The sequence below is a fragment of the Achromobacter spanius genome, from assembly GCF_029637605.1.
GTDB lineage: Bacteria > Pseudomonadota > Gammaproteobacteria > Burkholderiales > Burkholderiaceae_B > Achromobacter > Achromobacter spanius_E.
Genome location: NZ_CP121261.1, coordinates 3019327 through 3245412 on the forward strand (window position 1 = coordinate 3019327; position 226086 = coordinate 3245412).

The 226086-nt window shown below is 65.4% G+C and carries 208 protein-coding genes and 3 pseudogenes (2 of these 211 cut by a window edge); 119 read left to right on the forward strand and 92 right to left on the reverse strand.

Annotation, left to right across the window (positions count from 1 at the left end):
- From fdhD to P8T11_RS13460, 4 genes are all read left to right on the forward strand, one after another.
- Window positions 1-381: the final stretch of a formate dehydrogenase accessory sulfurtransferase FdhD gene (gene fdhD / locus P8T11_RS13445; RefSeq protein WP_268081485.1), read on the forward strand. It extends 447 nt beyond the left edge of the window; the window shows 381 of its 828 coding nt (coding positions 448-828); its start codon lies off the left edge, out of view; its stop codon occupies window positions 379-381.
- A 42-nt stretch (window positions 382-423) separates the two neighbouring features.
- Window positions 424-681 (forward strand): formate dehydrogenase subunit delta, encoded by a 258-nt coding sequence (locus P8T11_RS13450; RefSeq protein ID WP_268081484.1) that lies wholly within the window; start codon window positions 424-426, stop codon window positions 679-681.
- A 77-nt stretch (window positions 682-758) separates the two neighbouring features.
- Window positions 759-2426 (forward strand): OFA family MFS transporter, encoded by a 1668-nt coding sequence (locus P8T11_RS13455; protein WP_268081483.1) that lies wholly within the window; start codon window positions 759-761, stop codon window positions 2424-2426.
- Between the two features lie 140 nt (window positions 2427-2566).
- Window positions 2567-3688, forward strand: coding sequence for a methyltransferase (locus P8T11_RS13460; RefSeq protein WP_268081482.1), 1122 nt, complete (start codon window positions 2567-2569; stop codon window positions 3686-3688).
- Window positions 3689-3811: 123 nt separating this feature from the next.
- Here the strand turns inward: P8T11_RS13460 and P8T11_RS13465 are convergent, their stop codons facing one another.
- Together P8T11_RS13465 and P8T11_RS13470 are read right to left on the reverse strand one after the other, a co-directional pair.
- Window positions 3812-4336: a chromate transporter gene (locus P8T11_RS13465; protein WP_268081481.1), complete on the reverse strand. Its 525-nt coding sequence runs from the start codon at window positions 4334-4336 to the stop codon at window positions 3812-3814.
- Window positions 4333-4908, reverse strand: coding sequence for a chromate transporter (locus P8T11_RS13470; RefSeq protein WP_268081480.1), 576 nt, complete (start codon window positions 4906-4908; stop codon window positions 4333-4335). The genes P8T11_RS13465 and P8T11_RS13470 overlap by 4 nt, the downstream gene beginning before the upstream one ends.
- A gap of 137 nt (window positions 4909-5045) precedes the next feature.
- Here P8T11_RS13470 and P8T11_RS13475 point away from each other — a divergent pair, with 137 nt between their 5' ends.
- The 4 genes from P8T11_RS13475 (at window position 5046) to P8T11_RS13490 (ending at window position 7803) form a co-directional block, all read left to right on the forward strand.
- Window positions 5046-5990: a LysR substrate-binding domain-containing protein gene (locus P8T11_RS13475; protein ID WP_268081479.1), complete on the forward strand. Its 945-nt coding sequence runs from the start codon at window positions 5046-5048 to the stop codon at window positions 5988-5990.
- A complete protein-coding gene (murI, locus tag P8T11_RS13480) occupies window positions 5980-6783 on the forward strand; it encodes a glutamate racemase (protein WP_268081478.1) in 804 nt (267 codons plus the stop codon). Before P8T11_RS13475 ends, murI begins: the two co-directional genes overlap by 11 nt.
- Before the next feature lie 148 nt (window positions 6784-6931).
- Window positions 6932-7357, forward strand: a complete 426-nt coding sequence (locus P8T11_RS13485; RefSeq protein WP_100854778.1) for a universal stress protein — start codon at window positions 6932-6934, stop codon at window positions 7355-7357.
- A 17-nt stretch (window positions 7358-7374) separates the two neighbouring features.
- Window positions 7375-7803, forward strand: a complete 429-nt coding sequence (locus tag P8T11_RS13490) for a universal stress protein (RefSeq protein WP_268081477.1) — start codon at window positions 7375-7377, stop codon at window positions 7801-7803.
- 3 nt (window positions 7804-7806) lie between these two features.
- On the opposite strand, the gene P8T11_RS13495 is transcribed toward P8T11_RS13490, so the two are convergent.
- From P8T11_RS13495 to P8T11_RS13505, 3 genes are read right to left on the reverse strand one after another with little or no spacing between them, the layout of a single operon-like run.
- The gene (locus P8T11_RS13495; RefSeq protein WP_268081476.1) at window positions 7807-9204 is read right to left on the reverse strand and encodes a sensor histidine kinase; all 1398 of its coding nucleotides are present in this window, start codon (window positions 9202-9204) and stop codon (window positions 7807-7809) included.
- Window positions 9201-9863: a response regulator transcription factor gene (locus P8T11_RS13500; protein WP_268081475.1), complete on the reverse strand. Its 663-nt coding sequence runs from the start codon at window positions 9861-9863 to the stop codon at window positions 9201-9203. Before P8T11_RS13500 ends, P8T11_RS13495 begins: the two co-directional genes overlap by 4 nt.
- Entirely contained in the window at window positions 9863-10225 is a 363-nt protein-coding gene (locus P8T11_RS13505) for a PepSY domain-containing protein (protein WP_268081473.1), read from the reverse strand. Before P8T11_RS13505 ends, P8T11_RS13500 begins: the two co-directional genes overlap by 1 nt.
- A 207-nt stretch (window positions 10226-10432) precedes the next feature.
- Between P8T11_RS13505 and P8T11_RS13510 the strand changes: the two genes are divergently transcribed.
- From P8T11_RS13510 to P8T11_RS13540, 7 genes are all read left to right on the forward strand, one after another.
- Complete coding sequence (locus P8T11_RS13510) at window positions 10433-10753, forward strand: PepSY domain-containing protein (RefSeq protein WP_268081472.1); 321 nt, start codon at window positions 10433-10435, stop codon at window positions 10751-10753.
- Window positions 10754-10820: 67 nt separating this feature from the next.
- On the forward strand, window positions 10821-12152 hold the full coding sequence (locus tag P8T11_RS13515; protein WP_268081471.1) for a PQQ-dependent sugar dehydrogenase: 1332 nt from the start codon (window positions 10821-10823) through the stop codon (window positions 12150-12152).
- 147 nt (window positions 12153-12299) lie between these two features.
- A complete protein-coding gene (gene azu / locus P8T11_RS13520; RefSeq protein ID WP_268081470.1) occupies window positions 12300-12752 on the forward strand; it encodes an azurin in 453 nt (150 codons plus the stop codon).
- Window positions 12753-12916: 164 nt separating this feature from the next.
- Window positions 12917-13621, forward strand: a complete 705-nt coding sequence (locus P8T11_RS13525) for an SDR family oxidoreductase (protein ID WP_268081469.1) — start codon at window positions 12917-12919, stop codon at window positions 13619-13621.
- 100 nt (window positions 13622-13721) lie between these two features.
- On the forward strand, window positions 13722-15236 hold the full coding sequence (locus P8T11_RS13530) for a DUF1800 domain-containing protein (RefSeq protein WP_268081468.1): 1515 nt from the start codon (window positions 13722-13724) through the stop codon (window positions 15234-15236).
- Window positions 15233-16606 carry a DUF1501 domain-containing protein gene (locus P8T11_RS13535; RefSeq protein WP_268081466.1) on the forward strand — a complete coding sequence of 458 codons (1374 nt, stop codon included), beginning with the start codon at window positions 15233-15235 and terminating at the stop codon, window positions 16604-16606. Before P8T11_RS13530 ends, P8T11_RS13535 begins: the two co-directional genes overlap by 4 nt.
- 526 nt (window positions 16607-17132) lie before the next feature.
- The gene (locus P8T11_RS13540) at window positions 17133-17645 is read left to right on the forward strand and encodes an REP-associated tyrosine transposase (protein ID WP_268081465.1); all 513 of its coding nucleotides are present in this window, start codon (window positions 17133-17135) and stop codon (window positions 17643-17645) included.
- Between the two features lie 91 nt (window positions 17646-17736).
- Here the strand turns inward: P8T11_RS13540 and P8T11_RS13545 are convergent, their stop codons facing one another.
- Together P8T11_RS13545 and P8T11_RS13550 are read right to left on the reverse strand one after the other, a co-directional pair.
- Window positions 17737-18705, reverse strand: coding sequence for a tripartite tricarboxylate transporter substrate binding protein (locus P8T11_RS13545; RefSeq protein ID WP_268081464.1), 969 nt, complete (start codon window positions 18703-18705; stop codon window positions 17737-17739).
- Window positions 18706-18820: 115 nt separating this feature from the next.
- On the reverse strand, window positions 18821-19936 hold the full coding sequence (locus P8T11_RS13550; RefSeq protein WP_268081463.1) for a 4-oxalomesaconate tautomerase: 1116 nt from the start codon (window positions 19934-19936) through the stop codon (window positions 18821-18823).
- Window positions 19937-19997: 61 nt separating this feature from the next.
- Here P8T11_RS13550 and P8T11_RS13555 point away from each other — a divergent pair, with 61 nt between their 5' ends.
- The 5 genes from P8T11_RS13555 to P8T11_RS13575 all read left to right on the forward strand — a co-directional run bounded on the left by P8T11_RS13555 (window position 19998) and on the right by P8T11_RS13575 (window position 23238).
- Complete coding sequence (locus P8T11_RS13555) at window positions 19998-20939, forward strand: LysR family transcriptional regulator (RefSeq protein WP_268081461.1); 942 nt, start codon at window positions 19998-20000, stop codon at window positions 20937-20939.
- Window positions 20940-20943: 4 nt separating this feature from the next.
- On the forward strand, window positions 20944-21420 hold the full coding sequence (locus P8T11_RS13560; RefSeq protein WP_268081460.1) for a GNAT family N-acetyltransferase: 477 nt from the start codon (window positions 20944-20946) through the stop codon (window positions 21418-21420).
- A gap of 99 nt (window positions 21421-21519) precedes the next feature.
- Window positions 21520-21885 carry a COG4315 family predicted lipoprotein gene (locus P8T11_RS13565; RefSeq protein ID WP_268081459.1) on the forward strand — a complete coding sequence of 122 codons (366 nt, stop codon included), beginning with the start codon at window positions 21520-21522 and terminating at the stop codon, window positions 21883-21885.
- Between the two features lie 23 nt (window positions 21886-21908).
- Entirely contained in the window at window positions 21909-22421 is a 513-nt protein-coding gene (locus P8T11_RS13570; protein ID WP_268081458.1) for an RNA polymerase sigma factor, read from the forward strand.
- Window position 22422: 1 nt separating this feature from the next.
- Window positions 22423-23238, forward strand: coding sequence for an anti-sigma factor family protein (locus tag P8T11_RS13575; RefSeq protein ID WP_268081457.1), 816 nt, complete (start codon window positions 22423-22425; stop codon window positions 23236-23238).
- A gap of 489 nt (window positions 23239-23727) precedes the next feature.
- Here the strand turns inward: P8T11_RS13575 and P8T11_RS13580 are convergent, their stop codons facing one another.
- The 3 genes from P8T11_RS13580 to atzF are packed head-to-tail and all read right to left on the reverse strand — an operon-like array spanning window position 23728 to window position 29979.
- Window positions 23728-24459 (reverse strand): GntR family transcriptional regulator, encoded by a 732-nt coding sequence (locus tag P8T11_RS13580; RefSeq protein WP_268081456.1) that lies wholly within the window; start codon window positions 24457-24459, stop codon window positions 23728-23730.
- Window positions 24456-28097, reverse strand: coding sequence for an urea carboxylase (gene uca, locus P8T11_RS13585; RefSeq protein WP_268081455.1), 3642 nt, complete (start codon window positions 28095-28097; stop codon window positions 24456-24458). The genes P8T11_RS13580 and uca overlap by 4 nt, the downstream gene beginning before the upstream one ends.
- 28 nt (window positions 28098-28125) lie before the next feature.
- Complete coding sequence (atzF, locus tag P8T11_RS13590; RefSeq protein WP_268081454.1) at window positions 28126-29979, reverse strand: allophanate hydrolase; 1854 nt, start codon at window positions 29977-29979, stop codon at window positions 28126-28128.
- Between the two features lie 381 nt (window positions 29980-30360).
- Here atzF and urtA point away from each other — a divergent pair, with 381 nt between their 5' ends.
- From urtA to P8T11_RS13635, 9 genes are all read left to right on the forward strand, one after another.
- Window positions 30361-31614 (forward strand): urea ABC transporter substrate-binding protein, encoded by a 1254-nt coding sequence (gene urtA / locus P8T11_RS13595; RefSeq protein WP_268081453.1) that lies wholly within the window; start codon window positions 30361-30363, stop codon window positions 31612-31614.
- An 11-nt stretch (window positions 31615-31625) separates the two neighbouring features.
- On the forward strand, window positions 31626-33257 hold the full coding sequence (gene urtB / locus P8T11_RS13600; RefSeq protein ID WP_268081452.1) for an urea ABC transporter permease subunit UrtB: 1632 nt from the start codon (window positions 31626-31628) through the stop codon (window positions 33255-33257).
- Entirely contained in the window at window positions 33254-34381 is a 1128-nt protein-coding gene (gene urtC, locus P8T11_RS13605) for an urea ABC transporter permease subunit UrtC (protein WP_268081451.1), read from the forward strand. Before urtB ends, urtC begins: the two co-directional genes overlap by 4 nt.
- Entirely contained in the window at window positions 34378-35217 is an 840-nt protein-coding gene (gene urtD, locus P8T11_RS13610) for an urea ABC transporter ATP-binding protein UrtD (protein WP_268081450.1), read from the forward strand. Before urtC ends, urtD begins: the two co-directional genes overlap by 4 nt.
- A 2-nt stretch (window positions 35218-35219) precedes the next feature.
- Window positions 35220-35918 (forward strand): urea ABC transporter ATP-binding subunit UrtE, encoded by a 699-nt coding sequence (gene urtE / locus P8T11_RS13615; protein ID WP_268081449.1) that lies wholly within the window; start codon window positions 35220-35222, stop codon window positions 35916-35918.
- 107 nt (window positions 35919-36025) lie between these two features.
- A complete protein-coding gene (locus tag P8T11_RS13620; protein WP_268081448.1) occupies window positions 36026-36451 on the forward strand; it encodes a DUF2946 domain-containing protein in 426 nt (141 codons plus the stop codon).
- Window positions 36452-36690: 239 nt separating this feature from the next.
- On the forward strand, window positions 36691-38892 hold the full coding sequence (locus tag P8T11_RS13625; protein WP_268081447.1) for a TonB-dependent receptor: 2202 nt from the start codon (window positions 36691-36693) through the stop codon (window positions 38890-38892).
- A gap of 23 nt (window positions 38893-38915) precedes the next feature.
- Entirely contained in the window at window positions 38916-40460 is a 1545-nt protein-coding gene (locus tag P8T11_RS13630) for a PepSY domain-containing protein (RefSeq protein WP_268081446.1), read from the forward strand.
- 164 nt (window positions 40461-40624) lie between these two features.
- The gene (locus P8T11_RS13635) at window positions 40625-41230 is read left to right on the forward strand and encodes a phosphatase PAP2 family protein (RefSeq protein ID WP_268081445.1); all 606 of its coding nucleotides are present in this window, start codon (window positions 40625-40627) and stop codon (window positions 41228-41230) included.
- A gap of 73 nt (window positions 41231-41303) precedes the next feature.
- Here P8T11_RS13635 and P8T11_RS13640 read toward each other — a convergent pair whose 3' ends face one another.
- From P8T11_RS13640 to P8T11_RS13650, 3 genes are all read right to left on the reverse strand, one after another.
- On the reverse strand, window positions 41304-42287 hold the full coding sequence (locus P8T11_RS13640; RefSeq protein ID WP_268081444.1) for a Bug family tripartite tricarboxylate transporter substrate binding protein: 984 nt from the start codon (window positions 42285-42287) through the stop codon (window positions 41304-41306).
- Between the two features lie 67 nt (window positions 42288-42354).
- Window positions 42355-43440, reverse strand: coding sequence for a tartrate dehydrogenase (locus tag P8T11_RS13645; RefSeq protein WP_268081443.1), 1086 nt, complete (start codon window positions 43438-43440; stop codon window positions 42355-42357).
- 118 nt (window positions 43441-43558) lie between these two features.
- A complete protein-coding gene (locus tag P8T11_RS13650; RefSeq protein ID WP_240669371.1) occupies window positions 43559-44500 on the reverse strand; it encodes a DUF3829 domain-containing protein in 942 nt (313 codons plus the stop codon).
- 157 nt (window positions 44501-44657) lie between these two features.
- On the opposite strand from P8T11_RS13650, the gene P8T11_RS13655 reads away from it, so the two are divergent.
- Entirely contained in the window at window positions 44658-45542 is an 885-nt protein-coding gene (locus tag P8T11_RS13655; RefSeq protein WP_326494521.1) for a DNA-3-methyladenine glycosylase family protein, read from the forward strand.
- A 51-nt stretch (window positions 45543-45593) separates the two neighbouring features.
- Here the strand turns inward: P8T11_RS13655 and P8T11_RS13660 are convergent, their stop codons facing one another.
- The 9 genes from P8T11_RS13660 to P8T11_RS13700 form a co-directional block, all read right to left on the reverse strand.
- The gene (locus P8T11_RS13660; protein WP_268081442.1) at window positions 45594-46499 is read right to left on the reverse strand and encodes a LysR family transcriptional regulator; all 906 of its coding nucleotides are present in this window, start codon (window positions 46497-46499) and stop codon (window positions 45594-45596) included.
- A gap of 18 nt (window positions 46500-46517) precedes the next feature.
- Window positions 46518-47000 (reverse strand): YajQ family cyclic di-GMP-binding protein, encoded by a 483-nt coding sequence (locus tag P8T11_RS13665; RefSeq protein ID WP_050450041.1) that lies wholly within the window; start codon window positions 46998-47000, stop codon window positions 46518-46520.
- A 110-nt stretch (window positions 47001-47110) separates the two neighbouring features.
- The gene (locus tag P8T11_RS13670) at window positions 47111-47899 is read right to left on the reverse strand and encodes a heme ABC transporter ATP-binding protein (RefSeq protein WP_268081441.1); all 789 of its coding nucleotides are present in this window, start codon (window positions 47897-47899) and stop codon (window positions 47111-47113) included.
- A complete protein-coding gene (locus P8T11_RS13675) occupies window positions 47896-48894 on the reverse strand; it encodes a FecCD family ABC transporter permease (protein ID WP_268081440.1) in 999 nt (332 codons plus the stop codon). Before P8T11_RS13675 ends, P8T11_RS13670 begins: the two co-directional genes overlap by 4 nt.
- Window positions 48878-49711, reverse strand: a complete 834-nt coding sequence (locus P8T11_RS13680; RefSeq protein WP_268081439.1) for a heme/hemin ABC transporter substrate-binding protein — start codon at window positions 49709-49711, stop codon at window positions 48878-48880. Before P8T11_RS13680 ends, P8T11_RS13675 begins: the two co-directional genes overlap by 17 nt.
- 20 nt (window positions 49712-49731) lie before the next feature.
- The gene (locus P8T11_RS13685; protein WP_268081438.1) at window positions 49732-50778 is read right to left on the reverse strand and encodes a hemin-degrading factor; all 1047 of its coding nucleotides are present in this window, start codon (window positions 50776-50778) and stop codon (window positions 49732-49734) included.
- Between the two features lie 82 nt (window positions 50779-50860).
- Complete coding sequence (locus P8T11_RS13690) at window positions 50861-53491, reverse strand: TonB-dependent receptor (RefSeq protein ID WP_268081437.1); 2631 nt, start codon at window positions 53489-53491, stop codon at window positions 50861-50863.
- A gap of 113 nt (window positions 53492-53604) precedes the next feature.
- Window positions 53605-54669 (reverse strand): FecR domain-containing protein, encoded by a 1065-nt coding sequence (locus tag P8T11_RS13695; protein WP_268081436.1) that lies wholly within the window; start codon window positions 54667-54669, stop codon window positions 53605-53607.
- Window positions 54648-55157 (reverse strand): sigma-70 family RNA polymerase sigma factor, encoded by a 510-nt coding sequence (locus P8T11_RS13700; RefSeq protein ID WP_050450060.1) that lies wholly within the window; start codon window positions 55155-55157, stop codon window positions 54648-54650. Before P8T11_RS13700 ends, P8T11_RS13695 begins: the two co-directional genes overlap by 22 nt.
- 156 nt (window positions 55158-55313) lie before the next feature.
- On the opposite strand from P8T11_RS13700, the gene P8T11_RS13705 reads away from it, so the two are divergent.
- The 4 genes from P8T11_RS13705 (at window position 55314) to P8T11_RS13720 (ending at window position 58124) form a co-directional block, all read left to right on the forward strand.
- Complete coding sequence (locus P8T11_RS13705; protein WP_268081435.1) at window positions 55314-55781, forward strand: CopD family protein; 468 nt, start codon at window positions 55314-55316, stop codon at window positions 55779-55781.
- A 126-nt stretch (window positions 55782-55907) separates the two neighbouring features.
- Window positions 55908-56780 (forward strand): hypothetical protein, encoded by an 873-nt coding sequence (locus P8T11_RS13710; protein ID WP_268081434.1) that lies wholly within the window; start codon window positions 55908-55910, stop codon window positions 56778-56780.
- Between the two features lie 109 nt (window positions 56781-56889).
- Window positions 56890-57579, forward strand: a complete 690-nt coding sequence (locus P8T11_RS13715; protein WP_268081432.1) for a helix-turn-helix transcriptional regulator — start codon at window positions 56890-56892, stop codon at window positions 57577-57579.
- Between the two features lie 110 nt (window positions 57580-57689).
- The gene (locus P8T11_RS13720) at window positions 57690-58124 is read left to right on the forward strand and encodes a VOC family protein (RefSeq protein WP_268081431.1); all 435 of its coding nucleotides are present in this window, start codon (window positions 57690-57692) and stop codon (window positions 58122-58124) included.
- 18 nt (window positions 58125-58142) lie between these two features.
- Here P8T11_RS13720 and P8T11_RS13725 read toward each other — a convergent pair.
- Window positions 58143-59434, reverse strand: a pseudogene (locus P8T11_RS13725) (amino acid permease).
- 79 nt (window positions 59435-59513) lie between these two features.
- Window positions 59514-60764: a kynureninase gene (kynU, locus tag P8T11_RS13730; RefSeq protein WP_268081430.1), complete on the reverse strand. Its 1251-nt coding sequence runs from the start codon at window positions 60762-60764 to the stop codon at window positions 59514-59516.
- 138 nt (window positions 60765-60902) lie between these two features.
- Here kynU and P8T11_RS13735 point away from each other — a divergent pair, with 138 nt between their 5' ends.
- Complete coding sequence (locus P8T11_RS13735; protein WP_268081429.1) at window positions 60903-61376, forward strand: Lrp/AsnC family transcriptional regulator; 474 nt, start codon at window positions 60903-60905, stop codon at window positions 61374-61376.
- Here P8T11_RS13735 and trhA read toward each other — a convergent pair.
- Both trhA and P8T11_RS13745 read right to left on the reverse strand, forming a co-directional pair.
- Window positions 61373-62002 (reverse strand): PAQR family membrane homeostasis protein TrhA, encoded by a 630-nt coding sequence (trhA, locus tag P8T11_RS13740; RefSeq protein ID WP_268081428.1) that lies wholly within the window; start codon window positions 62000-62002, stop codon window positions 61373-61375. The two genes, P8T11_RS13735 and trhA, sit on opposite strands and share 4 nt — an antisense overlap.
- 93 nt (window positions 62003-62095) lie before the next feature.
- Complete coding sequence (locus P8T11_RS13745; RefSeq protein WP_268081427.1) at window positions 62096-63175, reverse strand: P1 family peptidase; 1080 nt, start codon at window positions 63173-63175, stop codon at window positions 62096-62098.
- 211 nt (window positions 63176-63386) lie between these two features.
- Here P8T11_RS13745 and P8T11_RS13750 point away from each other — a divergent pair, with 211 nt between their 5' ends.
- From P8T11_RS13750 to P8T11_RS13760, 3 genes are all read left to right on the forward strand, one after another.
- Complete coding sequence (locus tag P8T11_RS13750; RefSeq protein ID WP_268081425.1) at window positions 63387-64169, forward strand: amino acid ABC transporter substrate-binding protein; 783 nt, start codon at window positions 63387-63389, stop codon at window positions 64167-64169.
- An 84-nt stretch (window positions 64170-64253) separates the two neighbouring features.
- On the forward strand, window positions 64254-64934 hold the full coding sequence (locus tag P8T11_RS13755) for an ABC transporter permease subunit (RefSeq protein ID WP_039884473.1): 681 nt from the start codon (window positions 64254-64256) through the stop codon (window positions 64932-64934).
- Window positions 64931-65686 (forward strand): amino acid ABC transporter ATP-binding protein, encoded by a 756-nt coding sequence (locus P8T11_RS13760; RefSeq protein ID WP_268081424.1) that lies wholly within the window; start codon window positions 64931-64933, stop codon window positions 65684-65686. The genes P8T11_RS13755 and P8T11_RS13760 overlap by 4 nt, the downstream gene beginning before the upstream one ends.
- Before the next feature lie 576 nt (window positions 65687-66262).
- Here P8T11_RS13760 and P8T11_RS13765 read toward each other — a convergent pair.
- On the reverse strand, window positions 66263-66943 hold the full coding sequence (locus P8T11_RS13765) for a peptidoglycan DD-metalloendopeptidase family protein (RefSeq protein WP_268081423.1): 681 nt from the start codon (window positions 66941-66943) through the stop codon (window positions 66263-66265).
- Window positions 66944-67306: 363 nt separating this feature from the next.
- Here P8T11_RS13765 and P8T11_RS13770 point away from each other — a divergent pair, with 363 nt between their 5' ends.
- The 9 genes from P8T11_RS13770 (at window position 67307) to cyoD (P8T11_RS13810) (ending at window position 75132) form a co-directional block, all read left to right on the forward strand.
- Window positions 67307-67735 (forward strand): DUF2946 family protein, encoded by a 429-nt coding sequence (locus P8T11_RS13770; RefSeq protein WP_268081422.1) that lies wholly within the window; start codon window positions 67307-67309, stop codon window positions 67733-67735.
- Between the two features lie 60 nt (window positions 67736-67795).
- Window positions 67796-68428, forward strand: coding sequence for an SCO family protein (locus P8T11_RS13775; RefSeq protein WP_268081421.1), 633 nt, complete (start codon window positions 67796-67798; stop codon window positions 68426-68428).
- An 85-nt stretch (window positions 68429-68513) separates the two neighbouring features.
- On the forward strand, window positions 68514-69011 hold the full coding sequence (locus P8T11_RS13780) for a copper chaperone PCu(A)C (protein ID WP_268081420.1): 498 nt from the start codon (window positions 68514-68516) through the stop codon (window positions 69009-69011).
- A gap of 246 nt (window positions 69012-69257) precedes the next feature.
- Complete coding sequence (locus tag P8T11_RS13785; RefSeq protein WP_230695310.1) at window positions 69258-70460, forward strand: ATP-binding protein; 1203 nt, start codon at window positions 69258-69260, stop codon at window positions 70458-70460.
- Between the two features lie 5 nt (window positions 70461-70465).
- Window positions 70466-71017 carry a response regulator transcription factor gene (locus P8T11_RS13790; protein WP_043544500.1) on the forward strand — a complete coding sequence of 184 codons (552 nt, stop codon included), beginning with the start codon at window positions 70466-70468 and terminating at the stop codon, window positions 71015-71017.
- Between the two features lie 259 nt (window positions 71018-71276).
- On the forward strand, window positions 71277-72185 hold the full coding sequence (gene cyoA / locus P8T11_RS13795) for a ubiquinol oxidase subunit II (RefSeq protein WP_268081419.1): 909 nt from the start codon (window positions 71277-71279) through the stop codon (window positions 72183-72185).
- A gap of 2 nt (window positions 72186-72187) precedes the next feature.
- On the forward strand, window positions 72188-74164 hold the full coding sequence (cyoB, locus tag P8T11_RS13800; protein ID WP_268081417.1) for a cytochrome o ubiquinol oxidase subunit I: 1977 nt from the start codon (window positions 72188-72190) through the stop codon (window positions 74162-74164).
- Window positions 74165-74167: 3 nt separating this feature from the next.
- Window positions 74168-74782 carry a cytochrome o ubiquinol oxidase subunit III gene (gene cyoC, locus P8T11_RS13805; RefSeq protein ID WP_050449915.1) on the forward strand — a complete coding sequence of 205 codons (615 nt, stop codon included), beginning with the start codon at window positions 74168-74170 and terminating at the stop codon, window positions 74780-74782.
- Window positions 74782-75132 carry a cytochrome o ubiquinol oxidase subunit IV gene (gene cyoD / locus P8T11_RS13810; protein ID WP_268081416.1) on the forward strand — a complete coding sequence of 117 codons (351 nt, stop codon included), beginning with the start codon at window positions 74782-74784 and terminating at the stop codon, window positions 75130-75132. Before cyoC (P8T11_RS13805) ends, cyoD (P8T11_RS13810) begins: the two co-directional genes overlap by 1 nt.
- 101 nt (window positions 75133-75233) lie before the next feature.
- Here the strand turns inward: cyoD (P8T11_RS13810) and P8T11_RS13815 are convergent, their stop codons facing one another.
- Window positions 75234-77717 (reverse strand): ankyrin repeat domain-containing protein, encoded by a 2484-nt coding sequence (locus P8T11_RS13815; RefSeq protein WP_268081415.1) that lies wholly within the window; start codon window positions 77715-77717, stop codon window positions 75234-75236.
- A gap of 237 nt (window positions 77718-77954) precedes the next feature.
- Between P8T11_RS13815 and P8T11_RS13820 the strand changes: the two genes are divergently transcribed.
- Window positions 77955-78584 (forward strand): nitrogen fixation protein NifQ, encoded by a 630-nt coding sequence (locus P8T11_RS13820; RefSeq protein ID WP_268081414.1) that lies wholly within the window; start codon window positions 77955-77957, stop codon window positions 78582-78584.
- 78 nt (window positions 78585-78662) lie between these two features.
- Here the strand turns inward: P8T11_RS13820 and P8T11_RS13825 are convergent, their stop codons facing one another.
- Complete coding sequence (locus P8T11_RS13825) at window positions 78663-80744, reverse strand: TonB-dependent receptor domain-containing protein (RefSeq protein WP_418910331.1); 2082 nt, start codon at window positions 80742-80744, stop codon at window positions 78663-78665.
- A gap of 234 nt (window positions 80745-80978) precedes the next feature.
- On the opposite strand from P8T11_RS13825, the gene P8T11_RS13830 reads away from it, so the two are divergent.
- Window positions 80979-81194, forward strand: coding sequence for a SlyX family protein (locus P8T11_RS13830; RefSeq protein WP_046805159.1), 216 nt, complete (start codon window positions 80979-80981; stop codon window positions 81192-81194).
- A gap of 33 nt (window positions 81195-81227) precedes the next feature.
- On the opposite strand, the gene P8T11_RS13835 is transcribed toward P8T11_RS13830, so the two are convergent.
- Window positions 81228-82046 (reverse strand): class I SAM-dependent methyltransferase, encoded by an 819-nt coding sequence (locus P8T11_RS13835; RefSeq protein WP_268081412.1) that lies wholly within the window; start codon window positions 82044-82046, stop codon window positions 81228-81230.
- Window positions 82047-82265: 219 nt separating this feature from the next.
- Here P8T11_RS13835 and P8T11_RS13840 point away from each other — a divergent pair, with 219 nt between their 5' ends.
- Window positions 82266-82622, forward strand: a complete 357-nt coding sequence (locus tag P8T11_RS13840; RefSeq protein ID WP_268081411.1) for a DUF4148 domain-containing protein — start codon at window positions 82266-82268, stop codon at window positions 82620-82622.
- Window positions 82623-82826: 204 nt separating this feature from the next.
- Window positions 82827-83207, forward strand: a complete 381-nt coding sequence (locus P8T11_RS13845) for a hypothetical protein (protein ID WP_268081410.1) — start codon at window positions 82827-82829, stop codon at window positions 83205-83207.
- A 60-nt stretch (window positions 83208-83267) separates the two neighbouring features.
- On the opposite strand, the gene P8T11_RS13850 is transcribed toward P8T11_RS13845, so the two are convergent.
- The gene (locus P8T11_RS13850; protein WP_268081409.1) at window positions 83268-84572 is read right to left on the reverse strand and encodes an ArgE/DapE family deacylase; all 1305 of its coding nucleotides are present in this window, start codon (window positions 84570-84572) and stop codon (window positions 83268-83270) included.
- Between the two features lie 197 nt (window positions 84573-84769).
- Between P8T11_RS13850 and P8T11_RS13855 the strand changes: the two genes are divergently transcribed.
- Window positions 84770-85735, forward strand: coding sequence for a LysR family transcriptional regulator (locus P8T11_RS13855; RefSeq protein WP_268081408.1), 966 nt, complete (start codon window positions 84770-84772; stop codon window positions 85733-85735).
- Here the strand turns inward: P8T11_RS13855 and P8T11_RS13860 are convergent.
- On the reverse strand, window positions 85732-88029 hold the full coding sequence (locus P8T11_RS13860; protein ID WP_268081407.1) for an NADP-dependent malic enzyme: 2298 nt from the start codon (window positions 88027-88029) through the stop codon (window positions 85732-85734). The two genes, P8T11_RS13855 and P8T11_RS13860, sit on opposite strands and share 4 nt — an antisense overlap.
- A 149-nt stretch (window positions 88030-88178) precedes the next feature.
- Between P8T11_RS13860 and P8T11_RS13865 the strand changes: the two genes are divergently transcribed.
- From P8T11_RS13865 to P8T11_RS13875, 3 genes are all read left to right on the forward strand, one after another.
- Complete coding sequence (locus tag P8T11_RS13865; protein WP_268081406.1) at window positions 88179-89147, forward strand: LysR substrate-binding domain-containing protein; 969 nt, start codon at window positions 88179-88181, stop codon at window positions 89145-89147.
- A 97-nt stretch (window positions 89148-89244) separates the two neighbouring features.
- On the forward strand, window positions 89245-90069 hold the full coding sequence (locus tag P8T11_RS13870) for an AraC family transcriptional regulator (RefSeq protein ID WP_268081405.1): 825 nt from the start codon (window positions 89245-89247) through the stop codon (window positions 90067-90069).
- A gap of 133 nt (window positions 90070-90202) precedes the next feature.
- On the forward strand, window positions 90203-91114 hold the full coding sequence (locus tag P8T11_RS13875; protein WP_268081404.1) for a DMT family transporter: 912 nt from the start codon (window positions 90203-90205) through the stop codon (window positions 91112-91114).
- 10 nt (window positions 91115-91124) lie between these two features.
- Here P8T11_RS13875 and P8T11_RS13880 read toward each other — a convergent pair whose 3' ends face one another.
- The gene (locus P8T11_RS13880) at window positions 91125-91601 is read right to left on the reverse strand and encodes a MarR family winged helix-turn-helix transcriptional regulator (RefSeq protein ID WP_268081403.1); all 477 of its coding nucleotides are present in this window, start codon (window positions 91599-91601) and stop codon (window positions 91125-91127) included.
- Window positions 91602-91840: 239 nt separating this feature from the next.
- Here P8T11_RS13880 and P8T11_RS13885 point away from each other — a divergent pair, with 239 nt between their 5' ends.
- Window positions 91841-93196 (forward strand): MATE family efflux transporter, encoded by a 1356-nt coding sequence (locus P8T11_RS13885; protein WP_268082362.1) that lies wholly within the window; start codon window positions 91841-91843, stop codon window positions 93194-93196.
- On the opposite strand, the gene P8T11_RS13890 is transcribed toward P8T11_RS13885, so the two are convergent.
- Window positions 93117-94079, reverse strand: coding sequence for a LysR substrate-binding domain-containing protein (locus P8T11_RS13890; RefSeq protein WP_268081402.1), 963 nt, complete (start codon window positions 94077-94079; stop codon window positions 93117-93119). The genes P8T11_RS13885 and P8T11_RS13890 overlap by 80 nt on opposite strands.
- 241 nt (window positions 94080-94320) lie before the next feature.
- Between P8T11_RS13890 and P8T11_RS13895 the strand changes: the two genes are divergently transcribed.
- Window positions 94321-95091, forward strand: a complete 771-nt coding sequence (locus P8T11_RS13895) for a sulfite exporter TauE/SafE family protein (RefSeq protein ID WP_268081401.1) — start codon at window positions 94321-94323, stop codon at window positions 95089-95091.
- A 53-nt stretch (window positions 95092-95144) separates the two neighbouring features.
- Here P8T11_RS13895 and P8T11_RS13900 read toward each other — a convergent pair whose 3' ends face one another.
- Both P8T11_RS13900 and P8T11_RS13905 read right to left on the reverse strand, forming a co-directional pair.
- Window positions 95145-95966, reverse strand: a complete 822-nt coding sequence (locus tag P8T11_RS13900; protein ID WP_268081400.1) for an SDR family oxidoreductase — start codon at window positions 95964-95966, stop codon at window positions 95145-95147.
- A 203-nt stretch (window positions 95967-96169) separates the two neighbouring features.
- Entirely contained in the window at window positions 96170-97057 is an 888-nt protein-coding gene (locus P8T11_RS13905) for a LysR family transcriptional regulator (RefSeq protein ID WP_268081399.1), read from the reverse strand.
- 113 nt (window positions 97058-97170) lie between these two features.
- On the opposite strand from P8T11_RS13905, the gene P8T11_RS13910 reads away from it, so the two are divergent.
- Window positions 97171-98103, forward strand: coding sequence for an alpha/beta fold hydrolase (locus P8T11_RS13910; protein ID WP_268081398.1), 933 nt, complete (start codon window positions 97171-97173; stop codon window positions 98101-98103).
- 76 nt (window positions 98104-98179) lie between these two features.
- Window positions 98180-98512: a hypothetical protein gene (locus P8T11_RS13915; protein WP_006221349.1), complete on the forward strand. Its 333-nt coding sequence runs from the start codon at window positions 98180-98182 to the stop codon at window positions 98510-98512.
- A gap of 70 nt (window positions 98513-98582) precedes the next feature.
- On the opposite strand, the gene P8T11_RS13920 is transcribed toward P8T11_RS13915, so the two are convergent.
- The gene (locus tag P8T11_RS13920) at window positions 98583-99125 is read right to left on the reverse strand and encodes a GNAT family N-acetyltransferase (protein WP_268081397.1); all 543 of its coding nucleotides are present in this window, start codon (window positions 99123-99125) and stop codon (window positions 98583-98585) included.
- 7 nt (window positions 99126-99132) lie between these two features.
- Window positions 99133-99702, reverse strand: a complete 570-nt coding sequence (locus tag P8T11_RS13925) for a helix-turn-helix domain-containing protein (protein ID WP_268081396.1) — start codon at window positions 99700-99702, stop codon at window positions 99133-99135.
- 72 nt (window positions 99703-99774) lie between these two features.
- Here P8T11_RS13925 and P8T11_RS13930 point away from each other — a divergent pair, with 72 nt between their 5' ends.
- From P8T11_RS13930 to P8T11_RS13960, 7 genes are all read left to right on the forward strand, one after another.
- On the forward strand, window positions 99775-101319 hold the full coding sequence (locus tag P8T11_RS13930) for a phospholipase D family protein (protein WP_268081394.1): 1545 nt from the start codon (window positions 99775-99777) through the stop codon (window positions 101317-101319).
- 101 nt (window positions 101320-101420) lie between these two features.
- A complete protein-coding gene (locus tag P8T11_RS13935; RefSeq protein ID WP_268081393.1) occupies window positions 101421-102128 on the forward strand; it encodes a 2OG-Fe(II) oxygenase in 708 nt (235 codons plus the stop codon).
- Between the two features lie 10 nt (window positions 102129-102138).
- Window positions 102139-102792, forward strand: a complete 654-nt coding sequence (alkB, locus tag P8T11_RS13940; protein ID WP_268081392.1) for a DNA oxidative demethylase AlkB — start codon at window positions 102139-102141, stop codon at window positions 102790-102792.
- Between the two features lie 150 nt (window positions 102793-102942).
- On the forward strand, window positions 102943-103332 hold the full coding sequence (locus tag P8T11_RS13945; RefSeq protein ID WP_268081391.1) for a VOC family protein: 390 nt from the start codon (window positions 102943-102945) through the stop codon (window positions 103330-103332).
- Between the two features lie 26 nt (window positions 103333-103358).
- Window positions 103359-104192 carry an AraC family transcriptional regulator gene (locus P8T11_RS13950; RefSeq protein WP_268081389.1) on the forward strand — a complete coding sequence of 278 codons (834 nt, stop codon included), beginning with the start codon at window positions 103359-103361 and terminating at the stop codon, window positions 104190-104192.
- 151 nt (window positions 104193-104343) lie between these two features.
- Entirely contained in the window at window positions 104344-104712 is a 369-nt protein-coding gene (locus P8T11_RS13955) for a cupin domain-containing protein (RefSeq protein ID WP_268081388.1), read from the forward strand.
- 43 nt (window positions 104713-104755) lie between these two features.
- A complete protein-coding gene (locus P8T11_RS13960; protein ID WP_268081387.1) occupies window positions 104756-105502 on the forward strand; it encodes an SDR family oxidoreductase in 747 nt (248 codons plus the stop codon).
- Between the two features lie 132 nt (window positions 105503-105634).
- On the opposite strand, the gene P8T11_RS13965 is transcribed toward P8T11_RS13960, so the two are convergent.
- A complete protein-coding gene (locus P8T11_RS13965) occupies window positions 105635-106171 on the reverse strand; it encodes an MgtC/SapB family protein (protein WP_268081386.1) in 537 nt (178 codons plus the stop codon).
- A 185-nt stretch (window positions 106172-106356) separates the two neighbouring features.
- Between P8T11_RS13965 and P8T11_RS13970 the strand changes: the two genes are divergently transcribed.
- Complete coding sequence (locus tag P8T11_RS13970; RefSeq protein ID WP_268081385.1) at window positions 106357-107130, forward strand: SDR family oxidoreductase; 774 nt, start codon at window positions 106357-106359, stop codon at window positions 107128-107130.
- Between the two features lie 33 nt (window positions 107131-107163).
- Here P8T11_RS13970 and P8T11_RS13975 read toward each other — a convergent pair whose 3' ends face one another.
- Window positions 107164-107856: an HAD family hydrolase gene (locus P8T11_RS13975; protein ID WP_268081384.1), complete on the reverse strand. Its 693-nt coding sequence runs from the start codon at window positions 107854-107856 to the stop codon at window positions 107164-107166.
- Between the two features lie 183 nt (window positions 107857-108039).
- On the opposite strand from P8T11_RS13975, the gene P8T11_RS13980 reads away from it, so the two are divergent.
- On the forward strand, window positions 108040-108681 hold the full coding sequence (locus P8T11_RS13980) for a 2OG-Fe(II) oxygenase (RefSeq protein ID WP_268081383.1): 642 nt from the start codon (window positions 108040-108042) through the stop codon (window positions 108679-108681).
- Window positions 108682-108694: 13 nt separating this feature from the next.
- Here the strand turns inward: P8T11_RS13980 and P8T11_RS13985 are convergent, their stop codons facing one another.
- On the reverse strand, window positions 108695-109681 hold the full coding sequence (locus P8T11_RS13985) for a Bug family tripartite tricarboxylate transporter substrate binding protein (protein WP_268081382.1): 987 nt from the start codon (window positions 109679-109681) through the stop codon (window positions 108695-108697).
- An 88-nt stretch (window positions 109682-109769) separates the two neighbouring features.
- Between P8T11_RS13985 and acnA the strand changes: the two genes are divergently transcribed.
- Genes acnA through P8T11_RS14000 form a run of 3 tightly spaced genes read left to right on the forward strand, consistent with a single transcriptional unit; the run spans window position 109770 to window position 114400 of the window.
- The gene (gene acnA, locus P8T11_RS13990) at window positions 109770-112409 is read left to right on the forward strand and encodes an aconitate hydratase AcnA (RefSeq protein ID WP_268081381.1); all 2640 of its coding nucleotides are present in this window, start codon (window positions 109770-109772) and stop codon (window positions 112407-112409) included.
- On the forward strand, window positions 112406-113317 hold the full coding sequence (locus P8T11_RS13995) for a GntR family transcriptional regulator (protein WP_268081380.1): 912 nt from the start codon (window positions 112406-112408) through the stop codon (window positions 113315-113317). The genes acnA and P8T11_RS13995 overlap by 4 nt, the downstream gene beginning before the upstream one ends.
- 27 nt (window positions 113318-113344) lie before the next feature.
- Window positions 113345-114400, forward strand: coding sequence for a lactonase family protein (locus P8T11_RS14000; protein WP_268081379.1), 1056 nt, complete (start codon window positions 113345-113347; stop codon window positions 114398-114400).
- A gap of 70 nt (window positions 114401-114470) precedes the next feature.
- Here the strand turns inward: P8T11_RS14000 and P8T11_RS14005 are convergent, their stop codons facing one another.
- From P8T11_RS14005 to P8T11_RS14015, 3 genes are all read right to left on the reverse strand, one after another.
- Entirely contained in the window at window positions 114471-116951 is a 2481-nt protein-coding gene (locus P8T11_RS14005; RefSeq protein WP_268081378.1) for a TonB-dependent receptor, read from the reverse strand.
- A gap of 96 nt (window positions 116952-117047) precedes the next feature.
- On the reverse strand, window positions 117048-118055 hold the full coding sequence (locus P8T11_RS14010; protein WP_268081377.1) for a FecR domain-containing protein: 1008 nt from the start codon (window positions 118053-118055) through the stop codon (window positions 117048-117050).
- Window positions 118056-118063: 8 nt separating this feature from the next.
- Window positions 118064-118582 (reverse strand): sigma-70 family RNA polymerase sigma factor, encoded by a 519-nt coding sequence (locus P8T11_RS14015; RefSeq protein WP_268081376.1) that lies wholly within the window; start codon window positions 118580-118582, stop codon window positions 118064-118066.
- Between the two features lie 188 nt (window positions 118583-118770).
- Here P8T11_RS14015 and P8T11_RS14020 point away from each other — a divergent pair, with 188 nt between their 5' ends.
- Window positions 118771-120420 (forward strand): ATP-binding protein, encoded by a 1650-nt coding sequence (locus P8T11_RS14020; RefSeq protein ID WP_268081375.1) that lies wholly within the window; start codon window positions 118771-118773, stop codon window positions 120418-120420.
- A 5-nt stretch (window positions 120421-120425) separates the two neighbouring features.
- Here P8T11_RS14020 and P8T11_RS14025 read toward each other — a convergent pair whose 3' ends face one another.
- The 5 genes from P8T11_RS14025 to P8T11_RS14045 all read right to left on the reverse strand — a co-directional run bounded on the left by P8T11_RS14025 (window position 120426) and on the right by P8T11_RS14045 (window position 127165).
- The gene (locus tag P8T11_RS14025) at window positions 120426-122999 is read right to left on the reverse strand and encodes a TonB-dependent siderophore receptor (protein WP_268081374.1); all 2574 of its coding nucleotides are present in this window, start codon (window positions 122997-122999) and stop codon (window positions 120426-120428) included.
- Window positions 123000-123151: 152 nt separating this feature from the next.
- Window positions 123152-124105, reverse strand: coding sequence for a FecR domain-containing protein (locus tag P8T11_RS14030; protein WP_268081373.1), 954 nt, complete (start codon window positions 124103-124105; stop codon window positions 123152-123154).
- A gap of 205 nt (window positions 124106-124310) precedes the next feature.
- Window positions 124311-124820: a sigma-70 family RNA polymerase sigma factor gene (locus P8T11_RS14035; RefSeq protein ID WP_268081372.1), complete on the reverse strand. Its 510-nt coding sequence runs from the start codon at window positions 124818-124820 to the stop codon at window positions 124311-124313.
- A gap of 1059 nt (window positions 124821-125879) precedes the next feature.
- A complete protein-coding gene (locus P8T11_RS14040) occupies window positions 125880-126122 on the reverse strand; it encodes a hypothetical protein (RefSeq protein ID WP_050450109.1) in 243 nt (80 codons plus the stop codon).
- A gap of 161 nt (window positions 126123-126283) precedes the next feature.
- Window positions 126284-127165: a prohibitin family protein gene (locus tag P8T11_RS14045; RefSeq protein WP_268082361.1), complete on the reverse strand. Its 882-nt coding sequence runs from the start codon at window positions 127163-127165 to the stop codon at window positions 126284-126286.
- A gap of 403 nt (window positions 127166-127568) precedes the next feature.
- Between P8T11_RS14045 and P8T11_RS14050 the strand changes: the two genes are divergently transcribed.
- Together P8T11_RS14050 and P8T11_RS14055 are read left to right on the forward strand one after the other, a co-directional pair.
- Window positions 127569-128633: a M4 family metallopeptidase gene (locus P8T11_RS14050; protein WP_268081371.1), complete on the forward strand. Its 1065-nt coding sequence runs from the start codon at window positions 127569-127571 to the stop codon at window positions 128631-128633.
- On the forward strand, window positions 128630-128962 hold the full coding sequence (locus P8T11_RS14055) for a protealysin inhibitor emfourin (protein ID WP_268081370.1): 333 nt from the start codon (window positions 128630-128632) through the stop codon (window positions 128960-128962). The genes P8T11_RS14050 and P8T11_RS14055 overlap by 4 nt, the downstream gene beginning before the upstream one ends.
- Window positions 128963-129005: 43 nt before the next feature.
- Here the strand turns inward: P8T11_RS14055 and P8T11_RS14060 are convergent, their stop codons facing one another.
- Complete coding sequence (locus P8T11_RS14060; protein WP_268081369.1) at window positions 129006-130238, reverse strand: MFS transporter; 1233 nt, start codon at window positions 130236-130238, stop codon at window positions 129006-129008.
- Between the two features lie 98 nt (window positions 130239-130336).
- On the opposite strand from P8T11_RS14060, the gene P8T11_RS14065 reads away from it, so the two are divergent.
- On the forward strand, window positions 130337-131182 hold the full coding sequence (locus P8T11_RS14065; RefSeq protein WP_268081368.1) for an AraC family transcriptional regulator: 846 nt from the start codon (window positions 130337-130339) through the stop codon (window positions 131180-131182).
- A gap of 21 nt (window positions 131183-131203) precedes the next feature.
- On the opposite strand, the gene tam is transcribed toward P8T11_RS14065, so the two are convergent.
- Both tam and P8T11_RS14075 read right to left on the reverse strand, forming a co-directional pair.
- A complete protein-coding gene (gene tam / locus P8T11_RS14070) occupies window positions 131204-132010 on the reverse strand; it encodes a trans-aconitate 2-methyltransferase (RefSeq protein WP_268081367.1) in 807 nt (268 codons plus the stop codon).
- Between the two features lie 193 nt (window positions 132011-132203).
- Window positions 132204-133190, reverse strand: a complete 987-nt coding sequence (locus P8T11_RS14075; RefSeq protein WP_268081366.1) for a TerC family protein — start codon at window positions 133188-133190, stop codon at window positions 132204-132206.
- 106 nt (window positions 133191-133296) lie between these two features.
- On the opposite strand from P8T11_RS14075, the gene P8T11_RS14080 reads away from it, so the two are divergent.
- From P8T11_RS14080 to P8T11_RS14090, 3 genes are all read left to right on the forward strand, one after another.
- Complete coding sequence (locus P8T11_RS14080) at window positions 133297-134190, forward strand: LysR family transcriptional regulator (RefSeq protein ID WP_050450103.1); 894 nt, start codon at window positions 133297-133299, stop codon at window positions 134188-134190.
- 81 nt (window positions 134191-134271) lie between these two features.
- On the forward strand, window positions 134272-134673 hold the full coding sequence (locus P8T11_RS14085; RefSeq protein WP_268081365.1) for a hypothetical protein: 402 nt from the start codon (window positions 134272-134274) through the stop codon (window positions 134671-134673).
- Window positions 134674-134763: 90 nt separating this feature from the next.
- Window positions 134764-135381, forward strand: a complete 618-nt coding sequence (locus P8T11_RS14090) for a hypothetical protein (RefSeq protein ID WP_268081364.1) — start codon at window positions 134764-134766, stop codon at window positions 135379-135381.
- Here the strand turns inward: P8T11_RS14090 and P8T11_RS14095 are convergent, their stop codons facing one another.
- The gene (locus tag P8T11_RS14095; RefSeq protein ID WP_268081363.1) at window positions 135382-135783 is read right to left on the reverse strand and encodes a hypothetical protein; all 402 of its coding nucleotides are present in this window, start codon (window positions 135781-135783) and stop codon (window positions 135382-135384) included. It lies immediately after the preceding gene.
- Between the two features lie 153 nt (window positions 135784-135936).
- On the opposite strand from P8T11_RS14095, the gene P8T11_RS14100 reads away from it, so the two are divergent.
- Both P8T11_RS14100 and P8T11_RS14105 read left to right on the forward strand, forming a co-directional pair.
- Window positions 135937-136869, forward strand: coding sequence for an XAC2610-related protein (locus tag P8T11_RS14100; RefSeq protein WP_268081362.1), 933 nt, complete (start codon window positions 135937-135939; stop codon window positions 136867-136869).
- 81 nt (window positions 136870-136950) lie between these two features.
- On the forward strand, window positions 136951-137994 hold the full coding sequence (locus P8T11_RS14105) for a histone deacetylase family protein (RefSeq protein ID WP_277550154.1): 1044 nt from the start codon (window positions 136951-136953) through the stop codon (window positions 137992-137994).
- A gap of 45 nt (window positions 137995-138039) precedes the next feature.
- Here the strand turns inward: P8T11_RS14105 and P8T11_RS14110 are convergent, their stop codons facing one another.
- A complete protein-coding gene (locus P8T11_RS14110) occupies window positions 138040-139374 on the reverse strand; it encodes an MFS transporter (RefSeq protein ID WP_268081361.1) in 1335 nt (444 codons plus the stop codon).
- Window positions 139375-139594: 220 nt separating this feature from the next.
- Here P8T11_RS14110 and cyoA (P8T11_RS14115) point away from each other — a divergent pair, with 220 nt between their 5' ends.
- The 5 genes and pseudogenes from cyoA (P8T11_RS14115) (at window position 139595) to P8T11_RS14135 (ending at window position 144539) form a co-directional block, all read left to right on the forward strand.
- On the forward strand, window positions 139595-140638 hold the full coding sequence (gene cyoA, locus P8T11_RS14115) for a ubiquinol oxidase subunit II (RefSeq protein WP_268081360.1): 1044 nt from the start codon (window positions 139595-139597) through the stop codon (window positions 140636-140638).
- 76 nt (window positions 140639-140714) lie between these two features.
- Window positions 140715-142718, forward strand: coding sequence for a cytochrome o ubiquinol oxidase subunit I (gene cyoB, locus P8T11_RS14120; RefSeq protein WP_268081359.1), 2004 nt, complete (start codon window positions 140715-140717; stop codon window positions 142716-142718).
- Window positions 142711-143350, forward strand: a pseudogene (gene cyoC / locus P8T11_RS14125) (cytochrome o ubiquinol oxidase subunit III). Before cyoB (P8T11_RS14120) ends, cyoC (P8T11_RS14125) begins: the two are co-directional and overlap by 8 nt.
- Window positions 143347-143754 (forward strand): cytochrome o ubiquinol oxidase subunit IV, encoded by a 408-nt coding sequence (cyoD, locus tag P8T11_RS14130; protein WP_268081357.1) that lies wholly within the window; start codon window positions 143347-143349, stop codon window positions 143752-143754. The pseudogene cyoC (P8T11_RS14125) and the gene cyoD (P8T11_RS14130) overlap by 4 nt, the downstream one beginning before the upstream one ends.
- Window positions 143754-144539, forward strand: a complete 786-nt coding sequence (locus P8T11_RS14135; protein ID WP_277550149.1) for an SURF1 family protein — start codon at window positions 143754-143756, stop codon at window positions 144537-144539. Before cyoD (P8T11_RS14130) ends, P8T11_RS14135 begins: the two co-directional genes overlap by 1 nt.
- A gap of 125 nt (window positions 144540-144664) precedes the next feature.
- Here P8T11_RS14135 and P8T11_RS14140 read toward each other — a convergent pair whose 3' ends face one another.
- From P8T11_RS14140 to P8T11_RS14150, 3 genes are all read right to left on the reverse strand, one after another.
- Window positions 144665-146359, reverse strand: a complete 1695-nt coding sequence (locus P8T11_RS14140; RefSeq protein ID WP_268081356.1) for a nicotinate phosphoribosyltransferase — start codon at window positions 146357-146359, stop codon at window positions 144665-144667.
- A gap of 22 nt (window positions 146360-146381) precedes the next feature.
- Window positions 146382-147224, reverse strand: coding sequence for a ribose-phosphate diphosphokinase (gene prs / locus P8T11_RS14145; protein ID WP_268081355.1), 843 nt, complete (start codon window positions 147222-147224; stop codon window positions 146382-146384).
- A gap of 96 nt (window positions 147225-147320) precedes the next feature.
- Complete coding sequence (locus tag P8T11_RS14150; RefSeq protein ID WP_268081354.1) at window positions 147321-147974, reverse strand: NUDIX hydrolase; 654 nt, start codon at window positions 147972-147974, stop codon at window positions 147321-147323.
- A 264-nt stretch (window positions 147975-148238) separates the two neighbouring features.
- On the opposite strand from P8T11_RS14150, the gene P8T11_RS14155 reads away from it, so the two are divergent.
- Window positions 148239-149348, forward strand: coding sequence for a porin (locus P8T11_RS14155; protein ID WP_050445420.1), 1110 nt, complete (start codon window positions 148239-148241; stop codon window positions 149346-149348).
- Between the two features lie 55 nt (window positions 149349-149403).
- Here the strand turns inward: P8T11_RS14155 and P8T11_RS14160 are convergent, their stop codons facing one another.
- Window positions 149404-150036, reverse strand: coding sequence for an ankyrin repeat domain-containing protein (locus P8T11_RS14160; protein WP_268082359.1), 633 nt, complete (start codon window positions 150034-150036; stop codon window positions 149404-149406).
- A 190-nt stretch (window positions 150037-150226) separates the two neighbouring features.
- Here P8T11_RS14160 and P8T11_RS14165 point away from each other — a divergent pair, with 190 nt between their 5' ends.
- Window positions 150227-151546: a ParB/Srx family N-terminal domain-containing protein gene (locus P8T11_RS14165; protein ID WP_268081353.1), complete on the forward strand. Its 1320-nt coding sequence runs from the start codon at window positions 150227-150229 to the stop codon at window positions 151544-151546.
- Window positions 151547-151607: 61 nt separating this feature from the next.
- Window positions 151608-152051, forward strand: a complete 444-nt coding sequence (gene gvpU / locus P8T11_RS14170; protein WP_268081352.1) for a gas vesicle accessory protein GvpU — start codon at window positions 151608-151610, stop codon at window positions 152049-152051.
- On the opposite strand, the gene P8T11_RS14175 is transcribed toward gvpU, so the two are convergent.
- Window positions 152048-152857 carry a hypothetical protein gene (locus P8T11_RS14175; protein WP_268081351.1) on the reverse strand — a complete coding sequence of 270 codons (810 nt, stop codon included), beginning with the start codon at window positions 152855-152857 and terminating at the stop codon, window positions 152048-152050. The genes gvpU and P8T11_RS14175 overlap by 4 nt on opposite strands.
- A gap of 348 nt (window positions 152858-153205) precedes the next feature.
- On the opposite strand from P8T11_RS14175, the gene P8T11_RS14180 reads away from it, so the two are divergent.
- The 5 genes from P8T11_RS14180 to P8T11_RS14200 are packed head-to-tail and all read left to right on the forward strand — an operon-like array spanning window position 153206 to window position 162068.
- Window positions 153206-156040 carry an ATP-binding protein gene (locus P8T11_RS14180; RefSeq protein ID WP_326494520.1) on the forward strand — a complete coding sequence of 945 codons (2835 nt, stop codon included), beginning with the start codon at window positions 153206-153208 and terminating at the stop codon, window positions 156038-156040.
- A gap of 2 nt (window positions 156041-156042) precedes the next feature.
- Window positions 156043-157260: an EAL domain-containing response regulator gene (locus tag P8T11_RS14185; RefSeq protein ID WP_268081350.1), complete on the forward strand. Its 1218-nt coding sequence runs from the start codon at window positions 156043-156045 to the stop codon at window positions 157258-157260.
- A 15-nt stretch (window positions 157261-157275) separates the two neighbouring features.
- Complete coding sequence (locus P8T11_RS14190; RefSeq protein WP_268081349.1) at window positions 157276-160635, forward strand: hybrid sensor histidine kinase/response regulator; 3360 nt, start codon at window positions 157276-157278, stop codon at window positions 160633-160635.
- 55 nt (window positions 160636-160690) lie between these two features.
- A complete protein-coding gene (locus tag P8T11_RS14195; RefSeq protein ID WP_268081348.1) occupies window positions 160691-161341 on the forward strand; it encodes a response regulator in 651 nt (216 codons plus the stop codon).
- A gap of 31 nt (window positions 161342-161372) precedes the next feature.
- A complete protein-coding gene (locus tag P8T11_RS14200; protein ID WP_268081347.1) occupies window positions 161373-162068 on the forward strand; it encodes a pentapeptide repeat-containing protein in 696 nt (231 codons plus the stop codon).
- A 20-nt stretch (window positions 162069-162088) separates the two neighbouring features.
- Here the strand turns inward: P8T11_RS14200 and P8T11_RS14205 are convergent, their stop codons facing one another.
- The 5 genes from P8T11_RS14205 to P8T11_RS14225 form a co-directional block, all read right to left on the reverse strand.
- Entirely contained in the window at window positions 162089-163057 is a 969-nt protein-coding gene (locus P8T11_RS14205) for a bifunctional helix-turn-helix transcriptional regulator/GNAT family N-acetyltransferase (RefSeq protein ID WP_268081345.1), read from the reverse strand.
- An 82-nt stretch (window positions 163058-163139) separates the two neighbouring features.
- The gene (locus tag P8T11_RS14210) at window positions 163140-163961 is read right to left on the reverse strand and encodes a DUF1365 domain-containing protein (RefSeq protein WP_268081344.1); all 822 of its coding nucleotides are present in this window, start codon (window positions 163959-163961) and stop codon (window positions 163140-163142) included.
- Window positions 163958-165289 (reverse strand): NAD(P)/FAD-dependent oxidoreductase, encoded by a 1332-nt coding sequence (locus tag P8T11_RS14215; RefSeq protein ID WP_268081343.1) that lies wholly within the window; start codon window positions 165287-165289, stop codon window positions 163958-163960. Before P8T11_RS14215 ends, P8T11_RS14210 begins: the two co-directional genes overlap by 4 nt.
- A gap of 8 nt (window positions 165290-165297) precedes the next feature.
- Entirely contained in the window at window positions 165298-165855 is a 558-nt protein-coding gene (locus tag P8T11_RS14220) for a DNA-3-methyladenine glycosylase I (protein ID WP_268082357.1), read from the reverse strand.
- Between the two features lie 125 nt (window positions 165856-165980).
- Complete coding sequence (locus tag P8T11_RS14225) at window positions 165981-166412, reverse strand: lysozyme inhibitor LprI family protein (RefSeq protein ID WP_268081341.1); 432 nt, start codon at window positions 166410-166412, stop codon at window positions 165981-165983.
- A gap of 104 nt (window positions 166413-166516) precedes the next feature.
- Between P8T11_RS14225 and P8T11_RS14230 the strand changes: the two genes are divergently transcribed.
- Window positions 166517-167332, forward strand: coding sequence for a metallophosphoesterase (locus P8T11_RS14230; RefSeq protein ID WP_268081340.1), 816 nt, complete (start codon window positions 166517-166519; stop codon window positions 167330-167332).
- Here the strand turns inward: P8T11_RS14230 and P8T11_RS14235 are convergent.
- Together P8T11_RS14235 and P8T11_RS14240 are read right to left on the reverse strand one after the other, a co-directional pair.
- Window positions 167322-169409: a TonB-dependent siderophore receptor gene (locus tag P8T11_RS14235; RefSeq protein WP_268081339.1), complete on the reverse strand. Its 2088-nt coding sequence runs from the start codon at window positions 169407-169409 to the stop codon at window positions 167322-167324. The genes P8T11_RS14230 and P8T11_RS14235 overlap by 11 nt on opposite strands.
- Window positions 169410-169694: 285 nt before the next feature.
- A complete protein-coding gene (locus P8T11_RS14240) occupies window positions 169695-170744 on the reverse strand; it encodes an NADP(H)-dependent aldo-keto reductase (RefSeq protein WP_268081338.1) in 1050 nt (349 codons plus the stop codon).
- 145 nt (window positions 170745-170889) lie between these two features.
- Here P8T11_RS14240 and P8T11_RS14245 point away from each other — a divergent pair, with 145 nt between their 5' ends.
- Complete coding sequence (locus P8T11_RS14245) at window positions 170890-171666, forward strand: hypothetical protein (protein ID WP_268081337.1); 777 nt, start codon at window positions 170890-170892, stop codon at window positions 171664-171666.
- A 193-nt stretch (window positions 171667-171859) separates the two neighbouring features.
- Here P8T11_RS14245 and P8T11_RS14250 read toward each other — a convergent pair whose 3' ends face one another.
- From P8T11_RS14250 to P8T11_RS14275, 6 genes are all read right to left on the reverse strand, one after another.
- Window positions 171860-174496, reverse strand: coding sequence for an excinuclease ABC subunit UvrA (locus P8T11_RS14250; protein WP_268081336.1), 2637 nt, complete (start codon window positions 174494-174496; stop codon window positions 171860-171862).
- A 45-nt stretch (window positions 174497-174541) separates the two neighbouring features.
- Entirely contained in the window at window positions 174542-176095 is a 1554-nt protein-coding gene (locus P8T11_RS14255) for a hypothetical protein (RefSeq protein ID WP_268081335.1), read from the reverse strand.
- Window positions 176096-176284: 189 nt separating this feature from the next.
- The gene (locus tag P8T11_RS14260) at window positions 176285-177076 is read right to left on the reverse strand and encodes an alpha/beta fold hydrolase (RefSeq protein WP_268081334.1); all 792 of its coding nucleotides are present in this window, start codon (window positions 177074-177076) and stop codon (window positions 176285-176287) included.
- A 180-nt stretch (window positions 177077-177256) separates the two neighbouring features.
- The gene (locus P8T11_RS14265; RefSeq protein ID WP_268081333.1) at window positions 177257-179122 is read right to left on the reverse strand and encodes a methyl-accepting chemotaxis protein; all 1866 of its coding nucleotides are present in this window, start codon (window positions 179120-179122) and stop codon (window positions 177257-177259) included.
- Window positions 179123-179330: 208 nt separating this feature from the next.
- Window positions 179331-180338, reverse strand: coding sequence for a Dyp-type peroxidase (locus P8T11_RS14270; RefSeq protein ID WP_268081332.1), 1008 nt, complete (start codon window positions 180336-180338; stop codon window positions 179331-179333).
- A 150-nt stretch (window positions 180339-180488) separates the two neighbouring features.
- On the reverse strand, window positions 180489-181253 hold the full coding sequence (locus tag P8T11_RS14275; RefSeq protein WP_268081331.1) for a MipA/OmpV family protein: 765 nt from the start codon (window positions 181251-181253) through the stop codon (window positions 180489-180491).
- A 130-nt stretch (window positions 181254-181383) separates the two neighbouring features.
- On the opposite strand from P8T11_RS14275, the gene P8T11_RS14280 reads away from it, so the two are divergent.
- Genes P8T11_RS14280 through P8T11_RS14295 form a run of 4 tightly spaced genes read left to right on the forward strand, consistent with a single transcriptional unit; the run spans window position 181384 to window position 184503 of the window.
- The gene (locus P8T11_RS14280) at window positions 181384-182052 is read left to right on the forward strand and encodes a response regulator transcription factor (RefSeq protein ID WP_268081330.1); all 669 of its coding nucleotides are present in this window, start codon (window positions 181384-181386) and stop codon (window positions 182050-182052) included.
- The gene (locus P8T11_RS14285; protein WP_268081329.1) at window positions 182049-183416 is read left to right on the forward strand and encodes an ATP-binding protein; all 1368 of its coding nucleotides are present in this window, start codon (window positions 182049-182051) and stop codon (window positions 183414-183416) included. Before P8T11_RS14280 ends, P8T11_RS14285 begins: the two co-directional genes overlap by 4 nt.
- Window positions 183417-183456: 40 nt before the next feature.
- Window positions 183457-184113 (forward strand): GntR family transcriptional regulator, encoded by a 657-nt coding sequence (locus P8T11_RS14290; RefSeq protein WP_268081328.1) that lies wholly within the window; start codon window positions 183457-183459, stop codon window positions 184111-184113.
- 18 nt (window positions 184114-184131) lie between these two features.
- Window positions 184132-184503 carry a hypothetical protein gene (locus P8T11_RS14295; protein WP_278072174.1) on the forward strand — a complete coding sequence of 124 codons (372 nt, stop codon included), beginning with the start codon at window positions 184132-184134 and terminating at the stop codon, window positions 184501-184503.
- On the opposite strand, the gene P8T11_RS14300 is transcribed toward P8T11_RS14295, so the two are convergent.
- From P8T11_RS14300 to P8T11_RS14310, 3 genes are all read right to left on the reverse strand, one after another.
- Complete coding sequence (locus P8T11_RS14300; protein ID WP_268081326.1) at window positions 184490-185161, reverse strand: RraA family protein; 672 nt, start codon at window positions 185159-185161, stop codon at window positions 184490-184492. The two genes, P8T11_RS14295 and P8T11_RS14300, sit on opposite strands and share 14 nt — an antisense overlap.
- A 31-nt stretch (window positions 185162-185192) precedes the next feature.
- Window positions 185193-186161 (reverse strand): Bug family tripartite tricarboxylate transporter substrate binding protein, encoded by a 969-nt coding sequence (locus P8T11_RS14305; protein WP_268081325.1) that lies wholly within the window; start codon window positions 186159-186161, stop codon window positions 185193-185195.
- A 155-nt stretch (window positions 186162-186316) separates the two neighbouring features.
- Window positions 186317-187195, reverse strand: a complete 879-nt coding sequence (locus tag P8T11_RS14310) for an NAD(P)-dependent oxidoreductase (RefSeq protein WP_268081324.1) — start codon at window positions 187193-187195, stop codon at window positions 186317-186319.
- Window positions 187196-187403: 208 nt separating this feature from the next.
- Between P8T11_RS14310 and P8T11_RS14315 the strand changes: the two genes are divergently transcribed.
- The 3 genes from P8T11_RS14315 (at window position 187404) to P8T11_RS14325 (ending at window position 190146) form a co-directional block, all read left to right on the forward strand.
- Window positions 187404-187913, forward strand: coding sequence for a DUF1993 domain-containing protein (locus tag P8T11_RS14315; protein WP_259249909.1), 510 nt, complete (start codon window positions 187404-187406; stop codon window positions 187911-187913).
- A gap of 133 nt (window positions 187914-188046) precedes the next feature.
- Window positions 188047-189624 (forward strand): FAD-dependent monooxygenase, encoded by a 1578-nt coding sequence (locus P8T11_RS14320; protein WP_278072175.1) that lies wholly within the window; start codon window positions 188047-188049, stop codon window positions 189622-189624.
- A 75-nt stretch (window positions 189625-189699) separates the two neighbouring features.
- Window positions 189700-190146, forward strand: a complete 447-nt coding sequence (locus P8T11_RS14325) for an SRPBCC family protein (RefSeq protein ID WP_268081322.1) — start codon at window positions 189700-189702, stop codon at window positions 190144-190146.
- Between the two features lie 41 nt (window positions 190147-190187).
- Here P8T11_RS14325 and P8T11_RS14330 read toward each other — a convergent pair whose 3' ends face one another.
- The 4 genes from P8T11_RS14330 to P8T11_RS14345 form a co-directional block, all read right to left on the reverse strand.
- Window positions 190188-191441 carry a type II toxin-antitoxin system HipA family toxin gene (locus P8T11_RS14330; RefSeq protein WP_268081321.1) on the reverse strand — a complete coding sequence of 418 codons (1254 nt, stop codon included), beginning with the start codon at window positions 191439-191441 and terminating at the stop codon, window positions 190188-190190.
- Window positions 191434-191691 (reverse strand): helix-turn-helix domain-containing protein, encoded by a 258-nt coding sequence (locus P8T11_RS14335; RefSeq protein ID WP_268081320.1) that lies wholly within the window; start codon window positions 191689-191691, stop codon window positions 191434-191436. The genes P8T11_RS14330 and P8T11_RS14335 overlap by 8 nt, the downstream gene beginning before the upstream one ends.
- Window positions 191692-191847: 156 nt before the next feature.
- A complete protein-coding gene (locus P8T11_RS14340; protein WP_050445446.1) occupies window positions 191848-192429 on the reverse strand; it encodes a YceI family protein in 582 nt (193 codons plus the stop codon).
- A gap of 10 nt (window positions 192430-192439) precedes the next feature.
- Window positions 192440-193207, reverse strand: a complete 768-nt coding sequence (locus P8T11_RS14345; protein WP_268081319.1) for a class II aldolase/adducin family protein — start codon at window positions 193205-193207, stop codon at window positions 192440-192442.
- Between the two features lie 218 nt (window positions 193208-193425).
- On the opposite strand from P8T11_RS14345, the gene P8T11_RS14350 reads away from it, so the two are divergent.
- The 4 genes from P8T11_RS14350 (at window position 193426) to P8T11_RS14365 (ending at window position 200315) form a co-directional block, all read left to right on the forward strand.
- The gene (locus P8T11_RS14350) at window positions 193426-195153 is read left to right on the forward strand and encodes an alpha/beta hydrolase (RefSeq protein WP_268081318.1); all 1728 of its coding nucleotides are present in this window, start codon (window positions 193426-193428) and stop codon (window positions 195151-195153) included.
- An 82-nt stretch (window positions 195154-195235) separates the two neighbouring features.
- Window positions 195236-195943, forward strand: coding sequence for a hypothetical protein (locus P8T11_RS14355; protein ID WP_268081317.1), 708 nt, complete (start codon window positions 195236-195238; stop codon window positions 195941-195943).
- 180 nt (window positions 195944-196123) lie between these two features.
- Window positions 196124-198346, forward strand: coding sequence for a PIG-L family deacetylase (locus P8T11_RS14360; RefSeq protein ID WP_418910304.1), 2223 nt, complete (start codon window positions 196124-196126; stop codon window positions 198344-198346).
- A gap of 301 nt (window positions 198347-198647) precedes the next feature.
- Window positions 198648-200315 (forward strand): arylsulfatase, encoded by a 1668-nt coding sequence (locus P8T11_RS14365; RefSeq protein ID WP_268081316.1) that lies wholly within the window; start codon window positions 198648-198650, stop codon window positions 200313-200315.
- 27 nt (window positions 200316-200342) lie between these two features.
- On the opposite strand, the gene P8T11_RS14370 is transcribed toward P8T11_RS14365, so the two are convergent.
- Complete coding sequence (locus P8T11_RS14370; protein ID WP_268081315.1) at window positions 200343-200714, reverse strand: response regulator; 372 nt, start codon at window positions 200712-200714, stop codon at window positions 200343-200345.
- A gap of 278 nt (window positions 200715-200992) precedes the next feature.
- Between P8T11_RS14370 and P8T11_RS14375 the strand changes: the two genes are divergently transcribed.
- Entirely contained in the window at window positions 200993-202132 is a 1140-nt protein-coding gene (locus P8T11_RS14375; protein ID WP_268081314.1) for a GGDEF domain-containing protein, read from the forward strand.
- A gap of 34 nt (window positions 202133-202166) precedes the next feature.
- Here the strand turns inward: P8T11_RS14375 and P8T11_RS14380 are convergent, their stop codons facing one another.
- Window positions 202167-203987, reverse strand: coding sequence for a glycoside hydrolase family 15 protein (locus P8T11_RS14380; protein WP_268081313.1), 1821 nt, complete (start codon window positions 203985-203987; stop codon window positions 202167-202169).
- A gap of 3 nt (window positions 203988-203990) precedes the next feature.
- Window positions 203991-204809: an SDR family oxidoreductase gene (locus P8T11_RS14385; RefSeq protein ID WP_268081312.1), complete on the reverse strand. Its 819-nt coding sequence runs from the start codon at window positions 204807-204809 to the stop codon at window positions 203991-203993.
- A gap of 219 nt (window positions 204810-205028) precedes the next feature.
- Between P8T11_RS14385 and P8T11_RS14390 the strand changes: the two genes are divergently transcribed.
- On the forward strand, window positions 205029-205682 hold the full coding sequence (locus P8T11_RS14390; protein WP_268081311.1) for a LysE family translocator: 654 nt from the start codon (window positions 205029-205031) through the stop codon (window positions 205680-205682).
- A gap of 18 nt (window positions 205683-205700) precedes the next feature.
- Here the strand turns inward: P8T11_RS14390 and P8T11_RS14395 are convergent, their stop codons facing one another.
- Window positions 205701-206453, reverse strand: a complete 753-nt coding sequence (locus tag P8T11_RS14395; RefSeq protein ID WP_268081310.1) for a GntR family transcriptional regulator — start codon at window positions 206451-206453, stop codon at window positions 205701-205703.
- 107 nt (window positions 206454-206560) lie between these two features.
- Between P8T11_RS14395 and P8T11_RS14400 the strand changes: the two genes are divergently transcribed.
- The 5 genes from P8T11_RS14400 (at window position 206561) to P8T11_RS14420 (ending at window position 212615) form a co-directional block, all read left to right on the forward strand.
- On the forward strand, window positions 206561-207916 hold the full coding sequence (locus P8T11_RS14400; RefSeq protein WP_268081309.1) for a class-II fumarase/aspartase family protein: 1356 nt from the start codon (window positions 206561-206563) through the stop codon (window positions 207914-207916).
- A gap of 52 nt (window positions 207917-207968) precedes the next feature.
- The gene (locus P8T11_RS14405; protein WP_268081308.1) at window positions 207969-208949 is read left to right on the forward strand and encodes a Bug family tripartite tricarboxylate transporter substrate binding protein; all 981 of its coding nucleotides are present in this window, start codon (window positions 207969-207971) and stop codon (window positions 208947-208949) included.
- Between the two features lie 12 nt (window positions 208950-208961).
- Complete coding sequence (locus P8T11_RS14410) at window positions 208962-210506, forward strand: fumarate hydratase (RefSeq protein ID WP_268081307.1); 1545 nt, start codon at window positions 208962-208964, stop codon at window positions 210504-210506.
- 98 nt (window positions 210507-210604) lie between these two features.
- Window positions 210605-211249, forward strand: coding sequence for a hypothetical protein (locus P8T11_RS14415; RefSeq protein ID WP_268081306.1), 645 nt, complete (start codon window positions 210605-210607; stop codon window positions 211247-211249).
- A gap of 157 nt (window positions 211250-211406) precedes the next feature.
- The gene (locus P8T11_RS14420; RefSeq protein WP_268081305.1) at window positions 211407-212615 is read left to right on the forward strand and encodes a benzoate/H(+) symporter BenE family transporter; all 1209 of its coding nucleotides are present in this window, start codon (window positions 211407-211409) and stop codon (window positions 212613-212615) included.
- Between the two features lie 133 nt (window positions 212616-212748).
- Here the strand turns inward: P8T11_RS14420 and P8T11_RS14425 are convergent, their stop codons facing one another.
- Together P8T11_RS14425 and P8T11_RS14430 are read right to left on the reverse strand one after the other, a co-directional pair.
- On the reverse strand, window positions 212749-214281 hold the full coding sequence (locus P8T11_RS14425; RefSeq protein ID WP_268081304.1) for a PLP-dependent aminotransferase family protein: 1533 nt from the start codon (window positions 214279-214281) through the stop codon (window positions 212749-212751).
- Window positions 214282-214382: 101 nt separating this feature from the next.
- A complete protein-coding gene (locus P8T11_RS14430; protein ID WP_268081303.1) occupies window positions 214383-214832 on the reverse strand; it encodes a YMGG-like glycine zipper-containing protein in 450 nt (149 codons plus the stop codon).
- A 202-nt stretch (window positions 214833-215034) separates the two neighbouring features.
- Here P8T11_RS14430 and P8T11_RS14435 point away from each other — a divergent pair, with 202 nt between their 5' ends.
- Window positions 215035-216120 carry a calcium:proton antiporter gene (locus P8T11_RS14435; RefSeq protein ID WP_268081302.1) on the forward strand — a complete coding sequence of 362 codons (1086 nt, stop codon included), beginning with the start codon at window positions 215035-215037 and terminating at the stop codon, window positions 216118-216120.
- A gap of 126 nt (window positions 216121-216246) precedes the next feature.
- On the opposite strand, the pseudogene P8T11_RS14440 reads toward P8T11_RS14435, so the two are convergent.
- The 4 genes and pseudogenes from P8T11_RS14440 to P8T11_RS14455 form a co-directional block, all read right to left on the reverse strand.
- Window positions 216247-217089: pseudogene (locus P8T11_RS14440) on the reverse strand (alpha/beta hydrolase); the annotation flags it as partial.
- Window positions 217090-217177: 88 nt separating this feature from the next.
- On the reverse strand, window positions 217178-217927 hold the full coding sequence (locus tag P8T11_RS14445) for an SDR family NAD(P)-dependent oxidoreductase (RefSeq protein WP_268081301.1): 750 nt from the start codon (window positions 217925-217927) through the stop codon (window positions 217178-217180).
- 38 nt (window positions 217928-217965) lie between these two features.
- Window positions 217966-218883 (reverse strand): MBL fold metallo-hydrolase, encoded by a 918-nt coding sequence (locus P8T11_RS14450; RefSeq protein ID WP_268081300.1) that lies wholly within the window; start codon window positions 218881-218883, stop codon window positions 217966-217968.
- Between the two features lie 110 nt (window positions 218884-218993).
- The gene (locus P8T11_RS14455; protein ID WP_268082355.1) at window positions 218994-219821 is read right to left on the reverse strand and encodes an alpha/beta fold hydrolase; all 828 of its coding nucleotides are present in this window, start codon (window positions 219819-219821) and stop codon (window positions 218994-218996) included.
- 520 nt (window positions 219822-220341) lie between these two features.
- Here P8T11_RS14455 and P8T11_RS14460 point away from each other — a divergent pair.
- The 4 genes from P8T11_RS14460 (at window position 220342) to P8T11_RS14475 (ending at window position 223685) form a co-directional block, all read left to right on the forward strand.
- The gene (locus P8T11_RS14460; RefSeq protein WP_268081299.1) at window positions 220342-220989 is read left to right on the forward strand and encodes a DedA family protein; all 648 of its coding nucleotides are present in this window, start codon (window positions 220342-220344) and stop codon (window positions 220987-220989) included.
- 119 nt (window positions 220990-221108) lie between these two features.
- Entirely contained in the window at window positions 221109-221993 is an 885-nt protein-coding gene (locus P8T11_RS14465) for an RNA polymerase sigma-70 factor (protein WP_268081298.1), read from the forward strand.
- A 124-nt stretch (window positions 221994-222117) separates the two neighbouring features.
- The gene (locus P8T11_RS14470; protein ID WP_268081297.1) at window positions 222118-222546 is read left to right on the forward strand and encodes a cupin domain-containing protein; all 429 of its coding nucleotides are present in this window, start codon (window positions 222118-222120) and stop codon (window positions 222544-222546) included.
- Window positions 222547-222680: 134 nt separating this feature from the next.
- Window positions 222681-223685 carry a LysR family transcriptional regulator gene (locus P8T11_RS14475; RefSeq protein ID WP_268081296.1) on the forward strand — a complete coding sequence of 335 codons (1005 nt, stop codon included), beginning with the start codon at window positions 222681-222683 and terminating at the stop codon, window positions 223683-223685.
- Between the two features lie 19 nt (window positions 223686-223704).
- On the opposite strand, the gene P8T11_RS14480 is transcribed toward P8T11_RS14475, so the two are convergent.
- The 3 genes from P8T11_RS14480 to P8T11_RS14490 are packed head-to-tail and all read right to left on the reverse strand — an operon-like array spanning window position 223705 to window position 225502.
- Window positions 223705-224199, reverse strand: a complete 495-nt coding sequence (locus P8T11_RS14480; RefSeq protein WP_268081295.1) for an Ohr family peroxiredoxin — start codon at window positions 224197-224199, stop codon at window positions 223705-223707.
- A gap of 46 nt (window positions 224200-224245) precedes the next feature.
- Window positions 224246-225013 carry an SDR family oxidoreductase gene (locus P8T11_RS14485; RefSeq protein ID WP_268081294.1) on the reverse strand — a complete coding sequence of 256 codons (768 nt, stop codon included), beginning with the start codon at window positions 225011-225013 and terminating at the stop codon, window positions 224246-224248.
- A 9-nt stretch (window positions 225014-225022) separates the two neighbouring features.
- Window positions 225023-225502 (reverse strand): carboxymuconolactone decarboxylase family protein, encoded by a 480-nt coding sequence (locus P8T11_RS14490; RefSeq protein WP_268081293.1) that lies wholly within the window; start codon window positions 225500-225502, stop codon window positions 225023-225025.
- A gap of 222 nt (window positions 225503-225724) precedes the next feature.
- On the opposite strand from P8T11_RS14490, the gene P8T11_RS14495 reads away from it, so the two are divergent.
- Window positions 225725-226086, forward strand: the 5' portion of a protein-coding gene (locus P8T11_RS14495) for a DUF2946 family protein (RefSeq protein WP_268081292.1). The gene runs 43 nt beyond the window's last position; 362 of the gene's 405 nt are visible here — the first part of the coding sequence; it begins with the start codon at window positions 225725-225727; its stop codon lies off the right edge, out of view.

Genomic DNA, 226086 nt, shown 5'->3' on the forward strand with positions numbered 1-226086 from the left:
AACGCCATGCGCGACATGCGCGCGCGCCAGGCGCTGCACGACATCACGGGCGCCACGCACGCGGCGGGCTGGGCGGGCGCCGATGGCGCGGTGGCGTTGGTGCGCGAAGACGTGGGCCGCCACAACGCATTGGACAAGCTGATCGGCGCGCTGGCGCGCCAGGCCATGCACGCCGGCAACGGCATCGTGCTGGTGTCCAGTCGCGCCAGTTTTGAAATGGTGCAGAAGACGGCGGCAGCCGGCGTGGCCGTGCTGGCGGCGGTGTCCGCTCCTACCGCCTTGGCCATCCGTCTGGCGCAAGACGCCAACGTCAGCCTGGTGGGATTCATGCGCGGCGACGACGCCACGCTGTATACGCACCCTGAACGCCTCATCCCCTGAATCGGGCCTTGAACCTGGCCCTGAATTGGACTTTGACACGCAATGGAAATCGGCAACCTGATCCGCATGGCCAACCGCATCGGCCAGTTCTTTGACGCCATGCCGGACCGCCAGGAAGCGCTGGAAGGCGTGACCAACCATATCCACAAGTTCTGGGAACCGCGCATGCGCAACGAGCTGCTCGGCTTCCTGGCGGCCACGCCTGACGGCGATGCCGGCGACGAACAATTGCACCCGCTGGTGCTTGCGGCGGTCACGCAGAACCGCCAGCGCCTGACGCCCGCGCCCCGCGTGGGCTAGCGAGGTACCGCACCGCTTTACCGCAGTTGAACAAAACAAACAAAGCGGCAACCAAGCCGCACCCCAGAGGAGACTTCATGGAAAGCACCGCCACCTTGGATTTGCCCGGCTCAAAGCCGGGTTTTTTTGACAAAGAACGCACCATCGCCGGGCCGGGTTTCTCGCGCTGGCTGGTGCCGCCGGCCGCCTTGGCCATTCATTTGTGCATCGGCATGGCCTACGGCTTTTCGGTGTTCTGGTTGCCGCTGTCCAAGGTGGTGGGCGGCGCCCAGCCGCTGGCCTGCCCGGCCGACATGAGCCTGGCGGCCGAGTTGTTCACCACCAGTTGCGACTGGCGCATTTCCACCATGGGCTGGATGTACACGCTGTTCTTCGTGCTGCTGGGTTGCTCGGCGGCGCTGTGGGGCGGCTGGCTGGAACGCGCCGGCCCGCGCAAGGCAGGCGTGGTGTCGGCCGTGTGCTGGTGCGGCGGCCTGGTCATTTCGGCCATCGGCGTGTACCTGCATCAGATGTGGATGCTGTGGCTGGGGTCCGGGGTCATTGGTGGCATCGGGCTGGGGTTGGGGTATATCTCGCCCGTCAGCACGTTGATCAAGTGGTTTCCCGACCGCCGCGGCATGGCCACCGGCATGGCCATCATGGGCTTTGGCGGCGGCGCGATGATCGGCGCGCCGCTGGCCGACATGCTAATGCGCCACTTCGCCACGCCCACCTCGGCCGGCGTCTGGCAAACCTTCCTGACCATGGCGCTGGTGTACTTCGTGTTCATGATGTCGGGCGCGCTGGGTTATCGGGTGCCGCCCACCGGCTGGAAGCCGCAGGGCTGGACCGCGCCGGCCAAGCATGCCAACAACGCGATGATCACCAAGGGCCACGTCCACGTGAAGCGCGTCTGGGGCGTGCCGCAGTTCTGGCTGGTGTGGCTGGTGCTGTGCCTGAACGTCACGGCCGGCATCGGCATTCTGGGCATGGCCTCGCCCTTGCTGCAGGAAGTGTTTGGCGGCGGGCTGATCAACAAGCCGGAACTGGGCTTTGGCGATTTGGACAAGACACAACTGGCCGCCATCGCGGCCATTGCCGCCGGCTTCACCGGCCTGCTCAGCCTGTTCAATATCGGTGGCCGCTTTTTCTGGGCCAGCCTGTCGGACAAGCTGGGCCGCAAGATGACCTACCTGATCTTCTTCGTGCTGGGCTTCGTGCTGTACGCCGCCATTCCCTGGACGGCACACATTGGCGCGCTGGCCCTGTTCGTGGCTGCGTTCTGCGTGATCCTGTCCATGTACGGCGGCGGTTTCGCCACGGTGCCCGCCTACCTGGCGGACCTGTTCGGCACGCAGATGGTGGGCGCCATTCACGGCCGCCTGCTGACCGCGTGGTCGGCGGCCGGTATCTTCGGCCCGGTGCTGGTGAACTACATCCGCGAATACCAGTTGTCGATCGGCGTGCCGCGCGCGCAGGTGTACGACATCACCATGTACATCCTGGCGGGCATGCTGGTGCTGGGCTTCCTGTGCAATCTGGCGATCCGGCCGGTCAACCCCAAGTACTTCATGACGGACGAAGAACTGGCCCACGAAAAGGCGCTGGCGCATGAGCGCGCCGTGGCCGCCGAAACCCACGGCGTGGGCGCGTCCACCTTCCGCACGCCCATGGCGCTGGTGCTGTTCGCCTGGGCCTGCGTGGGCATTCCGCTGGCCTGGGGCATCTGGATCACGCTGCAGAAGGCGGTGGTGTTGTTCCACTGAACCCGCCCGACCACTCGGCGCCTGGTGCGCCGCGTGCCGCCCCAGGGCGCGAAGCTGCTACATTGGCAGCCCGCGCCCTATCTTTTTTTATTGGTCCCCATGATTCTTACCCATTCCCCCGTCTTTGCCGGAGCGACACATTGAGCGCCCCTGAATTGCACTGGGAAGAAAACGACGTCCCCCATTCCGCCCGCTGGCGCTCTGAAACCGGCGCAACGCCGCCCAAGCGCGTGGTGGTGGTGGACGACAAGCTGACCGCCGACATGGCCTATCGCCAAGCCTGCGAAGGCGTGGGCCTGCTGTGGCGCGGCGACTTCCAGAACGCCCGCCAGTTGCTGCTGGCCATGACCCGGCGCGTGGACAAGCGTCCGCGCAAGCCCGTCGAGACCATGCTGGAAGCCTTCAACCAGCACCGCCAGATCCAATCCCAACGCGCCCGCATCCTGGGCATGCTGCTGATTCCGTTCGATGCCGGCCACGGCATTTCGCTGCGTCGCGCGCCGGATGCGCGCCAGGCCTGCGAAGAAGCCCACGGCCCGGCCGACGAACCCTATGTGGCGTCGCTGCGAGAATTGCTGGGCCTGATCGGCGCCTTTGAATGGCGCAAGAAAGGCGTGGAGATCGCCGTCCTGAACAACCGCATCCACCCGCACTACGGCGTGTTTTCGCCGCTGCGTGGTGAATATGTGGACCTGGTGGCGAACACGCCGATGCCGCGCGGCAGCGTGGCGTTTGATATCGGCACGGGCACCGGCGTGCTGGCCGCCGTGATTGCGCGCCGGGGCGGCAAGCGCGTCATCGCCACCGACCTGGACCCGCGCGCGTTGGCTTGCGCCCGCGAAAACCTGGAACGTCTGGGCCTGTCCAAGCAGGTCGATGTGGTCGAGGCAGACCTGTTCCCCGAAGGCCGCGTTTCGCTGGTCGTCTGCAACCCGCCGTGGCTGCCGGCACGCCCCAGCTCGCCGCTGGAACAAGCCGTGTACGACCCCGACAGCCGCATGCTGCGCGGCTTTCTCAATGGCTTGACGGCACACCTGACGCCCAATGGCGAGGGCTGGCTGATCCTGTCGGACTTGGCCGAGCACCTGGGCCTGCGCACCCGCGAACAGTTGATGGAAATGATCGACGCCGCCGGCCTGCGCGTCATCGAACGCCTCGACACCCGGCCCACCCACAGCCGCGCCAAAGACCCCAGCGACCCGCTCTATGCAGCGCGTTCGAAGGAAGTCACGTCCCTGTGGAGACTGGGCGCCGCCGCCTGATCGTCGGCGCTTCGTCAGATTGACCCCGCTGCGCGCATCGCGCAGCGGTTGATTGCCGTTGCGGCGTCGTCGGCCAGCGGTAAACGCCAAAACAGCAAGCGGCAAGCGGCCAAGCCCCCAACGCTAACCGACCGCCACCAAACCCACCAGCGCGCCACCGAACAAGAGCCATAAGGGATGGATGCGCGTCGTGCTGCCCAGCACGGCCACCACCGCCGTGATCGCGCCCAGCAGCCAGCTATGCACCGAGGCCTCGGTGATCAGCGCCGCGCTGGCGGCCACCAGGCCCACCGTCATCGGAAAAATGCCCGCCTGGATCACGCCGCGCCACGGGCGGTCCTTGAAGCGTTCCCACAAGCCCAGCGCCAGGATGGTGATGAGCGACGACGGGCCGAACTTGGCGATGGTGGTCACCAACATGCCCCACCATCCGGCCACGTGCCAGCCCACCAGCGTCACCACCATCAGGTTGGGGCCGGGCGCGGCCTGGCCCAGCGCGAACAGCGCGGAAAAATCAGCGGCCGTCATCCAGCCATGCACGTCCACGACTTGGCGCTGCATCTCGGGCAGGATGGTGTTGCCGCCGCCGAACGCCAGCACGGAAAGCTGGGAAAAGATCAGGGCCAGCGCAATCAGGGTATGGATCATCGACGTTGCCTCCACACCAGCAGAATGCTTAACGGCGTCAGCACCGCCATGGTCGGCAACAGCGGAATGCGCAGCACGGCAATGGCCACGAAGCACAGCGTGGCCACCACGCCGGACAGCCAGTCGCGGCGCTTGATGACCGGCACGCCGATCTTGACCGCCATCGAAATCAGCAGCCCCGCCGCCGCGGCCGCCAGGCCCGCGAACAGGTGCTGGATATGCGGATCGTTCTGAAAGCGGTCGTACACCATGCCCAGCAGAATGACGATGGCCGACGGCGCCAGGATCAGCCCCATCAAGGCCGCGAACGCGCCGCGCGGCCCGCGAAATTTCATCCCCAGCGCGACAGACAGGTTGATGATGTTGCCGCCCGGCAGGAACTGGCACAGGCCCAGCAGGTCGGTAAACTCAGCGCCGCTGAGCCAGCCGTGCTTCTCGACGACCATGCGGCGCGCCAGGGGTAGCGCCCCGCCGAACGCGGTCAGGCCCAGCATGAGAAAACCGGTGAACAACTGCCCACAGGTGGGTGGCGGCCGGTTGCCGGCGTCAAGGGTAGAGGGTGCTGCATTCATGAGGTGAAGGGCCGGCGCGAAGCCGGCGGGCAAAGGCTGGCGCTGCCGCGCACAGCGGAAATAACAAGGCGGGAGCCTACTCTTCGGCCCGGATAATGTCTAATATATGACCCCACCATCACTCATATTCACTGCATATGGCATCAGTTGATCTTCGCCTGCTGCGCTACTTCCTGGCTGTCGCCGAAGAGGCCCATCTGACCAAGGCCGCGGCACGGTTGGGCATCCGCCAACCGCCTCTCAGCCAACAGATTCGCGTGCTGGAACAAGAGCTGGGCGTGACGCTGTTCAACCGCCTTCCGCGCGGCATGGAACTTACCGAAAGCGGTCGCGCGTTATTGGAAGACGCGCGCAACATCCTGGCCTTGGTGGATCAGGCCGTGGACGGGGTGCGCCGTGTCTCGCAAGGCGAAGCCGGCCGGTTGACGGTGGGATTTACCGGGTCGGCCGCGTTCCATCCTTTCGTGCCATCGGTCATCCGGCGTTTTCGTGAAAGCGCGCCGAACGTGCGGCTGGTGCTGGAAGAAAGCAGCACGGGCGAACTGCGCGACGCGGTCAGCGAAGGCCGCGTGGACGTGGCCTTCATCCGGGGCGCGGTCCTGACCAGGCCGGGCGTGGCCGAAGAGACCGTGCTTGAAGAAACCATGCTGGCCGCCTTTCCCGCCGACCACCCCTTCGTCAAGGGCCGTGATCGGCGCCAGATCGCGCTGTCGGAACTGGCCGACGAGTCCCTGATTCTGTACCGCCGCCACAGCGGCCCCGGCCTGTATGACGCCATCATCACGGCGTGCAGCGCGTCCGGCTTCAGCCCGCGCGTGGCGCAGGAAGCGCCCCGCATGCTGTCCACGCTGAGCCTGGTGGCGGCAGGTCTGGGCGTGTCGCTGGTGCCCGCGTCCTTGCGGCGGGTCAACATCGAAGGCGTGGTGTACGTGAACGTGACCGGCCCCGTGGCCTTGCGCGCCGGTTTGAACCTGATCTGGCGCGACGCCCCACTGTCGGGCGCCACGCGCAAACTGATCGACGAAGTGCGCCGCCATCGCGCCGAGGGCCTGGACGAGGGGCATTCCCATCATGTCCCGTGATTCCCTTATCGGCGTGTACGACTCTGGCGTGGGCGGCCTGAGCGTGCTGCGCGCCATCCGCGAAGCCCTGCCGCACGAACCGTTGCTGTACGTGGCCGATACGGCGCATGTGCCGTATGGCGACAAGACGCAGGCGTTCGTCCTGCGGCGCGCCTACGCATTGGCGGATTACTTCGTCTCGCGCCAGGCCAAGGCCATGGTCGTTGCCTGCAACACGGCGACCGCCGCCGCCATCGCGCCGCTGCGCCAGCGCCATCCCGACCTGATCATCATCGGCGTGGAACCGGCCATCAAACCCGCCGCGCACCTGACGCACAGCGGCGTGGTGGGCGTGTTCGCCACCACCGGCACCTTGGCCAGCCCCAAGTTCGCCACCTTGGTCCAACGCGAAGCGCCCGAAGTGCACATCGTGTTGCACCCCTGCCCGGAATGGGTACGGCTGGTGGAGCAAGGCAAGCTGTCCGGCCCGGACGTGGATGCCGCCGTGCGCACGCCCGTGGCCGCCCTGCGCGCGGCGGGCGCCGACGTGCTGGTGCTGGGCTGCACCCACTTCCCTTTTTTACGCGATGCAATCCAGGCCGCGGCGGGACCCGACGTGCCCTTGTTGGAAACGGGCGCCCCCGTGGCGCGCTGGCTCAAGCATCAACTGCACCAGCATGGCCTGTTGCGCACCGACGGCGCGGGCACGCTGCGGCTGGAGACCACCGGCCATGCGCCCACCTTGGCGGCCTTGGCCAGCCAGTTGCTGGCGCCGGGCCTGGACGTTGGGGAAACGCCCGCACGCTGGCGCTAGGCGCCACATTGTGGGCGGGGCTTGATCAAGCGCATATCACGCGCATCTTTCGGTCGGCAAAACCGGCGAAACGGCGGCCCCCTGGAAAACAATTCGAATACAGTAGAACGACCCGCCTACCCAGGCTCGTATAACAAGGAGACGCGCAATGAAACGCATCCTGATCCCCGTTGATGGCTCGCAACCCTCGCTGCATGCCGTGCAGGCCCTATTGGCGGCGCGCGCGTATGACCCGGTTGAACGGGTGGCGCTGCTGACGGTGCAGATTCCCCTGCAATCCGGCAAGATCGGCCGCGGCCTGTCGCAGGCCGACATTGATGCCTACTACCAGGACGAAGGCGCCGCCGCGCTGCAAGCCGCCAGCGACCTGCTGTCCAAAGCCGGCGTGCCGTTCGACGTGCGCGTGGAAATCGGGGAAGCAGCCGAAACCATCGTCCGCGTGGCTGGTGAATCCAACGCCGATGAAATCTACATGGGGTCGCGCGGGCTGGGCTCGGTGTCGTCGCTGTTCATGGGGTCCATCGCCACCCGCGTCCTGCACCTGACGGACCTGCCCGTCACGCTGGTCAAGTAACGCATCCAGGAGCAACCATGCTGAACATTCTTGTCCCCGTCGACGGCTCCGACAATGCCAACCGCGCCGTGCTGTATGCCCGCGAACTGGCCCAGGGCGCGTCCGCCGCGCACGTCCATCTGCTTAACATCCAGACGCCCACGCACGGGCGCGCCGGCCTGTCGCGCTTGATCACGCAAGACATGATCGATGAGTTCTACCTTCGGCAAGGCCAGGAGGCCACGCGGGAAGCCCGCGAACTGCTGGACGTGACCGGCACGGGCTACACCACCCACACCGCATTCGGCCACCCCGCCACCGAAATCGCGGGCTACGCGCGCGACCACGGCTGCGCGCGCATCGTGATGGGCACGCGCGGCAACGGCACGTTGACCAACATCCTGATCGGCTCGGTCGCAAACCAGGTGCTGCAATTGACGGATGTGCCGGTGACCTTGGTGAAGTAAGAATCAGGCCGTGGGCAGCCGCAGGGTGACACGCAGTCCGCCCAGCGGCGAACGCCCCGCGTGCACCTCGCCGCCATAGGTGCCGGCTAGGTCTCGCACGATATCCAGGCCCAGGCCGGAACCCGGCAGTTGCTCGTCCATGCGCACGCCGCGCAGAAAGATCCGTTCGCGCGCATGGTCGTCGATGCCCGGGCCGTCGTCGTCGATATGCATCAGCAGATGCCCCGCGCCGGGCATTTCGCCCGTGACCCGCACCTGGCTGCGCGCCCATTTGCAGGCGTTGTCCAGCACATTGCCCAGCATCTCCTGCAAGTCCTGCGGGTCGCCCCGAAACACCAGCGCGCTGGACAAGCCCTGCATCTCGATGTGCAGGTCGCGTTCGGCATACAGGCGCTGCATGACGCGCACCAGCCCTTCCGTCGCCTCGCGCAGCGGCGCGCGCCCATCCGCGGCGCCCGATGAGGCGGCGGCGCGGGCGCGTGCCAGGTGATGGTCGATCTGGCGGTTCGCCATGGCAACCTGTTCGTTCACCAAGGACGCCGGCACGCTGGCCTCGCGCGACGCGGCATTGGACAGGATGGTCAGCGGCGTCTTGACCGCATGCGCCAAATTTCCCGCCTGCGTGCGCGCGCGCTGCACGATCTCGGCGTTCATTGCCAACACCTGGTTGAAGTCGTCCACCAGCGGCTGGATTTCGCTGGGGTAGCGACCGTCGATGCGGCTGCTGCCGGCGTTCTGCCTGGCCAACTGTTGCCGCAAGCGCGCCAAGGGCCGCAGGCCCACCACCACCTGAACCACCGCCGCCACCGTCAGCCCGGCAGCCAGCGCGCCCAGCGCCATGGCCAGCATGCCATTGAACCGGCCGATGGGCTCGGCCAGCACGCGGCGGTCGGCGGCCACCACCAGGCGCAACGGCGCGGCGTCTTCCTCGGCGGGTTTCAAGGTGCGCGCCAACGCGGTCAGCTCGCGTCCTGCCGGGCCGGTGGTGTCATAGGTTTGATCGCCGGACTCGGTGGCGTGCTGCGCGGAAGGCGCAGTCCCGGGCGCGGACAATGTCTGGTCCCACAACGATCGCGAGCGCGCCACGCCGATGGCAGCCGGACGTCCGCCATCCGCCAGCCTGTCCACCTGCCAATACAGGCCCGACAAAGGCTGCTCCAGCCGGGGATCGCTCAGCGGTGGGGACACCACGGGCCGACCATCCGCGCCCACGTTCACGGCGGCGGTCAGCTGATTCAAATGCAGGGCAAGCTCGGCCTGGAACTGCTGCGTGACGTGCTGGCGGAACAAGCTGGCCAGGCCCCATCCGGCCAGCGCCACCGACCCCACGATCCAGGCCAGGGTGCCCGCCAGCAGCCGCAAGCGCAGCGAGCCCAGCATGCCGGCGCGCGCCGGCGTCATCCGCGCGCCGCCAGCCGGTAGCCCAGCCCGCGCACGGTTTCGATGGTGTCGGGCGGCAGCTTCTTGCGCAGCCGGCCGATGAAGACCTCGATGGTGTTGGAGTCGCGGTCGAAGTCCTGCGCGTAGATGTGGTCAATCAATTCGGTGCGCGACACGACCTCGCCCGCGCGCTGCATCAGCACCGCCAGCACCTTGAATTCGTGGCTGGTCAACGACAGTGCCTGGCCGTCGACCGTGGCCTTGGCCTGGCGCGTGTCCAGCATCAGCGGGCCGCAGCGCCATTGCGCGCTGGCATGCGCCGTACTGCGGCGAAGCAGTGCGCGCACGCGCGCCAGCAGCTCTTCCATGTGAAAAGGCTTGGTCAGGTAGTCGTCCGCGCCGGCGTCGATGCCCGCCACTTTTTCATGCCAGTTGTCGCGCGCCGTCAGGATCAGCACCGGCATGTTGCGCTGCGCGGCGCGCCACTGCTTCAGCACGGTCAGGCCGTCCATGACGGGCAGGCCCAGGTCCAGCACGACGGCGTCAAACGCTTCGACGTCGCCCAGAAAACGCGCGGATTCGCCGTCGCTGGCCTTGTCCACCGTGTAACCCGCCGCGTGCAGGGCATCGGCCAATTGGGCGGCCAGCGTGGGCTCGTCTTCCACCACCAGGATGCGCATCAGTCCTTGCCCTTGAATTTGATGTCGCGCCCCTTCACGGCCAGCAAGGTGCCGTCGCGCGCGTCGATCTTCAGTTTCAGGATGCCGCCGCCGCTTTGCAGCACGCGGATCTCGTAGATGAATTCGTCATCGTCCTCGTCGAATTCCACCTTGACCACCTGGCCGGGGAAATCGCGTTCAACGATATCCAGCACCGCGCCCAGCGGCAGCACCTTGCCGGCTTCCAGCGCCTGGCGCGCGCGTTCGTGGTCGTTATCGTTGGCCAGGCCGCTGACCGGACCCGCCATCAACGCCACGGCCAGCACGCAGCCCGACAGCAGGATGCCGCCGCGTTTACGCCGGAAGAATGGGGGTTGCCGCAACGCAGGACCTTTGAAAGTGTAGGGAATCGACCGCCATTTATACCGCGCCGGCGATGAACCGCACATGAACAAAGGCTTCAGAAAAGGTTCATGCGGTGAACCCAATAATGGCCACAGGGTTAACGAAACGACCTGATTTTTTCACTACCTTTCCGCACATCCTTTATCCACTACCCTCTTTTCCATACCCGCAAGGAGCTACCCATCATGACGCGCATCCAGAACACCTTGGCCGCATTGGCAATTGGCGCTTCCGCCCTGGTCGCCGGCACCGCCGTGCACGCGCAGACCGCCACGCCGGCGCCCGCCACACCCGCCGCCACCACCCCCGCCCCCGCCGCACCGATGCTGACCATCCGCCAGGTCTACGACAAGATGGAAGCCGCGGGCTACCGCAACATCTCCGAGATCGAGCGTTCGCGCAAACACGGCTACGAGGTCAAGGCCTATGACCCGCAAGGCCAGCGCGTGAAACTTTACGTGGACCCGCAGTCCGGCGCCGTCACGCGCAGCCGCTTCGACGACTGATCTACCCGGCCGCGCGGCCCGCGCGGGTGAGTATGATGGGGCAGTCCAACCGCCTTGGAGTCGCCTCATGCCACCCCTGCGAATCGCGCGAGCCATGGCGGCCAGCGTGGCGCTTGCCGCACTAGGCACCCTTGCCGCCTGCGGCGAAATGGCCACCCTGCCCGTCGAAGCGGGCATGGGGCCCGCGCCCACGCTGCCCGCCCCCAACACCACCCTGATTCCCACCGTCAACACCGCCCGCGCCGTCGGCTGGGCGGATGGAGCACATCCGATGGCCGCCGCCGGCCTGGCCGTGAATGCCTACGCCAGCGGCCTGGATCATCCGCGCTGGCTCTATGTGCTGCCCAACGGCGACGTGCTGGTCGCCGAAACCAATGCCCCGCCCAAGCCCGAAGGCGCCGGTGGCGGCTTGAAGGCATGGGCGGCGGGCATCGTCATGAAGCGCGCGGGCGCCAAGACGCCCAGCGCCAATCGCATCACGCTCTTGCGCGACGCCGACCACGACGGCGTCGCCGAAACCCGCAGCGTATTGCTGCAAGACCTGAATTCGCCATTTGGCATGGCCTTGATCGGCAATCAGCTTTATGTCGCCAACGCCGACGCCGTGCTGCGTTTTCCGTACGAAGCGGGCCAGACGCAGATCACTACCCCAGGCGTGCGCGTGACCGACCTGCCCGCCGGCATCAACCACCATTGGACCAAGAACCTGATCGCCAACGCCGACGGCAGCAAGCTGTACGTGTCGGTCGGTTCCAACAGCAATGTGGCGGAAAACGGCATGGACATCGAGGAAGGGCGCGCCGCCATCTGGGAAATCGACGTGGCCAGCGGCAACAAGCGGCTTTATGCCACGGGCCTGCGCAACCCGGTCGGCATGGCCTGGGCGCCAGACGGCAAGACCTTGTGGACGGCCGTCAACGAACGCGACGAGCTGGGCAGCGACCTGGTGCCCGACTACATGACGTCAGTGAAAGACGGCGGTTTCTACGGGTGGCCCTACAGCTATTTCGGGCAGCACGTGGACACCCGTGTCACGCCGCCACGCCCCGATCTGGTCGCGCGCGCCATCGTGCCCGACTACGCATTGGGTCCACACACCGCATCGCTGGGCCTGGCCTGGTCGGGCAAGACCCGGTTGCCGGCGCCGTTTACCGGCGGCATGTTCGTGGGTCAGCACGGATCATGGAACCGCGACCCGCGCAGTGGCTACAAGGTCATCTTCGTGCCGTTTTCCGACGGCGCGCCCAGCGGGCCGGCGCGCGACGTGTTGACCGGGTTCCTGAACGAACAAGGGCAGGCGCAAGGACGGCCGGTGGGCGTGGCCATCGACAGCCGGGGTGATCTGCTGACGGCGGACGACGTGGGCAATGTGATCTGGCGCGTCGGCCCGCAGCCGTAATTCGCGCCGGCTTGCGTTGTATCAAATGCGCCCTTGCGGGCCTTGGCATTCTGGCCGGTAGCGGGGTGAGAATGTCGTGAAACCGGTTCCGCGCGCGCCTTGCACGGGCCGGACATCCGCTTTTTGCGAAACGTTGGAGGCATGAATATGTTGTTCAAGAAATTGTGCGTGGCAGCTGTCCTGGCTGTCGCGTCGGCCCCGGTCCTGGCCGCCGAATGCTCGGTGGATATCGCCGGCAACGACCAGATGCAGTTCGACAAAAAGGAAATCACGGTCAGCAAAAGCTGCAAGCAGTTCACCGTGAACCTGACGGATCCGGGCAAGCTGGCCAAGAACGTCATGGGCCACAACTGGGTGCTGACCACCACGGCCGACATGCAAGGCGCCGTGAACGACGGCATGGCCGCCGGGCTGGACAAGGACTACGTGAAGCCGGGCGACGCCCGCGTCATCGCGCACACCAAGGTCATCGGCGGTGGCGAGAAAGATTCCGTCACCTTCGACGTCAGCAAGCTGGCCGCCGGCACCGCATACACCTACTTTTGCTCCTTCCCCGGCCACTTCGCACTGATGAAAGGCAGCTTGAAGCTGGTCGACTAAGCCTGCGCGCGGGCGCTGCGACTTACCGACCAGGCAGTGCGCAGGTGCCGCGCCGCACGGGCTCCGCCCCCCGGGAAATCCGGGGCCGGGGCCCGTTTCAATGAGGAGGATCCCCCTACAATGGCTGCTCTTCGTACGCTTCGTACACCCCGACAGGAGCAGGCATGAGCACCGAAAAAGTAGCGATCGTGACGGCAGGCGGCAGTGGCATGGGCGCGGCCGCGGCGCGCAAACTGGCGGCCGACGGTTATCGGGTCGCCATTTTGTCATCGTCCGGCAAGGGCGAAGCCCTGGCGGGCGAACTGGGCGGCATCGGCATCACCGGCTCGAACCGGTCGACCGACGACCTGGCCCGGCTGCTTGAAACCACCTTGGATAAATGGGGCCGCGTGGATGCCGTGGTCAATAGCGCCGGCCACGGTCCCAAGGGCCCGCTGCTTTCCATCAGCGACGACGACTGGCATCTGGGCATGGAGTTCTACCTGTTGAACGTGGTGCGCATCACCCGCCTGGTCGCGCCCGTGATGAAGCAGCAGAAGTCGGGTGCCATCGTCAATATTTCCACCTACGCCACCTTCGAACCCGAAGCGCTGTTTCCAACGTCAGGTGTGTTCCGCGCGGGCCTTGCTGCCTTCACCAAGGTCTTTTCGGACGAATACGCCGAACACAATGTGCGGATGAACAACGTGTTGCCCGGCTTTATCGACAGCCTTCCCGAAAAAGAAGACCGCCGCACCCGCATCCCCATGGGCCGCTACGGCACCGCCGAAGAAGTGGCGGACCTGATCGCCTTTCTGGCATCCGACGCGTCGTCCTACATCACCGGCCAGAACATCCGTATTGACGGCGGGATCACGCGCTCGATCTGATCCTCATGCTTTAGGATTAATCCTCTCGTCCGAATGACGGTATTGAAGCGCGGGGCGCGGTTCAGTACCGTAATCAATCGCATACGACGAGAGGCTTGCGATGACAGTCACTCCCGGCCAGGCCTCGCGCTTTCTGGCGCAGGCCACGTTCGGGCCCACCCCCGCCCTGATCGACGCCGTGGTGCGCGACGGCTACGCCGACTGGCTCGACGCCCAGTTGGCGATGCCGCCTTCGCAAACGCATTTTGACTGGCTGCTGCAACAGCGGAAAAACACCGAGGCGTTCAAGGGCAACGGGATCAACGCGCCGCTGGAGTCCACGCTGTGGCGCAAGTTCATCAGCGCGGAAGACCAGGTGCGCACGCGCATGGCCTTCGCCCTGTCCGAGATTTTCGTCGTGGGGGTGCAGTCCATCACCGCGTCGTGGCCCTTGTTTGGCGCGGCGGGCTTCATGGACCTGCTGGCCGAACACGCGCTGGGCAGCTACCAGGCGCTGCTGACCGCCGTCACCAAGAACCTGTCGATGGGCTGCATGCTGACGTATCGCGGCAACCGCAAGGAAGACCCCAAGACCGGCCGCCACCCCGACGAGAACTACGCACGCGAGGTCATGCAGTTGTTCAGCATCGGCCTGTTGATGCTGGAGCCGGACGGCACCGTGAAGCTCGTGAACGGCGCGCCGGTGGAAACCTATACGAACGCGGATGTGCAGGGGCTGGCACGCGTCTTCACGGGCTGGGACATCAACGGCCCGGAAACCAATGTGGAGTTTCACCGGCGGCCCATGGCGCTGAACAACGCCCTGCATTCCATGAGTGAGAAGCGGTTTCTGGGCGCGGTGATACCGGCGGGCACCGATGGGCGTCTGTCGCTGCAAAAAGCCATGGACGTGATCTGCGCGCATCCCAACGTGGGGCCTTTCATCGGCATGCAACTGATTCAGCGGCTGGTCACCAGCAACCCCAGCCCGGCCTATGTGCGGCGCGTGTCGGCGGTGTTCGACGATGACGGCAGCGGCGCGCGCGGCAACCTGAAGGCGGTGCTGCGCGCCATCTTGCTGGACCCGGAGGCGCGTGCGCCTGACCTGAACGACCCCACCTGGGGCAAGGTGCGCGAACCCATCCTGAGATTTTCCGGCTGGGCACGCGCCTTTGGCGCCACGTCCGTCAATGGAGCGTGGGCCATGCCGGACACCACCGACAACACGATCCGGTTGGCGCAAAGCCCGATGCGATCGGCAACGGTGTTCAACTTCTTCCGCCCTCGCTATTCGCCCCCGGTCACGGAACTCGCCAAGCGCCATCTGGTCGCGCCCGAGCTACAGATTACCGACGAGACAAGCATCGCGGGCTACTTGAACTTTCTGGCGATCTACGCGGATCGCGGGTGGGAAGATCTGCAGACCGACTACGCGCCGGAAATCGCCTTGGCGAAGGACCCACAAGCGTTGGTGGCGCGCGTCGTGCTGCTGCTGGCCGGCGACGCCTTCAGCGCGCGCACTGCCGAGGCCATCGCAGAAGCCGTCGCCACCGTGCCCGCCAATCGCCCGCGCGACCGCGTGCGGGCGGCCATCCTGCTGGTGGCCGCCAGCCCTGAATACCTGGTGCAGAAATGAAGCGATCCCACGACGCCGACCGCCGCGCCTTCCTGTTGCGCGCCTGCGCATTGGGCGCCACGGGCGCCGCCGCGCCGCTGGCTTTGAACCTGGCGGCCTTGGGCGCGGCCGCCGCGCAGTCCGCGCCGGCCTCGTACAAGGCGCTGGTCTGCGTGTTTCTGTATGGCGGCAACGACCCCTACAACACCGTCGTGCCCTACGACACCGAAGCCTACCGCGCCTATGCCGCCGCGCGTGGCGATATCGGCTTGAAACGAGATGCGCTGCAAGCCACCGTCTTGCGCGGCAAGGCGCCCGCTGCGGGTGGCTCGCAGTTCGCCTTGGCCCCCGCGCTGGCGCCGCTTGCGCCGCTGTATGAAAGCGGACAGCTGGCCGTGCTGCTCAACGTTGGGCCATTGGTCACGCCCACGTCCAAGGCGGACTACATCAGCGCGCGCGTGCCGCTGCCCCCGAAGCTGTTTTCCCACAACGACCAGCAAGCCTACTGGCAGGCGCTGGCGCCCGAGGGCGCGTCATCAGGCTGGGCGGGCCGGCTGACCGATCTGTTTGCCGGCGCCAATGCGCAGCGCACCTTCACCGGCATCACGGCGGGCGGCAGCACGGTGCTGCTGGCCGGACGCAAGGTGGCGGGGTATCGGGTGGGCATCAATGGGTCCACGTCTATTGATCTGTTGGGTCGGGATATGTATGGCTCCAGCGCCTGCACCGCGCTGCTGCGGCAGTTGATCACGCAACCGCGTGAACACTTGATGGAACGCGAAATGGCGCGCATCGCCGCGCAATCCATCAGCGCCGATACGCAGTTGCGCGCGGCATTGGCGGATGTGGCGGTGCCGGGTGATTTTTCATCGCCCTTGGCGCAGCAATTGAAGATCGTGGCGCGCATCATCGGCGCCCGCCAGGCTTTGGGTGCCAGGCGGCAGGTATTTTTTGTGTCGCAGAACGGGTACGACAATCACACCGGATTGAATGACACGCACCCAGCCCTGCTGCGCGAGCTGGGGCAGGCAATGGCTGCGTTCCAGCAGGCGCTGTCGTCGATGGGCGTGGCGGACCAGGTCACCACCTTTACGGCGTCGGAATTCGGACGCACGCTGGGTTCAAACGGCAACGGCTCGGACCACGGCTGGGGTTCGCACCATTTCGTGATGGGCGGCGCGGTCAAGGGCGGCCACTATTACGGTGCGCATCCAGAGATTGCACTGGACGGCCCTGGGTTTGTGGACAACGGGCGGTTGTTGCCGACATTGGCGGTGGATCAGTTGGGGGCGGCGTTGGGTGGCTGGTTTGGTGCGGGGAAGGAGGAATTGGGGATGGTGTTTCCGAATTTGAGGAATTTTGATGTGGGGGGAGTGGGGGTGATGGGGTGACGGCTGCTTGATGGGTTGCGCGCGATTGATGCCTGGCTTCTTTTTCCGGGCTGCGCGCGCTTCACCCATCCTACGATGGCAGCATCACGCGCTGATCGTAGGATGGGTGAAGCGCGGGATGGCCGTGGCAAGAAAAAGGCGCGGATCGCGCGCAACCCATCTGCCGCCATGGAACACCGCGTTGCTCGTTGGCGTTGTGGCCGGCTTCGCGTTGCGGGCGGCGCTGCTTGATGGGTTGCGCGCGAATTACGATGGGGTTCTTTTCCTGGGCATCCCGCGCTTCACCCATCCTACGATCGCCATGTCATGCAGCCACCGTAGGATGGGTGAAGCGCGAGGATGGCCGTGGCAAGAAAAAGGCGCGGATCGCGCGTAACCCATCTGCCGCCATGGAACACCGCGCGCCATACGAACGTACGGCATCTGCGATGCGTGCCGAATTCATCTCCCTATCGCGGCACGCGTTACGCCAATTTCTTATGCTTCCCTTTTCACTCCGGAGGCGGAAATGACTGCGTATCGGCGTTTGTATATCCCCGGCGGCACGTACTTCTTCACCGTCACCGCGCAGGATCGGGAACATCAGGATCTGATCGTTCACGCCGCATGGTTGAAGGCCTGCATACGGGCGGAACAACAGGTGGCGCCGTTCGCGGTGCTGGCGGCGGTGTTGCTGCCCGACCATCTGCACATGATCTGGCGGCTGCCCGATAACGATACCGATTACTTTGGCCGCTGGCGCAGGATAAAGGCGCGATTTTCCCGGGCGCTGCGCCCTTATACCGTCCGCCGCAGCATCTACCGAAAAGGCGAACGCGGCATCTGGCAGCGGCGCTTTTGGGAACATGCCATTCGCGATGAACGCGAGTTGTCCGCTTGCATCCACTACATCCACATGAATCCCATCAAGCACGGTTATGTTGCCGCGCCCGACGCCTGGGAGCACACGACGTTTCACGCTTGGCAACGGCGGCAAATTGCCTGGCACAGCGCTTGCCGGCACACCCAAAGCTCGCGGCCTGCACCGTCAGCGTCCTAGCACACCGCTTGCCCCACGACTCGCGACAAGCCCATGGTGCCCCCTACCGCGCCGCCACACCCACGGCTTGCGACAGGACGCAGCCCACCCCCTACCGCGCCGCCAACTTTCGCTTGTCAGCCAATTGCTTCCACCGCACCGCTTCGCTTTGCACGAACGCCCCAAGTTCAGCCGGTGTACTGCGACGCACTTCCGCGCCTTGTTCGGCAATCTTCGTCGCGACAACCGGGTCCGACAAAGCTTGATTCAGCGCCTTGTTCAGCTTGACCACAACCGCCGGCTCGACCTTGGCCGGGGCGAAGATGGCGTACCACTGCGGCACGTCCACGCCCGCCACGCCCACTTCCGCCAATGTCGGCAACTCCGGCAGCGCCGCGATACGGTTTGACCCTGCTACCGCCACCGCCTGGATCGCGCCTGACTTCAGGTGCGGGTACACGCTGAACAAGCTGGGAAACATCACCTGCGTCACGCCCGCCAAGGTGTCGTTCAGCGCGGGAGCGGAACCCTTGTATGGCACGTCCAGCATGGCGAGCCCGGTGGCCTGATTGAAAAGCTCGCCCGCGATCGCTGGCGCGGTGCCGGGCCCGGCAGAGGCGAAGTTCAGGCCATCGGGGTGCTCATGCCCGTACTTCACCAGGCCGGCCACGTCCTTCACCGGTATCCGCTTGGACACCACCATGATGGTGGGCGAATCGGCCACCATGCCGATGGGCGTGAAGTCCTTGACGGGGTCGTAGTTCAGCTTCTGCATGGCGGGGTTGATGCCATGCGTGCCGATGTAGCCCAGCATCAGCGTGTAGCCGTCCGCCGGCTGACGGGCGACAAAGTCGGACGCGATCGCGCCCTGCGCGCCGGGCTTGTTCACCACGATGACGGTCTGGCCAAGTAGTTCACCAACCTTCTGGCCCACCACGCGCGCCAGCACGTCGTTGCCGCCGCCCGCGGCGGTGGGCACGACCAATGTGATCGCGCGTTCGGGATACTCAGCCTGTGCCGCGGCGCTAGCAGCCAGCAGCATGGCGGCGGCGCAAAACGTTTTGACGAGGTGATGCTTCATTGCTTGTCTCCAGATATAGCGATTGCCGTGTTGTGGCGGCCTCTTTGCGGGCCTCTTTGCGGGCCACTTCGGCGGAATAAAAATTCGGATCAATAGGTGATTTAAAACTGGCGTCTTATGCAACCGCCCGCATCGGCTCGGCGCCCGCCAAGACGTAGTGGCCGGGCACATACAGCAGCCCCTTCATGATCTTGCGTGCCGTCCGTACCAAGCCCGCGGCGCGCACCTTGCCGCTGGCCGTGTCCAGATCGACATCGATGTCCATGCCTCCCGAAGGGTGCTCGATGCGCACGGTGCGATACCCCGCCACCACGGTCGGCCCACCGCAAGCATGCGCCACGGTGCCCGGCATCAGAAACGCGCTGGCCACTCCCACTGCCCCCGTTGCCGCGTGGGCACGATGGCAGGCGTGGGGCGTGAAATAGCGTGAATGCAGCGTCAAGGTGCCCGCGCGTTCGCATGGCGCCACCAACACCGGTTTGGGGATGACGCTCTGCGACACGTCGCCCATCCCCATGCGACGGCCTGCTTCCCGCCGGATACGCTCCATGCGTTCAAGCAAGCCGGCATTGCCATCCAGTTGCGCGGGCGTTTCATCGCCGCGCAGGCCGAAGTCCTGAGCGCGCATCAATACCATCGGCATGGCGGCGTCGATCAGCGTCACCGCCACCCCATCGATGTATTCCTGCCGCTGCCCGGTGGGAAACAGCTTGCCGGTGATGGCGCCCCAAGCCTCCAGGAAGTTCAACCGCACCGGTGCCGCCGTGCCCGGCACGCCATCGATGCGCGCATCACCTTCATAGGTCAGGTGGCCATTCGGCGTCTGCACCACGGCTTCGATCACCGCGCCGGTGTTGACGTTGTGCACCCGCACCGAGGTGACGCCATCGCGTGGCGCAACCAGGCATTCGTCGATGGCGAAGGGCGCGGCGCCCGACAGCATGTTGCCGCAGTTGGGCCGGGTGTCGACCATGGCGCGGTCCACCGACACCTGCGCAAACAGGTAATCGATATCGCAGTCCGGCCGGGTCGAGCGCGACACAATGGCCACTTTGCTGGTCAGCGTGTTGCCGCCGCCGATGCCATCAACTTGTAGCGCATGGGGCGAACCCATGGCGGTCAGCAGCAGGCGGTCGCGCTGCACCGGGTCGGCCGGCAGCCAGTCGCCCAGAAAAAAGGGGCCGCGCGACGTGCCGCCGCGCATCAGTACGCAAGGGATTACGGTTTCCATGGAAGCCATTCTGCGGCTTGGCGGCTATTATTTGAATTGCAACTTACGGATGGATTAATGCATGGCACGCATCAATTTCGATTTACAGGAATTGCAGGCGTTCGTGGCGGTAGCCGAACGCGCCAGCTTTCGCGCGGCGGCCGACGACCTGCATTTGTCGCAGCCCGCGCTCAGCCGGCGCATCGACAAGCTGGAAAGCATCCTGGGTGCGCGCTTGTTGGAACGCACCACGCGGCGCGTGGCCTTGACGCAGGTGGGGCGCGTTTTTCTGGAACGCGCGCGCAGCGCCATCGATGAACTGGAAAGCGCCGTGCTCAGCATCGGCGACCTGGCCGCGCAGCGCGGCGGGCTGGTGACGGTGGCCTGTGTGCCGTCCGTGGCCTATTACTTCCTGCCGTCCGTCATCCGCGACTACACCGAGCGCTTCCCGCGCATCCGCGTGCGCATCATCGACGAAACCGCCAACACGGTGCTCAACAGCGTGGTGACGGGGCGCGCCGACTTCGGCATCAGTTTTTTCGGCACCCAGGAACCCGATGTGGATTTCAAGGCAGTGCTGCGTGAAGACTTCGTTTTGGCGGTGCGCCGCGACCACCCGCTGGCCGGCCGCCGCAGCGTGTCCTGGGAAGCGCTGTCGCAAGAACGTTTCATGACGGTCGCCAAGGAAAGCGGCAACCGCCTGTTGATTGACGATGCGCTGGCAAAGAGCGGCAAGCGTACCGTCAGCGCGTTTGAGGTCAGCCACGTCATGACCTTGCTGGGCCTGGTGGAAGCGGGCCTGGGCGTGGCCGCCGTACCGCAGTTGGCCATGCCGCTGGCGGGCCACGCCACGCTGACGAGCGTCAAGCTGGAACACCCGCGCGTCACGCGTACGCTGGGCTTGATCGCCCGGCGCGGCCGCCCCCTGGCGCCCGCCGCGCAACAGCTTTATAACTTGATCCATCAGGCCGGCAAGACGGCCAAACGCAAAACGCCAACCGCAGAACCCCTTTCGCAGCCGTAATTCCATGACGCATTCCCCTACCCCGGAGCATTCCCTGGCATTGCAACCCGCCACCGAAGAAGACCTGCCCTTTCTGCTGGCGCTGCGCAAAGCCACCATGCAGGAACACATGGAACGCGCGGGCGCGCCAGCAACCGATGCGCATCACCTGGCCCGCATCCAGTACCACTTCGACGATGCGCAAATCGTCTGGGTGGACGGCCGCCCCGCCGGGCTGTTCAAGCATTACCGCGATACGGAAGGCTGGCACATCGTGCAGATTCAGATCGCCCCGGATTTCCAGGGCATGGGACTGGGCCGCCGCCTGATCGAGCCGGTGCTGGACCGGGCGGACGCGGAAGGCGCGCCCGTTACCCTGAACGTGCTGAAGGGCAATCCCGCCCAGCGGCTCTACACCGCGCTGGGTTTCACCCCCGTCAAGGAGACCGAGCTGGAATTTGAAATGCGTTACGAACCCGGCGCGGTACGGCCGGCCGGTTGACCGTTGCGGTTTTTTTGCGGCTTGCGGGAATAAACCCGCCATGGCCGGCGTCTGTAGCGGGCAGTCATCCCTTTCCCCCATCTACGTACGAGGCTCACTATGCGCAAACACATCGCCGCCGCCCTGGTTCTAGGCTCCGCCCTGTTCTCGGCCGGCGCCCACGCCCAAGCCGTCAAGACGCAGGACGGCATCCTGGTCAACAGCGCGGGCATGACGCTGTACACCTTCGACAAAGACGCTGGCGGCAAAAGCGCCTGCAACGACGGGTGCGCCAAGGTCTGGCCGCCCGTCGCCGCCCCCGCCGACGCCAAGCCCATGGGTGACATGACCGTCATCACCCGCGACGACGGCTCCAAGCAATGGGCCCATAAAGGCAAACCCGTCTACCTGTACGTGAAGGACACCAAGCCGGGCGACAAGACCGGCGACAACTTCAAGGAAGTCTGGCACGTCATCAAGCCCTGATCCGCGACGATTCCCCGGTTGCCATGCGCGCCGACGACGAGGCCCTGATCCTGGCCTGCATCCCCAGCCTGCGGCGATATGCCCGCGGGCTGACGGGCGACCCGCATCGGGCCGATGACCTGGTTCAGGACACGTTGGAGCGCGCCTGGAGCCGCTATTCGCGATGGCAAAAGCGCGGCGAGCTGCGGGCCTGGATGTTCGGCATCATGCACAACCATTTCATCGACGGCGTGCGCGCCAACAACCGACGGGCGGATCAGACCGCCCCGGGCGACCTGCCCGACATGCCGGTGCGCGCCACGCAGACCGATCAACTGGAAGTGCGGGATCTGGACCGCTGCCTGCAAGCCCTGCCGCCCGAGCAGCGGGAAGTGCTGTTGCTGATCTGCGTGGAAGACCTGTCTTACCAGGACACCGCGCGCGTGCTGGACGTGCCCATCGGCACGATCATGTCCCGGCTGTCGCGCGCCCGTGAGAAGTTGGGTGCGCTGATGCGCGGACACGACTCGGTCAGCCGCTTGCATCGCGTGAAATGACATGAACGAAAAACTTCTACACCCGGTTCCCAGCGCGGGCAGCCCCATCACCGAAGCCGATCTGCATGCCTATGCGGACGGCCAGTTGGCCCCCGCCCGCCATGCCGAGGTTGACGCCTTTCTTGCCTCGCATCCGCAGGACCAGACCCGCGTCGCGGACTGGCAGGCACAACGCCGCGCGCTGCATGCGCTGCTGGACCCGGTGCTGGACGAACCCTTGCCATTGAGGTTGCCCTTGAAGGCGCCCTCGCGGCAGTTGCCGTGGCGCGCATTGGCCGCCAGCGTGGCGATCGCAGCGGTCAGCGCCGGCGCGGCGTGGACGGTTCGCGGCGCAATGGATGCGCGCCATCTGCAAACCGTGCTGGCCACCGCCGGGCCAGACCGAGCGGCGGGCGGTTACGCCCAACGCGCCGCCATCGCGCATGCGGTGTATGCGCCCGACATGGGGCGCCCAGTGGAAGTCAGCGCCGACAATGAAAAGGGTTTGGTGACGTGGTTGACCAAGCGCATGGGCGCACCGGTGCGCGCGCCATCGCTGTCGCAGGTGGGTTATGAATTGGTGGGCGGCCGCCTGTTGCCCGGCGGTTCGGGCCCGGTGGCACAGTTCATGTACGGCGCGGCCGATGGCCAACGCCTGACGTTATACGTGACCCGCGAAGCCGCGGGCGGGCAGACCGCGTTCCAATTCACACAGGAAGGGTCGGTACGGGTGTTCTATTGGGTGGAAGGCCAGTTCGGCTACGCCCTGTCCGGCGCCGTCAGCCGCGATGAGCTGCAACGGGTATCGCAAGAGGTTTATAAGCAGTTGCAGGGGTAGTGAAGCCAATCCTGTTACGGTCGCGTGCACCCCAATGGATAACATCGCGGACACCGCCGCCCGATGGATTTCTTCGCGAGCACCGCCAGATGGGTTACGCGCGATCAACACCGGTGTCTTTCAGAAGACATTCCCGCGCTTCACCCATCCTACAATCCCGACGCCGCATCGTAGGATGGGTGAAGCGCGCAAAATCCACCGCAAGAAAACCCAGCATCGATCGCGCGTAACCCATCAAACCACCGCCACCGTAGGATGGGTGAAGCGCGCAAAATCCACCGCAAGAAAACCCAGCATCGATCGCGCGTAACCCATCAAACCACCGCCACCGTAGGATGGGTGAAGCGCGCAAAATCCGCCGCAAGAAAACCCACCGCCAATCGCGCGTAACCCATCAAACCGCCGCCACCGTAGGATGGGTGCAGCGCGCAAAATCCGCCGCAAGAAAACCCACCGCCAATCGCGCGTAACCCATCAAGCAGCCCCCCCTCACCTCCCCCCGCCTTCCCTTGCCTCATGCAGCATATGCAGCGTGATCTTCCGCACCTCCGCCTTGCTCATCTCAATATGCGACTTCAGCATCCGTGCCGCCTCATCCCCGCGCCGCGCCAGCACCGCCCTTAATATCGCAGCGTGTTCCTCATACGTCGCATCCACCCGGAAATCCTTCGTGAAATCCAAGCGCCGAACTATGCGGATCTTCTCCGTCACGTCCCCGTGTATCTGCGCCATCTCCGGATTCCCGGCCGCCGCCACCAATGAACAATGGAACGCTTCATCCAACTGCCCGACCAGTCGCCCGTCCAGAATCCGCTGGGGCGGCGGCACCAGCCACACGTCTTTCAACGCGCCCAGAATGCCGGACTCATCCATGTGCTCGCGCGTGCACAGCTTGTCCACCGCAGCCTGTTCCAGCACCACCCGCACGTCGTACAGCGCCTCGAAGCGTTCGAAGTCGAACGGCCGCACCTGCCAGCCGCTGCGCGGGCTGGCCAGCACGAAGCCTTCGCGCTCCAATCGGGCCAACCCCAGCCGCACCGGAGTGCGGCTAACGCCCAGCCGCGCCACCAGGTCCGCCTCGGTAAAGCGCTCGCCCGGCAGCATCCGGAAATCGAACAAATCGTCCTTGAGACGCTGATACACCTGGTCAGCCAGCGACCCGGCCAGCGCCGGCGCCTGCCGGATCGCCGGGCTGACCTGGACGGCTTCCAGCCGCATCATCCCGCCACGGTGCACGTGGCGTCTTCCGCCAGCACCACCAAGGGGTCGCCCGCGTTCACCGGTTTGCCCGGCACGCAGCGAATCGCCGTGACCGTGCCCGACGCGGGCGCAATCACCGACAGCTCCATCTTCATGGCCTCGACCACCACCAGGGTGTCACCCGCCGACACGCTCTGCCCCACCTGGACCGGAATCTTCCAGATGTTGCCGCACATGTCCGCGCTGACCAGGCGTTCGCCCTCGCGCAACGCCGTGTCGGCCTCGGCCTCTTGAGCCGGCGCCTCTTGCTCCACCGCCACGTCCTCGCTCTTCCACAACGCCACTTCGGCGTCGAACGCGCATTTCTGGCGCGTCTGGAACACGGCGATGCTGTCGGCCTGCTCGGCCAGGAAGCGCTGGTGCGCGGCGAAATCGAACACCTCTTCCTCGATGCGCACCGTCGCGCGCCCTTCGCGGAAGTCTTCGCGCAGCACATCCAGTTCGGCCTCGGTGACCGGGTAGAAGCGCACCTGATCAAAGAAGCGCAGCAACCAGGGATTGCCGTCCTGGAACACCGGATTCTTCAAGAACTTGTTCCAGATGGGCAAGGTGCGGCCGACCAGTTGATAGCCGCCCGGCGAATCCATGCCGTAGATGCACATGTACACGCCGCCGATGCCCACCGTGCCTTCCGCCGTGAACGTGCGCGCCGGGTTGTACTTGGACGTCAGCAGGCGATGACGCGGATCGATCGGCACCGCGCAAGGCGCGCCCAGGTATACGTCGCCCAAGCCCATGATCAGGTAGCTGGCGTCGAACACAATGTCGCGCACCTCATTGCGGCTGGCCAGCCCGTTGATGCGCTGGATGAAGTCCACATTGTTCGGCAGCCACGGCGCGTTGGCGCGCACGGTTTCCTGATAGCGCTGCACGGCGCCCAGCGTGGCCGAGTCCTCGAAGGCCATGGGCAGGTAGACCACGCGCGTGGGCACCTTCAGCGTGGCCACGTCGGCCAGGCCGGCTTCGATCTTCAACAGGCGTTCGATCAACGCGCCTTGCAGAATCTGGCGGCTGTCATAGCGGATCTGCAACGAACGCACGCCCGGCGACAACTCCTGCACACCCGCAATGGGGTCGGCATTCAACGCCTCCATCAACAAGTGAATGCGCATGCGCAGCGCCAGGTCCAGCACGTTGTCGCCGTATTCCAGCAGCAGGTAGCCATCACCCGCCTGACGGTACGACACCGACGGGCGCGAGCCCTCGGCCGGCAAGGCAGCAACGATGGTTTCGGACACCGTGGCGGGCACGGGCGATGGCGCCGTTGCCGTGGGCGCTACCGCCGACAGCGCCGCCACGCTTTGGTCTTGCGCGGCTTCCAGCGCCACGGCTTGCGGATAGTCCATGCGCACGAAGCGGATGCGGTCGCCCGGCTTCACCTGGCCCACCTTCCACAGCTCGGCGCGCGCGATGGTGACGGGGCAGACGAAGCCGCCCAGGCTGGGGCCGTCGCGCGTCAGGATGACGGGGCTGTCGCCCGTGAAATTGATGCTGCCGATGGCGTATTCGCAATCGTGGATATTGGACGGGTGCAGGCCCGCCTCGCCGCCGTTCTCGCGCGCCCAGGTGGGCTTGGGGCCGATCAGGCGCACGCCCAGCCGGTTCGAGTTGTAGTGCACTTCCCAGTCCGCCGCGAAGAAGGTGTCGATGGCTTCAGGCTGAAAGAAGTCCGGCGCGCCATGCGGGCCGTACAACACGCCGATTTCCCAGGTGTTGCCGTAGGTGGGAATCAGCTCGGCAGGCGCGGGCATCGGCTCTGTCACGGGCGCGGCAACCGCCTCGCCCAGCTCCGGCCGCACCAACGGCAGCATGTCGCCCACGCGCAGCGTGCGGCCGGCGTGGCCGCCGAATTGGCCCAGCGCGAAGGTCGAGCGGCTGCCCAGGTAAACCGGCACGTCCAAGCCGTTGCGCACGGCCAGGTAGCTGCGGCAGCCCGACAGCGCGCGGCCGGTGGCCAGCACCTGGCCGGACCGCACCGCAATCGGCTGCCACATCGGCACGGGTTCGCCGTCCAGCGTGGCGGCGCATTCGGCGCCGGTCAGCGCCACGACGGTGTCGCCGTGAAAGCGCAAGGTCGGCCCGATCAGCGTGGCCTCGATGCCGGCCGCGTCCGGCGCGTTGCCGACGATGCGGTTGGCCAGGCGGAAGGCATAGTCGTCCATCGGGCCCGAGGGCGGCACGCCGATGTCCCAGTAGCCGGTGCGGCCGGGGTAGTCCTGCACACTGGTGTAGGTGCCGGCTTCCATCACTTCGATGGCGGCGGGCCGGTAAGTGAAGCTTTCCAGGAAGCGCGTGGACAGCTTGCCGGCGCGGAATCGTTCGTCGGCAACGATCTGGCGCAGGTAGTCCAGGTTGGTGGCAATGCCGTGCAGCCGCGTGCGCGCCAAGGCGTCCGCCAACTTGTCCAAGGCGGCTTCGCGGGTGTCCGCGTGCACGATCAGCTTGGCCAGCATGGGGTCGTAGAAGGCCGGCACGTCGGTGCCCGTCGCCACCCAGCCATCCACCCGCACACCTTCAGGGAAGGACACTTCGGTCAGCACGCCCGGCGAGGGCTGGAACTGGCGCAGCGGATCTTCCGCGTACAGGCGCACCTCAATGGACGCGCCCTGCGGCGCACGCGACATCGCGGCGATATCCAGCGCTTCGCCCGCCGCCACGCGCAGCATGCATTCCACCAGGTCCAGCCCGGTGACGGCTTCCGTCACCGGATGCTCAACCTGCAGGCGCGTGTTGACCTCCAGGAAGTAAAAGCTGTCGCGCGCCGGGTCGTAGATGAATTCAACGGTGCCGGCCGAACGGTAGTTCACCGACTCGCCCAACTGCACGGCCGCCGCCAGCAAGGCCGCGCGTGTCGCGGCCGGCAGCAGCGGCGCGGGCGTTTCCTCGATCACCTTCTGATTGCGCCGCTGCACCGAGCAATCACGTTCGCCCAGCGCCAGCACGCGGCCCGCGCCGTCGCCGAAGATCTGCACTTCCACGTGGCGCGCGTTATCCACATAGCGTTCGATGAACGCGCCACCATCACGGAAGAAGTGTTCGCCCATGCGTTGCACGCTGTCGAACGCCACCGTCAGTTCCGCTTCATTCTCGCAGCGCGACAAGCCGATGCCACCGCCGCCCGCCGTGCTCTTGAGCATGACCGGGTAGCCGATGCGCTCGGCTTGTGACAGCGCTTCACCCAGGCTGGCCAGGAGCCCCGTGCCCGGCGTCATCGGTACGCCCGCTTCGGCCGCCAGTTCACGCGAACGGTGCTTCAGACCGAACTCGCGGATCTGCAAGGGCGTGGGGCCCACGAAGGCAATGCCCGCCGCTTCGCAGGCTTCGGCGAACTCCGCGCTTTCGGACAGGAACCCATAGCCGGGGTAGATGGCTTGTGCGCCATGCTCGCGCGCGGCCGCCAGCAGCAGGTCCATGCGCAGGTAGCTGTCGACGGCTTTCTCGCCGCCCAAGGCCACGGCCACATCGGCCTCGCGTACGTGCGCGGCGTTGCGGTCGGGATCGGAATACACGGCCACACTACGGATGCCCACCCGCTTCAGGGTGCGGATGGCGCGGACGGCGATCTCGCCGCGGTTGGCAATCAGAACGGTATCGAACACGGTTCGGCTCCCAAATGGCTTGCTGGAATTAGCGGGGGGTGGGGTTGGCGCCGGCGGCAGCACTAAGGCTGGCCAGATAGGCGCGCCAGCCGCCAAAGGCGGTGATGTCGCGCGCGCCATCCAGGCCGCGCGGTTCGCAGATGAAGCCCTTGACCAGGCGGCCGTCTTCCAGCTCCAGCGTGCCGATGCCCAAGGGCGCGGGAATCTCGGCCACGAACGCGCCGAACGCCGTCACCGGCACGTCCCACAGTTCCACTTCGATCGGCGCGCCAGACTCGGACTTCACCAGCCCCGGCTTGGGCGGCGTGGTGTTGGCCAGGGCATACAGGCGGTAGTCGCCCGCCGTGCGGGTCTTCTCCACCAGCACCGCGTGGCGCGATGTCAGTTGATGGTTCAGCGGCATGCCGGTCAGGTGCGCGCCCACCACCGCCACGCGCACGGTGTCGGCGGGCGGGGTCGCCACGTCCATGCCGGCCGGCAGCGGTGCACCGGTAGCGCCCAGTGGCAGGCCGCGCTGCGCTTGCCAGAGGCGGCCAAACTGCGCCAGCGCGCGGTCCTGCCAGGCCAGGCCGATCAGCGTAATGCCCGACGGCAAGCCGTCGGCGCGCATGCCGGCCGGCACTGCCAGCGCCGACAAGTCGGCCAGGTTGGCAAAGTTGGTATAGACGCCCAGCCGCGAATTCAGCGTGACCGGGTCGGCTTGAAGTTGCGCGATGGTGTAGATGGACGGAGACGTCGGCACCACCAGCGCATCAAAGCCCGCCAGCGCCTGATGGATCTGCCGGGTCAGTTCAGCACGGCGATACTCGGCCTTGAAAGCATCCAGGGCGCTGTAGTTGGCGGCCTGCTCGACAATGCCGCGCACGACGGGGTTGATGACGTCCGGCGTCTGCTTCCACAAGTCTTCCACGGCGGCGAAGCGTTCGGCCACCCATGGCCCTTGATACAGCAGCGCGGCCAGTTCATTGAAGGGCGCGAAGTCTATCGTTTCCACCTCGGCGCCGGTGGCCTTCAAGGCCCGCACGGCGTCGTCGAACACCGTGGCCGCCTGCGTGTCGCCAAAAAATTCCAGCGTGGCAGGGATGGCCAGCTTCGGTGCGCGCGGCCAGGGCAGCGAGGCGCCCGCCGGCATCTTGCGCGAATAGGGATCACGTTCGTCATACCCGCCCGCTACCTCGGCCACCAGCTCGGCGTCGGCCACGGTCAGCGCAAAGATCGACACGCAGTCCAGCGTGCGGCACGCCGGCACCACGCCCGCCGTGCTGAGCCAGCCCTTGGTCGGCTTCAAGCCCACGATGTTGTTGAAGCCTGCCGGCACGCGGCCGGAGCCCGCCGTGTCCGTGCCCAGGGAAAACGCCGCGATGCCGCGCGCCACCACCGACGCGGAACCCGAGCTGGAACCGCCGCTGACGTAGTCGGCGTTGAAGGTGTTGGCCACGGCGCCATGCGGCGAGCGCGTGCCCACCAGGCCGGTGGCGAACTGGTCCAGATTGGTCTTGCCGATCAGGATGGCGCCCGCCGCGCGCAGGCGCTGCACCACGGTCGCGTCCTCGCCCGGCGTGTAGGCGAATTCGGGGCAGGCGGCGGTGGTGGGCCAGCCGGCCGCGTCGATGTTGTCCTTGATGGCGAAGGGCACGCCATACAGCGGCAGGCGCGCCAGGTCGCCGCCGGCGGCGGCCAGCATCAGGCGCAGCCCGTCCAACTGTTCATCCAGCGTGGCGCGGTCCACCCGCTGTATCCAGGCATTGTCCACGGGCCCGTCTTGCGGCGCGGCGTAGTCGGCCAATAGCGTTTCGGGCTGGGCCCCGCCTTCGCGATAGGCGGCTTGCCATTGCGCGATGGTCCAACCGATGGGGCTCGTCTGCGTTGCTGCGGCGTTCATGCTGGAATCCTTTCTTGTATACAAGTACGGATTCCCAAGCAATCGGCGTGCCATGTTTGGCGGCTGTGCGGCTTTCCCTCTGGCGCCGCATGCCGATGCCGTCAATCACGCATGGCGCACCGCTTTCCGGCCGCCACGCCCGCACCGCAAGCGGGCAGGACACGCACCTGTTTTGTGCATCGCGCACGGTTTTGACCCGGCCAGGCCAAGCGCGCAAGCGCCAACCGCATTCGCGTAAACACCCCCTCTTCATACAGCGACGCACCCTGTCGGCCGCACTTGGCATGCCTTTTGCTTTGAGGTCCTTGAAGTCCTTGTTGTCGACTGTTTTCAGAGATCGTTCCTGCCGGCCAACCCGGCACATTCCAATCAGGAGTCACCATGAAACGCAGACTAGCCCTTAAGCAACTGACCGCCGTGAGCCTGTTGGCCATGTCCGGCTGGATGCCGCAGGTATTCGCCGCCGAAGACACCATCAAGGTCGGCATCCTGCATTCCTTGTCGGGCACCATGGCCATCTCGGAGACGTCGCTGAAAGACGTTGCGCTGATGACCATCGATGAAATCAACGCCAACGGCGGCGTGATGGGCAAGAAGCTGGAAGCCGTGGTGGTGGACCCCGCGTCGAACTGGCCGCTGTTTGCCGAGAAGTCACGCCAACTGTTGTCGCAAGACAAGGTAGCAGTGGTGTTCGGCTGCTGGACCTCGGTGTCGCGCAAGTCGGTGCTGCCGGTCTTCAAGGAACTGAACGGCCTGCTCTTCTACCCCGTGCAATACGAAGGCGAAGAGCTTGAGAAGAATGTGTTCTACACCGGCGCCGCGCCCAACCAGCAAGCGATCCCGGCCGTGGAATACCTGATGAGCGAAGACGGCGGCGGCGCCAAGCGCTTCGTGCTGCTGGGCACCGACTACGTCTACCCGCGCACCACCAACAAGATCCTGCGCGCCTTCCTGCATTCCAAGGGTGTCAAGGACAGCGACATCGACGAGGTCTACACGCCGTTTGGCCATTCCGACTACCAGACCATCGTCGCCAACATCAAGAAGTTCGCCACCGGCGGCAAGACGGCCGTTATCTCGACCATCAACGGCGATTCGAACGTGCCCTTCTACAAGGAACTGGGCAACGCCGGCCTGAAGGCCACCGACGTGCCGGTCGTGGCGTTCTCGGTGGGTGAAGAAGAACTGCGCGGCGTGGACACCAAGCCTCTGGTCGGCCACCTGGCGGCATGGAACTACTTCGAATCGATAAAGAACCCGGTCAACGTGGAATTCATCAAGAAGTGGAAGGCCTACGCCAAGGCCAAGAACCTGCCGAACGCCAACACGGTCGTGACCAACGACCCGATGGAAGCCACCTACATCGGCATCCATATGTGGAAGCAGGCCGTGGAACAAGCCAAGACCACCGACGTGGACAAGGTGATCGCGGCGATGGGCGGCCAGAAGTTCAACGCGCCGGACGGCTACACCATCGAAATGGACAAGAGCAACCACCACCTGCACAAGCCGGTCTACATCGGTGAAATCAAGGCGGACGGCCAGTTCAACGTGGTCTGGAAGAGCAAGGGCCCGATCCGTGCCCAACCCTGGAGCCCGTACATCCCGGGTAATGAAAGCAAGCAAGGCCTCTAAGCGGAGCTAGCATGCACATCGCGGCAATCGCCCATTTCTTGCGTCGTTCAATTCTTGCGTGGCTGCTGGCCATGCCGCTCCTGGCCGCGCCCGCGGCCGCGGCTGGCGTGGACCCCGCCCTGCTTGCGCCGCTGGCCGGCGACGACACCGACGCCAAGCTGCAAGCGATTGCCGCGTTGGGCCAACACCCTGACCCGCTCGCGGCGGCGGTCTTGCAGGCGCTGGGCAATGACCAGCTCTATGCAACGGCCGACGGCCGCGTGCTGATCGGGCAGGACGACACACGCGCCACCGACCCCGTCACGGGCGCGGCCGTGGACCTGCCCGCCGACAGCGGCACCGTCAGCATCAACAACCGCCTGCGCCGCGCCATCCAGGCCGCGCTGGCGGGTTCGCGCTTGTTCTCGGATCAGCCCGAGGAACGCCTGAGCGCCGCGCGTCGGCTGCAACAGACGGGCGACCCGGCGCGCCTGCCCATGCTTGAAAAAGCACTGGCCTCTGAAAAGAACGAAGCCGTGCGCGAAGCGCTGTTGATCGCGCAGGCCAACCTGGAACTGAAAAGCACCGACCCCGCCAAGCGCCTGCACGCCGTGGAGGTGCTGGGCGAAACACGCAACGCCGCCTTCCGCCCCATGCTGGCCTCGCTGACGCAACAGCGCGACGGCGTCTACGTCGAACCCGATGCGGCCGTGCGCGATGCGGCGGCCACGGCGCTCAAGCAGATCGACCGCCATCTGGCCACCATCGAATGGGCGGGCAACCTCTTTTATGGCATCAGCCTGGGCAGCGTGCTGCTGCTGGCCGCGCTGGGCCTGGCCATCACTTTCGGCCTGATGGGCGTCATCAACATGGCGCATGGCGAGCTGCTGATGATTGGCGCCTACGTGACCTATGTGGTGCAGACGCTGTTCCGCGCCTGGTTGCCGGGCTGGCTGGACTGGTATGTGGTGGCCGCGTTGCCGCTGGCCTTCGTGGTGACGGCGCTGGTGGGCATGGCGCTGGAACGCACCGTGATCCGCTGGCTGTACGGGCGCCCCCTGGAAACCCTGCTGGCCACCTGGGGCATCAGCCTGATGCTGATGCAAGGCGTGCGCACGCTGTTCGGCGCGCAGAACGTGGAAGTGGGCAACCCCAGCTGGATGTCCGGCGGCATCAACGTACTGGGCGGGCTGGTGCTGACCTACAACCGCATCGTCATCATCGGCTTTGCGTTCTTCGTGGTGTTCCTGGTGTGGGTACTGCTGAACCACACGCGGTTGGGCCTCTTCGTGCGCGCCATTACGCAGAACCGGCGCATGGCCGATTGCGTGGGCGTGCCCACCGGACGCGTCGACATGCTGGCCTTTGGCCTGGGGTCCGGCATTGCGGGGCTGGCGGGCGTGGCCCTGTCGCAGTTGGGCAACGTGGGGCCAGACCTGGGCCGTGGCTACATCGTGGATTCGTTCATGGTGGTGGTGCTGGGCGGTGTGGGCCAGTTGGCCGGCACCGTCATCGCCGCGATGGGCCTGGGCGGCGTGAACAAATTCCTGGAGCCCTATGCGGGCGCCGTCATGGCCAAGATCACCATCCTGGTGTTGATTGTGCTGTTTGTCCAAAAACGGCCGCAAGGCCTGTTCGCCCCCCGCGGCCGGAGCGTTGAATGAAACAGACCGCGCTGACCGATCTGAGCTTGCTGACCCGCCGCCCACTTTTTTCGGGCCGCGCCTGGACGGCCCTGGCCGTGGCGGCCGCGCTGCTGGCGCTGCTGCCGCTGCTGAACCTGGTGTTTCCGCCGGGCCATGCGCTGCATGTGTCGGCCTACGCCGTGGCGCTGCTGGGCAAGTTCATGTGCTACGCCATGGCCGCGCTGGCCTTGGACCTGGTGTGGGGCTATGCGGGCATCCTGTCGCTGGGGCACGGCCTGTTCTTCGCGCTGGGCGGCTACGCACACGGCATGTACCTGATGCGCGCCATTGGCCGCGACGGCGTCTACCAAAGCAACCTGCCCGACTTCATGGTGTTCCTGGACTGGAAGGACTACCCCTGGTACTGGGCGTTCACCGAACACTTCTGGTACGCCATGCTGCTGGTGGTGCTGGTGCCGGGCGTGCTGGCCTTTGTGTTCGGCTACTTTGCCTTCCGCTCGCGCATCAAGGGCGTGTACTTTTCGATCATCACGCAAGCCCTGACGTTCGCCGCCATGCTGCTGTTCTTCCGCAACGACACGGGCTTTGGCGGCAACAACGGCTTTACCGATTTCAAGCGCATCCTGGGCTTTGACATCACCGCGCCGGGCACGCGCGCCACCTTGTACTGGATCACGCTGGCGGCCTTGGCGGGCGCCTTGATCCTGGCGCGCATCGTCACGCAATCCAAGCTGGGCCGCGTGCTGACCGCCGTGCGCGATGCCGAAAGCCGGCTGCGCTTCATCGGTTACGACCCCTTGGGTTTCAAGCTGTTCGTGTGGACCTTGTCGGCCGTGCTGTGCGGCATCGCGGGCGCGCTGTATGTGCCGCAGGTGGGCATCATCAACCCCAGCGAAATGTCCACCGAGACCTCGATTGAAATGGTGATCTGGGTGGCCACCGGCGGGCGCGGCACGCTGATCGGCCCCATCATCGGCGCGGGCGCCGTCAACGGCCTGAAGACCTGGTTCACCAGCGTGCTGCCCGAATTCTGGTTGTACGCCCTGGGCCTGATCTTTGTGTTGGTGACGCTGTTCCTGCCCACCGGCATCGTCGGCCTGGCCCGCCGCATCACGGCACGCTTGCAGGAGAAGAAGGCATGACCAGCACGCATACCGAACTGGCCTCGCTGGACGGTGGCCCCAGCGGCGACGCCGGCTACGGCCGCGTCAGCCCCAAGGGCCTGGACACCAGCCACGGCGCCATTCTGTACCTGGAAGGCATTACCGTCAGCTTCGACGGCTTCAAGGCGCTGAACGACCTGACGCTGGACATCGGCGTGGGCGAACTGCGCTGCATCATCGGCCCCAACGGCGCGGGCAAGACCACGATGATGGACGTCATCACCGGCAAGACGCGGCCCACCGCCGGCACCGCGTTCTTTGGCCAGAGCATCGACCTGACCACTCTGAACGAAGCGGAGATCGCGCACGCGGGCATCGGCCGCAAGTTCCAGCGGCCCACGGTGTTTGAACAGCACAGCGTGTTTGAAAACCTGGAGCTGGCAATGAAGACGGACAAGCGCGTGCGGCCCACGCTGTTCTCGCGCTTGACCAGCGAACAGGCCGACAAGATTGGCGAAACGCTGGACCTGATCCGCCTGCGTCCCGAAGTGCAACGCCCTGCCGGCCTGCTGTCGCACGGTCAGAAGCAGTGGCTGGAAATCGGCATGCTGCTGATGCAGGAGCCGCAGTTGCTGCTGCTGGACGAACCGGTTGCCGGCATGACCGACGCCGAAACCGAACGCACCGGCGAGCTGCTTAACGAACTGCGCGGCCGCCATTCCTTGATGGTGGTGGAACACGACATGGACTTCGTCAACCAGATCGCGGGCGACGGCAAGGTGACCGTGCTGCACGAAGGCTCGGTGCTGGCCGAAGGCCCCATGAGCAAGGTGCAAGCCGACCCGCGCGTGATCGAAGTCTACCTGGGGCGCTAAACATGCTGGACGTAAGCACGATCAACCAATACTACGGCGGCAGCCACACGCTGCGCGGCGTGTCGATGTCGGTGCGCCAGGGCGAGTGCCTGGCGCTGCTGGGCCGCAACGGCGTGGGCAAGACCACGCTGCTGAAATGCGTGATGGGCGTGTTGCCCGTGGCCAGCGGCAACATCGCGTTCGACGGCGCCGACATCACGCGCCTGGCGCCCCACCAGCGCGCCGCGCGCGGCATGGCCTATGTGCCGCAGGGCCGCGACATCTTTGCGCGGCTGACGGTGGAAGAGAACATCCTGATGGGCATGGCGACGAAGCCCGCCGCCCGCGCGCGCCGCATCAAGGAAGAAGTCTTTGAACTGTTTCCCGTGCTGAAAAGCATGCTGTCGCGGCGCGGCGGCGACTTGTCCGGCGGTCAGCAGCAACAGCTTGCGATTGCGCGCGCGTTGGTGGCCGAGCCCAAGCTCATCATCCTGGACGAGCCCACCGAAGGCATCCAGCCGTCCATCATCAAGGACATCGCGCGGGTGATCCACATGCTGCGCGAACGCGGCGACATCGCCATCCTGCTGTGCGAGCAGTACTTCGATTTCGCGCGCGAACTGGCCGACCAATTCGTCGTGCTGTCGCGCGGGGAAGTGGTGGCCAGCGGCGACCGCAGCGCCATCGACGGCGAGGACGTGCGTCGGCACTTGTCGGTATAGCTGCGGGCTAACGGAAACGCCATGAGGAAATAGACGCGGACGGGCGTCTTAATATTTCCTTGATACTGCGCACGCATCGGAAAACTGCTCCGATATAATTCCGCTCCATGTGCTTCGCTACTTTCCTGACCCGCCCCAACCTGTGGATCGCGCTTGCCGCGATCCTGTGGGCGTCGTTGGCGCCGTCGCTAGCCCATGCCTTGAGCCTGTCGCCTGACGGCCATCACTTCCATCGCATCAGCGTTGAATACTGCGTCAGCGAAGGTGAAGCCAGCGGCACCCTGACGCTGGAAGTGCCACACAACGACTCGCACGACGACTCGCACAGCAGCAAGGCCGATGACGCCCATGGCGATCATCATTGCCCGCTGTGCCGCAACCCCCAAGCCGACGTGAGCATCCTGCCCGCGCCCGTGCCCGTGGTGCCCGCCCCCGTGGGCCGCGCCATCACCTACCCGCCGCTGTTCTTCCTGGCGGAAAACTCCCTTCATGCCTGGAGCGCGGTACAGCCGCGCGCACCGCCCGCAAACTAAGCGGGGCTACGGTTGTCTGCCGCAGAGGTTTACCGACACGTCGGTTTCCCGTCATTGCTTGCGGCAGCGCCATGCGCCCACGCCACCGTCTCCCCTGACACGCACGACTAGCGGCTTCTGCCGCCAGGCTTAGCGCCGTCGACATCAGACCCTTGCGACTCGTCGCGCCCCGCTTATCCAAAGCGGCGCGCTGGATGCGCTCGCCCGTTTGCTCGTTTGCTCGTTTGCCGACCTCCGACATGAAACACACGACTCTCTATGCCTTGCTGCTGAGCGCCATCGCCGGCAGTCCGGCCCTGACCCTGGCCGCCGAACCCGCCGTGAAGATTCTGGCGCCCACCACCGTCTACGGCGCGGACCACGCCGCACCTGCCCCCAACGGCGTGATCGACCTGGACGCCCACGACAGCACCGGCAGCCGCCTGGGCCTGACGCTGCGCGAAACGCCGGCCAGCGTCACCGTGATCTCGCGCGAGCAGATCGAAGCGCGCGGCTCATTGAACACGCAAGAAATCGCGCGCGGCATCCCCGGCGTGGACAACGCCTCGCCCCCGGGCAATGCCGGCGCGGTCAGCTACCGCGGCTTCTCGGGCGGCCAGGTGTCGCAATTGTTCAACGGCATTTCCGTGCAGTACGACGCCATTGCCGGACGCCCCGTCGATAGCTGGATCTACGACCGCGTCGAGGCCATTGGCGGCCCCGCCACCTTTCTGTTCGGCGCGGGCGCGGTGGGTGGCGCCATCAACTACGTGACCAAGCTGCCCGAACGCGACACCTTTTACGACGCGCAGTTCCGGCTGGGCTCGTTCAACAGCCAGCAGTATTCCATCGGCCTGAACCAGCAGTTGGCGGGCGATGCCGGCGGCCAAGGCCATTACCTGCGCATCGACGCCAACACCGGTTCCAGCCACGGCTGGGTCGACGGCAACCATAGCCGCGCCACCCAGGTGGCCGCGTCCTTGCTGTCGGACCTGGGCGCCGACGTCACCCAGACCTTCGCCTTTGAGTTCCAGCGCGAACAGGTTGACCGCCCCTACTGGGGCACGCCGCTGAAGACCAACGCCAACGGCGTGGTGCAAGGCGAAGGCCACATCATGGATGGCACGCGCTTCAAGAATTACAACGTGAATGACGGCCTGTACGAGCAGTCGGTGCTGTGGGCGCGTTCCGTGACCGAATGGCGCGCGGGGTCGAACCTGACGTTGAAGAACACGCTGTACCACTACCGCGCGGACCGCGACTTCCGCAACCTGGAAAGCTATCGCTTCAACGCGGATAACAGCCTGGTACTGCGTTCGGGCGCGCTGCTGCAACGGCACGAGCAGCGCCTGATCGGCAACCGCGTCGAAGGGCTCTACCGCTCTTCCATCGCGGGCCTGCGCAGCGACTGGTCGTTCGGCGCCGACATCAGCCAGAACAAGGTCACGCGCTTTCCCACCAGCCTGTCCGGCCAGGTGGACGCCGTGGACCCCTACGACTTTTCGGCGGGCGATTTCTACGACATTCCCGGCATGACGCGCGGCCACAAGCCTGACCGCGAGAACCGCATCCGCACCTTTGCGTTGACGCTGGAAAACCGCACGCAAGTGCTGCCCGGCGTGGCCATTGTGTCGGCGCTGCGCAAGGACTTCATCGACCTGGACCTGACCAACCGCCGCGCCGTCACCGCCACGTCACCCGCCAGCGCGCAGCGCAGCTATTCGCCCTTGACCGGGCGCCTGGGCGTGAACTGGGAGATCAGCCCGGAAGCATCGCTGTACGCACAGTACGCCACCGCGGCCGATCCCCCGTCGGGCCTGATGGCCACCGCGTCATTCGCCGACGTGCTGAACAACGACAAGCTCACCACCGGCACGCAGGCCGAGGTGGGCGGCAAGTTCAACTTCTGGGATGGGCGCGGCGCGGCCACCGTGTCGGTCTACGAGATCAAGCGCAAGAACCTGGCGACGTCCGACCCCAACAACCCCGGCGTCAGCGTGCCGGTGGGCGCGCAGTCCGCGCGCGGCGTGGAACTGGCGGGCGGTTTGCAACTGACGTCCAAGCTGTCGCTGCAAGGCAACGTGGCTTTTGTGGACCCCAAGTACGACGACTTCACGCAGTCGGTCGGTGGCGCTTCGGTATCACGCAACGGCAAGGTGCCAACCAACACGCCGCGCCGCCTGGCCAACGTGTGGGTGGACTACGCCTTCGTGCCGGACTGGAACGCCAGCGTCGCGGCGCGCTACGTGGGCCGTACGTATGCGGACGCGGCCAACACGGTGTGGGCGCCGTCCTACACGGTGTTTGACGCGGCGCTGTCGCACCGGATCAATCGCAACGTGGACGCGACCTTCCGCGTGCGCAACCTGACCGACAAGGTCTACGCCGCGAACGCCAGCCCCACGATGTTCTACCTGGGCGCGCCGCGTTCGGTGGAACTGAGCTTGCAAATGCGGTTCTGACGAACGCGCTTAAGGGGAATGCCATGAGCGCCACGTCCACACGCCAAGCCGCAAGTAAGCCCGCCCGCCGCGCCGGGCCGCCGCTGTCCTCGCGCCTCAAGCGATGGCTCTACCTGATCCATCGCTGGGCCGGCATCGTGCTGTGCCTGTTCTTCGCCATGTGGTTTATTTCCGGTGTGGTGATGATGTACGTGGGCTACCCCAAGCTGACGCCGCAGGAACGGCTGACGCACCTGGCGCCGCTGGATGCCGCCGCCATCGCCATCACCCCCGCCCAGGCGCTGGCGGCGGCGGGCTCCCGCGACACAAGCGGCTTGAGCCTGGCCGCCACGCGGGCCGGCGCGCCGGTCTATCTGGTGCCTGGCGCCCCGCGCACGGCGCCCAAGGTGGTGGACGCCGCCAGCGGCGCGCTGCTGCCACCCGCCGACGCGGCCGTGGCCAAAGCAACCGCGCTGGCGTGGTTTGGCGGCCAATACGCCGCGCGTCATCAGGAGACGGTGGATGAAGACGTCTACACCCACTCCGGGTCACTGGATGTGCACCGGCCGCTGCACCGCGTCGACATGGACGACCCGGCGCGTACGCGGCTGTACGTATCGTCGGCCACCGGCGCGGTGGTGCTGGACGCCACGCGCAACGAACGCGCCTGGAACTACGCGGGCGCGTGGATCCATTGGCTGTATCCGTTGCGCGGCAATGCGCTGGATCGCTGGTGGCACGACGTGGTGGTGTGGCTGTCGGTGGCCGGCGTGGTGCTGGCGCTGACGGGCACCGTCGTGGGCCTCCTGCGCTGGCGCTTTTCGCGCCCCTACGCCACGGGCAGCCGTTCGCCCTACCGCGAAAGCATGATGCGATGGCATCACATCAGCGGCCTGCTGTTTGCCGCCATCACCATTACCTGGATCTTCAGCGGCCTGATGTCGATGAACCCGTGGAAGCTCTTCACCAGCACAGCGGCGCCGCTGGCATACAGTGCCTACGCTGGTCCCCCGGCCGACGCGCCGCTGGCCGCGCCGCGCGAACTGATCGCCGCCCTGCCCAGCGCCCCGCGCGAATTGGTGTGGACCCGCGCGGCCGGCAAGGACGTGGCGTTGGCGCGCACTACCGTGGGCGCGCCGCGCGTGCTGTCGGCCATCGACGCCACACCCTCTACGTTCGCCGAAAGCGACTTGCGCGAGGCCGCTACGCGCCTGCTGCCGGGCGCCAAGGTACGCGAGGTCCAGGTGCTGACTCATTACGACTTCTATTACTACGCACGCGACGCGCACGCCATGCTGGGCCATGTGGAAAAGCCGCTGCCCATCTGGCGCGTGGTCTACGACAACCCGCAAGCCACCTGGGTCTATCTGGATCCGGCCACCAGCCAGATCGTGGGCCAGCAAGACCGCAGCAATCGCGTCAGCCGCTGGCTGTTCTCGTTTCTGCACAGTTGGGACTGGACCGGCCTGTTGTCACGCCGGCCCTTATGGGATGTCTTGCTGATCGTCCTGAGCCTGGGCGGCGCCGCGTTGACCCTGACCGGGGTTGTAGTTGGGTGGCGTCGGCTGGGCAAGAAGCTGGGAGGATGAAACAGAAGGATGACGCTGAAGGCTCATCCCGAAGCACTATCCAGACAAATAACGAAGCGCGTGTCCAGAAGTAAAAGCCCGCACTCCGCCGCATTTTGTAAGCGGACTGACGGGTAACCCCACTACCATCGCGACTATTGATTATTACGCTGCGATGACGTGTCATGAATGCTCTGGATGCTTTGAACCATGCCCTGTTTCTGTCGATCAACGCCGACCCGGCCACCGCCGCCTGGCAGATCCAGGCCGCCTTGCTGCTGGCCAACCGATTGATCCTGTTCGTACCGGGCGCGCTGGTGGCGATGTGGCTGTGGGGCGGGCAGGCGCAACGCAGCCTGGCCCTGAAAGTGCTGGCCAGCATTGGCGCGGCGTTGTTCATCAGCTACCTGTGCGGCGCGCTGTGGCCGCAGCCGCGTCCCTTTGTGCTGGGCCTGGGCCACGCCTTTTTCCCGCACAAGGCCACCTCGTCATTCCCCAGCAACCACACCATCATCATCGCCACGTTTGCGTTCGCGCTGATCTTCGACCGGCGCTGGGCGGGCTGGGGTTGGGCAGCGCTGCTGGCCGCCGTGGTCGTGGGCACGTCACGCGTATACCTGGGCGTGCACTTTCCCCTGGACATCGCAGGCGGCCTGATCCTGGCGCCCGTCGCGGCAGCAGCCACCGCGGCGGTGTGGAACCGCGTTGGCGCGCCGCTGACGCTGGCCGCGCAAGCCATCTACCGCAAGCTGCTGGCCATGCCGATTGCGCGCGGCTGGATCCGCGCGTAGCGGCTTCCACTGCAAACCGGGGAGCGGACCGGGGAGCGGACCGAGCAGCCAACCAAGCCGCGAACCCGCAAGCTCAGTTGATCGCCACGTTCGCGTCCTTCACCAGCTTGGCGTAATTCGCGGTGTCCGTGCCGATGCGGGCGCGCATCTGCGCCGGCGTATCGCCGATAGGCACCGCGCCAATCTCGGCCATGCGGCGCGAGAAATCGGGCGACTTGATGATCTTCACCATCTCGGCATTCAGCCGAGTCACCACGTCCTTGGGCACGGCGGCCGGCGCCAGCACGCCGAACCAGGTGCCCATGTTGAAGGGCTTCAGGCCGGCCTCTTCCATCGTCGGCACGTTGGGCAGCGCCTCTGAACGCTTATTGGTGGTAACCGCCAGCGCCCGCAGCTTGCCGCTTTGTATGTGCGCCAGCACGGGCGTGATGGTGTCGAACGACATATCGATCTGCCCGCCCAGCAGGTCCGTCGTCAGCGGCCCGCTGCCCTTGTACGGCACATGCAGCAGCTTGACGTGGCCTTCTTGCTCAAACTGCGCGCCAATCAAATGCTGCCCGGTGCCCATGCCGTTGGACCCGAAGGTCAGCTTGCCGGGCGCGGCCTGCGCCAGTTTCAACAAACCTTGCACGGTGGTCGCGTCCAGCTTGGGGTTGACGACCAACACATTGGGCACCAGCGCCACCGTGGTGACCGGCGCGAAGTCCTTTTGGAAGTCGTAATGCAGGCTCTTGTAGACGCTGGTGGCAATGGTGTGATGCACCGCGCCCATCAGCAAGGTGTAGCCGTCGGGCGCGGCCTTGGCCACGTAATCCGCGCCCAGGGTCGAGCCCGCGCCGGGCTTGTTTTCCACCACCACCGGCTGGCCCAGGCTTTTGCTTAGCTCCTGGCCCAGCGCGCGCGCCAACACGTCGGTGGTGCCCCCCGCCGGAAACGGCACCACCAGGCTGATCGGCTTGGTGGGATACGTCTGTGCAACAGCCATGCCGCCTGCCAGCGGCAGGCTGAACAGGCACGCGAACGCCAACGCGCGCGCGCGGGTAATTTGCTTGGACATGCTTGTCTCCTTGGATTACGAATGAACTTCGCTTCTTGTTGTATTGCCGGCCAGGCGCCCTCCAGCGCTATGCCGCTTTTACTGCCTTGCCCTGCGCCAGCCGCGCGCACACCGCGGCCGTGACATCTTCGGTGGTGGCCTGGCCGCCCAGGTCGCGCGTGTGCAGCGCGGGCGTGCCGGTGACTTGTTCGATGGCTTGCATCAAGCGTGCCGCCGCATCGTTTTCGCCCAAATGCTCAAGCAGCATCACCACCGACCAGAACGTGCCGACCGGATTCGCCAGGCCCTGGCCCATGATGTCGAAGGCCGACCCGTGGATGGGTTCGAACATGGACGGGTAACGGCGTTCGGGGTCGATGTTGCCGGTGGGCGCAATGCCCAGGCTGCCGGCCAGGGCCGCGGCCAGGTCGCTGAGGATGTCGGCATGCAGGTTGGTGGCAACGATGGTGTCCAGCGACCCGGGCCGGTTGACCATGCGCGCCGTGGCCGCGTCCACCAATTCCTTGTCCCAGGTCACGTCCGGAAATTCACGGCTGACTTGCAGCGCGATCTCGTCCCACATCACCATGGCATGGCGCTGCGCGTTGGACTTGGTGACCACGGTAAGCAGCTTGCGCGGCCGCGATTGCGCCAGCTTGAAGGCAAAGCGCAGGATGCGTTCGACCCCGGCGCGCGTCATGATCGATACGTCGGTGGCGGCTTCGATGGGATGGCCCTGATGCACGCGCCCGCCCACGCCGGAGTATTCGCCCTCGGAGTTTTCGCGCACGATGACCCAGTTCAGTTGCTCGGGCGTGCAGCGCTTGAGCGGCGCGTCGATGCCGGGCAGGATGCGCGTGGGGCGCACGTTGGCGTACTGGTCAAAGCCCTGGCAGATCTTCAGGCGCAAGCCCCACAGGGTGATGTGGTCGGCAATGTCGGGGTCGCCCGCCGAGCCGAACAGAATCGCGTCTTTGTCGCGCAATGCGTCCAGGCCATCGGCCGGCATCATCACGCCGTGCTGGCGGTAGTAGTCGCCGCCCCAGTCGAAATTCTGGAACTCGAAATGCAGTCCGCCTTCGTCGGCCAGGGCCTGCAAGACGCGCTGGCCGGCCGGAATGACTTCCTTGCCGATGCCGTCGCCGGGAATGGTTGCGATGCGATAGGTCTTCATGGCCGACAGGGCTCCTTGCTGATAAGGGTCTGTCGGCAATGTACCGAGCGCCGCGCGCCATGCGCGCAGCGCCATTCACAACATCTTCAACTTCAGGTTGAAGATGTTGTGCCGGAGATCAGCAGCGGCTGACGTTCAGATTGTTGATCAGGTTGTTGAAGTTCTGGCGCAGGCCATAGGCGTCGTCGACGATGGTGGGGCGCATCATCTTGAAGGCGCCCGTGCGCGCGGCGTCTTCCTTGTAGCGGCCGCTTTCCGTGTGCTCCAGCACCTTGCGCCCCGCCGCCAGGAAGGCGTTGGCTTGCATCATCGTGCTGGCGCAACCCTTGGGGTTGGCTTCGCGGGTCTTCTTGTCAAAGCCCAGCGCCATCTCGTTGAGCTTGTCCAGGTCTTGCTTGAAGGCGTCCTTCTTGTCGCCCAGGCCGGTGCCGTCAAAAATGCCGGTCGCCTGATTCAGCGTGGACTTGCCGTAATACACCATGCCGGCGCGGTAGTACGCCACGGTATCCTTCTTGGCCTTTTCAAACGCTTCCTTGGTGTTGGCGGTGTCCTTCACCGAAATGCCGTGATAGAAGGCGCTTTCGGCCTTGGCCACCTCGGTCAGCGCGGCCACGTAGGCCGGGCTCTTTTCACGTGCCAGCGCGCCGTTGTCCGACAGGAAGGTCTTGGCGGCGGCGTAGTTCTGCAGGTCGGTGCTAAGCGGAGCCAGCTTGCCCAAAGCCTGCGCGAAGTCCTTGGCAGCGGCGTCGATCTCGGGAATGGCGGGCTGCATCGCCAGGGCCTTTTCCAGCTTTTCCTTGGTGCGCAACACCATGATGTCGTTGCCGATGACGTAGTCCTTCACGGGCTTCTTGTCGGCCAGCTTGGGCACCATGTACTGCTCGTACTGGTCCAGCGTTTCTTCAAACGACTGGTTGATGCCGTTGGCCGTATCGACGTACTGGTTGTACTTGATGATCTCGGCCTGGGCGGTGCTGGCTTCGGCGGTTTTCGCTTCCGGCTTGGCGTTGTCGTCGCCGCACGCGGCGAGCATCAACGTGGCGGCTAACAGGGCGGACATGCACAAGGGGCGCGACATAAACATCTGTTCTCCAAAAAAGGGAACGCATCATATTCCGCCCACATCGTTAACACGCTACAAAGTCATTCAGAGCTGTCACAAGGGTTTGCCAGATGCGACCTTCTGCTGAAATTCTGGTCGCGTTAGCATGGCCGGCATGACACTCGCCCCCGACCTCCACGAAGAATCCATACGGCTTGCCTACCGCCCGCCCTACGACTGGGCGGCCATGCTGAGCTTTCTGCGGTTGCGCGCCATTCCCGGCATCGAACGGGTGGACGGCGACAGCTATGCGCGAACGATCAGCCTGGATGGCGTGCAGGGCACGATCCGCGTGCAACCGGCCCGGGGCAATGCGCTGCAAGCCACGGTGCGCGTGGCGCGCGCGGAGGCGCTGCCGGCCATCGTTGCGCGGATGCGGCGGATGCTGGATCTGGACACCGACCCGGTGGCGCTGGCGGCGCGCTTTGCGCACGACCCCGTGCTGGCCGCGCTGATCGCCGCGCGTCCCGGCCTGCGCGTGCCGGGCGCGTGGGACGGGTTTGAATTGGCGATGCGCGCCGTGCTGGGCCAGCAGATCACGGTGTCGGCCGCCATCCGGCTGGCGGGCAAGCTGGTGGCCGCGCACGGCGCCCTGCTGTTGCTGCCGGAGGACGGGCTGACGCATGTGTTTCCCACGCCCGAGGTGGTGGCGCGCGCCGAGCTGGCCGTGCTGGGCATGCCGCGCAGCCGGGCAGCCACCTTGTCCGCCGTGGCGGCCGCAGCGGTGGCGGACCCGCGTTTGTTCGAACCCGGCAGCAGCCTGGAAGACGCCGTCACGCGGTTGCGCGCCATCCGGGGCATCGGCGAATGGACGGCGCAATACATTGCCTTGCGGCAACTGCGTGAGCCCGATGCGTTTCCCAGCGCGGACATCGGCCTGATCCGGGCCTTGGAAAAATTGGAATCGCGCGCCTACACGCCCAGGCAACTGCTGGCGCGTGCCGATTCATGGCGGCCCTGGCGGGCCTATGCCGCGCAGCATTTGTGGTCGGCGGGTTGAGGGCTGAGCCGCATCGAGGCTGAACCGCATCTAGTCTGAAACCCACCCGGCCTACCAGCGCGCGGGAGTGTCCTGCTGGAAATAGCCGACCAGGAAGTCCACGAAGATACGGACCTTGGCCGATAGATGATGGCGTTCCGGGAACACCGCGTAGATGTCCGCCTGCGGCAGCGCGTAGTCCTCCAGCACGCGCACCAAGCGGCCGCTGCGCAGATAGCGCGCCAGGTCCCATTCGGCGCGCTGCAAGATGCCCAGGCCCGCAAGGCCCCAGGTCAGCGTCACTTCGCCATCGTTGCTGCTCAGCGCGCCGCGCACCTTCACGGTTTCGCTACGGCGTCCCTTGGTGAAACGCCACAGGCTGTAGGCGTCTTCGTTCTGCCGCAGCACGATGCACTGATGGCGCGCCAGGTCATGCGGGGTGGTCGGCACGCCATGCGTTTTCAGGTAGCCGGGGGACGCGCACACCAGCCGGCGGTTGGGCGCGATCTTGCGGGCGATCAGACGGGTGTCGGGCTGGTCACCGAATCGGATCGCCACGTCGAACGCGTCGCGCACGAAGTCGGCGGGGCTGTCGGTCAACTGCAATTGCAGCGTTACGTCGGGGTACTTCTGCGCGAATTCGGCAATGGCGGGCGCGATGTAGCTGCGGCCGAAGCCCAAGGGCGCGTTGACCTTCAAACGCCCGCGCGGGCTGTCCTGGCGGCTGGCGATAAGCTGGTCCAGGTCTTCGATTTCATCCAGAATGCGGCGCGCGCTTTCCAGGTAGACCTCGCCTTCGGCGGTCAGGCTCAGGCGCCGGGTGCTGCGGTTGAACAAGCGCACGCCCAGCCGCGCTTCAATCTGCGCCAGCCGTTTGCTGACGGCCGCCGGGGTCACGTCCAACTGCCGGGCGGCGGCGGACATGCCGCCCGCGCGCGCCAGCTCAACCACCAGTTGCAGTTCGCTGGAGTGCCCCATGCTGATCGGCCGGGGCGCTTAGTCGCGAAAGTTCTCGAACTGCAGGGGCAGGTCCACGTCGGTCTTTTTCAACAGCGCGATGGCGGCTTGCAGGTCGTCGCGCTTCTTGCCGCTGATGCGCAGCTTGTCGCCATTGATCTGCGATTCCACCTTGAGCTTGGCGTTCTTGATGGCGGCGATCAGCTTCTTGGCCACGGGCTGTTCAATGCCCTGCTTGATGGTGACCTTCTGGCGCGCGCCGCCCAGGTTTTCCAGCGGGTCGGCCACGTCCAGGCAGCGCACGTCGATGCCGCGCGCCGACAGGCGGCCGCGCAAGATGTCGAGCATCTGCTTGAGCTGGAACGCACTGGAGGCAACCTGGGTCACGACGAAGCCCTCCAGTTCGAACTTGGCCTCGGTGCCCTTGAAGTCGAAGCGGGTGGCGAGTTCGCGATTGGCCTGGTCGATGGCGTTGGTGAGTTCGTGTTTGTCGACTTCGGAGACGACGTCAAAAGTAGGCATGACACGGGTCCTGTGGGTGATGAGTGAAATTTGGCCGTCTATTTTACCGGCCCTGGTCCGGGCTTCCCATCGTCACTTCTTTGTGCGTAGCCTCTTTGTACGTCACCGCTTCACATCGTCAACACCAGCAGGCGGTCCGGTTGCAGCGGATGCGGGATCACCTGCGCGTCGATGCCGAACGCCAGATACAGGTTGGCGGGGGTCAACACGTCCGTCGGCGTGCCCTGCGCGATATCGCGGCCGCCGCTCAGCAGCAGCAGGCGGTCGCACCAGCGCGCGGCCAGGTTCATGTCGTGCAGGATCACCAGTACGCCCGTATTGCCGTCGTGCGCCAGTTGCCAGGCGCGGCGCAGCAGGTCGCCCTGGTGCTTGGGGTCCAGGCTGGCGGTGGGCTCGTCCAGCAACAGGTAGCGCGCTTCACCGGGCGCGCGCGCGGCGTGGCATTGCACTAGCACGCGCGCGAACTGCACGCGCTGCTGTTCGCCGCCCGATAGTTCGGGATAGCGGCGGCCGCCCAGGTGCGCCGCGTCGGCCAGGTCCAGCGCCTGGGTGACCAGCGCGTCGACCTGGGCGGGCGCCAGTTCGGGAAAGGGGTACGCGCCCATGGCGACCACCTCGCGCACGTCCAGGTCGAAGGTCAGGCCCGGCTTTTGCGGCAGGACGGCGCGGCGCCGCGCTTGCCGCGACAAGGCCATGCCGGCAAGCGCGGCGCCGTCCAGGCTTAACTGGCCGGCATCCGCCGACAGCTCGGCCGCCAGCGCTCCCAGCAGCGTGGACTTGCCCGCACCGTTGGCGCCCAGCAAGCCCACGACTTCGCCAGGGCGTACCGCCAGCGACACATCGGTCAGGATGCGCGTGGCCCCGCGCGACAGCGTCAGTTGGTGTGCGGCCAGCGTCATCCCAGCCTCCGTCCGCGCGCCAGCAGCCACAAAAAGAACGGGCCGCCCACCAGCCCCGTGACCAGGCCGATCGGCAATTCGGCGGGCACGACCACCGTGCGTGCCATCCAGTCGGCCAGCACCAGCGCCAGGCCACCAGCAAGAACCGTGGCGGGCAGCAGCCAGCGGTGATTGGCGCCCAGGGTCATGCGCACCAGATGCGGCACCACCAGCCCTACGAAGACGATGGTGCCGGTGGCCGCCACCAGCGGGCCGACGATCAGCGCGCTGGCCAGCACCAGTTGCGCGCGCACACGCTTGAGCGCGTAGCCCAGGTGCTGGGCCTCGCGCTCGCCCAGCAGCAAGGCGTTCATGACGCGCCATTGGCTGATCAGCCAGGCGCTCATCAGCAGCACCCACGGCCCCAGGAACGCCAGCACATTCCAGTTGGCCCCGCCCAGGCTGCCCATGTTCCAGAACGTCAGGTCGCGCAGTTGCGCATCGGTGGCCACAAAGGTGAACAGCCCGATCACGCTGAACGACATCGCCGTGATGGCCACGCCCGCCAGCAGCAGCCCCGCCACGCCCGGCACGCGCCGGCCCACGGCGTAGGCGCACATCGTGGCCACCAGGCTGCCGACGAATGCCGACGGCGCGGTGATCCAGAAGCCGCCCGAGGTCAGCACGATGGCGGCCACCGCGCCCAAGGCCCCGCCCGCCGATATGCCGATCAGCCCGGGCTCGGCCAGCGGGTTGCGAAACAAGGCCTGCATGGCCGCGCCCGATATCGCCAGCCCCGCGCCTGCCACCACCGCGAACAGCACGCGCGGCAGGCGGATGTCGACAAGCACATTGCGCCACAGGGCGTTGTCCGGCGTGGCCGGGCCCCACAGCAGCGCGGGCAGTTCGCGCAACGGAATCGACACCGCGCCGTGGGCGCTGGCGGCCAGTACGGCCAGCACCAGCGCCACGGCCAAGAGGCCCAAGGCCAAGGGCGCGCTAACGCGCCATGACATGGGCAACCTCTTGCTTGAGCTGGGTCAGCGCCAGGGGCAGGCGCGGTCCCATGCCCAGGATCAACAGGTCGTCCATGACCACCACCCGACGCTTTACCGCCGCCTGAGACCCGGCAATCCCCGGCTGCGCCAGGAATTTTTCCATGCCGCCGCCGGCATCCAGCGACGCCTGCGTCACCACGATCAGGTCCGGCCCCAGCGCGCCGATGGCCTCGGCGGACAAGGGCTTATAGCCTTGCTGGCTGTCCAGCACGTTGACCAGCCCCGCCATACGCATGACCTCGTTGGCGGCGGTGTCGCGGCCCGCGCCCTGCGGCGTGCCAGTGCGGTTCAGCAGCAACAAGGCGCGCGCGCGCGTGGCCGGGATGGCTTCGGCGCGCGCGAGTTCACGGGTGACCTCGTCCACCATGCGCTCGCCCGCGGGCGCGACGCCCAACGCCTCAGCCACGGCGCGGATGCGCGCCTTCAGTGAATCCACCGAGGGCGCATCCGATACGGTGACCACCCGCACGCCAACACCGGCCAAGCGCTTGAGCGCGTCCGGCGGCCCCGCCTGTTCCGACGCCAGCACCAGGTCGGGCTTGAGCGACAACACGCCTTCCACCGGCACGGCGCGGTAATAGCCCACGCGCGGCAGCTTGGTGGCGGCCTCGGGATACAGGCTGGACAGGTCATCGCCCACCAGCCGGTCGCCCTCACCCAAGCCATAGACGATTTCCGTGACGCTGCCGCCCAGGCTCACTACCCGGCTGGGTTCGGCGGCATGCACGCCCACCGCGACAACCCAGCCCAACGCAATTGCCAACCATTTTTTCATCAAGCGTCCTTGGGTCGTTTTCAAGCCGCCAACGGCGCGCCGCACAGGCCCACCATCAATTCGCGCCAGCCCGCCAGTTCCGGCTTGCCGGGCTTGCGCTCGCCAAAGAACTGCACGATCAGATCGCCCGTGGCGGCATACACCTCAAGCGAGGTCACCCAGCCGTCGGACGTGGGCTTGTTCACCACCCAGGCCGACGCGATGGCGGTGGTGTCCAGATGCAGGTTGAACTTCGGGTCCAGCACGTTGTACCAAGGGCCGGTGCGGCGCAGTTGCTGGACGGGGCCGGTATGGATCTGGATCATGCCGCGGTTGCCCACGAAGCACATGATGGACAGGCCCGATTCCGCCGCCGACTGCAACATGCGTTCAACCGATTCCGCCGGCACGGGCTGCGCCAGGTCTTCACCGGCCGCCGCCAACGCCGCCAGGCGCGACACCTTGAACTTGCGCAACAGCGGGAAGAATTCGTGCGTGTCCTTCATGCCCAGCCAGGCTTCGCGCCAGCTTGCGGCGTCGTCGACCTCGTGGGCATCCGTGGCGGGCGCATAGGCTTCGGTGCCAGGCCATTGCGCCTCGCCCGCGAACTTTTCCACCAGCGCGTCGTAGGCGGCGGCATCGGTGGCGTCGGTGCGGTAGACCTTGTGCACCGCCACGCCGGCGCCGTCGAAGAATTGCAGGCTGTGGCGGCCGTCCTGCTCAACTGCCCAGGCGGACTTCCACGCGGTGAAGAACACGCGCAGGTCGATGTCGGGTCCCAGCACCAGGCCCACCGGGCCGTCGGCCTGAATGTCCAGATACGCGCCGTGGCGCTCGTGCACGCACCAGTCGTTGCGCGTCAACGCCATCACTTCGCCCAGCGTGCCCAGTTCGCGGAAGATGGCTTGCGGGGTGCCGTGCAGCGCGGTGGACCTCACACCGCCACAGCCCGCCGCAATCCACTCCGCTTCGGACACGCCCAGCGCCTGCGCCAGGTTGCGGGCGCGCAGGCCCGGCTGCGACGCGGCCAGCGTTTCGTTGCGGGCGCGCAGTGCTTCGGCGCGGGTGTTGAAATCTTGATTCGTCATCGTAGGCCTCCAGCCTTGGGTGTTGCTTGCGCTTCGATATGCAAACTGCCGCCGCCGGACCAATGCCGGCGGCGGCGCGAGATCAATACTGGTACGTCAGCGACACGCGCACGCTGCGTCCCGGTTCCGTGTACCAATCCACCGTGCGCGGCAAGGCGAGCGAACCCGCCGTCGGCACGTTGATGGCTTCCCAATACTTCTTGTCGAACAGGTTGAACACGCCTGCCTGCACTTGCAGCCCCTTCACGGCGGCAGGCCGCCAATAACCCATCAAGTCCACCACACCATAGCCCGGCGCTTGAAAATCGGCATTGGGCGTGGTGGCCGACGCATCGGGGTATTCGACCTTGTCGCGCTTGAGCGCGGTGGTCAGCATGGCGTCCACGCCCCACACATCACGGCCGTAGCCCACGCCCAGAATGGCCTTCAGCGGCGCCACCGAATTCAGGTATTGCCCGGTGCCTTCATCCTTGCCCACGGCCCAGGCCAGCGAGCCCCAGGTACGCCAACCCGGCGAGAACTTCCAGTGCGCGCTGGCCTCGGCGCCATAGATGCGCACCTTGGCGCGGTTGACGTTGCCCGTGATTCCCAGCGGATATTGCCCCGCCCAGCCCGCCTGCCATTGCGGCGAATTGGCGTCCAGCGGCTGATTGCTGTCAATGAAGTTCTGATAGCGGTTATCAAAGAACGATACCGCACCGCCAAGCGCGTCAGACCCGATCTTGGCGCCCAGTTCCCAGCCCTTGCTGGTTTCGGGTTTCAGGTAGGGATTGCCCACGCGCAGATAGGTGCCGGGCCCGCCATAGTTGGTGTAGAGCTGGCTGGCGCTGGGCGCCTTGAAGCCGTAGGCGTACTGCGCGTAGACGCTCAGTTCGTCCATGGCCTTCCACGTGGCCAGCAGCTTGGGCGAAAAGCGGCTGCCGCTGTTGGACGGCGGCAGCGCACCCGCGTTGGGATTGCTGTCGTAGCTGTCGGTGGACTGCGGCTTTTGTTCGTAGTGGTCGTAGCGCAGAGCCGGCATGACGGTGTAGCGGCCGTCGGCGAAGCTGAATTCGTCTTGCACCCACAGCGCCCATTGGTTGCCCTTGGACTGCGGCACGTCGGCCTGGTTGGTATGCAGCATGTCGCAGGCACGCGGGCCGAATAGCGCGGGCAGGCCCGGGGGGATGGCCGGGCAATTGTCGTAGCCGCTGGAATTCTGCTCGGTCTTGTTGCCGTACCATTCGCCGCCCACCGTCCACAGTTGCGACACGGACGTGCCGGCAAAGCGCTTGGTCAGTTCGCCGTTCACGCCGAACAGCGTCTGCTGGATGGAGTTGCTGCGCCCGTAGGGGCCGCTGGGAAAGCCGTAGCGGAACGGGTCGCCGGGAATGATGCGGGCGCGCGAATCCACGCTGCGCACGCCATCCAGTGAGTTGTCCAGCCGCACGCGCTGCCAGTAGACGATGGCGGTGGCCGTGTCGATCAGGCCGCCCGCGCTGGGCGCCTGGTAGGAATAGTCGAACGACACGCGCTCGCGCTCGGTTTCTTTCTTGGTGCTGTTTTCGCCGTACAGGTAGCTGGTGCCCGCGCCCTGCTCGTACATGTTGTCGATGTCGGCATTGCGCTTGAAGGTTTCGCCCGTCAGGCCGAAGCGGTGGCCGCCTTCCACGCGTTGTTGCAGCTTCAGCAGGAAGCTGCGCTGGTCGTAGTCTTCGGGGCTGGGTTCGCTGCGTTGCGGGCCGTAGCCGCCCACGTCGCCCCGGTTGTCCAGGGCATGGCCATTGCGCACGCCCGCCTGCACCAGCCAGAAGGTATTGCTGTGGATCTGCCCCGCCAGCGCCGCGTTGGCGCCCCAGCTTGAATCGGCGGAGTCGTAGTCGGTCTTGGCCAGCGCGCCGAAGGTCTTGCCGTCGGTGAGCAGGTCGGACGGGTCCAGCGTGCGCAGGTCGGCAATGCCCGAGATGGCGCCGGAGCCGCCCCCGGTGGCGTCCGCGCCGCGCACGATGTCCAACCGCGACAGGCTGTTGAAGTCCACGGCTTCCAGGCCGCCCTTCACGCCGCGCGCGCCGTCGTCCAGCCACGGTAGCCGGATGCCGTCCACGCGGGTCAGCACGCGGTCCTGATCCAGGCCACGAATGTTGATGCTGTTGGTGGTTCGGTTGAAGCTCACGCCGGCTTCGGCGCGTTTGCCCAGGTCGCTCCAGTTTTTGATCTGCAAGTCGTCCATGCGTTGCCGGTCGGTGCTGGTTTCCCAGACCGGCGTGATCAACGCGCCCTCACCTTCCACCTTGACGGGCGCCAGTTGCGTCACGCCGGGCTGCGGCGCGGCACGCAGCACGAAGACGCCCGCGCTACGCTCCTGCACGGCCAGGCCACTGCCTTCCAGCAAACGCGCAAAGCCGTCCGCCACGGAGTAGGTGCCTGACAAGCCCGATGTGCGGCGCTGGCCCACCAACGCGGCATCGAACAACACCGTTACGCCCGCGCTGTCGGCAAAGCGCGGCAGCGCCTCGGCCAGCGTGCCCGCCGGAATGCGATAGCTGCGCGCGGCGCTGGCGCTGGCTTGCGTGGTTTGCGCGGATTGCGCCTGGGCGGCGGCCAGCGGCAGCGTCGCGGCGGACACGGCGGCCAACGCCAAGGCGGCGCGCACGGCGCACGTCAGGTGAGTCACGCGATGCGCAGCCTGCGCGGGTCGGGAGCCGCTTGCGCGGCCGGCGGGAAGATAAGCCATGGTCGTCCTTTCGATCCAACGGGTATCGGCATTCGTTTGCCTATACAGACCATGACCCGCGTGATTTTGAAATCGGACAGCTTGCGCGCGGGTATTTTGTAACAGCGCCGTATTCACGCCGACGACGCGCGCGGCCCGATGGTCACCCAATAGGGCGTGCGGTAGCGCACTTGCACCGGCAGGGTCGCGGGCAAGGCGGCCAGCACGGCGTCGGTATCGTTCAGTTGGAAGGCGCCGGATATCCGCAGATGCGCGACTTCGGGGTCGCAGCGCAACACCCCCGGGCGATACCGGCCAAGCTCCACGGCAAAGGCATCCAGACGCAACTGGCTGGCGTGCAGCACCCCGCGCATCCAGTCGCCGGCATGCGGGTCGGCGGGCGACGGGTCGGACACGCCGGCTTCGCTCAGGCTGCCCTGCTGGCCCGCCGCCAGGCTGACGACGCGCCCGCGCCGGCTGAGGCGCACACGGCCTTCCTGCACGCTGACCTGGCATTGCACGCCGTCCTCGCGCACACAAAAGCGCGAAGGCGGGGCTTCGATATCACCCAGGCGGGTGCGGACGACGAAGGGGCGCGGTTGCGCAAAGGGGGCTGCCACGGAGTCGGCCACTGAATCGGCCACGGGATTCGCCACTGAATTACCCACGGGATTTGCGACCGAGTCCGCCACCACATGCACGGCAATTTCGCCAGCGCGCAGCCGCAGCAGCCGCGTGCTGGCATCGAAGGCCACGTCCACCGCGCTGGCGGTATTCAGTTGCAGGGTGGACCCGTCGGCCAGCACCACGTTACGCCGCTCGCCAGCGCCGCTGCGGTAGTCGGCAGTCCAATTCATGGGGTCGGCGCGCCACGCCGCCCACCCCACCGGCCCCGCCACCATCAACGCCACCAAGGTCTTCAAGGCCGCGCGGCGCGATGACAGTTCGGGCCGGTTCAAGGTGGCCATGCCCAGCGCCGACGGGATCAGGCCGAAGCGTTCGTTGACCCGCTGCGCGCGCTGCCAGGCGTGTTCGTGTTCAGCCTTGCTGGCGCGCCATTGATCGCAGGCCTGCACGTCGGCGTCGGTGGCGCGGCCCGAACTCAAGCGCAGCAGCCAGCGCGCGGCTTCGCGCGCCACATTGCGTTCGACGGCGGGCAGTTCGCCGTCCACGCCGTTCAACTCACCGCCATGATGCATTGCTCGAACCCTCTGGCGATGTAGCGGTGCACGGTACGCAGCGACACGTTAAGCCGCTGGGCGATTTCGCCATGGCTCAGGTCTTCCAGCTGCGCCATCAGAAAGGCCTGGCGCGCGGGCAGCGACAGCCCGGCCAGCATTTCGTCAATTTCCTGTAGCGTTTCCAGAATGATCAGGCGCTGCTCGGCGGGCGGCGCAATCTGTTCGGGCATCAGCGCCAGTGCTTCCAGATAGGCGTTTTCGACCGAGCGGCGCCGATGATGATTCAGCAGCAGGCGCTTGGCGATGGTGGTGAGATAGGCGCGCGGTTCACGCAGTGCGTCCAGGTCGTGGCGATGGCGCAGCACGCGCACGAAGGTGTCCTGAGCCAGGTCCGCGGCGTCGAAGGTGTTGCCCAGCTTCGCGCGCAACCAATTTTGCAGCCACCCGTGGTGGCTGCGGTACAGACATTGGACGGTGTCGCCTGAAGCGAGCACAGGGTTCGGCACGACGGGCTCCCAGAACACTACAACACAAATAAAAATCAATCTCATTCTAATTGCAAAACCAGGTTTCCGGTCAAGTCCAAGCGAAACACGGCGGCGGAGATATCATGCGGACAGACCGGCCGCGCCCCGCGGCCCCTTACCGACAGGGCTGGCTCCATGATCTATAGCGTCTTGAAATTCATCCACGTGATTGCCGTGATCCTGTGGGTGGGCGGCATGCTGTTCGCGCACTGTTTCCTGCGGCCGGCGGCCGCGCAGTTGGAACCCAAGACACGCCTGACGCTGATGGCCTCGGTGCTGCGGCCATTTCTGAACGCGGTGCTGGCGGCGATCGTGCTGATTCTGCTGACGGGCGCATGGATGATCGGGCAGGCGGGCAGCCTGGCGGCGCAGACCGGCGGCGAATTCTTCATGCCGCGCAGTTGGACGCTGATGGCGACGGGCGGGCTGGTGATGATGGCCATCTTCGGCCATATCCGGTTCGCGCTGTACAAGCGTCTGGCGCTTGCGGTGGCCGCGTCGGACTGGCCCAAGGGGGGCGAGGCCATGGCGGGAATCCGCCGCTGGGTGGGCGTGAACCTGGTGCTGGGCATCGTCGTCGTGGGCGTGGCGTTCCTGGCGTAGCCAGCCATCGGCCGGGCAGCGGCTGGTATCGGAATTCTTTCGTTTGGTGCAATACGCCGTACATCCGTGGCGGACACACTGGGGATGACTCTCGCGGGTCACGTCAACAACGATAAGGGATTCCCCATGATCAAACGTGCATTGCATCTGGCCGCCCTCGGCCTGTTCGCCACTTCGTTCGCCGCATCGTTCGCCGCCCACGGCGCCGACGCCATCGACAACAGCGCCCTGGACAAGCCCGAGTTCCGCAGCCACAAGGCCACTTACGGCGTGGTGTACCGCCTGCCGCAAGAGGTCAACGCGGTGCTGGATGCCAAGGTGAATGGCGTCTTGAAACAGGACCTGCTGGCGCTGGGCCTGAACACCGAGGCCGCCACGCCCAACCTGCCGCACGTGACGGTGGTGCACATCCACAGTGCCGACCCCGCCACCCCCGCCCGCATGCTCAAGGCGCTGCCCAAGCCGCCCGCGCCCTTGCAGGTCACGTTGAAAACCTTCTACCCGACCGAAGCCGCCAAGGACGCGGGGCACCCGTGGTGGCTGGACCTGGGCGTGGTCAAAAGCGGCCAGGGCTTCGAAGACATGATGCGCTACAACACCGTGGCCACCGCCGCGCTGGCGCCCTTGCGCGACGGCCCCCTGCCGCGCGTGACCGGCCCCGTCTACGCCAAAATGAGTGACGCCGGCCGCGCGCTGGTCAAGACCGTGGGCGTCAGCGGCGTCAATGTGATGCAAGACGGCAAAGAGCTGCGCGCCCATAACCCGCACACCACGCTGGTCTACAGCATGACGCGCTACGACACCCGCTTGCAGGACGCCATGAAGCAGGAATCCGCCAAGTTCAACGCGGCGCTGCCCGACGGCATCAACACCACGTTCAAGGACGTATCCATTGTGGAAATCGGCTTCGCCGGCAACGTCGTGCGCGAGATCTATCGCGTCAGCCTGGAAGACGGCTCGGTGATGGACGTGGCCACGGGCAAGAAGATCGGCGCCTAAGCGCCGACCGCGCTCCGGTGCGGGCCGGGAGGGATTGGGCAAGGATCAGACTGCCGACTGCTGCCATTCCATGGCAGCATTACGCCATCCCCTCACGCGCCCTTTCCCCATGTCCCGCACCGAACGACTTCTGGACCTGCTCCAGACCCTGCGCCGCCACCGCCTGCCCGTCAGCGGGCATCGGCTTGCCGCCGAAATGGGCATCAGCCTGCGCACGCTGTACCGCGACATCGCGACGCTGCAATGCCAGGGCGCGGAGATCGAAGGCGAGCCGGGCGTGGGCTACGTGCTGCGCCCCGGCTTCATGCTGCCGCCGCTGATGTTCAGCACCGAAGAAATCGAGGCGCTGGTGCTGGGCACCCGCTGGGTCGCGGGACGTTCCGACGAGCGCTTAGGGATGGCGGCGCGCAACGCGCTGGCCAAGATCGGCGCCGTATTGCCGCAGGAACTGCGCGATGAGCTGGACGCCATTCCGCTCTTGGTGGCGCCCAGCGCCATCGCGGTGGTGGACCGGATCGACGTGGCGCTGATCCGCCAGGCGATACGCACGGAACACGCCTTGCACATCCGCTACCGCGACGACAAGGGCTCGGATTCCGACCGGGTGATATGGCCGTTTGCCCTGGGCTTTTTCGACAGCGTGCGCATCGTCATGGCCTGGTGCGAGCTGCGGCAGGACTTCCGCCATTTCCGCACCGACCGCATCGCCACGCTGACACCCGGCGAGCGCTATCCCCGCCGCCGCCACGTGCTGCTGAAAGAGTGGCGCGCCATTGCGCAGGAGTCGCAGGATTGCTGAATGCGGAAGTGCTGAATTGCTGAATGGCTGAACTGCATGACGCACGCTACTGCCAAAAACTGACAGCACCCCTGCCTAAGATACGTGCATCCCTCACCCAGGAGCGCGTCATGCCTCGCACAAACCCCGCCGACACCAATCTCGTCATCTTCTACGTTGAAAAGCCGCAGACCAGCGCGGCGTTCTACAGCGCCCTGCTGCAACGTCCGCCCGTTGAAAGCTCGCCCACGTTTGCGCTCTTCGTGCTGGACTCCGGCTTGAAGCTGGGCCTGTGGTCGCGCTACACGGTGGAGCCGGCCGCGGCGGGCCGGGGCGGCGCCTCTGAACTGGCGTTCTGCGTGGCGGATGCCGACGCGCTCAACCAGCGCCATCTTGACTGGAGCCTGCGCGGCCTGCCCATTCTGCAAGCGCCCACCAACATGGATTTCGGCCGCACTTTCGTGGCGCTGGACCCTGACGGCCACCGCCTGCGTGTGTTTGCGCCGGCACGCGAACCAGCCACGGTGGCGGAACCCGCCGACACCGTGGCCGCTCATGCTCTCTGATCCGGCGCGGGCCGCCGGTCAGCCGCGCTGCTGGCGGGCCTGAAGCACAACGGCTTCCCCGCGCTTCTTGAACAGCACCGCATACAGCACGGCCAGGATCAGCAGGAACGGCACCCCGAACACCAAGGTCATCTGGAACACGTTGGTGAAATAGGTGGTGACCAAAATCGCCAGCATCGCCACCGCGCCCAGCAACGTCAGCACCGGAAAGCCGGGCATGCGGAACGACAGCGCGCCGCCGCCTTCCCGTGCCCAGCGGCGGCGATGGCGATGCCGCTGGTGGACAGCAGCAGCGCGTTCAGCGGCGTGCCGCTCTTGGTCAGGCGGCCGAACAACGAGGGCGCATGGCCCGCGCGCGACAGGCTGAACATCATGCGCGTGGTGATGTAAAGCTGGCTGTTCATGGCCGACAAGGCCGCCACCAGCACGATGAAGTTGATGACGCCCGCCGCGCCCGGGATGTCCAGCGCCAGCATCACCTTCACGAAGGGGCTGCCTTCCTTGCCGGCTTCGTTCCAGGGGACGATCGCCAATATCAACGCCAAGGTCAGCAGGTAGAACACGACCAGCCGCACGATAGTGGCGCGAAACGCCTTCTTCACGGCGCGCTCGGGGTCTTCGGCCTCGCCCGCGGCCACCGCGATCATCTCGACGCTCAGGTAGCTGAAAATCGATATCACCACGGCAATCCACATGCCCCACAACCCGTTCGGAAAGAAGCCGCCGTGCGCCGTGTACTGCGCCACGCCGTACTGCGGGTTGCCCCACACCACGTACGCGCCCAGGATGATGAAGGCCACGATGGCGGTAATCTTGATGGTGGAGAACCAGTATTCGATAGTGCCGAACGCCTTGACGCTCATCGCGTTCACCAGGATCAACCCCCCCGAGAACACGCACACCCATAGCCACCCCGGCACATCCGGGAACCAGAAATGCATGTACTCGGCCACGGCGGTCACCTCGGTGCCCACCGCCAGCACCACGCACGACCAGTACGCATAGCGCACCAGAAAGCCGGCCAGCGGGCCGATGTAGTGCTCGGCATAGGCGCCGAACGACCCCGAGGTGGAATGCGCCACCGTCATTTCCGCCAGGCAGCCCATCAGCAGCAGCGTGATCAGCCCGCCAATGGCGTAGCTGATGATGACGCTGGGTCCGGCAAAGCCGATGGCGAATTTACTGCCCAGAAACAGGCCCGTGCCGATGGCCCCGCCGATGGCGATCATGCTCATCTGGCCCGAAGTCAGGCGCCGCTTGAGCCCCTGTTCGCGTTCGGCGATCTGGCCGAATCCTTGTGATTTTTTCATTGTCTCCTCCTGTATTGCGCTCGCTTTATGGTTGTGATGCCGGTTCGGCCCAGCGAGCTTGGGCCACGCTCTCTGGCGTTCAGGTCACGGCCGAGCGTTGCTTGAATTCCGGCTTGTCCCAGGCGCGCGTGTCCAGCACGTCTTTCAGGATGTCCACCGCGTCCCAGACGTCGGCATGGCCGAAGTACAGCGGCGTCAGGCCAAAGCGCAGCACTTCGGGTTCGCGGTAATCGCCGATCAGGCCGCGCGCGATCAGCGCCTGCATGACCTCGTAGCCGTTGGGATGCAGGAAGCTCACGTGGCTGCCGCGTTCAGCGTGCGTGCGCGGCGTGACGAGCTTCAGCGGATGGTCCGCGCAGCGTTCCTCAACCAGCTTGATGAACAGGTCGCCCAGCGCCAGCGATTTCTCGCGCACCTGCGCCATGTCGGCGGCCTGCGCCACGTCCAGCCCGCATTCCACCAGCGACAAGGACACGATGGGCTGGGTGCCACACAGGTAGCGGCGGATGCCGCCGGCCGGCTCGTAAGCCACGGCCATGTCGAACGGCCGCGTATGGCCCCACCAGCCGGACAGCGGCTGCCAGAAGTCCTTGGTGTGGCGCGGGGCCACCCAGATGAAAGCCGGCGAGCCGGGGCCGCCGTTCAAGTACTTATAGGTGCAGCCCACGGCGAAGTCGGCGTTGGCGCCGTTCAGATCCACCGGCACCGCGCCGGCCGCGTGCGCCAGGTCCCAGATGGTGAGCGCGCCGCGCTCGTGCGCCAGCGCGGTCACCGAGGCCATGTCGTGCATCTGGCCGCTGCGATAGTTGACGTGCGACAGCAGCATGACGGCAACCGAGTCGTCCAGCGCCTTGTCCAGCGGCAGTTCGTCGTCGATCAGGCGCATCTCGTAGCCCTGTTGCAGCAGGTCGATCATGCCCTGGACCATGTAGAGATCGGTCGGGAAGTTGTCGCGTTCGGACAGGATGACGCGGCGTGCCGGCTGCTGTTGCTGCTGGATGCGCAGCGCGGCGGCCAGCGCCTTGAAGATGTTCAGCGAGGTGGTGTCGGTAACCACCATTTCACCGTCGCGCGCGCCCAACAGGCTGCCCAGCTTATTGCCCAGGCGCGCGGGCAGTTCGAACCAGCCGGCCGTGTTCCAGCTGCGGATCAGGTCGGTGCCCCATTCCTGCGTGATCACGCCGGCGGCGCGGGCGGCGGCGCCCTTGGGCATCACGCCCAGCGAATTGCCATCCATATAGAGCACGCCAGGCGGCAGCTCGAAGCGGTCTTTCAGGGGGGCCAGGGGGTCTTTCCGGTCTGCGGCGACGCAGTCTTCGCGGGTAGTCATGCGGTGCTCCTTCGGGCAATATGCTGCAAACAGGATAGCAGCGCGCCAGGGCCGAAAAATTGCAAAAACAGGCGTGGCTTACCCTAGGAATCCGCATTGAATTGCGCTGAATTTCAATTATTAGAATTGGATTGCACCATGCATCTAGACGCCACCGACCAACGCATTCTGTACCGCCTGCAAGAGAACGGGCAGCTCAGCAACCAGGACCTGGCCGAGCAGGTGGCGCTGTCGCCATCGGCATGCCTGCGCCGCGTGCGGGCGCTGGAGGAAGCCGGGTTCATTCGCCACTACCGGGCGGTGCTGGACGCCGACAAGCTGGGCTTTGAACTGGAAGCCATCGTCCACGTGTCGCTGGACCAGTCGAACCCGGGATGGCACGAGGCCTTTCTGGCCGGCATCGCGGCGCACGACGAAATCACCGAAGCCAGCATCGTGACCGGCGCGTCGAATTACATCTTGTCGGTGCGCACCCGCAACCTGGCGGCGTTCTCGCAGTTTGTCGAAGACAAGCTGAGCAAGATCGCGGGCGTGCGCGACCTGTGTTCGCATATCGTCATGCGCAAAGTGAAAGACCGGGGCGGCATGCTGCCGCTGGCTGCGTGGCGCTAGGCCGCACCGAATCGTAGAAATCCAAACACCGTGACGAAGTGGCAGGCCGAGCCCACCATCACGAACAGATGCCAGATGCCGTGGGCATGGCGCCAACGTTTGTCTTTCACGTAGAACAGCGTGCCCACCGTGTACGCGGCCGCGCCCGCCAGTAACCAGGCCAGGCCCGCCGACGACAAGGCGCCCGCGATCGGGGCGGCGAATATCACCCCCAGCCAGCCCATGGCCAGGTACAGCGGCAGGGCCGGCGCCGCGCCGCGCGCCCACCACAGTTCACGGCTGATGCCGATGGCCGCCAGCAGCCATATCGCCACGCCCATGGCCGCGCTCCAGGCGTGATCCACGGGGCCGAAGGCCAGCGGTGTGTAGGTGCCCGCAATCAACAGGTAGATGGCGCAGTGGTCGGCCTTGGCCCAGCGCGCCTTGTAGCGGCCGCGCGTGCAGTGATACAGCACCGACGAGGCATACACCGCGATCATCGACGCCGCGAACACGGCGCAACTGATGATCTGCCGCGTATCCACGTTCAGTTCCGCCGCGCGCGCGATCAGCGCGCCGGACGCGGCCACGGCCATCGCCAGGCCCGCCAGATGCGTGGCGCCATTGAGTCGTTCGCCTTCGTACATGTGTCCTCCCAGCGCGCCGGTGCCAAGCCGGCCCAGGCCATCATGGGCCCGCCGTGTGACAGCTTGAGGTCACCGGCGGGCCGCGCCCGGAGGTCAGGCGATGAAATCCATCGCGGCGGGATAGCCTTCCACCGCGCGCGCGGCCAGGATGGCGCGCTGCACCGCGATGGCCATGGCTTCGGCCGCCATTACGCCCAGCAACATGACGTTGCCCGGCTTGCCCGACGTGCCGGTGCCCAGCGTAAAAATCGTGTCGCCGTCCAGCATGGTGTGGATGGGGTTGATGCTGCGGGCCAGTCCATCGTGGGCCATGCCGGCGATTTTCTGCGCCTGCGCCTTGGTCAGCGTGGCATCGGTGGCGACCACGCCGATGGTGGTGGCCGTGCCCGCGCGCATCGACCGGGGCAGGTCGCCGGCCAGGATGGCCGCGCGCGTATCCAGGAACTGCTTGCCGTCCGCCGTGCGCGCGCCAGCCAGGATGCGGCCGGTGGCGGGGTCCAGCACGTCGCCCACTGCGTTGACCGCCACGATGGCGCCCACCGTCACGCCCGCCACCGTCAGCGACGCGCTGCCGATGCCGCCCTTCATGGCGCGCTTGGGGCCGTACAGCTTGCCCACGGTAGCGCCCGCGCCCGCCCCCACGTTGCCTTCCTCGGGTGCGTCGGTGGACGCCGTCTTGCACGCCTGGTAGCCCGCCGCCGCATCCGGGCGGATCGACGCATCGCCCACGCCCAGATCGAACAGGATGGCCGACGGCACGATGGGCACGTGCGCCACGCCGACGTCAAAGCCGATCTTCTTTTCTTCCAGGTAGCGCATCACGCCGCTGGCGGCGTCCAGCCCGAACGCGCTGCCGCCCGACAGCACGATGGCATGCACTTTTTCCACCATGTTGACGGGGTTGAGCAAATCGGTTTCACGGGTGCCGGGCGCGGCGCCGCGCACATCCACGCCGCCCGTTGCACCCGCTTCGGCAATGATGACCGTGCAGCCGGTGGGGCGGCGCGTGTCGGTGTAGTGCCCCACGCGCAAGCCCGCAACCTGGGTAATGCTGCCGCCCCCTGGCATCAGCCGCGAGCCATTGGCTTGGGCGGGCATGCCGCCAGCCATAGCCGCCGCGCCCGCGGCAGCCGCCATGAATGTCCGCCTGTTCCATTGCTGTTCCAAACCCATCTCCCTTTCCTTGCGGATGACTTGCTGCGATTTACCCGATGACGCCCCGACCGCTACATACCGATCGGAAACTTGTTAATTACTAAAAGCTATATTTTTACTATTCCTTATGCTTTGTGGAAAAATAGGTGCGTTGCTAGAGTGCGGCTATGACGGGGGCCCGCGCATCACGGAGCCCTCCAACATGACACCGATATTCCGGAGCATTGCCATGAAACTCTTACGCTCGTTGTTCATTGCCGGCCTGATCCAGGCCACCGCCTTGGGCGCCGCCCACGCCCAATCCGGGCTGGACCAGATCAAGTCCGCGGGCACCTTCAAAATTGGCACCGAAGGCACCTACGCCCCCTTCACCTTCCACGACGCATCGGGGCAGCTTACCGGTTTTGACGTAGAGATTGGGCGCGCCATTGCCGAACGCCTGGGCGTCAAAGCCCAGTTCGTCGAAGGTAAATGGGACGGCCTCATTGCCGGCCTGGACGCCAAGCGCTATGACGTCGTGATCAACCAGGTGGGCATCACCGACGCGCGCAAACAAAAATACGACTTTTCTGATCCGTACATCTCGTCGGCTGCGGTGTTGATCGTGCGCGACGACAACACCAGCATCAAGTCCTTCGATGACCTCAAGGGCAAGAAGTCGGCCAATACGCTGACCAGCAATTTCGGCAAGCTGGCGCAAAGCCACGGCGCGGAAGTGGTGGCGGTGCAGGGCTTTAACGAAGCCATTGACCTCTTGACCTCGGGCCGCGTGGAAGCCACGGTCAACGACAAGCTATCGTTCCTGGATTTCAAGAAGCAAAAGCCCAACGCCAAGGTGAAGATCGCCGCCACCGACAAGACCGCTGAATTCAGCAACTCGGGCGTGCTGATGCGCAAGGGCAACCCCGAACTGCAGGCCGCCATCAACAAGGCCCTGGCGGATATCAAGGCTGACGGCACCTACAAGACCATTTCGGTCAAATACTTCGGCACGGATTTGTCGGCGCAATAAGCCACGGACACACACATGACGCTACCTACCTGGCTCCAGGCCGTCATCCCCGATTGGCTGCTGGCGCAGATCGGGTCATGGACCGTGCCGGCCTGGGTGCAATTGATGGCCGATTCGTTCTGGCCGCTGCTGCACGCCGGGCTGGTGTTCACCGTACCGCTGACCTTGATGTCGTTCGCGCTGGGCCTGGCACTGGCGTTCGTGGTGGCGTTGATCCGGCTGTTCGGGCCGGCGCCGCTGGTGGCGCTGGTGCGCTTTTATGTGTGGCTGATCCGGGGCACGCCGCTGCTGGTGCAGTTGTTCGTGATTTTTTACGGCCTGCCCAGCGTGGGCATCGTGCTGGATCCCTTGCCCGCCGCCTTGATCGGCTTCACGCTGAACGTGGGCGCCTACAACTCCGAAGTCATCCGGGGTGCCATCGAATCCATTACCAAGGGCCAATGGGAAGCGGCCTACTCGCTGAGCATGACGCGCGGCCAGGCACTGCGCCGCACGATTTTGCCGCAAGCCGCCCGCGTGGCGGTGCCGCCGCTGTCGAACTCATTCATTGCACTGGTCAAGGACACGTCGCTGGCGGCGGTGCTGACCGTGCCCGAGATCTTCCAGGCGGCCCAGCGCATTGCGGCGGTTACGTATGAACCGCTGATCCTCTATACCGAAGCCGCGCTGATCTACCTGGTGTTCAGTTCTGTGTTGTCCGCCGCGCAAGTGCGCCTGGAACGGCGCTTTGGCCAGCACGCGGTGTTTTCCGAGAAGACCCGATGATACGGCTGCAGAAAATCGAAAAATCGTTTGGCGGCAATCCGGTGCTCAAGCAGGTGGACGTCAGCATAGCCGAAGGCAGCGTCACCGCGCTGATCGGCCCGTCCGGCAGCGGCAAGAGCACATTGCTACGCTGTGTGAACCTGCTGGAAGTGCCCGACTTTGGCACGCTTGCCATCGGCCCCGAAACCGTCGACTTCGAGCCCGGGAAGAAGCTGACGCGGGAACAGGTGCAGCGCGTGCGCAGGCAGACGGGCATGGTGTTCCAGAATTTTCAGTTGTTCCCGCACCAGACGGTGATGGGCAACGTCATGGAAGGCCTGCTGACCGTAAAGAAGTGGCCGCTGGACCAGGCCCGCGCGCGCGCGGAAGAGCTGCTGAAGAAAGTGGGCATGTCCGAAAAGGCCGACGCCTGGCCCGCCAACCTGTCTGGCGGACAACAACAGCGCGTGGCGATCGCGCGCGCGCTGGCGCCGGCGCCGCGCGTGTTGCTGTGCGACGAACCCACGTCCGCGCTGGACCCCGGCCTGGCGGCCGAAGTGGTGGATGTGCTGCGCCAGTTGGCCGCCGAAGGCATGACCATGCTGATGGCCACGCACGACCTGCGCCTGGCCGCCAACGTGTCGCGCGAAGTGGTGTTTCTATTGGATGGCGTGGTGGTCGAATCCGGTGAATCCCGCACGCTGTTTTCCCGGCCATCGGATCAAAGGACCGCGGCGTTTATTTCAACGCTGACGCAAGATGGCGCCTCGTAGGATGGGTGCAGCGCGAACGACCCTGCCCAAGAACACAATCACCGTTCGCGCGAAACCCATCAACCGGCCGTGGACATTTAACCTGCCTGCAAAAAAACCTGCGTGATGGCCGCGTCGTTGAAGAACGCCACCGTTGCGTGATGGCCCCGATGGTGCAAAACGCCACCGTTGCATGATGGGTTTCGCGCGGTTCATGGTCGCGTTCTTGGCCGCAGCCTGCCGCGCTGCACCCATCCTACGGTCGGACTATTCCGTCCGACATTGCTGACGCCTCGTAGGATGGGTGCAGCGCGAACAACCCTGCCCAAGAACACAATCACCGTTCGCGCGAAACCCATCAACCGGCCGCGAAGGTGGAACCACCCTCCAAAAAAAACGCGCGATGGTCGCGCCGGTGCAAAACGCCACCGTTGCATGATGGCCCCGATGGTGCAAAACGCCACCGCTGCATGATGGCCCCGATGGTGCAAAACGCCACCGTTGCATGATGGGTTTCGCGCGGTTCATGGTCGCGTTCTTGGCCGCAGCCTGCCGCGCTGCACCCATCCTACGGTCGGACTCTCTCATCCGACATCATCATTTTGGCGGCAAATTTCCTGCGGGATCAACCGCTTGGCCGTTGTAGCGGAGCTCGAAATACAGGCCGACCTGCTTGCTGTCGCTGTTGCCCATCTCGGCGATTTTCTGGCCTTGTTTTACGCTCTGGCCTTCTTTGACCAGCAGCTTGCGGTTGTGCGCGTAGATGCTCAGAAAACTTGCGTTGTGCTTGACGATCACCAGATGGCCGTAGCCGCGCAGGCCGCTGCCGGAATAGGCCACGGTGCCGCTGGCCGACGCTACCACCGGCGTGCCCGAACTGTTGGAAATGACGATGCCGTTGGATCCGCCGCCGTCATACCCGCGCGTGACCTTGCCTTGTGCCGGCCATACCAGCGAGATGGCGCCGGGAGGCGCCGTGCGGCGCTTGCCGGCCGATGCAGACGCGCGCGACGAGCCGGTGGGTTTGGATGCGGACTTGCTGGACTTGGACGTGCGGGCCTGCCCGGCGGGCGGCTCCACCCGCAGCATCTGCCCCACTTCGATCGTGTTCGAATTCGGCAGGCGGTTCCAGCGCACCAGGTTGCTGACCGTCGTGCCCTGCTTGCGCGCGATCTGGGTCAGCGTGTCGCCGGACTGCACCCGGTAGTAGCCGGGCTGGACCTTGGTGGTGCCGCACGCCGACAGGAGCAACGCCAGGGCCACGATGCATAGGCCCATCCAGAGCCTCGCCTTGGTCCGCGACAGACGGGATAAGGTCGTCAAGGACGTGGCAAGAACTGGCGGCGTGGACGCGGTCGGGGCGGACAGGGAAAGCACTGAAACCTGGGGCACAGAAATAGGCAATGGTTGGGTCTGAACGATCGGATAGGAACGAGCAAGAACGGCAAAAACCAGCTAAACACGCAGAAATCAACACACGCAGAAATCAACGTAAGCGCGTTAAAGAATAGCAAGCGCGAGCAAGCAGGTCGGCAAGCGGGACAGCCAGCTAGCAAGAAGGGTACCAAGATTTTTGCGAAACCGGTGCCACGCTGGGCCGAGCTGTGCTGAGCCACGCCGGGCATCGACTAGAATGCCGCTATGTCCGAATTGACCCGCCTCTTCCGCTTCAGGAGCGCCGTGCGCGCCCGGGGCGTGTTGTGGCTGGCGCTTCTGGCCTTGACCCTGCGCGCGCTGGTGCCTACCGGCTACATGCCGGATGCCAACGCCCTGCATGAAGGCCGGCTGGAAGTCACTTTCTGCTCGGCAGGCGGCGAATTGTCCACGCTGGATCTGGTGCTGGACAAGCGCAGCCCCGGCGGCCCGACCTCACACGATACCGCCGACACCGGCGCGCAATGTCCCTTCGGACTGTTGGCGCACGTGGCGCCCGCGCCCACCCCCACCGTCACGCCGATTCTGTTGCCCGCTGGCCGGCCCGCGCCGCCTGCGGCCACCTATCGCGCCCTGCCCCCGCTGGCCGCCCATGGCCCGCCCTTAGGCTCGCGCGCCCCACCCTTCTTGGCCTGACTCCGCCTGACCGCGCGGCCCCGCCGCGCGCCTAGCCACACGTCAACCCAAGAGGTTTTCATGCGTTTCCCGCGCTCTATGTCATTGCGCGCGCCCGCGGGCGCCGCGCCTTCCCACGCGCCCGATCCCCGACGCCGCCTGCTCTTGTCTTCCCTGGCCCTGCTGGCCCTGAGCGGCTGCGGCCCCGACGCCCCCAAACTCCACGGCATGGACTTGTCCGGCATGCCCACGGGCGATTTCCAACTGCAGGACAAGACCGGTCAAGAGCGCCGGCTGGCTGACTACCGTGGCCACCCCATCCTGCTCTTCTTCGGCTTTACCCAATGCCCCGACATCTGCCCCACGGCGCTGACCCGCGCCCTGGAAATGAAGGATCTGCTGGGCGCCGAGGCCGACAAGTTGCGCGTGCTGTTCATCACCGTGGACCCCGAGCGCGACACGCCGGAAATCCTCAGTGCCTACACCGAGGCCTTCGACCCCAGCTTCGTGGGCCTGCGCGGCTCGGCGGAACAGACCCGCGCCGCCGCCCAGTCCTTCAAAGTGTTCTATCAGAAGGTTCCCACCGGCTCGTCCTACACCATGGACCACACCGCACTGACCTACGTGATCGACGCCCAGGGCAAGTTGCGCCTGGCGCTACGCCACGCACAAACCGCCGCCGAGTGCGTGGAAGACCTGCGCACCGTGCTGTAGCGCGGCGCGCCGACCGCGCCCGGGCTTCCTATGGATCCCCTAGCCCGATATCCCCACACATCCTAATAAATACAGAGACCCCATCATGAAGAACCTCAAGCTGCGCACGTTTGCCACCGCCCTGTCCCTGTCCGTGCTGGCAGGCTTTGCGTCCCCCTCCCTCGCTGCCGATGCCCCGCTGAAGGTGGAAGACGCCTGGGTTCGCGCCACGGTTCCCAACCAGCACGCCACGGGCGTGTTCATGCGCCTGACCTCGCCAGACGCGGGCCGCCTGGTGGCCGTGGAGTCCGACGCCGCCAAGCATGTGGAAGTCCACGAAATGGCGATGCAGGACAACGTCATGAAAATGCGCCAGGTGCCCGCCGTCGACTTGCCGGCCGGCAAGGCGGTGGACCTGAAGCCGGGCGGCTACCACGTCATGCTGATCGACCTGGCCCGCCAGATCACACCGGGCGACCACGTGCAACTGACGCTGATCGTTGAAGATGCCAAGCAGCAACAGCACCGGGTGTCGGTCACGGCAGAAGCGCGCGCGTTGAACGCGAAAGCCGGCGCTGCGCAAGGCGGCACCCACGGCCACTAACGCGCTCTATATATAGAGGGCATTCATAGAGAACGCGATTGGCGGCGGCAAAACCGGGGACGCACACAAGCCCGCGCCGCCAGCGTGTCGCGCTGAATCGCCATACAATGCCTGCACGTCCACCGTCGGCGCCTGAATTCAAGGCCCGACGGCAGCCGGCCACTTGCGCCGCGCGCCGGATGCCTGCGTTCCGCGCCGCCGGGCGCTTGACCCGCCGGCGGGCCGCCGGCAACTCTGTGTCTGGATATGCCCGGTAGTTCCGCTTTTTCATTCCTGCGTACCCTTTGCAGCCTGCGCTGGCTTGCCATCGCCGGCCAAGCCGCCACCATCCTGCTGGCCAGCAGCGTGCTGGGCCTTGCCCTGCCGCTTGAGCCCCTGTGGATCGGCGTGGGCGTTCTCATCGGCTTCAATGCCTATGCCAGCCTGCGGCTGCGCCATCCCCGCGACCTGTCCCACGCCACCGCCTTCGGCCATCTGCTGGTGGACATGGCCGCCTTGTCGTGGATGATTGGCTGGAGCGGCGGCATCAGCAACCCGTTCGGCATGATGTTTTTGATCCTGACCGCGCTGGCGGCCCTGGCGCTGCCGCGCAATTGGGCGCTGGCGGCGGCGCTGGCCGGTATTTGCGGCTATGCGGCGGCGGGCATCTTCGGCCAGCCCCTGCGCGGTGACGTAGACACGCACACGCTGCTGCTGTGGGGCCTGGGCGCCAACTTCCTGATTTCGGTGATCGTGGTGCTGGTGTTTTCCACCCGCCTGGCGTCTGACCTGCGCGCCCGCGAGCGCGAACTGGCCCGCCTGCGCGAACGCTTCACCCGCAATGAAGGCATCGTTGCGCTGGCCACCCACGCCGCCGCGATGGCGCACGAACTGAACACCCCGCTGGCCACCATGACCTTGCTGGCCGACGAGATCGCCGCCGAGGTCAAGGACGAAGACCTGCGCGAAGATGTGTCCACCCTGAGCCAATTACTGGCCCTGTGCCGGGAACGCATCCGCAATCTGGCGGTCCCAACCGCCGTGGACCTGGTTCGTGTGGTGGGCCAATGGCGCTTGATCCGGCCAACGATCGACCTGCAACGCTCGGGCGCCTTGCCCCCCAGCCTGCGGGTGGATCCGGCGATCGCCCACTTGTTGCAGGCGCTGTTGAACAACGCGGCGGACGCTGGCGAAGCCGCCGAGACGCTGCGCGTGGACCTGCATCTGGAATATGGCTACGGCGCCTTGCGCGGTGAAGTGCGGGACTACGGGCGGGGCTTCGACCCTGACCAGACCCTGCTGCCCGCCACCAGCCTGTTCAACAGCGGCAAGCCGGGCGGGCTGGGCGTCGGCCTGGCGCTGTCGCATGCCACCGTGGAGCAGCTAGGCGGCGAGATGACCATGACCGCCGCCGTCGGGGGAGGCACCCGCATCCGTTTTTACCTGCCCCTGGGCAACCCCGGAACTTGATTGTGATGAACCCTACCGACCTTGGCCTGTTGATCGACGACGACGAACTGTATGTGCGCACCTTGCAGCGCAGCCTGTCGCGTCGCGGCCTGGAAACCCGAACCGCCACGGGCATTGCCGAAGCGCTGCGCGTGGCCGAGGAGATTCGTCCGGCTTTCGCCCTGGTGGACCTGCGCCTGGGCGAAGACTCCGGCCTGACGCTGATCCGCCCCTTGCGCGCCCTGCGCCCTGACATGCGGATCCTGCTGGTCACCGGCTACGCCAGCGTGGCCACCGCCGTCGAGGCCATCAAGCGCGGCGCGGACGACTACCTGCCCAAGCCCGCCACCGCGCCGATGATCCTGCGCACGCTGGGTCTGGTGAAGCCAGAATCCGTTACCATCGAAACGACCATGACACCCTTGCACCGCCTAGAATGGGAACACATTCATCAGGCCCTGCACGAAACCGGCGGTAATGTTTCGGCGGCGGCGCGCCTCCTGGGCATGCATCGGCGGTCGTTACAGCGCAAGCTGGCCAAGAAACCGGGGCCGGAACGCGAAGTACTCGTCGACTGATTGGTGCGGGTGCGACACTTCTTTACAACACCCCATTGTGCAGGTGCGACATAACGTCGCACCCCCTGCACCTCTCCTGGGGCAACTACTCCCCTAGGAAAACCCTGAATCTGCCCCACTGGGGGCTGATTCCTCCCAGGCAATGCGACCATTCGTCGCATGCTTGACGGATATCAAGCCGATAGGATGGACGTTGCTGCTTGGCAGCATTTCGCCCTGCTGCTCCGCAGCATTTCCAACCCTCCATCCAAGGCTGTACGTGAAACACCCCCTCCTTGCGACCCTAACGCGCATTTTTGGCGTCGGCGCGGTCATGCTGCTTGGCGGCTGCAACATGGAAATTCTCTCGCCCAAGGGAGATATTGGCGCCCAGGAAAAGACTTTGCTGTTCACGGCGACGGGGCTGATGCTCATCGTTGTGATTCCAGTACTGATCATGATCGTGGCGTTTGCGTGGAAATATCGCGCATCCAATACCAAAGCTGACTACCAGCCCAAGTGGGCCCACTCCACGGCGATTGAAGTCGTGGTCTGGACCGTTCCTTGTATCATCGTGGCGATTCTGGCCGTGATCACCTGGCGCTCCACGCACGCGCTGGATCCCTACAAGCCGCTTGTTTCCGAACACAAGCCCGTCACCATCGAGGTGGTGTCGCTGGATTGGAAGTGGCTGTTCATCTACCCCGAATACGACATCGCCACGGTCAACGAGATCGCGTTCCCCGTGGACGTTCCGGTCAACTTCCGGATCACGTCGGCCTCGGTCATGAATTCGTTCTTCATTCCGCAACTGGGTAGCCAAATCTACTCGATGGCCGGCATGGAAACGAAGTTGCACCTGAATGCGCGCGAAGCCGGCACCTACGCCGGCATCTCGGCCAACTACAGCGGCGCCGGTTTCTCCGGCATGCGCTTCAAGGCCATCGCGATGCCGCAAGAAGGGTTCGACAACTGGGTCAAGGAAGCCAAGGCTTCGCCCACCTCGCTGACCCCCGAGGTCTACGCGGAACTGACCAAGCGCAGCGAGCACAACCCGGTCGTCAAGTACGCCTCGGTGCCGCCCGCCATGTTTGATTTCGTCCTGGGCAGCACCATGTCCAAGATGGCCGGCGTGGACTCCGCCACGTGCACCTCCACGTCGAACAATCTGATCGCAGGAATTAACTAACCATGCTCGGGAAACTAACCCTCGAGGCCATTCCGTACCATGAACCTATCGTCATGGTTACGCTGGCCGCCGTGTGCCTGGGAGGCCTGGCGGTCTTCGGCGCCATCACGTACTTCGGCAAGTGGAAGTACCTTTGGACGGAATGGCTGACCTCCGTCGACCACAAGCGCATCGGCGTGATGTACATCATCGTCGCGCTGATCATGCTGCTGCGCGGCTTTGCCGACGCCATCATGATGCGTACCCAGTTGGCGGTGGCTTCCGCCGACTCCGCCGGCTTCCTGCCACCGCACCACTACGACCAGATCTTCACCGCCCACGGCGTCATCATGATTTTCTTCATGGCGATGCCCTTCATTACCGGGCTGATGAACATCGTGGTGCCGCTGCAGATCGGCGCCCGCGACGTGGCCTACCCGTTCCTGAACTCGCTGAGCTTCTGGCTGTTCGGCGCCGGCGTTGCGTTGATGATGATCTCGCTGTTCGTGGGCGAATTCGCCGCGACCGGCTGGCTGGCGTATCCGCCGTTGTCAGGGCTGGATTACAGCCCAAGCGTCGGGGTGGACTACTACATCTGGGCACTCCAGATATCCGGGTTGGGCACCACGCTTAGCGGCATCAACTTCATCGTGACCATCCTGCGCATGCGCGCACCGGGCATGAGCCTGATGAAGATGCCGATTTTCACGTGGACCTCGCTGGTCACCAACGTGCTGATCGTCGCCGCCTTCCCCGTCCTGGCCGCAACGCTTGCGCTGTTGACCATGGACCGCTACCTGGGCACGCACTTCTTCACGAACGACATGGGCGGCAACGTCATGATGTACGTGAACCTGATCTGGATCTGGGGTCACCCCGAGGTCTACATCCTGGTGCTGCCGGCGTTTGGCGTGTATTCGGAAGTGGTTGCCACCTTTGCCCGCAAGACGCTGTTCGGCTACAAGTCCATGGTCTACGCCACGGCCGCCATCGGCGTGCTGTCGTTCCTGGTCTGGCTGCACCACTTCTTCACGATGGGCGCGGGGGCCAACGTCAATGCCTTCTTCGGCATTGCAACAATGATTATCTCGATCCCGACGGGCGCGAAGATTTTCAACTGGCTGTTCACCATCTACCGCGGCCGCCTGCGCATCACGACGCCGGTGCTGTGGACGCTGGGCTTCATGATCGTCTTCGTCATCGGCGGCATGACCGGCGTGATGCTGGCCATCCCCGGCGTGTCTTTCGTGCTGCACAACAGCTTGTTCCTGATCGCCCACTTCCACAACACCATCATCGGTGGCGTGGTGTTCGGTTGTATCGCGGGCATGACGTACTGGTTCCCGAAGGCATTCGGCTTCACGCTGAATGAGCGCCTGGGCCGCTACTCGTTCTACTGCTGGTTCGTGGGCTTCTTCATGGCCTTCATGCCCCTGTACATCCTGGGCTTCAAGGGCATGACGCGTCGCCTGAACCACTACGACAACCCCGAATGGCAGCCGTACCTGCTGGTCGCGCTGGCTGGCGCCGCGCTGATCATGCTGGGCATCTGGTTCCTGCTGCAGCAAGTGTTCGTGTCGGTTCGCCAGCGCAAGCAAAACCAGGACGTCACCGGCGATCCCTGGGATGGCCGCACCCTGGAATGGTCGATTTCGTCGCCCGCTCCTTTCTACAACTTTGCCCACGTTCCTCACGTTGATGAGCTGGACCAGTTCTGGGAAGACAAGCAGAACGGCAAGGCCTACAAGCGCCCGGCCAAGTACGAAGACATCCACATGCCGCGTAACACCGGCGCCGGTGTGTACATCGGCCTGTTCGGCCTGGTCATGTGCTTTGCGCTGATCTGGCACATCTGGTGGCTCGCCGGTGCCGGCTTCATCGGCATGGTCGGTTCGTTCATCGCCCGCGCCTACGACCGCGACGTCGATTACTGGGTCCCGGCCGCGGAAGTCGAACGCATCGAAAACGCTCACTTTGACAAAATGCAGAAGGCCGCCTGAGCCATGATTCAAGCCGTAGCCACTCACCCCCACGCGGGTCACGACGATCACGCGCATCACGACGATGGATCCAAGACCGTTTTCGGTTTCTGGGTCTATCTGATGAGCGACTTGCTGATCTTTTCGGTGCTGTTCGCCACGTTCGCGGTGTTGTCCAACGCCACCGCGGGCGGCCCCACGGGCAAGGAACTGTTCGACCTGAAGTTCGTGCTGGTCGAAACGCTGTTGCTGTTGTTCTCCAGCTTCACCTTCGGCATGGCCAACCTGAACGTGCACGCCAACAACAAGTCCCGCGCGATGGGCTGGTTGATGGTCACGTTCCTGTTCGGCGCGGGCTTTATCGCGATGGAAGTCTGGGAATTCCATCACCTGATCACTGAAGGCGCCGGCCCGGGCCGCAGTGCTTACCTGTCGGCGTTCTTCACGCTGATCGGCACGCACGGCCTGCACGTCACCTTCGGCCTGATCTGGATCATCGTCATGCTCGACATGATCCGCCGCCATGGCCTGGACTCGATCAACAAGCGTCGCCTGGCGTGCCTGAGCCTGTTCTGGCACTTCCTGGACATCGTCTGGATCTGCGTCTTCACCTTCGTCTATCTCATGGGAGCCATCTGATGTCGCACTCCGCTGCGGCCGCACACGGCCACGACGATCACGCCGCCGACCACGGCAGCCTGAAGTCCTACATCATCGGTTTCGTGCTCTCGCTGCTGCTCACCTTCGGCTCTTTCGGCCTGGTGATGCACGGCGCGCTGTCGCACACCATCACCATCGTCGGCGTCATTGCCCTGTGCGTGCTCCAGTTGCTGGTGCAACTGGTGTACTTCCTGCACATGGGCGCGTCGAAGTCGGCGCGCGACAACCTCGCCGCATTCGTCTTCACCGTGATGATCATCGCCATCATCGTGGGCGGTTCGGCATGGGTGCTGTACAACATGAACGTCAACATGGGCCACGCCATGTAATGACGGCTTGCCGCCGACACTGCTAGTCAGCGTCAACGCAAAAAAACAGGCGCCTTCGGGCGCCTGTTTTGTTTTGGAGCGCATGCACCGTGCGCGGCCGCCTAGCCTGGCGCCTTCACCGTCAGCGTCACGTTGGCGCGCATGGCCAGATCGCGGGCGGATACGCCCACAAAGGGCTGCACGCGCGACGTCTGGTCCAGATCGCAACTGGCCGCGCCCTGCGCGCCGTCCAGCACCTGCCGGATCGCCCGCGCGCCTGTCGGGCTGATGGGGCCGGTGTTGCTCAGTTGCCAGGCCAGCACATCCGCCACCGCCATGCCGCAACGCCATGGCGTGCGATACAGCCCGGCATCGTGCGCCAGCAACATTTGCGCCTTGGCGTCGTTGCCCAGGCGCAGCATGATCACCAGGGGCAAGGCGTCGGCATTCACGACGCCATCCAGGCGCACACCGGAATCGGTTCGGTCCGACGCATCGGCGCCCTGTTCCAGCCATTGCTGATAAAGGTCGTCGGGCAGCCACGGCAGGCTGAGCGGCGCAATGCGGTTGTTGCCCAGGCCAGTGGCGTCTTGCGTCCAGGTCAGCGGCACGCCGGCCGCCAGCAAGCGGCTGGCGGTGGCGCGCAGCTTGGCGCGCTGGCCGTCCCATGCCGGGCTGTTCTGCTTGATGGCCGCGCGAATTTCCAACTGATTCCACACGCTCAACAAGCTGGACAGGGATTCCGGTGTCAAGGCCTGGCGCGGCGGCTTGGCGGCTTGTGCCAATTGGTCCACCAGCGTCGGCTGCAGGGTGCGCGCGGCAAGCGTCAGCGCTTCGTTCAAGCCATTGCGTTGCGGCGTCTTGCTGGCGCTGTAGCCGCCCACCGCCGCGTCCGCGCCCTGAGCCAGGGCGAAGGTCACGCGCTCGGGAATGGGATACACCACCGTGGGCGTGAACTCGCCGCTGATGGCGCCGCGCAACGCTTCCAGCAAGGGCGTTTCCCACATGCCCTGGTTGCCATAGAACATGCGCACATAGGCGGCATTGACGTCGGCGCCCTTCGCCAGCAGCGCCTGGGCAAACCAGAACGTCTTGGGGCTTTGCATCGCGGCATGCAGCGCCGACCGCCCGTTCTTTTCATGTGCGTTCGGGTTGGCGCCCTTGGCCAGCAGATAGCTGAGCGTTTCCTTGTCTTCGCTGTAGTACGAAATGCGGCGCACCAGCAGCGGCGTGCCGTTGGAATCGGCCGCATCCAGGGGCGCGCCCGCCGCGATCAAGGCGTCGGCCAGCGCATAGCGTTCGGCGGCGGGGCGGGAGTCGCGAACCTCGGGCAGTGCGCTGGCCAGCAGCACATAGCCGTTGTTGGGCCCGTCTGCGCGCGCGCCGGCGGCCAACAGCACCCGCACCGTCTCCAACTGCTTGCGGGACACGGCCACCGCCAGCGCCGACGTGCCGTTCTCGTTCACGCCGTTGGGGTCCTGCCCGGCCGCCAGCTCGGCACGCACGGCGTCCAGGTCGTCCGCCTGAATCGCCTTGAAGATGGCCAGCCGGGGCCGGCATTGTTGCGCGTTCAGCGGCGCCATTTCATTCAGCGCCGCGCCGATCCGGGCAGCAATGTTGCCAGGAATGGGTTCATTGGCCGCCAGCCTGCGCGAGCAATAGAGGCGGTAGTCCTCGCGCGCCAGGGCTTCGAAGTAATTCCGCTTGTCGCGCGTCTTCGTGCTTTGTTTCCAGCGTGCATCCGCCCGGTTCAGATAGGCCGCCGTGCGCGCCGGGTCGCGCCGCAACACATCGCTCAGAATGCGGTCGGCCTGCTCGGTATCACCCGACTCGGCCAGCCAGAAGCCGTAGTCGTTCAGCGCCGTCAGCATCTGGGGATCTTTACCGGCAGGGTCGATCTCACGGTAATCCTGTTCCATGACGAATCGGCGCAGATCGGCCAGCGCGCGATTGAACTCGGCGGTCTTGGCGCGCGGCACGGCGCGCGCGACCTGATGCAGCGTGCGGAAGGTGGCGGTCACATCCACCGGCGTGCGGTATTCAAATCGCACGTCGACGGGAAAAGCCGGCATGCGCACGGGGTAGTCGGTCAGCGCTGGCCGCAGCGTGGCCAGGGCCTGCGTCTTGCGTTCCTCGTTCCAGGGCCGGTCGGCCGTCACGACAACCCGGCGTGCGTCGGCCTGCACGGTGGCCGCCACGCCGTCCGCATCCACCAGAAAGCCATCGGCGCGCGTGTCATCCGAGCCGGGATAGGCGTAGCCCACCCAGTACTGCGTTTGCGCATCCCGCGGGGCCCTGACCGTGACGTTTTCTTCGCGCGTGGCCTGCCAGCTTGCGGGGTCGATCACCAGCGGCTGCGAGCGGAAATCCAGGCTGAATTCCTTGCCCGCGCCGCGCACGTACCGATACAGGTAGAGCCGGTTCTCCATCTGCCCGACCAGCACCGCGTCCTTGACGTTCTCGGTTCCCCAGACACGTCGCTCGGGTTCGCGCAGCGGGTAGCGCGACAAGCGCATGGATTCGATAACGGCTCCGATGTCGTAGGCCTTGGCGGGCCGAGGCGCGGCCGACACGCCCGCCAAGGCCACCAGGACGGCGCCGAACAATCGGGAAACTGCGGGACGGAAGCTGCGCGGCATGCGGGGGGAAGCCAGAAGAATCAGGGACGCTGATGATACCCGCCAGCGCCCGAGCATTTACCGGCGGCCGTGGTCGGTTCTTCGGGTATGTCCTGAGACGATTTTGTCCACAATATCGCGAGAAATTCATGGCTTTCGTTATATATTTCGCAACATAACGAGTTCATTAACATCAGAATTACTTAGCCACTGCCGCTACCCGCCATGGACGCCGTGCTGACCTCTCCTTCCGCCCATGCCGACATCTCCATGCCGGCCCAGCGGTTTGCCCGCGCGCTGTTGCACCACGCGCCGCCGGGCCACCCTGATGCGGGCTTCTTCGCCACGGTGATCGGCACCAGCCTGGCGCACCATGACCTGGCGCGCAGCGGCCTATGCCCCGAAGAACTGGCGGAGCTGCTGGACTATCTGTTCCCAGGCGCACTCGCTTCCCCGGATGCTAGGCTGGCCGATTTGGTCCAGCAATACACCGGCTATGCGGCGCGCGGCCGGGGCGACCCCCAGCCCGGCTTCACTCTACTGATGCGCGTGCTGCTTGAAGCCTACCGCGCCCCCGATACCACCACCACGCCCTGGGTCACCGGTGTGCTGGTGCACGCCTGCCTGCGCCCCGACCATCTGTGGCGCGACCTCGGCCTTGCCGGCCGTGAAGACGTGACCTTTCTGTTGGCGCGCCACTATCCCGGGCTGGTGATGCGCAACGCGCGCAACCTGCGCTGGAAACAATTCCTGGCCTACTCGGCCTGCGAACACGCGGGCTTGCCGCCGTCGGCAGCGCCCGGCTGCCCCCAGTGCGAAGACCACGACGTCTGCTACGCCAACGCGCCTGACTGAGTAGCGTGCCGCGCCGGGAATCCGATAGCACCCTGGGCACCGATCGCATCGTTAACATCGATCGCAGCCATAGCATCGTCAGAACCGATAGGTGGCGCCCAAGCCCAGCCCCAGGCTGCGCCCCGCGGCCGGCTCGTAATACCGGCCGTTGTTTTCGTTGACGATCACCGAACCCACGTATTGCTTGTCGAACAGGTTGTCCACACGCGCATAGGCGCTGAGTTCCCAGGCATCCACCTGCTTGATATAGCCCGCGCTCAAGGACGCCACGAAGTAGCCGGGCGCGTCCTGGTCGTTGGCGTCATTCACATAGATCTTGCTGAGCAAACGGCCTTCCAACGCGGCCTGCCAGCCTTCCGGCGGCGCCCAGGCCACGGAGGCAAACACCGATTGCCGCGCAATGCCCGGAATCTTGTTGCCCGCGCGGATGCCACCCGAGCCGTCGTCGGCGTAGCGCGCGTTCAACCAGGTATAGGCAAACTGCGTGCGCCAGTGCGGCGCCAGTTCACCCGCCCAGCCCAGCTCGAAGCCGTCGCGCCGCGTGCGGCCCGCATTTTGGTAGGTGGTGCGTCCACCCGAGCTGCCGGTCGACACGATCTCGTCATCCGTGCCCGTGTGGAACACGGCCGCGGTCAGCAGCCCGCCCGCCATGCGGGCCTTCACCCCTGCTTCCAGATTGGTGCTGAGCGACGGCGCCAAGCCAAAATTCAAGCCCGGCAAACCGCCTGGCCGGTACGAGATTTCGTTGAAGGTGGGGGTTTCAAAGCCGCGCCCGTAGGACGCATACAGGCTGACGTCGTCGCTGACGGCGTACCGCAGTGCCGCCACGGGAAGGGCTTTGCGGTAACGCGCCGTGCCGCTGTCATCGCCATTGCCGCTGGCGATGTAGTGGTCGTTGGAATCGAAGCTGACGGTGCTGTAGCGCAGGCCGGCGTCCAGGGTCCAACGCGGCGTCACTTGCCATGACGCCTGCAGGTAGGGGTCGGCGTTGTACACGGTGTTGGTTTCATCGCGGCGCAACGCGCCCTGCACGCCCACTTGCGGGTTGGCCACCGTGCCGGTGAAGTTCTGATAGCCCTTGCGGTCTTCCCGCATCGAGTCGTAGGCAATGCCGCCCACGAGCGTCAGCGGGCGCCCGGCGAATTCCAGTTCGGAAGTCCAGCGCACATCCGCGCCGCCGTATTCGCGCGACAGGTCAATGACACCGCCCGCCTGCGTGGGCGCCAATTGCACGGCGGGCGGAATCGACAGGTACTGGGTGGTGTCGCGCTGGCCGTAATACGCCATCACGCGCAGCGTGTTGCGGCTGTCCACCTGCCGTTCGTAGATCAGCCCCCCTTGCGTCTGGCGCACCGTCTTGCGGGTGTTGTATTGCTCGGCCAGGGGTGCTGCGCGCGGGTCGTCCTGATACTGCTGATAGGTCAGGCCCAGCGGGTCCTGCGCGGTCAGGTCCACGCTGTTGACCACGATCGTCAAGCGGCTGGCGTCGTCCAGTTGCAGGCCCAGCTTGGCGTTGGCCAGGTTCTTGCGGGCCGCGCTGTGGTCGCGATAGCCGTCGGTGGTGAAGCGCGTGGCGCCCACCACATAGTCCATGTCGCCTGGGCTGGGGCCCGCCCCTGACCCCGAGGCCGAGCCCGTGGCGCCGCTTGCGCGCGCGCCGTAGCGCCAGGTGCCGTAGCTGCCGCCCCAGCCGCTGACCGACACAGACGGCGGCGCCGCCCCATCCTCGGTAAACGCCTGGATCACGCCGCCCGACGAATTGCCGTACAGCGCCGAAAACGGCCCGCGCATGACTTCAACGCGGCCCAGCGTGGCGATGTCGATATTCGATGTCTGCCCTTGCCCGTCCGGCATCGTGGCCGGAATGCCGTCGACATACAAACGCACGCCGCGCACGCCGAAGGTGGATCGCGCACCAAACCCTCGGCTGGATATCTGCAGGTCTTGCGCGTAGTTCTGCCGGTTCTGGATCTGCAGGCCCGGCACGCCGGCCAAGCCTTCGGACAGGTTGATCTGGGGTTGGCCCTGGCGCATGCGCACGCCATCCACCACGTCCACCGACGCGGGCGTGTTCAGTACTGCGGTGCCCAGGCGCGTGCCCGTCACCACCACGGGCGCCAAGGTGGCGTCCGCCGGCTGCGCCACCGCGCTGTGGTTCAGTGCGGCGGCTAGTGTGGCGGCTAGTGCGGCGGCCAGCGCCGCAGAGGGCGCACCCGGTATCGTGCACCGAAAGCGCGGGCGCTCGACCCGGTTGGCGTCTCCACCCCCGTTTCCTTTTTGCCGCGCAATGCCGTGCCTGCTCACCGCCTCCGTCAAATCCGTCTCCCTGTTTAAATGCCTGACCGTCGCCCAGGCCATTGGGTTGCGTCATGGGAATAGGTTCTAATAGCCGCCATGGAACCCATGCAAGACATCGAACGCCGCCTGCAAGAGCTGGAAATCAAATCCAGCTTTGCGGATGATCTGTTGGAACAGCTCAACCAGATTATCGTCCGCCAGCAACAGCAGATAGACCGCCTTCAGCGCGAAGTGGCAGACCTGCGCCAGCAAGCGCCCGAAGGCGCCGCGCCCTTCCGCAGCCTGCGCGACGAACTGCCGCCGCACTATTGAAGCAGCATGATTGACGCTGCACGACGCGCGCCGCTAGTAGCGGTAGCGCAGTAGCCGCCCCATTCGCCGCAGCGGCGGCACGCGCCGCGCCAAACCGATTCCCATCCGCGCAAGCCAACTGAACCTGGCCCTTTGCGTGCGCAAGCTGTCGTCATCCAGCCATTGCTCGGTGCGCAGCAGCAAGCCGGGTGCCTGAGCTTCAAGATCTTGCGCATGGTTCAGGCTCCAGCGCATGGCGGCGCCCGTGGCGCGGAACATGCGGTTGCGCGAGGCCAACGCCAAGCCCAGCCGGCTATAGGCGTCGAACACCACTTCTCCTGTGGGAAATTGCGTGCTGACCACCCGCAGCAGTTGCAGCACCTCTTCTTCGCGCAGATAGAGAAACAGGCCTTCGGCCACCACCAATGTCGGCTTATCAGTAGGTATTTGCGCCAGCCAGCCCAAGTCCGCCAGCGACGTCCCAACCAGTTCGCAACCCGGCCGCGCGGGGTATAGCGCGCTGCGTAGCGCGATCACGTCGGGATAATCCACCTCAAACCAGGCCACCGCCGACGACGGATTCACCCGGAACACCCGGCTGTCCAGGCCGCAGCCCAGATGCAGCACCGTGGCCGCGGGGTGGGCCGCAAGAAACTCCCGCACCCAGACATCCAGCAGATAAGCCCGCATCGACAGCACGAGCATGGCATCGCGGCTCATGCGCAGCGCCGTGAAATCGTGATCGATACGCGCCACGGCATGGGCGGCCCAGCCGTCCTGCAACAACGATCCGGGCAGGCGGCTTTCTTGCGCCTTGGCGTACAGGGTGATCAGCAACGTGGCCTTTTCACCGCTAAGCCGCACCTTCTCCATGCAATCCCCCTATGAGGCTTGGACGCTATCGATTCCATAAATGGAAACTATGCGGAAAATCGAACGACATCCTTCCATTTATGGAAATATCTTTTACCGATATGCGGGTTTATCCCTATCTTCAATCGGCGCAGAATTCAGTCATCGGGAAACAGCAACGAACCACGACGGATAGGCCGCCGGATTCGCCCCCAAGGCTCTTGAAATCGGAGATTTACCATGAAGAAGACCCTCGCTACCGCTTTGATGTTGTCCATTGCCGCCCTGAGCGCCGGCGCCTACGCATCAGAAAACACCGAACCCAACAACGTGCCGTTCCAAGGCGTTTACGGCACGCCGTACCAAGGCCCCACCCGCGCCCAGGTACAGGCTGAACTGGCCACCGCCCAAGCCGCCGGCCTGGTGACCAACGTGGAACCCAACGACGTACCGTTCCAAGGCGTTTACGGTGCCCCGCAATCGAGCAAGACCCGCGCTGATGTTCAAGCTGAACTAGCGACCGCCAAGGCTGCCGGCCTGGTGTCCAACGTTGAACCGAACGACATGCCCTTCGCCGGCGTCTATCACAGCAACTGATCCGTCCGGCAACGCTTGGGCAGCGAACCCGCAACGCTCAGGCAACGAACGCACGACGATTACCCCCTCCCCTTGTTGTACCTTGGCCGCCTGCACTCAGGCGGCCTTTTTTCGCTGGCCCCCTGCGTGGCAAATGCAACGGGTTCGCGTACTATCGGCTCCAGTACAAGGTCAAAAATCTGACTCATCAGAAGGGAGCCCATCTTGAAATACACCCGCGTTCTCGCCGCGCTGCTGGTTGCAGGCGGCATGTCGGCAGCGGCGGTCGCCGCGCCGCCCGTGATGCTGAACAACTCGCTCATCACGCAGATTCCCAAAGGCGACCGGACTTCTTTCCATGATGCCGTTGCACAGGCCTTGAATAGTTCGGCCGATGGCCAGCGCACGGAATGGACCAGCAGCGCCCAAGCCAAGCGCGCCGCGCCGATCACGGTGCAACTGACGCCCACGCAAACCACCAAGGCCACGAACGACCGCGTCTGCCGTTTCCTGGTGGCGGACTTTGCGCGCACCAGCACCACCGAAACCTGGAAGTTCTGGTTCTGCAAGCAACCGGATGGCAGTTGGAAGGCCAGCAGCACGTAAAGCCGTCCAAACGACAATGCCCCCTCGGGGGCATTTTTCTTTGTGCCGGCACAATAGGTGCTAGGGCGCAGGCTGCACGCCGCACCATTGCGCGATGAACAGCGCGATGGTCTTGGTGATCAAGCGCAGCGATTCCAGATGCACGCGCTCGTCAAAGCCATGGATGTCCAGCGACTTGGGCCCATAGACCAGGGTCGGCATGTCGCCATAGATCACGAACACGCGCGCGTCCAGATAGCCCGGCGTCGTGAACGTTTGCAAATCGCTCTGGAACGCCTGGCGATGGCAATCGCGCAAGGTGTTTTCCGCGTCGGAACCTTCTTCCAGTACGTAGCCTTCGGCATAGAAGCCGGTGTACGTGACCTCGGGCGGCGTGCCGCCCAGGCGCGGGTCTGACACGGCATCGCGCAGGCAGGCGTCGATCTCGGCCCGTGCCTCGTCCGCGGTCGTGCCCGGATAGATGGCGGCGCGCACGTCGAATTCGCACCAGGGCGGCACGGTCGACGGCCAGTCACCGCCCGCGATCTTGCCAATGTTGAAGTTGATGGGGTGATCCAGGTGCTCAAAATGCCGGTGGCAGTGATGCTGCGCGTTCCACTTGCCCTCCAATTTTCGCAACGCTTCGATGGTCGCGTAGGCGGCGTCGATGGCGTTGAAACCGTTGGCCATTTCGCGCGTGTGCGTGGGATGCCCCTGCACGCGGACCTTGAACCACAGCACGCCGACGTTGGCGCGCACCAGCATGTTTTCCTCGGGTTCGGGAATCAGGACCGCGTCGGCCTTGTAGCCGCGCAACAGCGCGGCCAAGGCGCCATTGCCCGTGCATTCTTCTTCAACCACCGACTGGAAATAAATGGGCGCCGCGGGCGCATAGCCCGCCGCGCGCAGGGCGTCATAGGCGAACAGGTTGGCGGCCAGGCCGGCTTTCATGTCGGCGGCGCCACGCCCGTACATCCAGCCGTCGATGATTGCCGGATCCCAGGGCGAACGGCTCCACATTTCCCGCGGCCCCGTCGGCACCACGTCCACATGCCCGTTCAGGATGAGCGATCGCCCGGTTTGAAGCTCGGGCCGATAGGTGCCGACCACATTGAACGCGTTTTCATACGAGACGGTGACCGGCCCGAACCCCGGGTGGGCGCGGATGTCTTCCACGTCGATCTTCCAGCGGTCCATGGCAAAGCCGCGTTGGCGCATCGCTTCGTACAGGAAGTCCTGCGCCGTGTGCTCCTGCTCTCGTAGCGAGGGAAAACGCACCAGATCCTGCGTGAACACCAGTTGCGCATCGAAGTGATCGTCAACCGCCTGCAGAATACGGCGCGTCTGTTCCGCGGTCAGCGGCGCGGGGGCCATTGCGTTGTCCATGATGTGTCCTTGAGCAAGGGAAAAATGTCAGAGCCTGGGGCTTTATCGCCCGTTGCCAAGGGACGGTCAATTTCCGTTTTTTTAACATCGACTTAAGGAAAATTAATGTTGAAATAGACGGGCGACGACGGCGAAGATATCGCGTCCTCAAATTCCATCAATTCCTTATTGTTCAACGCACTATGATTGAAAAGGCCATGCCGACGACAACGGTTTCCCGCATGGGAGAGCGTCTGGACTGGAATCTTCTTCGTACTTTCCTGGTGATTGCAGAAGAGCGCAGCATTAGCAGCGCTGCTATCAAACTGCATCTGACCCAGTCGGCGGTCAGCCAGGCCTTGCGTCGCCTGGAAGCACAACTGGACCGCCGGCTGATCGAGCGGCATCACGCCAAGTTCGCCATCACCCCAGCCGGGGAAGAGGTGCGCCAGGCCGCGCAGGCCATACACGGAAGCGTGTCGCAACTGCTTAGCGACGTGGCGCAAGCCGAAGAGCAAACGGTGGGCCGCGTGCATCTGCTGGTGGCCAGCCGCATCCATTCGGCGGTGTACGACGATTTTTGGGCGCGCTTTCATCGCGCGCACCCGCGCATTGCCGTGCAGTTGGACGTGCTGCCCAGCAGCGAGATCGTGAACGCCTTGCAGCAGCGAGCCGCCACGGCGGGTATCGCACTATGCCGGCAGATGCCCAAACGCCTGGACCACAAGCTTTTCCTGCAACAACGCTATGCGCTTTTCTGCGGCAAGAACCACCCGCTGTTCGGGCGTGCCGACATCCGCATGGAAGACCTGCTACACGAGAACTTTGTGTCTTTCGCCAGTGACGCCTTGGGCGACAGCCTGTCGCCGCTGACGATCTTTCGCGACCAGCGCGGGTTTTCGGGAAGCATCGTCGCAACGTCTTCGCAGCACGACGAGGTCAAGCGCTTGCTGGTGGCGGGCTTTGGCATCGGCTGCCTGCCGGAACATAGTGTCCAGGCAGACCTTGCCGAAGGCCGATTGTGGCGGCTGCCGCCCGGCGAAGGCGTGTGCGCGGCAGACCTGCACCTGCTTTGGCACAGTGATGCGCACCGCAGCCCCGCCGAGGACCTGTTCATTGCCGCATTGCGCGACCACATCGACAGCTATTCACTGCCGCAACGGCTATTGGCCCATCTGCCCTAGCCGGCTTCCACGCGGTTCGCGTCCAGCACGGTCATGGCCGTCATGTTGATGATGCGGCGCACCGTGGAACTGGAGGTCAGGATGTGCACCGGCGCATTCGCGCCCAGCAGGATCGGGCCGACCGCCACGTTGCCGCCCGCCGCCGTCTTGAGCAGGTTGTAGGCGATGTTGCCCGCGTCCACATTCGGGCACACCAGCAGGTTGGCTTCGCCCTTCAAGGTCGACGACGGCAGGATGCGCATGCGCAGCGCTTCGTCCAGCGCGCAATCGCCGTGCATTTCGCCATCCACTTCCAGTTCGGGCGCGGCTTCGCGCACCAGCTCCAGCGCCTGGCGCATCTTGGCGCCGGACGCCGAGCTGCCGGAACCAAAGTTCGAACGCGACAGCAGCGCCACCTTCGGCGCCAGGTTCATGCGGGCCATTTCCTGCGCCGCCATCACCGTGAATTCCGCGATCTGTTCGGCCGTGGGCTCATCGTTGACATGCGTGTCCACCAGCACCACCGTGCGCTCGTTGAGCAGCAGGATGTTCATGGCGGCGTACACGTTGGCGTCGGGACGGCGGCCAATCACTTCATCCACAAAACGCAGGTGGTCGTGATACGCGCCGACCGTGCCGCACACCATGCCGTCGGCGTCGCCCAGGTGCACCATCATCGCGCCGATCAAGGTCAGGCGGCGGCGCATTTCCACGCGCGCCATTTCCTTGGTGATGCCGCGGCGGCACATCAGTTCCCAGTACGTGGTCCAGTACTGATGGAAGCGTTCGTCGTATTCCGGGTTGGTGACCTCAACGTCTTCACCCAAACGCAGACGCAAGCCGAATTTCTCGATGCGTGACAGCAGCACGGCGGGGCGGCCCACCAGGATGGGGCGCGCCAGGCCTTCGTCCACCACCACCTGCACCGCGCGCAGCACGCGCTCGTCTTCGCCCTCGGTGAAGACGATGCGCGCCTTGCCGCCGCCGCGCACGATGCGCTTGGCGGCCGAGAACAGGGGCTTCATGAACGCGCCGGAGTGGTACACGAACTGCTGCAATTGTTCTTCGTAGGCTTCCAGGTCAGCCAAGGGGCGCGTGGCCACGCCGCCGTCCATCGCGGCCTTGGCCACCGCCGGCGCAATGCGCACGATCAGGCGCGGGTCAAACGGCTTGGGAATCAGGTATTCGGGGCCGAACGAGATGTCGTAGGTGCCATAGGCAGCGGCCACGACTTCGTTCTGTTCTTCTTCGGCCAGTTTGGCAATGGCGTGCACCGCCGCCATTTCCATTTCACGCGTGATGGTGGTGGCGCCCACGTCCAGCGCACCCCGGAAGATGTACGGGAAGCACAGGACGTTGTTGACCTGGTTCGGGTAATCGGACCGCCCCGTGGCCATGACCACGTCGTCGCGCACGCCATGCGCCACTTCCGGCAGGATTTCCGGCGTGGGGTTGGCCAGCGCCAGGATCAGCGGACGCGGCCCCATCGTGGCAACCATTTCCGGCTTCAGCACGCCACCGGCCGACAGGCCCAGGAACACGTCGGCGTCCTGGATCACTTCCGCCAGCTTGCGGGCATCGGTCTTTTGCGCAAAGCGCGCCTTGTCCGGGTCCATCAATTCGGTGCGGCCTTCGTAGACCACGCCTTCGATGTCGGTCACCCAGATGTTTTCCAGGGGCAGGCCCAGGTCCACCATCAGGTCCAGGCAGGCCAGGGCGGCAGCGCCGGCGCCAGACGTCACCACCTTGACCGTCTTGATGTCCTTGCCCACGACCTTCAGGCCGTTGATGAAGGCGGCCGACACGGTGATGGCCGTGCCGTGCTGGTCGTCGTGGAAGACCGGGATCTTCATGCGTTCACGCAGCTTGCGTTCCACGGTGAAGCATTCCGGCGCCTTGATGTCTTCCAGGTTGATGCCGCCGAAGGTGGCTTCCAGACCCGCAATGATCTCGACCAGCTTGTCGGGGTCGGTTTCATTGATTTCGATGTCGAACACATCCAGGCCGGCGAACTTCTTGAACAGCACCGCCTTGCCTTCCATGACCGGCTTGGAGGCCAGCGCGCCGATATTGCCCAGGCCCAGTACGGCCGTGCCATTGGTGATCACACCCACCAGGTTGCCGCGCGCCGTGTAGCGGTAGACATTGGAGGGGTCGGCCACGATTTCCTCGCAGGCTGCCGCCACACCCGGCGAATAGGCCAGCGCCAGGTCGCGCTGGTTGACGAGCGGCTTGGACGCCACCACTGAAATCTTCCCCGGGGTGGGAAACTCGTGATAGTCCAGTGCTGCCTGGCGGTCGGAGGGCGAGTTCATGTGGCGGTAGCCTCGTTTTGACTTGTATGGGTGACGGGAATGCTGGCGGATAGGCCGGGCTTCAATATGGGAAAAATTCTAGGCGGCCAGGCATAAGGTGATGATTCGGATTTAATATCGTCCCATTACCTTTACCTTATGACTTGTCTATGACGGCCTTTGACCCGGATGCCGTTATCCGGAAACTGACCTCGCGGCTGAAGATGCGCCACCTGATGCTGCTGCTGCAAATCGAGCAGCATGGGTCGCTGACCCGGGTGGCCGAGCACATGGCCACCAGCCAGCCCGCCGTGACGAACGCCTTGGCCGAACTGGAGAGCATGTTCGACGTGCCGCTGTTCGATCGCTCGGTCCGGGGCATGACCCCTACCCCCTTGGGCGCGGTGGTGCTGGCCCGCGCGCGCGGGCTGGTCCACGACCTGGGCCACTTGGTGCAGGAAATGGAGGCCGTGGCGGCCGGCCATGCGGCCCACCTGCATATCGGCGTCATCCCGTTCGTGTCGGGCCAGATGCTGTCGGCCGCCATCAGCCGGACCTTGCCGCAGGGGCGGCGCATCACCGCCACCATCCACGAAGGCCAGGGCCCGGCCCTGCTGCGCCAATTGCGCGACCATACGCTGGATATCGTGGTCGGCTGGGCCACGCCGTCGGTCGACCTGAGCAATATTGAGTTTGAAGTGCTCTACCACCAGCAGCCGCGCCTGATCGCCAGCCGGCGCCTGGCGGCGCGGTTGGGGCGGTCGCGGCTGGAATGGAACCGGCTGGCGGACCTGGACTGGATCCTGGGCACGCCGGGCAGCCCCATCCGCGAGCAGGTGGCCGACATTTTCCTGCGCGCCGGACTGGCGCCGCCCCCGCCGTCGGTGCAAAGCGATTCGTCCAAGCTGATCGGCGAAATGATCGTCGCCAGCGACCGCGCGGTGTCGATCCTGCCGGCCGACATCGCCGACGAGCTGGTGCGGATTGCCGGCGCGGCCATCGTGCCCTATTCGTTTGACTGGACCTTGCCGCCGATCTCGCTGTTTACCCGCGCCGACGGCCTGCGGCGCAACGTGGACGCGCTCTTTGCGTCCGCCCTGCGCGAGGTGTATACCAAGGGAGCCCGGCCTGCTGCCTGAACGGCTGTCCCTTTTTTCAGCCGAACCTTTTTTGGCCAATCTTCTTTGGTCGACCTTCTTCGCCACCTTCTTCGCCTTAGCTTTTCTGCCCACGCTTATGCCCTCTGGCCAATTCCTGATGCATCGCAGCGCGCTTGCCGGCGTGCAGGCCGTGGCCGCGCGCAGCCGCCACGCCTTTGCGCGGCACACGCATGACCAGTTCGGCATTGGCGTGATGCGCCAGGGCGCGCAGGTGTCGCACAGCGGACGCGGCCAGGTTCGCGCGGGGCCGGGCCACGTCATCACCGTCAACCCGGGCGAGGTCCACGACGGCGCACCCATTGGCGACACCCCGCGCGCCTGGCAGATGCTGTATCTGGACCCGGACGTGGTGGCGCAGGCGGCAAGCGATCTGGACGCGGACGGCCACGCGGGCGCCACCTACGAATTTGAACACCCCGCGCAAAGCCAGCCCGCCTTGGCGCGCGACGTATTGGCGTTGTACGGACACGCCATCAGCGGCGGCACCCCGCTCGCCTGCGACGCGCTGTTGCTGCGGATCCTGGCCCAGGCGCGCGGCGACGGCACGCGGTGGCTGGTGCTTGAGACCGGCCTGAGCGTGCCCGCATCAATTCGCCACGCACGCAGCCTGATCGACGACGCCCCCGCCGCCACATTGTCGCTGGCGGACCTGGCTGCCGCCAGCGGGCTCAGCCGGTATCAGGCGCTGCGCGCCTTTGCCCGCGCCACGGGCCTCACGCCGCATGCGTATCAAATACAGCGGCGCCTGCTGCTGGCGCGCCAGTTGATCCGACGCGGCATGGCACTGGCCGACGCCGCCGCCACCAGCGGCTTTGCCGACCAAAGCCATATGACGCGGCTGTTCGTTCGAGCCTACGGCGTATCGCCTGGCCACTACGCCATCGCGGCCCGCTCGACCTGAGAGCGAGTGCGAACCCGAGTCCGAACCCGAACCTGACTCCGAGCCCCATCCCGCATTCACCCGCCGCAATTTCGTTCAAGACCGGCCGCGCCCGTCCGTCCTACGCTGCGTGCTTTCCACGCATGGCACGGCAATGGACACGAACAAACGCATGTGGGGTTATGGCTTTCTGGCAGCGGCCATGGCGCTGGTGGGCAGCACGGTCATCGCCAGCAAGATCATCGGGGCGGGCATGCCGCCATTCACGGCCACCGCGCTGCGGTTCGCCATTGCGCTGCCCTGCCTGGCCCTGCTGATGGCGGCCACCGGGGCGCGATTACCCCGCCTGCAAAAGCGCGATTGGCTGCTGCTGGCGGCACAGGCCATTGCCGGCAGCGTGGGCTATACGACCCTGTTGATCGCCGGCCTGCAACGCGCCTCGGCGGTGGATGGCGGCATCATCCTGGGCACCTTGCCGCTGGTGTCCGCCGCCATCGCCGTGCTGGTGCTGGGCGAACGCCCCGGCAAGGCCACGCTGGGCGCCATAGCCATGGCGGCATTCGGCGTCTGGCTCATGGCTCGCAGTGGGGCAAACGCGGATCGGGCCGCATCGTGGACCGGCAATGCGCTGATTCTGGGCGCAGTGGTGTGCGAAGGGCTGTTCATCCTGCTCAACAAACGCTTGCGCGTGCCCGTGCCGCCGCTGGCGCTATCGACGGTGATGGCGGGATTCGGCCTGGCCTTTTCCGCGCTGGCCAGCGTGGCCGAATCGCCTTGGACGTTGAACGTGTCGGCCGACGCCGTGCTGGCGGTGGGTTATTACGCGCTGGTACCCACGGTGGGAGGCTTCCTGCTCTGGTACGCGGGTGCTGCGCGCGTGCGCGGTTCGGAAGCGGCGCTATTCACCGCGCTGGCGCCGGTGTGCGCGGTGCTGCTGGCCGCCAGCGTGCTGGGTGAATCGGTCACGCTTGCCCAAGCAGCAGGCATGGGATGCGTGCTGGGCGGCGTGTTGATGCAGGGCCTGGCCACGCGCTCCGGCCGCGAGCCGTCGGCCACCAAGCACTAAGCACTGAACACTACCCACGGCTAAACGCCAGCGCGAACTCGTCGGAAAAAATATCGGCCAGCGCATGCCGCAACGCGGCGGCGCGTTCAGCGCCATAGGCCGCTTCGAAACGACGCTGCGCATCTTTCCACAGGCGTTTGGACTCGGCAAGTTTGGCGCGGCCAGCCTCGGTCAGCGCCACGCGGCGGCTGCGGCCATCGCGCTCGTCGCGCGACATTGCCACATAACCGTCTCGTTCCAGCGGCTTCAGATTGTGCGCCAGCGCCGAGCGATCCAGGACCAGCGCGCGCGCCAGGTCGGTCATGGACGGCGAGCCCGCGCGGGCGATGTGGATCAGGATGGAATGCTGCGACACCTTCAAGCCGCAGGGCGCAAGCACCGTGTCATACAACTGCGACACGCGCCGGGTCGCCTTGCGCAAGGCGGCGCCATTGCAGACCAGCGGGTCCGTGATGGTGGCAAGGGCAGAGGGTTCAACGTCGGACATGGGGGCAGGAATAGAACAACAACAAGGACAAGGACAAGGACAAGGACAAAGGCGAAGGCAAACCGAATCAGGCTGGTCAATACCCTACTTCCGGGGCGGGCTGTCGTCCAGCCCATTCTTGACAGATACTGGCATATGCACGTAAATTTTATCGCACTCCATTCCGGCCTACGCTCATGCCTGCCAGCCCCCCATCACCCTCCCCCACGGCAAGCTCCGCCAACGCGCGCCTGCAAGCCATGCTTGAAGCGCCAATCGCCCCCACGCTGGCCCGGCTGGCCTGGCCCAATATATTGATGATGACGGCGCAGTCCGCCACCAGCCTGATCGAAACCTGGTTCCTGGCGCGGCTGGGCACCTCGGTGCTGGCTGGCGTGGCGCTGGTGGTGCCGGTGCTGTTCCTGATGGGCAACATGTCGCAAGGCGCAATGGGAGGCGGCATTTCCGCGGCGGTGGCGCGCGCGCTGGGCGGCGGGCGCCGGCAGGAGGCCGACCAACTGGTGCTGCACGCCGTGGTGCTCAACGCGATTCTGGGCATGCTCTTCTGTGTGCTGATGCTGGCCTTCGGGCCGCAGTTGTATCGCGCGCTGGGCGCGCAAGGCGAAGCGCTGGACGCCGCGCTGACGTATTCCAACGTGATCTTCGGCGGCATCGTCCTGATGTGGCTGATGAACGCTTTTGCCAGCGTCATCCGGGGCACGGGCAACATGCTGGTACCGGGCGCGGTGATCTGCGGCGGGGCCTTGCTGCTGGTTCCCTTGTCGCCCTGCCTGATCTTCGGTTGGGGTCCGTTTCCCGCGCTGGGCGTGGCGGGCGGCGGCTGGGCACTGGTCATCTACTACGGCGTGGGCGCGCTGATCCTGGGCCTCTACTGCGCCAGCGGCCGCAACCCCGCGCGGCTGGTCATCAGCCGGCTGCACTGGACATTGATGCGCAGCATTCTTAGCGTAGGCGCATTGGCCACCCTGAACCCGCTGCTGACCAATGCCGTGGTGGCGCTAACGGCGGCCTTGGTCGGCGCCTATGCCGGCACGGCCGCGGTGGCCGGCTACGGCATTGCCGTGCGCCTGGAATATCTGCTGATGCCCATTGCCTTCGGGCTGGGCGCACCCATGGTCGCCATGGTGGCCTCCAACATCGGCGCGGGGCGGCCCGAGCGCGCCATGCGTATCGCGTTGACCGGTGGCGCCATGGCCTTCGTGCTGGCAGAAACCATCGGACTGACGGCGGCGATTTTTCCAGAGGCCTGGCTGCGGCTGTTCGGCGCCGAAGACCACATGCTGCAAGCCGGCGCCGACTACCTGCGCACCGTCGGCCCTGTGTACGGGTTCTTTGCGTTGGGGTTTTCGATGTACTTCGCCTCGCAAGGCGCGGGGCGTTTGAAGTGGCCGCTGGTGGCCGGCGGCCTGCGCCTGGCGACGGCGGTGGGCGCGGGCGCCATCGCGCTGCACCTGACCGGGTCGCTGACGGTGTTCTTCCTGGTGGCGGCCGTGGCGATGTGCCTGTACGGCTTGATCATCCTGGCCGCGGTCGCTTCCGGCTCGTGGTTCGCGCCGGGCCATCTGCAAAAGGCCCGCCCCTTGGCGCGTTCGTAGGCGGCGCATCGCGCAGCGCGTACGCCACCAGTTCGGCGGCGTATGCCGGCAGTGCGTCACGCACGCACAGCACCAGGTCGCGCGCGGCCCAGGCGTCGGCCAAAGTCACTCGCTGCACGCCCGCCGCACGCCCCAGGCGCACGGCGGCCACGCGCGGCACGATCGCGATGCCCACGCCCTGCCCCACCATCCGGCACACGGCATCGAAGCCGCGCAAACGCACGCGGTACGACAACACCTTGCCGCTTCTCCGCGCATGGTGCGCAATATGGTCTTGCAAGGCGCTGCCTTCGACCAGCCCCACAAAATCCTCGTCCGCCACCTCGCTCAGCATGACGGACGAACGCTGCGCCAGCGCATGGCCGCGCGGCACGATCACGGTCAGCGGATCATGGCGGAAGGTCTGGGTGTGCAGCCCATGCAGGTCCGCCGAGTCCGCCAGCACGCCGATATCGCAGGTGCCCGCGCGCAAGGCATCGGCGATTTCCAGGCTGGGCTTTTCTTCCAGGTCCACTGACACGCGGGGATGGTCGCGCAGAAAATCGCCCAGCACGGGCGGCAGGTATTCGCTTAAGGCAGTGGTGTTGCACAGCACGCGCACGTGCCCTTTCAGGCCGTGGCCAAAATGATCGAGTTCGCCGCGCATGCGGTCGATCTGCGCCAGCACGACGCGCGCATGGTGCGCCAGCGTCTGGCCGGCCGGGGTGGGTTCCACGCCGCGATGCGCGCGCAGCAACAGCGGCACGCCCAGGTCGCCCTCCATGCCCCGGATGCGCTCGCTGGCCGACGCCAGCGTCATATGGCTGCGCTTGGCGCCCGCTGTGATGGAGCCCGATTCCTGCACGTTGAGGAAAAGACGAAGGTCGGTCAGGTCGAATCGCATGCGGCCAGCGTAGCACGCGAGCCTATGGCTCAGCCATAGGATGGCTATGCAAGATCCCGATACTGACGGCGGCGCATTGCGGCGCAGAATTCGTCTGTCGATGACTTGAATAGCCTTATAAAATGACGATTTCCATTCCAAGCCGATATCCGGCCGGCAAGCACGCCTGCCCTGCTGACCACCGCGCATTCGTCGCCAGCATCAGGCAAGACCATAGCCCTACCCGCCACATGGCGGCGACATGACGACGATGGATCTCCTGCCCGGCGGCACCCCGGCAATACTGGCCGCCGTCGTGTCCGTGTTCGTCCTGGCCGGTGTGGTCAAGGGCGTGGTGGGCTTGGGGCTGCCCACCATTTCCATGGCATTGCTGGCCTTGGTGATGGCGCCCGCGCAAGCCGCCGCCTTGCTGATCGTGCCGTCCTTGATCACCAACCTGTGGCAGGCGCGCCCCTGGCCCATGTTGGCGCCTACGCTGCGGCGCATCGGCACCATGCAGGTCGGCGTGTGCGTGGGAACGCTGGCCGGTGCGATGTGGCTGGGCGCGCCCAGCGGGCGTTGGTCCAGTGTCTGCCTGGGGCTGGCGCTGATTGCCTATGCCGCGTGGGGCCTGTTTGGATCGCCGCCCAGCGTGCCGCGCCGGCACGAGCGTGTGCTGGGCGCGCTGGTGGGCACGATCACCGGCGTGATCACGGCGGCCACCGGGGTGTTCGTGATCCCCGCCGTGCCCTACCTGCAAGCCTTGAACCTGGGCAAGGACGGATTGATCCAGGCCATGGGCATTTCATTCACGGTGTCGACCTTGGCGCTGGCGGCGGGCCTGTGGGTCAACGGCGGCTACAGCCCGGGCGCGGCCAGCGCATCCCTGCTGATGCTGCTGCCCGCGCTGGCCGGCATGGCGCTGGGGCAATGGCTGCGGGGCAAGCTGTCTGCCCGCACATTCAAGCTGTTTTTCATGATCAGCCTGGCCTTGCTGGGCGCGTGGCAGGTGGCCCAGGGCTGGACGGGCTAAGCCGCGATCAGCGCGCGGTTTGACTGCCCACCGCGCCCAATGCGCCCCGCCCGTCATGCCGCCAGGCGCCGCTCATCCACGAAGCCAATGGACACCGACATGTCGCGCCAGCGCGCCAGTTCCTGCTGCACCGATTGGATCTTGCCGCGCGCCTGGTCAAACGCATCGCGCCCCAGAAACAGATGCAGCGGCGCGTACTGCGCCTCTGCCGCCTGAATCAGCGCCTGCGCCGCCTTGGCCGCATCGCCGCCGTCATGCGCCTGGACTGCGCGCGCGGCCCGTTCGGGAGAGCCGCCGCCATCACGCGGCGATACCGCCCGCATGGCGCCCGGATAGACCAGCGACACGCGCACGCCCCACGGCGCGGCTTGCGCCGCCAACGCCTCGGTCATGCCGCACACCGCGAACTTGGCGGCACTGTAAGCGCCCCACTCGGCATGCCTGCCATCAAAGCCCAGGATCGACGAGACATTGATGACATGCCCGCTGCCCTGCGACCGCATGCGCGGCAGCACCGCGCGGATCATGTTGAGCGCGCCGAAGACATTGATATCAAACGCGGCGCGCACGTCGGCGTCGGACAACTCATCCAGCGAGCCCGGGCATGCCGCGCGCGCGTTGTTCACCAGCACATCCACACGGCCGAAGGCGGCCATGGTGGCGGCCACCGCGCGGCGCACGCTGCGCTCATCGGCCACGTCCACCGTCAACGGCAGAAACTGGCCTTCCAGCTTCGCGCCCACCGCGTCCAGCAATGCATCGCCATCCCGCGACGTCGCCGCCACCTTGTGTCCCAGGTCCAGCAGCATCCGCACCAATGCCAGGCCCAGGCCCGTCGATGCGCCCGTCACCAACCAGATTTTTTCGGATTTCATGCGATTCCCTTCCCTTGCTTGTCGTGCTTGCGGCCTCCGGCAAGATGCCTGGCGGCCGGCTCGGGACCATGCATTCCGTGACGAAAGCATCGACCCCAAGCCTGGAAGGGATATTAAGAATCGAGCGTGGGCGCGTACAGTCTCGTTCTTGCTGGAAACCTGCCTATTCCTACGTTGATGCGGCGCCGGGGTCGGCGCGAAACTCAGCGCGAAAACCGCCGCCGTTGCCCGGTCTGCCGAACCGCCGCCACCAAACCCTGCACCGCGGATTCTTCTGAACGCAGGTAGGCGTAGAAGCGCGCCGCCGGCAAATCAGGCATGCCGTCCTCGCGCGACAAGGCGCGCAGGCCCTCGCGCAACTGGCTGCGCGCCACTGGCGCCACGGCAAAGCCCGCCTGTGCCGCGGCCAGGCAGCCCGCCATGCTGCCGCTTTCAAACGCCGGCAGCCACGGCTTGCCGGCCTGCGAGAGGACCGTGATGGCCGCCGCGCGGTACACGCACGGATCCGGAAACACCGCCAAGGGCACGGACGCATCAGGATCCCACGGTTGGTCATCGCCCCAGGCCCACACCAAATCCTCTTCCCACAGCAGTTCGCCCTCGTCTTGCACGCGCGCACATTGCTTGCCGAAGACCACGTCCAGCTTGCCGCGCGCCTGCTGGCGCAGCAGGTCGGCGGTGATGCCCACCTTCAGCTCGATCGACGCATCCGGGTGCGCCCGATGAAAGGCTTGCAGCACGTGCGCCAGCCATGCGCCCGCGAAGTCCTCGGACGAACCGATCCGCAAGCGCCCCTTCAAACGCGCGCCGCTCAAGCGGGCGCGGGCCTCGCGTTCCAGGTCGACGATGTTGCGGGCGTAGGCGTACAGCGTCTGACCGGGGGGCGTCAGTTCGAAGCTGCGCGTGGTGCGCGCAAGCAGCGTGGCGCCGGCCAGCATTTCAAGCCGCTTGATGTGGCCGCTGACCGCCGACGGCGTCAACGCCAGCGCATCGGCGGCCAGCGCAAAGCCGCCGCAGTCGACCACTTCGATAAAGGTGCGCAACAAGGTCAGGTCCAGCACTGCGCCTGCCGTGTCGTTGAGGGTGTCCATCGCTATCGCCTGTTAATTCACGAAGTGTTGATAATAGACCTTCATTCATCACCAATCATGACAACTCGACCGGGTATCGTGACCGCATCATCGCAACCCAAGGAGCCACCGCCATGTCCGCCTACGCCCAGGTCCAAACCCCCTTGCTGGATATCGCCTACCTGGAATGGAACCCCGCCGGGTCGCGCACCGCCGTGCTGGTACATGGCTGGCCGGACAGTCCGGAATGCTGGAATCCTGTCGCGACACGCTTGGCCGCGGAAGGCTACCGCGTGCTGTGCCCCGCGCTGCGTGGCTTTGGACCGACGCGCTTTCGGCACGCCGCCACGCCACGCAGTGGCGAGCTAGCCGCGCTGGGGCGCGATCTGCTGGACTTCATCGACGCGCTGGCCTTGGACCGCCCCACGCTGGTCGGCCACGATTGGGGCGCGCGCGCCGCCGCCAACGCCTGCGGCCTGCGGCCCGGCGTGGCGACGCAACTGATACTGCTGTCGGTGGGCTACGGCACCAACGACCCGAACCAGGTACTGCCGCTTACGCAGGCGCGCAACTATTGGTACCACTGGTACATGGCCACGCCCCGGGGCGCGGCCACCGTGCGCGACGACCGCCAGGCCTTTGCCCGCATGATGTGGGACACCTGGTCGCCCGGCGTCTGGTACACGCAGGCCGATTTCGAGGAAGCGGCGCGCGCGTTCGACAACCCCGACTGGGCCGACATCGTGCTGCATTCCTACCGGCAACGCTGGGGGCACGCCGAGGGCGAGCCGGCCTACGCAGCCGACACAGCCCAACTCACGCCCGCGCCCGTCTTGACGGTACCCACCCTGGTGCTGCACGGTGGCGCCGACGCCTGCAACCACCCCGCCACGTCCGAGGGCAAGGAACACTTTTTCAGCGGCGCTTATGAACGCCAAGTCCTGGACGGCGTAGGCCATTTCCCGCAGCGGGAAGCCCCGCAGGCCGTGGCGGATGCCATCCTGCGGTTCTGCGCGACACCCGGGAATGCCACCCCGCCGGGCAGCCCGCCACGGAATGGCGGATAATCCGTCTGTTTCCCGCCGCGCAACGCGGCGGATTTTTGTGGGCGCGTAGCGCGCCCGACAGCATTCGGAGTCAACTATGCATCGCGGCATTCAGGCGATTGAACAATTCATGGAATCCATCGGCCTGACCTGGCGCCCCGGCTCGACCGAAAGCGCCGAGCTGCGCGTCAGCTACCGCATTGGCAACACCCGTCCGCTGGGCATCGACCGCACCCTGGTCGAATTCCACTGCGATGCCAAGCGCCCCAAGGTCTGGGTGCCCGAGTTCTCGCGCACCAGCTTTCACCAGTGGTTTGAAGTGCCGTTCCAGGAATTCGAGTTCACCCCCGGCGGCTCGATGCTGAAAATCAAGGCCCCCGCACGCGGCAACGCCCCCCCGTACAGCGTGGGGATCAAGCCACTGGCTTGATGGAGAAAAGCCCCGCCCTGCGGTGCGCCGCAGGGCAAACGGGCCAGATTTGACTCGATCGGGCCCAGGTTCAAACCCGCTTGTACATGATCGTCGTCGCATCCACCTTGCCCGGGTCGTGCGGGTCGCGGCTGAAGCCGGGGATTTGTCCTATCGCGATATAGCCGGCCGACGTATACAAGGGTTCGGCGCTATCACCTGTGCGGGTGTCCAGGGTGATCAGGCTGCGGCCCAGCGTCACGGCTTGCGTTTCGGCTTCGTTAAGCAAGCGGCGGGCGATGCCTCGGCGGCGGAAGTCGGGGTGGACCAGCAGCTTGCGGATCTCGGCCCGATGCGGTTGATTGGGTGGCGTATCGCAGTCCAGTTGCACGGCGCCGGCCAGCCGGCCGCCCTCGCGCGCGATCCACAACGACAAACCGCCTTGCGCCACCGCGGGCAGTACTTTGACCCGCCAGAAGGCATTGGCGTCGTCCATTGAAAACGGCAGGACGAAGTTGACGCTGGCGCCGTTCTGCACGCAGGCGTGCAGCAGGCCGGCCAGGTCAGCCAGGCAGGCCTCTGCGCCGTCGGCCGTCAGCAGGGACACTTCAAGGCGGTTGTGGTCTTGGGGCATGGTGGGCTCAGACGATGAACAGCAGATAGCGGGCGCCGCGTTGCGGCGGGGTAGCGAACAGGCTGGCGCCGAACAGTTGGTAGCGCAGGCAATCGCCTGGCGCCAAGGTGTACGACTGCCCATCAACGGTGATGCTCAATTCGCCTTCCAGCATCAGCAGATGATGTTCCAGGCCGGGCCGGGGTGATTGGTCGTAGGCAATGCGGGAGCCGGGCGCCAGCTCGCATGCCAGGACTTCGCCGGCCAGCTGCTGCGCGGGCGGGGATACCGAACGGCGGCGAAAGCCCGCGCTGTCGTCGACCCACACGGCTTGCGCGTGTTCGGGCACCAGCGGCGCGAAGTCGTCTTCCACCATCATCATCAGGCGCGACATGGTCAGGCCGTGCGCGGCGCACAGCTTGCCGAGCACGGCGGCGGTGGGGCTGACATCGGCATTTTCCAGGCGCGACAAGGTGGCGCGGCTGACGCCCGCCAAGCCGGCAAGCTCGTCCAGCGACCAGCCGCGTTCTTGCCGCAGCGCCTTCAGCCGCTGGGCGATGCGACGGTCCAGATCAGTATCGACGGGCATGTTTTCCATATATGGGAATTTATCTCACATACGAAAACCCAGCAAGATCGGATCTTAAATAAAACTTCGGCACAATACGGCATGCCTTTGGCCAGAATCCTACTCATGTCCCTACTTAGCCTATCGTTTTTGGGCGGCTGCGCCCTGCCGCCGTTGGACAAGCGCAGCGTATCGCAGGCCTTGACGCCTGACGAGTCGCTCGCCACGCCGCTGGGTCGGGGCATTGCGCCTCGGGCGGCGGCTCATCCCGGAAAATCCGGCATCCACCCCTTGAGCGATGCCCACGACGCCTTTGCCGCCCGCATGATGCTGGCGCGCGCGGCCGAGCGCAGCCTGGATGTGCAGTACTACATCTGGCACAACGACATGACGGGCACCATGCTGCTGGAAGCGTTGCACGAAGCCGCCGACCGTGGGGTGCGCGTGCGCCTGCTGCTGGACGACAACGGCACGGCTGGTCTGGACAAGGTGCTGGCCGCGCTCGACACGCACCCCAATATTGAAGTGCGGCTGTACAACCCTTTTGTGCTGCGCTGGCCCAAGTCCTTGGGTTACCTCACGGATTTCAGCCGCTTGAACCGGCGCATGCACAACAAGTCGTTCACCGCCGACAACCAGGCCACCATCATCGGTGGTCGCAATATCGGCGATGAGTACTTTGGGGCGGGCAGCGGCGTGTTGTTCACCGACCTGGACGTGTTGGCAATCGGTGCGGCGGTCAACGATGTGTCGCAGGACTTCGACCGCTACTGGGCCAGCGATTCCGCCTACCCGGTGGACCGCTTGCTGAAGCCGGCCTTGCCGGGCGAACTGGAAGCGCTGGAAGAGCAGGCCAGCAAGGTCGAGCGATCGCCCGAGGCCGCCACGTATGCCCAAGCCCTGAAGCAGTTGCCGTTCATCCAGCAACTGCTGCAAGGCGAGCTGGAGCTGGAATGGGCCGACACCCGCATGGTCAGCGACGACCCGCGCAAGACGCTGGGCACCGCGCCGCGCGAGGCCATGCTGCCGCACCAGCTTTACGACATCATCGGCACGCCCACCCAAGACATGGAACTGGTGTCGCCCTATTTCGTGCCGACGGCGGACGGCACCCAGTCCTTTGCAAGGCTGGCGCGAAACGGTGTGAAGGTGCGGGTGCTGACCAATGCCCTGGAGGCCACCGACGTGGCGGTGGTGCATTCCGGCTACGCCAAGCGCCGCAAGGACCTGCTGGCCAGTGGCGTCGAGCTGTATGAAATGAAGCGCAAAGCAGGTGGGGCCGAGCGCAACAAGAGCATGGGGCCGTTTGGGAGTTCGGGTTCCAGCCTGCACGCCAAGACCTTCGCGGTGGACGGCCAGCGCGTCTTTGTCGGGTCGTTCAACTTTGATCCGCGATCGGCCATGCTGAACACCGAACTGGGCTTTGTGATCGACAGCCCCACGATGGCGGGGCGCATTGCCGAGGCCTTTAGAGAAGGCGTGCCCAAGGTGGCGTATCGGGTCTGCCTGGACGAGCAAGGCAGCTTGTACTGGCTGGAGCAGCGCGACGGCAAGACGCTGCGGCACGACACCGAGCCGGGCACGTCGGCGTGGAAGCGGTTCACGGTGTGGTTCGTGTCGCTGTTGCCGCTGGAATCCATGCTGTGACGCCATCGCAACAAGCGGAGTTCACCGCGACGGTGGTGGACGTAGACTGATCTTTTTCAGCCGCTGCCTTTCAGCACAACAGCCGCCTTGACCTCCCCATCATGACCGCCCCCTGCCCGCCTTTGCCCGACCTGGACTGGACCGCCGTCACGCAGTCCCTGGACGCGTACGGCAATGCGATCCTGCCCGGCCTGTTGCCCCCCGCGCAATGCACCGAGCTGGCCGACGCCTATTCCGCCACGGACCGCTACCGCAGCCGTATCGTGATGGCGCGGCACGGCTTCGGGCGCGGCGAATATCAGTACTTCGCCTACCCGCTGCCACCCCTGCTGCAAGGCCTGCGCACGGCGCTGTACCCCCGCCTGGCGCCCATCGCCAACCGATGGAATCGGCAGATGGGCGTTGCCGTGCAATACCCCGATGATCACGCCACCTTCCTGCAACGTTGCCACGACGCCGGGCAACGGCGGCCCACGCCCTTGATCCTGCAATACGGCCCTGGCGACTACAACTGCCTGCATCAAGACCTGTACGGTGAACATGTGTTTCCCCTGCAAGTGGCGGTGCTGCTGTCACGCCCTGGCGTGGATTTCACGGGCGGCGAATTCGTCATGCAGGAAACCAGCAGCCGCGAGCAGCGCGCCGAGGTGCTGCCCCTGCAACAAGGCGACGCGCTGATCTTCACCGTGAACCAGCGGCCCGTGCCGGGTACGCGCAGTTGGCGCAAAGTTGCGATGCGCCACGGCGTGAGCGCGCTGCGCAGCGGCCAACGCCATACGCTGGGCCTGATCTTTCACGACGCGCAGTAGCCGAGAAGCCATGACGCTGGATCTGTTCAACGACGACGACACCGCGCAGCACGGCCGCGAGCAGATCGGCCCGCAATCCTTTGTGCTGCGCGGCTTTGCGCTGCCCTACGCGGACGCGTTGCTGCAAGGGGTGGATGCCGTGGCCGCGCAATCGCCGTTTCGCCACATGCAGACGCCGGGCGGCTACACCATGTCGGTCGCGCTGACCAACTGCGGGACGCGGGGTTGGACGTCGGACGCGCAGGGCTACCGCTACACGCGCATCGACCCGCTGTCCGGCCAGCCCTGGCCCGATCTGCCCGAGGCCTTTCTACGGCTGGCCCAGGCCGCCGCGGCCGACGCGGGCTTTTCGGGGTTTACCCCCGACGCGTGCCTGGTTAACCGCTACGAGCCCGGCGCGCGCCTGTCGCTGCACCAAGACAAGAACGAGCGGGATTACAACGCGCCCATCGTGTCGGTGTCGCTGGGCATGCCCGCCCTGTTCCTGTTCGGCGGCCACGCGCGCACGGACCCGGCGGCGCGGGTTGCCTTGTTGCATGGCGACGTTGTGGTCTGGGGCGGGGTAGACCGGCTGCGCTATCACGGCGTGATGCCGATGAAGGACACGCCCCACTCGCGGCTGGGCAGCCAGCGGATCAATTTCACCTTGCGCAAGGCGGGCTGAGCCGGGCACCCACCCCGTGGCAAACCCGCCATCAGGCCGCCATCAAGCCGGCCCCACCCCGCCCCAGAGCATTGCACGGGGCCATTTGAGGGAAAAGCGGCGCGGCCGGGTTAGCATAGCCGCACGCTTAACCTCAAAGAGAGTCCTGACATGCATTCGCTGGGCCGTCTCGTCCTTCTCGTGAACGACTACGACACCGCCATTTCCTTCTATCAAGACAAGCTGGGCATGGAGGTGTTCGCAGATATGCCCGTGGGCCAGCAGCGCTACGTGCACCTGCGCCTGCCGTCCCAGCCCGCCGTGGGCGTCTGGCTGTTGCAAGCCCTGACCCAGGCGCAGCGCGACCGCGTCGGCGACCAGACCGGCGGCCAGCCGGTCGGGGTGTTCTACACCGACGACGTCATGCGCGACCACAGCAGCTTCACCGCGCGCGGGGTGCGCTTCACCAAGGAGCCCGTCCATGACGACAGCACCATTTATGCCCACTTCATTGACCTGTACGGCAATGAATTCATACTGGTGCAAATGAAGCGCCCCTAGCGCTCCTGGCACCCAGCAAGACCGCCATGACCCTGGCCAACCCGAAACAGGACTGGATTCTCCGCGCGGCCGCCTCCGGCCACGTGGAGCGCATCGAAGCCTTTTTCGGTGGTCATGGCTACGACATGCACCGCCACGACACCTACGCCATCGGGCGCACCTTGTCGGGCGTGCAAAGCTTCCATTACCGCCGGGACTTCCGGCACAGCCTGCCCGGCGGCACCATCGTGCTGCACCCCGATGAGCCGCACGACGGCCAGGCCGGCACCGAAGCCGGCTTCCACTACCGCATGATCTACGTTGAACCCGCGCTGATCCAGCAGATCCTGGGCGGCCGGCCGCTGCCGTTCATCGCCGGCGGCCTCTCTGGCGACGCCAGGCTGCACGCCGCCAGTGGCGCGCTGTTGCAAAGCACGCAGGAACGGCTTGACCCCTTGCAGGAAGACGACGCGCTGTATGACCTGGCCCACGCGCTTTGCACGGCGGCGGGCTGGTCCGAGGGGCGACGGACGGGACGCCAGACCCGGCGACGACCGCTCGACTATGTGGCGGCCGAGCGCGCGCGCCACTACATCCATGCCTCGCTGGACACGACCATCACCCTGGACGCCTTGGCGGCGGCGGCCGGGAAAGACCGCTGGAGCCTGTCGCGCGATTTCCGCGCGCTGTTCGGCACCAGCCCCTACCGCTATGTGATGTTGCGCCGGCTCGACCTGGCGCGCCGGCTGATCGCCACCGGCACGCCCTTGGCGGACGCGGCGGCCCATGCCGGTTTCACCGACCAAAGCCACCTGACCCGCCGCCATGTGCAAACCTACGGCATGCCGCCCGACCGGTGGCGGCGCATGCTGCACGCCTAGCCCGCGCCAGCCAACAAAGCCCGCCTGGGCCTGAGACCGCCTGAACCCGCCCCCCCCAATCAACCCCCCACCCAAACCTGCAAGAACGTACAAGACGCGATGCCTTGGCGCGCCTTAATCTGGGCGTCTCTCTTCTTGTCCAGGTTCCACCATGCCCCCCATTTCCGCCATCAATATCGCCAGCAAGCTTGCGCTGTTTTCCGAGCAGTGGCGCCCCAAGGTCATCGCGCAGATGAACGACTACCAATTCAAGGTGGTCAAGGTGCAGGGCGACTTCGTCTGGCATAGCCATGCCGACACCGACGAAACCTTCATCGTGGTCAGCGGCCGGCTGCGCATCGACCTGCGCGACGGCCACATCGACCTGGGGCCCGGCGAAATGGCAGTGATACCCAAGGGCGTGGAGCACAAGCCCTGTGCCGTCGAAGAAGCGCATCTGATGCTGGTTGAACCCTGCGGCGTGCCCAATACCGGCGACCAGGGCGGCGAGCGCAGTGCGCCAAACGACGTCTGGATCTGAGTCCCTTGATTCTGCTACCGTGAATTCCCCCCAGGAGGACACCATGCCCAAAGTCATGCTCGTTACCGGCGGCAGCCGTGGCATCGGCGCCGCCGTCGCCAAGCTGGCCGCGCGCCGCGGCTACGCGGTCGGCATCAACTACCGCACCCATTCCGACGCCGCCGACGCCGTCGTGGCCGAGATCCAGCAGGCGGGCGGCACCGCGCTGGCCATCCAGGCCGACGTGTCGCAAGAAGATGACGTGCTGCACATGTTCCGCACGCTGGACGAGCGCCTGGGCCGCATCGACGCGCTGGTCAATAACGCCGGCATCCTGGAAACGCAGATGCGCCTGGACCAGATGGAAGCCGACCGCCTGCTGCGCGTGCTGTCCACCAACGTCATCGGCGCTTTCCTGTGTGCGCGCGAAGCGGTGCGCAGGATGTCGACGCGCCATGGCGGCGTGGGCGGCGCCATCGTCAACGTGTCCTCGGCGGCGGCGCGCCTGGGCTCGCCCAATGAATACGTGGATTACGCGGCCTCCAAGGGCGCACTGGACACGATGACCATCGGCCTGTCCAAAGAGGTAGCGCCCGAAGGTATCCGCGTGAATGGCGTGCGCCCCGGCACCATCTACACTGACATGCACGCAAGCGGCGGCGAGCCGGGCCGGGTGGATCGCCTGAAAAGCGTGATCCCGCTGCGGCGCGGCGGGTCGGTCGAAGAAGTGGCGGGCGCCGTCATGTGGCTGTTTTCCGAAGAAGCCGGCTATACCAGCGGTTCGTTTATCGACGTGTCCGGCGGTAGTTGAGAGGGTCGCTGGAGGGGTAGCAGGAGGGGCTGCTGAAGGGGCGGCACACGGAGTGGTACATGAGGCGGCACATGGGGCAGAAAATGGAGCGGCCAAGGAAGTAGCCAGACCGGCCTGCCTACCGACCGACGCTCAGCCGTTGCCGTGGGGCTTGTCGTCGGTGGCGATGACGCCCTTGTTTTCCGGGGCGTCGGAAATGCGCGCTTCAACGCGGCGCAGCACCGCCAGCACAAACAGCGCCAGCAAGGTGCTGACCAACGCCGTGGCTTCGCGGCCCATGCCGGCCGCCACGCCGATGGCGGCGGTCATCCAGATGCTGGCCGAGGTGGTCAGCCCGTGGATCTCGCGTTCATCGCTGAGCTTGATGATGGCGCCCGCGCCCAGAAAGCCGATGCCGGCGATCACGCCCTGCAGCACCCGGCTAAGGTCACTGATTTCCATGCCGCCCTGCAGGGGCACCAGCACAAAAATAGCCGCGCCCAACGCCACCAGCATGTGGGTGCGCAAGCCCGCGGCCTTGCCGCTGCGCTCGCGTTCGAAGCCCAGCATGCCACCCAGTATCACCGCCATGCCCAAGCGCAACACAATGCGCGTGGCTTCGCCCACATCCGGAATATCAGCAAATTCGCTACGCACGGTGGACCAGATTTCAAACCAGACTTCCGCCATCTGTCGCATCCTGAAAGGCACGGGTTGAAGGGAACGGGGTGAAGGTGATCAGGTGAATCGAGCATAGCAGGCGTGGCCTCGTCCGCGCCATGTCGGCGCCATGTCCGTGCTGGCACCAGCCGCGCAACTGGTTTACAACCAATGCGTGTCCCGCGCGTGCGGGCGTGAAACCACAGGAGCCACACATGGACTTGCAGCTAGGCGGAAAGCGCGTGCTGATCACGGGTGCGTCCAAAGGCATCGGCCTGGCCTGCGCCGTCGCCTTTGCGCGCGAGGGTGCCGACCCGATTCTGGTGGCGCGCGATGATGCGGCGTTGCATCACGCCACGTCCGCCATCCGCGAACAAAGCGGCCGCGCGGCACATGCCATCACGCTGGACCTGGCCCTGCCTGGCGCGGCGGAAAAGCTGGCCAAGGAAACCGGCCCCATCGACATACTGGTCAACAACGCGGGCGCGGTGCCCGGCGGCGCGCTGGACCAGGTGCAAGACGAACGCTGGCGCGCGGGCTGGGAATTGAAAGTGCACGGCTACATCAGCCTGGCGCGCTGCTACTACCCGCACATGCGCGAAGCGGGCGCGGGCGTCATCGCCAACATCATCGGCATGGCGGGCGCGGCGCCCCGCGCCGACTACATCTGCGGCGCGGCGGCCAATGCCTCACTGATTGCCTTTACCCGCGCGCTGGGTGGCGAAGCGCCCCGCCACGGCGTGCGCGTCTTTGGCGTCAACCCCTCGCGCACGCGGACCGACCGCGTGCTGACCCTGGCCCGGCAGCGCGCGCAGGCGCGCTGGGGCGACGAAAACCGTTGGCAGGAAACGCTGTCGGACCTGCCCTTCAACCGGCTGATGGAACCCGCCGAAGTGGCCGACATGATTGTGTTCGGCGCCTCGCCACGCGCGGGTTACCTGAGCGGCACGGTCATCGACCTGGACGGCGGCGAACAGTACGCGAAATAGTGCGGCGGCCGGCGCTTGGGCCGGCCTGGTGTATCAGCGCGCGGCGGCTTGCCAGCCGGCCAGCAACGCGGGCAGTTGCGTCATGTCGGTGAACACGTGCGCCACGCCCACATTGCGCAGTGCCTCGGCGCCGCTGTGGCCGTTGGCGTCGGGGCTGTAGCCGAACACCGTGGCGCCCGCCGCTACCCCGGCGGTCGCGCCGGTGACCGTGTCTTCCACGACGGCGCAGCGCTTGGGGTCCACACCCAGCGCTTGGGCAGCCGCCAGGTACACGTCTGGAAACGGCTTGCTGCGTGGCATCTCGTGCCCGCTGAAGACGCGGCCGTCGAAGCATTCGGCAATGCCCACCTTGGCCAATTGCAGTTCCACCTTGTGGCGGTCGGCGCCGGACGCCACGGCGATGCGGCCGTCCAGCGTGCGGTGCAAGGTGCGCACCGCGTCGGGCGCACCGGGAATTTCGAGCAGGTCGCGGTCCAGCGCGGCGTTGCGGCGCTGGCGGAATTCACCGAACCAGTCCGGCCCCAGCTTGGCGCCGGTGCGCGCTTCGATCATCTGCTGTTCGTCCTTGACGGCCTTGCCCGTGAAGATACGCATGGTTTCTTCGTGGGTGATGTCCCAACCCAACTCGTTCAGCATCTGGGTCAGCACCTGGCTGGTGATGGGTTCGGAATCAACCAGCACGCCGTCACAATCGAACAACACGGCGTCAAAGGGAAAATCAGTCATGGGGCGGGCGGATGAAGGGGGTTCATGAAGCGGGTAAGCATACTGCATGGCTCAAGGCCAACCTTGTGGCCCATTCGGGCCGCAAGCTTCGGAGTGACGCGCAAGGCAGCGCGGGCCTATCCTGGCTGACCGAGAAGCTGATCGACCCCTAGCTGACCGACCCAGTACGCTACCCTTTCCGCCATGCCTTCCTCCTTACCCGTGACGCCACACCTACCTCTGGACCACTACGACTGGCCCCTTATCGGCCGGCAGTTGGACGCCGAAGGCTGGGCGCTGCTGCCTGGCTTCTTTCCGCCAGATGCCGTGCGCCAGCTCACACAAACGGGCAACACCGCCACGCTGGAAGCGTTGCGGCCTCTGCTGTACCGCCGCCTGCTGCCCATCGCCCGCGCCTGGGCGGACGCGCTGCAACTGGACGCGTCGTATCCCGATGACTTTCCCGCCTGGTTGCAGCACAACCGCAACGCGGGCCAGACCCGCCCCTTGACCGCCATCCAGCGATTGACGCAGGACGGCTATCAGCCGCTTGCGCAGCATGCCGACGGGGAAGCCGTGTTTCCGTTGCAGCTTGTGGCCCTGTTGTCGGCCCCGGAGACGGCATTCACCGGCGGCGAATTCGTCATGACCGAACAACGCCCTCGCATGCAGTCGCGGCCCATGGTGCTGCCCTTGCGCTGCGGCGATGCGGCAATCATCGCGGTATCGCACCGCCCCGTGCAGGGCGCCCAAAACGTGTATCGAGTCACCGCGCGGCAGGCGATCAGCCGGGTGCGCGCTGGCCAGCGCGTGGGGTTGGAACTGTTGCTGCACGACGGACGGTGATGGCGCAAGCGGCTCAGTTTTCCGCCGTGATGTGGCCGTCCGCAACCACCTTTGCATACACCGCCGTCTGCGCCTTGATGAAGGCGCGGAATTCATCTTGGCTCATCGGCTGCACTTCACCGCCCAAGTCGCGGATGCTGGCCACGAATTTCTCGTCGCGCAGGGCGTTGCCGATGGCGCTGGCCAGCTTCTGCTGCGTTTCGGGCGGCGTGCCGGCCGCCACGAACACGCCAAACCAGTTCTCCAGCGCATAGTCTTTCAAAGGCGCGTATTCGGCCACGGCCGGGATGTCGGGTGCAAACGACGCACGCTTGGCCGACGTCACCGCCAGCGGCTTCACCTTGCCGCTCTTGATGAAGGGCAAGGCGCCGGCCAGGCTGACGAAGGTGAGGTCCACGTTGCCCGAGGCCACGTCTACCAATTGCGCGGACGCGCCCTTGTAAGGCACGTGAACCATCTTGATGCCCGCCAGCGACTGCAGCAACTCGCCGTTCAGATGCTGCGGGTTACCCACGCCGCTGGTGGCGTAGGTAAGTTTGCCGGGATGCGCGCGGCCATAAGCCACCAGTTGCTCCACATTGGCCACCGGCAACGCCGGGGTGGCGAGCAGCACATTCGGCACCCTCGCAATCAAGGCGATCGGCACCAGATCCTTCTCTGGCTGGTATTGCATCTTGCTTTTGAACACCAGCGGGTTGATGGCGGTTTCGCCCGCCGATCCCAGCAGCAAGGTCGTGCCATCCGGCGCCGAGCGCACCACCGCCTGCGCGCCCAGCATGCCGCTGGCGCCCGGCTTGTTTTCCACCACCACACCCTGCGGCATGTCGCCGCGCAGCCGTTCGGCCAACAAGCGCCCCATGCCATCCACGCCGCCGCCCGCGGCAAAGGGCACGATCAGGGTGATGGGTCGGCCGGCGTCGGCCGCGTGGGCGGTGCTGAAGGGCGCGGCCAAGGTCAGCGCCAAGGTCAGGGCAGCGCTAAGAAGTCGAGGGTGGGGCATGGTTTGTCTCCTGAGGTGGCCTGTTCGTATGGCGGCCGGGTTTTTACTTAATTGCATTTTATATGTGCAATATGCAAAACTTGCAGCTATGGAAAACACCAATCCCCCGTTGCGCCACGTCCGCTTCACGCTGAACGGGGTCGCCCATACCTGCCTAGACCTGCCCGCGATGTTCGGCGCGGACTACTTTCGCCTGCCCGTCGTACTGCGCCTGCTGTTGGAAAACGCCTTGCGCAACATGCAAGGCGACGAGCGCGACGCCGCCATATCCGCGCTGTTGCGCTGGCTGGACCATGGCACCAGCGACGCCGAGATCGCGTTTCAACCGGGCCGCGTGCTGATGCACGACACCACCAGCACCCCCGCCTTGGTGGACATTGCCGCCATGCGCGACGCGCTGGCCGAGGCCGGCCGCGACCCCGCCGTGCTGAACCCCGTGCTGCCCGTGGACGTCTCGGTAGACCATTCGCTGGCGGTCGAGGCCTATGCGCAAGCCGACGCCGCCGCGCTGAACCTGAACCTGGAACTGCGCCGCAACGCCGAGCGCTACCGCTTCCTGCGTTGGGCCTCCAAGGCGCTGTCCAACGTGCGCATCCACCCGCCGGGCACCGGCATCATGCACACCATCAACCTGGAACAACTGGCCACCGTGGTCTGCCTGGGCGCCGACGGCGCACTGTTCCCCGACATGATGATCGGCACCGACAGCCACACGCCCATGATCAACGGCATCGGCGTGCTGGGCTGGGGCGTGGGCGGGCTGGAAGCACAGACCGTGATGTTCGGCATGCCTACCCTGTTGCGCATACCGGATGTGATCGGCGTGCGCCTTACCGGCGCGCTAGCCCCGGGCGTGACGGCCACCGACCTGGCGCTGACCGTCACGCAACGCTTGCGCGCCATCGGCGTATCAGGCGAATTCGTGGAGTTCTTTGGCCCCGGCGTCAGCACGCTGTCGGCCGGCAGCCGTTGCGTGGTCGCCAACATGGCGCCCGAATACGGCGCCACCACCGGCTACTTTCCCATCGACGGCGCCACGCTGGACTACCTGCGCCAAACGGGTCGCAGCCAGGCGCACATCGCGCGCGTGGCCGCCTATGCCGAACACGCCGGCATCGCGTTCGACCCGCAAGCCGCGCCCCGCTACACCCGCGTGGTCGAAATCGCCCTGGACCAGGTCGGCATGCACGTGGCTGGCCCCAAGCGGCCGCAAGACCTGCACCCCTACGGGCAGACCAGAGCGATTCTGTCTGCGCTGAGCTTCCAGCCGGCCGCGCCCGCGCAAGGCGGCCTGCCGCGCTACCCCGTCGCCATCGCGGCCATCACCAGTTGCACCAACACGTCGGACCCGCGCCTGCTGATGGCGGCCGGGCTGCTGGCCCGCAAGGCGCGCCAGGCCGGGTTGCGCGTGCCCGCCTGGGTCAAGACATCGCTAGGCCCGGGCTCGCCCGCCGCCGCCGACTACCTGGCGCGCGCCGGTTTGCTGGACGACCTGGCGGCGGTGGGCTTTGACATCGTGGGCTATGGCTGCACCACCTGTATCGGTAATTCCGGCGCCCTGCCCGGCGCGGTGCGCGACGCCATGGCAACCGGTGCGGTCCATCCGGTGGCCGTGCTGTCGGGCAATCGCAACTTCACCGGCCGCATCCATCCCGACCTGGACCTGGGCTTTCTGATGTCGCCACCGCTGGTCATCGCCTTTGCGCTCGCGGGCGACGCCGAGCGCGACTTGAGCCAGGAGCCCGTGCAGACCACGGCCAACGGCCGCGCCGTTCACCTGCACGACCTGTGGCCGGATGAGGCCGAGATCGACGCCGCGCTGGCGCAAGGCCTGCGGCCGGACGACTACCGCGCCGCCTTCAAGATCGCCAGCGCCAACCCGGCGTGGCAGGCCTTGCAATCGCCGGACAGCCCGCGCTTTCCGTGGGACCCCGCGTCTACCGCGCTGCGGCGTCCGCCCTTTGCATCGGTGGACGAAGCCGGCCAACTGGGCCGGTACATTGCCCACCCGCTGCTGGTGTTGGGCGACGACGTCACCACCGACCACCTGTCGCCCGCCAGCGCCATTCCGCCCGACAGCCTGATTGCCGACTTTCTCGTGGCGCGTGGCGACGACCGCAACGACCTGAACGTATTCGCGTCCCGCCGGGGCAATTGGGAAGTAATGATGCGGGCCGCGTTCTACAGCAGGAGCCTGGTGAACCGGCTGTGCCCCGACGCGCCCGCGGGCCACACGCGGCATGCGCCCAGCGGCCGCGTGGAGCCCATCTGGGAAGCCGCCGCGCAGTACCGTCAGGACCAGCAGCCGGTGGTGCTGCTGGCCGGTGCGCGCTTTGGCACCGGGTCTTCGCGCGACTGGGCCGCCAAGGGCCAGCGGCTGCTGGGCATCCGCGCGGTGCTGGCGGTGAGCGTTGAACGTATCCACCGTTCGAATTTGATCGGCATGGGCATCCTGCCGCTGCGCCTGCCTGACGGCGTCACGCCCGACACGCTGGCCGTGCAATCCGGTGACCGCATTGAAATCGACGCACCGGCTGATGCGCTGGCGCCACGGATCCCGGTGCCAGTACGCATTCTGCGGGCCGACGGCACAGTGGACGCGTTGTGGGCCACGGCCGCCGTGGAAACGCAGTTGGAGGTGCGCCTGTTGCGGATGGGCGGCGTCATTCCCGCTATCCTGTCGGATATTCTTCGGCCAGCCACGACCCCGACAGCCACGCCCCCATGAGCGCGCAAACCAATACCGTTACCAAAATCCTGGAATTGATCCGGCAAGACCGCCTGCCCGGCGGCGCCCACTTGACCGCACAAAAGCTGGCCGACCGGCTGCGCCTGTCGCGCTCGCCGGTCAACGATGCGCTGGGCGTGCTGGAGCAGCACGGCATCGTGGCGCGCAAGCCCAACCGTGGCTACTTCCTGCAGCAGGACTTCGACGCCCTGCCCGACGCCCCCGCCGACCTGGCCGAACTGGCGCCGCCTTCGGCCGATGACATCGTCACGCAAAGCTACTTCAAGCTGGCCGACGAGCTGCTGCGCGGCCAACTGCCCATGCAATGCAGCGAAGCGCAATTGCGTGTGCGCTATGCGCTGACCAATGCGCAGACGCAGGCGTTGCTGGCGCGCGTATCGCAGGAAGGTTGGGCGCAGCGCCGGCCCGGGTACGGCTGGGAATTTTCGTCCATGATGACGACGCCTGACAGCCTCTTGCAGTCGTACCGCCTGCGTCTGGCGCTGGAGCCGGCCGCCCTGCTGGAACCCAAATTCCGCATCGAGAAAAGCGTGATCGAACGCTGCCGCGCCGCTGAACGGCATCTGCTGGATGGCGGTATCGAAACCGACACGGCCGACCAATTGCACGAGCGTGGCGTACGTTTTCATGAGTCGCTGGTGGAAGCGTCCGGCAACCCGTTTTTCATCGACACGATCAAGCGCGTCAACCGCGTGCGCCGGTTGCTGTCGTACCGCTCCATGCAGGACCGCAGCCGCTATCAGCAGCATTGCGATCAGCATCTGGCCATTCTTGATTTGCTGGAACGTGAACGCAACGACGAGGCCGCGGCCGCCTTGTCCAGCCATTTGCGCAGCACGCTGGACAACCTGGCACGCATCAGCGGCATCCTGGTGTCCCCGGCCTGAAACGCGAAGATTTTCAAAGGCAAGCCCATGCACGTCTATATCGGCTCTCGCACCACACGTGAACGCAATGCGCGCGGCGACGGCATCAGCGTCTACACCTACGCCGCGGACACCGGCGCGCTGACGCTCACGCAGGTGGTCGGCGGCTTGGTCAATCCGTCGTATCTGCTGCCGCATCCGGCGCTGCCCGTGCTGTACACCGTGCACGGCGACAGCCAGGAAGTCAGCGCGCTGCACCGCGATCCGCAAAGCGGCGCGCTTACCCCCTGGCATCAACAACCGTGCCAGGGCCGCAACCCGGTGCATCTGGCCCTGGGTCCGTCCGGGAACTTTCTGATGGTGTCGAACCATTTGAGCGGCGCCTTGGCTGTGCTGCCCGTGGCGCACGACGGCGCGCTTGGCGCCGTTACGCAAACCGTTTCCATGCCGGGCGAACCTGGCCCGCACCGCAAAGAGCAGCCGTTCGCCAAACCGCACTACAACGTGGTGGACCCCACCGGACGCTACGTGGCGGTGCCCGACAAGGGGCTGGACCGCGTGTTCCTCTTTGCGCTGGACGAGCACGGCATCGGCGCGCAGCCGCACAGCGTGGCAAGCAGCCGCGAAGGCGCCGGCCCGCGCCATGCGGTGTTCCACCCCACCGGCCGCTGGCTGTATGGGGTGAACGAACTGGACAACACCGTGGCCGCCTACACGCTTGCGGCCGGCGCGTTACAGCCCTTCCAGGTGCTGCCCACGCTGCCGGACACCTACACCGGCAACAGCCGCGCGGCCGGCATCGCCCTGGACACGCACGGCCGTCACCTGTACGTGTCGAACCGGGGCGACGACAGCATCGCCGTGTTTCGCGCGGACCCGGCCAATGGCCGCCTGGCGCTGGTGCAGCACGTGCCGTCGGGCGGCAAGACGCCACGCTTTTTCACGCTGTCGCCCGACGGCCGCTTCCTGTTCGCCTTGAACGAAGACAGCGACACGCTGGTGCGTTTTCGGGTCGATGCGCAAGACGGCACGCTGACGCGCGACGGTCACGAACTTCGCATCGGCAGCCCGGTGTGCATGGTGTTTGCCCGCCCGCAGGCCTGATGCCGCGCGGCGGGCCTGGCGTTTGCGGATATGAAGTTCGTGGCTCCGGGGTTTGTGACTCCAGCTCCCGTCAGAAATCCATGGACGCCGACAGCATCAGCGTGCGCGGCACGCCTTGAGAGATCGTGCCGTAAGAGGCCACGCCGGACCAGTACGCGCGGTTGGTCACGTTGACCAGATTGGCCCGCAAGGTCACGTCCTTGCCCTGAACTCGCGTGGCATACCGCGCGCCCAAATCAAACGTGGTCCATGACGGCACCGATTGCGTGTTGGCCTGATTGATATATTCGCGCCCGGTGTACACCATGCCGCCCGTCAAGGTCAGGCCCGCCACCCACGGGGTGTCCCATTCGGCGCTGAGGTTGGCCGAGAACCTGGGTACGCCCACCGGCTGGTTGCCCAGCGTGGCGGCGCTGTTGGTGCGCGTGAGTTCGGCGTCCAGCCAGGTCACGCCGCCCAAGAGACGCAGGCCGCGCAGCGGTTCGCCGGACAGGTTCATTTCCAGGCCGCGATTGCGTTGTTCGCTGTCCGCGCCGTACACGCCGTTGGTCAACTGGCCACTGGGCTTGGTGATTTCAAAGGCGCTCAAACTCAGCATCGCGCTGTCGAACTCCACCTTCACGCCCACTTCCTTTTGCTTGGCCTTGTAGGGCTTGAACACCTGGCCGGCGTTGGACGCCGTGGCGGGTGCCACGTCGCCCTTGCTCAGGCCTTCGACGTAGTTGGCGTACAGCGAGACATGGCTCCACGGTTTGACGACCAGGCCGGCCAGCGGCGTGGTGGCGCTTTCGTCATAGCTGACCGTGCGCACGCCCGTCACCGCATTGAAATTGCGCGACTCGATGCGCTGCTGGCGCAGGCCCAGCGTCAGTTGCGCGCGTTCGTCCAGGATGCTCATCGTGTCGGCCAGCGCCAGGCCGGACAGGTCCGACGACGACACCTTGGGCACGTTGCGCGGCGCGGGAATATGCTGTTCGGGACGCGTGATGGGGTGGTAGATGTTGGACGTAAGCGGCGTGCCCGACACGCTGGCCTGCGAGTTGCGATCGCTGTACAGGCTGCCCATGAAGCTGATGGCGTGACGCACGGGCCCGGTGTCCAGCTTGGCGCGCAGGCCCGCGTTGTACGTGCTGCGATCCACCTTGAAGCGGAAGTTGTTCGGCGTCACCAGCGTGTCGCCCGCGCTGTTCACGATGGTGGGCGTCTGGTCCGACAGGCGCGATACATCGGTGTCTGACCCGCCCGCGTCGGCAAACACGGTCAGGCGGTCGCTGATGTCGTATTCCACGCGCAGCAGCGCCGACTGGCCGTCGGACTTCCACCAGCCCCAGGGCTGCGTGGCGTTGCGGCGGCCATCGGCGGCGCGCGGCACGTCTATGCCGGCGGCCACCAGAAACGGGCGCGTGGGGGCGTCGACTTTTTCGTGCTGCGTCAGCAGGTCCAGCGATGCGCGCAGGCGCTCGCCTTGATAGTCCAGCGACAAGGCGCCGATATCGGTGCGCGAATACAGGTTGTCCAGCGGCGTGTCGCCCTGGCGATGCATGCCGTTGATGCGCACGCCCCATTCGCCGTCGTTGCCGAAGCGCCGGCTCAGGTCCACCCGGCCGCCAAACTGCGAACTGCCCACGTAGTCGGCGGACAATCGCGTCAGGTCTTGCGGCAGCGAACGCTTGGGCACCATGTTGATCACGCCGCCCACGCCGCTGTTGGGCGACATGCCATACAGCAGGGCGGCCGGGCCTTTTAGCACTTCCACCCGTTCGATGTAGTCGGTGTAGACGTGATAGTTGGGCGCCACGCCATAGACGCCGTCAAACGCGATTTCGCCCAGGTTGCCTTCGCCGATGGGAAAGCCGCGTATGTAGAACGAGTCGGTCACGCCGCCGATCTGCCCGGTAAAGCGCACGGACGGCTCGGCGTTCAGTGCGTCGGCCAAGGTTACCGCCTGGCGGTTAGCCAGCAATTCCGAGGTGTAGCTGGTGAGGTTGAACGGCGTGTCCATGACGTCGCGGTTGCCCAGGAAGCCCATGCGGCCGCCACGCGCCACCTGCCCGCCCGCGAATTCCGGCGGCAAGCTGGACGCGCTGATGCCCGATCCCGCCACCGTGATGCTGGGCAGCAAGGTGGCCACGTTGCCGTCGCCTTGCGGCAGCTTCTGCAAGGAATACGCGCCCGCGCCCTGTTCCGCCACCGCGTAACCGGAACCGCCAAGCAATTGCGCGAACCCTTCCTGCACGGTGTACGAACCCGAAAGCCCAGCGCTGCGCTGCCCGGCCAGCAATGCCGGGTCGAACGACAGCGGCACGCCCGCCGCCGCCGCGAATTGCGCCAGCACATCGCCCAGCGGACCCGCGCCAATCGCATAGGGCTTGCGCGCATCGGCCGCGGCGGCAGCCACGCCAGTGGCTTCGGCGGCCGAGGCCGGCGAAGCCAGGCCCGCCACGGCCAACAGCATCAAGCTGAGGCCTGCGGCCTGCATCGTTACCGCCAGGGGCGACAGAGCGGCCATGCCACGGGGCTGGCGCTGCGAATGGGAATTTCGGGAAACCATGAAACGATCCTTCGTAGGGGACGGGGTGGCTCGCGTGTCGCGACGATTCACCCGGTACACCGAACGAGGCGCAAAAAGGGCTCAAGCAAATGGCGATTAATTTGTAAGGTCCGCGCGCGGCGCGACCGTGGTCCAGAACGGCGTGACGCGGCTTATCCGCACCGGCAGGGTTTTTTCCAGCAGACGCAGGCTGCCGTCGATATCGCCCAACGGGAACGCGCCCGATACACGCAGCCCGGCCACGGCAGCATCGCAACGCAGCACGCCCCGGCGGTAACGGCCCAGCTCATCCACCAGGTCCGCCAGGCGCCAATTGCGCACTGCCAACATGCCCTGCTCCCACGATGCCGACACGGCGTCCACGGCTGACCCGGGCGCCACCTCGCCTGCGGTGAACACCGTGTGCTGCCCGGCCGGAAGGACAAGCGACGCAACGCCCGCATCTTGCGGCTGGATCTGAACGGCGCCTTCGAATACCGCCACGCGGATGCTGCCGCCGTCGTCGCGCACCATGAAGCGCGTGCCCAGCGCGCGTATCGTGCCTTGCGAGGTGCGCACGATAAAGGGCCGATACACGGGTGAGGGATCGTGGCCCGTGGTCAGCAGGATTTCGCCCGCTCGCAGCCACAGCACGCGGGCGTCGGCGGTGTATTGGATATCGACCGCGCTGGCCGTGTTCAATACCAGCCGCGTGCCGTCGGCCAGGTCCATCTGGCGCCGTTCGCCCGTGGCGGTGCGCGCATCCGCCGTCCATTCGCGCCAGGGCAGCGCGCGCCAGCCGGCCAGCGCCGCCGGCCCCAGCACCAGCAGCGCGCCCAGCGCGCGTAGGGCTTGCCGGCGGCCGGCACGGCTGGAACGCTGATCGACCCGGCGCAGGGTATCGCGCACGAGCTCGGGCGGCACCTGCCCGAAGCCGCGCAGCATGTCTTCCACCCGGGCCCAGGCTGCATCATGCGCAGCGCTGCGGGCGCGCCAATGCTCGAAGGCGGCACGGTCGGCGGCGGACAGGGTTTCGGATTGGAAGCGCACCAGCCAGCCGGCCGCTTGTTCGAGGATGGCGGGGTCGATCGTGGGATGGGGCGCGGGAGTGGTCGCGGAATTCATGGCGCCCGTCATGCCGCGTGCCACTGATAGGCGATCAGGCACGCCGTCAGCGCACGCTGCATATGGCGCTTGACCGTGGCCAGCGACACCCGTTCCTGCACGGCGATGTCGGCATACCTCATGCCATCGAACTGCGACAACAGGAAAATATCGCGCGTCTTGGTGGGCAACGTCCGCAAGGTGGCGTCGATGGCGTGCAGGGTCTCTAGAATTTGCGCGCGCACCTCGGGCGACGGCGCCTCGCGCGCGGGCAGATTTGCAATGGCGGCCAGATAGGCCTCTTCCAGCGCGCGGCGGCGCCAGTGGTCCACGACCAGGCCCTTGGCGATGTGGGTCAGCAAGGCGCGCGGCTCGGGCCCCGTGTCCTGGCGGCGCGCGCTGATCAGGCGGACAAAAGTGTCGTGCGCCAGGTCGGCGGCGTCAAACGAATTGCCCAGCTTCTTGCGCAACCACATCGACAGCCAGCCGTGATGCTCACGATAGAGCTTCGTGACGGAATCGGCGGCGTGGGGTTCGGAGGCAGACAAGACGCACCTGGCGCAATATTGCAAATGGGAACGATTTTTATTTTATCTGCTTTTTTTCCGCCATCCACACCCTGTTCAAAAACCTGCCGCCGTCTTGATATCTGGCATGCTGAATCGCTTAACTTCATAGGGGCGGTCGGATAGAATCAAGCACCTATTCAAGTATCCATTCGACCGTAGACGCCGCCATGCAGAACCAGACTTTCGAGCCTTCTTTTCTTGCTGGCGGCGGCGAGATGGGTAAACGGGTCGCGGCTTACGATTGGGCCACCACGCCGCTCGGCCCCATCAGCGCCTGGCCCTCGGCGCTATGCGTGGCCGTCGGCATGGTGCTGTCGTCGCGCTTCCCCTGCTGCCTGGTCTGGGGCCGCGAACTCATCACCATCTACAACGACGCCTTCCGCCCCATCCTGGGCGCCAAGCCCGAGGCACTGGGCCGCCCGTTCAGCGATGTCTGGAGCGAAGCCTGGTCCATGATCGGCCCCATCGCCGACCGCGCGTTCGCGGGCGAGGCCACCTTCATCGAAGACTATCCGCTGGTGATCCAGCGCTTTTGCCAAGCCGAAGAAGCCACCTTCACGTTCTGCTACAGCCCGGTGCGCGACGAGCACGGGAACGTGGTCGCCATGATGGACACCGTCATCGAAACCACGTCGCGGGTGCAGGCCGAACGCGCGCAGGCCGAAGCACTGCGGCAGGCCGAAGACACCCTGCGCCAAAGCCAGAAGATGGAAGCCGTGGGCCAACTGGCGGGTGGGTTGGCGCACGATTTCAACAACTTGCTGATGGGCATCGCCGGCAGCCTCGAGCTGATCAGCCTGCGTCTTGCGCAGCAGCGCATGGGCGAGCTGGAACGCCACATCGACGTGGCGCGGCGCGGCACGGAAAGGGCCGCCGCCCTGACCCACCGCCTGCTGGTGTTTTCGCGCAATCAACCCCTTGCGCCGCAAGCCGTGGACGTCAACCACCTGGTGCACGGCATGGAAGACCTGGTGCGCCGCAGCGTGGGGCCGGGCATTGCGCTGGACCTGGCGTGCGAGCCTCAGCTTTGGCCCGCGTGGGTAGACCCGCACCAATTCGAAAACGCCTTGCTCAACCTGTGCCTGAACGCGCGCGACGCCATGGAAGGACAGGGGCGGCTGGGCATCGAGACGGCCAAGGTCACGCTAAGCGCCCAGACGGCGCGCGAACGCGATCTGCCTGCTGGCGACTACCTGCGCCTGACCGTCACCGACACCGGCTGCGGCATGACGCCGCAAACCGTGCAACGCATTTTTGAACCGTTCTACACCACCAAATCACCCGGCGAGGGCACCGGGCTGGGCCTGTCGATGATGTATGGCTTTGTGCGGCAGTCCGGCGGGCAGGTGCAGGTCACGTCACGGCCGGGCGAAGGCACGGCGATGAGCCTGTACTTTCCGCGATTCGACGGCGCGCTGACGCCGATGGAATTGGCGGCGCGCCTGGAGCCGCCGCGCGCCGCCGCGGGCGCGACCGTGCTGATCGCCGAAGACGATACGGCGGTGCGCGCCGTCATGGTCGAAACGCTGGCCGAACTGGGCTATGCCGTGATCCAGGCCACCGATGGCGCCAGCGCGCTGCGCGCCTTGTCGGCCCCGGGCCAGATCGATCTGCTGATCTGCGATCTGGGCTTGCCCGGCCGCATGGACGGCCGCCAGGTCGTCGACGCGGGCCGGTTGTTGCGGCCCGGGTTGAAGATCCTGTTCATCACGGGTTCGGGTTCGCAGGCGCTGGCCGAAGCCGGCGCCCCCACCCTGCCCAAGCCTTTCGCGCTGGACGAACTGGCACGCAAGGTCCACACGCTGATGAGCGCCTAGCACCCTTAGAGCTTGGGCGCGTAGCGGAACGTCAGCATGAAGTTGCGCGGTTGGCCGTAGTAGTTGTTGCCGCCCAGCGTGTTGTAGGACGGCACGTAGTACTTCTTGTCGAACACATTGTTGACGTTCAGGCCGATGCTGAGTTCCGGCGTGGCCTGATAACCCACGCGCGCATTCCAGACAGTGAAGCCGGCCAACTTGAATTCGCGGTCCGAGCTGATGGTGGCGGTTTGCGTGTTGACGCCCGCGCCCACGCTCAGACGGTTCATCATGCCCGGCAGCTTGTAGTTGGCCCACAGGCGCAACATGTGCTTGGGCGTCCAGGTGTTGAAGACCTGGCCTTTGTTGTCGGGGTCTTCCAGGTACTTGGTGGTGTTGTAGGTGTAGCCCGCATACAGCTCCAGGCCCTTCACCACTTCACCCGACACTTCCGCTTCCACGCCCTGGCTGCGCACCTTGCCCGACGCGCGCGAGCAATACCAGCCGTCGCACGCGAAGCCGGCGTCGTAGTCATTGACGGCGCGGTTCTTGTGGTCGTAGCGGAACAGCGCCAGCAGGGTGTTGACGCGACCGTCGGCCAGTTCGCCCTTGATGCCCACTTCGTAGTTATTGCCTTCGATGGGCTTGAGCAGGCTGCCGTCCAGGCTGCGTTGGGTTTGCGGTTCGAACACCGTGGTGTAGCTGGTGTAGGCCGACCAGTTATCCGTCAGCGAATAGACGATGCCGGCATACGGAATGAACTTGCCCGATGTGTTGGACGTGGAGGTGCTGCCGAAGCCGGTGTAGGAATAGTCGAACCAGCCGACCCGGCCGCCGCCGATCAGCGCCAGGGACTCGGTGGGCTTCACGCGCCAGGTGCCGTAGATGCCCTTCTGGCGGATGTCGTAGGCGCTGCGCGAATCGTAGCCGCTGGCCTCGACGATGGAATCGATGTCCTGCCACGGGCGATGGTTATCGATGTCAAAGATGTTGCCGCCCGTTTGCCAGGCGCGCGTGAAGCGGTCCTGCGTGGTCAGCTTGGAATAGTTGGCGCCCAGCACCACTTCCTGCTCCATGCCCAGCGCCGTGAAGTTGCCGCTGACCGACATGTCCAGCCCGCGCTGCTTGCTGGCGAAATCCACACCGAAGTTGCCGTAGGACAAGTCGCTGCCGTCGGGCTGCACTTCGCCCGCCACACGCTGGTGCACCGTCGTGTTCTTTTCGTTCATGGCCACGCCGGCCAGGCGGAAGCGCCAGGCGTCGTTGAAGCGATGCGTGACGTCAGCGTTGAAGATGGTCTGGTCGTTCTTGGCGCGGTTCCAGGTGGAGCCGGTAAAGGTGGAACGCGGCAGGTCGATGTCGCCGCCGTCCGCATAGCGCGGGTAGCCCACGATCATCGGACGCGAGCGGCTGTAGCGGTTGCTGATGCCGATGCCGACCGTGGTGTCTTCGGTCACGTCGAAGTCCAGCGCGGCATACAGGTTGCGCGTCTTGTCCCACACGTAGTCGATGTAGGAATGGCTTTGGTCTTCATCGACCACCACGCGGCCGCGCAGCGTGCCCGCGTCGTTCAGCGGGCCGCCCGCGTCCAGCGTCAGGCCGTAGTGGTCCCACGAGCCGGCCTTGCCCGACAGCACCACCGACGGTTCGGCGCCGCCGCGCTTGCGCACCAGGTTGATCGCGCCGCCGGGGCTGCCCGCGCCTTGCAGCAGGCCGGCCGCGCCACGCAGGATTTCCACGCGGTCGTAGAACACCAGCGAATCCTGCTCCCAGTTGCCCAGGCTGTAGCTGTTGCGCAGCAAGGCCACGCCGTCGTATTGCAGCTGGTCCACCGGAAAGCCGCGCGCATTGATCGACACGCCCGGCCCCACGCCTTGCACGCCCACCATGCCGGCCGTGTTGTTGACGGCGTCCGGCAGGCTGGTCATAAGCTGGTCGTCCATGCGCTGGCGTGTCAGCACGGTGACGGATTGCGGAATGTCCTTGAGCGCCTGCGTGGTCTTGCCGATGGTGATGGCGGGCGACGTGTACGAGCCGGTGCCGTCCGTGGTGGGGTTGTAGCTGCCCATCACGGTCACGGGCGCCAGCGTTGCGGCCTGGCTGGGGGCCGGCGCCTGTCGCAAGCGGTAGCCCCCCTCGGCGCGGGCAACGGCCTGCAAGCCGGTGCCGGCCAGCAACTGGGCCAACGCCGCGTCCACCGGGTAGGTGCCGGACACACCGCCGGTGCGGGCACCGGCCGCCAGCGACGGGTCGGACGCCACCATGACGCCGGCCTGCATCCCGAACGCGCCTAGCGCCGCGCCAAGCGGGCCGGGCGGAATGTCAAAGGTGATTGATTGGCGCAGGGAGGTGGCTGCCTGGGCTTGGGCTTGGGCTTGGGCCTGCACTGCCGACGACCACGGCGCGGCCAGCACGACCGCGGGCAAGGCCACACGCAAGGCGAGGCTCAGGCGGGTGCGCGGCGACAAGCGGCGCTGCGGCGAAGAGAGCTTGGCAAGTGACGCGTGAGCGGCACGCGGGCGGGCAAGTGACGGCTGGGCAAGCAGACGGACAAGCGACGGGCGGGCAAGCCACTCTGCGCGGGCAGGACGAGAAGACATGTAGAGATTTCCTGGCTCATGAAGGAAGGACGCAGACTCGGCGGGAAGAGGCTTCCGGGCTGCTTTCCTTACATGACGCGCTGATTCGGGACTTACGCCGTTCCGGTTACAAATCAATCGCGGGCGGGCGGACGGCGGACGGGCGGTCGGGCTCAGGCAAGCCCCACCGTGACCCAATAGCGGGTGTATTGCCGCACGCGCAGGGGCAGCACCTCTTGCAGCATGGCCAGCACCTTGTCGCTGTCGGCCAAGGGGAATGCCCCCACCACGCGCAATGCGCCCGCCTCGTCCGAACAGCTCAGCCGGCCGGGCCGATAGCGTGCCAGTTCTTGCAGAAATGCGGCCAGCGGCATCTCGTTGGCAATCAGCATGCCGTTGATCCAGGCGGATGTGGCCGGTTCCAGCCCCTGCAACGCAAAGCCGCCCGTCGCCGACACCACCGCCTGTTCCCCCGCATGCACGCGCCGGGGCGTATCCGCTGCGTCCAGGCCGCGCACGTCCACCGCGCCTTCCAGCACCGCCACGCGTACAACCGCGCTGCCTCCGTGACCGTCGCCCAGATCACGCACCAGAAACCGCGTGCCCACCGGCGTCAGGATGCCGCTGCGCGTGCGCACCGTGAACGGCCGGCCTTGCGGGTCTTGCGCGGTCGTCACCAGGATCTCGCCTTCCAGCAGCACCACTTCGCGTTGGCTATTGGAGTAGCGCAGGTCCACGGCGCTGGCGGTGTTCAGTTCCAGCCGCGTGCCGTCCGGCAAAGTCAGCGCGCGCCGTTCGCCGGTGCCGGTACGCAGGTCGGCGGCCAGGCGCACAATGGCGCCGCGTTCACCCACCGCCCACGCACCCAGGCCCAGGGCCACGGCCGACACCATCCAGCGCATTGCGTTGCGGCGCGACTGGATCAGCGGCGCCTGCCGCAGCGTGCGGGCGGCCACGTCGTGGCCCGCTTCGGCCACGCCCAGGTCTACGTCGCGCGTCAAGGCCACCAGCCGCATCCAGGCCAGTTCATGCTCGGGCTGGGCCTGCCGCCACTGTTCGAAGCGCAGACGGTCATCATCGCTGGCGCCCTCGCGCAGCCGCGCCCACCAGTCAGCGGCCTGACGCACGATCCTGGGATCGATACGGCCCGCTTCCGGCGCATGCGGCCGCAGCAGCTTGGGGGTGTCCGGGGATCCTGGGGTTGGGTGGGGGGTTGAGTGGGGGATTGCGTTTGGAGTTGCGTGTGGGGCTGCGCTCGGGGTTGCGCTTGGGATTGCGCGCAGGTTTGCGCGCGGGGTTACGCCTGCATTTGCGCTTTGGTTCACGGCTTGTTCACCCGTACACCGCCGTGTAGCAATGCACCAACGCGCGCGCCAGCGACTTCTGCACCGCGTTGGCCGTCAGGCCCAACTGCTGGGCTATGTCGGCGTAGGACATACCCTCCAACTGCGCCATCAGGAAAATGCGGCGGCTGGTCATGGGCAGCGTGTCCAGCAGTTCGCAGATTTGCTCCAGCGCTTCCAGGATCAAGGCGCGCGATTCCACCGAGGGCTCCACCGCCACCGGCTGCAAGGCCAGCGATTCCACATAGGCCGTCTCGATCGCCGCGCGCCGGGCGCGGCCAATCAACAGGCGCGTGGCGATGGTCCGCAAGTAGGCGCGCGGTTCACCCAGCGGTTCCCGCACATTGGCGCGAATCAGCCGTTCAAAAGTGTCGTGCGCCACATCCGCCGCATCGGACGCATTGCCCAGCTTGCGCAGCAGCACGCCGCGCAACCACTGGTGGTGCGCCTGATAGACGGATTGCACTTCGGCATGAGGAGCGAAGGATGAGGATGGCATGGCGGCGCCCCGGCGTCACCGCCAGAATCCCAAACAAAATGAAAATGATTCGCAATTATAAATATCTTTGGATCGTTTTCAAGAAGGGAAATCCGGGCGTTGCGCGGGCGTGGCGGAATGATCGTGCCGGTGGTCGGCCGTCTGGCGAAATGTAGGATGGGTGCAGCGCGGGTTGGCGTAGGCAAGAAGACGGCGCCGGCCGCGCGGAACCCATCACGCGCGTTGGGGCGGATCCCGTTAAGAATTCGGCGTTGCTTGATGGGTTTGCGCGTTGTGCGATTTCTTTCTTTTTTAGACAGTCTCGCGCTACACCCATCCTACGATCGTGCCTGCAATCGACGGAATGATCGTGCCGGCGGTCGGCCGTATGGCGGAATGTAGGATGGGTGCAGCGCGGATTGGCGTTGGCAAGAAGATTGCGCCGATCGCGCGGAACCCATCACGCGCGTTGGGGCGGATCCCGTTAAGAATTCGGCGTTGCTTGATGGGTTTGCGCGTTGTGCGGTTTCTTTCTTTTTTAGACAGTCTCGCGCTACACCCATCCTACGATCGTGCCTGCAATCGACGGAATGATCGTGCCGGCGGTCGGCCGTATGGCGGAATGTAGGATGGGTGCAGCGCGGATTGGCGTTGGCAAGAAGATTGCGCCGATCGCGCGGAACCCATCACGCGCGTTGGGGCGGATCCCGTTAAGAATTCGGCGTTGCTTGATGGGTTTGCGCGTTGTGCGGTTTCTTTCTTTTTTAGACAGTCTCGCGCTACACCCATCCTACGATCGTGCCTGCAATCGACGGAATGATCGTGCCGGCGGTCGGCCGTATGGCGGAATGTAGGATGGGTGCAGCGCGGATTGGCGTTGGCAAGAAGATTGCGCCGATCGCGCGGAACCCATCGCGCGCGTTGGGGCGGATCCCGTTAAGAATTCGTCGTTGCTTGATGGGTTTGCGCGTTGTGCGATTTCTTTCTTTTTTAGACAGTCTCGCGCTACACCCATCCTACGATCGTGCCTGCAATCGACGGAATGATCGTGCCGGCACACGGCGGCGCCCCACGGTCCAGCTAGTAATCCATCGGGATATGGGCCTGCGCCGCGCGTATTTCCTGAATGTGGCGTTCGGCCTCTTCCCGCTCGGCCGCCGGCGGCAAGGGCCGCCAGCTCACCATGTTGCCGGGCGTCTTCACCGGCATCCAGCCCAGCACGCTGTATAGCGTGATGGCGGTACGTCCCGTATCAAAGCGTGTTTCGTAGTAGCCCTGCCGGTCCGGCGCGGTATCACCGGACGTCCAATCCAACTGCGACATCCACGTCTCCTTTGCTGAAGCGGTTTGGCAAGCGCGTCGGCCCGGTACTGGCCCGACGCCGCTTCATCGTAAAGCGTGCCGCGTGCGCCCATGGGGCCACCTTGCGCCCCCTTTGCAATTCTTGACAGAGGGATATCCCTAGGATTAGGCCAGGTACACGCTCATTTAATGCCAATGAACGGCAGAGCCGCGCCGGGCACCTGCGTGGCCGGCAGCACGCCGTCCCATTTCTCGACGGCGTTCAGGCTCACCAGGTTGGTGTTGGCGGCCAAGGCTTCGGCCTTGGCGCGAATCGACGCGGCCTCGGCGTCGCCGCGCATGCGGATGCCGTCGGCCTCTGCCGTGAATTGCTGGCGGCGCGCATCGGCCTCGGCGCGGGCTTTGACCACCTGGATCTCGGCGTTGATCATGGCCGTTTCTTTCTGCTGGCGCGTGGTCTCGATCTGCACCTGGGCCAGCATGCGCTGTTCGATGGAATGCTCGTAAGCCTGCGAGAAACCCACTTCTTCGATCTGCACACCCACCACCTGCACCGGCGCGCCTTCCATCGTCTTGAGCACGGCAGAATTCACATCCAGGCCCAGTTTCTGGCGTTCCTGAATGGCGCGCACGGCGGTGTACTGGCCAAACACATTCTTCACGGCGTCGGGCGTCTTGCGTTCCAGCACGCGCATTTGCAGATTGTCGATGGTGCCGTATTCCGAATAGAGCTCGGCCACGTGCTCGGGCGGCACGCGGTAGGTGACGGACACGCGCAGTTGCGCCGGCTGCTGGTCGTAGCTATAGGCTTCCAGCTTCTCGAACACGAACGTGTGGTCGCGCACCGACACCATCATCACGTTGTCGATGAATGGCGTCTTGAAATCCAGCCCAGGTTCCGACACGCGCACCAGCTTGCCGTTGCGCAGCACCACGCCGCGCTCGCCCTGGTCCACCTGGAACCACGACCCGAAAGCGATGAAAAGGATCAGCAGAAAAAGAATGCCGGTAATGATGGCGACCTTGATGTTGCGCGGCTTGACCGCGCCGATCGTCTTGACCATCTGAATATCTGTCGGCTTCACTTCGAGTCCCTTTCTGATTTTGAACGTTTACGGTCCGAGAGCACGGCCGCGATGCCGCGAGCGAGCAAATAAGCGACCACGGCCGCTCCCACCAAGATCAGGAAATACCTCATCGCACGTCCCCCCGGGGAAAGAAGCACCGGATTCTAGCCGGTGAAAGGGACGGATTAAGCATCCAATGCACCCGCAATGTTGCTAGACATTTCTGGACGTTGCAGGCCTTCAAATTGGAGTGGTGACACCCGTTTGAAGCCGCTGCGCGACCCCACTCGCACGCTTGCTCGCATCACGCCGCAGACTGTTACGCCATCGGCTTTGGGCCATCTGCTACCGTGAAGTTTCGCCCCCGCCGGCCGCGTCCGGCGCCAAAGATGGAGACCGAATGCCACGTCCTTCCGAGTCCACCCCCTTGATTGGCGTGATCCCCCCCTACGTGCTGGACCGTTTGGCGCAACACAGCGACGCGCGTGTCAGCATGCCCGCCGTCAAGACCTTGATCATTGATCAGCAACAACGGGGCTTGCGCGAAATGTCGGCGCAACCCTCGCGTGCCACGGTGGCGCCATCCGCCACGCGCTCGCCGCCCGGCGTGCCGGAACGCGCGGTGCACGACGCGCAAAACACCACCACCCTGCCCGGCACGCTGGTGCGCGCCGAAGGCCGCCCGGCCAGCGGTGACGTGGCGGTGGACGAAGCCTATGCACACCTGGGCGCCACCTACAAACTGTTTTGGGACGTCTACAAACGCCATTCCATCGACGGCCACGGCCTGCCGCTGGTGGGCACCGTGCACTACGGCGACGACTACGACAACGCCTTCTGGAACGGCGCGCAGATGGTGTTTGGGGATGGCGACGGCGAAATCTTCAACCGCTTCACCGTTGCCGTCGACATCATCGGCCACGAACTCACGCACGGCGTGATCGACTCCGAAGCCGCTTTGCTCTATCAAGGCCAGTCCGGCGCCTTGAACGAATCGCTATGCGACGTGTTTGGCGCGCTGGTCAAGCAGTACGCGCTGGGTCAGAACGCACGGCAAGCCGATTGGCTGGTGGGCGCGGGGCTGTTCACCGAGAAGGTCAATGCGCGCGCGCTGCGGTCCATGTCGGAACCCGGCAGCGCCTACGACGACCCGGTGCTGGGCAAAGACCCGCAGCCCGCCCACATGCGCGACTACGTTGATACCCCACGCGACAACGGCGGCGTGCACATCAATTCCGGCATTCCGAACCGCGCGTTTTTCCTGGCGGCCACGACGCTGGATGGGCCGGCCTGGAAAGGCGCCGGGCGCGTCTGGTACGACACGCTGTGCGACAAGCGCCTGCGCCACGACGCCGACTTCAAGGCCTTCGCCACCCTCACGTCAACGGTAGCCGCCGAACGCCACGACGCGGACGTGCAAACCGCCGTGGCACAAGCCTGGGCCGCCGTAGGAGTCCTGCCATGATCGAACTGCCTCCCCTGGATCTGGTGCTGCTGGTGCGGCTGACCCGCGAAGGTGGCGTGGCCTACCTGCCCGCGCTGACACAACCGCGCAGCATCAACCTGGCCACCTGCGCCCCCGAGGTGCGCCAGGAAGTCGGCAACGCGCTGCAACGCGCGGCGCCGCGCGCGGTGGCGGACTGCGCCCAAGCGGGCGGCGACCAACGCTACTTCCACGTCGAAATCGTGCTGGACCGCGACGAGCAAAGCGCCATCAGTTTCGACGTACCTGAAGCCGACGCGCCGGACACGCTGATGCAGCTATGGAAGGCGCACGCCGCGCCCCTAAGCTGAGGGTTGGGCCACCTGCCGCACAGCGCCCCGTTGCGTCCGCCGGCTAACGCGCCGTGGACACCGGCTGCGGCGTCGACGCTCGCGGCCCGCCGATCTGGATGGCGCGGCCCGCATACAGGCCGATGACCGCCATCGCCATGCACAAGGCCGCGCACAGCCCAAGTGCCACGCTCCATCCGCCCAGGCGGTCATGCAGCGCCCCCATCAAGGCGGGGCCGCTGGCGGCGAACAGATAGCCTACGCACTGCGCCATGCCCGACAAGGCCGCCGCCTGCTGCGCGTGGCGCGCACGCAGGCCCACAAAGGCCAACCCCAAAATGATGCCGCCACCCGTGCCCAACCCCAACAACACGATCCACGCCGTTGCCCAACCCGGCACGGCGATCAGGCCCACGAACGCCACCAAGGACGACGCGGCCGCGCAGAACGCCGCGCCGCGCTGGTCTTTCAGCCGACGCACCACCGGCGCCAGGAACAAGGCGGGGCCCGCGGACATCAGTTGCAGCAGTCCATGCAGCGAACCGGCGCGCTCGGCTGAATAGCCGGCGTCGCGCAAAATAGCGGGCAGCCAACTGACGCCCACATAGAACACAAAAGAGTTGATGCCCAGGTACAAGGTCACCTGCCAGGCCAGCGGCGAATGCCACAGGCGGCCGCCGTGCGGCGCGTGCGCGGTGGTGGAGGCCGGCGGCGTGTGGTGCGTCAACTGCGGCAGCCAAAGCAGCATGCTGGCCAACGGCAAAATCAACAGGCACAGCGTGGAAAAGCGCCAACCGTCCACGGACAGCCCCGCCAACGGAATCGCAACAGCCGACGCCGCGCCCGCCGCGATGCTCATCGTCAACACATAGGCCGAGGTCAGACCGGCAACGCGCTGCGGAAAGTCGCGTTTGAGCAGGCTGGGCAGCAGCACATTGCCGATGGCAATGCCAGACCCGATGATGACCGTGCCCACATACAGCCCCCCGGCCGCCCCCTGTACACGCACCACGATGCCGATCGCAATCAGCACCATGGCGCCGAACAGCGTGCGTTCCAGCCCATGGCGGCGCGCCAGGCCCGCCGCAAACAGCGACACCACCGCGAACGCCAACAAGGGCAAGGTGATCAGCATGCCGGCCGCCGTGGACGTCAGGCCCAGTTGTTCGCGGATCATGCCGATCAGCGGCGGCACGCCCGTGATTGGCGCGCGCAATGCCATGGCAATGCAGAGGATGCCCAGGATGAGCCACACCGGACGACTGCCGGAACGAAGAGAGGCGGGAATTCGATTCATGCCGCAAGCTTACGCAGGCGCGCCTTTACCGAATTTCGAGACAATGACAAACTATCCCGGAATTCTGCCAAACCACCTCACCACCCCTGCCCGCTTCCATGCGCCCGCACCCTTTCCCGCCCACGCCCTTCGACCCCGACTCCAGCTCGCAGCCCGCCTTCGCGATGCCGGTGGACGCGGCGAATCGGGATAACGAATCGCCCACGCATCGCCACCACATGGGCCAGCTTGTGCTGGCGCTGCGTGGTGGCGTCACCTGCTCGGTGCCGCAAGGGCTATGGATGGTGCCGCCCCAATGCGGCGTATGGATTCCAGGCGGCGTGCCGCATAGCAACCGCGTCACCGCCAACGGCCGCGTCTACTTTCTGTTCGTCCCGTCCGCCGCCTCGGGCCTGCCGGACGAATGCTGCACGCTGGCGATCACGCCGCTGGTGCGCGAACTGATCGTGCACCTGGCCGCGCTGCCGGCGGCCGAGGTGCCGGCCAACGCCAACCGGCAACTGGCGGACGTGCTGATCGAACAACTGCGCCGCATGCCCACCGAACGCCTGCATCTGCCGCTATCCGACCACCCCCGGCTGCGTGAGATCGCCACCGCGCTGAATGCGGACCCCGCCGACCGCAGCACGGTAGCGCAATGGGGCAAGCGCGTTGCCATGAGCGAACGCACACTGGCGCGGCTGGTGCAGCAAGAGGTTGGCATGAGCTTTGGCCGCTGGCGCCAGCAACTGCACATCATCGTGGCCTTGCAGCGCCTGTCGGCGGGCGTGTCCGTGCAGCGCACCGCCGAAGACCTGGGCTATGAATCCGTCAGCGCGTTCATCACCATGTTCAAGAAAACGCTGGGCAAAACCCCGGCCCGCTATTTCGCGGATAAGGCGCAGGAGCCTTTCGCGGACAAGTCGCAGCATCCGGCATCGCCGGGCGCGCCTGGTCCTGCCTAGGACCGACATCGCCCGACGCGCCTAGTCCGGCTTAGGACCGGCCACGATGAACAAGCGCGGGAACGGCAGCAGCACCGTGCCGTCCGCCAGCGCGGGATAGGCCTCGGCGATCAGCGCCTGATAGCGCGCCAGAAAGCTCGCCTGTTCGGCGGCGTCCAGCTTGTCCAGATACGGCCGCAGCGCCGTGCCCTTGAACCATTCCACCACCGCCGCCGCGCCGGCCAGCGGATGGTGATAGGTGGTGCGCCACACGTCCAGCACGCCGCAATGCGGCTTCAGCAATTCGTAATACCAGGCCGCGCTGTGGCGCGGCGGGTGCTTCACGCCCCCCGTCTTCGCGGCCCACGGCGCCTCGCCGGCCACCTGGCGCGCCAGGCGGTGCGCGGGTTCTTCCATGTTGTCGGGCGTTTGCACGGCCAGGCTGCCGCCGGGCGCCAGCTTGCCGACCAGGCGTGGGTACAGCGTGGCGTGGTCGGGCACCCATTGCAGCGCGGCGTTCGCCAGGATCACGTCGTACTGCCGGGGCGGGTTCCAGGTGGCAATGTCAGCCAATTCAAACTGCAAGGACGGCAGGCGCTTGCGCGCGGCGTCGATCATGTCTTGCGAGCTGTCCATGCCGGTGACCACGGCGTCGGGATAGCGCGCGGCCAGCACTTCGGTGGAATTGCCCGGCCCGCAGCCCAGGTCCACCGCCAGGCCGACAGCTTGGTTCGGCAAGGCGGCAACCAGGTCGCGCACGGGCCGGGTGCGTTCGTTTTCAAAGGCGGAATACTGCTTGGCGGACCAACTGTTGTGGCTCAAGGTGGTGTTGCCCGTTGCGTTGCTCATGGCGGCTCCTTGCTGAAGGACGGATACGCCGGCACTCTACGCCCGGCCGCCTCCTATTACAAATAGGCAGCCACGCCATTTTTCATATCGAACGCCTATGGCAAAGGGCAAAGAAAAACCGCCGGACCAACCGGCGGTTCAGAATGAAAAACCGCCGGACCAGCCGGCGGTTTGGGGACTGCGTGGATATCGCTTACTGCGTCGTCAACGTCTCCGAGCGGGTTTTCCACAACGAGAACAACACACCGCCCAAGATCAGGCTGAACGTCACGCCCAGCGACACCGCCGCGGGCACCTTGCCGATGAAGCCGACCAGGAAGATCTTCGTACCAATGAACACCAGGACCAGAGCCAGCGCGTACTTCAGGTAGTGGAAGCGGTGGATCATGGCGGCCAGCGCGAAGTACAGCGCACGCAGGCCCAGGATGGCGAAGATGTTGCTGGTGTAGACAATGAACGGGTCCGTCGTGATGGCGAAGATGGCAGGCACCGAATCCACCGCGAACACCAGGTCAACAAACTCGATCAGCACCAGGGCCAACAGCAGCGGCGTCGCAAAGCGCACCTTCTTGTTAGAGGCCGGGTCCGTTTCGGTGACCACGAACGCATTGCCGCGCAGGCCTTCCGTCACACGCATATGGCGCTTCAGGAACTTCAGGATCGGGTTGGTGGCGATGTCCGGCGTCTGGTCGGCAATCATCCACATCTTGATGCCCGTGAACACCAGGAACGCGCCGAACAGATACAGCAGCCAGCCAAAGTTACTGACCAAGGCGGCGCCCAGGCCAATCATGATGGCGCGCAGCACGATCACGCCCAGAATGCCCCAGAACAACACGCGGTGCTGGTACTGGCGGGGAATCGCGAAGAAGCTGAAGATCAGCGCAATCACGAAGACGTTGTCCATGGACAGCGATTTCTCGATCATGAAGCCCGTGTAATAGGCCATGCCGCTGGTCGCGCCCAACTGCCACCAGACCCAGCCGCCGAACAGCAGCGCGGCGGTGATGTAACCGCCCGACAGCAACAGGCTTTCACGCACACCGATCTCGCGGTCTTCCTTGTGCAGCACGCCCAGGTCAAAGGCCAGCAAGCTGACGACAATGCTCACGAACAGGAGCCAGGCCCAGGTCGGTGTCCCTAAAAAGTCGTTGGTGAAGAATGTGATCAAAGTGTCCATGATTGCCCCGCTGTGTTCGAAGGTGCCCATGATCCGGATTTGATGCCAACCGAGAAATCAGCCTGAAAGTGAGTTAAGGTTCGAAAAAACCGAAGTAAAGACAATCATGCTGAACTACCGACACCTGTATTACTTCTGGATGGTTGCCAAGGAAGGCGGCTTTTCCCGGGCGGCCGAACGGCTGGACATGGCCATCCAGACCATCAGCGCCCAAGTGCGCGACCTGGAAAAAAACCTGGGCCACCAGTTGCTCAAACCCGCCGGGCGCGGCGTGGCGCTGACCGACGCCGGCAAGGCCGCTTTCGCGCGCGCCGAAGAGATCTTCCAGATTGGCCATGTGCTGCCGCAGGAAGTTCGCGCGGCGGCCACCAAGCCCGTCATCCGCTTGTCCGTGGGCCTGTCCGACGGCATCTCGAAGCTGGCGGCGCACGCCTTGCTGGGCCCCGTGCTGGACACGCCCGACCTGCGCCTGACCTGCCATGAAGGCGAAGTGGAAGAGCTGCTGGGCGAACTGGCGCAACACCATCTGGACCTGGTGCTGGCCGGCCAGGGCGCGCCCGCCAACCCCAACCTGCGCCTGACCAGCGACCGCCTGGTGTCGTCGGCGGTGGACTGGTACGGCCCGGCGCGGCTGGTGCGCAAGGCCGACACGCAGGATTTCCCGCGCTGCCTGGAGCGGCTGCCCGTGTTGCTGCCCACCGGCCATTCCGTGTTGCGCCAGACGCTGGACCGCTGGTTCGGCGAACAGGGCGTGCTGCCCAATGTGGTGGGCGAGTTCGAAGACAGCGCCCTTATGTCGGTGTTTGCCGCGCGTGGGCTGGGCGTATTCCCGCTCAGCCGGCTGGGTGGCGACGATATCGGCCTGCTGCGAGGCCTGCGCCCGCTGGCCCGCTGCGACGGCGTGCATGAGGAAATCCACGCCATCCGTAACCGCCGTGGCCAGCACCATCCCTTGGTCCAGGCCGTGCTGGCACACGCCAAGACTTCGGTTTTTTCTTAATGTTTGTCACACGCACTCTGGTTTTTTAGAAATAGAATCCGCTTTATCGTGGACCCTCTTTTGAATCGGAGTACCACTGCAATGAAGAAAATCATCTGGCTCACCTTCGCCGCGCTTGCCGCGCTCTGGACGGGGCTGGTGGCGCTGACCCTGCAATTGACCGACTGGGTGCTGGCAACCATCTCCACCGCGCAGGTGCCGGGCACCGCGCTGGACACGTCCCAATGGGTCGCGCCCGCCTGGGCCGCGGGCTGGGTGGACCCGGCCTGGCTGGCGTCGCTGCAAGGCGGCCTGGTGTGGGCCGCACAGGGCCTGAACCAGATCTTGCCGGTGGCGGGCAGCCTGGGCACGTTGATCGCGGTGCTTGGCTGGATCTTCTGGGGCTTCATCATGGTCGGCCTGCTGGCGCTGGCGATGGTCCTGCACTGGCTGGCTGGCAAGCGCGAGCGGGCCAACGCGGTGCCGGGCCGCCAGGTGGTCTGACGCAGCAAGTGACCACGTGGGGTAACCAAGTGGTGTAATACCGGCAGGCAACGCGCCGCCCGGTGCGCTGCCCTGACACAGGAGCGTGCCTTGCCCACCCGAACTGTTCCCGCCCCGACCTCTGCTGCCTTGTTGGTCGTGGCCTGCCTGTTGCCCCTGGGCGCCATGGCAGCCACGCCCGCATCACCCAGCAACACCAGCGTGGATGTCTGCACCGTCGCCGGCACGTCAGGGCAGTACAGCGTGCGTGTGCACAATACGGGGGCCGCGCCGCTGGCGCGCGTCGACATCACCGGTGTGCACTTGAACGCCGCCGGCCAGGCGACCGACCCGGTCAACGTCAGCCTGTCGGATATTCCTTCCGGCAAATACAAGACGGCCATCCTGGCGCGGCGCGGCGAATCCGCCGCCTTGGACCGCATCGTCACCTATACCCTGGCCGATGGAAAGCAAACGCCCCAACAAGAGCTTTACGCGGGCAAGGTGGCGCACGTGTCGCCCGGCTCCGCGCTGCAATACACGCTGGCGCCGCTGGCCGTGCGCGGGTGGACGGTGGCGTATGGTTCGCCCAATGCCGCCCGGCTGGAGGCCGGCAGCGCCGTCATCCTGAGCTACCCGGTGCGCAGCGGCAAACAGCCCGCCACACGGCCCGAAGCCGGCCGCACGCCGACGGCGGTGACGCCGCTGGCAGCGTGCGGCAACGACTGATCAGGTGCCGGCAAGCAGGTCGCGCTCGTTCAAGAGCGCATAGACGATTTCGGGCTTGTTCTCGAAACCCCGGCGGATGGCGGCGGGCAACGCCGTGCGCGTCTTGCGGCACAGGCCCGGCGCGTCTTCCAGCTGAATCGCAATGCCGCGCGAGGTACGCACTTCGTTGTCGCTGGGCGTAATCACGATAACGATGCCCAACTGCGCCTGGATGCGGCCCTGCATGGCGCGCAAGTCGTCCAGGCTGCTGATGTTTTCCAGCCGCGCAATCAGCCGCTTTTCTTCTTCCTTGGTCAGCCGCAGGATGCGGATATCCGCGGCAGGATCCGCCAACAGGGTGTCGCGGTCGCACACACAGGCGCCCGGTGGACATTCTTGGCGGATGGGAAAGGGAAAGTTCATGGCGAAAAAACGCGCGTGGACGCACAAGGCCTGGACAACACCAGACCGTCAATTCTACTCAAGATGCCAAGCTGCCCGCCGCCGTGCCCTGCTCGTTTTCCCGCACGGCGCTGCGGTATATTCCCCCCCTTGTTCGAGGCTGGGGAGAGGCGCGTGAAACGGATTTTTCTGGCGACCGCACTGGCGGCGTTGGCCGCGCAGGCGCAGGCTCAAGCGCACACCGCCCCGCGCAACGTTCCGTTTTCCATCAAGGCGGGCCTACCGGGCGTGGTCACGATCAGCGGCGGCGATACGCAGCAAGCCACCGTGCGCGTGGGCGATGGCCCCAAGCAGCCCCTGGGCAGCTTCGACGCCGACACGGTCGACCAGATCCAAGCCGTGGACATCAATCACGACGGCTACCGCGATTTGATACTGGGACAAAGCGGCGGCAGCACGCAGCTTTTCGCCCGGCTCTTCCTGTACCGGCCCGACAGTGGGGCTTTCCAGGAAATCGTGCACCCTGATCCATCCAGCCCGTGCCGAGGCTTCGTCAACCCGGTCATCGACGAAAAACAGGCCGTGATCCACGTGGCGTGCCGCTATGGCGCCGCCAGCCACGGTTTCGAAGACTACGTGCTGCGACCCGACGGCACGGTGCGTGCCACATCGTGGGGCACCCAGGCGCTGTTCGGCCTGGAGAGCGAAGCCGCCGAATTGACCTACCGCTTTCGCGAAGACGGGTCGATTGACCGCATCGACATCGACATCGAAGACGAAGGACCGCTGCTGGAAGGCGGCACCGTCCCGGTCGAAAAACTGGACCTGATGGACACACCGGACATCAATGCCAGGCCCACGATGACCGCCACCAAAGGCGAACACCTGGACGTCGTGGGCCTGCGCCCGCCCGACTGGCTGCAAGTGCGCTACGCCAGCAAGACAGCGGGCGTCGTACTGAAGTGGGTTCGCTATGGCGATCTGCGCGAACACGCATCGCCGGGTGACGCCGTCAGTGCAACGCGATCTCCATTCCGCCTTTCGCGAGTTGCCCGCCATAGCCCGGTACGGGTGACGGTCGCTATAGTGACGTCCGTCATCCCGTAAGCTGACGTCCGTCAATCCTTATCGGTCGTCCGTCACCCCATCACCCGCCCCCATCACCCGCCCCCATCCAGGACCTTCCCCGTGCTGATCTTCCACAACCCCGTCCATGACAAACACGCTGGCCGCCAGGAAATGTTTCGCGGCAAACTCGTGCCCTGCCACGAAACCCCGGCGCGCCTGGAATACGTGCTGGATGCACTGCGCCAGCGCGGCATCGGCGAACTGCGCGCGCCGTCTGCGCCCGACATGGACCTGATCAAGCGCGTGCACACGCCGCGCTACGTGGACTTTCTGGCCAGCGCCTGGCAAGACTGGGTGGCGCTGGACCCGGCCAATGCAGACCTGGACATCCTGCCGTCCGTCTGGCCGGTGCGCGGCTTTCGCCACGATATTGAACCCACCAACTTCGCCGCGCGCGTCGGACTGTTCTCGTTTGACAGCGGCTGCCCGTTGACGGCCGGCACCTGGGAAGCGGCCACCGCCGGCGCCGCCTGCGCCATCGACGCGGCACGCGCCGTGATGGCGCCGGGCGGCCCGCGCGCCGCCATGGCCTTGACCCGCCCGCCCGGCCACCATGCGGGCGCCGATTTTTTCGGCGGCTATTGTTTCTTGAACAACGCGGCGCTGGCCGCGCAAGCCCTGCGCGAGGCGGGCGCGGCGCGCGTGGCGATACTTGACGTGGACTACCACCACGGCAATGGCACGCAGAGCATTTTCTATGAACGTAGCGACGTGCTGACCGTATCGATACACGGTGATCCCACCACGGAATACCCCTTCTTTCTAGGCTATGCCGACGAAGCAGGCGAAGGCGCGGGCTTCGGCGCCAACCTGAACCTGCCGCTTGCGGCCGGCACCGACTTCGCCACCTGGACGCAGGCACTGCAACAAGGTCTGGCGGCCATTCAGGCATTCAAGGCCGACGCCGTGGTGGTGGCGCTGGGCGTGGACACCTACGAAGGCGATCCCATCTCGAAGTTCAAGCTGAAAAGCGCGGACTACCTTGAAGTGGGCCGCATGCTGGCCGGCCTGGGCCTGCCCACCGTGTTCACGATGGAAGGCGGCTACGCCGTGGCGGATGTGGGAATCAATGTAGCCAACGTGCTGGAGGGCGCGGGCGGCTGAGCCGCCCCCGCGCCCGGATTTGATTCCACGCTTGCTTTCTCTCGCTTAATCCCGCGTTTCCAGCACCTTGTTGATGCGCAGCGCCAGCAAGGTGCACGCGGCGCCCGACAGCAGATAGATGCTGACCGCCACCAGCCCGAACCGGGCCGACAGCCCCAGCGCCACCACCGGCGCGAACGCCGCGCCGATCAGCCAGGCCATGTCGGAGGTCAGCGCGGCACCGGTATAACGGAAGCGGCGCGTGAAGTTCGCGGTGACGGTGCCGGACGCCTGCCCATACGACAGGCCCAGCAACACAAAGCCCACCAGGATGAAGGCGTCCTGGGCAACCGGTCCGCCGCCCAACAACCACGGCGTGAACAGCGCAAAGATGGCGATCGCCACCGCCAGCATGCCCAAGGTGGTGCGCCGGCCGATGCGATCGGCCAGCCAGCCCGAAGCCACCGTGCCCAAAATGCCCAGGATGGCGCCGAAGATCTGCACGATCAGCACGTCGGTGATCTGCTGCGTGGCGCTGATTGCAATCCAGGACAGCGGAAACACCGTGACCAGGTGGAACAGCGCGTAGCTTGCCAAGGCGGCGAACGCGCCGATGACCAGGTTGTAGCCTTGCGAACGCACCATCTCGGCAATGCTGATGGGTTCAAGTTCGCCCTCTTCGAGCAGTTGCGTGTATTCCTCGGTGACCACCAAGCGCAAGCGCGCGAACAGCGCCACCACGTTGATGGCGAAGGCCACGAAGAACGGATAGCGCCAGCCCCATTCCAGGAAATCCGCCTGCGTCAGCGTCACGTGCAAATACAGGAACAGCGCGCTGGCCACCAGGAAACCCACCGGTGCGCCCAACTGCCCCATCATCGAATACCAGCCGCGCCGATGCGGCGGCGCATTCAGCGCCAGCAAGGACGGCAGGCCGTCCCAAGAGCCACCGAACGCCAAGCCTTGCAAGCAACGAAATACCGCCAGCAATGTAATGGCGTGCGCGCCGATGGTTTCGTAGCTGGGCAAGAACGCCATGCCCACGGTGGCGGTGCCCAGCACGAACAAGGCTACCGTCAGTTTTGTGGCGCGGCCCCAACGCCGCTGGATCGCCATCGACAGCGCGGTGCCGATGGGCCGCATGATGAATGCGAACGAGAAGATGACAAACGCCCAAAGCGTGCCTTCCAGCGGCGCTTCAAAGGGGAAGAAGACTTTGGGAAAGACCAGCACGCAAGCGATGCCGAATACGAAGAAGTCGAAGTATTCGGAGGCGCGCCCCACGACCACGCCGACGGCGATTTCGCCTGGAGCCACCTTGGCATGGCTCGCCCCGCCGGACGTGGGCCCCGGGCCGGGAACGGAAGGGGCATGACCGGGATACTGCGTGGAGGTCGACATGGATTTGCTCGCTGTTGGAAGTTCGAAACTGCCTTGTCTACGATCTTGCAACCTGCCGGCGCGCGACGAAGCCACCACGCGCCAAGCCGCATCCACACAGGGATAGCGCCCTGCCGCGCGCACAATGCCGTGCACACTTTTGTTCTTTTACCCTAGATTTTTCGCGGCTTCCAGCGTAGTGTTGCGTTTACTTCCCACGGTTACGTTTCGGGGTATGGCCATGTCGTCCCTCCCAAGGCTCCGCGGATTGATCTTGATTGCCGCCCTGCCATTGCTTGCTGGATGCAACGCGGTGCTGCTCTCGCCATCAGGCGACATAGCAGTGCAGCAACGCAATCTGATCATCATCTCAACCGGCTTGATGCTGCTGATCATCGTGCCGGTCATCTTCTTGACATTTCTTTTTGCGTGGCGCTATCGGGCCAGCAACAAGGATGCGCACTACGACCCGGAATGGAACCACTCCACCATGCTGGAGCTGCTGATCTGGGCCGCGCCGCTCTTGATCATCATTGCGCTGGGCGCGCTGACCTGGGTCAGCACCCACCAGCTTGACCCCTACCGACCGCTGGCCCGCCTGTCCGAAGGCCGCGAGGTGCCCGCCGGCACCAAGCCGCTGGTGGTCGAGGTGGTGGCGTTGGACTGGAAATGGCTGTTCCTGTATCCCGAACAAGGCGTGGCCGCCGTCAACGAAATGGCCGCGCCGGTCGACCGCCCCATCCAGTTCAAGATCACGTCGTCGTCGGTGATGAACTCGTTCTTTGTCCCTGCGCTGGCCGGGCAGATCTACGCCATGCCCGGCATGCAGACCACCTTGCACGCCGTCATCAACCACCCCGGCGAATACGAAGGCCTGTCCGCCAATTTCAGCGGCCCCGGCTTCTCGGCCATGCGCTTCAAGTTCCACGGCCTGGACCAGCAAGGCTTTGACAAATGGGTAGCCGACGCTCGTGCCTCCAGCACCACGCTCAGCCGCGGCGCCTATCTGAAGCTTGAGCAACCCAGCGAACGCAACCCCGTACAACGCTACGCCTCGGTGGCGCCAGGCCTGTTCGACGCCATCGTCAACCGCTGCGTGGAAGGCAACCGCATGTGCATGAAAGACGCCATGGCCATCGACTCGCAAGGCGGGCTGGGCATTCCGGGCGCGCTCAACATCACCTCCCTGGATGCGGAAACGCGCGAGCGTCTGGGCCTGAGCGGCACGCCGCCGCGCAAATACGTGGGTTCCATGTGCACGTCGTCCCAAGGGCTGGTGTTGTAGCGCCGCGCGTCTGCCGCGATCCGAATCGGATGACGCAGGGGTTTCATGAAATCGTGGTCTTTACGCTGGAATCAAGATGCCTGATCAACCAGACCTCACCAAGCTGATCTTCGGTCGATTGACCTGGGACGCCATCCCCTTTCACGACCCCATTCTGCTTGCCACGTTTTTCGTGGTGGCGGTGGTCGGCATCGTGCTGCTGGGTTCCATCACTTACTACAAGAAGTGGGGCTACCTGTGGCATGAATGGTTCACCAGCATCGACCACAAGAAAATCGGGATCATGTATGTGATTCTGGGCATCGTGATGCTGCTGCGCGGTTTCGCCGACGCCATCATGATGCGCATGCAGCAGGCCGTGGCCTTTGGCGATTCCACCGGCTATCTGCCCCCGCACCACTACGACCAGATCTTCACCGCGCATGGCGTGATCATGATCTTCTTCGTGGCCATGCCGCTGGTCACGGGCTTGATGAACTACATCGTGCCGCTGCAGATCGGCGCGCGCGACGTGGCCTTTCCCTTCCTGAACAACTTCAGTTTCTGGATGACGACCGGCGGCGTGATCCTGGTGATGATGTCGCTGTTCGTGGGCGAATTCGCGCGCACGGGCTGGCTGGCGTATCCACCGCTGTCAGGCATATTGCACAGCCCCGACGTCGGGGTCGACTACTACATATGGGCCTTGCAGATTGCCGGGGTGGGAACCCTGCTATCCGGCGTCAACCTGCTGGTCACCATCGTGAAAATGCGCGCACCCGGCATGAAGATGATGCGCATGCCCATCTTCACCTGGACGGCGCTGTGCACCAACGTGCTGATCGTGGCGGCCTTCCCGGTGTTGACCGCGGTGCTGGCGCTGCTGTCCATGGACCGCTATGTGGGCACCAACTTCTTCACGGCGGACTTCGGCGGCAACGCCATGATGTACGTGAACCTGATCTGGATCTGGGGCCACCCCGAGGTCTACATCCTGATCCTGCCCGCCTTCGGCATCTTCTCGGAAGTGGTGGCCACGTTCTGCCGCAAGCGCCTGTTCGGCTATGCGTCCATGGTGTACGCCACCGTGGTGATTACGGTGCTGTCATACCTGGTCTGGCTGCATCACTTCTTCACCATGGGGTCGGGGGCCAGCGTGAACTCGTTCTTCGGGATCACCACCATGATCATCTCGATCCCGACCGGCGCCAAGATTTTCAACTGGCTGTTCACCATGTACCGCGGCCGCATCCAGTTTGAAGTCCCCATGCTGTGGACGATGGGCTTCATGGTCACGTTTGTGATCGGCGGTATGACAGGTGTGCTACTGGCGGTGCCACCCGCTGACTTCGTCCTGCACAACAGCCTGTTCCTGGTGGCGCACTTTCACAACGTCATCATCGGCGGCGTGCTGTTCGGGCTGATGGCCGGCATCACGTACTGGTTCCCCAAGGCCTTCGGCTACAAGCTCGACCCGTTCTGGGGCAAGTGCTCGTTCTGGTTCTGGCTGGTGGGCTTTTACGTGGCCTTCATGCCGCTGTACGCGCTGGGCCTGATGGGCGTGACCCGCCGCGTGAGCCACTTTGAAGACATGTCGTTGCAGATCTGGTTCCAGGTCGCGGCGTTTGGCGCGCTGCTGATCGCCTGCGGCATCGCCAGCTTCATCATCCAGTTGGTGGTCAGCTACCGCCGCCGCGACCAACTGCGCGACGAAACGGGCGACCCCTGGGACGCCCGCACGCTGGAATGGTCCACGTCGTCGCCCCCGCCCAACTACAACTTTGCCTTCACCCCGCGCGTGCATGACCTGGACGCCTGGTGGCAGATGAAGCAGCACGGCTACCAGCGGCCGCAACAGGGCTTCATCCCCATCCACATGCCGAAGAACACCTGGGCCGGCATCGTGCTGGCGGCCATCAGCGTGGTGATGGGCTTTGCGCTGATCTGGCACATGTGGCCGCTGGCCGTGCTGTCTTTCGTGGCGCTGATCCTGGTGTCCATCATTCATACCTTCAACTACAAGCGCGACTACTACGTGCCGGCCGCCGAGGTCGTGCGCGAAGAGGGCGCCCGCACGAGGTTGTTAGCGAAACATGTCTGATACCTTGGCCCCCACCCTGCAAGGCGGCGCCGCGTCGCCCGCCGAGCCCGTGTTCTACGTCCCGGGCGAACACCACCCCAAGAACGGCACCCTGCTGGGCTTTTGGGTCTACCTGATGAGCGACTGCCTCATCTTTGCCTGCCTGTTCGCCGTCTATGGCGTGCTGGGCCGCAGCTACGCGGCGGGCCCGTCCGGCGCCGACCTGTTCGACCTGCCCCTGGTGGCGGTGAACACGTCGCTGCTGCTGCTGTCGTCCATCACCTACGGTTTCGCCATGCTGGAGATGCGGCGCAACCGCATCGGCGCCACGCAGTTGTGGCTGGCATCACCGGCATCCTGGGCCTGGGCTTCCTGTCGCTGGAAATCTATGAATTCGCGCACCTGATCCACCTGGGCGCGGGCCGCAGCGCAGCGCCTTCCTGTCGGCATTCTTCACGTTGGTTGGCACGCACGGCTTGCACGTCACCTTCGGCATCGTCTGGCTGGTGACGATGATGATCCAGGTCCGCCTGCACGGCCTGATCCCCGAGAACCGCCGCCGCCTGATGTGCCTGTCGCTGTTCTGGCACTTCCTGGACCTGATCTGGGTGGGGGTGTTCACCTTCGTGTATCTGATGGGAGTACTGCCATGAGCTCGCACATGGATAACCTGGCTGATCGCGGCCACCATGGCAACGGCCATGACCACCATGACGACGACGGCGCCAGCCACGGCACCATGAAGAGCTACGTCACGGGGTTCATCCTGGCGGGCATCCTGACCGCGATCCCCTTCTGGCTGGTCATGGATCGCGTGTTCGAGAGTTCCCGCACAACCGCCCTGATCATCCTGGCGTTCGCCATGGTGCAGATCGTGGTCCATCTGGTGTACTTCCTGCACATGGACACCAAGTCCGAAAGCGGCTGGAACATGTTGGCGTTAATATTCACGCTGGTGCTGGTCGTAATCACGCTCAGCGGATCAATCTGGATCATGTATCACTTGAACTCCAATATGATGCCCATGTCCATACACGACATGCGGAATATGCCCTGATGGCAGCAGTAAAAGACTCCACAAGCAGCGACTCCCCCCGTAAACCGCGCAGCAAAACCACCCTGGTCATTCTGGGGGTGGTTGCTGCCGTGCTCTTCGCGGGTTTGTGCGCCCTGGGCACCTGGCAGGTGCATCGCCTGGCCTGGAAGCAAGAGCTGATCTCGCAGGTGCAGCAGCGCGCGCACGCGCCCACCGCACCAGCGCCGGGCAAGCCGGACTGGCGTGGCCTGACCGCCGGCAACGCTGAATACCGCCACGTGACGGCAACCGGTACCTACCAGTACGACCGCCAGACGCTGGTGCAGGCGGCCACCGAACTGGGCAGCGGCTATTGGGTCATGACCCCCTTGCAACTGGCCAATGGCGGCGGCACGGTGCTGGTCAACCGGGGTTTCGTGCTGCCGCAGTGGCGCAAGAATCAGGCGGCTTCCCCCCCGCCGCCCGCCGCCGAGGCCCGCGTCACCGGGCTGCTGCGCATGGGCGAGCCGGGCAGCGGTTTCCTGCGCAACAACGATCCGGCCGCCAACCTCTGGTATTCGCGTGACTTGCCGGGCATCGCCACGGCGCGCGGCCTGACGGACGTAGCGCCCTACTTCATCGATGCCGACGCCGCGTCCAGCCCCAGCCGCGACCCGGCCCAGGCGCCCGTAGGCGGTCTGACCGTATTGACCTTCCCGAACAATCACCTGGTCTATGCCATTACCTGGTATGCCCTGGCGCTGATGATCATTGTTGGCGTGGTGATCTTCGTGCGCGAAGAAAAGCGCGGGCGCGGCAAGGGCTGAGAGAGAGATAGCTGCGCCTCAGTTCCGCATTTCGGGTTGACCTTAAAGCCGCGCCGCCCTTCTTGGGCGGCGCGGCTTTTTCATGGGTGGTGCAGGGGTTTAGCGCATGGGTTTAGCGCAACGGTTCAACGCTGCGGCCAGGCAATGCTGCCCGGTTCGGGGCACACCCACGAACCTTGCAGCCGCTCGCGGATCTGCGCCAGGTTCTGCTCAACCAGCAGCTGGCCGTCGCGAAACACCGGCACCAGCGCGCCGCCCGCCGCTTGCTCGGGCGTTTGCTGATCGTGCAGCACATAACCCGTGGCGGTTTCTTCCACCCGCAGCAAGCCCTTGGCTGAACGCTTCACGCCGGAATCCGTCACCGGGTCCTTCACCAGTTCTTCGGGCTCGCCATTGACTTCGGCATACGTCGCCTTCAACGCCCAGCCAAAGCTGTCGCGCGTCAGGTACTGATAGGTGTAGGAGCCAATGCCCAGCACCACGTTGCCCGATGCAAAGCCCTTTCTTTCAAGCCGGACCAGAATGTCGCGGCCACGCGCCAAGGTGATGGAGTCGCCGTAGATCAGGCCCACGTGCGAGTCCAGCAGCTTGTAGCCGCGTTCCGTCACGACCCCGCCGAAGAGGTCCCACAGACACTGCACCGCGCCCTTTACCTCGGCCTCGCGCAGCGTTTGCGTGGCGTGGGCCTTGTCGTCCAGCAGCCAATACTGGCCGGTGCCGGCATCGCGCACGGCCTCGGCGCCGTCGCGGCGGGCGGCGGCCAAGGCGTCACCGTCGTCCACGCTGGGTACATCGGTGCAGAAGTAGCCCGTCAGGATCTTCACGGGGTCGCCGGAATCGGGGCGGAACACCACCTTGGCGTTGCCGAAGGCGTCAGGCTGGCGCGACAGGATTTCGGGCTTGAGCGCAGCGGCAAAATCCGTCACCACCTGCCAGAAGTCCCAGGTGTCCGACACCACCGACACGATGCCCGCCGGGTACACCTGCGTGACCAGTCGGCGGATGGTCTCGATCTCGCCTTCCTTGCTGCCCAGGCACATCACGGAGTGCTCGGTGGCCGGCACCGAGCCGCCGACCAGTTCGCGGTCGGAGTCGGCGCCGTAGATGTCTTCCAGATAGTCGATGGCGGGAATCGTGTCGGTGCCGGTGAATGACAGCAAGTGGCCCGCGCCGCTCTTGCGGGCGTCGTACAGGCCCGACATGCCGCGCATGGAAAAGTCGTGGCCCTGCCAGTTCACGAAGTCCATCGGGCTGCCGGTCAGGCGCGCGAAGTACGTCAACAACTTGCGGTATTCAAAGGCGATGGTGGCCACCGTGGACGGCTTCCACGATTCGCAGCTGAACAGGGTTTCGATATACGTCACCAGCCACGCAAAGTCGGGGTGCGTGTTGATGAAGGTGACCGGCGGCACGCGGATATCGATACGCGCGCCTTCCGGCACGGACCGGATTTCCAGCGGCAGATAGCCCAGTTCGTACAAGGCCTGCAAGTGGTCCACGGTGACCGCGCCCTTGCCCAACGCGTTATCCACACGGCGCTGATACTGCCGCACGGCGGCGCCTGCCGGCTTGCCGAAGAATTCGCGATTGAACAGGTCAATCAGGATTTCCTTGATGAAGCCTTGCAGGCCGAACCAGACGATCTTGTCGTCGTACAGCTCAGGCAGCACCGGGGCCAAACGCGCCGAACGCGGCGTGAAGTTGGCCAGGATCTTGTTGGTGCCCTTGGGGTACTGGAACGGGTGGCCCGTCTTGTAGAAGTCCGCTTGCAGGAAGGGGTTGATGCCATTCTTGACGGTGAGGGGTTCGGGGGCATTCATGGTGCGGGTTCCTTCTTGGCGTTCAGTTTTCAATGTTGACGAGCACCGGCGCGTCCGCGCCTTCGGCATCCGTCCAGTCATAAGCGGTGAAGATGCCGGCGTAGCGGGCATTCAGTTCGACCAAGCCCTTGCTGAAGATGCCGTGCGTGACATACAGGTACAGCGGTTGACGGGTCTTGTCGCCCAGAGCGGCGGCCAGTTCCAGGAACGTGCGGCCGCCGTCGCAGATGTCGTCCACCACCAGCACGGGCTGATCGGGAATATCGTCAGGCACGCGCGTTTCAGTGATGCGGCCGGTCCGCGTGTCGCGCACCTTTTCGGCATAGCGAACGTCCGCCACGCCCAGCGCCTTGGCCAAGGCCTGCACGCGCTTGCGGGCGCCTGCGTCCGGGGCCATCAGCGTAACGCCCTGGGCAAAGGCGGGCGCGGCCAGCGCGTTTTTCAGGAATGCCGCGGCGTCCACCACGCGCAAGCGCTGCAACAACGCGGGCGTCACGTCGCTGTGCGGTTCCACCACGGTCACGGTGGCGTATTGCTGATCGTTGATCAGCTTGCAGAACACGGCGGCGCCCAAGGCTTCGCCGGGATTGCAGACGCGGTCCTGGCGCGCGTACGGCACGTAGGGCATGTCCAGGTGCACCGGCACCGCCGGGTTCAGGCGGCGCAAGGCGTCGGTCAGCATCAGCAATTGCATGACGTCGTTGGCCGACTTAAGTAGCGCGTGGATGCGGAACGCGCTGGCCGCATCGGCCTGGGCCCGCAGGCTGGCCGGCACCGTGACCTGGCTTTCGCCGCCGGGAAATACAAACGCGGCCGGCGTGCCGGTGATGCGTTGTCCTTCTACTACCGCAGTGATGGTGAACATGATCAGCCCTTAGTGGCATTTCAAAACTAAGTTAGGTAAGTATAAAACTACTTATTGTTTGTTTGCAACTAAGTAGTGAATGGACGTCGCCCGGTGCTATCCGACGCTACGGTCGAACAAGGTGAAGCCCTTCAGGCGATACAACTGCGCGGGCCGCTGCGCGCCCCCGACATGTTCGCCGGTGGCTTCCAACACGCCCCATGCTTCCATCTTGCGACGGAAGTTCGACTTTTCCAGCCGTGTCTGCAAGATCGCTTCGTAGGTGTGTTGAAGCTCCGTCAGCGTGAAGCGTTCGGGCAGCAGGAAAAACGGCAAGGTGGAATAGCTGGACTTGCCACGCAGACGGGCGACCGCGGCGGCGATGATCTCGGCGTGGTCAAACGCCAGCGGCGGCAGTGCGTCCACACTGACGAAACGGAAGTCGGCTTGCGTGGCGGCTTCCAATTCCGCTGCCGGCACCAGCGCCACGTATGAGACCGACAGCGACCATTGTCGCGGGTCGCGGTCTTTGCCGGAGAACACCTGCAACTGTTCCAGGTAGCGCGGTTCAAAGCCAGTCTTTTCCCGCAGGACACGGCGGATGCTGGCTTCGGTGTCGCCGTCTTCGTCCACATGCACCACACCGCCCGGCAAGGCCGTGGCGTTCTTGAAGGGATCGCGGTCGCGCTGGTGCAGGGCAATTTCCAGGACGCCTGCCCGCAAGGTGAGCAGGACGGCGTCGACGGTGACGAGAGGCAGTGGATAGTCCACGGGCGGGTTCCATGAATGAAGCTTCGGGGCAAGATGCCACTATCAGGAGGCGCGGTCAATCGTGAGAGCGACCACCATGTTGCGTTGGGACGATTTCGAGATATTCCATCCCCATTTCTTAGGCGAAATAGCCGGAAAATCCCGCCCGATACCAGGCAGATGGCGCAAATGTTCTACACTTCCGGCCGGGAACACCGCCTGGCTCCATGCCCGGCGTGCTGTTCCCTTTGTGTTTTTTAACCTTGATCCACAGGAGTTCCCCGGATGAAAAAGACGCTGCTCGCCGCCGCGATGCTGACCGCTTTTACAGGCATTGCGCAGGCAGAACCGTCAGTCACCCTCTATGGTGTCATCGACACCGGCATCGGCTACAACAAAATCAAAGGCGACGGCTACAGCGGTAGCAAGCTCGGCATGATCAACGGCATCCAGGCCGGCTCCCGCTGGGGCCTGCGCGGATCCGACGATCTGGGCGATGGCCTGCGCGCCGTCTTCAAGCTGGAAAGCGGGTTTGACTCCGCCAACGGCCAACGCGGCCAATCGGGCCGCCTGTTCGGCCGCCAAGCCACCATCGGTTTGGCCAACGACGCCTGGGGTTCGATCGATTTCGGTCGCCAGGCCACCATCGGCTCGAACTACCTGGCCGACATCGACCCCTTCTACACCAGCTACACCCAGTCGAACCTGGGCCTGGGGTTCAGCGCGGCCAACACCATGCGCTGGGACAACATGGTCATGTACCGCACGCCGTCGGTGAATGGCTTTGAATTCGGGATCGGGTACTCGTTCAACGCCGACGACACGACCGCCGACCAAACGGGCTTTCGCACCGCCGACAACACGCGCGGCATCACCGCCGGCCTGCGCTACGTGCAAGGCCCGCTGAACGTTGCGCTGACCTACGACCAACTGAACGGTTCCAACCGCAGCACCACGATCGACAACGACGCCACGCCGCGCCAATACGCGCTGGGCGTGTCCTACGACCTGGAAGTGGTGAAACTTGCCGCCGCTTACGGCCGCACCACCGACGGCTGGTTTGTTGGCCAGGACCTGCCGGCCGGCACGCCCTTCAGCGACGAATTCGGCACCAACCGCTTCGTGAACGGTTTCAAGGCCAACGCCTACATGCTGGGCGCGACCCTGCCCACCGGCGCGGCCGGCAGCCTGTTCGCCTCGTGGCAGCACGTGGCCCCGTCCAATGACAAACTGACGGGCGGCGACGCCAACATGAACGTCTACAGCGTGGGCTACACCTACGACCTGTCCAAGCGCACCAACCTGTACGCCTACGGTTCGTACGGTACGGACTACGCGTTCATCGACGGCTTGAAGAGCACCGCCGCGGGCGTGGGCATCCGCCACCAATTCTAAGCGGCTTGGCAACGGGGCGCGCCGTGCAAGCCTGTACGGCGGGCCCCGCTTGCGCTCAGCGCGCCTGCGCGCGTTCCAGCAGTTGCACAATTTCTGCCTGGCCGCGCTGCCGGGCGTGCTGCAAGGGGCTACGGCCTTCGCGATTGGCCAGATTCACATCGGCGCCGGCCGCGATCAGCAACGCCACAATCGCCTGATGCCGCGGGCCGCCGTCGCTCAGAATGATGGCCTCGAGCAGCCCCGTCCACCCCAGCCGGTTCACATGATTCGGGTCGACGCCCGCTTGCAGCAGCGTCCGTACCACATCCACATGCCCGCGCTCGCAGGCCGGAATCAGCGCCGTGCCGCCATACCGGTTGGTGCTGCGCAGATCAGCGCCATGGCGCAAGGTCAATTCAAGAATCTCGCGATACCCCTGGGCGCCGGCCAGCAGGTAGGCGCTGTCCTGCAGGCGGTTCTGCGCGTTCACGTCCGCGCCCGCCTCGATCAGCACGCGCGCCGTTTCCACCTGGTTGGCTTGCGTCGCGCGCAACAGGGCCGTGTTGCCCTCCCCATCGCGCCCATCCAGCGGCACGCCCTGCGCCAATAATTCGCGCACGCGCGTGGCGTCGCCTTGCGCGGCGGCTTCCCGCAACTGCGCGGCCGGGTTTACGGCGGCGCCGGCTTGTGAGCCCAGGGCGCCCAGCATCAAAACAAAAACCACCCGCCAGTGTCTGAGGGTTGCCATTGCCCGTATCCTCCCGTTTGAATCGAGGCCTGATTATGGACAACCCCTTGATCGATGGGAAATATGTCTGTCATCTTGGTCAATGCAATATGGGAGAAACACGATCCAGTCATGATTGGATACTTTTCTATCGCAACGTCACCCCTGCCCCATGACCTCTCAACCTGCCCGCTTCCTGCCCCTACACCCTGTCGCGCGCCTGCTGGCCGCGCTTTTTCTGCCGCTGGCGCTCGCCGCGTGCAACGGCGGCAGCGATGATGACAATGACGACGCCGTGCCGCCGGTCGTCGTCGCGCCGCCGGTAGAGCAACCCACTCCCGAGCCCGAACCCGAAACGCCAACGCGCAACACGGCCTACCTGAACACCAAGGCCGGCGACGTCATCCAGGTGCGAATTGAGGAATTGCGGCCCACGCAGGCGGCCATCGGCTACGACCAGATCTACTACAAGCTGGGCCGCTGGCAAGGCGACTTCAACCGTTCCTGGGCCGGCGACGACGCCCGCAAGCTGGATTATCTGGACCGCACCGTTGGCAAGAAGTTTGACGACTACTGCGAAGACATGGGCGGCACCGAGCGCGCGGCCGCGTTTGCCGACCTGGCGGCAGCCCAAGCGGCGCGCCTGGACGACCCCAGCACGTTCACCTGCCTGGACGCGCCCGGCACACACACCGAAAACCTGAAGACCGTGGTGGTCGGCTGGGACGGCAACCTGTACCTGACCGATGGCCATCACACGTTTTCGTCGCTGCGCGAGATTTTCGATGGCGGCCCCAAGCTGCCCGTGTGGGTCAAGGTGGACGCCAACTACAGCGACCTGACGACCGCTGCCGCGTTCTGGCAACGCATGGTCGACGAGCGTCGCGCCTGGCTGCGCGACGGACAGAACCAGCCCATCACCGTGGACCAACTGCCCACCCGCCTGGGCTTGGCCAGCGCCGACGAAGCGGGCGGCATGCAGGAAGACCGTTACCGCTCGCTGGTGTACTTCACGCGCGACATCGCCTACGAAAACGGCAGCCTGCCGGAGTTTGCGGAGTTCCTGTGGGGAGACTGGCTGCGCCGGCAAGCCGCGGGCGGCCAACTGCCCACGCTGGACCAGTACCGCATGATGGCGCCCGCCACGCCCGCGCAGATCCTGGCGGTCAGCACGTTCAATGCGTCGCTGGTGCCCGGTGGCGCGAACGACAGCTACGCCGCCGCCGTGCGCGATGCCTCGCTGAAAATGGGCGCGCTGGCCGACACCGACATCGTGTTCGACGATCGCCAGGCCGCCAGCCTGGGCCGCATTCCCTTGGCGGCGAATGTGGCGGCGGGCGTGTCCATCAAGGATCAGCGCGACGTGCTGGAAGAATTGCCGCGCGTTGATGTCAAGGCCGATGGCTCGCCACGCAACGCCGGCAAGCTGTGGTTCGCCGTGCATTACCGCGCTTGCGGCAAGCCGGCGGCGGGTACCTGCTGGGGTTGGTAGGTATTTTTTGCGCGATTCGAGTATCTTGTGCGTCTTCAATGACCTTTTCCAAGAAACCGCCATGCCTATCGAAGCTTCCGACACCACTGCAAACCCCGCCCCCAGCGCGGACGCCTTTCTTCAGTTTTTGGTCAACCTGGTGAACAACGGCAGCCAGCTTGAAAGCATCGGCGTCACGTTGCAAATGGGCGGCATGCTGGTGTCGGGGTCGATTGTGTCGGGCGCGGAATACTTCGACCGCTTCGCCGCCAGTTTCACGGGTTCACTAGATACGCTGGACGCCGACACGCGCGACGGCGTGCGCCGTTCGCTTGCGGAGCTGGGCGATGTCTTCCGCGTGCCTCAACCCGCGGACCCGCTGCCCAATTACATCCACCTGGCCGACGCCTTGTTCTTCATGGCGGATGGCACGCCCGTTGCCGGACAGCCGACGCTGTGGCGCGGCCGTACCAGCTCGGTGGATGGCTTCATTCTGGGCCGCCTGCAATCCGAAGCCGCCAGCTAGGCGTCTTCAACGCCGGCAAAGCGCGTGGTGGACGCATTGAACGACCGCCACGCGTTGCTGTCGGCTTGAAGCCAGATACCCAGGCATTCGGAACTGAGCGGCGCGGACAAGGCGCCGCCCCGGAAGAGAAGATCGCTGTGCAATCGCATCCAGGCGAAATCCCGGATGTCTTCCACGCCGCCCGCCACCACGTGCAAGTTGGCGCTCCAGGCACGTTCCATCAAGGTAAAGAAGCGGCCTTGCAACGCGCGGTTTTCGGATAAGCCAAGCGGGACCTGTACGTGCAGGCCGTCGGCACGCAAGGTGCCATGGCCGGATGTCTTGCTGCGGCTGGCGCTGGGTAGCAGGCGCGCCCGCAGACGGGCCTGGAATTCCGGATAGCGCGCCAGCACCTCGGCGTGGTCCGACAGCCGGTCCGTCAGGGGCAAGGTGAAGGTGATGCGCTTGGCGGGAATCAGCAATGGCGGGGCATCGTCGTAGCGCGCGTGCTTGTTGACCCACACCGAACTGTCCAGCAGGCCGATGCCCAGCTCGCCGCACAGGCGTTCGGCCAGGTCGCCCTGGCCGCGCACATCCAGCGCGTGCTCGTAGGAAAGTTCAATGGGGGTTTTGAAGTGCTTGAAGAAGGCCACGCCGGCCAGCAAGCCCGCGCCCTGTCCAACGGGATTCAAGCCGCTCCAGGGAGACGGCCGACAACGGCCGATGACGGCGTATTCATGGACTTGACCCTGCGCCGTGAACACGGGCTGAAAGCGCAGCGTGATGGACTCTTCGGACAGAGCCCAGGAACGGGCGTCGTCTTTCATGGCGTGACCCGAAGGTTGAGGTGCGCAGGAGGGCGGATCCGGGTCAATATCATGCTGTTCTCGATTAACGTCTGGCCGCCGTGGCGACGCAAGCCGCGCGGCGTGTGAACCCGCCGCGCTGCAGCATCTTGGCGAATCCGGTATCTCACGAATAGTGCCCAACGCCGTCAGCCAAAAGAACAAGAAATTTCTTAAATCCCTTGCTCGGCCGACCCTCCATGACATGGCATTCCCCGCCGCTTGCGGACGACAATCGGGGACCACATCTGGGGGTGGGATTCACCCGTTTTTACGCTGCATCCCACTTTGAGATTCTTCTTATTCTCTGGGTAAGCAGGTGTTTCTACCATGCGTCAAATGCTGGTAGAAGACCATGGCGCTCCCGCCCTAGAACCCCAGGCCGCGCCGCGCGCCGCCTCATTGTTGCTGCACTTTCTTGCAGTGGCTCTGCTCGTCTGCATTGCAGCTGGCGCCACCCTTTACCTGTATTGGGCGTTCAGCAACGTGGTGTCCAACTACCGGCGCCACATGAATGCCGCGGCCTACGAAGCGCAACACTTCTTCGACCAGCGCGAATCCCTTTTGCGTTCCATCTCCGCATCCGCGGTACGCAACACCAATCAGGATCCCATCAGCAGAACCCCCACCCATTTCGGCAAAACAGGCCAGGTGGAAGTGTTGCCGCTGCAGGAAGGCCCGGACGCCTACGATTGGGCGCTGGTGCTGACCCCACGTGACTTGCGCCGCATTGCCCAAGCCAACACCCGCATCGTCTACAGCGCGCTGCGCCACGCCAGTACCGTGCCCGTGGGCTCGCATGACCAGCCCACCTCGCCGGGCATTCCCCCCTCCATACAGCAATGGCTCGCCCTGACCCTGGCCGACGTGCAGACTCGCGCGCCCACCAAGGGCCTGCCTCCCATCGTTTGGCTGCATCCGCCGCACGACACCGTCAAGCGCCTGTTCCTTTTCACGCCCCTGGATGCCGTGCACCCGGAGGCTGCCTGGATCGGCCTGGAAGTCCATGGCGTGGAATCCGCCATCAGCGCGCCACGCTCGGGCGCGGGCGACTACGTTCTGTTCGATGAGAAGAGCCGGCCGGTGCTGCGCAGCGCCGGCGCGGATACGGCCAACCAGGCCTTGCCGCACACCACGCGAGAAGATGCATTCGGCTTGCAGGGCCAGGGCTGGCTGCCCAACTACCTGGTACTGAGCAAGTCCGTCGGCGAAGATGGCTGGCGGCTGGTCTACTACGCGCCGATGGCGCACGTGTTGCGCGACAACGCGCTGGCCTTCCAGACGGCGGCCATCGCGTCCTTGTTGCTGATCATCACGGTCCTCTTGCGGGTGCGCTACATCCGCCGGCGCCTGGTGCTGCCCGCGCTGCGCCAATACGAGGCGCTGGCCGACAGCGTGTCGCTCAACCGCAAGCTGATCGAAGTGGCCCCTGTGGGCTTGTGCCTGTTGCGGCGCTCGGACCGCGCGGTCGTGCTGTCCAACGACATGGCGCGCCGCTGGTTCCAGGGCACGCCGGGCTGGCGCACCGACATCCTGTCATCCCACGGCGACGAGGCCGGCCGCGAACACCGGCTCAACGATGGCCGCACCGCGTACCTGAGCTTTGCCCCCACCACCTACCGTGGCGAAGCGGTGGTGCTGTGCGGCATCAGCGACATTTCCGCGTTGAAACGGATCGAGCAATCCTTGTTGCAGGCCAAGCGCGACGCCGAAGCCGCCAACCAGGCCAAGACGGTGTTCCTGACCACCATGAGCCACGAGATCCGCACGCCGCTCTACGGCATTCTCGGTACGCTTGAACTGTTCTCACTGACCCGCGTGAGCGGCCAGCAGGCGCAGTACCTTGAAACCATCCAGCAGTCGTCGGCCACGCTGTTGCGCACCATTAACGACACGCTGGATTTGTCCCGGATCGAGGCCGGCCACACCGTGCTCGAACGCGCGCCGTTTTCCCCCGTTGAACTCTTGAACAATGTCGTGGCCAGCTTCGCGGCGCGCGCACACGCCAAAGGCGTGCGCAGCTATGCCGTGGCCAACCCGGATACCCCCCTGGCCGTGATTGGCGACGCCACGCGCATCCGCCAGATTCTCGACAACCTGGCCAACAACGCCATCAAGTTCACCGATTCCGGGCAGATCGTGTTGCGCCTGAAGGTCAACAGCCGCAACCGTGACAGCGTCGACCTGTGTTTCCAGATTGCCGACACCGGCTCGGGCATCGCGCCGGAACATCAGGCCCGCTTGTTCGAGCCCTACTACCAGGTGGACGCCGACAACTGCGTGACGCTGCCTGGCACCGGCCTGGGCTTGTCGATCTGCCGAAGCCTGTCCGACATGATGAACGGCAGGCTCAACGCCGTCAGCGAACCCGGCCTGGGCACCAGCATCACCTTCGAGGTCCGCTTGCCGCTGGCGCCCGAAGCGCTTGAGACCGCGCCCCCCGAGCTCGACAACACGGTCGTCTACGTCCAAGGCGCGGTGCCGGAAATCGTTCACAACCTGTGCGACTGGTTGCGGCGCTGGGGCGCCGTCGGGCTGCCCTACCCCGCCAACGGCGTGACGCCTGCCGAACCCGCGGTGTTGCTGCAGGCGTGGCCGCATGCGCAGAAGATCGCCAACTGGATCGGCCCGCAGGTCATCGTCCACCCGCCGGGCCTGCGCCCCCGGGTCGAGGACAGCCACCGCAACTGGTTCGCCAGCGCCTACAGCCTGGTCGGCATCCACCACGCGGTGCGCCTGGCCCAGGGCGGCGCGGCGCGCAGCACGTCATTCGATCCCAAGGCAGCGCCTGAAGTGTTGGGCCTGAAGATATTGGTCACGGAAGACAACCCCATCAGCCAATTGATTCTGCGTGAACAGCTTGAGCACATGGGTTGCACCGTGGTGTTGGCCGGCAACGGCCAGGAAGCGTTGAACCTGCCCGACCTGATGCACTTCGACGCCGTGCTGACTGACCTGAACATGCCCCTGGTCGACGGCTACGAACTCACGCGCATTTTGCGAAAGCGCGGCTATGACAGGCCCGTTCTTGGGGTCACGGCCAACGCCTTTCCCGACGAGCAGCGGCGAGGCATGAGCGCGGGCATGACCAGCCTGCTGGTCAAGCCGCTGCCGCTGACCGTCCTGCGTCAAACGCTGCAAACGGTTAAAGAACTCCGGAGTTGACGATGCTTTCCGTGTACAAGGTCTTGGTCCTGGACGACCATGCGTTTCAATGCGCCCAAATGCGCAGCCTGTTCCTGGAGGCCGGCTTCGAGCACGTCGACATGGCGAATTCCGCGCACGAGGCGCTGGAGATGGTTCAGCTGCATTCCTACCAACTGGTGTTGATGGACCTCAACATGCCGGGCATGGACGGCGTGCAGTTCATCCACGAACTGGCCCGGCTGCAATGCAACCCGATGCTGGCGATCACCACGGCGTGTTCGCGCCGCATCATGAACAGCGTGAGCCTCATGGCCAAGGAAAAGGGCTTGTCCGTGATCGCGGCCCATACCAAGCCCGTCACGCGAGAACACGCGCTGGCCTTGGCCCGGCGGCTACGCAACGAAAAGCTGGACGGCGCGTTGCCGCAAACGCTACCTTTGCTGTCCACGCCCCTGTTTGACCGCCGCACGCTTGAAAAAGCCCTGGCCACCGGCCAGATCCAGGCGTGGTTCCAGCCCAAGAAGGCGCTGGCGACGGGCCATATCGTCGGGGCTGAAGCGCTGGCCCGCTGGCATCACCTTGAATTCGGTTTCATGCTGCCGGCCTCGTTCCTGGGTGCGGTGCGGCATCACGGGCTGGACCACGCCCTGCTCATCCGGATGCTGGACGACGCCCTGGCCGCCTATCTTGATTGGCGCCGCCTGGGGTTCAGGATGCCCGTATCAGTCAATCTGCCCACCCGCCTGCTGGATCAACCTGACTTGCCCGACCAGCTTTACAATCTGGTCGCGCAGCGCGGTGTTCCCTTCGAAGATGTCACGTTCGAACTGCTGGAAGACGACACCACGTCGGTGCCCGGGCACTACTATATGGGCGCAAGCCGCTTGCGCTTGAAAGGCTTCGGTTTGGCGCAGGACGATTTCGGTAAAGGCTACAACTCGATGTACACCCTGATATCCACGCCGTTCACCGAACTCAAGATCGACCGCGCCTTTGTCAGCGGCGCCGCGGAAGATGGTGTGCGCGCCGCCGCCTTGCAGTCTTCCGTGCAATTGGGCCGCCAATTGGGACTGCAAGTCACCGCCGAAGGGGTGGAAAACACGAAAGACCTGGAGTTCTTGCGCGAGATCGGCTGTGATTTCGCCCAAGGCTTCCTGATATCCGCTGCGGTCAACGCCCATGACTTCACCGATTTGCTGGCAGACGAACCCCGCCCGTACGCCACCCACCCGCTATAGGATCCTTACCCGCGTATGCAGGAAACGCCGTTTAGCAGGATTGCACGTACCTCGCGCCGGCTGAATATCGCGCTGTTCGGCATTCTGCCCATCGCACTCATCATGATCGGCGCCCTGCTCTGGGGTGCTCAGCGCATCATCAAGCAGGAAGAAGACCGCTTGTTGATGGACTTTGCCGTTCTTGTTGGATACATCCACGAGCAAGAAGGCTTTCTGCTTCAGTTCCGCAAAGAGAACCAGCGCCTGGACGGGCGCGCGCCCATTGAGCACATCACGCTGTCCACGCCGCTGGATTCGACCCGGCCGGGCCTGCGCATCTATCGCGGGCAGCACGCGCTGGTGGCCATGCCGTTCTCGCTGTTCTGCAACTACCCGTCGGAATGCCCCGTGGCCAATAGCCCGGTGTCCGCCGCGGCGGGCTACTTCGCGGATTTCTACAGCACCTACTGGGCGAATTCCTACTTCCCGGCCGCCGCCGCTTTCCTGGTGAACCGCACGGACAGCCTGGGCATTGCCGTGCCGGCCATCAACGTCAAACCGGGCTATGGCGAGCCGCTCAGTGAAGACACCCTGCTGCTGGTCAACGACGCCGTGCGCACGCGACTGGCCCCGGCAACGGCCGACGCCCCCTCGGCGACGCCCTCGTCCGGCACGCCCGGCATCGCCGCGTCCGACGGACAGATCCTGTGGGTTTCTCCGCCCGGGCTGCCGGATCGCATGATGGGGATGCTGCACGCGGGCTTTTCCGGCGCGGCATGGACCAACCGCGGCGGCGGTGAACCCGACGTCTACGTCGCCACGCTGCTCAGCCGCGCGCGCATCAACATCTACGACAGGGCCCTGCCTTCAATCCAATACGACGGCTTCTGGCTGACCCATCGCGACATCGGCCTGATGCTCGGCGAGGGGCCGCTGCCCACCGCCGGCCACAGCGGCCTGAGCGCCACGCGCGATGGCCTGATCCTGAAAGTGTCGGACCCGTCCAGCATCTGGACCGCGTACTACCGCGTCAGCTATCGCAATTTTTTCGAAGACAACCTCTGGCTGCCGATCACCGCCGCGCTGCTGTTGCTGCTGGGCCTTGCCGGCGGCATTGGCTACCAGCGCTGGTACACCCGGCGCGTGATCGAGCCCGCGCAAAGCGCGCACCGCGACATCGCCGAAAGCGAAGAATTCAACCGCACCCTGATCCAGACCGCGCCCATCGCGCTTTGCGTGCTGGCGCGTGCACATGGCGACGTGCTGTTCGCCAACAGCCTGGCGCTGGAATGGTTGGGCGCCGCCACCGGCCAGGGCTTGCGCGATTCCCCCGCCGCCCGGCCGCTGCTGGACCAGGTGCTGACGGCCTCCGCGCCCGGCACCATCGAAACCTTCCACGCCGACGACGGCCGCCCCTTGTACGTGGCGTACTCGCCCACGCGCTACAAGAAGCAGGACGTGGTGCTGTGCGCGTTTGCGGACATCAGCGCTCGGGCCGAAATCGAACGCGCCCTGGCGCAGGCCAAACGCGACGCCGACAAGGCCAGCGAAGCAAAGTCCACCTTCCTGGCCACCATGAGCCATGAGATCCGCACGCCGCTGTATGGCGTACTGGGCACGCTGGAGCTCATGGGCATGACCGAATTGAATGCCGAGCAGCGCCAGCATCTGGAGCGCATCCAGAATTCCTCGGTGATCCTGCTGCAATTGATCAGTGACATCCTGGACATCACCAAGATCGAATCCGGGCAACTGGCGCTGGAATCCAGCCAGTTCCGGCCGCGTGAGCTGGTCGAAAGCTGCGCGCGCTCATTCGCCGCGCTGGCCAGGCAGAAAGGCCTGCTGCTCTTTGCCTGCGTGGACGGGTCGGTGGCCCCATGGGTCGCGGGCGACGCCGTGCGCATCCGGCAGATTCTCAGCAACCTGCTCAGCAACGCCATCAAGTTCACCGAGTCCGGCCATGTCATCGTGCGCCTGCACGGCGCTGACCGGCCCGACGGCACCCAAGTGCTGGCCTTGCAGGTGGTGGACACGGGCATCGGCATCGACAAGGAAGACCAGGCCCAGCTTTTCAGCCCCTTCTACCAGATCGACAGCGCCAGCCATACCGTGCGCGGCGCGGGCATCGGCCTGTCCATCTGCGCGCGGCTTGCCAAGCTGATGGATAGCCATATCCGCGTCACCAGCGAACTGGGCCTGGGCAGCAGCTTTTCGCTGGAGCTGGCCTTGCAACCGGCCGACGGCCCGCCCCTGGACGAGCCCGATCTGCACGGCATCCGTATCTATGTGCGCAGCCCGCACCGCGAACTGACCGACAACGTTTGCCAGTGGCTGACCCGCTGGGGCGCCGACGCCCAGCGTGCGCCGGCCCCCCTGGGCCGGGGTGAACCCGACGACGTGTTGCTAGACATCCTGGGCCCCACCGACGCCGCGCCCGCCAATTGGGCGGGCCACTTCCTGGCGGCGGGCGACCCGCGCGAGTCAGCCGCCGGCGCGCCGGAACGTGTCGACGGGCATGACCTGGACAGCATCGGGTTCGGTATTTCGCGCCTGCTGCGCGGCGATCCGCCCGTGCCTGCCGCGCCCGCAGCCAACGCCCTGATGGATCCGCTGGACCTGCGCGTGCTGGTGGCCGAGGACAACCCCATCAACCAGGCCACGCTGCGCCACCAACTGGAACAACTGGGCTGCACCGTCACGGTGGCCGGCAACGGCGCGGATGCGCTGTCAATGTGGAACATGGCCACCTATGACGTGCTGCTGACCGACGTCAACATGCCCAAGATGAACGGCTACGAACTCACGGGCGAACTGCGCGCGCGCGGCTACGCCCAACCCATCATCGGCGTTACCGCCAACGCCATGCGCGACGAGGAAGCACGCTGCATGGCCGCGGGCATGAATTCCTGGCTGGTCAAGCCGATTGAACTGAGCGCCTTGCGCCACCACCTGGGCGGCATCACGCGCGTGCGCGAAGCAGGGTCCGATGAGCCCGTGGCGTCCAATGTTCCGGAGGTGCTGGACGTGCAGGATCTACCTGAAGTGCCGTACGTATCTAATGTGTCCGACGAGTCACCCCACGCGGACTTTCCGCCCGAGTCCACCGACTCCGCCCTCGAACCGCTGGTGCCAGAAAAATACCGCCGCCTGTTCCTGGACACCATGGACGCTGACCTGGCAAATCTTGACCAGGCGGTCACCCGCCGCGACGTGCCGGCCGCGCTGCAAACCATGCATCGGATGCGGGGCGCCTTGGTCATGGTGAAAATGACAACCCTGTCATCGGACTTCCAGGCCGTTGAGGCCAAACTCAGGCGCGACGGCGGGGACGATGAGGTGTTTCAAGACGTGGTCAGGCTGACGCACGAGCTCAGGAACCTGCTGGCTCAAGTTTGAGTCTTGGTACAGAATGACCCCGACAACCTCCACGATCGCCCCCCGGCGCCCCCGAATGGAACGACTCCGAATAGTCCTCGCCGACGACCACCCGCTGGTCCTCGCGGGCATGCGCGATTTGCTGGAAAAAGACCTCAGCGTTGAAGTCACGGCGCTGCTGGCCAGCCCCACGGCCCTGGTCGAGCACTTGACCCACGACCTGCCGCACGTGGTCATCACCGACTACTCCATGCCCGGCGACGAAACCTATGGCGACGGCATCCGCCTGGTCAAGTTCCTGACGCGGCGCTTCCCGAAAACGCAGGTGGTGGTGCTGACCATGGTGTCCAACCCCATGATCATTTCCGCCCTGTACGACGCGGGCGTGGCCGCCGTGGTGCTCAAGCGCGACAACCTGGCGGAAATCGTCACGGCCCTGCACACGCTGCAAGCCGGCCGCAAGTACTATCCCCCGGGTTTCCAGCGTGATGGCACGGTGGATTCGCGCAGCAAATTCATCGGCGAACGCATCAACAGCCTGTCGCCCAAGGAATTCGAAGTGCTGCGCCACTTCATCCGTGGTGAATCCATGATGCAGGTGGCCGACACGCTCAAGCGCAGCGTCAAGACGGTCAGCGGCCAGAAGATATCCGCCATGCGCAAGCTGAACGTGCAGACCGACCAGGAACTGGTGGCGTTCTGTGTGGAAAGCGAAATTTTTCAATAGGTTTTCAGTAGGTAACCCCCGAGACACCCGCATGACGCAAGACGTATTTGAAGCCATCACCGGCCAGGAAGTAGACCGCCAGGCCATGCTGGCCCTGATTGACAACGCGGCGGGCCAGGCGCTGTCGTTCCAGGACTGCGATTTCCAACACGCTGATTTTTCCCGCCTGGATCTGCGCGGCGCGCGCTTCACGGCCTGCGCCATTGCCGGCGCCTCGTTCCAGGGTGCCACGCTGGCCGACACCACCTGGCTGCGCTGCCGGGGCGGACAGGCCAACTTCGCATCGGCGGACGCCAGCGACGCCACCTTCCAGAACTGCGATTTGAACAACGCCAAGTGGCACCGCGCGCGGCTGGCCGGCGCCCGCCTTCAAGGCTGCAAGCTGACCGGCTCCGACTTCGACGGCATCGCCTGCCTGGGCTGGACGGTTGAAGAATGCCTGCTGGTCGGCGCGCTGCTGCGCGGCGTGTCGTTTCGCAAAACCAACATCATGCAGTTGGACTTTTCAGACGCCGACCTGGCCGGCAGCGATTTCCGCGACACCGTCTTCCATGGCGGCAGCCTGCGCAACGCCAATCTGAAAAACGTGCGCTTTGAAGGCGCCGACCTGCGCGAAGTGGACTTGAGCGGCATCGACTTGACCGCCGCCGCGCGCCTGGCTGGCGCCACCATTTCCAAGACCCAGGCGGCCACCTTGCTGGCCGAACTGCGCATCAGCGTGCTCTGACGCGCAGCCGGATTTTCTAACTACGGCCGGCGGCGCAGGAAGCGCTGTTCCACCACCACGCTGCCCCACTGCCTGCCTTCGGATTCGTCCGTCAGCACAAAGCCCGCGTCTTCGTACAGATGGCGCGCGGCGTCCAGCCCCTTGAAGGTCCACAGGTATGTGTCGCGATAGTGCGCATCGGCGAACGCCAACGCGCGCGCAAGCAGGTGGCGGCCCACGCCCAGGCCACGCAAGGATTCGTCCACGATGAACCAGCGCAGATGCGCCTGGCCAATGGCCGGATCGCCATCGATCACGATGGATGCCAGCGTGCGCCCATTTTCCGCATACAGCCACATGCCCTTGCCGCGGTCCGGCAGCGCTTCGGCAAAGGCCGCCAATTCCGTGGCGACCTTGCGTTCAAAGTACACACCAAAGCCCGAGGCCTGCGCGTAATAACGCGCATGCAGGCCGGCAATATCGCCAATGCAGCCGGGCACATAGCCTTCGATGATCTGCTCGCTGATGGCGGCGGAGGAAGGCGTCAGGTTGGGGTTCTCGCGCGAGAGCGCGTCGGCGTACAGCGACATGAAGCGGATCAACGATTGCTGGTCGTCCGGCGTCATCCGGCGCAAGGCATGCGATACCTGATCGGTGGCGAACTGGTCGATGCGGTCGCGCAAGGCCAGCCCCGCCTCGGTCAGGGTCAGGCGAGATGACCGCGCGTCTTCGGGATCCGCCTCGCGGGCGATCAGGCCGGCGGATTCCAGCTTGGCCAACTGGCGGCTGGTGTTGGATTTGTCCAGCCGCAGGATCACGGCCAGGTCGCGCGCCTGAATGCCCGGTTGCAGGCCCACTTCAATAATGGCGTGGACAGCGGACGGCGCCAATTCACTGCCGGCCAACGAGGTCCGCATGAAGCCCAATTCACGCACAAGCTTGCGGGAAAACTCCCGCAGGTCGCGGATGGTCTGTTCGCGAGATTGGGAGGGAAAGTCGATCAAGTCCATGGGCGCACCTATCGGTTGCGGTTCGCAACCAATGTAATTGCGAGCCGCAACTAAAGCAAGCACCGCGACGTCCACTACCCCATCAATCGACTTTCTTAGACCGCTGAAACGTCACCTCGCCAGAAGGCGGGGGCGGTTTGCGGTGAAACGGCACTTTGCGCAAATACAGGCGCAGCGCCTGCCAGTGAATGCGGAACACCACGCCCAGCGTCATGAACGGCATCGCCGCCAACGCGCGCAACAGCGCGCCGGTGGCAAGCGGCACGCTCGCGCCGCGAATTTCCGTGTGCAGCAGCGGCTGCGCCTGTTCAGGGTCGTCAAAATAATCAATGCTGGCCACCTGCGCACCGCCCACGCTTTTGACGCGAAACCGGTAGCGGCCCGTCACCTGGCAAAACGGCGACACGTGAAACGACTTATCGCTATGCAGCGCCAGGCCGTCATGGATCACGCCACCGTCCGGCGCGCGCAGCACGTACTGATGGCGCTCGCCGAAGGTGTTGTTGACCTCGGCCACCAGCACGCGCAGATGGCCGTCGGTGTCATGCACCTGCCAGAAGCTGACGGGGTTGAACACATGGCCGAACACGCGCGGAAAGCACTGCAACCACACCGCGCCCACGTCGAAATCCGCGCCCGCCATCTCCAGCCGTGACCGCAACCACGCCATGGGCTCGCCACCGTCGCGCGCGCCATGGTCGGAAAAATGAAAAGCAACCGGACGGCGGCGGTTGACCCCAAACAGCCATGACGCGCGGCCGTCGTAGCGTTCGGCCTGATCGATGCGCAGCCGCAGGCAGAACACCGGATAGGTAAAGCGGTGCACCACTGGGCGGGTGCGCACATGCAGCACCCGCGCGCGCATCAGTTCGATCAGGCCGGCGCCGGGCAGGGTGCGGTTCATGTTGCATTACCCCACGGCGGGCTGACGCCAAAATCCGCCGCCACGCGAATGGCCGACGCCAGCCCATCCTCATGAAAGCCATACCCCGCCCACGCGCCGCAGAACCACACCCGCGCGCGGCCCTGGATGTCAGGCAGCCGGCGCTGCGCCTCGACGGCGTCGGCATCCAGGATGGGGTGCTCGTACTCGTAGCGGCCCAGCACTTGATCCGGCGCGGGCTCGCGCTGCGGGTTCAGCGTCACGATCACGGGCTGCTTGAAGGGCAGCGGCTGCAACACATTGAGCAGGTAACTGACCGACATGGGCGCATCCGCCGTGGGGCCGGCCAGGTAATTCCAGGCCGACCACACCGAGCGGCGGCGCGGCAGCAGCGCGGTGTCGGTATGCAGCACGGCCACGTTGGGCTGGTAGCGCACGCGTGACAGCACCTCGCGTTCGGCTTCGGTGGCGTCCAGCATCGCCAGCGATGTGGGCGCATGGCAGGCCAGCACCACGGCATCAAACCGATCGACCTGGCCGCCGGTGCGCACCTCCACGCCATCGGCCAGCCGCTTGACGCTATGCACCGGGCTGGACACGCGCACCTGCGCAATGCGCGGCAGCATCGCGTCGACATACCGGCGCGCCCCGCCCTGGACCGTTTTCCATTGCGGTCGCCCCGCCACCTGCAACAAGCGGTGGTTCAGGCAGAACGACAGAAAACTGCGAGCAGGTTGCGCCAGCACCATGCTGGGTGGCGTTGACCAGATGGCGCCGGCCATGGGCAGCAGATACCAGTCGCGCATGGCCTGGCCGTAGCCTTCGGCGTCCAGCAGATCGCCCAGCAGCGCGTGCGGGCCGCTTTGCGCCAGATAGGCGGCGGCGTTGCGATTGAAGCGCAGGATGTCGCGCAGCATGCCCAGGAAGGCCGGGCGCAACAGGTTGCGGCGTTGCGCGAACACCGTTCCCAGGTTGGTGCCCGCCCACTCCAGGTCGGGCTGCGCAAGCGATACGCTGAACGTCATGTCGCTGGCGTGCACCGGAATCGTCAGGTGCTTGAACAGTTGCACCAGGTGCGGATACGTCAGGTCGTTATGCACCAAAAAGCCGGTGTCGACCGGGTGGCTGACGCCGCCGACCGTGGCGTCGACCGTATTGGTATGGCCGCCCACGCGGCTATCCGCTTCGAACAAGGTGACCGAGAATTTTTCAGACAGCAGCCAAGCCGCGCCCAGGCCGGCGATGCCGCCGCCAATGACGGCGATGCGGCTGCCGGGGGGAACAGGGGCAAAGGCGGGACGCGGCTGGACCTGCGCAAAAGCCGGCGTTGCATCGGAGGCGTTCGACATAGGGATCATCACGGTCGCTTGAAGCTTGCGCGCGCGGCGTCGACCTTGGCATGGCAGACGCAGCCGCTCATGTGGTCGTTGACCATGCCCACCGCCTGCATGAAGGCGTACATCGTCGTCGGCCCCACAAACGTCCAGCCGCGCGTCTTCAAGGCGCGCGACAGGCCGGCCGATGCGGCTGACGACGGGTTGCCGTTCCAATAGGCCAGGTCCACGGTGTGGGGCCGCTCTGCCGTCTTGGGCTCGTGCCGCCATAGCCACGCCGCCAGCGAGCCCGTCTCGTCAGCCAGCGCCACGGCGCGGCGCGCATTGTTGATGGTGGATACGATCTTGGCGCGGTTGCGCACAATGCCCGCATTGCCCATCAGTCGCTCCACGTCATGCTCGGTATACCGCGCCACGCGCTCGAAATCGAAATCGTCGAACGCCTCGCGAAATGCCTCGCGTTTGCGCAGGATGGTGATCCACGCCATGCCCGCCTGAAAGCCTTCCAGGCAGATCTTTTCGTACAGGCGGCGGTCGCTGCCCACGGGCCGGCCCCATTCGTGGTCGTGATAGTCGGGCATGGACGGCTGCCAGAAGCAGCGCGGGTCGCCCTGCGCGTCCAGGATCAGGCCGGCGGATTCAAGGGGCTCTGTGTCCAGCGCCCCAGCATCCTGCTGCCTGGCTTGCACGCTCCCTTCAACCGTCATCATTGCGCGCCGGGAACCGGGCAGCTCATGTCGCCTTCCTCGCACTTGAGGTAGGCGCGTAATTCTTTGGTGCGCGCCTGCGTCAGCTTGTCCAGGCATTGGCTCAGCACCATGGGGTACACGCTGCCGCCCGTGGCGCCGCTGGACGAGAAGGCACATTCCGCATCGCGAAAAAACAACCAGGCCTTTTGCGCGCTTTGCAATTGCGTGGTCTTGGTGGTGTCGTCTTTCAGGCGCTTCATGACCGTCCGGTAGGCGTCGTTCAGGTCAGCGTCCGACTTGCGGTAGGACTGATCGGCGCACAGGTTCATGTCGGTTTGCGTGGCGGCGTTGGCGCAATTGATCGGCTGCAGGCGCGGCTGCAACTGCGCCTGCACACTGGCCGTGGACAGCAGCGCGGCGGCGGCGGCCGTGGCGATCACGATACGCATGGGCGTTTCTCCTAGTTGTCTGTGATGGGTTCGATGGGAAAGTGTCGCATGGATGGGGCCTTGCGCGCATGCCGCCTGGGCACGGGTGGCCTAAGATATCGGCCATGAAGATTCAATTGCTCTCCGACCTGCACCTGGAAACCGACCCCTCTTTCCTGGCGCGCCCCATCCCTGGCGCCGACCTGCTGGTGCTGGCCGGCGATATCGGTTCATACCGCCAGGGTTCCAAGCTGACCAGCAACGATTTCGGGCTGGGCAGCTACGCCCCCCGCAACGGCTGGCCCACGCCCGTGGTGTTCGTGCCGGGCAACCACGAATACGACAACCTGGATTTCGACGAGGCCCACGACCGCCTGCGCGAGCTCTGCCACGCGCTGGATATCCAATGGCTGGAACGCGACACCTGTGTCATCGACGGCGTGCGCCTGGTGGGCACCACGCTGTGGACGGATTTCGACGCGCTGGCCGCCGACAGCGATCCCATCGGCGTGGCGCTGGCCAAGCGCGCCAAGGCTTTTCGCGCGGCCGACTTCTATCTGGAAAAGGCCCAGATGCGCCGCCATGGCGCGCCCTTCATGGCCGAACAAATGCGCGAACAGGGCCTGGCCTGCCAGCAATGGCTGCGCGACGCCCTGCACGTGCCTTTCGACGGCCCCACCCTTGCCATCACCCACTTCGCGCCCACGCTGGCCAGCGCCGACCCGCGCTACGGCGTCACACCGGGCACGGCGGGGTTCTGCAATGCGCTGGACGAATTGCTGCCGCTGGCCAACTGCTGGATGCACGGCCACCTGCATTGCGCGCACGACTACGTCAAGGACGGCTGCCGCGTGGTCGCCAACCCGCTGGGCTACGCCAAGAAAGGCGAACAGGCCGACTACGAGCCTGATCGCCTGTGGGAAGTACCCGTCAGAACTTGAGGCTGGCGCTCAAGCCGTAGGTGCGGGGGTCGCCCGCCTTGATGTAGTCCGACGACTGGAACAACCAGTAGCGCTTGTCCGCCAGGTTATTGATGCCGGCGCGGAACGTGGTGTCGTAGCCATAGATGCGCGTGTCGTAGGTGGCGCCGATGTTGACGATGGCGTAGTCATCCACCTTCACGTTGTTGGGCGCGCCCAGCATCGTGTTGCCGGTGTACTTGACGTCGGCACGCAGCTTCAGGCCTGGCAATTGCGGCACGGAATACGTCAACTGTGCCGCCGCCACCAGCTTGGGTGCGCCCGCCACGCGGTTGCCCGTAAAGGCATTGCCCTTCTTGTATTCCGAATCCAGGAACATCAGGCTGCCGCCCACGTTCCAGTTCGTGGCCACGCGCGCCGACGCGCCCAGTTCCAGGCCTTGGTAGATAGACTTGCCGTCCTGCGTCAGCTCGTTGGCCGCGTTGGCGTATTCCGCTTTTTTCTCGATGCGGAACAGCGCGGCGGTGGCGGCCCAGTCATCTTGATTGGTCTTCACGCCCAGCTCGTACTGCTTGCTCTTGAGCGGGTCCAGCAAGGCGCCGAAGTTGGCATAGGTGTTGCCCACCGATGAGCCCGGCTCCAGCGATTCGATGTAGCTGGCGTAGGCCATGGTCTGCGGCGTGATCTGGTACATCAAGGCCACGGTTGGGGTCAGCACACCGTTCTTGTCGTAGCTGGACGACTTGGCGCCCGTGGCGTCAAAGCCCGTCTGCTCGTAGTTCGTATAGCGCAGGCCACCCAGCAGCGACCAGCCGCCCGTCAGGTCGATCGTGTCGCTGGCGAACATGGCCTTCTGCGTGATCTCGGCAGCGCGATACAGGTCCAGGCTGCCTTGGCTGTAATAGGTGTTGGTGTTCTGCGAGCGCAGGTTGCCCGTGCCCTGCAACTGATACACGCCGTTGACGCTGTAGTCGTTCTTCTGCTTTTGCCATGACGCGCCCGCCACCACGTGGTGCTTGAGCGGACCGGTGGCGAACTTGCCTTCGATCATGCCTTGCCACTGGTTGTAGGCGTAGGCCTCGCCGTAGTCCGAACGATAGTCGTCGTAATCACCCGCCTGGTTTTGCAGAAAAAGCACCGATTCGTTGCGGCGTGTGCGGGTCGAGCTGTAGCTGTAGTCGGTGCGGGCGCTCCAGTTGGACGACAACTGGTATTTCAAGCCGGTGGAGTAATAGCGGAAATCGTTGTCGGCATAGGGGCCTTCGCCCACCAGCTTGCCGTTGTCGTTGCGCACCGGCGAAGGCAACTGGCTGCCCGCCAATTGGCCCGCGTAAATGGTGGGTTCCTGCCCGATGGCCTTGCGGTCCTGGTAGATGGATTGAAAGTCCCAGGTCAGCTTGTCGGTCAGCCGCGCATCCAGTGCCAGCGACACCGAATCGCGATACAAGGAACCGCCGTTGTAGGTGTTGCCCTCTTCGTGCGTGGCGTTCAAGCGGTAGCCAAACGTGCCGCTTTCGCCGACGCGTCCGCCCAGATCCACGTGCTGGCGCAGCAGTCCCTTCGACACATAACCCAGTTCAATGCTGCGCACCGGCTCGTCGGTAGGCCTCTTGGTCACGTAGTTGACCAGGCCGCCCGGCGAACCAAAGCCATACATGAAGCCCGATGCGCCCTTCAACAGGTCGATCTGTTCAAAATGCTCGTAAGGCAGCGTCGTCACGTAGCTCAGAAAGGGCCTGCCGTCGATGCGGTAGGAATTCTGCCAGTCCAGCGGCAGGCCGCGCACGGTCAGGTAGCTGGCCCAGGCGCCGTACGAGGCGCTGTTGTCGCTGACGGAAGCATCCAGGGCAAACACGTCGCCCAGCTTGTTGACCTGCCGTTCCGCGATGTCGGCCGCGGTGACCACGGTGGTTGAAAACGGGGTTTCAAGCTGGCTGCGGCTGCCCAGCGCGCCCGTGTTCACCGGCGCCGACAGATGTTCCAGCGTGTCGTCCACCGCCGTGGCCTGCACGGTGACCGTGGGCAGTTGCGCAACGTTGGGCGTGTCGGCGGCGGATTGGGCGGATGCCGCCAAGGGGTAGGCCACGGCCAATGCCATGACCAGGGCGGCGGGTTTAACTACGGCAGGATTAGCGACGGCGGAATGAACAACAACAGGCTTAACGGCAGGGAGGGAAAGCGTGCGCGCACGGCTCTTCCGGGTGGAAGCAGGACGGACCAAAGCAGAGTCTCCAGAGCGGGGGGGAGTCGGAAAGACTGCTTTTTTATTACTAATGGGACTGATTCGCAATCATATTTACGAAAAATTCGCACCCGCATCGCCCATGAAAAAGCCCGCATTGCGGCAACGCGCAACGCGGGCTGGATATAGCAAGCAGCGCGATCAGGGCGCCGGATTCGGATAGCGCGTGTGGATCTCGTCGATCGCCTTCAACACGTCCGGCGACAGCGTCACGTCCACGCTGTCGATGTTTTCCTTCAACTGTTCCAGCGTCGTCGCACCGATCAGATTGCTGGTGACGAACGGGCGCTGGTTCACCCAGGCCAGCGCCAGGTGCGTGGGCGACACGCCGTGCTCGCGCGCCAGCGCCACGTAGTCGGCGGTGGCGGCTTCGGCCTGCGGATTGCTGTAGCGCGTGAACCGCGTGTAGCGCGTCAGGCGGGCGCCTTCGGGGCGGGCGCCGTTCAGGTACTTGCCGCAAAGCATGCCCATCGCCAGCGGCGAATACGCCAGCAGGCCCACGTTTTCGTGGTGCGTGAATTCGGACAGCCCGATTTCAAACACGCGGTTCAACAGGCTGTAGGCATTCTGGATCGACACGACGCGGGGCAGATCCTGGGTGTCCGCATGGCGCAGGAACTGCGACAGGCCCCACGGCGTTTCGTTGGACACGCCCACGTGGCGGACCTTGCCCGCGCGCACGAAATCCTGCAACACCGACAGGGTTTCTTCGATCGGCACGGTGTGCTCGTCTTCCACCCACGGGTAGTTCAACTGGCCGAACGTGGCCGTAGTGCGGTCAGGCCAGTGCAGCTGATACAGGTCCAGATAGTCCGTCTGCAAACGCTTCAGGCTGGCGTCCAGCGCTTCGGTCAGGTTCTTGCGGTCCAGAAAGGTCTTGCCGTCGCGGATGTGGCCGGGGCGCTTGGGGTCGCGCACCGGGCCCGCCACCTTGCTGGCCAGCACGATGTCCTGGCGGCGCTTGCTGCGCGCCAGCCAGGTGCCGATATAGGTTTCGGTGAGCCCTTGCGTTTCGGGCTTGGGCGGCACCGGGTACATCTCGGCCACGTCGACCAGATTGACGCCGCGCGACAGCGCGTAGTCCAGTTGCTGATGGGCTTCGGCCTCGGAATTCTGCTCACCCCAGGTCATGGTGCCCAATCCAATCAGGCTGACATCCAGGTCGGTACGGCCGAGTTTGCGGGTTTTCAAGTTCTGCTCCGTGCGGGTCTTCAGAGGGGAAAGCCGACACCTTACTCCAAGATGTTGGCGTTTCGCTGACAGCCACCCGGTCATTTGGCCCCTTGCCGCCACTGCCCAATCCGCATACGCTGGCCACTGTCCGACGGGGAGCGCCATGCTCAGGAACTTCAACGAGTCTTATCTCTTTATCCTTGGCGTCATCGTTCTCCTGGGCGTCATCGAGATCTGCTTCCGGCTGGGCCGCAAGCAGCGCAAGCCCGCCGACGAAGCGCACAAGACGCACATCGCAGCGCTGCAAACCGCCCTGCTCGGCCTGCTGGCCTTGCTGCTGGGCTTCACCTTCGCCATGTCGGTCACGCGGTTCGAAACGCGCAAGAACCTGGTGCTGGAAGAGGCCAACGCCATTGGCAACGCCTACTGGCGGTCCCAACTGATTGCGCCCACCGCCCGTGCACAGGTGCCTCCCCTGTTGCTGGAGTACATCGACGCCGCCCTGGAGATGCACGACGCCGACAACGACACCGCCCGCTTCGACGCCGCCAGCCTCACCACGCGCCGCATCGAACGCCAGATCCGCGCCATCACGGCCGCCAACGCCGACAACCCACCGGCCATCGCCACCATCATGTTCATCCAGGCCATCAACGAGATGGCGCAGGTCAACGAAAAACGCCGCGTCGCGCTTGAAAACCACGTGCCCGAACCCGTGTTCTACCTGCTCTTCATCGTCAGCGTCGGCGCGGTCGGTTTCATTGCCTACGGCACCGGCCTGCACGCCCGCAGGCGCCTGACATCAACCGGCCTGTTCGCCGCGTTGATCGCCCTGGTGCTGACCTTCATCGTCGACATCGACCAACCCGGAACGGGCGTCATCCAAGTCAGCCAGGAAAGCATGGAGCGGATGCAGAAGACGTTGGAAAGCGAGTTGTAGCGGGCGCGGCGAGCGAGGACGAATCGCTCAAAAAGAAAAAGGCCCCTGACGGGGCCTAGTTCAACCTGCTAATCGGACCTCTTGATTATCGTCACGCTTGGGTGACAACCCGATGGGGCGGGGGCAACGCACGGCTTTCGCCGCTCCGTTTACACGTTGCCAGCGGCGAACATACCGGTGATCGCGCCAGCCATCAACCGCCCGCCAGCACCCGTTTCAGAAATGGCGCCGTGGCGCCCTTGCCGCTGCGGCTGACGTCCGCCGGGGCGCCTTCGGCCACGATGTGGCCGCCGTCTTCGCCCGCGCCGGGGCCGACGTCGATCATCCAGTCGCTGTTGGCGACCACGCGCAGGTCGTGTTCAACAACCACGACCGTGTTGCCCGCGTCGACCAGCCCATGCAATTGCGCCATCAGCTTGTCCACGTCGGCCGCGTGCAGGCCGGTGGTGGGTTCGTCCAGCACGTACAGGGTGTTGCCGCGCTGGCTGCGTTGCAGTTCGGTGGCCAGCTTGATGCGCTGGGCTTCGCCGCCAGACAGTTCGGTCGCCGGTTGGCCCAGCCGCAGGTAGCCCAGGCCGATCTCATGCAACAGGGACAGCGGGCGCCGCACCGCGGGTTCTTCGCTGAAGAACGCCAGCGCCTCGTCCACCGTCATCGCCAGCACCTGGGCGATGTTGCGGCCGTTCCATTCGATTTCCAGCGTCTTGGCGTTGTAGCGGCTGCCATGGCATACCGGGCACGGCGCGTACACGCTGGGCATGAACAGCAGTTCCACGTGCACGAAGCCTTCGCCTTCGCAGGTGTCGCAACGGCCTTGCGCCACGTTGAACGAAAAGCGGCCCGCGCCATAGCGCCGCGACTTGGCGGCGCGGGTGTCCGCAAATAGTTTGCGCACGTGGTCGAACAGGCCGGTGTAGGTGGCCAGGTTGGACCGGGGCGTGCGACCAATGGGCTTCTGGTCCACGTTGACCAGGCGCTTGATGGCGTCGGCGCCTGCGTCGATGCGGCCGGTCGTGCGCGGCGGGTCATCGGCCTGGGGCAGATCGCCATCGGCTTCTTCCGCCACCGGTTCCTGCCCCAGATGTTCGCCGATCAGTTCAACTAGCGCCTGGCTGACCAGGCTGGACTTGCCCGAGCCCGACACGCCCGTTACCGCCGTGAACGCGCCCAACGGAAAGCGCGCGTCGATGCCGTGCAGGTTGTTGCGATGGATGCCGCGCAGCGACAGCCAGCCCGAGGGCTCGCGCACGGCTGCCCTGCCGGCCGGCGCCGGGTTGAACAGATAGCGCGCCGTCAGTGACGCCGGCACCTTCTTCAAGCCTTCCGGCGGGCCGCTGTACAGCACCTGCCCACCATGCTGGCCCGCGCCCGGCCCCACGTCCACCAGCCAATCGGCGCGGCGCAGCGTGTCCAGGTCATGTTCGACCACGAACAGGGTATTGCCCGCGTCCTTCAGTTGGTCCAGCGCGCGGTGCAGCGCCTGTCCGTCGGCCGGGTGCAGGCCGGCCGACGGCTCGTCCAGCACATACACCACGCCGAACAGGTTGGACCGGATCTGTGTGGCCAGGCGCAGCCGTTGCAGCTCGCCCGGAGACAGGGTGGGCGTGGCGCGGTCCATCGCCAGGTAGCCCAGGCCCAGCGCCTGCAAGGTCCCGATGCGCTCGACCAGGTCATGCGCGATGCGTTGCGCGGCGATCCGCTTTTCCGGCGACAGGTCGGGCGTGCGGCGCACATCGGTGCTGCCCGTGTGCGCCAGGCCACCGGCCGCCACGCGGCGCGCGTTGTCCTGGCGGGTGGTGGCGCGGCTGCGCGCGGCGCCCGTGGCGGGCGCATCGAACTGGCCGCGCGCGGCCGGGGTCAGCACCTCGGCAATCCGCGCCAAGGGCAAGCGCGACAGGCTGCCGATGTCCAGGCCGGCGAACGTCACCGACAAGGCCTCGGGCTTCAAGCGGCGCCCGTCGCACACCGGACACGCCGCGCCCGTCATGAACCGAGCCACGCGCTTTTTCATCATCGCGCTTTGGGTCGTGGCGAAGGTGTGCATCACGTAGCGGCGCGCGCCCGTGTAGGTGCCCATGTAGCTGGGTTCCTGCTTGGCGCGCAAGGCGGCGCGCGTTTCGGCCGGCGTGAAGCCCGCGTAGACGGGCACCGTGGGCTGCTCATCGGTGTACAGGATCCAGTCGCGGTCTTTCTTTTTCAGGTCGCGCCACGGGATGTCCACGTCGTAGCCCAGCGTGACCAGGATGTCGCGCAGGTTCTGGCCGTGCCAGGCGGGCGGCCAGGACGCAATGGCGCGCTCGCGGATAGTCTTCGATGGGTCGGGCACCATCGACGCCTCGGTCACGTCGTAAACGTAGCCCAGGCCGTGGCAATTGGGGCAGGCGCCCTGCGGCGTGTTGGGCGAGAAGTCTTCGGCGTACAGCATGGGCTGCTTGGCCGGGTAGGTGCCGGCACGCGAATACAACATGCGCAACATGCTGGACAAGGTGGTGACGCTGCCCACCGTGGAGCGCACGTTGGGCGTGCCGCGTTGCTGTTGCAGCGCCACCGCGGGCGGCAGCCCTTCGATGGCGTCGACATCCGGCACGCCCACCTGATCGATCAGGCGCCGCGCGTAGGGCGACAGCGATTCCAGATAGCGCCGCTGCGCTTCCGCGTACAGCGTGCCGAACGCCAGCGACGATTTGCCCGATCCGGACACTCCCGAAAACACGACGAGCGCGTCTCTCGGGATATCCACATCGACGTTCTTCAGATTGTGTTCACGCGCGCCGCGAACGCGGATGCACGCGTCGGCGCGGGGTTTGGCGGGGGGCTTTCGTGGGCTCATCGAGCCATAGTAAAGGACAGCCCTTGCCGCAATCCAGGGCCGGAATCACCCCATCCGCAGGTCCGCGACCTGGCGCGCCAGATCCAGGTATTTGCGGCGCAGGATCTCTTCCGCCTGGTCGCGCGGGGCCATCGGGTCGTTCTCGTCCAGCTTCGCGGCCTTCACCAATGACAGCAGATTGCGCGAATTCGATTCGGACGACGGCGTGAAAGACTGGTCGACCTGTTTGCCCTTAATGAACCTGGACACCTGCGTGCTTTGCGTGCGCGATTCGTTCAGCGTGGCCGTCGCCAGCACGCCTTCCTGATAGCCCACGTCCGTCTTGCTACTGGTCGTGTCATGAATCTGGAAGTACAGGTAGTTCTGCGACTTCTCGTCCTGGGTCAGCGCCAACTGCACGTCGGGTGACAGCGACCGGTGATAGCTGGCGGTCAGCGCGGACTGCTGGGTTTGCGACACCGCCAGATCCCAACCCGTCTTGCCCGACACCTGGCTGCTTTGCGAGGCCTGGAACGAAAAGCCGTCGATCTCCTTGGGGCGCGCCGGGTTGCTGGCGTCTCGCACCTGCTCGATCGATGCCGAGAAATCCGCCAGGCCGGACAACAGGCTGCGATGCGCATCGCCGGTGGGCAAGCGGCGGATGCTGGTGTCCGACGCCGGAACCTGCGCCGCGCCGTAGCTGGTGTGCATGGCCGCGAACACGTCCTTGAACGTGCCCATCAGCGCTTCGTCGCCCGAGCCACGGCGCTGGGCGCGGTCAAACTGCTGCAAATACTTGGAGACGGCGGCCGACTGTTGCTCGGCCGAACCCAGCGTGACCGGGTGGGCCAGGTCCACATCCACCTTGACCACGCCCATGACGCTGGACACGGTCAGGCTCTTTTGCTTGGCGTCCGCCTGAAAGTCGACGGTCTGCTCGGCGCCGTCCACCATGCGGGTTTCACGCAGGCTGATCGAGGACAGCAAGGGCGAACTGCCGTTGGCCAGTTTCGTCAGCGACCAGCGCGGCGGTTCTTCGGCCAGGCCGTCCAGCGCGTCCTGGAAGGCGCCCGACAACGCAGCGATGGCGCGGCGTTCGTCTTCGTTCAATTCCCCTTCGGCCACGTCGATCTGCACGGCCATGCCTTCCTTGCCGCTTTGCAGTGTGACTTGCACCTTGACGCCGCTGGCCGTGGCGATACGCAGCGACACGGCGTTGTCGGGCTGAAGCTCGGCTTCCGACAGGGGGCCGGCGTCGGCGGTGGCTGACGCCGCGATGCGCGCGGCAGGCATCCATTGGGAATGACTGGCGCCGTCGGTACGCAAACGGTTCAGCACCGCCGCGCCCACGTCGGCGAACGGGCTGACGCGGGTGCGCGCGTCCACGCTTTTGGACATCGCAACGGCCAGGGCATCCGGCACGGTTCCCGTTTCGTCGTAGACCGAGCCGGCGGTGTCGGAAACGCCTTGGCCCAGCATCACGACCGACGATTTCGCGGAACCGGCCGCCTGGGCCGGGTCGACGGCGGGGTTGACGATTTGTCCCGCGCGAATGACGGTAACGGGCGTGCTAAGCGGGGCGGCGCCGGTCGCGCCTGCCAACGAGCTGATGACGGTCATTGAGCATCCACATGGGGCAGCGTCTGCCCGGGTTTTGTCTGAATTCTTGTTAGAGCTTCTAACGTGTTAACGGCAGGCCTGAACAAAAATTAACCACGCCCGCGCATTGCCCACGCATCGCCCACGCATCGCCCACGCATCGCCCACGCATCGCCCACGCATCGCCCACGCATCAGACCCAGCCCAGCGTCAGACCCCGTGCCGCGCCAAAAACGCCCGCACCGCCTCCAGCACCGCCGCCTCGGTTTCCCGATGCGGTACATGGCCGCAGCCCGCCAGCGCCAGCATGCGCGTCGGCCCGGTCGCCAGCGTCGTGAGCTTTTCCGGATGGCGCATGGAACCGTACTCGTCGTTTTCGCCATGGATGGCCAAGAGCGGCTGGGTCACGCGCGGCAGCGTCGCGTCCAGGTTCCAGTCCGCGAATTCAGGCGACTGCCAGGTGTGTACCCAGGCATCCAGCACCCACTGCGCCTTGTCGCCGTGATAGCGCTTCAGGCGTTCAAGCTGGGCGGGATCCTGAAACTGTTCGCCGGCTTCGCGGATGCCGGCCAGGGTGCGGTCTTCCACGAATTCCTGGGCCGATTCGGTAATGACGCCCACGCAGCGTTGCGGAAACGCCGCGGCAATCGCCACCGCCATGCCGCCGCCCACGCTATGGCCGAACGCGATGAAGCGCGACAGTTGGAAGTGGTCGGCCAGCGCGGCGAAGGCGTCCTCGGCCTCGGCGAAGACGAAGTCAGCGCGCAGTGTGCCGGGGTGAGGGTCCGACTGGCCGAAGCCCAGGCGGTCGTAGGCGATGACGGCGCGGCCGGTGGCCTGGGCCAGGTGCGCCGGGAAGTCGCGCCACAGGCCGACACTGCCCAGGGAATCATGCAAGAGCACGATGGGGATGTCCGCGCCCGGCCAGCGGCGGGCGTGGATGCGGCCCAAACGGGTGGGAATCATTGCGTCCTGGGGCGTTGCGGCGGCGGCGTCGGCCATCTTCATCCATCCTTGGTTCGATCTCGGTATGACGGATTCTGCTGCCAAGCGCGCCGCCGGGCAACTCCCCAGGGCAGGCCGAGCCGGCCCATGGGGCTGCTCTGGGGGTCGGCTCTGGGGTCGGCTCTGGGGTCGGCTCCGGGTGGGCTGCTCTGAAGTGCTGCTGTGGCGGAGCTGCTCTTATGCCGCGTGCGGCAACGCCAGCCTTTGATTGCCCATGCCTTGACTACCCTGCCCCTGCACATCGCCACGCAGCTTGAACAGCCCCACCGTATCCGCCAGCACGCGCGCCTGGTCGCTCAGCATGGCCGAAGCCGCGGCGGATTCCTCCACCAAGGCCGCGTTCTGCTGCGTGGCCTGGTCCATATCAGCCACGCTGCGGTCGATCTGGGTGATGCCCACGCTTTGCTCGGTCATGGCGCCATGGATTTCATTCACTAGGCGCTGCACGCGGGCAATGCCGTCCACGATCTCGCTCATGGTCGAACCCGCCGCCTGTACCCGTTCGGTGCCGCTCTTCACGTTTTCCACCGAGGCCTGGATCAGCGTGCGGATCTCTTGCGCGGACGCCGCGCTGCGTTGCGCCAGCGTGCGCACTTCACCCGCCACCACGGCAAAGCCACGGCCTTGTTCGCCCGCGCGCGCGGCTTCCACGGCGGCGTTGAGCGCCAGGATATTGGTCTGGAACGCAATGCTGTCGATCACGCTGATGATCTCGGTAATGCGCTGCGACGATTGCGAAATCGCGCTCATCGTCGTCACCGCATCGGTCACCACTTTGCCGCCGCGCTCGGCGGCCACGCTGGCTTCCGTGGCCAGGCGCTTGGCGTGTTCAGCGGCTTCTTCCGTCTGGCGCACGCTGGAGGTCATCTGCGTCAGCGCCGACGAGGTTTCCTGCAAGGACCCCGCCGAAGTTTCCGTGCGCTGGGACAGGTCGCGGTTGCCCATGTCGATCTCGCGCGTGGCGGCCGACATCGAATGCACGCCTGCGCGCACATCCAGCATCACCTTGCTGATTTTGTCGACAAAGGCGTTAAACGACACGGAAATCTGCGCCACTTCGTCGTGGCCCACCACCGCCAGGCGGTGCGTCATGTCGCCGTCGCCCGAGCCAATGGTGTCCATGGCGTCGCGCACGGCCGACAGGCGCTTGAAGGCGCGCGACGTCACCACGCTGGCGATGGCCACAGCCACCAGGGTCAGCACCACCAGCGAAATCAGCGTGGCGCTCAGCACTTGCGTCAGGCCGGCCGTGGCTTCGGCTTGGTCCAGCGCAATCACCAGCGACCAGTCGGTGCCGGGAATGTGGCGCGCCTTGATCAGCTTGGGCTCGCCGTCCAGGCTGACGGTAATGGGCTCGGCGCCGTCGCGCGCCATGGCCGTCAGCGCGGCGGCGGTCAATGCCGGCGCCACGTCGGTGGACGGCTTCAACGCCAGCTTGTCGTTCACGTGCGAAATGACCTGGCCGTCGGCCGCCACCACGAACGCCAGGCTGGACGGCGTGGGGCGGATGGCGCGGATGATGCTCTGGATGCCGTCCAGCGGCACGGCGCCGCTCAGCACGCCCGTCGTCTGCCCGCCACGGATCATCGGGGCGGTGAAGGCCACGTAGAGCTTGCCGGTGCCCGAATCGCCATACGGTTTGGTGACGGTGAGCTTGCCCGCCGCCACCGCGCTCTTGTACCAGGGCCGCGCGGTGGGGTCGTAACCGGCCGCGGTTTGGGTGGTGGAAAAATACGTCTTGTCCGACCAGCCGATGGTCGAAATGGGAAAGCCGTTGGTCTCGCCCATCAGCTTGGTCAAGCCGCGCGGGTCGCCTTTTTCGACGACGGCGGCGGTGGCGGTCACAGCCTGGGCCTTGTCGTGCGACCAGCGCTCGATGGCGCTGGCGTTACCGGCCGCGATGGCGTCCAGGTTGCCCGAGATGGTCGCCATCATGTTGCTGCGCACGATCTGGTAGGTGGTGACGCCCGACAGCACCAGGGCGCCGACGACGGTAAAGCAGGTGATCAATAAAATGCGATTGCGCAACGAGGTGATTTTCATTCTTGCCTTCTAACTGCCACGGCCCATGCCGGACGGCACGGGGATGCGGCCGCCAAGGAATGCAGGAAAGCGGCGGCCACGTTGGGCTTACGGCAAAGGCAGCGGAACCTTTAGCCAGGCACCACGCAATCGATCTTTAGTTGTAGACGTCGGGCGCCGCTTATTGTTAAGCCGACGCGCCCGCAGAGGCGCTTATTCGCAGAGGCGCTTATTCTTGAGCCGGCACGCCCGCCGTCGCCGGCGCGGCGTCGTCCTGCGCCATGGCCGCCACGGCGGGGCGCGACGCCAGTTCCTCCAGCAGATCCGCCGACGGCACGAAGAACAGCCCGCCCGTCACCGCGCGGCTGTAGTCCAGCAAGCGGTCGTAGTTGCCCGCCGGACGGCCCACGAACATGTTTTCCAGCATCTGCTCGATCGGCGCGGGTGTACGCGCGTAGCCGATGAAATACGTGCCGAATTCGCCCATGCCCGCGCGGCCGAATGGCATGTTGTCGCGCAGGATCTTGATTTCCTGGCCATTCTCTTCCAGCGTGGTCAAGGCGCTGTGGGACGACGCCGGCTTGATGTCGTCGTCCAGTTCCACGTTGGACAGCTTGTGCCGGCCGATGACGCCTTCCTGGCTTTCCACGGTCAGCGCATTCCACGCGGCCATGTCGTGCAGGTACTTCTGCACCAGCACGTAGCTGCCGCCCGCGAACTCGGGGTCTTCATCGCCGATGACCGTGAAATGCACGGCTTCGCGCCCTTCGGGGTTTTCGGTGCCGTCGACAAAGCCGATGATGGCGCGGCGGTCGAAGTAGCGGAAACCGTGCACTTCATCCACCACCGTCACTGCGTCGCCCAGGCCGTCCATCAACAAGGTCGCCACTTCAAAGCACAGGTCCATGGCGTCGGCGCGGATGTGCAGCAGGATGTCGCCCGGGGTCGACACGGCCACGCGCTCGCCATCGCCGAAGACGCGGAACGGGTGCAGGTTGGCGGGGCGTGGCTGCCCGAACAGGGCGTCCCAGGCGTTGGAACCGAACGCGCACACACAGGACAGGTTTTCCAAGGGCGAGCGCGTATTGACGGTACGCACGCGGGCCGCCACGTCTTCGCACCAGGCCCGCACGGTGGCGGCGGCGTCGGCGCCGGGGTTGATCGTGGCCACGATAAAGATGGCGTGGCGCGTCGTGGGGCTGTGGACGGCTTGGGATTCAGGCGGAAAATCGGGCATGGGAAGGCTCAAGAAGGCGAGGGAAATTCCGTCGAAATTGTATCCGGCAGCCCCTACGCCTTCTTGAATGATTTAGCGCGGCGTTGAACGTTTTGTCGCTGGCCGCCCCGCGGGTCGTCCGCCCGGCCGCGTGGCTTAGAAGCGGTAGGCTTAGAAGCGGTACATCACGCCCACCGAACCGAACACATTGGTCTTGCGTTCGGTCAGCGGGCTGTCGCGCGCGTCGCCCAGCAGCGTGTTGACGCCGATGGTGGACACCGTGCTCCAGCTTGGGTTGATGCGATACGACCAGGTGGTGAACAAGGCCGCCGACTTGAAGCCGGAGGACGGCGAGTACGTCGACAGGCCCTCGCGGCTGCGCGCGGCTTGCGATGAGGTCACGCCGAACCAGGTCTGCATGGCGTCATGGTTGGCCCATTCCGTGCTGACGCCCACCTGCACCGTATTCTGTTCGGTCTTGAGCGCCGCGTAGGACGCGCGCAGTTCCAGCGTGCCGCCATAGCCGCTGCGCGCCGCCTGCTTGTAGCCCGCGCCCAGCGAGTAGCGGCCCGGCCGCCATTCCACATAGGCCCCGTAGGCGGCGTGGAACTTGATGTCGTCCAGGCCTTTGGTGCGGTCGGCGTCGTCGGCCTTGCGCCCCAGGCTCAAGCCCACGAACACGCCTGCGTCAAGATCAGGCGCCAGGGACGTCTTCAAACCCATGGCGGGCAAGCCCATGCGGGGCGTGATGAAGAAATTGCCAGACTGGTAGTTGATGAGCGGCACGGGCAGCGCGCGATATTCGCTGGACCCTTCGTAGACCGGAATGGCTCCGACCCCTAATCCTATGCCGTTGGTGGCCTGCGCCTGCGCGGCGCCGGCGCCGCCAAACACCGCGCCGGCCATCAGGCCTCTTGCTACTATACCCATCCGCATCAGGGCTTCCTTTCGTTCATGACAGTGGCCGTGGGCAAGCGCCCCGGGATTGGCCTGCATTGTCCTGATCAACTTTTAAAATTTCTTTAAGACCCCGCCGCGTCGTGCCTGACGGCGCTCTGGAGTGTGCGTGCGTATCCTGCTTGTCGAAGACGATCCCATGCTTGGCGATGCCTTGCGTGCGGGCCTGGCCGAAGACGGGGCCGACGTGGACTGGGCACGCTCCTTGCCCGAGGCGCAACTGGCGCTGGTGGACCACGGCTATCAAGCCGTGCTGCTGGACCTGGGCTTGGCCGCCGGTAGCGGGCTGACGCTGCTCAAGACGTTGCGCGGCCGTTTCGATACCACCCCCGTACTGATCATCACCGCGCGCGACCGGCTGAGCGAACGCATCCAGGGGCTGGACGCGGGCGCCGACGATTACCTGGTCAAGCCGTTTCAACTGGACGAACTGCTGGCCCGCCTGCGCGCCGTGCTTCGACGCAGCAGCAACAGCGTGGTGTCGGCGCTGCGCTGCCGCGACGTGGTGCTTGAACCCGCGGGCCGCGTCGTCAAACGCGGCGGCCAGGAAGTCAGCCTTAGCGCGCATGAATATCACACGCTGCTGGCGCTGATGCAGCGCATGGGCCACACCGTCAGCCGCGACCAGTTGGAAGTGGCGGTATACGGCAGCAGCGGCACCATCGAAAGCAACACCGTGGCGGTGTACATCCATCAACTGCGGCGCAAGCTGGGCGAGGGGCTGATCGAAACGCAGCACGGCCTGGGCTATCGCATGGTGGCGGGCGCCGCGCCATGACGACGCTACGCAGACGGTTGGCAATCACCCTGCTGCTGGCCATGCTGGCCACCTGGTTGATCGCGGTCTTGCTGGTCTATGTGCAGCAGACGCGCGCGGAAACCGGCATGCTGGACCAAAGCGTGCGCTACGGCGCGCAAAAGGTGCTGCTGTCGCTGCCCACCAGCCTGCTGCAAGCCGAGCCCTTGCACGAAGACCGTTTCGAGTTGCCCGCGTCCACCCACTTCGATGGGGAAACCTCCAACTTCCAGGTCTGGTCCTTGGCCGACAAGCGGCTGATCGTGCGCTCGCCGACCGCGCCCGATGCCCCCATGGTGCAGAGCTTTGAAGACAGTTTCCAGGACGTCACGGTGCGCGGCGAATCCTGGCGCGTCTACGCCTTGTCGGATGCGGACAGGCTGGTGCAGGTGCAGTTCGCCAAGTCGGTCGATAAGTTGCAGGACGACACCGTGACGCGCATGTGGAACGGGCTGTGGTTCTTCAGCGCGCTTTTCCTGGCGCTGACGGGCCTGACGTGGCTGGTGATCCGCCGCGCCTTCCGCCCCGTGGACCGCGCGCGAGACGCCATCGTGAACCGCACCGGCATGGACCTGACCCCGGTGCCCACCGCGGGCATGCCGGGCGAACTGCGGCCTTTCATCGGGGCCATCAACGGCTTGCTGGAACGCCTGTCGGCGTCGCTGGACCGGGAACGGCGCTTTCTGGCCGACGCCGCGCACGAACTGCGCACGCCGCTGGCGGCGCTAAGCGCCTACGCGGACCTGGCCTTGCGCAGCGACAGCGAGCCGGCGCGCGGCCAGGCGGTGCAACAACTGCGCCATGTTGCGTTGCGCACGTCGCGGCTGGCTGAACAGTTGCTGGAACAGGCGCGCATGCAAGCGCAGGGCGAAGGCGATATCGAGCCCGTGCCGCTGGACCACCTGGTGGAAATGATTGCGCGCGACAGCGAAGTGCTGGCCAACACCAAGCAACAACGCATCGTCCTGGACACCCATGCCATCACCCTGCCTGGCAACGTCGACGCGCTGGGGGTGCTGGTGCGCAACCTGCTGGACAATGCCTTGCGCTACACACCGGAAGGCGGCTGCGTGAAAGTCAGTTGCGGCCCGCTGCCGCAAGGCGGCGCCCATCTGACCGTGGCGGACAACGGACCCGGCATTGCCGTCACCGAACGCGATCGCGTGTTCGACCGTTTCTACCGCGTGCCCGGCGCCACCGAGCGCGGCAGCGGCATCGGCTTGTCGCTGGTAGCGCAGATTGCGGCGTGCCACGGCGCGCGCGTGGAATGGGGGCCGGGACTGGACGGCCGCGGCGTCGGAATCACCATCCATTTCGCCCAGATTCTCGCGCCCCTTCGGGTATAGTCTGGAACTCTTTGCCGCCCCCCAGGAAACCCGCGCCACCATGACCAGCGCCCGCGATCTTGTCTATGCGGAACTACGCCGCCGGCTGATGTCGGGCGTGTTCCTGCCCGGTGAACGGCTGCGCGAAGAACACATTGCGGCCGAGCTTGCCGTCAGCCGCACGCCGGTGCGCAGCGCCATCGAACGGCTGGTGGCTGATGGCCTGGTCAAGCGCGAAGGCCGGCGCGGCGCCGAGGTATTGGGCTGGGTGGACCGCGACATCAACGAAGCGTTCGAACTGCGCCTGCTGCTGGAACCCTATGCCGCGCGCAGCGCCGCCGAACGCGCCACGCCCGAACAGATCGACCAGCTTGAACAGATCAACCAGCGCATGCTGGACGCGGTGATGTCGGACGACGCCGACAAGGTGGCGCGCGTGCAGCACTGCAACAACCTTTTCCACCACGCGCTGCTTGACGCGGCGCAGTCCGCACGGGTGCGCAACATGGTGGAAAACCTGCTGGACATGCCGATCATCATCGGCTCGTTCTACTTCTACACGCAGGACGACATGCTGCGCAGCGTGGAACACCACAGGCAGATCATCGCGGCCGTGCGCGCGCGGGATCCGGGCTGCGCCGACATCGCCATGCGTTTTCACCTGACGTCCACGCACCTGCTGTTTCGCAGCCAGCGCAAGCCGCCGGCGGACGCGTAGGGGTGGCCCCTTTTCCTGATGTCCTCTATGTATTCACCCCAGATTCTCGTTGCCCTGTTCGTGCTGCTGCTTGCCGTGGCCATTCCGCTTGTGACCATCGTGGTGCAACTGTTCCGGCTGGCGCAGTGGGCGTCACAAGGAGACCCGGCCACGCGCGGCGAGCCCCCGCGCTTCACGGGGCCGGTGCTGGCGCTGTTGTTCAGCGCGCTGGCCGCCAGCGATTTCACGGGGATTGAGCCGCTGCGCAGCATTGCCGAACACAACCCGGTGCCGCTGGCCGCGCGCGCCTACTTCACGGTAGCGATGCTGGTGCTGGCGGTGCTGTCGTGGGCCTACGGCGGCGCGGTGATGGACCGGCTGCTGCGCAGGCTGGGGTTCAAGCGGGCTTGAAGCCCTGCGCCTTCATCCGCGCGTCGATCCACGACGTGTCCAGCGTGCCGGCGGCAATCTCCGCCATCATCCGCGCTTCCACTTCCTGCTTGGCCGTCGCCGCTTTATAGATCGCGTCCACCTGCTCATATGGCACGCACAGCAGGCCGTCTTCATCGCCCAGGATCAGGTCACCCGGCGTGATCGTCATGCCGTCCAGCGCAATCACCGTATTGATCTCGCCCGGGCCGTCCTTGTAGGGGCCGCGATGCGTGATGCCGGCCGCGTACACCGGAAACGAACCCCGGCGGATCGCACCGCAATCGCGAATGGCGCCGTTGATCACAATGCCGGCCAGGCCGCGAGTTTGCGCGTAGGTCGTCATGATTTCACCGATGATGGCGTTGGTGAGGTCGCCGCCCGCGTCCACCACCACCACGTCGCCCGGCTGGGCCAGTTCCAGCGCCTTGTGCACCAGCAGGTTGTCGCCGGGGCGCGTACGCACCGTCAGCGCGGGGCCGGCCAGCAAGGTGCCGTCGTGCATGGGTCGCAGGCGCGCCCCACCCGCCGTCATGCGCCACATGCAATCGCTGATGTTGGCCACCGGAATCGGGCGGAATTTCTCTACCACTTCGCTGCTGACCGCACGCGCGCGCGGGTGGATGTCAAAGCCGATCATGAGGTGCTCCTGTTGCTGTCGATGTGGGAGGTCATTGCTTGGGAATGCCGGCTTCCTGCACGACCTTGCCGAACACGTCGTGGTCGGCGCGATGGCGCTTGGCCAGATCTTCCGGCGTGCCCGCCATGACGCTGTAACCGGCGTCTTCCAGTTTCTTCACCAGTTCCGGCTTGGCCTGCGAGGCGTTCAGCGCCTTGTTCAGCGTGGCCACCACGTCGTCGGGCGTCTTGCCCGGCGCCATCAGCCCCCACCAGATGGTCTGGTTGATGGACTTGAAACCGCTTTCAGCGAAGGTGGGCACATCGGGCAAGGCGGGCGAACGGGCGTCCGCCACCACGGCCAGCGCGCGCACCTTGCCGCCACGGATCTGCGGCAACAGCGATGCGACGGAACCCGTGTAGAGGTCGATGCGGCCGCTGGCCAGATCAGGAAACGCTTGCGACCAGCCGCGATACGGCACGTGCATCAGTTCCATGCCCGCCGCCTTGCGCCACAGATGGCCGATCAAATCACCGCTGCCGCCGATGCCGGGAATGCCCAGCGACACCTGCCCGGGGCGCGCCTTGGCGGCCTTCACCACGTCATCCAGCGTCTTGTAGGGCGAATCGGGCACCACCACGAACACGCTGGGTGACGACGCCACCAGGCCCACCGGTTTGAAGTCCTTGAAGGTGTCGTAGCTGAGCTTGTTGTAGAGCCACGGGTTCAGCACGATGTTGTCCGTTTGCGCCATGACCAGCGTGTGGCCGTCCGGCTTGGCGCGCGCCGTGGCGTCCAGCGCCAGGTTGCCGCCCGCGCCCGGCTTGTTTTCCACCACGATATTCCAGCCGGTGTCCTGCGCGATGGCCGTGCCGATCATGCGGGTCAGCGTGTCGGTGCCGCCGCCAGGCGGAAAGGGGGAGATCAGCGTGATCGGGGCCGAGCCCATGTCGGCGGCGCCGGCCGCGGCCGACGAGACGAGCAGCGTGGTGGCCACCAGCAGTTTTTTCAGGGACGTCATTGTCTTCCTCACTATTTTGTATGGGATGGTTCGGGCGGCCCTCTTTGGGGCCGGTCCTTGGATCTTGAATCTTGTATCGGTCGCGCCGCGTGGGCAGCGTGGGTCAAAAGCGTGGGTCAAAAGCGCGGGTCAAAAACGCGGGGCAAGAACTCCCGTCAGGACGTCCGCGCAAGCGGTGTCAGCCAGGCCAGACGCGCTTCGACGGAATCCGGCACGTTGAATGAGCCGGCCTTGCGCGCTGCTTCGATGCCCTGGGTGGTGCGCGCGAAGAGACGCTCCACGCCATCCAGCACCAAGGGCTGCAAGCCGGCTTCCACCAGCTGTTCACGGGCCTCGCGCACCTCGGCCAGGCGGCGCGGGGCGTGCAGCACGTGCGAACGCACGAAGGAATCCACGAAGGTGGTGAGCGGCGTGCGGTCCATGTCGGACAAGACCTCGTACAAGGACGCGCGCAGGCCCATGCTTTCAGCGGCCACCATGCATTCGACGGCCAGGCTTTCCATGCCTTTGGTCATGATGCTGCGCAACAGCTTCAGGCGAACCGCATCGCCCGCCTGCCCGGCGATGGCCTGGGCCGGCGCGCCGCATCCGGCAGTGAACGCCACAACCGCTTCCGCGCCCGTTCCGGCGCAGAGCAGCGGCGTGCGCGCGCCCAACAGCGCGATGGCGCCCATGATGGCGACGTCGGTGTAAGGAATACCGGCCGACGCGGCAACGTCGGCGGCCGCGCGCATGTCCGCCGCGCTGGCGGTGGTGAAGTCGGCGTAAGCCGCGTCCTGGCGCAGATGCGGCAAAGCCTGCCGGGCGACCGCAAGCGCGGCGTGCCCGAACACGGCCGAGACCACGATGTCTGCCTCTTGCAGCCAGGCACCCGCTTCGGCATACAGCGCGCTGCCGAACGACTGCGCGCGCGCCTGCATCTCGGCGTCTTGCCGCAATTCGCAGATGCCCACGATCCGATGTCCGCCCGCCACCCAGGCCTCGGCATAGCAATTGCCCACTTCCCCACAACCTATCAATGCAATTTTCATCATCGTAAGTACATTAAAAATACATACGGCGTTATAACGCACGAAAAAGGCGGGAATATACCCCGTGTAAACCCGTGGTTTTGCGTTGAATGGATACATTAAAAGTACAAAATAGGCATCAGCACGGCAGTAGGCAATTGCTGGTAGTCTTGCCCCAGCCGCGCGGCCCAGCTGCCGCGCCCGCCTACCCTTATTCCCAAGCGAGTCCTCCATGACCCACCCCCTGTACGACGCCTCCGTTCCCGTCATCAAGCAGATGCTGTCCGCCTTGTCCGACGTGCTGAAGAAGGCCGAAGCGCACGCCACCGCCAAGAACATCGACGCGGCCGCCTACCTGGGCGCGCGCCTGTACCCGGACATGTTCCCGCTGTCGCGCCAGGTGCAGATCGCCACCGACTTCGCGCGTGGCATCACGTCGCGCCTGACCAGCACCGAAGTGCCGTCCTGGCCCGAGGGCGAGGCCACGTTTGCCGACCTGCAAGCCTTGATCGCCAAGACGCTGGCGCACGTGGGCGCGTTCACGCCGGAACAATTCGCGCAAAGCGCCTCGCTGGAAATCGTGCTGCGTCCGGGCACCCCCAAGGAAAAGAAGCTGTCGGGCAGCGCCTACCTGCTGCACTACGGCCTGCCGCAGTTCTTCTTCCACGTCACCACGTCCTACGCGATCCTGCGCCACAACGGCATCGAAGTGGGCAAGCGCGACTACATGGGTACGTACTAAGTTGGTTTAACCGGTAAGCCCGCCCTCGCCCGTCAGGCGGGGGCCGACATCGTTGACGCTTTCCCTCGGCCTGCACTAAGTTCGCGTGACGCAACGTTGCGTGATGCAGGCAGGCCCCGACAGGAGAGCCCGGATGATGGCGACAACCGTTCTGATCGTGGGCGCCGGCCCCGCCGGCCTGCTCACCGCCGCCGAGCTGCAACGGCGCGGCGTTGACTGCCTGCTGATCGACGCGCACGAGCGCCCCCTGGATTGGGACCGCGCCACCGTCGTTCATCCTCGCTCTATCGAAATCCTGGACGCGCTCGGCCTTGCCGCGCCGCTGCTGGAAGCCGGCGTCAAGCAACGGCGCGCGCGCATCCATGCTGCCGGCCAAGTGCTGGGCGACATCGATCTGGCGCTGTGCGGCAGCCGCTACCCCTTCAATATCGGCATCTCGGAAGAAGTCACCGAGTCCCTCCTGACCGAGCATCTGCAAACACTTGGCGGCAGCGTCAAGCGCGCCACCACGCTGGTCGGCTTGCAAGAGCGGCCCGAGGGCGTGCTGGCCACGCTGGAACACGCCGGCACCCGATCCGAGGTCGTCGCGCAGTGGGTGGTGGGCTGCGACGGGCATCACAGCACCGTGCGCGGCTTGATGGGCATCGGGCAGGACGGCCACGACATCCACCAGCCCTGGGCCGTGTTCGACGCCGCGATCAGCGGCTGGCCGGATTCGTTCGAGGCCAACTACGCCTATCTGGACCCCACGCCCGTGATTCTGACCGCCCTGCCGGGGCGGCGCTGGCGGGTGTATCTGCGGCCCAGCTCTGCGCAATCGGACCTGGTGGCCGATGCGCTGGCCACCTTGCAGGGCTACCTGCCCGACGCACGCTTTGAAGACGTGTCGCATCCCACGCGCTTTGACTGCCACACCAAGGTGGCGCAGCGCTTTCGCCATGGCCGCATCCTGCTGGCGGGCGACGCCGCGCACACATGCAGCCCCGCGCAGGGCCACGGCATGAACAGCGGCCTGCAAGACGCCTACAACCTGGGCTGGAAGCTGGCGCTGGTCTGCCAGGGACATTGCCCCGACGCCTTGCTAGACAGCTATCACGCCGAGCGGCGGCCGGTGGCGGACCACGTCATGGCCTCCGGCGATGCCGCCGAAAGCGCGCAGATGCTGTCGGACCCCGCCGCCCGGCAGGAGCGCGACGCCGCCATCCGCGGCGCCTTGGCCGACCCCGCCACGCGCCATCACGAAGCCGTGGCCGAAGCCGAGCTGGACATCGATTACGCCGGTTCACCCATCGTCATGGGCGAACCCCGGCACGCCGTCTGGCCCGGGCAGCGCCTGCCAGATCATCTATCCATCGAATACGCGACGGGCGGCGCGGGCAAGCTGCACGACTACGCCAAGCGCCTGGGCCATACCGCGCTGCTGATCGGGGGCAGCACCACGCCGCAGGAAGAACTTGCGCAGGCGCGGCACGACATGGCGCCGTTGTCGGACGGCGCCATCATCGAAATCGTGGTCGCCTTGACGGCCAACGCCGAGGTGTCCGGCGTAGACGCCTACCTGGCGCCTGAAGCCGCCGATTTGCTGGACGTGAACCGCATGGTGCTGCTGGTGGTGCGCGCGGACGGCCACGTCGGGCTGCGCGCCGACCACGCCCATGCAGAAGCCTTGTCGGCCTACGTGGACCGCTTGCGCAGCCCGGGTTTTCCCTGATCGAATCGATGTCGATTCTGGTGTCGTCTGTTCGTCGTATCAGTACGACCCACTCACTTCAAAGGCGAACACACCATGACTACTGGCACCGTAACTTTCCACCGCGTTCTGCGCGCCACCCCCGACCGCGTCTACCGCGCCTTCCTCGAAGCCGACGCCATCGCCAAATGGCTGCCCCCCTACGGCTTTGTCTGCCAGGTCCACCAACTGGACGCCAAGGTGGGCGGCATCTACAAGATGTCATTCCGCAATTTCGGGTCGAACCAGATCCACGCCTTCGGCGGCGAATACCTGGAACTGATTCCCTCGGAAAAGCTGCGCTATTCAGACCGCTTCGACGACCCCAACATGCCGGGCGAAATGATCACCACGGTGACCTTGCGCAAGGTCAGTTGCGGCACCGAAATCGCCATCGAGCAAAGCGGCATCCCCGCCGCTATTCCCACCGAGATGTGCTACCTGGGCTGGCAGGAATCGCTGATGCAGTTGGCGACGCTGGTGGAACCGGACGTGTCGGAGTAAGTCCCGAGGGCCCAAGACCCCGGAAGGGGAACCGCAAAGCGCTACGACGCGCGGCCGCCCTGGAACACCATGGCCGGCCGCACCGCATCGCATCCCCCTTCCCACTCTTTACGCATCCGACCCAGGAAGTCGCCGTCGACACGATGTTTTTCGTCGTGCAGCACCTCTTGCATGGCGGTGGTGATGCGGTCGATGACGGCTTCCGGCTGCGCGACGCCGCACACCGTGCGGCCAAACTGCAGCAGCGCCTTACGGGTCGGATACTCCCGTTTCTTGTTCAGCTTCAGCGCCAAGGTGCGATCCGACAGAATGCGCCCGGATTGCGGGTCTTCAAAGTCGTACACGCTTGTGGTCACGACGTCGAACAGCGGCGCCAAGGCGGCGGGCGCAGCGCCCGGGTGGCGATACAGCAGGCCGAAATTCTTCAGATGCGCATCCCCATTGCGCACCAGGACCGATAGCGTCACGTAGTCGAAAAAGCGGGCAAGGCTTTCGTTGCGGTTCGCGCCGCACAACAAGCCGATCAGTTGCGCAATCGTCTCGTAAGAGCTCAGGTACTTTTCGCGGGCGGTCTTGCGCAACAGCGTCGCCATGTCTTCAAACCCTAGTTGCCGGCCGCCATCCAGGTCAAAGCGGCGCATCACAAATAGTGACCCATCATCCGACAGCCAGAAGTCCGGCACCCGAATGCCCGCCTTTTTCGCGGCGCTCATGCACAGGAACTCGTTCTGCGCCAGGAAGGCATAGTCCTCACCGGCGGCTTTCACAATGAGATCAGGCGTGAACGTGGTCGACTTGTCGACGATGGCCTGGCCCGCCACACCCTCCGCGTCCGGCATCAGGACCTTGGGCTGGAAGCCGGAGATTCCGGACGTGAGATAAGCGCTGACCAAATGGTCAAAGAGTTCAACGCTGGCCCCGCTGGCCAATAGCGTCGACAACCCGACCTCGGGGCGTAGCGGCGGCATTTCGCGCCCGGGTTCGCGGTATCGCAATCTGCCGATCTGGTTGCTGCCCGTCAACGCCAGCAAACGCATATCGTCCAACGCCACCGCTTTGCCAAAGCGCTCCCAGAGTTTTTCGTACAGATAGCCCTCGGGGCGGTTCATCGCAAAAATGGGCGGCAATGCGGTGTCGGCATAGCTTTCGGCGCGATGCGGCATGATCAACGACACCTCGCGGTCCTGCTCGGGGTGGGTGTAGTTGAAGACGAACCTGGATTCTTTTTCCAGCAAGCCCGACTCGCCTTGCGGGGTGCTGATCTCCAAGCGCTTGATCTTGTCGGCCTTACTCATCGTCCAGGCTCTCCACGTCGTCGTAGTTGATGCCCGCGGTGTCGATGCGTAGCCCCATGTTCAGGGCGGCAAGCGCTCGCATGATGGCATGCAGGCCGACGTTTTCGCCTTTCTCTATCTGAATGATGAGTTGGCGCGGCACACCCGCGCGCTCGGCCAGCGCGGCCTGGCTAAGCTTGCGCTGCTTGCGTTCGCGCTGAAAATTCGCGCCGAACTGCGCGGGGAAAACGGCGGTGGAAAAGTACGGCATAAGCGACATTCCTGGGCCGTAGCGGCCGAATGATGGCTATACCGTACACCTAGAAAGGGTAAAAATGTACGATAAAACAGACTTTTTTTGATGCATTTAATTAAATGTCGGTTATTTCGTACATATCTACCCACACTGAAGGCTAGCTACCCGCCCCTACTTCCGCCGCCCCGCCTCAACCTGGATCTTCAACTCCACTTCCGGCTTGAAGCCCATGTCCAGCCCGAAGTCCAGGCCGAAGTCCTTGCGGCTGAATTCCGTGGATACGTCCGCGCCGCACACCTCGCGCTTTTCCATGGGGTGGTCGATGCACTTGAAGTCGTCGATGTCCAGCTTCACGCGGCGCGTGACGCCGCGCAGGGTCAGGTCGCCGGTGGCTTCTTCGGGGCGGTCGCCGTCGAACTTGGTGAAGGTGCCCTTGAACGTGGCGGTGGGGTAGCGGGCGGCGTCGAAGATGTCGGGCGCGACCGCGTGTTTGTTCATTTCATCGTGGCCGAAGTCCACCGAATTGATGTCTACCGTGACATCCACGGTGCCGGTGCGGGCCTGGCGGTCCAGCACCACCACGCCCTGCGACTTGTTGAATTTGCCGCGCCACGTGGACAGGCCGCCGAAGTGATCGGCTTCGAAGCTGGGATAAGTGTGCGAGGGGTCAATGTCGTAGGTGACCGGCGCGGCGGCGGCGGACAGCGACAGGGCCAGCGCGCTTGCGCCCAGCAGGGTCGGGATCAGCTTCATCAAGGTTCTCCTATTCCGCGTAGCCAGGGTTGCGGCGGTCCAGCCGGCGCAGCAGGCCCGGCCAGGCCAGCGACGCCTTGTAGGCGCGGTCGGCCGGGGATTCGACGGCGGCGCGCGCCAGCACCTCGGGCGGGATGAAGACCAGTTCGCCGCCCCCCGCCTGCGCCCGCACTTGCGCCATGCAGGCGGCTTCCAGGCGGTGCATGGCCTGGAAGGCTTCGGCCATGGTCTGGCCGACGGTCAACAGGCCGTGGTTGCGCAGGATCAGATAGTTGTTGCTGCCCAGGTCGCGCACCAGGCGCGGTTGCTCTTCGGGGTTCAGCGCCAGGCCTTCGTAGTCGTGGTAGCTCAGCGAACGCAACGCAATGAACGCGAATTGCGACAAGGGCAGCAAGCCCGCCTTCTGCGCGGAAACCGCCACGCCGTTGATGGAATGCGTGTGCAGCACGCACATCGCGTCCTTGCGCGCCGCATGGATACAGCTATGGATGGTGAAGCCGGCCGGGTTGATGTCGTATTCCGAATCCATCACCTTGTTGCCGTGCAGGTCGATCTTGACCAGGCTGGACGCGGTGATCTCGTCGAACATCATGCCGTAGGGGTTGATCAGGAAATGCTCGGTGCCGGGCACCTTGGCGGTGATGTGCGTGAAGATCAGGTCGTCCCACCCGAATAGCGCCACCAGCCGGTACAAGGCGGCCAGGTCGGTACGCACCTGCCATTCCGTTGCGCTGACCTGTTCGCGCACGCTGTTGCCGTGCTTGCTTGCCGTATCCATCCCATCTCCAGTTTTCGTTTTGAATGTCTTGAGTCTTCGTGGCGATGCCGCCCCGGTTCCGCTGAATACTGTATTAGTTTTGGACCGGTTCAGCATAGGGGCCATGCGGCGTCGTCCGTCTGATGCAAACAAATTTCCTGGCCCATGCCCACCATTCGCCCTGCCGCCAGGCTTTTCGCTTGCATAATAAAGGCCGCCCCCTCGCCCGGAGACTCGCCATGCCACAAGGCCCCCACCGCCGCCTGTCGGCATTTTTCCAGTCACACCTGGAATCGCTGTCTGGCATGGGCTTGCTGCTGGGCACCCTGTTCTTTGCGGCCTCGCTCACCCCCACGCTGGTTCCCCGCACCCACCTGACCCAGGGCGTGCTGGCGGGCGCCTGTCTTGCGGCGGGTTACGGGCTGGGCGTGTTGTGGCATTGGCTGTGGGCGTATCTGGAACTGCCCGAACCCCGGGGCCGTGCGGCGCGCATCGTCAACGCGACGATCACGCTGGCTTGCCTGGCCGTGCTGGTGCTGTTCCTGTGGCGCGCGGCCCATTGGCAGAACACCATCCGCGCGCTGATGGACATGGCCCCCGTAACCAGCGCGCATCCCTTCAAGGTCAGCGCGATCGCCTTGCTGACCTTTGCCGTGCTGCTGGGGCTGGGCCGGCTGTTCAAGCTGGTGACGCGCGCGCTGGCCGCGCAGGTGCGCCGCGTGGTGCCCCGGCGCGTGGCCAACGTGGCGGGCGCGGTCATTGCCATCGTGATCTTCTGGTCGCTGGCCAATAACGTGCTGTTTCGCGCGGCGCTGCACGTACTGGACGCCTCGTTTCGTGAGTTTGACGCGCTGCTGGAACCCGATCGTCCGCAGCCCAACGCCCCGGGCAAAACGGGCGGCCCCGAGTCCCTGATCAGTTGGCAGCAACTGGGCCGGGCCGGCCGGGAATTCATTGCCTCGGGTCCCAGCGCCGACGAGATCCGCGCGATCACGGGGCGTGACGCCCTGGAGCCGATTCGCGTGTACGTGGGCCTGCCGGGCGCGGACTCGCCCGCCGCCCGCGCCAAGCTGGCGTTGGCGGAAATGAAACGGGTGGGCGCGTTCAAGCGGTCCACGCTGGTGGTGGTGACGCCCACCGGCACGGGCTGGATCGACCCCGCCGCGATGGACTCGCTGGAATACCTGCTGCATGGCGACGTGGCCAGCGTGGCCTTGCAGTATTCCTACCTGTCCAGCCCGCTGTCGCTATTGGCCCAGCCCGAATACGGCTCCGAGGCGGCGCGCGCGCTATTCGCCGAGGTCTACGGCTACTGGACGACGTTGCCCAAGGCCAGCCGACCCAAGCTGTACCTGCATGGATTGAGCCTGGGCGCCATGAACTCCGCGCGGTCGGCCGAGCTCTTTGAAATGATCGGCGACCCGATCCAGGGCGCGCTCTGGAGCGGCCCGCCGTTTGAAAGCCGCGTGTGGCGCACCATTACCGACGCCCGCAACCCCGGGTCGCCCGCCTGGCTGCCGGAATTTCGCGACGGCGCGTTCGTGCGCTTCATGAACCAGCACGGCTCGCCCGTACCGGCCGACACGCCTTGGGGACCGATGCGCATCGTCTTCCTGCAATACGCCAGCGACGCCATCACCTTCTTCGACTTCCGCGACCTGTACCGCCGCCCCGCCTGGATGTATCCGCCCTACGGCCCCGACGTGTCACCCGAACTGCGCTGGGTGCCGGTGGTGACCATGCTGCAACTGGCGCTGGACATGTCCGTCAGCACCGAGACGCCCATCGGCTTTGGCCACGTCTACGCGCCGCAGCACTACGTGGACGCCTGGCTGGCCGTGACGGGCGCGTCGGACTGGACCCCGGACGCACTGGCCAGCCTGAAGCGCCATCTGATCGCGCGCGCCCAAGCTGCCATGGATGACAGCGACGGCGGCCAAGCGGCATACGAAAATCGCGGGGGATAAGGCCAGTGCACCTGTTGTCGTCGCTCGTTGTGATCGCCCCTTCTCATCACCCGCCCTCTATGCCGCCCCACCGCAACGCACCATGCAAGACGCGCTAATTTCATTCTTCCGCAGCGGCACCGCGCTGCGCAGCCGCAGCGTCAGCACGCGCGTGCTGACCGCCACCCTGGATATCCCTGTTCCACCGCCACGGCTCGTAGCCGATTGGCAACGCGAGATCACGACCCGCCTGATGCTGGACGCGGGCGACGTCGAGCAGATGCCCTTGGCCCGCACCCAGGCGCGCTGGCCCGAGACCGCCCGCTGCGTCCAGGCCATGCAGGACTGGACGCGCGCGCTGGGCTGGCAAGACGTGCTGGCGCACAGCGACATGGCCTTGATGGCCTGCCGGGGTGCGCGCTACCACCATGACGGCGGGCAATATGGCGGCGCGGCCTTCTGCAATCTGTTCCTGAGCGAAGACAAGGGGCTGGACGTGCACTTCCCCGGCACCGGCCATCGCATCCCGCTTGCGCGCGGCACGGCGCTGGTGTTCGACACCTGCCAGCCCCACGCCGTCGTCCCACGCGATGGGAGCCGTTTTGACGAAGCCGACTTTCCGGCGGGCCAGGACTTGTCGCAATTGTTCCTAAGCTGGGAACTTCCCATCAACACCCCCGCCGTGGCACAAACGCTGGGTATCACCTTCGACGTCGCCCCGCAGGCCGCCGCGCGCTGCGAGGACGAACAGGTCTGGGTGAATGGCGCGCGCGCCGAGCTGGATCCGGCATGCGGGCAGTGGCGGGGGTGAGGGTAGTATTCAGTGACGCATGTGCGTGCCGGCAACGTCCCCTGTTTCCATTTCATGGTGATGCCGCCGCCGTGGGCTGCGTGTCAGCCGCCGCCGCTATACTTTTCCCCACCCGGAGTTTCCGCCCGGCTTTTCCAACCCTAAGTTACTTGCCGCGCAGCGCCCTCGCTGCGCCTTTTTATGCCCGCCCTGATGGACATGCTGCGCCCGCTATGCCGGGCGTTTTGCCGCACTGCCTTCCCCCGCATTGCCGCCACCGCCCCCGCCGCCGCTCTCCTTGCCGCCCTGGCCCTGGCCTTGATGCCTGCTCTGGCACAGGCCGCCCCGCCCACACTGGCGCAATGCAACGGCATCAAGGACCTGGCTTTTGTCGCCCACCTGGATGACGACCTGCTGTTCATGAACCCGGACATCGCCTCCAACGTCGAGGCGGGTGGCTGCGTGCGCGTCATCTACCTGACCGCCAGCGACGCCGGCGAAGGCGAGCCCTACATGCTGGGCCGGGAACGCGGCGTGCGCGCGGCCTACGCCTACATGGCGCACAAGCCCGACGTCTGGAAAGCGGACTCGGGCATTGCCGCCGGCCGCCAGATTGCGCGCTTCACCTTGCAGGACAATCCGCGCGTGCAGTTGTGGCACATGCGCCTGAAGGACCCGTGGCTGGGCAAGGGCTGGGGCAGCCTGACGCCGCTGAGCCGCACGGAATCCGAGCCCGGCCAGAACGTCGATACGCTGGGCCCCTATGCCGAAACCTACACGCGCGAGCAGTTGGTCGACACCCTGGCCGAGCTGATCCGCCAATATGCGCCGACCACCGTGCGCCACCTGGACGACACCATCGTCGTGCCCTACACCCAGTTGTGCTGGCGCTGCGCGGGCCATGGGCACCCGGACCACATCGCCAGCGCAAGGCTGGCGCGTGAAGCCATGCTGCGCGTGCCCGGCAACTATGCTGAAACCGGCTATATCGACTACCCCAGCCAGGAACGCGCCACCAACCTGACCGATTCCGAAATCGCCAGCAAGTCGGTGATCTTCCAGCACTACGCCTGGAACGACTACCACTATTGCGCCGGCCCCAGCGGCTGCAAGGAGCCGGCCGGCCCGGCCGCCGCCTGGGTGCAACGCGCCTATTACGTGTCGCGCCAGGACATCGCGCCGCAGTTGTACCCGGATGGGCGCGGCGGGCTGGTGGTGTTTGCAGCGGGTGAAACCAATGCCGCCGTCAACCGCTGGGACTCCGGCCAGCGCCGCTGGCAAAGCCTGGGCGGGCGCACCACCGGGCCTGTGGTCTCGTTCGCCCATGCCGACGGCACGGCCGGCCTGATGGCGCGCGATCCGCTGGGCGGCGTGTGGGCCAACAAGCAACGTCACGACGGCACCTGGCAGGGCTGGCAAGCGCTGGGCGGCCTGCGCGTGACGCAGATTCCGGCCGTGGCGCCGCGCGGCGAAGCGGCCGCCGTGGCGCTGGGCTATGACGGCCTGCTGCACTGGATTGCCCCGTCCGGCATCGACGGCAGTTGGGGCACCTGGCAAGCCCTGCCGGCGCTGGACGGCGCCACCGGCGCGCCGGCCGCCGCGCGGGGAGCCGATGGCCGCTACGTGGTCTTCGCCAACACCGCCCAGGGCAAGCTTTTCTACACCCGCCAACTGCCGGCCGAGACCGGCAAGCAACCCGCCTGGCAGCCCTGGCGGCCCGTCACCGCGCCGGTCGCGGCGGGCGGCCTGGCCGCCATCCGCAACCAGGAAGACCGCGTCGAACTCTATTTCCGCGAGCGTGGCGGCAACCATCTGACCAAGCTTGTGGAAACGGGCGACACCACCGATCTGGACATGGACTGGAGCGCACCCACCGACCTGGGCCTGCCCTTCATCGGCCGCCCCGCCATTCAGGCCGACGCGCGCGGCAACGTGATGCTGGCGCTACTGGAACGCTCGGGCGGCCCGCTCTGGCTGGTCGAACGCGGCATTCCCATCAAGCTGGACGCCGACGCCGCCTCGCCGCCCGCGCTCAACATCATCGACGGCGTCGTCTACATCGTGGCCCGCAGCGCGGGCGGCCCGCAACGCTATCAAGTGCTGTCACGCAGGAACGGAGCATGGGCGGAACGCCTGACGCTGGACGGCGTGCCGGGCAGCGGCGGCGGCCCCTTCGCCACGATGGCGGCACGCCCAGCCGACCTGCCCAACCTGGGCGCGAATGCCGCGAACCAAACCGTCGTGGTCCGCCCCTCGGGCAGCGACACCGGCACGCTGACGGTGGAACGCATGCCGACCCAGGCATCACGACCCGCCACGCCGACGGCGGGCGGCGATACGTCGGCGGGCATGGCGGCCAGCAATACCAAGCAGGACGCCACCACGCCGGGCGCTACCACCCGCACCGCGACGGCCACGCACTAGCCACGCAGCAGCCAACCAATAGTCGGCGCCCTAATCAGGCACCCACGTCAGGCCAACCGCGCCCTGGTCATGCATTCGTCACATGTACCAGCGGCTGGCGCGCGGCTCGCGTCAGCAAGCGCCATGCCATCCGCGATGCCATTGACATCCGTCGATAGACCGTGAAATATCAACAGCTCAATGACACACACCTTCTGCTGCTGTCGTTGATCTGCTTCATGTAGGCCTATCTAATCCGCCGGGTTACGCAACACCACAACACCCAGCGGTTGATTCAACGATCTATCTCGGAGTGTTGAACATGGCGACACAGCAAGCTCTCTCATCCAGCCTGGCCACGTTGCTCGTGGCGGCGGCGGCAGCGCTAAGCACCGCCCCCGTCGCGGCGCAAGAAGCCCGCAAACCCAACATCATTCTTATCGTGTCGGACGACACCGGCTACGGCGACCTGGGTCCCTATGGCGGCGGCGCGGGCCGTGGCATGCCCACGCCCAACATCGACCGGTTGGCCAACGAAGGCATGACCTTCTTTTCGTTTTACGCGCAACCCAGTTGCACGCCGGGGCGCGCCGCCATGCAGACCGGCCGCATTCCCAACCGCAGCGGTATGACGACCGTGGCGTTCCAGGGTCAGGGCGGCGGCCTGCCGGCAGAGGAATGGACACTGGCCTCGGTGCTGAAAACCGGTGGCTACAAGACCTTCTTCACCGGCAAATGGCACTTGGGCGAAGCGGACTATTCGCTGCCCAACGCCCAGGGCTATGACGAAATGAAGTACGCGGGCCTGTATCACCTCAATGCCTACACCTACGCGGATCCGACCTGGTTCCCGGACATGGATCCCGAGCTGCGCGCGATGTTCCAGAAGGTCACGCGCGGCGCGTTGTCGGGCAACGCCGGCGAAAAACCCCGCGAAGAATTCAAGGTCAACGGACAGTATGTCGATACGCCCGTCATGAACGGCAAGGAAGGCGTGGTCGGCATTCCGTTCTTCGACCGCTATGTGGAAAAGGCCTCGCTGGACTACCTGGATCGCAACGCCAAGTCCGAACAGCCCTTCTTCATGAACATCAACTTCATGAAGGTCCACCAACCCAACATGCCGGACCCCGACTACATCGGCAAGTCGCTGTCGAAAAGCAAGTATGCCGACTCGGTCGTGGAACTGGATGCGCGCATCGGGCGCATCATGGACAAAGTGCGGGCGTTGGGCCTGGACAAGAACACGCTGGTCTTCTACACCACCGACAACGGCGCCTGGCAGGACGTATACCCCGACGCGGGCTACACCCCGTTTCGCGGCACCAAGGGCACCGTGCGCGAAGGCGGCAACCGCGTACCGGCCATCGCGTGGATGCCCGGCAAGATCGAGCCGGGCTCCAAAGACCACAGCATTGTGGGCGGGCTGGACCTGATGGCCACCTTCGCGGCCATGGCCGGCATCAAGCTGCCCGTGAACGACCGGGCCGACAAGCCCATCGTGTTCGACAGCTACGACATGTCGCCGGTGCTGTTCGGCACGGGCAAGTCAGCGCGCAAGTCGTGGTTCTATTTCACCGAGAACGAACTGTCGCCGGGCGCCATCCGCGTGAACAACTACAAGGCCGTATTCAATCTTCGGGGTGACAACGGCGTGAAAACGGGCGGCCTGGCGGTGGATACCAATCTAGGCTGGAAGGGGCCGGAGTCCTACGTGGCCGCCGTGCCGCAGGTGTTCGACCTGTGGGCCGACCCGCAGGAACGCTACGACATCTTCATGAGCAACGTCACCGAAAGAACGTGGACGCTGCCCACGATGAACGCGGCCGCCGCGGAACTCATGAAGACCTATGTGAAGTACCCGCCACGCAAGGCGCAAAGCGAGGTCTACAGCGGGCCGATCACACTGTCGCAGTACGAGCGCTTCCAGTACATCCGCGAGAGCCTGGCGCGCGACGGCTTCACCTTGCCGATGCCAACGGGCAACTGACCGGCACGCCGCGCAACGGCGCCCGCGTTACGCCACGTGCGGCGCGGGCGCCAGGCGGCGCACCACTTGCAGCACCTCGGCCGGTTCAGCCGGCTTGCGCAGGTAGGCCGCATGGCCTTCGCAAGCCGCGCACACCTCGTGCTCAGGCCGGCCGCTGAGCACCAGCACGGGCGTTTCGCTCAGGTAGGCGTTTTCGCGCATGGCGGTCAAGAGCGCGCCACCGTGCATGCCCGGCATGGAAAAATCGGTGATCACCAGGTCCGGGCGTACGGCCAGCATCTGCTGCAACGCGGTCAGGCCGTCGGTGTGCGTCGTGACCTCGTAGCCCTCTTCGCCCAGGAATTCGCTCAACATCTCGATCAGCACGGGCTGATCGTCGACAACAAGAATTTTCGTCATGGTGTTCAATGCCACGTGGCGCGGCGTTGGTATGTTTGGTCGCCCGGGCCTGGCCGCCAGCACCTTTGCAGGGGGGGCAGAACGGCAAGGGGCGGGAAAAGCCTGCGTTGCTTCATGGATTTCCGGCGCTTTCAAGCGTACGCGGAAAGAGCAGGACGGCGGCGGTATAAGGCGGAATCCTAGGGCATGCGCGTCGTTCATGTTTGAAGGAATTGTATCGGGACGAAACGACCCAGCCGGCGCGCTGAAGCCCCGTGCCGGCTCATCAGGACACATCTATGGTTGGATCGCAGGTTCGAGTCACCCTGTCGTTGATCGCCCCGACGCTGGTGCTGATCTTCGGCATTACATTTATTGGCATTTGGTGCGTCTACCGTCGCCGCACCTATCTTTTGCATCTGGCCGCGGGCTGCGCGCTGTTTGCCGCGGGCGCGGTGTCGCAGATTCTGTATGTGCCGCGCGACTCGGGCGCCAACGCGCTGGTGTCCGGCATGCTGTACACGGTGGCGGTGTGCGCGGCCACGCAAGGCATCTTGAATCGGGTGGGCCGGGGGTTGCCGTGGCGTGCCTATGCCTTGTTCTGCGCCGCCATCATGGTGGCGCTTTGGTACTTTTTCTACGTGGACCGCAACTTGCTGGTGCGCGTCTATGTGCTCAACATCGGCTTTGGCGGCTTGCTGTGCATGGCCGCCTTGCGCATGCGGACGGCGGCCACCGGCAGGCGGATCGACACCGCGCTGTTTATCGTCCTGCTGGCGTTTGGGCTGCATTTTCTGCCGCGCACCTTGTTGAGCATTGGCGCGCACGCACCCAGCGGGCCGCTTGCCTTTGCCGATTCCCCGTTCTGGCAGTGGTTGCAGTTATCGCTTGCCGTGTTCAGCGTGGGGCTGGCCATTACGCTGCTGTTGGCGATTGCCGCCGACACCATCGAAGAGGTGCGGCATGAAGGCGAAAAAGACTGGTTGACCGGCTTGCTTAACCGCCGGGGCTTCGAAGCGCGCATGCGCCCGTTCCTGCCGGGCGGTACAGACCCCGCCGCGCTGATCGTCTGCGACGTCGACCATTTCAAGCGCATCAACGATGGGTACGGCCATGACGGCGGCGACGCGGTGCTCAAGGACGTGGCGCGCGTACTGGGGCTGTCCGTGCGCAAGCGAGACCTGCTTGGCCGGATAGGCGGCGAAGAGTTCGCCGTCTACCTGCCCGCCACGGACTTCCAGGAAGCCTTGCGTTGCGCAGAACGATTGCGCGCCGCCGTGGCCGACACGGTGCGCGCCCCGGACCTGGCCACGCCGGTCACCATGAGCCTGGGCGTGGCCGCCGCCATCGGCGCAGACAACTGGGAATCCTTGTTTCGCCGCGCCGATGAAAACCTCTATGCCGCCAAGCGAGCGGGCCGCAACCAGGTCGCGGCTTGAGACGCTGCCCCCAAGTGCGGATGGCGGCCCGCGCCTAGCTCTGCGGCGCATCGCGGAACGAACGCTGGTGCGCCGTCCCACCCGCCGCGCTCAGGTTGTAAGCGGTATTGACCAGGCCTATATGTGAAAACCCCTGCGGGAAATTGCCCACCAGCCGTTTGCGCGCCACGTCGTACTCTTCGGCCAGCAGCCCCAGGTCGTTGCGCAACGACAGCAGATGGTCGAACAGCCGATGCGCGTCGTCCAGCCTGCCCTGCATGATGTAGGCGTCGGCCAGCCAGAAGCTGCACGCCAGAAACGCGCCTTCATCGCCCGGCAGCCCGTCGTCACTATGCTGCGTGGAATAACGCAGCAACAAACCGTCGCGCAGCAAGTCACGTTCAATGGCCTGCACGGTGCCCGTCACGCGCGGATCGTCCGCCGGCAAGAACCCCACTTGCGGAATCAGCAGCAGGCTGGCGTCCAGCGCGGTGCCGCCGTAGTACTGCACAAAGGTATTGCGTTCTGCGTCGTAGCCGTGGGTGCAGATGTCGTGGCGGATCTCGTCGGCCAGCGCGCGCCAGCGGTCCACCGGCCCTTCCAGCCCGAAGCGCTCGCAGGACTTCACGGTTCGATCCACCGCCACCCAGCACATCAGCCGGGAATGCGTGAACGCGCGGGTCGGCCCCCGCATTTCCCAGATGCCATGATCGGGCTGGCGCCATAGTTCTTCCAACGGCGTCAGCAGCACCTTCTGCATGCGCCACGCTTCGGCCAGCGGCGCCAGTTCCGCCACCCGAGCCGCGTGCAGCGTCTCGATCAGTTCGCCATAAACGTCCAACTGCATTTGCCCCGCCGCGGCGTTGCCCAGGCGTACCGGCGCGCTGTCCTCGTAGCCCGGCAGCCAGGGAATTTCGTGTTCCGGCAACCAGCGCTCCCCCGCGATGCCGTACATGATCTGCAATTGGTTGGGGTGCCCGGCCGCCGCGCGCAGCAGCCATTGCCGCCATGCCTCGGCCTCTTCGCGGTAGCCGGCGTTAAGCAGCGCGTACAGGGTCAGCGCGGAATCACGCAGCCAGCAATGTCGGTAATCCCAGTTGCGGCTGCCGCCCAATTGCTCGGGCAGCGACGTGGTCGGTGCCGCCACAATGCCGCCCGTGGGTTGAAACGTCAGCAGCTTCAGCGTGATCAGCGATCTGACGACCGCATCGCGCCGTTGGCCCGGTCCGTTTTCCCAATGGCAGCGCTTGGCCCATTCATGCCACCACGCAATGGTGCGGTCCATGCTTTCCATGCGGTCCGGCACAAAATGCGGTGTCTTGTGCGAGCGGTGATAAGACAAGGTGAACGGCACGGTTTCGCCTTGGCGCACCGTGAAGGTCGACAGGCTTTTCATGTCACGCCCTTCCAGCGGCACGGCCGTATGCAGCTCGACGGCATCGGGCCCCGCGATGGCGCTCAAGCCGTAATCGCGGCGCCGCACCCAGGGCACCGCCTGCCCGTAGTTGAAGCGCAGGGTCAGCTCCATGTGCATGTCCACCTGGCCCGACTCGCCCTGCACGATGCGCACCACGTCCACCCGCTCTTCGTCGTCGCTGAGCGGCATGAAGTCGTAGACGCGTACCACCCCGCCAGGCGTTTCATGGCGGGTTTCCAGCACGGCGGTATCGGGTAGGTAGCGGCGCGTGGTGGTGTGGCCCGCGCCCGCTGGCGTCAGCAACCAGCGGCCATGGCCGTCGTTGCCCAGCAAGGCGGCAAAGCAGGCGGGGGAATCAAAATGTGGCAGGCATAGCCAATCTATCGAGCCGTCGCGCGCCACCAGCGCGGCCGACAACATATTGCCGATCAAGCCATAGTCTTCTATGCGTTTGGACATGGCTCAGCCCGCCCCACGAAATTCGGGGTACAGCGTCATGCCGCCATCGACGAACAGCGTGGTCCCGGTGACGTAATCGGAATCATCGCTGGCCAGCCACGCCACCGCGCGCGCCACGTCCTCGGGTTCGCCGATGCGCCCGTACGGAATCAGCTTGAGCAATTCCTTCATGCTGTCGGGCGTGTTCCATGCCGGCGCGTTGATGGGCGTGCGGATGGCGCCCGGCGCCACGGAGTTGACGCGGATCTTCATCGGCGCCAGCTCTTGCGCCAGCGACTGCATCAGCAGGGACACACCGCCCTTGGACGCCGCGTAGTTCGCCTGGAACGCCCACGGTATGACTTCATGGACCGAGCTGATGAAGATGATTTTTCCGGCGGCTTCGCCTGCCGGTGGCGGTGTCGAACGGCTCAAGAACATCCGGGCCGCCGCGCGCGCGCACAGGAACTGGCCGGTCAGGTTGGTGTCGATGACCTTCTGCCACTGCGCCAGCGTCATGTCCTGGATGGCGGCGGGCTGCTCAATGCCCGCGTTGTTGACCAGGATGTCCACCGTCTGAAAGTGGTCCGACGCCAAGCGGAACAAGTGCTCGACGTCATCCTCGCTGCTGATGTCGGCCGGGGCCGCGACGGCCTGGCCGCCCGCGCTGACAATCTCTTGCACCACCTCGGCCCCGCGCCGCGCGGAGTCCTCATTGGGCCGGTGGTTGACCACCACCCGCGCCCCCGCCGCCGCCAGCACCAGGGCAATGCCTCGCCCAATGCCGGAATTCGCGCCCGTGACGATCGCCACGCGCCCGGACAAATCCACTGCATGCCGCATGTTGCTCTCCCATGCTGTACTCCCAAGCCTTCCGCGTCTAAGCGGGCAGTCGACGCCCCGCTGTTCAGGAGCAAGCCTCAGCGTAGTCCCGGCGCGGCGCAAATTTCAACGTGCACAGCAATTATCGTTCCCGTCACCCGCTTGCCGGGGCTGGCAAGACAGGTAGCCTGCTGTACAGTAATCCAGCCTTCCCTCCCACCCGCACCGGAGATCCCAGCCATGGAATTCGTGATACCCAGTACCGCCGATTTGACGCTGTTCGTCAGTGCCGCCCTGGTCTTGCTGGCCATACCCGGCCCGGCCGTGCTCTACATCATTACTCAATCGGTCGAGCAAGGCCGCAAGGCGGGGCTGGTGTCGGACCTGGGCATTCACACGGCCACGCTGGTGCACGTGCTGGCGGCGGCGCTGGGCTTGTCGGCGTTGCTGGCGTCTTCCGCGCTGGCGTTCAGCATCGTGAAATATGCGGGCGCGGCGTACCTGATCTGGCTGGGTTTGAAGAAAATCCTGACGCGCCCCGTTCCCGCCGCGCTGGACGCGGCACCCAAGGCGCGCCGCTATGGCCGCATGTTTCGCGACGGCTTCATCGTCAACCTGCTCAACCCCAAGACGGCCCTGTTCTTCCTGGCCTTCCTGCCGCAGTTCGTGGACGTCAGCCGTGGGCACGTGGCTTCGCAAGTGCTATTTCTGGGTCTGGTGTTTGTCTTGCTGGGCCTGCTCAGCGATGCCTGCTACGCCATGGCGGCCAGCGCGGCGGGCCGCTGGCTGCGCCGCAGCCGTGCCTACCTGCACTTTGAACGTTATGTGGGCGGCGCCATGCTGATTGGCCTGGGCATTACCGCGGCGCTGGCAGGCAACAACGGTAAGAAGTAATCGAGACAGCGGACGACGCTAGCTCTCGCGGATCAGCGTCGTCGAAAACTCGTAACGGCCGGCCGGATGGTGCGAGCAGGACACTTCGACAATATGGCCGGCCTGGTCTTTGTAATGCCGCAGGATGAACAGGCCTGGCGATTCCGGCGCCACGTCCAGTTCACGCGCCACGGCGGCAGGTAGCGCGCAGGCGGATATCGTCTGCTCGACGGACGCGATGCGCCTGCCGTAATGTTCTTCGATCAGGTCCGACACCAGGCGGTCGGGATGTTCGCGCGCCAGCTTGCGCACGCCCTTGTAGTGCGCGTCCACGTACAGTTCGGTCCACACGACCGGCGGCTGCCCTTCGGCGCCACGCGTGGATGAGAACTTCAACCACCGGGTGCCCGGCCCCACCCCCAGCCGCACGGCCAGCTCCACATCCACCACCACTTCCTGAATCTGGCGGATGCTGCGCGGCGTGCGCGCGGCCAGTTGCACCAGGTCTTCCAGCGAACGCAGCGACTGGCTGAAACCCGATTTGGACCGGGCAGCGATGACCTCGGTGCCGCTGCCGCGACGACGCGCGATCAGGCCCAAGTCCTGCAACTGGCGCAGGGCGGCGCGAACGGTATGGCGGCTGGCCTCAAACTCTTCGGCCAGCGCGTTCTCGGCGGGCAATACCGTGCCCACGGGGTATACCTCGGCCGCGATGCGTCGCGCCAATTCTTCCGAGATACGGGTGTACAGCGTGATGGACATGGCAAGGGGGGAAATGACGACACCCCGCATTCTATCTGCTGCCCCGGCGCTGCCCCGATCTACGGGTAATCCCCGGCGTTGACGTCCCCTTTTGCGCCTGCTTAAATGTACGTACAACTTTTATAGAGCGTACATTTATGCCTGTTTCCGTCCTTGAATCCGCCTTGTTCAAAAACATGTTCGGCACCGCAGCGATGCGAGCGGTGTTTGACGATGCCGCCACGGTGCGGCGCTATGTGGAAACAGAGGTGGCGCTGGCCCGCGTGCAGGGCAAGCTGGGCATCATCCCCGTCGCCGCCGCCGACGCCATTGAAGCGCGCGCCGATGCCGCCGCCCTGAACATGGACGAGCTTCGCGCCGAAACCGAGATCGTCGGCTATCCCATCCTGCCGCTGGTACACCAGTTGTCGCGCCAGTGCGGCCCGGAAGGCGAATACCTGCATTGGGGCGCGACCACGCAAGACATCATGGACACGGCCACCGTCCTCCAGGTGCGCGATGCCTTGGAAATCATCGACGACGATCTGGCGGCGCTGGACGGCATTCTGGACGCGCTGGCGTTGCGGTATCGCGATACGCCGATGGCCGGCCGTACCCACTTGCAACACGCACTGCCGATCACCTTCGGCTACAAAGCCGCCGTCTGGCTGCTGATGGTGCGCCGCCATCGCGAACGCCTGGCGCAGTTGCGGCCGCGCGTGCTGATCGGCCAGTTTGGCGGCGCGGCCGGCACGCTGGCCTCCCTGGGCGACCAGGGCTTGGCGGTGCATGCGGCGCTGATGCGGGAACTGGGGCTGGGCGCCACGCCCATCACCTGGCACGTGGCGCGCGACGGTTTGGCCGAGACCGTGCAATTTCTTGCGCTGGTCGCCGGTTCGCTCGGCAAGATCGCCGTGGACATCATGCTGATGATGACGAACGAACTGGGCGAAGCCTTCGAGCCGTTCGTGAAGGGTCGCGGCGCGTCAAGCACCATGCCTCAAAAGCGCAATCCGATTTCGTGCGAACTGATGTGGAGCGCGTCCAAGACGGTGCGCCAGCATGCCGGGCTGGCGCTGGACGCCATGCTGCAAGACTTTGAACGCGCCACGGGACCGTGGCACATCGAGTGGTCCGCCGTGCCGGAAGCCTTTGTGCTGACCGCGGGCGCGCTGCATCAGGCGCGCTTCATGCTGGGCGGGCTGGAGGTGGACACGGCCCGCATGGCAAGCAATCTGGACCTGTCCGGCGGGCTTATCGTGGCCGAGGCCGTGATGATGGGCCTGGCGCCGCACATCGGCCGCCAGACCGCGCACGACGTCGTGTATGACGCCTGCCGCATCGCGGCCACCACGCGCGGCCGCCTGGCTGATGTGCTGAAAAAAGACGCGCGGGTCACGCAGCGCCTGGCCGACGACGCCATCGAACGCCTGTGCGACCCCGCCAATTACCTGGGGGCTGCCCCCAAGATGGTGGACCAGGTGCTGGCCCACCCCTACACCGGGCCGGCCTGATCGGCAGCCTTTTCTGATTCATAAAAAGACAGCAGCACAACGGAGACAAGTCATGAAGAACTGGATGGCGGCACTGACCGTCGCGGGCGCGTTCGCCTTGCCGATGGGCGCGCAAGCGCAAGACAACTACCCTTCCCGGGCCATTACCTGGATCGTCCCCTTTGCGGCGGGCGGCCCTACCGACGCCATGGCGCGCAACGTGGCGAACCGCGTTGGGCAAGAACTGAAACAGACCATCCTGGTTGAGAACGTGGGCGGCGCGGGCGGCACCATCGGCGCGGCCAAGGCCGCCAAGTCCGCGCCCGACGGCTACACCTTCCTGGTAGGCCATATCGGCTACATGGCGGCGGCGCCGTCCCTCTACGCCCGCTTGCAATACGACCCGGTAAAAGACTTCCAGGCCGTATTCCGCTTTCCCGATACGCCGCTGGTGTTGCTGGTGGGTGAATCATCGCCCTATAAATCCATGGCGGAGTTGATCGCTTACGGCAAGCAGCATCCCGGCAAGCTCAACTTCAGCAACGCGGGCGTGGGGTCTACGTCGCACCTGGTGGCGGCCATGTTCACCAGCCAGGCCGGCATCACCGTCACCCCCATCGCTTACAAGGGCGCGGGGCCGGCGCTCAATGACCTGATGGGCAATCAGGTGGACGCCATGTTCGATCAGACCAATACCGCGTTACCGCAGACGCAGGGCGGCAAGGTGCGGGCGCTGGGCCTGACCTCCGCTGAGCGCATGCCGCAATTCCCGAACGTGCCCACCATGGCGGAAAAAGCGATACCGAACTTCCAGGTGTCCACGTGGTACGGCTTGTATGCGCCTAAGGGCACGCCCGACAAGGTGGTGCAAACGATGTACCAGGCCTGGCAGAAGGCGCTGGCGGATAAAGCCTTTACCGGCAAGATGGTGGAACAGGGCATCAAATTGCTGCCCGCCGAACAGTACGCGCCAGCCGCCTTCCAGCAGTTCACCGCCGACGAAGGCAAGCGCTGGGCGCAAGTGATCAAGCAAGCCGGCATCAGCTTGCAATAGGGATGAGCCATCATGCGCGTCGTCGCTGCCACGGATATTGAATCGAGCATTGCCGACGCGTTGCAGGCCATCAGCCACACGCATCCGGCGGACTTCGTGCAAGCCCTGAAGGCGGCGCACGCGGTCGAGAGCAAGGCGGCCGCCCGCCATGCGCTGCTGCAATTGCTGATCAACAGCAAGCTCAGCGCGCAAGCGCGCCGGCCTGTCTGCCAGGACACGGGCGTGGTGCATATTTACGTCAGCATGGGGATGGATGTACGCATCCGCCATGACGGCACGGGGCCCACGCCCAGCTTGCAGACCATCGTCAACCGGGGAGTCGCCCGCGCTTACGGCTGCGCGACCAACCCCTTGCGCGCGTCGATGATTCAAGACCCGTTGGGCGCGCGCCGCAACACCCGCGACAACACGCCCGCTGTCCTGCAAGTCGACCTGGTCGAGGGCGAGGAACTGCGCTTGACCGTCGTCGCCAAGGGCGGCGGCGGGGATGCCAAGACGCGCTACGCGATGCTGAACCCCAGTGACTCCGTGGCGGATTGGGTCGTGTCGCAATTGCCGGGCATGGGTGCGGGCTGGTGTCCGCCCGGGGTGCTCGGCCTGGGCATCGGCGGCACGCCTGAACAGGCGGTTGCCCAGGCCAAGCGCGCCTTGTTTGCTCCCATCGACATGGCGCAATTGCTGGCGCGCGACGCCAGCACGCCCGACACCCGCGACGCCAGCCCGCCCGACACCCTTACCCCCGAAGAACAGCTACGCACCGAGGTCTACCAACGGATCAACGCGCTGGGCATCGGCGCACAGGGCCTGGGCGGCGACACCACGGTGCTGGACGTGAAGGTAGCCACCGCGCCCTCGCACGCCGCGTTGTTGCCGGTGGCACTGGTACCAAACTGCGCCGCCACGCGCTTTGTGTCCTTCGACATGCCCGCTGCCGGCCCCGCGCGCTTCCCGCCGCCCGACCCCGCAACCTGGGACGGCATCCCGGACGCGCTGCCGACGCAGGAAGGCAGACGGGTAAACCTGGACACCCTCACACAAGCCGAAGTCGCCACCTGGGCGGCCGGTGAAACGCTGTTGCTGTCGGGCAAGCTGTTGACGGGACGCGACGCCGCCCACAAGCGCATGGCCGACCTGCTGAACCAGGGCGCACCCTTGCCGGTGCCGCTGCGCGGTCGCGCGCTTTACTACGTGGGGCCGGTCGATGCCGTGCCCGGCGAAGCCGTGGGGCCGGCAGGGCCGACCACCGCCACACGCATGGACAAGTTCATGCCGCAACTGCTGGCTGAAACCGGCCTGCTGGTGACGATAGGCAAAGCGGAACGAGGCCAGGTAGCCATCGACGCCATCAAACAGCATGGCGCCGCGTACTTGAGCGCGGTCGGTGGCGCCGCCTATCTTGTGGCGCGGTCCATCACATCGTCCCGCGTGGTGGCGTTCGCGGACCTGGACATGGAGGCCATCCATGAATTCGACGTGCGCGACATGCCGGTCACGGTTGCGGTGGATGCCCAGGGCCGAACGACGCATGCGGTTATCCACATAAGGGTGCAGCGGTAAACACTTTGTGGCAGCATGCCGATCCATGCAGCCAGGGCAGGCAGCCGAAGCAGGCAAGCCGCACGGCTCGCGCCCCATCACCACGGAGTGTCACTCGTATGAAGCTGAAGGCCTTGACCCTGGGTATTCTGTTTGCCGGCGCAGGCGCTGCACAGGCGGCGACGGTAAAGGAAGTCTTCAACGGCGCCATGCTGGGCACGGATCAGCGTTACTTTGAGTCGATCGCCGGCGTGCCCCGCGAATCCTCCGGCAAGGACCACGTTTTCGTGGTGCAGAACTGCCAGATCACGGCGACCATCGGCAACGGCAAAGTGTCCGCGCTGCGCATGGAATTGGCCAAGGGTTGCGAGGCCGACCTGCACAGCTTCATCGGCGAAGATGCGCCCCGTGCCGGGCAGACGATCACCCCTGGCGTATTTGGCCGGGGCCAGCGCTACACGGCCGATTGCCTGACGCAGTGCGGCAACGCGGCGGACCCGTCGGCCTTTGCGCTATGGACGGCACCGCGCTCGTCGGGCGGCATGGAAGTCTTGATGGAAATGGTGCTGGCCGGCGACAAGGCGCTGGACGCCGCCGACCAATGGGAAGCCCAGATGAAAAAGGCCGCGGGCGAGGACTACGTGCTGAACACCAAGTTCAACTGCGAAACCCGCTTCGACGACGCCGCCGCTGCCGCGTTCAAGGACGTACCGGTCAACGCCATCACGATCGGCTACGGCTTGCCGACACAGCGCTGCCAATAGAGCGCAGCCAATACCGCGCTGCCAACAAAGTGGTCTGGTGAAATCCCGAAATGTGGCCTGAATAGACCAGCCACCCCCGCCCTACACTTCCCGCTTTCCGTCCCGGCCGGCAATCTCTGGATGCCGGCCGGGCGCCTTCAAAGTGTGGAGTGATTTCATGAACCCATCGCCGGCCGGCCTGCGCGCCGCCGACTTTTTCTCGCCGACCGTCGCGGCACTTATTTCCGTGCTGGTGAATTACGGCGGCACCTTCGTGCTGGTGTTCCAGGCGGCCGAACTGGCTGGGCTGACACCGGGGCAGACCGCTTCGTGGGTATGGGCGGTTTCCGTGGGGGTGGGCGTCACGGGCGCGTGGCTGAGTTTTCGCTACAAGGAACCGATCATCACGGCGTGGTCCACGCCCGGGGTCGCGTTCCTGGCCACGGTTATGCCGTTCACGCCGTATGGCGAAGTGATCGGCGCCTATATCGTTTCCGCTCTGGGCTTCGTGGTGCTGGGCATGTCGGGCGCCTTTGAAAAGCTGGTCCGCCTGATTCCGGGCGGCATCGCGGCGGGACTCCTGGCGGGCATTCTGCTTCAGTTCGGGGTCAATGCCTTTGGCGGCGCCAGCGTCGACCCGCTGCTGGTGATAGTGCTGGTAATTGCCTACGCACTGCTCAAGCGGTTTACCTCGCGCTTCGCCGTGGTCGGCATACTGGTGATCGGGCTGGCGATGCTGATCCTGCAAGGCCGCATCGATTTTTCCACCGTCCACCTGAGCCTGGCCACGCCGGTATTCGAGATGCCCCGGTTTTCGCTCAATGCCTTGCTGGGGGTGGCGCTGCCCTTGTTCATCATTACGCTGACGGGTCAATACATGCCCGGCATGCTGGTGCTGCGCAACGACGGCTTCAAGACCAGCGCCAACCCCATCCTGGTGACCACGGGGCTGGGCTCGTTGCTAATGGCGCCGTTTGGCGCGCACGCCTTCAATGTGGCCGCGATCACCGCCGCCATCTGCACGGGCCGCGACGCGCATGAAGATCCGCGCAAGCGCTACATCGCGGGCCTCGCTTGCGGGGTGTTCTACATCCTGGTGGGCACGTTTGGTGTCACGCTGGCCACGCTGTTCATGGTGTTGCCCAAGGCGTTCATCACCACGCTGGCCGGGCTTGCCTTGCTGGGCGCCATTGGCGGCAGCCTGGCCAACGCCATGGCCGATGCCCGCACCCGCGAGACCGCGCTCATCACCTTTCTGGCCACCGCCGCGAACGTGACCATGCTGGGCGTGGGCGGCGCGTTCTGGGGGTTGGTGGCTGGTTTGACCGCGCACCTGTTGATCCACGGCGGGCACCGCACGCTGGTCGGCGGCACGGCCAAGTCCTAGGCACGGCGGGCGGTCACCAAGACGCCCATTCTTCCGATTCTTCCGATTCTTCCGATTCTTCCGATTCTTCCGCTGCTGCCGCTGCTGCCGCTTCTGCCGCTATTGGCGCTCCTGCCACTGCTCTCTGTCGCCGCTACCGTCGCTGCAACAAGGCTTTGCGCAGCCGCAGCACCGCAGCCTCGATCTCGTGCTCCGCCAGCGACGCATACCCCAGCAGCCATCCTTCCAGCCGATCCGCGCCCGCATACAAGCGGCTGATACCCGGCAGGACCAGGCCGGCTTCGGCCGCTTGGCGGATGGTCTTGGCTTCGGACCATCCGGGCTGCAACAAGCACGGCACCTGTAGTCCACCGGGCGGCCTCACGGCGGTGGCGATGCCCGCCAGATGGCGTCCGATCGCGTCCTGCATGCAAGCCCGCCGCGCCGCATACAGCTTGCGCATCGCGCGAACGTGCGCGTTGTAGTGCCCGTCTTCCATGAAGCGCGCCAGCGTCAGTTGCTGCACCTGCGGCGTATGGCCGTCCATGATGCTGCGCGCCCGCGAGAACGTACTGACCAACTCGCGCGGCAATGCCATGTACCCCATACGCAGTCCGGGATACAGCGTCTTGCTGAAGGTGCCCAGATACAAGGTCCGTTGAAACTGGTCCACGCCCTGCACGCAGGCGGTGGGCACGCCGTCGTAGTGGAATTCGCTGTCGTAGTCGTCTTCGATGATCCACCTGCCCTGTTCATGGGCCCCGCGCGTCAGCATCAGCCGGCGTTCCAGCGACAAGGTGGCGCCTGTGGGATATTGATGCGACGGCGTCACGTAAACGCAGTGGGCGCCGCTTTGGTCCTGGCGCAGCAGGTCCATGCGGATGCCTTGCGCGTCCACGTCGATCGGCACGACTCGAGCTTGCGCCGCCTCAAACGCCTTGCGAGCGCCGAAGTAGCCGGGGTTCTCCATCAGGATGGGGCCGTCCGCATCCACCAGCAGTTGCGCGCACAGGTACAGCGCCTGGCGGGTGCTGCTCAACACCAGGATCTGGTCCGCCGACACCCGGGCACCACGCTCCAGGTTCAGGTAGGCAGCAATCGCGTGGCGCAACGGTTCCGCGCCTTGCGGGTCGCCATGCAGCAACGCGCTGGCGCGATGGTCCTTCACCACCTGCCGCTGCAAGCGTTCCCAGACTTCGGAGGGAAAGGTGCGCGTTTCGGGCAGGCCGGTGGCGAAGGCCTGGACGGCCCGGTAGTCCGCCACGCCGCCGCTGTCATGGATCTTTTGGCCGCGCTGGCTCAGGCCGGCCCCAGCCAGTGCTGCCGGAGTCTGCGCGCCGGCCACGCGACGCGGCGGCATGCGCCGGCCCGCCGCACCTTGCAGCACCGCGCCCACCGTGTCGGACACGTAGCTGCCCGAGCCTTCGCGCCGGACGATGTAGCCATCGCGGTGCAGCTGCACATAGGCGTTTTCGACGGTATCGCGCGCGACACCCAGGGATAGCGCCAGCCCGCGCGTGGCGGGCAGCTTCACGCCCGCACCCAAGGCCCCGTCCAGGATCAACGCGCGTAGGGCCCGCTGGATGCGCTGGTGCAGATCCAGACGCTGAAACTCGGCGTCGCCCATCCGCATCTTGAGTGTGTCGAGCTCAAACGTTTTTACCGTGGGGTGCGGTCTCGTTGACATGCCAGGGTGCCGATTGGGGAAAAGGCGTCAACTTTACCCCGCCGCTGGCCATCGGATCATGGCGCAGCGTACTTCCCGCCCTACCGCCCAGCCGGAATCGATCAGGGTGCTACCTGATAGCCACGCTGCTGCATGCAGGTGGCATAGGCGGAAGACGTCTGACTCGCGTCTTGCCTGTCGTCGCGGCGGTCCTGGCGCTGGCGCGAGCCGCCCACGACCGCGCCGGCCACGGCCGCGTCCTTGGCCTGGTTTTGTCGGTATTCCTGCTTGACGTCGTCATCCACGCGGTCATAGACCTCTTCATGTTGCCGGCCGCGTGCGCCTGCCACCGCCGCGCCCGCCACCGCGCCTGTCGCGGCTCCTCGGGCACGGCCGCCCGACGGCGTGCTGTCCGCGCTGCTGGTGCCGCCAGACTGCGCCTGACACGCGGCGATGTCCTGTTGCATGAGTTCGGAAGATTGCCCTTTCAATGGCGTGACGGTTTGTGCCGTGGCGCTGAAGGCCAGCGTCGAGAGCAGAAAGGCAGCGCAGGGAATGATGGATTTTTTCATTGAAAACTCCACACTTTTGGTTGGTAACCCTGGAGTTTTCAATGTAGCCCCGCCCACCGCGCGGGTGCGGGTAGCGGGATACCCAAGATTGGGTATGGCGCATTTATCGGCAAACCCGCGCAAGCGCCATGCCTGCCGGCCGCGGGCAACACGGCCGGCTTCGCGTGCTAGCCTCACGCTATCTCCCGCCCCACTTCCAGAGATGAAATCCTTTCTCCAGTCCGAGAAATTCCTGTTGCTGGCATTCGCCGTTGCCGCCGCGGGGTACGCACTTGATACGCAGCTAGGCGGCTACGGTCGACTGGTCAGCACCACCGAAACGGCCATACTGATCGGCGCCATTCTTTGCGCATCGCTAAGCGTGGCGCGCCACGCCGAACGCATCGCGCAAAAGCTGGGCGACCCTTACGGCAGCATGATCCTGACGCTGTCGGCGGTCTTGGTGGAAGTCATCGTGCTGGCCATCGTCTCGTCCAAGGGTGGCTCGACCACGCTGGTGCGCGACAGTATCTATTCAGCCGTCATGCTGGACATCAACGGCATCTTGGGTGTGGCGGCGCTGATCGGCGGATTCAAGCACGGCGAGCAGTCCTACAACGATGATTCCGCGCGCACCTATAGCGTGATGATCCTGACCGCGGTGACCGTGTCGATGATCATCCCGGAGTTCGTGCCGATGCCGGACTGGCGTGCGTACAGCGCCTTCACCATCGTGGCGATGCTGCTGCTATACGGCGTGTTCCTGCGCATGCAAACCGGCCCGCACAGCTACTTCTTCAGCTACAGCTATCCCGAAAAAAAGACGCGCCGCAACCAGCCTGCCGCCAGCCAGTCCAGTTGGCGTCCGTCAGCCGCCATCATGGCGGCCGGCATCATCGCAGTTGGCGCCCTGGCCGAATTGATGTCGCATTCGCTGAACCGCAGCCTGAAGGATGTTGACGTGCCCATTGGCCTGGTGGCGCTGATCGTGGCGGGCATTTCGGCGGCGCCGGAGATGCTGACCGCGCTGCGCGCCGCCCTGGCCAACCGCATGCAGTCGGTCGTGAACATCGCGCTGGGCGCTTCACTGTCCACGGTGATCCTGACCGTGCCCGCCATGGAAGCCATGGCCTTGATCTCCGGCCAGCGCATCGACATGGCGATGACGCCCGTACAAACCTTGATGATGCTGGTGACGCTGCTGGTGGCCGCCATCAACCTGAACGACGGCCAGACCAACGCCATCGAAGGCATGACGCACTTCGTGCTGTTCGGCACGTTCCTGATGCTGTTGGGGCTGGGTCTGTAGGCGCGGGCCGTCGGGTACGGAACACGCCGGTGCTTCCGGCTTGAACGCCGCGCGCATTGCCTGCCCCGCCAGCTTGAACAAAGTCCGCGCGGCGGGTGTCAGCCCCAGCATATGCATGCAGGCATGGATCATGCCCGGCAATCGGCAGGCGTTCGCCGCCACGCCGCCGTCGCGCAGGCGCTGCGCATAAGCTTCGCCCTCGTCGCGCAAGGGGTCGTATTCGCTGACCAGCACGGTGGCGGCGGGCAAGCCGGCCACCGTCTCCACCCGCAACGGCGATGCATAGGGCGATGCGCCATCTGATTCGTTCAGCAGGTAGGTAAACCAGCAGTACCGCATGACCTCTTCGGTCAGGAAAAAATTGCGGCCGAAGTCCTGGTACGACTGCGTGGTGAACGCATAGTCCATCACCGGATAGAACAGCAGTTGGTGGGCGATTGCCGGCCCGCCCTGGTCCCGCGCCATGATCGCCACGGCGGCCGCCAGGTTGCCGCCCGCCCCATCGCCGCAAACGACAAGCCGCCGTTCATCAATGCCCAGCACGTCAGCGTGGGCGCTGACCCATTGCAGTCCGGCGTACACGTCTTCGACCGACACGGGAAACTTGTGCTCGGGTGCCAGCCGGTAATCCACCGAGTACACCTTGCAGCGGGTGGCGTTGGCCAAGGCGCGGCACGGCTTGTCGTACAGATCAAGCGAACCCTGGAACCACCCGCCACCGTGCGCGAACACGATGGCGGGCATGGCCTTCTTTTTTCCGCATCGGGCTGGCGTATAGGCCCTGATCCGCAACGGCTGCCCGTCGTGGCACGTCGCCTGCAAGTCCGCGACGGCATCCACGGCCTCTGTTTCGCCTTGCAAGGCGCGCAGCCTGATCTCGGTCGCGGCGCGGATCTCTTGCAGAACCATCGGCGTGGACATGCTGGACAGCTTGACCAGGAATGCGCTGATGTGAGGGTCGACGGCCATGTTCGGGCCTCCCGCAATGGTTGTTGGTCAGTGGCGGCCCGCGTCGCTTTGATGGGCAAGCGACGCGGGCGTGGCCGCCTGACACGTTTCAGGTCAGCGCCATCCCGCCATCCACCCGCAAGACGACGCCGGTGATGAAGCTGCTGTCGTCCGACGCCAGGAACAAGGCGGCGCGCGCCAGCTCGTCCGGGGTCGCCATCCGCCCCAGCGGAATGGCCGAGGCCATGCCCTGTTCGAACGCCGCGCGGTTGGCGTCCGCCACGCCCAGCTTTTCCAGGATGGGGGTGTCGGTGGGGCCGGGGCTGAGCACGTTGACGCGAATCTTTCGGCTCTTGAATTCCAGGGCCCAGGCCCGCGCGAAGGCTTCGACGGCCGCTTTCGAACCGGCGTAGACCGCGTGGTTCTCCAGCACCTTGGTGCTGGCGATTGAGCTGGTCAGGATGATGCTGCCGCCATCGCGCATGACCGGCAACGCCTTGGTCACACCAAAGAACAGCGCCCGCGTGTTGACGCCGAACTGGCTGTCGTAGCTGTCCACGCTGACCGCCGTGGACGGTTCGATGTGGTTCATACCGGCGTTGGCCATGTAGATGTCGATGGGGCCGAAGCGTTCATGCACCTGTGCCATCAGGCGGTCGTGCGTGGCCAGGTCGGCCACGTCGCCCACCACGCCGAAGGCGGACGCGCCAAGCGCTTCCACGGCGTGGTCCACGGCCCCTTGCCGCCGCCCAAGGATCGCGACGCGCGCGCCTTGGGCCACAAAGGCCTGGGCCGTGGCAAACCCGATGCCGCTGTTGCCGCCCGTGATGACGGCTGTTTTTCCTGCAAGCTTCTTCATGTGTATTCCTTCATTGAACTCAACGGGCGGCGTGGCGCTTAGAAGTCCCAGATGACGGGCACCCAGCGATAGGCGTCGCCTTCCACTGCGATGCGACCGACGGACGGGAACGGCAAGTGCGCCGCCACCAGCAGCCCACGGTTCTGCGCCAGTTCTTCGAACAGGCCGATGCGCACGCGCGTCGATTCTTCGGGATCATGTTCAAAACCGTTCTGCCATTCGGGGTGGTCAAAGCCCACCGGAAACATGGCGTCGCCGGCAAAGGTCAGGCGTTCACCGCCCGACACCAGGTCGACGACAGAATGCCCGGGCGTGTGGCCGCCCGTCACGCGCACGAAGACGCCTGGCGCCACTTCATGCTTGTCCTGGAAGATGTGCAGGCGGTCGCGGTATTCGTTGTAGAAAGCGGTGGCGGTGGTCTTGAGCACCGCCGGCACCGGATTGGGCATGACGGTTTGCGAGAAATCGGGCGAGGTCCAGAAGTCGACTTCGGCCGCCGACACGTGGATGCGCACGTCGGGACGCAAGCGCCGCTTTACCTCGTCGACCAAGAGGCCGCCCACGTGGTCCATGTGCATGTGGGTGATGATCACGTCGGTGACCGACTCCAGCGCGATGCCGGCGGATTCCAGGCGTTGCGGGAACATCCCCGCACGCGGAAAGCCCGGAAACTGACCGCCCAGGCCGGCGTCGATCAGAATGGTCTGCTTGCCGCTGCGCGCCACCATCACGTTCAAGGGCCAGTCGAACGCGTCGGGCGGCATGAACATGTAGTCCAGCCAATTCGCCAGCTCGGCGGGGTCAACGTTGGTGGCCATGGTGGAGGTGGGCAGCGGCAGCACGCCGTCGCTGACGACCATTGCGTCAATATCGCCCACTTGAACGGCGTAGCGGGAAGGGACCAGATCCACGGGTTGGTGGGCGTTGGCTTCTTGGATGTTGTCAGTGGCAAACATGGCAAATCTCCTGAGGGGCGGCCGAGCAGGCCGCAATGAAGAGGGGGGGGTGATGAACAGCGGTAAAGCACTGCGGCTAAGCACCGCAGTGAAGAGGCCCCGTCGCGCGATCAGGCGCGCAGGAAGGCAAGCAGGTCGGCGTTGATGCGGTCTTGCATCGTGGCGGTCAGGCCGTGCGGCGCGCCGGGGTAATAGAGTTCCTTGGCGTGCTTGACCAGCCGCGCGGCCTTCTTGGCGGAGTCGTGCAGCGGCACGATCTGGTCGTCTTCGCCGTGCATGAAAAGGGTCGGCACCGTGATCTTCTTCAGGTCTTCCGTGAAGTCCGTTTCAGAGAACGCCTTGACGCATTCGTAGGCGTTCTTCTGGCCGCTTTGCATGCTCCACAACCAGAACTGGTCCAGCATGCCCTGCGACACTTTGGAGCCATCGCGGTTGGCGCCGTAGAAGGGCACGGCCAGCTCTTTGTAGAACTGCGAGCGGTCGCCGGCCACGCCCTTGCGGATGCCGTCGAACACTTCAATAGGCTGGCCGCCAGGGTTGGATGCGGACTTGAGCATCACCGGCGGCACCGCGCCGATCAGCACGGCGCGGGCGACACGCTTGGCGCCGTGACGGCCGATGTAGCGCACCACTTCGCCGCCGCCCGTGGAGTGGCCGACCATCGTGATGTTCTTCACATCCAGCGCGTCAAGCAGTTGCGCCAGGTCGTCGGCGTAGGTGTCCATGTCGTTGCCGGACGAGGGCTGCGCCGACCGGCCGTGACCGCGACGGTCATGCGCGATGACGCGAAAGCCATTCTGCGCCAGGAAGTGCATTTGCCCATCCCAGGCATCCGCGTTCAGCGGCCAGCCGTGCGAGAACGTGACGACCGGGCCGTCGCCCCAGTCCTTGTAGTAAAGCTGCGTGCCGTCTTGGGTGGTGAAGGTGCTGGATGTCATGCGTGTGCCTTGGGTGGATTGCGGGTTGCGTGGACTGAGTTGCGAACTGGCTTGCGCGCCAAGCGCGAAAGCGCTGGTCGCCAGCGCCGCGCTGCCGGCAAGCAGCGTGCGGCGGGTGGCGCTGTGGGTGGCGCTGTGGGTGGCGCTGTGGGTGGCGCTGTGGGTTGAGTTGCGGGTGGTGTTGTGGCTGTCGGTCATGTGTGCCCCTTGGGTGGAAGAAGATGACGAGCGAATCGTAGGTCTGGCCTCCGAGGCGCGGTAGGTCCTCATCGGGAAGCGCACTGTTGTGCCGTGGACACCAATGCACAAGGCCCGCGAATTGTTGTCGCGCGCACAACACCATGCGTCCTTTGCCACGCCTACCGCATCGCGCGCCGCGTCTCTAGCATGGGCTTAGTCGTTGCACGACCCGGCCTGCGCAAGCTCGCTTTCTGCAACTTCTGATCCATCTACTTCCTACATGATGCGAGGCGAAGAATCGTGAAGACAGATCGTTGCGCCACCTCGACCAGTACCTCCCATGCCGCCGCATGAATGGATCGCGCAATACGGCGCGCTACTGGTCTTTCTTAACGTGCTGGGCGCGTCGCTGGGCCTGCCTGTGCCCGTCATGCCGACGTTGATCGCGGTGGGTGCCTGCCATGCCGTGCGGCCGGCCGGTTCGTGGATGGCGGCCATGCCGCTGTGCCTGATGCTGGGCGCGGCCGTGCTGGCCGGTGTGCTGGCGGACCTGATCTGGTATGTGGGCGGCGTGCGCTATGGCCCTCGCACGCTGAACACCGTGTGCAACCTGACGTTGTCACGCGATGCCTGCGTCACGAAGACCGAGAAGTTCTTTGGCCGCTGGGGCGTGCGCCTGCTGATCGTGGCGCGCTTCGTGCCCGGCCTGTCGTTAGTGGCCGTGCCGCTCTGCGGCGCCATGGGCGTGCGCTTGCGGTCTTTCATCTGGCACGACTGCGTGGGCGTGGCGCTATGGGCATCGGTGGGCCTGGTGCTGGGCGCCAGCTTCGCGGCGCAGATTCATCAACTGTTGGGTGCGTTGTCGGCGGTGGGCGGGCAGGCGCTGATCGGGCTTGGCGTACTGGCGGCGACGTATCTGGCGTACCGCTGCGCACGGCGCGTGCGGCGGTCCCGGACGCAGGGCAAGCCGCCCATTGGCACGCGTTAACGTGGCAACTGGACATGACAAGCCAGCCCGCGCGCGGCGTCTTCGCGCTTGTCGCCACCTGCGCGCTGCGGCAAAATACGTGGCTTCACGCCTCCCTTCCCCGGGCGTTGGCTCCCCCCATGACCGACTCCGCGTCCCTCTTCGAGTGTCACCGCCCCCGCCTGTACGCCATCGCCTATCGCATGCTGGGCGCGGTTGCCGAGGCGGAAGACGTGGTGCAGGAAGCGTGGCTACGTTGGCACGGCGCCGACCGCGACGCGGTGCAGAACGCCGAAGCCTGGCTGGTCACCGCCACCACGCGCCTGTCCATTGACCGCCTGCGCGCCGCCAAGGCCGAACGCGCCCACTACACGGGCGTATGGCTGCCCGAACCCATGCTGATGGCCGCGCCGCCATCCACCCCTGAACAAATCCACGAGATGGCCGACGATGTGTCGGTGGCGTTTCTGTTCATGCTGGAACGCCTGTCACCCGACGCGCGCGCGGCCTTCCTGATGCGCGACGTGTTCGACGCCGACTACGAAGACATCGCGCAAACGCTCGACAAGACCCCGGCCGCCATCCGCCAACTGGTGCGACGGGCCAGGCTACAGTTGCGCCAAGGCGCCCCGCGCGAAACGGTCCCGCGCGCAACCTTGCAACGCCTGCTGCTGACCTTTGCCGACGCCATGCAGCGCAGCGACTTCCACGGCCTGCATGCCCTGTTGAGCGACGACGCCGAACTCATCGGCGACGGTGGCGACAAGGTCACAAGCTTTGCCAGCCTGGTGGGGGGCAAGCGCCTGGCGCAACTGTTCTACGCGGGCAAGCGCCGCTACCGCGATTCCTTGCACGTCGACGTGGTGCAGGTGAACGGGCAATGGACGCTGCTGCGCTTCATTGATGGCCAGCTTGAATCCGTGCAGTCCTACGAGACAGACGGTGAACGCCTGACGCGGGTGCTGGTGCAACGCAATCCCGACAAGCTGGCGCGCATTGCGGCGGCGTTGGCGCGGCAAGGCTGATCGCCGCCGTCTACGCCAGGGTGTTGTTGCATGCCAGGCAACATGGTGGTCCCTCGCGCAGGCCTACCGCCGCGCGGGCGGCACTTCTACGATGGGCTTGTCATCATTTCACCAAGGACACGCCATGTCGAAGATCACGAAATTCGGGTTGCCGTTTCTCGCCGCCAGCGCACTGCTGAGCCCGCTGGCCGATGCCGCGGCCCCGGGCCACCCCGCCACGCCCGCCGATGCCATTGTCACGGAACTCATGACGAAAGCCCTGCCGGATATTCCCGGCAAGGATGCCGTGATGATCACGGTGGACTATCCCCCAGGTGCGGTCGACCCTGTCCACCGCCACGACGCCTACAGCTTCGTATACGTGCTGGAAGGCAGCATCGTCATGCAGGTCAAAGGGGGCAAGGAAGTCACGTTGACCCCGGGCCAGACATTCTTTGAAGGGCCGGACGACATCCACACCGTGGGCCGCAATGCCAGCCAGACTCAGCCGGCCAAGTTCGTGGTGGTGCTGATCAAAAAAAAAGGGGCGCCCATCCTGACCCCGATCCAATAAGGGACTTATCAAACTTTGCATGACCAAACTGGCTTTCCCGGGTGGAAAGCCAGTTTTTTTTGCGTCGCATGTCACAAGATTGCCCCGCGCGCCGTCTTAGCAGTAGGATCAACCAACATTGCGGCGCCGCCATCATGTCGACACCCTACCCAGCCTCCCCTGCCATCCCCGCCCCCAATGGACCAGATTCCCTGGCCGACAGCTTCGCCACCAGCTATGCCGGCGTGGTGGCGTTTCTTGCGGTTGCGACGGAAGGCAATTTCGCCAAGGCCGGCGACCGGCTGGGCATCGGCCGCTCGGCCGTCAGCCGCAGCGTGCAGAAGCTGGAAGACCAGTTGGGTACCCGGCTGTTCGTGCGCACCACGCGCAACACCTCGCTGACCCCCGAGGGTCAGCGCTTTTACGAGCAATGCCATCCGGGCGTGGCGCGCATCATCCAGGCCTTGGACGACATGCGCGAACTGCGCGAAGGCCCACCGTCGGGCCAACTGCGCGTGTGCTCAACGGTGGGCTTCGGCCGCAAGATCGTCGCGCCGCTGTTGCACGGCTTTCGCGCAGCCAACCCGGGGATCTCGATAGAGCTGCTGCTGGATGACGGCCCCACCGATTTCACGACGGACCGCGTCGACGTGTCGTTTCGCAATGGCCGCATGGAAGACAGCCAGGTGATCGCCAAGAAGGTGATTCCCATGCAGATGCTGCTGTGCGCCTCGCCCGCCTACGCCGCCAAGCACGGTTTGCCGACCAGCGTTGACGACATCGCCGAGCACCCTTGCGTGAACTTCCGCCTGGCGTCGGGGCGCGTGTACGAATGGGAGTTCAAGGTGGGGGGCTATCTGCGCAAGGTGGCGCCGCCCGCCATGCTGACCTTCAACGACGCCGACCTGGTGTTGCAGTCGGTGCTGGACGGGCACGGCATCGCGCAAATGGCCGCTTACCAAGTCTGCGACCACTTGCGCGCGGGCAGGCTGGTGGCCTGCCTGCCGCAACATGCGCCCGACGACCGCGGGCATTACCTGTGCTTTCTAAGCCGTCAGCATCTGCCGGCGCGCATGCGCGTGTTCATCGACTACATGACGGAAGGCATCCGTGCCATGGACCTGCATATTCTGGATAGCCTGCTGCCCAAGCAAGCCTGAGTTGCTTGGCGGTCGGCCGCTACTGGGTCAGCGCCACCACGCTTTCTATGCCGCCTTGGGCCATCTTGGCGTACGGACACAGGCGCTCGGTGTTGCGCACCAGCTCTTCGGCCACGTCACGGGCCACGCCGGGCAGATGGATGTTGACCTCGGCCTTCAGCGCAAACAGGCCATCGACGGGGTCGCGGCCGAACGATACGGTGGCCGTCACCGACGCATCCGGCAGCGACAGGCCCGAGCGTTCGGCCAGCATGCTCAGCGCGCCATGAAAGCACGCCGCATAGCCAGCCGCGAACAATTGTTCGGGGTTGGTTCCTCCACCCTTGCCGCCCAGTTCAACCGGCAAGCGCAGTTCTACGAATAATTCGCCGTCATCCGAGATGGCAATGCCCGAGGCGCGGCCATGCGCGGCCTCCCCGCCGCGCACCGTCACGCTGGTGGTGTAGAGGGGACGAAAGTCCCCTCCCCGATACTTGTCCAGCAGAGCCTGGGAAGGCGGCCGCAGTTTGCTCATTGTGTTCCTTGTCTCCGCCGCGGGTTTCCGTTGCTATTTTTCGCCGCTATTTTCTGGCGCCGGAGTTTGCACCCGACTGACTGAACCAGGTCTCGAAGTCGATCTTGCCCAGGCGCGGGGTCGATCGTGGCACCAGCGTGTCGTCGTTGAGCAATGCGCCAAAATAGCGCGCGTCCGGGTCCGCCCGCACGTGGCGGGTGTCGCCGATTTTACCCAGGTAGCGCTGCACCAGATCGGCCAGACGCACCTTCTCCGGGCCGGCGATTTCCACCGTACCGTTCACCGGCGTACCCAAGGTCGCGTCCGCCATGGCCAGCGCCACATCGTCCGACGCAATCGGCTGCACATAGGCGGGCGACAAGCGGATTTCATTGCCTTGCGCACCCGACTGCACAATGCCGCCCAGGAACTCGAAGAACTGCGTGCTGTGCACGATGGTGTACGGAATACCCCCGGCTTCGATCAGGTCTTCCTGCGCGATCTTGCCGCGAAAGTACCCGCTTTCCGCCAAACGGTGCGTGCCCACCACCGACAGCGCAACGTGGTGGCGCACGCCGGCTCGGGCCTCGGCCGCCAGCAGGTTGCGCCCCGAGGCCTGGAAGAACGCCAGCACCGCCGCGTCTTCGAACGATGGCGAGTTGGCCACGTCAACCACCGTATCCACGCCCGCCAGCGCATCGTCCAGGCCCTCGCCGGTCACCGTGTTCACACCCGTGCCGGGCGAGGCCGCAATGGCCTCATGACCACGCTCGATAAGCAGGTTGACGAGTTTGGAGCCGATCAGGCCGGTACCGCCAATGACTAGGATTCTCATGATGCGTCCTTAGCTGAACGTGGCCTTGTCCAGGCCATAGGCTTTGTCGGCCGAACCGGGCACGGTGCGAAAGCCGACGTTAAGGCGGTTCCAACCATTGATGGCCATGACCGCGAAGCTGAGATCCGAGATTTCCTTCTCGGACAACTCGCCGCGCACGCGCTCATAAATCTCGTCGGACACGCCGTGCGCGCCCAGCGTGGTCAGCGCTTCGGTCCAGGCCAGGCAGGCGCGCTCGCGCGGCGAAAACTCGTTGGATTCGCGCCAGATCGCCACATGATGCAGGCGCAGTTCCCCTTCACCGTGGATCTTGGCTTCTTTCACATGCATGTCCAGGCAGAAGCCGCAGCCATTGATCTGCGACGCGCGGATCTCGACCAGGCTCAGGATGGACGATTCAATCGCGCTCTTCTTCAAAAGCATGCCGAATTCGACGAACTTCTTGAACAGCTCGGGCGATTGCGCAAAGGCGTTAAGACGTTGACTCATGGTGATTTCCCTGGATAGTGTGGCGCGGTCCGGCTGGGCTTAGCCGGCGATTGCGCGTGCTTGAACGACGCCCAAATCGTAGGTCGGCTGGCAGGGCAGCAGTAGACCTGGGCAAGGGACCATGGTGTTGCCTGGCGCGCAACAATCGTCGACGAGCCGCGCGCCGAGCTTTCGCAGCCGGCAGGCAACAGACAACAATATCCCGCTAGAATGCGCGACATCATGCGCGCAATTCCGTCTTTCCTGAACCGCGGCAACGCCGGCCTTTGGCTGGTGTTGGTGCTGTTTGCGCTGAAGGCGATTGTGCCGCAGGGCTTCATGCCTGCTACCCATCAGAGCGGCACGCTGATTCAGTTGTGTTCCGCTGCCGGCCCCATCTGGGTGCAGGGGCCGTCCAAGCCAGACCAGGCGCCCGACGAACGGCATGCCGCGCAGGCCGCAACGTGTCCGGTGGGCATGGCGCTTGCCGCCGTGGCGCTGCCGCCCTCGCCGGTCTTGCAGGTGGCGATGGCGGCCGTCATGGTGCATCCGCAGGCGGCACGGGCGCCGCCCTCATCCCTTCATCCCTCGCTTGTTGGGGCGCC

Coding starts and splice junctions, on each gene's coding strand:
- P8T11_RS13635 (WP_268081445.1), top strand. CDS start 40,625: ATGAATGCTCTGGATGCTTTGAACCATGCCCTGTTTCTGTCGATCAAC.
- P8T11_RS13555 (WP_268081461.1), top strand. CDS start 19,998: ATGGCACGCATCAATTTCGATTTACAGGAATTGCAGGCGTTCGTGGCG.
- P8T11_RS13645 (WP_268081443.1), bottom strand. CDS start 43,440: ATGAAGACCTATCGCATCGCAACCATTCCCGGCGACGGCATCGGCAAG.
- P8T11_RS14195 (WP_268081348.1), top strand. CDS start 160,691: ATGGAACGACTCCGAATAGTCCTCGCCGACGACCACCCGCTGGTCCTC.
- tam (WP_268081367.1), bottom strand. CDS start 132,010: ATGAGCAACGCAACGGGCAACACCACCTTGAGCCACAACAGTTGGTCC.
- P8T11_RS13500 (WP_268081475.1), bottom strand. CDS start 9,863: ATGCGCATCCTGGTGGTGGAAGACGAGCCCACGCTGGCCGCCCAATTG.
- cyoD (WP_268081357.1), top strand. CDS start 143,347: ATGAGCTCGCACATGGATAACCTGGCTGATCGCGGCCACCATGGCAAC.
- P8T11_RS13920 (WP_268081397.1), bottom strand. CDS start 99,125: ATGCCCCAAGACCACAACCGCCTTGAAGTGTCCCTGCTGACGGCCGAC.
- P8T11_RS13675 (WP_268081440.1), bottom strand. CDS start 48,894: ATGTCATGGCGCGTTAGCGCGCCCTTGGCCTTGGGCCTCTTGGCCGTG.
- P8T11_RS13970 (WP_268081385.1), top strand. CDS start 106,357: ATGGACTTGCAGCTAGGCGGAAAGCGCGTGCTGATCACGGGTGCGTCC.
- P8T11_RS13840 (WP_268081411.1), top strand. CDS start 82,266: ATGAAGAAGACCCTCGCTACCGCTTTGATGTTGTCCATTGCCGCCCTG.
- P8T11_RS14080 (WP_050450103.1), top strand. CDS start 133,297: ATGCTGAACTACCGACACCTGTATTACTTCTGGATGGTTGCCAAGGAA.
- P8T11_RS13890 (WP_268081402.1), bottom strand. CDS start 94,079: ATGCGATTCGACCTGACCGACCTTCGTCTTTTCCTCAACGTGCAGGAA.
- P8T11_RS14175 (WP_268081351.1), bottom strand. CDS start 152,857: ATGAAAGACGACGCCCGTTCCTGGGCTCTGTCCGAAGAGTCCATCACG.
- P8T11_RS14315 (WP_259249909.1), top strand. CDS start 187,404: ATGACCCACCCCCTGTACGACGCCTCCGTTCCCGTCATCAAGCAGATG.
- P8T11_RS14255 (WP_268081335.1), bottom strand. CDS start 176,095: ATGACCGTCATCAGCTCGTTGGCAGGCGCGACCGGCGCCGCCCCGCTT.
- P8T11_RS13665 (WP_050450041.1), bottom strand. CDS start 47,000: ATGCCTACTTTTGACGTCGTCTCCGAAGTCGACAAACACGAACTCACC.
- P8T11_RS13895 (WP_268081401.1), top strand. CDS start 94,321: ATGACGACGATGGATCTCCTGCCCGGCGGCACCCCGGCAATACTGGCC.
- P8T11_RS13580 (WP_268081456.1), bottom strand. CDS start 24,459: ATGATGCGGCTGGAAGCCGTCCAGGTCAGCCCGGCGATCCGGCAGGCG.
- P8T11_RS13660 (WP_268081442.1), bottom strand. CDS start 46,499: ATGGGGCACTCCAGCGAACTGCAACTGGTGGTTGAGCTGGCGCGCGCG.
- P8T11_RS13775 (WP_268081421.1), top strand. CDS start 67,796: ATGCGTTTCCCGCGCTCTATGTCATTGCGCGCGCCCGCGGGCGCCGCG.
- prs (WP_268081355.1), bottom strand. CDS start 147,224: ATGTTCACCATCACTGCGGTAGTAGAAGGACAACGCATCACCGGCACG.
- P8T11_RS13680 (WP_268081439.1), bottom strand. CDS start 49,711: ATGAAAAAATGGTTGGCAATTGCGTTGGGCTGGGTTGTCGCGGTGGGC.
- P8T11_RS14430 (WP_268081303.1), bottom strand. CDS start 214,832: ATGAAAAAATCCATCATTCCCTGCGCTGCCTTTCTGCTCTCGACGCTG.
- P8T11_RS14200 (WP_268081347.1), top strand. CDS start 161,373: ATGACGCAAGACGTATTTGAAGCCATCACCGGCCAGGAAGTAGACCGC.
- P8T11_RS13875 (WP_268081404.1), top strand. CDS start 90,203: ATGGACACGAACAAACGCATGTGGGGTTATGGCTTTCTGGCAGCGGCC.
- P8T11_RS13910 (WP_268081398.1), top strand. CDS start 97,171: ATGTCCGCCTACGCCCAGGTCCAAACCCCCTTGCTGGATATCGCCTAC.
- P8T11_RS13855 (WP_268081408.1), top strand. CDS start 84,770: ATGCCGACGACAACGGTTTCCCGCATGGGAGAGCGTCTGGACTGGAAT.
- P8T11_RS13885 (WP_268082362.1), top strand. CDS start 91,841: ATGCTTGAAGCGCCAATCGCCCCCACGCTGGCCCGGCTGGCCTGGCCC.
- P8T11_RS13695 (WP_268081436.1), bottom strand. CDS start 54,669: ATGCATCATGGCGGTGAGTTGAACGGCGTGGACGGCGAACTGCCCGCC.
- P8T11_RS14320 (WP_278072175.1), top strand. CDS start 188,047: ATGATGGCGACAACCGTTCTGATCGTGGGCGCCGGCCCCGCCGGCCTG.
- P8T11_RS13820 (WP_268081414.1), top strand. CDS start 77,955: ATGGACGCCGTGCTGACCTCTCCTTCCGCCCATGCCGACATCTCCATG.
- urtD (WP_268081450.1), top strand. CDS start 34,378: ATGACCAGCACGCATACCGAACTGGCCTCGCTGGACGGTGGCCCCAGC.
- P8T11_RS14055 (WP_268081370.1), top strand. CDS start 128,630: ATGATCGAACTGCCTCCCCTGGATCTGGTGCTGCTGGTGCGGCTGACC.
- P8T11_RS14045 (WP_268082361.1), bottom strand. CDS start 127,165: ATGGTCAAGACGATCGGCGCGGTCAAGCCGCGCAACATCAAGGTCGCC.
- P8T11_RS14410 (WP_268081307.1), top strand. CDS start 208,962: ATGCGCGTCGTCGCTGCCACGGATATTGAATCGAGCATTGCCGACGCG.
- P8T11_RS14235 (WP_268081339.1), bottom strand. CDS start 169,409: ATGGCATTGGCCGTGGCCTACCCCTTGGCGGCATCCGCCCAATCCGCC.
- P8T11_RS14075 (WP_268081366.1), bottom strand. CDS start 133,190: ATGGACACTTTGATCACATTCTTCACCAACGACTTTTTAGGGACACCG.
- P8T11_RS13955 (WP_268081388.1), top strand. CDS start 104,344: ATGCCCCCCATTTCCGCCATCAATATCGCCAGCAAGCTTGCGCTGTTT.
- P8T11_RS14110 (WP_268081361.1), bottom strand. CDS start 139,374: ATGTCGACCTCCACGCAGTATCCCGGTCATGCCCCTTCCGTTCCCGGC.
- cyoC (WP_050449915.1), top strand. CDS start 74,168: ATGATTCAAGCCGTAGCCACTCACCCCCACGCGGGTCACGACGATCAC.
- gvpU (WP_268081352.1), top strand. CDS start 151,608: ATGCCTATCGAAGCTTCCGACACCACTGCAAACCCCGCCCCCAGCGCG.
- P8T11_RS13475 (WP_268081479.1), top strand. CDS start 5,046: ATGGCATCAGTTGATCTTCGCCTGCTGCGCTACTTCCTGGCTGTCGCC.
- P8T11_RS13995 (WP_268081380.1), top strand. CDS start 112,406: ATGAGCGCGCAAACCAATACCGTTACCAAAATCCTGGAATTGATCCGG.
- P8T11_RS14330 (WP_268081321.1), bottom strand. CDS start 191,441: ATGAGTAAGGCCGACAAGATCAAGCGCTTGGAGATCAGCACCCCGCAA.
- P8T11_RS13720 (WP_268081431.1), top strand. CDS start 57,690: ATGCCTCGCACAAACCCCGCCGACACCAATCTCGTCATCTTCTACGTT.
- P8T11_RS13980 (WP_268081383.1), top strand. CDS start 108,040: ATGCCTTCCTCCTTACCCGTGACGCCACACCTACCTCTGGACCACTAC.
- P8T11_RS13785 (WP_230695310.1), top strand. CDS start 69,258: ATGCCCGGTAGTTCCGCTTTTTCATTCCTGCGTACCCTTTGCAGCCTG.
- P8T11_RS13710 (WP_268081434.1), top strand. CDS start 55,908: ATGATCAAACGTGCATTGCATCTGGCCGCCCTCGGCCTGTTCGCCACT.
- P8T11_RS14310 (WP_268081324.1), bottom strand. CDS start 187,195: ATGATGAAAATTGCATTGATAGGTTGTGGGGAAGTGGGCAATTGCTAT.
- P8T11_RS13550 (WP_268081463.1), bottom strand. CDS start 19,936: ATGGAAACCGTAATCCCTTGCGTACTGATGCGCGGCGGCACGTCGCGC.
- urtE (WP_268081449.1), top strand. CDS start 35,220: ATGCTGGACGTAAGCACGATCAACCAATACTACGGCGGCAGCCACACG.
- P8T11_RS14060 (WP_268081369.1), bottom strand. CDS start 130,238: ATGAATCGAATTCCCGCCTCTCTTCGTTCCGGCAGTCGTCCGGTGTGG.
- P8T11_RS13930 (WP_268081394.1), top strand. CDS start 99,775: ATGCCTTTGGCCAGAATCCTACTCATGTCCCTACTTAGCCTATCGTTT.
- P8T11_RS13915 (WP_006221349.1), top strand. CDS start 98,180: ATGCATCGCGGCATTCAGGCGATTGAACAATTCATGGAATCCATCGGC.
- P8T11_RS13870 (WP_268081405.1), top strand. CDS start 89,245: ATGCCCTCTGGCCAATTCCTGATGCATCGCAGCGCGCTTGCCGGCGTG.
- P8T11_RS13835 (WP_268081412.1), bottom strand. CDS start 82,046: ATGGAGAAGGTGCGGCTTAGCGGTGAAAAGGCCACGTTGCTGATCACC.
- P8T11_RS13650 (WP_240669371.1), bottom strand. CDS start 44,500: ATGTCCGCCCTGTTAGCCGCCACGTTGATGCTCGCCGCGTGCGGCGAC.
- P8T11_RS14485 (WP_268081294.1), bottom strand. CDS start 225,013: ATGAGAATCCTAGTCATTGGCGGTACCGGCCTGATCGGCTCCAAACTC.
- P8T11_RS13510 (WP_268081472.1), top strand. CDS start 10,433: ATGACGCGCATCCAGAACACCTTGGCCGCATTGGCAATTGGCGCTTCC.
- P8T11_RS14140 (WP_268081356.1), bottom strand. CDS start 146,359: ATGAATGCCCCCGAACCCCTCACCGTCAAGAATGGCATCAACCCCTTC.
- P8T11_RS14260 (WP_268081334.1), bottom strand. CDS start 177,076: ATGGCCGACGCCGCCGCCGCAACGCCCCAGGACGCAATGATTCCCACC.
- P8T11_RS13545 (WP_268081464.1), bottom strand. CDS start 18,705: ATGAAGCATCACCTCGTCAAAACGTTTTGCGCCGCCGCCATGCTGCTG.
- trhA (WP_268081428.1), bottom strand. CDS start 62,002: ATGTACGAAGGCGAACGACTCAATGGCGCCACGCATCTGGCGGGCCTG.
- P8T11_RS13760 (WP_268081424.1), top strand. CDS start 64,931: ATGATACGGCTGCAGAAAATCGAAAAATCGTTTGGCGGCAATCCGGTG.
- P8T11_RS14290 (WP_268081328.1), top strand. CDS start 183,457: ATGACCAGCGCCCGCGATCTTGTCTATGCGGAACTACGCCGCCGGCTG.
- P8T11_RS13745 (WP_268081427.1), bottom strand. CDS start 63,175: ATGGGTTTGGAACAGCAATGGAACAGGCGGACATTCATGGCGGCTGCC.
- P8T11_RS14335 (WP_268081320.1), bottom strand. CDS start 191,691: ATGCCGTACTTTTCCACCGCCGTTTTCCCCGCGCAGTTCGGCGCGAAT.
- P8T11_RS14455 (WP_268082355.1), bottom strand. CDS start 219,821: ATGACATCCAGCACCTTCACCACCCAAGACGGCACGCAGCTTTACTAC.
- P8T11_RS13830 (WP_046805159.1), top strand. CDS start 80,979: ATGGAACCCATGCAAGACATCGAACGCCGCCTGCAAGAGCTGGAAATC.
- alkB (WP_268081392.1), top strand. CDS start 102,139: ATGACGCTGGATCTGTTCAACGACGACGACACCGCGCAGCACGGCCGC.
- P8T11_RS14435 (WP_268081302.1), top strand. CDS start 215,035: ATGAAATCCTTTCTCCAGTCCGAGAAATTCCTGTTGCTGGCATTCGCC.
- P8T11_RS14135 (WP_277550149.1), top strand. CDS start 143,754: ATGGCAGCAGTAAAAGACTCCACAAGCAGCGACTCCCCCCGTAAACCG.
- P8T11_RS13630 (WP_268081446.1), top strand. CDS start 38,916: ATGAGCGCCACGTCCACACGCCAAGCCGCAAGTAAGCCCGCCCGCCGC.
- acnA (WP_268081381.1), top strand. CDS start 109,770: ATGGAAAACACCAATCCCCCGTTGCGCCACGTCCGCTTCACGCTGAAC.
- P8T11_RS14465 (WP_268081298.1), top strand. CDS start 221,109: ATGACCGACTCCGCGTCCCTCTTCGAGTGTCACCGCCCCCGCCTGTAC.
- P8T11_RS13985 (WP_268081382.1), bottom strand. CDS start 109,681: ATGCCCCACCCTCGACTTCTTAGCGCTGCCCTGACCTTGGCGCTGACC.
- P8T11_RS14025 (WP_268081374.1), bottom strand. CDS start 122,999: ATGTCTTCTCGTCCTGCCCGCGCAGAGTGGCTTGCCCGCCCGTCGCTT.
- cyoD (WP_268081416.1), top strand. CDS start 74,782: ATGTCGCACTCCGCTGCGGCCGCACACGGCCACGACGATCACGCCGCC.
- P8T11_RS14475 (WP_268081296.1), top strand. CDS start 222,681: ATGTCGACACCCTACCCAGCCTCCCCTGCCATCCCCGCCCCCAATGGA.
- P8T11_RS14480 (WP_268081295.1), bottom strand. CDS start 224,199: ATGAGCAAACTGCGGCCGCCTTCCCAGGCTCTGCTGGACAAGTATCGG.
- P8T11_RS13575 (WP_268081457.1), top strand. CDS start 22,423: ATGAACGAAAAACTTCTACACCCGGTTCCCAGCGCGGGCAGCCCCATC.
- azu (WP_268081470.1), top strand. CDS start 12,300: ATGTTGTTCAAGAAATTGTGCGTGGCAGCTGTCCTGGCTGTCGCGTCG.
- P8T11_RS13690 (WP_268081437.1), bottom strand. CDS start 53,491: ATGGCTTATCTTCCCGCCGGCCGCGCAAGCGGCTCCCGACCCGCGCAG.
- cyoB (WP_268081359.1), top strand. CDS start 140,715: ATGCCTGATCAACCAGACCTCACCAAGCTGATCTTCGGTCGATTGACC.
- P8T11_RS14000 (WP_268081379.1), top strand. CDS start 113,345: ATGCACGTCTATATCGGCTCTCGCACCACACGTGAACGCAATGCGCGC.
- P8T11_RS13935 (WP_268081393.1), top strand. CDS start 101,421: ATGACCGCCCCCTGCCCGCCTTTGCCCGACCTGGACTGGACCGCCGTC.
- P8T11_RS14300 (WP_268081326.1), bottom strand. CDS start 185,161: ATGATCGGCTTTGACATCCACCCGCGCGCGCGTGCGGTCAGCAGCGAA.
- atzF (WP_268081454.1), bottom strand. CDS start 29,979: ATGAACGCCGCAGCAACGCAGACGAGCCCCATCGGTTGGACCATCGCG.
- P8T11_RS13965 (WP_268081386.1), bottom strand. CDS start 106,171: ATGGCGGAAGTCTGGTTTGAAATCTGGTCCACCGTGCGTAGCGAATTT.
- P8T11_RS13780 (WP_268081420.1), top strand. CDS start 68,514: ATGAAGAACCTCAAGCTGCGCACGTTTGCCACCGCCCTGTCCCTGTCC.
- P8T11_RS14390 (WP_268081311.1), top strand. CDS start 205,029: ATGGAATTCGTGATACCCAGTACCGCCGATTTGACGCTGTTCGTCAGT.
- P8T11_RS14350 (WP_268081318.1), top strand. CDS start 193,426: ATGCCACAAGGCCCCCACCGCCGCCTGTCGGCATTTTTCCAGTCACAC.
- P8T11_RS14095 (WP_268081363.1), bottom strand. CDS start 135,783: ATGAACTTTCCCTTTCCCATCCGCCAAGAATGTCCACCGGGCGCCTGT.
- P8T11_RS14005 (WP_268081378.1), bottom strand. CDS start 116,951: ATGGTTTCCCGAAATTCCCATTCGCAGCGCCAGCCCCGTGGCATGGCC.
- P8T11_RS14040 (WP_050450109.1), bottom strand. CDS start 126,122: ATGTCGCAGTTGGATTGGACGTCCGGTGATACCGCGCCGGACCGGCAG.
- P8T11_RS14450 (WP_268081300.1), bottom strand. CDS start 218,883: ATGTTTGCCACTGACAACATCCAAGAAGCCAACGCCCACCAACCCGTG.
- P8T11_RS13705 (WP_268081435.1), top strand. CDS start 55,314: ATGATCTATAGCGTCTTGAAATTCATCCACGTGATTGCCGTGATCCTG.
- P8T11_RS14400 (WP_268081309.1), top strand. CDS start 206,561: ATGCCTGTTTCCGTCCTTGAATCCGCCTTGTTCAAAAACATGTTCGGC.
- P8T11_RS13670 (WP_268081441.1), bottom strand. CDS start 47,899: ATGACGCTGGCCGCACACCAACTGACGCTGTCGCGCGGGGCCACGCGC.
- P8T11_RS14165 (WP_268081353.1), top strand. CDS start 150,227: ATGACCTCTCAACCTGCCCGCTTCCTGCCCCTACACCCTGTCGCGCGC.
- P8T11_RS13790 (WP_043544500.1), top strand. CDS start 70,466: ATGAACCCTACCGACCTTGGCCTGTTGATCGACGACGACGAACTGTAT.
- P8T11_RS13495 (WP_268081476.1), bottom strand. CDS start 9,204: ATGACGCCGGCGCGCGCCGGCATGCTGGGCTCGCTGCGCTTGCGGCTG.
- P8T11_RS14185 (WP_268081350.1), top strand. CDS start 156,043: ATGCTTTCCGTGTACAAGGTCTTGGTCCTGGACGACCATGCGTTTCAA.
- P8T11_RS14370 (WP_268081315.1), bottom strand. CDS start 200,714: ATGACGAAAATTCTTGTTGTCGACGATCAGCCCGTGCTGATCGAGATG.
- P8T11_RS14225 (WP_268081341.1), bottom strand. CDS start 166,412: ATGCGTATCGTGATCGCCACGGCCGCCGCCGCCGCGCTGCTGTCCACG.
- P8T11_RS13960 (WP_268081387.1), top strand. CDS start 104,756: ATGCCCAAAGTCATGCTCGTTACCGGCGGCAGCCGTGGCATCGGCGCC.
- P8T11_RS13450 (WP_268081484.1), top strand. CDS start 424: ATGGAAATCGGCAACCTGATCCGCATGGCCAACCGCATCGGCCAGTTC.
- P8T11_RS14380 (WP_268081313.1), bottom strand. CDS start 203,987: ATGTCCAAACGCATAGAAGACTATGGCTTGATCGGCAATATGTTGTCG.
- P8T11_RS13945 (WP_268081391.1), top strand. CDS start 102,943: ATGCATTCGCTGGGCCGTCTCGTCCTTCTCGTGAACGACTACGACACC.
- P8T11_RS13470 (WP_268081480.1), bottom strand. CDS start 4,908: ATGAATGCAGCACCCTCTACCCTTGACGCCGGCAACCGGCCGCCACCC.
- P8T11_RS13950 (WP_268081389.1), top strand. CDS start 103,359: ATGACCCTGGCCAACCCGAAACAGGACTGGATTCTCCGCGCGGCCGCC.
- P8T11_RS14360 (WP_418910304.1), top strand. CDS start 196,124: ATGCCCGCCCTGATGGACATGCTGCGCCCGCTATGCCGGGCGTTTTGC.
- P8T11_RS14220 (WP_268082357.1), bottom strand. CDS start 165,855: ATGCCCGACTATCACGACCACGAATGGGGCCGGCCCGTGGGCAGCGAC.
- P8T11_RS14205 (WP_268081345.1), bottom strand. CDS start 163,057: ATGGACTTGATCGACTTTCCCTCCCAATCTCGCGAACAGACCATCCGC.
- P8T11_RS14405 (WP_268081308.1), top strand. CDS start 207,969: ATGAAGAACTGGATGGCGGCACTGACCGTCGCGGGCGCGTTCGCCTTG.
- P8T11_RS14265 (WP_268081333.1), bottom strand. CDS start 179,122: ATGAAAATCACCTCGTTGCGCAATCGCATTTTATTGATCACCTGCTTT.
- P8T11_RS13490 (WP_268081477.1), top strand. CDS start 7,375: ATGCTGAACATTCTTGTCCCCGTCGACGGCTCCGACAATGCCAACCGC.
- P8T11_RS13770 (WP_268081422.1), top strand. CDS start 67,307: ATGTCCGAATTGACCCGCCTCTTCCGCTTCAGGAGCGCCGTGCGCGCC.
- P8T11_RS13455 (WP_268081483.1), top strand. CDS start 759: ATGGAAAGCACCGCCACCTTGGATTTGCCCGGCTCAAAGCCGGGTTTT.
- cyoB (WP_268081417.1), top strand. CDS start 72,188: ATGCTCGGGAAACTAACCCTCGAGGCCATTCCGTACCATGAACCTATC.
- urtC (WP_268081451.1), top strand. CDS start 33,254: ATGAAACAGACCGCGCTGACCGATCTGAGCTTGCTGACCCGCCGCCCA.
- P8T11_RS13625 (WP_268081447.1), top strand. CDS start 36,691: ATGAAACACACGACTCTCTATGCCTTGCTGCTGAGCGCCATCGCCGGC.
- P8T11_RS13975 (WP_268081384.1), bottom strand. CDS start 107,856: ATGACTGATTTTCCCTTTGACGCCGTGTTGTTCGATTGTGACGGCGTG.
- P8T11_RS13620 (WP_268081448.1), top strand. CDS start 36,026: ATGTGCTTCGCTACTTTCCTGACCCGCCCCAACCTGTGGATCGCGCTT.
- P8T11_RS13525 (WP_268081469.1), top strand. CDS start 12,917: ATGAGCACCGAAAAAGTAGCGATCGTGACGGCAGGCGGCAGTGGCATG.
- P8T11_RS14190 (WP_268081349.1), top strand. CDS start 157,276: ATGCAGGAAACGCCGTTTAGCAGGATTGCACGTACCTCGCGCCGGCTG.
- P8T11_RS14215 (WP_268081343.1), bottom strand. CDS start 165,289: ATGTCGAACGCCTCCGATGCAACGCCGGCTTTTGCGCAGGTCCAGCCG.
- P8T11_RS13850 (WP_268081409.1), bottom strand. CDS start 84,572: ATGGACAACGCAATGGCCCCCGCGCCGCTGACCGCGGAACAGACGCGC.
- P8T11_RS14445 (WP_268081301.1), bottom strand. CDS start 217,927: ATGAAGAAGCTTGCAGGAAAAACAGCCGTCATCACGGGCGGCAACAGC.
- P8T11_RS14010 (WP_268081377.1), bottom strand. CDS start 118,055: ATGAATTCCGCGACCACTCCCGCGCCCCATCCCACGATCGACCCCGCC.
- P8T11_RS14460 (WP_268081299.1), top strand. CDS start 220,342: ATGCCGCCGCATGAATGGATCGCGCAATACGGCGCGCTACTGGTCTTT.
- P8T11_RS14285 (WP_268081329.1), top strand. CDS start 182,049: ATGACGACGCTACGCAGACGGTTGGCAATCACCCTGCTGCTGGCCATG.
- P8T11_RS13515 (WP_268081471.1), top strand. CDS start 10,821: ATGCCACCCCTGCGAATCGCGCGAGCCATGGCGGCCAGCGTGGCGCTT.
- P8T11_RS13640 (WP_268081444.1), bottom strand. CDS start 42,287: ATGTCCAAGCAAATTACCCGCGCGCGCGCGTTGGCGTTCGCGTGCCTG.
- P8T11_RS14470 (WP_268081297.1), top strand. CDS start 222,118: ATGTCGAAGATCACGAAATTCGGGTTGCCGTTTCTCGCCGCCAGCGCA.
- P8T11_RS14245 (WP_268081337.1), top strand. CDS start 170,890: ATGCTCAGGAACTTCAACGAGTCTTATCTCTTTATCCTTGGCGTCATC.
- P8T11_RS14230 (WP_268081340.1), top strand. CDS start 166,517: ATGAAGATTCAATTGCTCTCCGACCTGCACCTGGAAACCGACCCCTCT.
- P8T11_RS13685 (WP_268081438.1), bottom strand. CDS start 50,778: ATGACGAATCAAGATTTCAACACCCGCGCCGAAGCACTGCGCGCCCGC.
- P8T11_RS13865 (WP_268081406.1), top strand. CDS start 88,179: ATGACGGCCTTTGACCCGGATGCCGTTATCCGGAAACTGACCTCGCGG.
- P8T11_RS14420 (WP_268081305.1), top strand. CDS start 211,407: ATGAACCCATCGCCGGCCGGCCTGCGCGCCGCCGACTTTTTCTCGCCG.
- P8T11_RS14050 (WP_268081371.1), top strand. CDS start 127,569: ATGCCACGTCCTTCCGAGTCCACCCCCTTGATTGGCGTGATCCCCCCC.
- P8T11_RS14065 (WP_268081368.1), top strand. CDS start 130,337: ATGCGCCCGCACCCTTTCCCGCCCACGCCCTTCGACCCCGACTCCAGC.
- P8T11_RS13735 (WP_268081429.1), top strand. CDS start 60,903: ATGCATCTAGACGCCACCGACCAACGCATTCTGTACCGCCTGCAAGAG.
- P8T11_RS14250 (WP_268081336.1), bottom strand. CDS start 174,496: ATGAGCCCACGAAAGCCCCCCGCCAAACCCCGCGCCGACGCGTGCATC.
- cyoA (WP_268081360.1), top strand. CDS start 139,595: ATGTCGTCCCTCCCAAGGCTCCGCGGATTGATCTTGATTGCCGCCCTG.
- kynU (WP_268081430.1), bottom strand. CDS start 60,764: ATGACTACCCGCGAAGACTGCGTCGCCGCAGACCGGAAAGACCCCCTG.
- P8T11_RS13925 (WP_268081396.1), bottom strand. CDS start 99,702: ATGGAAAACATGCCCGTCGATACTGATCTGGACCGTCGCATCGCCCAG.
- P8T11_RS13565 (WP_268081459.1), top strand. CDS start 21,520: ATGCGCAAACACATCGCCGCCGCCCTGGTTCTAGGCTCCGCCCTGTTC.
- P8T11_RS13535 (WP_268081466.1), top strand. CDS start 15,233: ATGAAGCGATCCCACGACGCCGACCGCCGCGCCTTCCTGTTGCGCGCC.
- P8T11_RS13465 (WP_268081481.1), bottom strand. CDS start 4,336: ATGATCCATACCCTGATTGCGCTGGCCCTGATCTTTTCCCAGCTTTCC.
- P8T11_RS14295 (WP_278072174.1), top strand. CDS start 184,132: ATGTCCTCTATGTATTCACCCCAGATTCTCGTTGCCCTGTTCGTGCTG.
- P8T11_RS14085 (WP_268081365.1), top strand. CDS start 134,272: ATGAAGAAAATCATCTGGCTCACCTTCGCCGCGCTTGCCGCGCTCTGG.
- P8T11_RS13900 (WP_268081400.1), bottom strand. CDS start 95,966: ATGAAATCCGAAAAAATCTGGTTGGTGACGGGCGCATCGACGGGCCTG.
- P8T11_RS14180 (WP_326494520.1), top strand. CDS start 153,206: ATGCGTCAAATGCTGGTAGAAGACCATGGCGCTCCCGCCCTAGAACCC.
- P8T11_RS13570 (WP_268081458.1), top strand. CDS start 21,909: ATGCGCGCCGACGACGAGGCCCTGATCCTGGCCTGCATCCCCAGCCTG.
- P8T11_RS14020 (WP_268081375.1), top strand. CDS start 118,771: ATGCAGAACCAGACTTTCGAGCCTTCTTTTCTTGCTGGCGGCGGCGAG.
- P8T11_RS14160 (WP_268082359.1), bottom strand. CDS start 150,036: ATGCTGGGCGCCCTGGGCTCACAAGCCGGCGCCGCCGTAAACCCGGCC.
- P8T11_RS14385 (WP_268081312.1), bottom strand. CDS start 204,809: ATGCGGCATGCAGTGGATTTGTCCGGGCGCGTGGCGATCGTCACGGGC.
- urtA (WP_268081453.1), top strand. CDS start 30,361: ATGAAACGCAGACTAGCCCTTAAGCAACTGACCGCCGTGAGCCTGTTG.
- P8T11_RS14375 (WP_268081314.1), top strand. CDS start 200,993: ATGGTTGGATCGCAGGTTCGAGTCACCCTGTCGTTGATCGCCCCGACG.
- urtB (WP_268081452.1), top strand. CDS start 31,626: ATGCACATCGCGGCAATCGCCCATTTCTTGCGTCGTTCAATTCTTGCG.
- P8T11_RS13880 (WP_268081403.1), bottom strand. CDS start 91,601: ATGTCCGACGTTGAACCCTCTGCCCTTGCCACCATCACGGACCCGCTG.
- murI (WP_268081478.1), top strand. CDS start 5,980: ATGTCCCGTGATTCCCTTATCGGCGTGTACGACTCTGGCGTGGGCGGC.
- P8T11_RS14270 (WP_268081332.1), bottom strand. CDS start 180,338: ATGCCCGATTTTCCGCCTGAATCCCAAGCCGTCCACAGCCCCACGACG.
- P8T11_RS14305 (WP_268081325.1), bottom strand. CDS start 186,161: ATGACGTCCCTGAAAAAACTGCTGGTGGCCACCACGCTGCTCGTCTCG.
- P8T11_RS14035 (WP_268081372.1), bottom strand. CDS start 124,820: ATGCCATCCTCATCCTTCGCTCCTCATGCCGAAGTGCAATCCGTCTAT.
- P8T11_RS14325 (WP_268081322.1), top strand. CDS start 189,700: ATGACTACTGGCACCGTAACTTTCCACCGCGTTCTGCGCGCCACCCCC.
- P8T11_RS14365 (WP_268081316.1), top strand. CDS start 198,648: ATGGCGACACAGCAAGCTCTCTCATCCAGCCTGGCCACGTTGCTCGTG.
- P8T11_RS13715 (WP_268081432.1), top strand. CDS start 56,890: ATGTCCCGCACCGAACGACTTCTGGACCTGCTCCAGACCCTGCGCCGC.
- P8T11_RS13765 (WP_268081423.1), bottom strand. CDS start 66,943: ATGGGCCTATGCATCGTGGCCCTGGCGTTGCTCCTGTCGGCGTGCGGC.
- P8T11_RS14340 (WP_050445446.1), bottom strand. CDS start 192,429: ATGAAGCTGATCCCGACCCTGCTGGGCGCAAGCGCGCTGGCCCTGTCG.
- P8T11_RS13655 (WP_326494521.1), top strand. CDS start 44,658: ATGACACTCGCCCCCGACCTCCACGAAGAATCCATACGGCTTGCCTAC.
- P8T11_RS14395 (WP_268081310.1), bottom strand. CDS start 206,453: ATGCGGGGTGTCGTCATTTCCCCCCTTGCCATGTCCATCACGCTGTAC.
- P8T11_RS14210 (WP_268081344.1), bottom strand. CDS start 163,961: ATGAACCGCACCCTGCCCGGCGCCGGCCTGATCGAACTGATGCGCGCG.
- P8T11_RS13560 (WP_268081460.1), top strand. CDS start 20,944: ATGACGCATTCCCCTACCCCGGAGCATTCCCTGGCATTGCAACCCGCC.
- P8T11_RS14490 (WP_268081293.1), bottom strand. CDS start 225,502: ATGAGTCAACGTCTTAACGCCTTTGCGCAATCGCCCGAGCTGTTCAAG.
- P8T11_RS13530 (WP_268081468.1), top strand. CDS start 13,722: ATGACAGTCACTCCCGGCCAGGCCTCGCGCTTTCTGGCGCAGGCCACG.
- P8T11_RS14355 (WP_268081317.1), top strand. CDS start 195,236: ATGCAAGACGCGCTAATTTCATTCTTCCGCAGCGGCACCGCGCTGCGC.
- P8T11_RS13750 (WP_268081425.1), top strand. CDS start 63,387: ATGAAACTCTTACGCTCGTTGTTCATTGCCGGCCTGATCCAGGCCACC.
- P8T11_RS13860 (WP_268081407.1), bottom strand. CDS start 88,029: ATGAACTCGCCCTCCGACCGCCAGGCAGCACTGGACTATCACGAGTTT.
- P8T11_RS14275 (WP_268081331.1), bottom strand. CDS start 181,253: ATGCGGATGGGTATAGTAGCAAGAGGCCTGATGGCCGGCGCGGTGTTT.
- P8T11_RS14415 (WP_268081306.1), top strand. CDS start 210,605: ATGAAGCTGAAGGCCTTGACCCTGGGTATTCTGTTTGCCGGCGCAGGC.
- P8T11_RS14425 (WP_268081304.1), bottom strand. CDS start 214,281: ATGTCAACGAGACCGCACCCCACGGTAAAAACGTTTGAGCTCGACACA.
- P8T11_RS13485 (WP_100854778.1), top strand. CDS start 6,932: ATGAAACGCATCCTGATCCCCGTTGATGGCTCGCAACCCTCGCTGCAT.
- P8T11_RS13905 (WP_268081399.1), bottom strand. CDS start 97,057: ATGGACACCCTCAACGACACGGCAGGCGCAGTGCTGGACCTGACCTTG.
- P8T11_RS14155 (WP_050445420.1), top strand. CDS start 148,239: ATGAAAAAGACGCTGCTCGCCGCCGCGATGCTGACCGCTTTTACAGGC.
- P8T11_RS14345 (WP_268081319.1), bottom strand. CDS start 193,207: ATGGATACGGCAAGCAAGCACGGCAACAGCGTGCGCGAACAGGTCAGC.